The sequence below is a fragment of the Cobetia sp. L2A1 genome, assembly GCF_009796845.1.
In the GTDB taxonomy this organism is placed as follows: Bacteria; Pseudomonadota; Gammaproteobacteria; order Pseudomonadales; family Halomonadaceae; genus Cobetia.
In genome coordinates, this window is record NZ_CP047025.1 from 287,092 (window position 1) to 517,777 (window position 230,686).

Sequence of the window (230,686 nt, forward strand, 5' to 3'; positions counted from 1 at the left end):
CGTGCAGAGCACCCAGGGCAGTGCGGTCAGTGCAATGCTGAGCGAACCGAGATACACATCGCTGAACCAATGCGCCCCTACCATGATGCGTGGTGCGCTCAATATCACCACGAATATCAGGCTCCACAGTGCGATGTGACGTGGCGCGAAGGCGAGCATGTAACCTGCAAACACCATCAGCATCAATCCGTGATCACCCGGGAAACTGTTGGATGCCGAGTCCTTGGTCTTGAACGAGACCAGTTCAGAGAGGTGCTGTGCATGGGCGAACATCCGTGTTGGGCTGGCATGTTCGTAACTGATGACGCGCAGGACGAACAGCGATATCAGACCCGCAGTCAGTAGCATGGTGATGCCAATACTCAGCCAGTGACGATAGCGGTGCGGACGCTCATCGGACAGCATTGCCCAGACGAAGAGTACGCCCATCATCAAAAAGGCAAAGGCATCAAAGGTGCGTGTGTTGAGCAGTCCCAGCAGCGTGTCCCAGTGCGGGTTGAGGGGAGAAATCAGCAGGTTGAAGCCCCAGAAGACATCACTGTCCAGTACAGCCCAGAAGTCCAGTGCCGGTATCCACCAGCAGGCCAGTAACACGAGGCCGATGGCATTCAAGACAAGCGGGCGTCGAAGGTGCATGTCATCATCTCCTTGAAAGTGAATGTGCGCGACAAGATGAGGGTGCGCAGGCGATAGCGCGAATGGCCCTCATGGATAGAGGGGAGTCTAATTTAAGACTCCCTTAAGAAACACTGTTTTACATCGCGTTGCGTGTGACAGGAAGTTGCATCTGGCGCGCCCGAAGCGACTTGCGGATGCATCACGTTACTTTCGGATACTGGCGGAAGCGGTCAGCAGGTGGAGTTCATTGCGATGCTTGCAGTGAGGGGGCGTACTGCGCATTATTATTGTCGTTGCGACGGCATCCTTACCTGTCTCATTACTTGCTTGTCGACTCCGGCACCTGCTCCAGTACCTGCTCCAGTACCTGCTCCAGTACCTGCTCCAGTACCTGCTCCAGTACCTGCTCCAGTACCTGCTTGCCAAGATCCACGAGGAATTTGTTCATGACTGTCCCGGCTCGTCATCTATTGCCCATGCCTCTAGTGATCAGCATGTCTCTGTTGCTTGGCACATTGTTGTTGGGAGGCTGCGCTGCCATGTCCACGGAAAGTGACAATCGTAGTGGGCTTACATCGTCTCAAGTCCCTGCTCTGGTGGGCACGCAGTGGACATTCTCTGCGACATCCTCAGACGAGGAAGCGCCGAACTTTCTGCTGCAAGCACCGAGTCAGGAGCAGGTGACCGAGGAAGAGGATGATCGTCTGCGATTGGTCGGCAGTAATGGCTGTAACCGCTTGCTGGGGCCGGTGACGTTGGATGAGTCACAGCAGACGCTGGATATCGGTCCGCTGGCCTCCACCATGAAGATGTGTCGCAATCCTGAACAATCCAATGCCTTCAATCGTATGCTGGAAGAGGCGGCCAGCTATCAAGTGACTGGCAGTGGTGATGGCGCTCGTTTGCAGGTCATGGACGCCGCTGGCCAGCGGCTGGCGTCTTTCATCCCGGTTGAAGCGGTAGTTGAGTAAGCGAATACGCCGAGTTTGCGCCTGTTGAAGTTCGCGCCAGACCAGAAAGCCCCCGCACCTTACGGTGCGGGGGCTTTCTGTTACTGCTGAGCGCTTTTAATCAACTGAGCACTCTTGGCAGAGCACTTTGGATCGAGTGCTCTTCAGCGCTAGCACCTGACGCTAAAGCACTTAGCCCTAGAGCGCTTCGATCTTGACGCACTGGCTTTCCAGCAGGGCCAGCTCAGCCTGTGCATCGGCCAGCTTGGCACGCTCTTTCTCGACCACATCGGCCGGTGCACGCCCGACGAATTTCTCGTTGCCGAGCTTGTTCTCCAGACCAGTGATGACCTTGAGCTGCTTCTCGTGCTCCTTGTCGAGACGCTTGAGCTCGGCATCCTTGTCGATCAAGCCGGCCATCGGTACCAGTACTTCCAGCTCACCGACGCGCTGGATGGCAGACATTGGCGCTTCATCGCCAGCAGCGAGGAAGGTAATGCTTTCCAGACGGGCCAGCTTGGAGAGGAATCGACGATTGGCTTCCAGTCGCTGATCGTCGCCAGTAGCACCATGCTGCAGGAAGACATCCAGCGGCTTGCCCGGCGACAGATTCAGTTCGCTGCGAATGTTGCGTACCGCAATGATGATGCCCTTGAGCCATTCGATATCGAGAATGGCCTGCTCATCAATACGGTCTGCTTCGGCCTGTGGCCACGGCTGACTCATGATGCTTTCGCCTTCGACCGGCTTGCCGGCGTAGGGCGCGATCCGCTGCCAGATCTCTTCGGAGATGAACGGCATCATCGGGTGAATCAAACGCAGGATGGTCTCCAGCGCGCGCACCAGCGTGCGGCGCGTACCGCGCTTGGCCTCGACACTGGCATTTTCGTCCCACAGCACCGGTTTGGACAGTTCCAGATACCAGTCGCAGTACTCGTTCCAGATGAACTCGTAAAGCGCCTGGGAGGCGTGGTCGAAGCGGAATTCTTCCAGTGCGCGCGTGACTTGCTGCTCGGTCTGCTGCAGGCGCGCGATGATCCAGCGATCGGCCAGTGACAGCTCGACGGCCTCACCGTTGATACCGCAATCCTGGTCTTCGGCATTCATCAGCACGTAGCGCGCGGCGTTCCACAACTTGTTACAGAAGTTGCGGTAGCCATCGAGGCGACCCATGTCGAACTTGACGTCGCGACCGGTTGACGCCAGTGATAGCAGGGTATAACGCAGTGCATCGGTGCCGTGCGGCTCGATACCTTCCGGGAACTCGTTGCGCGTCGCCTTGGTGATGGCCTTGGCCAGCTTGGGCTGCATCATGTTGCCCGCGCGCTTCTCGACCAGCGCATCAAGATCGATACCGTCGATCAGATCGATGGGGTCGAGTACATTGCCCTTGGACTTGGACATCTTCTGGCCTTGGCTATCGCGCACCAGTCCATGCACATAGACCTTGCGGAATGGCACTTCACCCGTGAATTTGAGGGTGAACATGATCATCCGCGCGACCCAGAAGAAGATGATATCGAAGCCGGTGACCAGCACGTCGGTGGAGTGGAAGGTCTTGAGCTCTTCGGTATCTTCCGGCCAGCCAAGTGTGCCAAAGGTCCACAGTGCGGAGCTGAACCAGGTGTCGAGCACGTCCTCGTCCTGACGCAGCGCGATCTCGGCACCCAGGCCGTTCTCTGCGCGCACTTCTTCTTCGTTGCGGCCGACGTAGACGTTGCCGTCGTTGTCGTACCACGCTGGAATACGGTGGCCCCACCACAGTTGACGCGAGATACACCAATCCTGGAGGTCACGCATCCAGGCGAAGTACATGTTCTCGTAGTTCTTCGGTACGAACTCGATGTCGCCATTCTCGACGGCTTCAATGGCCGGACGCGCCAGCTCCTCGACGGCCACGAACCACTGGTCAGTCAGCAGCGGTTCGATGATGTCGCCGGAGCGATCGCCGTGAGGCAGAGTGTTGTTGACGGCCTCGACCTGCACCAGCAGGCCCAGCGCGTCCATGTCGGCGACCAGCTTCTCGCGAGCGACGAAACGATCCATTCCAGCATAGGCTGCCGGTAAGGTGGCATCTTCGTCCGGCTGCGGGCGACCCTGCAGATCGAAGATCTCGGCGCGCTCGAGGATGGTGGCATCCTGGCTCATCACGTTGATCAGCAGATGGCCCTGACGCTTGCCGACTTCATAGTCATTGAAGTCGTGCGCCGGCGTGATCTTGACGCAACCGGAGCCCTTTTCGATGTCGGCGTGTTCATCGGCAACGATGGGGATACGACGACCGACCAGTGGCAGATCGATGAACTTGCCGACCAGACTCGCGTAGCGCTCGTCCTTCGGGTTGACGGCGACACCGGTATCACCCAGCAGGGTTTCCGGACGCGTGGTGGCGACGACCACATAGTCCTTGCCATCGTCAGTCTTGACGCCATCGGCCAGCGGATAACGGAAGTGCCAGAAGCTGCCTTGCTGATCGCGGTTCTCGACTTCGAGGTCGGAAATCGCGGTGTGCAAGGTCGGGTCCCAGTTGACCAGTCGCTTGCCACGATAGATCAGGTCTTCCTTGTGCAGGCGCACGAAGACTTCCTGAACGGCCTTGTAGAAGCCGTCATCCATCGTGAAGCGCTCGCGGGTCCAGTCGATGCTGGTGCCCATGCGACGCAGCTGGCGGGTGATATTGCCGCCGGATTCTTCCTTCCATTCCCAGATCTTGTCGGTGAAGGCTTCACGACCCAGGTCATGACGGGTCTTGCCTTCTTCGGCGGCGACCTTGCGCTCCACCAGCATCTGGGTCGCGATACCCGCGTGGTCGGTGCCTACCTGCCACAAGGTGTTGCGCCCCTGCATGCGACGCCAGCGTACCAGGGTGTCCATGATGGAATCCTGGAAGGCGTGGCCCATGTGAAGGGAGCCAGTGACATTGGGCGGCGGGATGACCAATGAGAAGCTCTCGCCCTGGCCTGACGGCGCAAAGCGATTCTCGGATTCCCAGCGCTCGTACCAGCGCGTCTCGATGGCGTTCGGTTGGTAGGTCTTGTCCATGGGTCTGCAAATGATCCGGTTGGGCGGGACGTCCCGCGCCGGCTCAATGAGCGGGGCAGCGCAGGCAGAAAATGGGCTCGATTATAGCGCTGCTGGTGTCGGGCGTCATTCGTGATGCGGGAAGCATCGTCATCTTGCTGCGCGTCTTGCATGGCTCGCCACAGATAAAGTAGACAATATCCACGCAGCGATGCCGTATCCTGTCGTTTTCCAGAGACCAATGCACCGGTGATGTGTTGCCATTTGTCAGTTTCGTTCGCTTTTGTCGTGGAGTTGCAATGTTCAAGCCATCTACATCGGATGCATCGCCTCGTCCGACCCGTCGCTGGGTGTGGAATGAACTGTTGCGTCACGCACTAGTACCACTGCTGGTGCTGGAAGTGGCGCTGCTGGGCTGCTATCTGGTGCTGCACTGGCTGGTATCCGGGCAGCAGGAGGCGACGCGTAGCGAGCTGGTCAATACTCAGATGGCGCAGTTGACTCACTATGAGGCAGAGCACGTCAGCCTGCTCGTCAACGATTGGCGTACGGAAGTACGTCAGTTGGCACGGGCGACCTTGCGGCACCTGGATGCCCCCGTTGATGGCACCCAGCGTGAGCGTGAATTGAATCGGCATCAACGGGACAAGAATGGCACTTTCTATGCCTTGAACAGCGATGGTGGTGCAGGCTCCTATTATTCATCGCTGGTCCCGGGCTATTTGCAGGACCTCGACAAGGTAGTGCGTCTAGCGACGATGGACTCCTTGATGAACGACATGCTCGCGTCGCGCTCCGATCTTCGCCAGATCTGGTTTTCCAGCTATGAAGGCTACTTTCGGGTAGAGCCGTGGAGCGATACCTACAAGAACTTCACGCCCGGGGTCGATCTCACCAGTTATGGCTTCTACTACCTCGCAGATGACCGCAACAATCCCACGCGTGACGCGGTGGTGACACCGGCCTATCAGGATCCCGTCGGCGGTGATTGGCTGGTGTCGACGCTGATGCCCGTGCATCGCGGCGATTTTCTGGAAGGCGTTGTCGGTATTGATGTCACGCTGGATGTGCTGGTAGAGCGCCTCGAGAGCGCTGCTCTCCCCTGGGGGGGCTATCTGGTGCTGGTGAGTGGCGATAGCGTGCTGGCCATGCCGCGGAGCGGAGCGCCGGATTTCGGGACTTATGCCGTGCCTCGAGTAGCGCCCATGCCGCTGCCACGTGATCGCTTTCTCGACACTGCGCACGATCAGGTCCGCTCTCCTCAGATGGCGCGTCTGTTGCGCAGTATCTCCGATCAGCCGCAGGGTGTGCGCCGCATGGCACTGCTGTCGGGCGAGCGTCTGGTGGGGTGGTGGTCGGTGGAAGGAACTGACTGGCGGCTACTGGCGGTGGTGGACCCACAGCAGGTCGACAGCGGCATCGAGATTTGGAACGTACGCTTCAATCAGTTGGGCTACGTGATGCTGGTGGGTTTGATCGTCTTCTTTTTCGCGTTACTCGTGATGATGCGTTGGCGAGCTGAGGCGATGGCCGCCACATTGTCAGAATCACTGGCACGGCTCAGTGATATGGCGATCAGGATTGGCCGAGGCCAGCCGGTGGTTCGCGAGCGTTTTCTGCTACAAGAGCTGGACCAGGCTGGCGAAGCATTGCGAGAAGCAGCGCTGCGGCGCGATCAGGTTGAACTAGAGCGTGCGGAGGGGGCGCGTCATGTCGAAATGGTCATGGCTGCGTCTGGTGATGCAACCTGGCGCTATGATTTCGAGCACGATGACCTCTATTTCCACGAGAACTTCTTTCTGATGCTGGGACTGCCGATGCGTACGAGGATGCATCTGGCCGATATGGACGCCATGATGCATCCGGAAGATCTGGTCGGCATGTTGGAAGCCCGCTGGCGAGTCATGCATGGCGAGAGTTGGGCTGAAGCACGAGATGTGCGTTTCCGACATGCGCAAGGCCATTGGGTATGGGTGCAGATACGCGGGCAGATAACGCGCCGTGATCGTGATGGACGCCCCTTGCGCGGCACCGGGCTGGCACTGGATATCCAGCGCCACAAGCAGTCGCTGCAATTATTGGAAGATGCCCGCGATAGTGCTACCGAGGCTAGCCAGTCCAAATCGCGCTTCTTCTCAAGCTTCAGTCATGAAATCCGCACACCCCTCAATGCCATCATGGGCTTTACTGAGCTGCTGTCTGAAGAGTCAGCGCTGACGCGTGAGCAGCGCCGCTATGTGGATGAGGCGAACCATGCCACGGGGCAGTTATCAGCATTGATCGAGGACGTGTTGCAGATGTCGAGTCTGGAGGCCGGTGAGCTACCTCTCGACTGTCAGCCGATGTCGGTAGGCCAGCATCTGCCTCGTATCGTCGGGCAATATCAGCCTCGTCTCATGCAGACAGGACTGACGCTGACGCTTGCACTGGAAGCCTCGACGACATGGTTGATTGCTGACAGGCGCAGGCTTGATCAAATCATGGGCAACCTGATGGAAAATGCCTTCAAGTACAACCGCGCAGGTGGCTGGATCCGTATTGCCATTGGCCAAGGCCTCAGTGAAGACGGACGCGAGATGGGGTGGGTCGAGGTGGCTGATGGGGGCTTCGGGTTTGATCCGACCCAGGCCGACCAGCTGTTTCTGCCATTCTCACGGCTCGGGCGGGAAGATTCAGGGATTGAAGGCACTGGGCTGGGGCTGGCTCTGTCACGTGAGCTGGCACGCCGTATGGACGGCGATATCACCGCAGATAGCGTCTTGGGTGAAGGTGCTCGCTTCCGAGTGTGGCTACCGCTGGCGGATGTCAGCGTGCATGAGCGCATCGTGCAAACAGCCTGGTCGGCTGATCGTGTGCTACCAGTACCGTGTCGCTGGCTAGTGATCAGTACCCGCGCGGAAGATAGGCTGCGTCTCGAAGTCATTGGCAGCCATATCGACAATCTGGAGATCATAGCGGCCGGTAGTGCTGCCAAGGCATTACGACTGGTGCGGGACGTCAGCCCATGCCTGGTACTATTTGGCCATGTCCCTGACATGAACGTGTCAGCGCTCTTTGCAGAAATTCAGCGCATGCCACGCGATCAGCCACTATGGGCGGTGCGTTTGGGGCCGCGTGACAGCGGAGAGGAGCAATCCGGATTGCCAGAAGCCTTCTTCGATACAGGAGAGAGTCCGCCGACCATTCCCGATATAGAGCGCTGGCTTGACTGGCTGATGAAGAATTTCCGGCCGCAGAGCTAAGGGGCTCAGCTGACGCCCTTGAGCTGATGCGAGCGCACTGCGTAACCGCGTGACTTGTAGGTACGCCAGCATTCACGCTTTGTCACCAGTACATCCTGATGCTGATTGATGATTTCAGCGACGCGCTCGAAGCGTGAGAACCATTCGGGAATCTCGGGATGCAGGTTGAGCAGTGCTTCGATGCCTGGTGCTGGCGCCTCCTGCCAGCCAATGGTGATGGGCGGACGTGGTACGTCATCAGCATGCTCAGCATCACGTGCAGCCGCTTCCAAATCAATCTCCAGCGCATGGGGCACGAAGCTTTCCGGACGAAATTGCCACAGGTGCTCATCGAACTGACGCGCCATGGCTTCGTCTTCGACATGCACGTGTAGGCGAAAGCCCTTGGCATGGATGGTCTCGGCCAGTCGGCAGGCGAATTCCAGCCGGGCTTCCAGCGTGGTGTCAGGCAGGATGTAGAAGTCGATCTGGGTCATGGGGCACCGTCGAGCAGAAAGGTCACGATCAGGCATGCAGGATACCGCACTCACGGCATGCCTTCGACGCTAAACATGTCGCGGGTCGCTTCAAAGGGATGCCATTCGCGGAGGCTGCCGCCGTTGTCTGAAACACGAAGGCCCGCCTCGAGAGAGGCGGGCCTTCGTGTTGATACGAGTACAAGACAGTACTGGATCTTGTCCGACAGGAGATGCGCTCAGACCATCACGCCAGTCGCGTCATCCAGCCGCGGGTGTCTTCAGCACGACCATATTGCAGATCGAGCAGCTGGCTGCGCAGACGCATGGCAACATCGCCTGCATTGGCAGTCAGATCGAGACGACCCTCTTCACTGGCCAATTCACCGACAGGCGTGATGACGGCTGCAGTGCCGCAGGCAAAGACTTCAGTGATCTCACCCGAAGCAATGCCCTCACGCCATTCGTCGATGCTGATCGGACGCTCTTCCGGCGTCAGACCAAGATCGGTCGCCATGGTCAGGATGGAGTCACGCGTGACGCCTTCCAGAATGGTGCCGGTCAGGCGCGGCGTGACCAATCGACCATCCTTGAAGACGAAGAACAGGTTCATGCCGCCTAGCTCTTCGACCCATTTGTTCTCTGCTGCATCGAGGAAGACGACCTGATCACAGCCATTGGCCGTGGCTTCGCTCTGTGCGGCCAAGGAGCCGGCGTAGTTGCCGCCGCACTTGGCAAATCCCGTACCGCCAGCAGCAGCGCGGTTGTAGTGCGAAGACAGCCAGATGGAGACTGGCTTGATGCCACCCTTGAAGTAGGCTGCGACCGGTGAGGCGATCACGTAGTAATCGACTTCACGCGATGGGCGCACGCCAAGGAAGGCTTCGCTGGCGATCATGAATGGACGCAGATAGAGGCTGCATTCATCGCTGGCGCTGGCCGGTGTCGGGACCCAGCTGCTGTCTTGTGCCAGCAAGGCCTTGAGCGAGCCGACGAAATCTTCGTCGCTTAGTTCCGGAAGTGCCAGACGGCGTGCGGAGTTGCGGAAGCGCGTAGCATTCTTCTCGGGGCGGAAGGTCCACACCGAGCCGTCTTCGTGGCGGTACGCCTTGATGCCTTCGAAGATTTCCTGAGCGTAGTGCAGCACAGAGGCAGCAGGGTCAAGCATCAGCGGACCGTAAGGGCGTACTTCATGGCCATGCCAGCCACCGTCGACGGTCCAGCGAACATGTACCATGTGATCACTGAAGTGACGGCCGAAGCCGGGGTTGGCAAGAATGGTGTCACGAACGGCAGCATCCGTCGGTTGTGTGGACGTGCGGACGTCGAAGCCTTTGGTCACGTGAGTGTCTCCGTAGCAGCGAGACCCCCGGCGCGAGACGCTGGGGGTCGATCATTTTTATAGGCTGTCCGGGCCAGCGGCGTCATACGATGCGCCGGCCCGAGTTCCTCAACGCTAGCACGCTATCGAGAGCATGCGAAGCCTCAGTCAGTCTCTTCCTGCGGGGTATTGAGTTCCGCCTCGCGATCCAGCAGATACTGGGTCAGCAGGCCAACTGGACGACCGCTGGCACCTTTCTGCTTGCCAGACATCCAGGCGGTACCGGCGATATCCAGGTGCGCCCATGGGAAGGTATCCGCGAAGCGGGACAGGAAGCAGCCCGCGGTGATCATGCCGGCCTCGCGCCCGCCAATGTTGGCGATATCCGCGAAGTTGGAATCCAGCTGGCTCTGATATTCATCCCACAGCGGCATGTGCCATGCGCGGTCCCAGGACTCTTCGCCAGCGTCGAGCAGATCAAGCGCCAGATCATCGTCGTTGGAAATCAAACCGGTGGCGTGGTTGCCCAGTGCAATGACACAGGCACCTGTCAGAGTGGCGATGTCGACGACACTGGCCGGCTCGAAGCGCTCGGCATAGGTCAGTGCATCACATAGCACCAGGCGGCCTTCGGCGTCGGTGTTGAGGACTTCGACGGTCAGACCCTTGAGCGTCTTGATGATGTCGCCAGGCTTGGTGGCGCGTCCGTCTGGCATGTTCTCGGCGCTGGCCACGATACCGATGACGTTGAGCTTGGGCTTGAGGGCCAGCACGGTACGCATGGTGCCAAACACGCTGGCGGCGCCGCCCATGTCGTACTTCATCTCGTCCATGCCAGCACCCGGCTTCAGGGAGATACCGCCGGTATCGAAGGTGATGCCCTTGCCGACCAGCACGTGTGGTGCTTCGTTTTCGTCTTCTGCGCCGCGATATTCCATCACGATCAGACGGCTCGGCTCTTCACTGCCACGGCCGACAGAGAGCAGCGACAACGCGCCCAATGCTTCCAGTTCTTCCTCGCCCAGCACGGTGACCTTGAGGGCACCCTCAGAAGCCGCGCCCAGCTGCTCGGCGCGTTCACCCAGGTAGGTCGGGGTGCAGATGTTGCCCGGCAGGTCACCTAGCGTACGTGCTTCATTGACGCCGTTGCCGATGGCGGCACCGATGCGCAAGCCCGCTTCCAGTTCAGCCTGCTTGCTCTTGTCGGCACTAACCACACTCATATGAGTCAGACTGACAGGCTTGCCCGGCTTGCTCTTCATTTCGGTGAAGCGATAGGCGTTGCGCAGGGTGCTTTCGGCAAGCATGCGTGCCTTCCAGTCAGCGTCGCGCAACTCGATGCTCAGCTCGTCGACACCGGCAAAGGCAGCGTCTTCAATCGGCAGCTTGAGCAGTGCAGTCACGGCGGCGTCCAGGCCGCGCTTGAAACGGCTCTCGTCGAGCTTTTCTTCGCTGCCAAAGCCAGCCAGCAGTAGGCGTTGAGCGCCGAGGCCCGGTGCGAAAGGTACCAGTAGGGTGTTACCCAGCTCCGGTTTGAAGTCGCCGCGCTCGATCAGCTGAGAGATCAGTTTCTCGCTGGCATCGTCAAGGCGTGCAGCGGCGCCGGTCAAGTCGCCGTCGAGAACAGGTACCACGACACAGGCAGTTTCAAGCTTGGCCGGATTGGCAATGATTACAGGAAATTCCATGACAACTCCACGCGCGCGAATTAGAGAGATACGAGAGTAAAAGACACCGTCAGGCTGATAAGGTCAAACTGGCTGCGGTATCCGAGGGTCAGTGTCTGGATGGGGGCGCAAATGCGCAATGACAAGCACTCGCGATAGTCGCCCCATTACGCTCAACAAGAAAGGCCATTGCAATGGAGGAGCCGCGACAAGCTCGCATGCTTTCTGGATAATGCGTTCACATGCATCACCTGACGCCTGATCCCATCCAGTGCCGTCATGCCAGTGTACGCAAAGGCTGCTTGCCATGCATGAGGGCGAGAATGCCTTTATGTGATTCGTTCCATTCATTCACCGGCTATCATCGTTCAGGTCAACACGCTCGGCTACGGGCGGGAAACAGGAGTTCCATTTGATCATCTTCCGCTACCTGACTCGCGAGATTCTCACCACCATGTCCGCCGTGGCCGGGGTGCTGATGCTTGTCATCATGGGCAGCCGATTCATCCGCTACTTCAGTGATGCGGCGGAGGGGGATTTCCCGGCGTCAATTCTCGGTAGTCTGATGCTCTATCACCTGCCTGGCTTCTTCGAACTATTGCTACCGCTGTCGTTCTTCCTCGCAGTACTGCTGGCCTTCGGGCAGCTGTACATGAACAGTGAAATCACCGTGCTGGTCGCCTGTGGCGTCGGGCCGGAACGCCTGTTGCGTGTCACGTTGCTGCCTGCCTTGCTGGTCACGGCACTGGTGGCGGCGTGTAGCCTCTATCTAACGCCGGCGGGTGCGCTGAAGAATGAGTTGATATTGGAGCTGCAGAAACAGAAGACCGATTTCTCGGTACTTGGATCAGGGCGCTTTCAGAATATCGGGAATCGTACGGTCTATGCCGAGAGCATGAGCGATGACAATAGTGAGTTGAACAATGTCTTCATCGCCGAACGTGGTGACAAGGGTGCCTCCAGCACCGCCGACGGCGAACCGAGCCAATCAGTGATTCGCGCCAAACGGGCCTTCCAGGAAGTCAGTCCGGAGACCGGGAGTCGCTATCTGGTACTTGGTGATGGCACGCGCTATGCGGTGGAGCCAGGCAAGGCTATCGCTCAGCGATTGGGCTTTGATCGTTATGGAGTACGAGTCACCGAAGGGCAGGACGCCGCGAGCCTGAAGGAGGATATCGAGCTTGCGACGACCGCCGAACTGATGGCCACGGACACGCCTGAAGCCAAGGCGCAGTTGCAGTGGCGCATCTCACTGCCACTGATGGTGCCTATCCTGATGCTGATCGGTCTGCCGCTCGCGCGCGTCAATCCTCGTCAGGGCCGCTTTGCGCGCTTGCTGCCCGCCATCTTCGTGCACATTACCTATTTGAGCTTGCTGATCGCGGCGCAGAACGCCGTGGGTTCCGGTAAGTATCCTGCTTCCATTGGCCTGTGGCCCATTCACGGCGTCTACTTGGCACTCGGCATCTGGCTGAGCTGGCGCGACAACCGCGGAGGTGGCCGCTGATGCTGCTTGATCGTCTCGACCGTTATATCGCGCGCAATGTGCTGGTAGCCATGCTGGTGGTGCAGGTACTGATTCTCGGGCTCGACCTGATGATCACCTACATCAATGATCTGGGAGATGTGGAGGGTGATTACGGTGCCCTGCAGGTGCTTATCTATCTGTTGATGCGCCTGCCGTCGCGCTTCTACGAATTCGTGCCTGTTGGCGTATTGCTGGGAGCGCTGATCGGGCTGGGCAGCATGGCGTCCAGCAATGAGCTGACCATCATGCGCGCAGCAGGCCGTTCACTGACACGTATTTTGCTGGGCGTGATGAAGCCGCTAGGACTAGTCATCGTGATCACCATGGCGATTGGCGAGTATGTTGCGCCGGTCACTGAGCTACATGCCGATGCCTGGCGTGCCGAGAAGCAGCAAGGTGCTGGTGCCGTGTATGCCGAGGGAGGGGGCTGGCAGCGTGAGGGCAACAACTATTATCGCTTTGGTTCGATCAGAAGTGACGATGTGGTGCTCAATGTTACCCGCTATCGCTTTGACGATGATCAGCACCTGAGTCAGGCGCTCTATGCCAAGCGCGGTGTATGGGAGGGTGACCAGTGGACGCTGGAAGGTGTGGAGACCACCACCTTCGAAAGCAAGGACGGCGAGCCGTCAGCCACCGTCACCGCGCAGGAGGATTCACGGCAATGGGACACGAGTCTCACGCCAGACTTGCTCAAGCTGGTGATCACCGAGCCCAAACAGCAGTCGATATCTGACCTGTGGCGTTACGCCAGTTACCTGAAGGAGCAGGGGCTTTCTACCAATCAGCCATTGCTCTACTTCTGGCAGAAGATTCTGCAGCCATTGACGCTGGCAGCACTGGTGTTGGTCGCTGCCTCCTTCGTGTTTGGCCCACTGCGCATGGTGGCGGCAGGTACGCGGGTGTTTTATGGCATTGTCGTGGGCTTGCTGTTCAAGTATTTGCAGGATCTGTTGGCGCCCGCTTCGGTAGTGTTTGGCTTTGCACCGATCTGGGCTGTACTGGCGCCGACATTGGCTTGTTATGTGATCGGCCTGCTATTGATACGCCGCAGTGGTTGATTCGGGCCGTGCAGGACGGCGATGCTTCGCGCAGGACGGCGTAGCGCCCGCAGGATTGGTGCGCCGGTTGGGAGGGCTGGTCTACGATACCTTCCTCATTCTGGCGCTACTGATCGTGCTTGGCTTCGTCGGCGTGGCTGTCAACGACGGTGAGGCCAATCAGTCACCGCTGTTCCGCTCGCTGTTGCTGGTCGCCATGTTCGCTTTCTTTGCCTACTGCTGGAGTCGTAGTGGCACGACATTGGGCATGCAGGCGTGGCGGCTCAGAATACAGACGCCAGAGGGTTGTGCCCCTACTCTGACGCAGTGCCTGATTCGCTTTCTGGTGGCGGGGCTTTCATTGGGGTGTTGCGGATTGGGCTACGCATGGCAGCTATTGGATCACGAGCAACGCAGCTGGCAGGACATTGCTTCCGAGACACGGATCGTGGTGGTGCCTGTGCGCGACAAGCGCACCTGAATCGTTCAGGCGTTGTCGCGTGACATTGAAGCGGTATTGAGCCAGAAACAAAAAGCCTCGCCAGTCGATGACTGGCGAGGCTTTTGCGTCTCGAGACGTTTGCTTGCTGATGCTGGCGGAGATTACCCCGCTGTCAGCGGAGCAGTTTAGACGCCCAGCAGGCCATCGAGACGGGTGATGATGCGCTCTACGCTCGCCCGTGACACTACCAGGCTGTCTTCTTGCGCTGCGGCTTCCGGCAGCTCACGAGGCAAGTCGATGACGGCAGTCCCCATGCCTTCGAAGCGGACACCTTCGCGGTACCGCACGAAGGACAGCTGTCCGATCGGGCGCTGGCCATCGTGATCAAGGCGTGCCAGGCGAGTGAAGGCACTGACGGTATCCAGCACGGGTGCGCTGGTCAGCGGCAGGTGGGTCAGACGCCATGACAGCCAGTCATCCACGACCACGGCTTCATCGCGCAGGGTTGCGAACCAGTGGCGCACTTGATCAAGGCGATAGCGTGCACGACCCTGCTTGTCTAACCACAGTACGTCGGCACTCGCTTGGCGCGGGCTTTCCAGTTCACCTGGCAGATATAACCAGGCTTCGGTCAGCCGTTGTAGAGCGCCCGGCAGTGGCTCATCCAAAGTACGGTCACTGAGCGCGTCAAGTGCACCGTTCAGGTCGCCCTGGTCGGCACTGGCGCCAGTGTTGGAGTAGCCGACGTTATAGCGCCACACACGGTCGGAGATTTCCTGGGTGACCACATGATCCTGCGGCAACGCGATATGGTTCATCAGTTCACGAGCATTGCAGCTTTCATCCACCAGCCCTTCGCGGCGCGCTTCACGATACAGGTTGCGCAGTAGCGGGTTGAGCGGCAGGCGGTGATGATCACCGAAGCAGATACCTGCATCCCGAACGGCATCCAGGTTCAATGGCAGATGAGAAGTGGCGTGATGATCGGCAGTAGCGAGTAATGAAGACATCAGGTTCAGGCTCCTTGCAGAGTGGCGATACCAGGATTGGCAGAAACGGAAACAGCAGATGGATTCAGGCCGGTCACGGCGTCAGCATCATTCCGCCCATCATCGGCATGCCGATGGTGAGGATGGCGGTGCTGGTGTGCATCGACGGAATCTCTTGTTGTGTCCTGTTCATATGCTTTTCCTGATTGCCTGGCTGGCCGTGGCAGTCATTTGCCTCAACGACATATGACGCATATACATGCGCTTGTCGGATGGCCAACCGGAATTGCCAGTGCATGGCAATTTATTATGTTTTATTGCCTTTTTTCTGCCCTGTTCATAATCGAGCGTTATACATATTAGCGATACTGCCCAAAATCGCAACCCTGATTCATGGATTTACACGGTATCCTGGCATATCACTGCGTACGTTTTGAGATGAGGGAATGGCTCATGGTCCGCGTGACTCAGTGCTTGGCGGCAGACTTGTTCATACGGCGCCCTCTTTCTGCTACGTAACGGATTTTTGACGTGTGCAACACCATTGTCGTGGATGGCGTGTGCCAGGGTGCCTTGTTGGACGTGTGGTCCTTCAAGGTGGATCAAGCGCCATGGAAGAGGAAAGGTAGAACTCAGGGAAAATACAGTGCGTGTAAGTGACTGACTTTGCATGGGAATGAGAATTTTTTGCAGTCAGGTGTTGCGCATCTTTCTGCGAATCATTTACATTTGTCTCACTAGGAGCGATGAGGTGAGCCATGTACGTCTGTCTGTGCAAGGGTGTGTCAGACCACAAGATCCGCGAAGTCGTGCAGCAGGGAGCGCGTAGCTTTCGCGAAGTCCGTGAGCAGACCGGATGTGCGACCCAGTGCGGGAAATGTGCCTGTATGGCCAAGACCATCACGCGTGAGGCCGTGACGCGTGAAATGATGCCGTCAGAAGATCTCGCTTACGCCGTCTGATTCATCGTTCTGCTTTTTATCGACGTCCTTATTGAAATGCCCACGGCCAGGTCAATTGACCTGGCCGTGGGCATTTTGGTTTGCGCGCACGTACTACGCTTTATTCTCACTTGACAACGCGGATACCAATCCTTCCCATTTGCGCCTAAAAGTTGTTAACTTGTTGCCATGTCTCGAAAAATTCATGTAATTGGGTCATACTTGCCTGACATGAAAGCAGGGTATTTTTGATAATACCCTGACGGCATCCTGACACTGGCCTCGTGCCGGTAAGCCAATACAGACTCGAGAGGAATGGCGATATGAAAGGTGATCCCAAGATCAATGAACATCTGAACACGATACTGGCCAATGAACTGGTCGCCATTAACCAGTACTTCCTACATGCGCGCATGTACAAGGACTGGGGTCTCAAGCGTCTGGCCAAGTGGGAATATGACGAGTCCATCGAAGAGATGCGTCACGCTGACACCCTGATCGAGCGCATCCTTTTCCTGGAAGGCCTGCCTAACCTGCAGGACCTCGGCAAGCTGCGTATTGGCGAGAACACCAAGGAAATGCTCGAGTGCGATCTGGCGCTGGAGCACCAGGCACATGGCGACCTCAAGGAAGCCATCGCTTATGCCGAGCAGGTACGCGACTACACCTCGCGTGATCTGTTCCGCAAGATTCTCGATGATGAAGAAGAGCATATCGATCATCTGGAAACTGAGCTGGGCCTGATCGAGAAGGTCGGTATCGAGCTCTATCTTCAGAAGCAGATTCACCACGAGATCGACTGATTCCGTGTCGGCGGCTTTTGAGCCGTGACAGGAACGAAAACGCCCCCGCTGCCATCGGCAGCGGGGGCGTTTTTTTGCAGTGTGGCTACACCTGCTTACTTGCCCAAATCATTGATCAGCAGTGCCTCGACGGCAGCGATGCGTGCCTTGAGGCTTTCCGCATCGGCTGCCAGCACTGTGACATGACCAATCTTGCGCCCCGCACGCGGCGCCTTGCCATAGTCATGCAAGCGAGTGCCGGGCACAGCCAGTACAGCATCACGTTCTGGCATGCGGCCGATGATATTGAGCATGGCACAGGGCGACAGCAGGCTTGTTTCTCCCAGCGGCATACCCGCGACGGCTCGCAGATGATTCTCGAACTGGCTGGTGACCGCACCCTCGATACTCCAATGCCCCGAGTTGTGCACACGGGGTGCAATCTCGTTGGCCAGTAGGCGGTGTTGCCCAGCGCCATCGGGAACCACGAAGAATTCAAAGGCCATCACGCCGACATAGTCGAGTTCGTGCATTACGTTGAAAGCAGCGGCTTCGGCCACATCCTGCAGCGGATGTTCTACCAGCGGTGTGGCGCAATGCAGGATGCCACTGCGGTGCTCGTTGCGAGACAGAGGCCATGCGCGGGTGTCACCGTCACGGCTACGCACGGCGATGACGGAGACCTCATGATCGAAATCGATGAAGCCTTCAAGAATCAACGGCACGTTGCCCAGTTCTTCGAAGGTGCCTGCGACATCAGCCATGTCGCGAAGGACTTTCTGGCCCTTGCCGTCATAGCCCAGCGTGCGTGTCTTGAGCACGGCAGGCAGCCCGATAGTCGCTACGCCAGCGTCAAGATCTGCCTGGCTGTCGACTAGCGCCAGTGGCGGTACCTCGATGCCCAGACGCATGAACAGCGACTTCTCGCTCCAGCGATCACGTGCCGTATCGAGTGCCTTGGCGGGCGGATAGGTCGGACGGCTGGTCGCGAGGGTGGTCACGGCATCGGACGGCACGTTCTCGAACTCGAATGTGATGGCATCGGAAGCCGCCACCAGTTGCGCCAGTGCTGCGCTATCTTGCCAGTCGGCCTTCAGGTGATGGCCATGCGCACGCCCGCAAGGGTCATCGGATGGATCAAGAAACGTGAAGCGAGCATTCAGGGCGGCGCCGGCCTGAGCCAGCATACGGCCCAGCTGGCCAGCACCTACGATACCGAAGCGGAACGGCTGGCTCATGGCTTATTCGCCTCCGAGGGACAGGCTAGGCGCATCGGGGCGCGGGTCCGGATTGTCGAGTACACGATCAGTCTGTTCGGCGCGGAAATTTATCAGCGCGGTTCGGATAGCCGGGTACTTGTTGGCTAGCTGGCTGGCGGCGAGCAGTGCAGCGTTGATCGCGCCTGCACGACCGATAGCCAGAGTGCCTGTCGGAATGCCTGCCGGCATCTGCACGATGGAGAGCAGCGAGTCGACACCGGAAAGCATGCTGGACTGTATCGGCACGCCGAGTACCGGCAGCCAGGTCTTGGCGGCACACATGCCCGGCAGGTGTGCCGCACCACCGGCACCGGCGATGATGACCTCAAGGCCACGCTCCGCTGCGGTATCGGCATAATCAAACAGCAGGTCGGGCGTACGATGGGCAGAGACAACCTTGACCTCGTGCTCGATGCCCAGGGCTTCCAGGGTTTCGACCGTATGGCACATGGTCGCCCAATCCGATTTCGATCCCATGATGACACCAACCAGTGCGCTCATGCTTCCTCCGCTCTTGACGTGGTATGAACCAGCTCACAGCGCCCGCTACATGAGATGAGCAGCGCGCTGTGTGGGCGTGGCCGAGGCGGCGGGGCAGGTCGTGCCCATCACCGACTCAATGCGTATGTCTGGAAAAACAAGCGGCGCAGTATAGCACTGCCCCTGAAAGCCGGCATGTACCTGTCCGGTCGGTCAGCTTGTGAGGTAAGTCATTGATGATAATACATTCGCCAAGTCTGATATTTGTCTGATGCTCATCAGGTTTGCCTCAGCAGGACTCAGGTGATATCAGCAGGACCACGGCGTGACCAGCGCGAAGCGTGGCACGGGTTCGCCCTGGATCTCGACGCTTTCCATGAACATGCTCAACGGGCGCACCCATAGGCCGCATTCGCCGTAGAGTGCACGATAAACGACGAGCAGCTCTTCGGTCTCACTGTGATGGCTGGTGCCAATCACCTCGTACTGCGCACCTTTGTAGTGGCGGTAGAGCCCAGGCACGGGACGGTTTTCTGGTAGTGGCGGCATTGGCGGCAGGTCAGACATGATGATCTCCTTGCGGTGGTGGGCTTGTGTCGGTTGTCGAAGGCTGGATCAGGCGTTGTCGTTGCCAGCAGGCGTTGCCTTGGCGCCGCGACGAGCGATACGCGCCAGAGCACGGGCACTGGCCGCAAATCCGAAGCTACCGGTCACGAAGGTCGCGGCACCAAAACCGCCAGCACAATCGAGGCGCGTCGCGCTATCGCCAGGCTTGCTGGCACAGACTTCACCATTGGCACCCGGGTAGGTCAGCTGCTCATCAGAGTAGACACACTCGACGTCGAAGCGACGCTTGAGGTTACGACTGAAATTATAGTCGCGGCGCAATAGAGCGCGAACGCGGGCCAGCAGCGGGTCCTGTTCGGTACGCGCAAGATCGGCGATCTGAATCCGTGTCGGATCGAGTTGACCACCGGCACCGCCAGTCACCGTCAGCCCCAGCTTGCGACGCTTGCACCAGGCGATCAGTGCCGTCTTGGCAGGCACGCTGTCGATGGCATCAATGACGTGATCCAGACCATCGTGAATCAGTGTCTCAAGGTTGTCGGCCGACACGAAAGCCGAGATGGCATGTACCTTGATCTGCGGCGCGATCAAGCGGCAGCGCTCGGCCAGTACCTCTACCTTGGGACGACCGATCTGGCCATCCAGCGCATGCAACTGACGATTGACGTTCGATACGCACACATCATCGAGGTCAATCAGCGTCAGCTCACCAATGCCCGAGCGCGCGAGTGCCTCGGCGCTCCAGCTGCCTACGCCACCCACGCCGACGACCGCGACGTGCGCATGACGAAAATGCGCGAAGGCGCTTGCGCCATAAAGGCGCCTGATGCCACCGAAGCGGAAGTCATAGTCATCCGCCGGCGAGGTATCGTCAGCGGCCGGAAAGAAGCCCGCCAGCATCTGTGCGCTGGCAGATGGCGTGCTGTCGTGTGAAGGGTCGTCAGATGATGTGGTCATGCGCGGACTCGTGACAATCAGTGGAACGGAAGAAATCAGTCGGACAGGCTATCTACATCTGACATGGCTGGACGCTCGGATAGCCGCTCGGCACGGCGCTCAGGCAGATGGCCCAGCCAGCCGAAGCGGTCCATCAGTGCCTCATAGGCTCCCGCTGGCGGACACGACAGTATCAGCCAGCCGCCATTGGGATGCGGAAACTCAAGGCCAACGGCAGCCAGCAACAGGCGCGGGCACTCCAGGGTGGTACCGAAGTAGCGGTTATAGATGCCTTTGCCATGCTTGGCGTCCCCGATGATGGGGTAGCCCCGCCGTGAAAGATGGCGACGAATCTGATGACGGCGGCCGGTCAGCGGGCGAGCTTCCACCAGCGAGAAGCGTGACTGGGGATAGCGGTCGATAGCGATGGGGAGCTCGACCTGCGCCAGGCGGCGGATATCGGTGACGGCGTCCTGCTCGGGCATCTGGGCTTTGGGGAGTCGGCCATCTTCCTTGCGAAGTCCATAATCGAGCCGTTCTGCTTCTGGCGCGACACCGCGTACTACTGCCATGTAGCGCTTGTGAACTTCCTGGCGCTCGAACGCGGCACTCAGCGAGCGCGCGGCGTCCGGCGATAGCCCGAAGACCATCAATCCCGAGGTTGGGCGGTCCAGCCGATGTACCGGAAATACGTGCTTGCCAATCTGATCACGCAGCCGTTGCAGGAGAAACTCTGTTTCATGACGATCAATCGGGCTGCGATGTACCAGCAGGCCGGACGGCTTGAGGACAACGACTAGCACATCATCCTGATAGAGAATATCCAGCGGCGGTGCAGCGTCGATTGCAGGGTCGTCGGCGTCAGACTCGTCAGTGACGAGGTCAGCGGATAGCACGTCAGTATTCGGAGCGTCTGGAGAACTGGGCATGGGCATCACGGCAGCAAGACGTCGGGGCGACAAGACATCAGGGTGGCAAGAAGGTAAAAACCGGCCACCGAGGGTGGCCGGTCGGTATTGTCCGGTTTTCGAGCATGACTGTCATGCATGGCGTCATGTGAGGCATGCCAGGGCATGGCTCAGTCGGCTTGCGCGGGGAACTCGGACGGCTGCACCAGTATGCCAGCGGGAAGCCACTGGATCAGCAAGTTGATGGCGGCGCCGGGAGCCTCTTCAGCTCCCACTTCTGGTGCCAGCAATTCGCCCAGTGCTGCAAAGCTCAACCCTTCATCGCCAGCGGCAAGAATGGCTTTGAGCACCAGTGATTCCAGCGTCTCGAGTGAACGGTAATGGACTTCCGGGGCGGCTTGCGTGAGCTGGCGCCAGACCAGCCATGGCGTGGTGGTGTCCGATATCACGGGGGGCCGAGGTGGTTCATCGTTGTCGATGGCTTTCCACACTGCCGGCGTATCGTAGTGACAGGTGAGCAGATTCAGCGAGGGATGCGCTGCCAGCATCAGCTCCGGCCATGACTCAGGAGGCAATTGCTGAAGTGTCTCAATACTGAGCGGTGTGATGTCCGGGGCGTCCAGTGCCAATCCCAGTGCCCACTCGAAGGCTGCCATTTCCGTGACAAGCGAGCGCTCGGGCTCGCGTGCTGCCACGAAGGCAGGAAAATACTGTCCCGCCCAACGAATCGAATAGTGGCTTGGAGGATGGGCGCGCAGGTATTCACGACACATAAGCCCGAAGGCATCGTCGCCGATCAACGTATGCACTGCCTCGAAATCTCCCCCGAAAACCTCAAAAAGGCGTAATCGATAGGCCGTCGCATAGATGCCCAGGCGTTCTTCTGCGCTGGCCAATGCATCACTGACGACAGCCTGAACTGCTGCGGCTTGAGTCTCGGGAGTCGGTGCTGCCAGATAGGCGCCGGTCACGTTCTGTAGATGAGCGAGAGCCTCACGATCAGCAGAGGGCGGAAGCGAAGTCTGCTTCATGCAGGTAAACCTCCGCTCATGAGATGAGAGGCAGTGCCAGGGGCAGAATCTTCGCTGAGTGGTCGGCCACTGCGACGACGTAGTTCGGCATATTCCGCCATCAACTCCGACCATGGCGGGAAATTATCATCGCGCTCGATCATGGTGGCGACGTCGCCAAATCGCTCGCGCGCGGCGTCATAGAGCGTCCATACCGCATCCGGTACCGGTTGGTCATGGGTGTCGATGCACAGCTCGCCACCAGAGACAGTCTGTTTGATATGGCCGGCAAGGTGATGCTGCCAGACACGATCGACAGGCATGGCGTCCAGATAGGCCAATGGATCAAAGCCGTGATTGCTGCTGGAGACGATGACGTTGTTCAGGTCCAGAAGGATCAGACAGTCAGCGCGGCGGCTGACTTCGGCGAGGAATTCCCATTCGGTCATTTCATCAGGCTGCCAGGTCAGGTAGCTGGAGACGTTTTCCAGCAGAAGCTGGCGTCCAAGCGTGTTCTGGACCTGGTCGATACGCTCGGCCAGATGTGTAATGGTCGCGTCGGTATAGGGGAGGGGTAGCAGGTCATGGAACTGATGGGCACCTGTGCGCGTCCAGCATAGGTGGTCTGAGACCCACATTGGTTCGATGCGTTCGCACAGTGCTCGCAGTTCACGCAGGTAGCGAGTATCCAGCGCGTTGCTGCCGCCGATGGACAACGATACGCCATGCAGGGCGATGGGATAGTGCTCTCTGATACGCTCGAGGAAATGCAGAGGCTTTCCCCCCGCACTGACACCTTCAGCCTCGATGCGGCCCGGGCCCATGTAGTTCTCGCTGATGGCCTCGAACCAGTCGATATCTGGAAGGGTCGTCAGAATCTCGTGGTAGTACTCGGGGCGAAGTCCCAAGCCTTGACCCGCGCCTGAAGTCGCTCGAGTGGCGAGATGGTGTGTATGTGTGACCGGCATGCGCGCTGCTCCTTTCAGATCTACAGCCCTTTCTACAAGAACGGGAGGACGGTATGCCGTCCTCCCGTTGAGCCTATAGGCTCTAGCTTGGCGCCATCATCGAAGCTGAGACGCCACCACCGTAGTGCTTAGCTCTTGCCGGAGATGACCTCGCCGCCGGCACCAACGCAGGATTCAGCACTGGCAGTATAGGACCAGCCCTGGCCTTTGCAGGCATTCTGGCCCTTGCAGGCGCTGCTGGCAGTCGCGCAGTCGGAGGTGCCCTTGCAAGAGTTGATACCAGAGCACTTGACGGCGTTGTCGGCGGCTTGAACAGACATGGACGTCAGCGCAGCGGTGGAGAAAAGTGCGGCAGCGGCGGCAGCGAAAGTGACAGCGGTTACGGTCTTCTTCATGGTCATGATGGTTTCCTTGCGGGCCAGGCCCGTCATTATTTAATTAGTTATTAAGGCTCATCGCGATCTACCGCGCCGGTCAGGCAATCTAGGCGGATCACTCAGTCTTACGCCAATGACTTTATATCGGATGCGTGTTGACTAAAAAAAAAGCACACGTACTTCGTTCAACGTTGGCGAAGGACCGTTAGACAGCGTGTGGCATACTGTGCAGATATCCTACCAAGGTCGTGCTCTACGCCCTTTGCTTCTGTTGACTGGAGTTTTTGTATGCTGAGTCTACTTCGACGCCTGTGGCATGTTTCGCGCTGGCGCTGGAGCGTTCTGCTGGTACTGCTGCTTGGTGGATGCAGTGTCGTTGCCCTGCAACAACTGGATGCACGTTTCGGCACCCCTTCTCCACACAATCGTGAAGTGTCACATGACAGCGTTGCTGGTCGTCAGTGGGAGAGTGAGGTCAAGCCAGTCATTGAGACGCGTTGCGTCGTTTGCCATGGCTGCTATGACGCGCCTTGTCAGCTCAAGATGTCATCGGCAGCGGGGATTGATCGCGGAATGAATCCTGCGCCGGTCTATGACGGCACGCGCCTGCTGGCGGCAAACCTGACGCGTATGTTTGAGGATGCCGATACCACCGAGCAATGGCGCAACATGAATTTTTCGCCGGTGCTCAATGAGCGTGTGGACTCGCCCGAGGCCAATCTGGAAGGTAGTACGCTGTTCCGCGCACTGAGCCAGAAACGCAAGGCACCACTGCCCGTGACGGATGAAGGCCTGCTGCCTGAAGATCGCTTCGATCTCTCGCTCAATCGCAGCCAGGTCTGTGCCCCCGTCGAGCGCTATGACGATTTCGCGGAAGACCATCCCGACTGGGGCATGCCTTATGCGCTGCCGCAGATCAGTGATGAAGAGCACCGCACACTGGTGAACTGGCTTGCGCAGGGTTCGCCGATGACGGGGCCTACGCCGTTGCCCGCGTCACTGGCGCCGCGCCTTGCAGAGGCCGAGGCTTTCCTCAACGGTGATAGCCTCAAGCAACGCCTGATGAACCGCTATATCTATGAACATCTCTTCCTGACGCACCTGTACTTTCCGGGTGTCGATGGTCCTGATGGTCGTCCGATCTTCTTCGAGCTGGTGCGCTCCAGTACGCCGCCCGGCGAACCGCTGCAGCGGATTTCCACCCGTCGTCCTTACGATGCGCCTTATACCGCCTATCCCGGCGATGCCCGTCTGACCATGCCGCATGATGACGCTGGCCGTCCGCGCGTCTATTACCGCCTGTGGCAAGAACGTAGTACGGTGCTGGCCAAGAATCATCTGCCTTATGCGATGACCAAGGCGCGCCTGGACCGCTGGCAGTCGTTGTTCCTCAGTCCGCAATACACCGTCGATGACCTTCCGGATTATGATCTCAAGACGGCTTCCAATCCCTTTCTGACCTTTGAGGCGATTCCCGCTGAATCACGTTATCGCTTCATGCTTGATGAAGCCCATAACACCATCATGGGCTTCATCAAGGGGCCAGTGTGTCGCGGACAGATTGCGGTAGATGTGATCAATGATCATTTCTGGGTCGGTTTCACGGATCCGACACTGTTCAGTCGGCCTGAAGTCGAACGCACGCTGGCGCGAGAAGGCAAGAACCTTAGCCTGCCCGCAGCGCAGAGCAGCAATGCACTACCCATCAGCTCCTGGATCAAGTTCGAGGGCAAGCAGAGCGCTTACCTCAAGGCCAAGCAGGCACTGATGACCAAGGCCTACGACGACGGCAATCTGCACCTGGATACGCAGATGATGTGGGATGGTAGCGGCTGGAAGGACGGGCCGGGCAAGGGGCACAATCCCAATGCGGCCTTGACGATTTACCGTCACTTCGACAATGCCGCAGTGATGAAAGGGTTAGTCGGTGGCACGCCGAAAACGGCGTGGATCATCGATTACCCGATGCTGGAGCGGATACATTATCTGCTGGTGGCAGGCTTTGATGTCTACGGCAACCTGGGCCATCAGTTGATCACGCGACTGTACATGGACTTTCTGCGCATGGAAGGCGAGAACAACTTTCTGGCGCTGCTGCCGGCCGGCGAGCGTCAGGCGGTGCACGATAGCTGGTATCGCGATGTGGGCTCCGGATTGGAGGGGTTGTTGTTCAAGAAGCCGCCACAGTTCGATGCCCCCAGTGGCATCGTCTGGACGCCAGAAGAGCTCTCGTCACCGGAGCAGGCTCGGTTGGGGCTGATGACGCGCATGCACCAGCGCTTGGCACCCGAACTTGAGGAAGGAAGAAACTTGAGCAACGTCAAGGACACGGCCGTGCGTCACGAGCTTGAAGCCCTGAGCTATGTGCGAGGCTTCGCGGCCAGCTTGATGCCAGAAGTCACGATCATCGCGCTTGATAGTGGTGATGGTGGTCGTCCGCAGCTCTTCAGTATCTTGCGCAATTCGGCACATGCCAATATCACCAGCTTGTTCGATGAGGCTGCCAATCGGCGTCCGAAGGAAGATAGTCTGGATGTGCTGCGCGGTGTGGCGGGAGATTATCCGAACGCCTTCTGGCATTTGACGCCCGATATGCTGGATGGCTTGGCTGAACGTGTCGCTGCACTCAGGGATGAAGATGATTATCGTGCGTTGATGGCAGATGTCGGTGTGCGGCGGACTGATCCGCGCTTCTGGGAGTTCTCGGATAGTGTGTTGCGAGCCAATTATGCGGATCGTCCAGTAGAAGCAGGATTGTTGGATTACAACCGATTGCAGAACCGCTAGTCAGTGATAACGCCACTCGCCTGCGGTGAGTGGCAAGCCTGCCAGACACGCCGAAGCCCGCCACGATATCGCGGCGGGCTTCGGCGTTTACAGCGACTCTCCATCCTGTCGCAAGACAAGGGGGTCGCAGTTCAGCGTCCACCCTGACACTCGCCTTCAGCTAGCTCGATCAAGCCATCCAGATGCAGTATGTGGACCTCGCGCGCCTGTATATCCACCAGCCCCTGAACCTGGAAGCGAGTCAGGATACGGCTGACCGTCTCCACTGCCAGGCCCAGATAGCTGCCAATGTCAGCACGTGCCATCGAGAGGCGAAAGCTATACGGCGAATAGCCACGGCGGCGGAAGCGCTGTGAGAGATTGACCAGAAAACTGGCCAGTCGCTCATCAGCTGTCTTGCGTGATAACAGCAGCATCATGCGGCGATCTTCGCGCAATTCCTTGCTCAGACTCTTGAATATCTGAGTGCGTAGCTCAGGGATCTGTTCGGAGAGCGCATTGAGACGATCAAAGGGGATCTCACACACAGTGGTGGTTTCCAGTGCTACGGCGGTCCCGGGGTAGTAGTTGCTATCGATGGCATCGAGACCTGCAAGCTCGCTAGGCAGATAGAAACCGGTGAGCTGCTCCGCACCGCTATTCTCAGTAGTGATTTGTTTCAAACTGCCCGAGCGCACCGTGAAAACGCAGTCGAAGGCTTCGCCCTGAGTAAATAGAGTTTCCCCCTTTCTGAGTGGCGCACGTCTGCGAATGATGGCATCAAACTGATCAATGGCTTCCATGTTCAATGCCAGTGGTAGGCACAGCGAACTGAGTGAGCAGGTCTGGCAGCGGGCTTCATGCGCGCGTAGCCGATGCGTTGCCATTGCGTTGGCCGTCATGGTGACTCTCCTGGGGCATATCGTCGAAACCCGTGGGGGCGAGCTTCTGGGGGGACGTTCGAGCACAGCACGTTGAGGCGGATTCCGTTCCCGTTCCTCTCTGAATTCGCGGTCCCCGAGCGGGATGGTCGCTAATTCGATGCGGTGAATTCTGCTATTATATTAGTTTTGTCTTATCTTGTCGTGCCGTAGGTGTTGGTCGATATTCACGATTCTAGGCGTATTGGCAGGACAATGAGCAAGCTGCGACGCCCTGTCTCAGATACCACCCTACGCTCATTAGCCCGTACTTATTAGCCTGTACCCAATAGCTTCGAGAGTGCGGTGAGTAGAGTGATCAGGAATAGCAGGCTCCAGAGGCGTGGAAGTGGCATGTCTGGCTGACGCACGTCATTGATATGATGTTCTTCTGGTGGTCCATCTCCCTCAGGGTCGCTGGCATTTCTCTGGCTCCACGCTTGGCAGCTGAATAGCAGCAAGGCACACAGCGTGAGGCTGCCAAAGCCAATTACGCACATCCAGAGATTCCAGAATAGGGGGAGGTCAGTGCCTCCGAGCAGGTTCATGGCATATCTCCTGTCTGTTGCGCGTTTTCGGCCTTTCCTGACGTTACCAACGCTGTCTGGGATGCCGCGGAGTTCAGAGAGGGATGGTTCAGGTAAGCGAGCAGAGCGGTGATTTCTGCCACACCGCGTACCTTGCTGGGCGCTGCGAGAATTTCGTCATCACGGTAGGGCACCCCCAGTGCCTGCAATGCACGCATGCGGGCTTCAGTGATCTGCCCCGTCAGTGCTCGTTCGAATAACCAGGGATAAGCGGGCATCGATGAGTCTGACACCTTGGCTCGAGGGGAATGCAGGTGAACTCGCTGCCATGCGTCGTCATGCTGTGTCGGCAGGCGGCTCAAGTCTGGTCCGCGCCTCACGCTACCCCACAACGAAGGGCGGTCGAACACGAGATTGCTGGATGTTTGAGTCACGCCATAGCGCGCATGATCACCGGGCAGGTCGCGCACCATTCGTGTGTGACAGTGCTGACAGCCCTCGCGACGGTAGATCTCGCGCCCTTCCAGTGCGAGTGCATCCAGTGGCTTCAGTCCCTCGGAGGGAGGAGCAAGTGCCGTCTGAAAGCCCAGTGGTAGTAGCTGAGCCAGTGCACCAAGACTCAGCGTTATCAGACACAGTGCCGTCATCAATCCGGCGTGACGTTCAAGCAGCACATGTCTCATGCGAGACGCCCTCCACGTGACAGCTCTCGATCCTCTGAAGCGCTAGCCAGTGCCTGCGTGACATTGGCGGCCATCAACAACATGCCGATCATCCAGCAGCTAAGGCCCGCCAAGGTGATCAGCATCGGAGTGCGCGCCGTCGCCAGTATCTCGCCAAGGGCATATTGCGGACTGCCATCCGCGGCCAGCGCATGCCACATCGCACCTTGCAACAACGTAGTCGCCCAGCTGGCGCTGACGCACAGCAAAGTACCCACGATGGCCAGGCTCGCATGCACAATGATCAGGCGAGCTGAGAGCATGGGGCGCGGCAGAGAATGGCGCAGAAGGAAGTAGAGCATTGCCACCGATGTCATCGCCACAACACCCAGGGTGCCGGCCGGTGAGAGGCTGCCAGCAGCACTGAAGGTCAAGGCATTGAGTGGCGCAATCGACAGCAGAACCTGCTCCAGCACCGCGAGTGCATAAAACACGAGCGCCGCAGCCATCAAGCACAATAATGGGTCACGTCGTAGTGACTGCCAGCCCCCTTTCAGCGTCAGTAGGCCATTGACGCTGAGAGCCAGCCCCGGGGCCAGCAGTACGATGCCCATTGCCATGCCTAGCGTTTGGCTCCATTGGGGTAGGGCGCTGGCGTAGAGCAACGGTGCACCCCCCCATGTGGTCAGCAGTATCAGGCTCCAGAAACCGATGATGGCTAGTCGGTGAGAATGTAGCGGCCGCTGCGCCTGTGACGGCAGGGCGTGATACAGCATGCCGATAAAGCCTAGGGCGAACATGCCGCCGGGCAATGCGCCGACCAGCCAGCGTTGCAACATGGCATCCAGGCTGCCGGCATATAGCGGCATCGCCAACATGAGACTGATGGGTTTGGCTAATGAGGAAAGGCTGTGCTGCAGTAACACCACCAGCAGGCAACCAATAAAGAACCAGCAAGCCACGGGAAGGCGACGGATGCTGCGCTGTTCCAGTGTGGTGAAAAATACCCAGGCCACTGCAACCCAGACGAGTGTCATCAGCACGTCAGCCGGCCATGGATATTCGGCCATGAGATGTCCTGAGGAGAAGCCGCCCATCAACGACAGGCTGCCCACCACGATGCCACTCTGCCAGCCTAGTAAAGTGAAGCGCACCAGTATGGGCGTGCAAAGTGCATGCTGAGCTGTTTGCTTGGCAATGTGATAAAGGCTGGCGATCAATGCCGATCCACCAAGGCCATAGAGCAACAGATGCGTCTGCAGCGGTGCGAGGCGGCCGTAGCTCAACCACGCCAGTTGAGGGCCGAGGGTTGGCCACAGCCAGACGGCACACAGCCAGACGGCAAGGCAGAGGCTGAGCAAGCCCCAGAGTATGGCCATGATCGCAAACTGTCGGATCACCTTGTGGTGGGAGAGCGAAGCATCAGGTGCTGTACTCATGTCAAAGCCTCATCAAGCGATGAACCAAGATACATCGCTGGCGGTGGCACATATCACGCGAGACGATAATGTCTGAATATAACGTCTCTCTTTTCTTGCCGCGTGCCCAGGGAAGTCTCGGTTGGCTGTCAGTCGGTTGTCACACGCCGCCCCGGATTTACAGGAGTACACCGCTTGCCCCCTGTCACTTCATCATCGGACGTAGATCGAGATGCGTCCAATACGACTGAGGTTCCGCTACCTTATGCACAGGAAGGTTTCTGCCCCGCGTTGCTCGAGGATGTCGCGAACGAGATGGCCGCTCGGCTTGCGTTGTCAGAGGCCGAACTGATTGAGCGTGGCCCGTGGCGAGGCTGGATAGCCCTGCTGGGGCCACTGGAAATTCATGGCAGCCCTCGACGAGCCATCTTGCTGCATGCTCACGGCGCCGGTGCCGGTCGCGAAACGAATTTTCATCAGCAGTTCGGTGCTGCCTGTGCCTGCGAGGGGATGGCGTGGCTAGCGTTCGATTTCGGTTACCTCGTGCAGATGCGTCGTGAAGGCAAGCGCCGCCCGCCACCGCGTATGCCGGGCCTGATTGATGAGATGGCACAGTGGTGTGAGGCGCTCGTGCCGTGTCTGGCAGTGTTGGAGCACGTGCCACTGCTGGTCGGCGGAAAATCGATGGGCAGTCGTGTGGCCTCGCATTTGATGCAGTCATTGGCAGGTTCAATGCCGGGGAGATGCCTTGTGCGCTCGCCGATTGGCTGGTATGCACTGGGGTATCCCTTCCATCCCATGGGCAAGCCTGAAAAGCTGCGTGTTGCGCACCTGCCGGAGCTCGAGGCGCCAGGACTTGTCTGTCAGGGCACGCGGGATCCCTTCGGGACGCAGGAAGAGGTGCGAGGTTATTCGTTGTCCGAGCGAATCACGCTGCATTGGTTGCCAGACGGTGAGCACGATTTCAAACCTCGGCGTACAAGTGGCGAGACGCAGGCGAGATTAATTGCCTCGGCAGCGAATGCACTCGCTCATCACCCAGCGCTGGGGTAAAACCTGTCAATAGCCGAGAGGTAGACTTATTCTCGATGACGACAGTGTAATGTCAGAAATATGACGTAACGCTGATGGCTACTGGCCTACAGAGCGTCAAGTCTGGAAATTCCAGTCTTATCAATACTCTGTCACAAGGTGTTCGTGGAAGTGCCCGCAAAAAAAGTATTGACTCATGGGGCGGTTTCCGTAGAATGCAGCGCCAACGAGACACGGGTGGTTAGCTCAGTTGGTAGAGCACCAGCCTTACAAGCTGGGGGTCACTGGTTCGAACCCAGTACCACCCACCATTTGAAAAAAGTTATTGCCTATCAAGGCGTTACTTGATTAAATGGCCTGGTTCGTTAGCAGAAGCAAGCGATTGTCGTGGACTGGTAGTTCAGTTGGTTAGAATGCCGGCCTGTCACGCCGGAGGTCGCGGGTTCGAGTCCCGTCCAGTCCGCCATTCTCGTTTTGTTATGCGTCCGATATTGAGTAGTTCTAAAGTGGACTGGTAGTTCAGTTGGTTAGAATGCCGGCCTGTCACGCCGGAGGTCGCGGGTTCGAGTCCCGTCCAGTCCGCCACTAGAATTGCAAGATATCACCGCTGCTTGCAGCAAGAATCGTTTGTGTTGGGTGATTAGCTCAGTTGGTTAGAGCACAAGCTTCACATGCTTGGGGTCACTGGTTCGAATCCAGTATTACCCACCAATGTGGACTGGTAGTTCAGTTGGTTAGAATGCCGGCCTGTCACGCCGGAGGTCGCGGGTTCGAGTCCCGTCCAGTCCGCCACTCGATTCCAAGAATTCGTAAAACCCGAGCCTTCGTGCTCGGGTTTTTGCGTTTCTGGTCTGCATGTCTTGTTCAACATGCTCCTGATCGCTATGCGACTGCCGCCCTCAATATCTGTGATTCGCGCTATCTGTTGCTCCTCTCTCCCTCATGCCTTGCGCTCACGTATTGATCTGGTGCTGGCCCCGCCATGCGCCCGGTGGCTGTGCATGCCAACGCCGAAAGGCGTGCTGAAAGCTCTCAGGACCTGCGAACCCCAGTATCCAGCTGATTTCCTTGAGGCTCATTCCAGTGTCGCGCAAATAACGCTCGGCCAACCCTCGGCGTGTGTCATCCAATAAACCCTCATAGTGCCAGCCCTCAGCCGCCAGTCGTCGTGCCAGCGTGCGCGGATGAAGATTTAGTGCGACAGCGACTTCGTCGCGACCCGGGGTGCGTCCAGATAGGCGCATGGCAATGGCGCGACGTGTACGTGACACGCTATCGAGATGGCTCTGGCGGGCCTCCAGCAGCTGCAGTATCTGTTGGCGCAGCTGGGCAAAGGCTACGGGCGCTGTTTGCCGGGTAGGAGAGTCCAGCGCTCTGGCGGGTAGCCACAGTCGGTTGCAGCTACCGGCAAAGCGTACATGCGTCGGCGGCAACCCCAGGCGCTGTGCATAGTGTTCGCTCCAGATGTTCTCATGGTTGCTGGGCTTTACATCGCTCTCGTCAGTGGGGATCTGGTAGTCGATCTCGAGTTGAGCATCCTGAAGCTCATCACCGCTTAGCTGGCGAGCCAGATGCCACCAACTTCCCAGAACGCTGTCGACCACAAAGCGGTTGAAGGCGTTATAGGGTGCCAGCGAGTAAAACGTCAACCAGCCGCCCTCACTGTGGCGCTCGAAGCGTGCGTGGCCACGACTATTGTCGCTGTAGAGCGCTTCAGCTTCACACAGCAGATGTAGCCCCTCTCCCAGCGTAGGCGCGCAGGCACAGGCCAGCCCTGGCAGTAGAAAGTCGCCGGGATGAATCAGGCGCGCCATCTCAAGTCCCAGCCACTCATCGCCACTGGCGAGAATCGCTGCATGGCCGAGTCGCATGTAACGCGCAATACCAATACGTGCCTCACCATCCGCGGGCAGTGGCCAGTCGGTATAGGGGCGCATGACGGGGTCGGGGTCTATCTTCTGCTGGCTCAGGCTGCGCGAAACGAGGTGCGCCAGACTGATCGAGACTTCTCCCAGCTGCATGTCGAGTCTCCATCGCTGCACGGGCGGGATAGGGGTGACCTTGCGGTAGGGTCTGTTGGATCATGCCATGTCTTTCTGAATCATCAATATGTCCTTTTGGAACATTGAGCGAAGTCATGCATGGACTACACTGGTCACATTCGTTTCATACGCCTGTTTATGGATGTCAGCCCTGACGCTGCGCCAGATGTGATCGACAGCACACCACAATAATGCTTGCCTGATAGCGCTGATATGCTTCTTCGTGACGGAGCACATCGGCTTCAAGGAGAGACCGCCATGTCCGCCTATCCAATGCTGTTTCGCCCACTGACGCTGGGCCATGTGACGCTGAAGAACCGTGTGTTGATGGGCTCGATGCACACGGGGCTTGAAGAGGCACCTAACGGTTTCGCACGACTGGCAGCTTTCTACCGTGAGCGCGCCCGCCATGGGGTGGCACTGATAGTGACGGGCGGTATTGCACCGAACCAGGAAGGGGCGGTGATGAAAGGGGCTGCCAAGCTCACTACTGATGAAGAAGCTGCCCAGCATCGCGAAGTGACCGATGCTGTGCATGGTGAAGATGGGCGTATTTGCCTGCAGATTCTGCATGCCGGGCGCTATGCCTACTCGCCGGATCAGGTCGCTCCCTCCGCCATTCAGGCACCAATCAATCCCTTCACACCGCGCGCACTGAGCACGGAGGAAGTGAAAGGGCAGATCGCCGATTACTTGCGCTGCGCCAGTCTCGCGCGCGATGCAGGCTACGACGGTGTAGAGGTGATGGGCTCTGAGGGTTACTTCATCAACCAGTTCATCTGCCGACGCACGAATCATCGCGATGATGAATATGGCGGCAGTTTCGAGAACCGGAGTCGGTTGGCAGTGGAGATCGTGTCAGGTGTCCGCCAGGCGCTGGGGGATGACTTCATCATCATCTATCGCCTGTCGATGTTGGATCTCGTCGATGAGGGCAGTACCTGGGAGGAGGTGGTTGCGCTAGGCAAGGCGATTGAGGCCGCAGGTGCCAGCATGATCAACACTGGTATCGGCTGGCACGAGGCGCGAGTGCCGACCATCGTCACTAGTGTGCCGCGTGCTGTATTCACCGAGCTGACACGGCGCATGAAGACCGAGCTATCTCTGCCGCTGATCACGACCAACCGCATCAACATGCCTGATGTCGCAGAGTCGGTGTTGGCTGAAGGGCATGCTGACATGGTCTCGATGGCACGTCCCTTCCTGGCGGATCCTGCATGGGTCAGCAAGGCGCATCGCGACGATGCAGCGATCATCAATACCTGTATCGCCTGTAATCAGGCATGTCTTGATCACACCTTCCAGATGAAGCTGACCTCATGTCTGGTCAATCCACGTGCCTGCCATGAGACCGAGATGGTGATAGAGCCAGCACGTACTGAGCGACGTGTTGCAGTAGTTGGTGCAGGCCCTGCAGGGCTATCAGCGGCAGTCACCGCCGCCGAGCGAGGGCATGAAGTCGTGCTGTTCGAGGCGCAATCAGAGGTGGGTGGGCAATTCAATTTTGCGCGCAGGATCCCAGGCAAGGAAGAGTTCGATGAGACGTTGCGCTACTTCAACGAGCAGTTGATACGTACGGGTGTTGAAGTACGTCTCAACACGCGTGCCACGGCTGAGATGCTGGCAGAGTTTGACGCGGTAATACTGGCATCTGGTGTGCAGGCACGCATGCCGCAGATCAAGGGGATTGAGGCGGGTATCGCGCGAGGGCAGGTGTTTAGCTATGCAGAAGCGATCATGGCACCAGAACGAATCGGGAAGCGGGTGGCATTGATCGGTGCTGGCGGTATTGGTTTTGATGTGGCGGAGTTGATGACGCACGTCGAGCCGTCACCGTCGCTGAATAGCGAGGTGTGGTGTGAAGAATGGGGGGTAGACCTCATGGTCAGAGAGCCGGGCGGCCTCAAGGCGGCAGCACCGGTACAAAGCCCGCGTGAGGTATGGCTGCTACAGCGCAAGACCTCAAAACCCGGCAAGGATCTCGGTAAAACGACGGGCTGGGTGCATCGCGCTACCCTCAAGCAGCGTGGTGTGAAGATGGTAGCGGGTTGTGACTATCAGGCCATTGATGCCGAGGGTATGCACGTATCGATCAATGGCGAGACTCAGCATCTCGCACTCGATAGTATCGTGCTGTGTGCTGGCCAGGATTCAGTGTTGGAGCTCAAGGCATCGCTTGAGGCATCAGGTGTCGAATTGCACATCATTGGGGGCGCTGACAAGGCGGCTGAGCTGGACGCCAAGCGCGCCATTGCGCAGGGCACCATGGCCGCCGCTGTGCTGTAGCACGCTTATATGATGCACGATAAGGATATTTAGCGTTGAGCTGAGCTGATGCACTGCCTAGACTGATGGAGGCCGCAGGCGATGTCATTTCCAACAGGAAATCGACATCGCCTGCGGCCTAGCGGTTTTTGCTGTACGCCATCTCGCCCTCTGCCACCACGGGACACGCTCATGTCACCGCACGCTGCCGCCTCTCGCCACACCTTGGACGAGACCCTGGCGCTGAATGCTGAAGTTTCCTCGTCGTCCCTCTCTTCTCATCCTGCCCCGCAAGCACCGCCTGCACTGGAAAACTTGTTGGACCTGTTTACTCCTCCTCCGGTTGAGCGCCTGGATTGGTCGCTGGCCCACGACGCTGGTGTAGTGGTTGAGTGCCTGAGGGCTGATACGCTCGATAGTGAGATATCGGGTAACAAGGCATGGAAGCTGAGATTGCCGTTGGCGCGAGCGCTGAGTGAAGGACGTGGCATCATCAGCTGTGGTGGCGGCTGGTCGAACCATCTGCATGCGCTAGCGGCTGCGGGGGCGCGACTTGGCATTGCCACCCACGGATTGATACGTGGGCACCCTGAGGCGCCGCTGACAGCGATGCTTGCCGATGCTCGTGCCAATGGCATGCAGCTGAGCTTTATTTCTCGTGCAGAGTACAAGTTGCGTGATCAAGAGGGCTTTTCGGCACGTCATGGCGATGGACTTTGGGTGCCAGAAGGCGGTGGTAGTGTTGACGGTGTGGCCGGGTTGGCGCCTTTGGCGGAGGCACTGGTCGCTCCATTGCCGGATGAGCCTGCACCGCAGCTTGTGCTATTGGCTTGTGGTAGCGGCACGACGCTTGCTGGTGTGCTGAGTACCTTGGGCGAGCGTGATGGTTTGCGCATCGTGGGAGTGCCGACCATGAATCATGGCGATCAGCTTTATCATCGTGTGCGGCGCTTGTTGGCGGAGAGCGGTGGTAGCGAGCAGCAAACGCCCGAGTGGGGGTTGTGGTTGGGTGCGCAGGCGGGAGGTTTTGCCAAGGCCCCCGTCTGGTTGATCGACTTCATTCGACGCTTTGAGACTGATACAGGGCTTGAGATTGAGCCTGTGTATACCGCCAAGCTATTTGCGGCGCTGGCACATCACCTCGCCAATGGGCTGATTGCTCCCGGTACACGCATCAGGGTGTTGCATAGCGGCGGACTGCAGGGCCGGCGGGGGTATCCGGCGCTTAACGCAGCATGATATTACCGCCGATATGCTTACGTTATGGACTAGATTGAAGGGCTGGCGGGAGGGGATGAAGTGATAGCGTTGAGTGATTGCACTAACACTACTGGCGGCACCGTATAGCGCTGTTATGATGAATCTTCTTCTGCGGCACCTGCCATCCGAGGTGCCGCGTCTGTTTCATCGGACAAGGTGATCCCTTGTCCTGCTCTGGATATCCCCATGAAGACTGACGCCATAGCCCCGACTCGATCTGCGACCACTGCTGCCGAGGACTCCTCTACCAAACGTTTTCTGGCCAGTGATAACACGTCCGGTATTTGTCCTGAGGCGATGGCGTACATGATGCAGGCCAATCTTGATGATGATCTGGCCTACGGTAATGATCGCTGGACCCATCAGGTGGCCGATAGTTTCCGTCAGCTGTTCGAGACAGACTGTGAAGTCTTTTTCGTCTTCAATGGTACTGCGGCCAACTCGCTGTCATTGGCACATCTCTGCCAGTCTTATCACAGCGTCATCTGTCATGAACTGGCACACATCGAGACTGATGAGTGCGGTGGTCCGGAGTTCTTCTCCAATGGTTCCAAGTTACTGAATGCACCGGGTCCGAACGGTAAGCTGACGCCGGAAGGCATCGAGCAGTTGATCACCAAGCGTACCGACATCCATTATCCACGGCCGCGCGTGATTTCCCTGACCCAGTGCACCGAGGTCGGCACCGTTTACACCATCGAAGAGCTGCAGGCGATTCGTGAAGTGGCGGATCGTCATGACCTACAGATCCACATGGATGGCGCTCGCTTCGCCAATGCCTGTGCTGCATTGGATGTCTCGCCGGCCGAACTGACGTGGAAGGCGGGAATCGATGTGCTGTGCTTCTCTGGTACGAAGAATGGCTTGTCGATGGGGGAAGCGGTCATCTTCTTTGATCACAAGCTGGCGCGCGATTTTGATTATCGCTGTAAACAGGCCGGTCAGCTTGCCTCGAAGATGCGTTTTATTGCTGCGCCGTGGATGGGTCTGCTCGAGAATGATGTCTGGTTGAAGAATGCTCGTCACGCCAATGGCATGGCACGGTATCTGGCTGAGCGTCTTGAGGCATTGGAGGGGATCGAATTGCTGTTCCCTAGTCAGGCCAATAGCGTGTTTGCCAATTTTCCCGAGCACGCACTGACAGCGCTGCATGCACGCGGCTGGACCTTCTATACCTTCATCGGTGCTGGTGGCGCTCGCTTCGTATGCTCCTGGAATACGACGACTGATTTGCTAGATGGTTTGTTGGCAGATATTCGCGAGGTACTTTAGGTATTCGGGTGTTTGAGCTTAGGACGCTTGAACCGCTGAGCGGTTCAAGCGTCGAGTTACAGTGCTCTGCTGGCTGCTGATGTTGCAAGGATGTCTGTTTGTGAGACTGAAAAAGCGCCCACCGTTCTCGGTGGGCGCTTTTTTGCGTGATTATTTTTCATGTTGTCGCGTTGCGTAGCCTGTATCCAGCAGAGTGCCTGATGTCAGTAACTGCTTCGTCTAGAGCATCCACTATTGCCTGAATCACGTAACCAATGAGGATAAGGAATAGATGACATGCATGCAGTAGCAGAGACTCATTAACGATGGGGTTGTACATGTCATGCGTGATGTTGGCACGTGATGCGCTGGCGCGAGTCGCCAGTCTGTTCCTATGCTGAAAAGGTGCTGCAGTGCGACATGACCATCGTGGTGTTGCCGGATTTGAGTGGCGCGAGGCGAGTGGCTTCAACGACGATTCTAGAGTGCTGGAACTCATGAAAGAGCGCTACAGCATGCGTCATGTCTGACCTGAACTGTGGTGCGGATGACGCGAGGTAGCAGGAGTGGCAGAAAGTTCGTTGAATGCGGCTATTGAGCGTATTGGGCACTCGTCACCTATATCGATCTATGCTGATAAACACGCCGAGGCAGTCGCTTGAAAGCCAGCAATGAGGTAATCAAGTGACAGGGTGAAGTAGTCGTACATGTGTTGGCCCGGCGATGGTTCCAGCGACCAGGAGTCGCGACAAGGAGGCTTCCATGAGCATCTTCGATCACGTGCAGAGCCGCTATGAGCGGATTCAGCAAGAAGAGATGAGTCTCCAGGAGTATCTGGAGTTATGTCGGCAGGATCGTTCTGCCTATGCCAGCGCCGCTGAGCGCATGCTGACGGCCATCGGCGAGCCGAAGGTCATCGATACTGCCAAGGACCCCTGCCTTTCACGTATTTTTTCCAACAAGCTGATTCACCGTTACCCCAGCTTTGCCGAGTTCTATGGCATGGAGGATGCCATCGAACAGATCGTGTCCTACTTCCGACATGCCGCGCAGGGGCTGGAAGAGCGCAAGCAGATCCTGTATCTGCTTGGGCCGGTCGGCGGTGGTAAGTCCTCGTTGGCCGAGCGCCTAAAGTTGCTGATGGAGCAGATTCCCTTCTATGCGGTGAAGGGCTCGCCGGTGTTCGAGTCCCCGCTGGGGTTGTTCTCGCCGGAGGAGGACGGTGAACTGCTCGAGAAGGAATACGGTATCCCGCAGCGCTGCATGAGAAGCGCCATGTCGCCGTGGGCGGCCAAGCGTCTCAAGGAGTATGGCGGCGATATCAGCAAGTTCCGCGTCGTCAAGCTGTTCCCGTCACGCCTCAATCAGATCGCTATTTCCAAGACTGAACCGGGCGACGATAACAACCAGGATATTTCAGCGCTGGTCGGTAAGGTCGATATTCGTCAGCTTGAGCTTTATGCACAGGATGATCCTGATGCTTACAGCTTCTCCGGTGGGCTGTGCAAGTCAAACCAGGGGTTGATGGAGTTTGTTGAGATGTTCAAGGCACCGATCAAGGTGCTACATCCATTGCTGACTGCAACGCAGGAGGGCAACTACAACCCGACAGAAGGCATGGGGGCGATTCCGTTTGACGGCGTGGTATTGGCGCACTCCAACGAAAGCGAGTGGCAGGCCTTCCGCAATAACCGTAATAACGAGGCCTTCCTGGACCGTGTCTATATCGTCAAGGTGCCTTACTGCCTGCGTGCTTCTGAAGAGGTGAAGATCTACGCCAAGCTGCTTGAGCATTCTTCGCTGAACCATGCCCCCTGCGCGCCAGATACTCTGCGCATGCTGTCTCAATTTATCGTGCTGTCACGTCTGCATGAGCCAGAGAACTCCAGCGTTTACTCCAAGATGCGTATCTATGACGGCGAGAACCTAAAGGACACTGATCCACGCGCCAAGTCGATACAGGAATATCGTGATAGTGCCGGGGTTGATGAGGGAATGAATGGGCTTTCCACCCGCTTTGCCTTCAAGATTCTCTCCAAGGTCTTCAACTTCGATGCCAGTGAAGTGGCAGCCAACCCGGTGCACCTTCTGTATGTGCTCGAGCAGCGCCTCGATCAGGAGCAGCTGCCGAAAGACACGCATGAGCGCTATCTGCGCTTCATCAAGGAGTATCTGGCGCCGCGCTATGTCGACTTCATCGGCAAGGAGATTCAGACCGCGTACCTCGAGTCCTATTCCGAGTACGGCCAGAACATTTTCGATCGCTACGTGACCTATGCCGACTTCTGGATTCAGGACCAGGAGTATCGCGACCCCGAAACCGGCGAGCTGCTCAATCGTCAGTCTCTCAACGAGGAGCTGGAGAAGATCGAGAAGCCTGCTGGCATCTCAAACCCCAAGGATTTCCGTCACGAGGTGGTCAACTTTGTATTGCGTGCCCGTGCGCAGAACAACGGCATGAATCCGAGCTGGCAGTCTTACGAGAAACTGCGTGCGGTGATCGAGAAGAAGATGTTTGCCAATACTGAGGAGTTGCTGCCGGTTATCTCTTTCAATGCGAAAGCCTCCACCTCGGATCAGGGTAAGCACGAAGATTTTGTGGCGCGCATGGTAGACCGCGGTTATACCGAGAAGCAGGTGCGCCTGCTGTCTGAATGGTATCTGCGTGTGCGCAAGTCGCAGTAAGCCCTGCCGACTGACGACAGGCCTGTCGGCGGGAGCAAACCCCGTCGACACTTGCCATCCGGTCATCCGCTGAAGGTGGGGCCGGCAAGGAGGGCGAATGAGTTATTTCATTGACCGACGCGGCAACGCGCGCAACAAGAGTGCAGTAAATCGGCAGCGCTTCATTCGGCGTTATCGTAGTCATATCAAGCGGGCGGTTGAAGATGCCGTCAATCGTCGTTCCATTACTGATATGGAACGGGGAGAGCAGGTATCCATTCCGACGCGGGATATTTCCGAGCCGGTCTTTCAGCATGGCCAGGGTGGCAAGCGTCGTGTGATCAATCCCGGCAACAAGGAATTTGTCGAGGGAGATCGCATGCGCCGGCCTAGTGGCGGCGGAAGTGGTGGGGGCAGCGGTGAGGGGCAGGCCTCCAATCAAGGTGAGGGTGAAGATGACTTTGCCTTCAGTCTCTCGCGTGAGGAGTTTCTGGAATTCGTGTTCGATGGGCTTGAGCTGCCACATCTGGAACGCAAGCAGGTCGCGGACATGGATGAGGTGAGGCCGGTACGTGCCGGCATTGCACGTGATGGTCCGCCGGCACGTATCAACATCGTGCGTTCGATGCGCTCGGCTCAGGCGCGTCGCATCGCGATGCGCTCACCTATCAAGCGGGCGCTGAGGGAGGCGACCGAGGCACTGGATGTTGAGGAGCGCAAAGACCCGGTACTGCGCAACAAGGTACGTATTGCTGAGCTAAAGGCCGAGATAGAGCGCCTTGAAGCGCGTCTCAAGGCCGTGCCTTTCCTGGATACCTACGATCTGCGTTACAACCATCTCATCAATCAGCCAATGCCTTCCAACAAGGCAGTGATGTTTTGCGTGATGGATGTCTCTGGTTCGATGACACAGGCCCATAAAGACATCGGCAAACGCTTCTTCTTGCTTCTGTATCTGTTTCTCGAGCGCAACTACGAGAAGGTCGAGTTGGTCTTTATCCGACACCATACCGCTGCCAAGGAAGTCGATGAGGAAGAGTTCTTCTACTCTCGCGAGACTGGTGGCACCATCGTTTCCAGTGCGCTGACGCTGCTTGATGAGGTGATTGAATCACGCTATCCCGCAGGTGAATGGAATCTTTATGTTGCTCAGGCATCGGATGGCGATAATTGGGACGATGATTCCACCAACTGCCGCGAATTGATGATCAAGAAGCTGATGCCGCGTCTGCAGTACTACGCTTATGTAGAGATCACGCCGCATGCGCATCAGGCGCTATGGGGGGAGTATGAGCGAGTTGAGGAGGAATTCCCTGATCGCTTTGCCATGCAGCAGATTGTCGAGGCAGGTGATATTTATCCGGTATTCCGAGAGCTGTTCAAGCGCCGCGTCAGCGCCTGACGGCATCATGTGACGCGCTTGGCAAATATGCCGAGCCGGGAGGCCCCATGAGCCAGAAACGTGAGAGTCGACTTGAGAATCATGCACCTGCCAGCGGCTCCGACTGGACCTTCGAGCTACTGGAGCATTTTGAACATGAGATTGCGCGCATAGCGGCACAGTATCGCCTTGATATCTATCCAAATCAGATTGAGGTCATTACGTCCGAGCAGATGATGGACGCTTACGCCAGCATCGGCATGCCGGTGGGTTATCACCACTGGTCCTTCGGCAAGCAGTTCCTCTCGGTAGAGCAGGCCTACCAGCGCGGTCAGATGGGGTTGGCTTATGAGTTGGTGATCAACTCCGATCCCTGCATTGCCTATCTGATGGAAGAAAACACTCTGATGATGCAGATTCTGGTCATGGCACATGCCTGCTATGGCCATAACAGCTTCTTCAAGGGTAATTATCTGTTTCGGGCCTGGACGGATGCCTCGGCCATCATCGACTACCTCGTCTTCGCACGGAAGTACGTTGCAGAATGCGAAGAGCGTCATGGTGTAGACGCCGTCGAGCAGCTGCTGGATGCCTGTCATGCCCTGCAGAACTATGGCGTGGATCGTTACAAGCGTCCCTCGCCCATCTCGCCGGAGGAAGAAATACAGCGTCAGCAGGAGCGTGAAGCCTATCTGCAGGCGCAGGTGAACGCACTATGGAGCACGATTCCACAGGCGGGGGAGGAGGCCGAGATGATTGATGAGGTTAATGATCCGCTCGGTTTGCACCGACGTGGTCGCTATCCCTCTGAGCCGCAGGAGAATTTACTCTATTTCATTGAGAAGAACGCACCTCTGCTGGAGCCCTGGCAGCGCGAGCTAGTGCGTATCGTGCGCAAGTTGGCGCAGTACTTCTATCCCCAGCGTCAGACTCAAGTGATGAATGAAGGCTGGGCGTGCTTCTGGCACTACACCATCATGAATCAGCTCTACGATGAGGAGTTGATTGGTGAAGGTGTGATACTGGAGTTCCTGCAATCGCATACCTCGGTAGTGCAACAACCGAGCTTCGATCATCCGCACTACAATGGCATCAATCCCTATGCATTGGGCTTCGCGATGTTTACTGATATCAAACGTATCTGTGAGCATCCGGATGAAGAGGACCGCGAGTGGTTCCCCGATATCGCGGGTAGCGATTGGCTCGAAACGGTGCATTTCGCGATGCATAACTTCAAGGATGAGTCCTTTATCCAGCAGTTTCTGTCGCCCAAGGTGATACGCGACCTCAAGCTGTTTTCGCTGATGGATGATGACCACGATGATCATCTAGTCATCGATGCTATCCATGACAGTCGTGGCTATAAACATATTCGTGAGGCGTTATCAGTCCAGTATGCGCTGAGCCATCGTGAACCAAACATTCAGATATGGGCGGCTAATATTCGAGGTGATCGTTCGCTGACACTACGTCATGTACAGGATGATCGACGGCCTTTGGCTCGCAGTGTCTATCCCGTCATGCGTCACTTGCATCAGCTATGGGGGTTCCCGGTGCACTTGGAGTCAATGGAGCAAGATGAGATCGCCAGACGATACCAGTGGCCATTGCCGGAAGAAGGCAGTACTGGCTAACGACTTATGGAGCAGTGTCTAAAAAACCGCTACAGGCAGTGCCTGTGGCGGTTTTTTTAGTCACGCGACACTCAAGATGCAGTGCATCACGCCGGACGCTTGGTCCAGGACTGGCACCATCCCTTGGGCGCTACGCTGTTACTGGGGAATAGCTGGCAGCCATGGTTGTCAGGTTTGTAGAACATGCAGTTGGTGCAATCTGAGCCAGCCTTGAAGGCCGAATGCTCCTTGGCCTCGCTAGCGTCTTCCACATAATGTAGTGCTTTAGCCTGTGGGTTGGAGGTGTCCAGCAGTGGCAGGTCAGCAGCAAAGGCGCGCGGAGATAGAATAGCGGCACCCAACGGCAGAGCGGCAAGACCCAGCAGGCTGTTACGCATGAAGTTACGGCGACTCTGATTAGCCATGGTCAAGCTCCTTATCATCAATGGCTCGCACCTCTTGGGGCGCGAGTGTAGTCACGAAACGCCTGTCAGGAGGCGTTGGCACACTACCACTGTGCGCATCGGCATCTCATGCACGCGATTTGTCAGGTGCTGCGATCGATGTCAGGTGCTCGATACAGACCAGCATGCATGATGCCGAGGAGTTATCCGCACACCGGTGGTGCAATGGCAGATGCTCTACGTATTATATTGTGGCCCGAGATGGCGCAGGCGTCAGCCTCGGAAGCCGAACTCTGGCATGATAGCGTTTATGTCAGACGATTTGATTCCAGATAATTTGCGATATAGGCAGGTTGGCGCAGATTGAAGTGGATGGCGGTACTCTCGACACGCACGATCGCCAGCACTACCGGACATCATTGCTCACCCCTAGGGAGTAGTCTCATGCACAGTGCCATCATTTTAATTCATGCCGAGCATGGTCGTATTCGCGATGTGGCCGAGCGCATTGCTGCGCTGGACGGTATCAGCGAGGTCTATTCCACTGGTGGTCGAGTCGACATGGTGGCGATTGCTCGTGTGCGTGATTTCGAGCAGCTCGCGGAGTTGGTCACGGGTCGCCTGTCGTGTATTGACGGAATTCGCGACACCGAAACGCTCAATGCATTACAGGTCCACTCACGTCACGATCTCGATACCATGTTTGATCTTGGTCTTTAACGGGCGCGAACGTTGAAAGAAAAAGTCACCATAACAAAAGGGAAGTGGCTGAATGCTGGGAGTGATGGACGAAATACGTTCGGCTGGGCGAAAGCTGTGGCGTGGGTTGGGCGTCAGCCTGGTGTTTGCGTTGGTGGGCAGCGGACTGTGGTGGTGGCAAGAGCGCGACTATCAGCAGTACTACACCTGGCAGGGCGTACCTGAGGCACGTCATCTGGATTGGAAAACCTTTGCGCGTGGTCTTCGCAGCGATGCCTACCTGGTGGGGTGGTCTGACCTGCGCGCCAACCCCTTATGGGTGACATGGCGGCTGGAGGAGGTCGAGGCCTCGCGGCAAGGCAAGCGACCAGATGGCTTTGAGCGCGACTGGCGATCGCTATGGCCGGTATCACCGGATAGTTATCGCGGCAGCGGCTACGACCGTGGTCAATTGGCGCCCAATTATGCGATTGGCAAGGTTTATGGCTTGAAAGCGCAGGAGCAGACCTTCCGCATGACCAATATATCCCCTCAGACTCCGGCGCTTAATCGCAAACTATGGCAGCGGCTTGAAGCAGCGATCATGGATAATATCCTGCCGCGAGAAGGCGCGCTGTGGATCACGGCAGGGCCGGTATTCACTGGCAGCATTGAGCGCCTATCCAGTCTTGTTGAAATCCCTGATGCGTTCTACAAGATCATCATTGCTCCGGGAGACTCACAGCGTCCGCCGCGTGCATTGGCATTCCTGTTTCCACAGCAGGTGCGTGGCGATGAGCCACTTGACCGCTTCCTTGTCAGTATCGATAGAATAGAGGCGCTGACGGGCCTCGATTTCTTCCATGACCTGCCGGACGATGTCGAGCAGCGACTGGAGGCGCAAGTCAGGCGTGATGGCTGGAAGGTCGAGAGCTTCAATCGCACACCGTCACGCTACTGAAGTTGCGAGTATCGATCATCGCGCAGTGGCGCCGAACCACAGAAGTACGTTGCGCTGAAAAGGAGGAATGTCAGGAAAGACAGAAACACGAAAGAACGACGCTAAGCATCGAAAGCTATTGCAGAGATAAAATGGAGGAATATCGCGGTGTCGGTAGCAGGCGCTACAGGAATGACATCGGATGACAACTTGATGGTGCCCAGAAGAGGACTTGAACCTCCACATCCTTACGGATACTAGCACCTGAAGCTAGCGCGTCTACCAATTCCGCCATCTGGGCATCAAGTTGTGTGCTGAAGACTCATGAAAAGAATCTCTCAGCTGAACGATCATGAAACCCTTGGTAGTGGGCCGCATGTTCCCTGTTCGAGTGCGCATCGTGGTGCCCAGAAGAGGACTTGAACCTCCACATCCTTACGGATACTAGCACCTGAAGCTAGCGCGTCTACCGATTCCGCCATCTGGGCGAAGCGCAAAACAGGGGTCGTTCGAGTGTGAGTCTGACGTCTGTGGTGCCCAGGAGAGGACTTGAACCTCCACATCCTTACGGATACTAGCACCTGAAGCTAGCGCGTCTACCGATTCCGCCACCTGGGCAGACTTCAGAACTCGTTCAGCCATACGGCTTGGATAAGTCATCAAGTTATTGAAACCTTGAGGCTTTACCCGCTTTCCGATTTTCATCTTAACGTCAGTGACGCCAACATGAAACCTGAAATTGGTGCCCGGAAGAGGACTTGAACCTCCACGTCCATACGGACACTAGCACCTGAAGCTAGCGCGTCTACCAATTCCGCCATCCGGGCAATTGGTGCCGAATAATACGGACACTTGGCTGAAATGCAAGTGATTTCTATGCCTTGTCCGTCATGTCCTTTCTTTCATCGCGATCAGAGACTTGCTCGTGTTAAATATCATGTACCGCGAACCGCTTGCCAACCTTACTGCTGCGCGCCTTTGAAGCGTGCCTGTACCACCACTTTGAGGTCTTCGCTCACGGCGATGCGCGGGGAATGGTTGGGTCGGCCCGAGGGTACGGGCTATAATGCGCGCATGAGAGACAAACTAACATTCCGTGCCGCGACCGCTGCCCGTCTCGAATTCATCGTCAAGGAATCCTGATTAATGACCCAATGGACGCTCAGCGACGACCCGCACGCGGAACGCGAAGCCCATAAGTACGACAAGCCCATCCCCAGTCGTGAGTATCTTCTCGACAGACTGGAAGAGTATGGCAAGCCCATTACCCACGAGAACATGAGCCGCATGCTCGGTTTCGAGGATGACGACCAGCAGGAAGCTGTGAGACGTCGCCTCAATGCCATGGAACGTGACGGCCAGGTGCTGCGCAATCGCCGTGGCGCCTATGCCCTGATTGACAAGCTGGACCTGATCCGTGGCCGCGTCGTCGGCCACCGTGACGGTTTCGGCTTCCTGGCGCGCGAAGATGGCATCAAGCCAGACCTCGCTGTGCCGCCACGCCAGATGCGTCGCGTTTTCCACGGTGATCAGGTACTGGCTCGCGTGAGTGGTCGTGATCGTCGCGGACGCGACGAGATCACCATTGTCGAGGTGCTGGCACGCAACACGCAGACGCTGGTCGGTATCTATCGTCAGTCTGAGCCCGATTTCGGTGTGCTGATTCCCGAGAACTCGCGCATCGCTCAGGAAGTCATCATTCCCAACCGTGCGGCCAATGGTGCCAAGGACGGTCTGGTGGTTTCCGTACGCATCACCCAGCAACCCGCGACCCGCATTCAGCCGGTCGGTGAGGTGGTTGAAGTGCTTGGCGAGCGGATGGACCCGGGTATGGAAATCGACATTGCGATTCGCTCGCATGACATTCCCAGTGTGTTCCCGCCGGAAGTCGAAGACCAGATCTCGACCATCTCCGCTGAAGTACTGGAAGAAGACAAGAAAGGTCGTATCGACCTGCGTGAAACGCCAATGGTTACCATCGATGGCGAAGACGCCAAGGATTTCGATGATGCTGTCTGCGCCTGGCAGAAAGATAACGGTGATTGGAAGCTGATGGTCGCCATCGCTGACGTATCTCACTACGTTCGTGGCGGCAGCCCGCTTGATCAGGAGGGTTATACGCGTGGCAACTCGGTGTATTTCCCGGGGCAGGTCGTGCCGATGCTGCCTGAGCTGCTATCCAATGGACTGTGCTCGCTCAACCCGAATGTCGATCGTCTGACACTGGTGTGCGAACTGACCATTTCTGGCACCAGTGGCGAGATGCTCGATTATCGCTTCTTTGAAGCCGTGATCCGTTCACATGCGCGTCTGACCTACGAAAAGGTCGCCACGATGCTGCAGGATTCGGACAGCGAAGAAGGCCAGTCGCTGTGCCAGCAATACAATGCGCTATTGCCGTCGCTGCACAACCTGCATGCGCTGTATGGCGTGCTGCGCAAGGCGCGCGACAAGCGTGGTGCGATCGATTTCGAAACGACCGAAACGCAGATCCTGTTCAACGATGAGCGCAAGATCGAGCAGATCGTGCCGCGTACTCGTAACGACGCGCACAAGCTGATCGAAGAATGCATGTTGGCCGCCAACGTGGCGACGGCACGCTTCCTGGATGAGCATGATCTGCCGGCACTCTATCGTGTCCACAAGCAACCGGCACCGGAGCGCCTGAACAACCTGCGCGCCTTCCTGGGTGAGCTGGGGCTGACGCTGGAAGGCGGCGATGAGCCAGCACCGAAGGATTTCCAGACCCTGCGTGCGTCCATCGCCGAGCGTCCGGATCTCGATATCATCCAGACCGTGATGCTGCGCAGCATGACGCAGGCAGTCTATTCGCCGCAGAACGAAGGTCACTTCGGGCTGGCGTATGAGGCTTACGCGCACTTCACCTCGCCGATCCGCCGTTATCCGGATCTGCTGGTTCACCGTGCGATTCGCTCTGTCATCCGCGGTCCGCGCAAGACTGATACTGTCTTGCGCGCCGAAGATGCCGTGACCGAGCGTCCGACCAAGTGGTGCCCGTACACCTTCGAGCAGATGCTCGAGCTGGGTGAGCATTGCTCGATGACGGAGCGTCGTGCTGATGAAGCAACACGTGACGTCAACGACTGGCTCAAGTGCGAGTTCATGAAGGACAAGGTCGGCGAGGTGCTGGAAGGTACCGTGGCGGCGGTCACCCAGTTCGGCCTGTTCGTGCGTCTGGATGCCTACTATGTCGAGGGGCTGCTGCATATCTCCTCGCTACCGTCAGACTACTACCACTACGAGGCCGAGAAGCATCGCCTCAAGGGTGAGCGTGCTGGTGTCAGCTATGGTCTGGGTGATGGCGTCACTGTGCAGGTTGCACGTGTCGACATGGATGAGCGCAAGATTGATTTCATGCTCAACGATCCGACGCCGCGTCCCAAGCGCAAGCCGCGCAAGGCACGCAGTGCTGATCGCAGCAGCGAAACTTCGCCGGCCAAGGATGCTTCCAAAGACGCTTCTGGCAAGGAGTCTGCTGCCAAGGGACGTCCCGGCAAGCGTGAGCGCGAGCGTCTCAAGTCCCTGACCGATGAAGTGGGCCAGGCAGATGGTAGTGAGGCTGCACCTCAGGAAGCCGTTGCCACCGAGCGTCCCGCACGCAAGCCGCGTGGCGAGCGCTCCGCTCGTGGTGATCGTAAGCCGGCTGCTGATAATGAGCGTCAGACAGCGTCGAGCGCTACGCCAGTCGATGCGCCGGCTACTGCGCGTCCGTCAGTCCCGAATGGTCCTGAATCTGCCGACAGTCCCTTTGCTGCTGTAGCGCCGATGGGCGTTGCTGGTAAAGATGATCCATCTCGTAAGCGCGGTTCGCGCTCTCGTGGGCAGCGTGGCAGCGGCCGTAGCTAATCGCTAGCAGGTGAGTTGTTGCATGCAGTCTCAGCCCCGGCCTTGGCCGGGGCTGATGCGTTAGGCGGTGGTATTGTTCGTCAGATATTTACGGCTACTGCCATGGCGGTAGTTCATGTTTCATGGGCCAGTGTCAGGGCCACAAGGCAGGAAAGCTCAAATGAGTCAGGACAAGGGGCGCAAGTCCGGTCGCAGCAAGCCTGTAGGCGAACAGCTTGGCAATGATCGCGGTGCTGATCGTGGCGGCGAGCGTGGTGCAGGCCGTAGAAGTGGCGGTCGTCATTCGTCAGGCAGCTCCCGCGCACCTCAGATTCCCGGTGGTCTGGAAGCCGTCTATGGCGTGCATGCCGTTGAGGCGCTATTGGCGCGTGGACGTGCGCCGAGCGAGCTCTGGGTTCAGGCAGGTGAAGCCGAGACGCGTCTTGCCGATATTATCGAGCAGGCGCGTGCTGCCGGTTCGCGTGTCACCCTGCGGGGTCGTGATGAGTTGGATGCTCTGGCGGCGGGTGGTGGTGCGCACCAGGGTCTTGTCGCCCTGTGTCCGCCGTTGGCAACCGAGAACGAGACGGGCCTCAAGCTACGTCTGGATGGTTGGTCGCATGCAGAGCCGCCGTTGTTTCTGGTGCTGGATTCCGTGACGGATCCGCACAACCTCGGCGCTTGCCTGCGTAGTGCCGATGCTGCGGGCGCACATGGTGTCATCGTGCCCAAGGACAAATCTGCCTCGCTGAATGCCACGGTCCGCAAGGTAGCCTGTGGCGCTGCCGAAGTCGTGCCGGTGTATCAGGTGACTAACCTGGTGCGCACATTGGATGCAATGAAAGAGGCTGGTGTCTGGGTGCTGGGGACGGCGGGTGAAGCTGAAGCGCTGGCTTTCGAGGCAGACTTCACGGTTCCCGTTGCCCTCGTGATGGGCGCGGAAGGCAAGGGCATGCGTCGCCTGACGCGTGAGCACTGCGACAGCCTGATCAAACTGCCGATGGCGGGAAGCGTCTCGAGCCTCAACGTTTCGGTTGCCGCCGGTATCTGTCTGTTCGAGGCAGTGCGTCAGCGTCGCGGTTGATGTTTGTCACGTTGGTGGGTGGAGGGTTGATCAGAGACGGTGCTGGCTCCACGGATGGCTTGCCAAGCCATTGACACCTCTCTACAATACTGCGGTTCTGTGAAGTGCAGTCTGCAGTGAATGTGCGGCAAGGGGGCAACTGTCCTCGTTCGCACGCGCGATTCATGATCTTCGGGTCTGATCGCACAACCGTAGTAATCACTCCACTCCTTGCTTCCCGGCCCGAGACGCGCCGTGGAGGCTGCCAAACCGAAAGGAGCCAAGCCATGCGTCACTACGAGATCGTGTTCATGGTCCACCCGGACCAGAGCGAACAGGTTCCGGCGATGATCGAGCGTTACACCTCTATCGTCACCGAAGCCGCGGGTACTGTGCATCGTCTTGAAGATTGGGGCCGTCGTCACCTGGCATATCCGATCAACAAGATCCACAAAGCCCACTATGTACTGATGAACATCGAAGCAACGGGTGAGGTAGTCGAAGAACTCGAAACTATCTTCCGTTTCAACGACGCTGTCATCCGTAACCTGGTTGTGCGTACAAAGGAAGCGGACCTCGAGCCGTCTCCGATGACTAAGCCGGCTGAAGAGAAGCGTCCGCGTCGCGAAGACAAGCGTGACGAATCCGAAGTCCAAGACGCTAACTGATACCGCACACCCAGGAGGTCATTGCAATGGCACGTTTTTTCCGTCGTCGCAAGTTCTGCCGCTTCACCGCTGAAGGCGTGAAGCAGATCGACTACAAGGACATCGAAGTCCTGAAGTCTTACATCACTGAAACCGGCAAGATCGTCCCTAGCCGTATCACTGGTACCAAGGCTCGTTATCAGCGTCAGCTGGCGACTGCCATCAAGCGTGCACGTTACCTGGCACTGCTGCCGTACAGCGACAGCCACCAGTAAGGCGACACCATGATGCTGGCATTGGCACGTTGGGCCATGCGCGGCCCGTTACAGAGCATAGTGATTGCACTGTTGGCGGGACTCGTACCCTGGCTCTTCTGGTTCAGTGCCGCCATCAGTGCGCTGGTCACGCTTCGGCGTGGCCTTGTACCAGCCGCACCCGTGTTCATCGCCGCCGCCTTGCCGGCGGGCTGGTGGTGGACCCAGGGTGACCCGGTGCCTTTGGCAACCGTGTTGCTGGTCACGTTGATGGCTACCTTGCTGCGCGCTCGCGTGCGCTGGGGAGAGGCGCTGATTGGCGCTAGCCTGACGTCGGCACTGATGGTGCAGTTAGGGATATTCCTGCCACCAGGCGGGGCTGGCCCATTGCTCGAGAGTATTCGTCAGAATGCTCCTGAGCTAGATGCACGCTTGAACGACATTGCCGCTCAAGGCGTGTCGACTGAACAGCTCGCAGGGCTGGTCATCGGCGGCATCACCGGGCTGGTCGTCATGCTGGCTGCCACGGCCTGTCTGGCCCTGGCACGTAGCTGGCAATCCGGGCTCTACAATCCGGGCGGGTTTCGTGCTGAGTTTCATGCCTTTCGGCTGAGTTCACGCGAAACTCTAGTATTGGCAGCCTGCGGGGTTCTTGGCGTGCTGCTGAATGTTCCCGCGGTGCTCCTGCTGATCTGGATACCGCTACTGGTGGCTGGCATCGCTCTGGTGCATGGCTATATCGGGTTAAAGGGGATGAGCGGGTTATGGCTTATCGGCATCTACTTTTTGCTGCTGACCGCCTGGCCCACGATTCTGATTTTGCTGCTGCTGGCTCTTATTGACGTCTTTGCGGATTTTCGCGCACGTCTCGCTGGCAGTCATCGATAAGAGGTTTACGAGATGCAAGTCATTCTGCTCGACAAGATGGGCAAGCTGGGTAACCTGGGCGACCAGGTTTCCGTCAAGGCTGGCTTCGGTCGCAACTACCTGCTGCCGTACGGCCTGGCAGTTCCGGCTACCGCTGAAAACCAGGCGGCTTTCGAAGCTCAGCGCGCTGAGCTGGAAGCACAGGTTGCAGAGCGCAAGACTGAAGCTGAAGCGCGTGCCGCTCAGCTGAATGAAATCGAACTGTCCCTCGTCGCCAAAGCTGGCGAAGAAGGCAAGCTGTTCGGTTCCATCGGTCCGCGTGATCTGGCCGAAGCTATTGCCCAATCTGGTATCGAAATCGCCAAGAGCGAAGTTCGTATGCCGGAAGGCCCGCTGCGCAACACTGGCGAATACGACATCGTGCTGCAGCTGCACGCTGACGTAACCGCTACTGTTCGTGTGGTTGTGGTCGGCGAGTAATCGCTGATCCGTAGCGGCTACCCAGTGTAGCGGCTGCATGCGGTACTCAAACCGCCTTCGCATCCATGATGCGGGGGCGGTTTTTTAATGTCTCGCGTTCAGTGGCAAAGGGAGTTGTGGCGTTGGATGGTACGGGGCTCGGGCATCTTTCCTGATCGAGTTAGTGGTGCTTGACGGTCATGCAGGCAGGGCAAGGCGGAGAAAAATCCGATAGAATGCCTGCCCCCATGACGTGTGTTGTATTCACGGTATTGCTGTTGGCAGATGTGCAGCGATGCACGAGGATAAGCGTTGCACGAGGTTAGAAGCGTCCGTGGGCATGTCAGTCATCAGCAGGAGTCAGTCAGGCATGAGCGAGATGCAGGGTCAGGATCGCGAGACGGCGGCGCTCAAGGTGCCGCCCAATTCGTTGGAGGCTGAGCAATCGGTACTTGGCGGCTTGATGCTGGACAACAGTGCCTGGGATACCGTTTCCGAGCGACTGGTGGCCGACGATTTTTATCGTTACGAGCACCGTCTGGTCTTCAATGCCATGACGCAGCTGGTTGGCGGCAGTCGTCCACTGGATGTGGTGACGCTATCCGAACTGCTGGACAGCCGTGATCAGCTGGAGGCCGTCGGCGGGCTGGCAACGCTGGCCGAGTTGGCCCGTAACACGCCTTCGGCGAGCAACATCAAGGCCTACGCTGATATCGTTCGCGAGCGTGCCACGCTGCGCAAGTTGATTCAGGCGGCCAATCAGATTGCCGAGAGCTCATTCAGCCCACAGGGCCGTGATGCCGATGAGCTGGTCAATGAGGCGGAGCGCCTGGTCTTCCAGATCAGTGAATCACGCCCCAAGAGCGGCGGCCCCAAGGGCATGAGCCAGCTACTGACCGGTGCTGTTGATCGCATTGATGAAATGTTCAATCTCAAGGGCCAGATGACTGGCCTGTCGACAGGGTTCCGTGATTTCGATGAAATGACCTCGGGGTTGCAGCCCTCAGATCTCGTCATCATCGCCGGGCGCCCCTCGATGGGCAAGACCACCTTTGCCATGAACCTAGTAGAGCATGCCGTCGTTTCTGGCGATAAACCTGTTGCGGTATTTTCCATGGAGATGCCTGCCGAATCGCTGATGTTACGCATGATTTCCTCGCTGGGTCGTATCGACCAGACCAAGGTGCGTACTGGCCAGCTCGAGGATGAGGACTGGCCGCGACTGACGTCAGCGGTCAATCTGCTCAAGGACAAGCAGCTATTCGTGGATGACACTGCGGCACTATCCCCCAATGAAATGCGCTCACGCTGCCGGCGTATGGCGCGTGAGCATGGCAATCTTGGCCTGATCATGATCGATTACCTTCAGCTGATGCAGGTGCCGGGGCTTTCTGAAAACCGTACCGCGGAGATCTCCGAGATTTCGCGCTCACTCAAGGGTCTGGCCAAGGAATTTTCCTGTCCAGTAGTGGCACTGTCGCAGCTGAACCGCTCGCTGGAGCAGCGTCCCAACAAGCGCCCGGTGATGTCGGATCTACGTGAATCCGGCGCCATCGAGCAGGATGCCGACGTGATTGCCTTCGTCTATCGCGATGAGGTCTATAACAAGGACAATCCTGATAACAAGGGATTGGCCGAGCTCATCATTGGCAAGCAGCGTAATGGCCCTATCGGGTCGGTCCATATGGCCTTCATCGGCAAGTACACCCGCTTCGAGGACCTGGCACCAGACAGCTACGGCCAGGCTTTCGCTGAATAATGTGATGCGCTTGCGTATCAATCATGCACTCGGGTGGTGGCTGCGGCCGCTGCCTCGCAAGACCCGGAATGACGGGGAGGAGATATCATGGCAGGTGGATTTGGGCGCGGACGCGCACGTACGCCGAAGCTGCAAGGTCGCGGCCCGCTAGAGAGCCTTGAGCGCGAAGGTCCGTTCAAGGAATGGTTGGGTATGCCGGACCTCTATCGCTTCACGCTGGTCGTAGAAGGCGAGACTTACAGCTACCAGACAGAAGACAGTGAAGTGCCGGTAGTTGCTGGAGATATCGTGGTTTTCCGTTACAAGGAAACCAAGGCAGGCAAGTGGATCGATCGTAACTCGCTTGGCAAGACCATCGACCCCAACTCGCTGTAAGCGAGAGGGCGAGTTGCGCGGGCTCTCCTCCGTTCATCATGGATGAGGGCCTGTCAGAGGTGCGCCGTGCGCATCGGCTATTTAGCATGTTCTAACTCATGAATGTGCTGATTCAGGTATGCTCCTTCCTGCCCCTGTCTTTCCTACCCTGCTTACTGATGATATTGCGATACCTCTCCTCGCCGACTGGCGGGCGAGTCGTGCGCACGACCCTTGTGGTCAGCCTTTCTTGCCGGTCTTGCGACACCCTATTTCGCAACTCACTCATGCCTGGCTTCACGCAACGCGAGTCATCGGATCGTCATCTATCTGCCTCGGATCTGTCACCCCTGATCTTCAGTCTGGCGTGACGTTTTTCTGTCCGTGGCGTTTTTCTATCCATGGCAATCAGGACTGCTCTGCACAGGCTTGGCAGTTCCCGGTTATCCCCAGGTCCTTTTCGAGGCGGGCATAGCCAGAATTGGTATTTCCAGCACATATATCCTCAAATATCGCGTCTTTACTGGCGCAGGAGCTTCAACCATGTCCAGAACCGCCGCCGCTTTCAAACCTGCCAGTCTGTTTGCCAGCAACCTCAAGCCCCTGGTGGCTGAGTATCCTGAGCTCGAAGCGCGCATCATCAGCCATGCCGGCAGCCGTTTCTATCTGGTCGAGCTGGTGCTTGAAGCCGCTGATGACAGCCGTGAAGAACGTACTGAAATATTGTCTCGTCGTGGCAAGCCGATGCTGTTCCGCGCATTGGAAGATGTGTACAGCGAATTGCGCCGGGCTGACTTGAACCGTGCCTGGCTAGTATCACAGGTCGCCAATGACGAGATGATCGGTCGTCCGCCCCAGTATCATCAGCCGTTGACCTCGCGCATGCCGCTCAGTTTCTGACATCGCTTTTGACGCTTGCCTCTCCGGAGGCTTTGAAAGATCGGCAGCAAAGCCATTCTCACCCTCCGCGATAGCTCAGAGCGTATCGCTGGAATCAGGCCTGGGGGCGGGCAACCAGCGGCCGATACGCTCGCGGTGACGCGCAAAGAAGCGATAGCTCATATCCATGCCCGGGCGCAGTCCCGGCAGCAGCGATATTCTCACCAGACGTCGATAGCCGAGAACCGCATAGAGCGCTCGGCTGGCATCCATCCCCACGTACCATTCGCCACGGGCATCCTGTACATGCAGGCGCCCCATCATGGTCTTGAATGTCAGTCCCAGTGCTTCGGGCGAGAATTTTTCGTCACGAATGTCGACACTATTGACTCGCTCACGTCTGGGATGACGCGATAGCCAGGCAACCTCGCGCTGACAAAGTGGGCATTTTCCATCGTGATAGAGCGTGACGGGAGCGCTGGCCTGCCAGATACGGCTCATGATGATTCCTTGTCAGTGATTGTTCGGGAAGGCTGATTGCGTAAGCCAAGCCAGCAGTGGCTGGACGAATTCATCGACTGAGCGAGCGCGCTATTCATGATCGGCGGCATAGCCTTCGCGATGCGTGCCTCTCCCATAGCCCGGTGCGCTGTCCAGTTGGGCCAGAAAGGCATCGGCCTGTTGCAGCAGTGCCTCCCGCTTTTCGGCCTTCATGCGTCGCCAGCTACCATAGACCAGTGACATGCGGGGATTGCCTGCCAACTGCTCCCGGTGCCGCTCAATGAAGTGCCAATAAAGACTGTTGAACGGGCAGGCGTGAGTCCCCGTCACCTGTTTGGGTGAGTAGCGACACTTGTCACAGTGATTGGACATGCGATCGATGTACTTTCCAGAGGCACAATAGGGCTTGGAGCCCATCAGGCCGCCATCGGCATGCAGTACCATGCCCAACGTGTTGGGCAGCTCCACCCACTCGCAGGCATCGATATAGACTGCCAGATACCAGTCGCACAGTGCTTCTGGCTTTACGCCGCACAACAGTGCGAAGTTGCCGGTGACCATCAGTCGCCGAATATGATGCGAATAGGCATGATCACGCGTACTGGCCACAGCCTGGTCGATACACCGCATGCCACTGTTGCCACGCCAGAATACCTCCGGTAGATCGCGTGTCCCTCCCAGCTGATTTTCTTGCTTGTAGGCCGGCATCCGCGTCCAGTAGATACCGCGAACGTATTCACGCCAGCCCAGTATCTGTCGAATGAAGCCCTCGGCGGAGTTGACGGGTACCTCACCGCGCCGCCAGGCACTGTCCACGGCCTCGCAGACCTCCTGTGGGCTGAGCAGGCCGATATTGAGTGCAGCGGAAAGCCGGGAGTGGAACAGGAAGGGGTCGCTGTCTTCAATGGCGTCCTGATAGCGTCCGAAGTCTGCCAGGCAGTGGTTGAGGAAGTGTGTGAGATCGCACTTGGCCTGCTGACGGGTCACGGCCCAGTTGAAATGCTCCAGCGTGCCGAAATGGCGCTGATCCTCGGGTGCTTCCTTGCCAAAGCGTGCCTCGACCATCGCCAGCACCTCGGATGTCATCTCATCCTCGTGGTGGGCATGTGTCGGTGGCGCAGGGGCAGTGAAGTGTTCTGGAATCGGCTCTCGATTGTCGTGATCGTGATTGAACTTGCCGCCCGCCGGCTCACTGCCTTCCATCAATAGATCGCTGGCACGTCGCTGTTCACGATAGAAGTACTCCATGCGGAGCTGCTTGCGGCCATCGGCCCAGCGTTCAAAGTCGGCCGGTGTGGTGAAGAAGCGCGTATCTTCCAGAATTTCCCAGCGAGGTTGCGCGACACGCTGACGCCTCTTGAAGGCTTCGAGCAAACGCCATTCGCCTGGCCGCGTGACCAGGATACCATCGCAGTTGTACAGCGTTGCCAGACGTTCGGCTTCCTCCGTCAGGCTATGCAGATTGCCGGGATCATCCAGACGACTCTCATGTACCTGCCAGCCACAGTCCCGTAGTTCACGTGCATGATGACGCATCGCCGCCAGCATCATGACTATCTTGTGAGGATGATGTGGCACGTAGCGGCCTTCTTCCTCGACTTCGCAGAACGCGATGACACTCTCGGCGGGAGCCAGAGTGATGCTGGGTAGCGAATGGCTGAGCTGGTCACCCAGTATCAGCACCAAGGGGCGCGTGAAGTCATGCTGCGTGGCGAGCGTCAGGCGGTGCGGCGTGGATTCGGTCACGTTGACTCCGGCAGTGAGACGAGTGGCGAAGGTAAGCAGATGGTTTGTCGGGCGAGACACACTTTCTAGCAAGAGCAGGGCAAGTTGTGACAATACCTGTATAAAACTTATACGAATCGTGATGATAGTATAACTTTATCTCCGTCGAACAGTGCGAACTGTTAAGATGATGTCGTTGCCGGCGGAACCTTTGCGTTCGTGTACAGCGTATTTTCGCCGTTATTCTTGCCTCACTGTCAGGAGTCCGTCATCCATGAGTTCGTCGCCCGTGAGCCCGCCACCCGTGAGTTCGTCATCCACGAGCTCTTCGCGCTTTGGCGTCATGTTGGTCAACCTCGGCACTCCGGATGCCCCGACGCCCAAGGCGGTACGGCGCTATCTGGGTGAGTTTCTAGGCGATGTGCGCGTGATTGATTTGCCGCGCCTGCTTTGGTTGCCGATTCTGCACGGTATCGTGCTGACTACGCGTCCCAAGAAGGTCGCCGAGGCCTATGCGTCGGTCTGGACCGAAGATGGCTCGCCGCTGATGGCGATCGGCAAGCGTCAGCGCGCAGCGCTCGAAGCGCGCCTTGCCGAGACGCTGGGTGAGAATATTCCGGTGGAACTAGCGATGACTTACGGTAATCCGAGAATGGAAGAGGTGGGCCGTAAGCTGGCCAAGCGAGGTGCTGATCGTATTCTGGTGCTGCCGCTTTACCCGCAATTCTCACGCACGACAACGGCCGCCGTCTTTGATCGGCTGGCGCGTGCGCTCAAGCCGTGCCCACATTTGCCTGAGCTGCGCTTCGTGCGTGACTATCATGATCACCCCGACTACATCGCCGCACTAGCCGCCAGCGTGCGTCAGCACTGGGACAAAGAAGGCAAGCGCGGCAAGCGTTTGCTGATGAGCTATCACGGCATTCCCAAGCGCTACGCGACGGCCGGTGACCCATACCCGCGTCAGTGTGAGCGTACCAGTCAATTGCTGGCTGAGGCCCTGGAGCTCGGTGATGATGAGTGGGCGATGACGTATCAGTCGCGCTTTGGCAAGGCAGAGTGGCTACAGCCCTATACCGACGTCACCCTCAAGGCCTGGGGGGCAGAAGGGCTTGAGAGCGTCGATGTCATCTCGCCGGCCTTCGCGGCGGACTGTCTCGAGACGTTGGAGGAGCTGGAGGAAGAGAATCGCGGCTACTTCACTGAATCCGGAGGCGGCGACTTCCGCTATATTCCCGCTCTCAATGATCGTCCGGAGCACATTGATCTGCTGGAAGCCTTGTGCCGTCAGCACTCTCAAGGCTGGTAAGCAAACCTGCGCGCGTTCATGAGTTGAGTCGTGGACGTGCCAATGAAAAACGCCCCGCCATGGTATCCATGGCGGGGCGTTTTTCATTCATCAGTAACATTCATCAGTAACATTCATCAGTAACATTCATCAATGACGTCCATCTGTCAGGGCATCACGGCAGGCGAGATTCGCTCTGTTGAACCGTGGCCTCGTCGGGCTCGCGTGCGGTTTCCAGCTGATCAGGCACGTTGCGGGTACGGATGTCCGCGACCAGTTTCTGGTGCAGAGCTGCCTTGGAGAGCAGGTGTGCCGTCGCCGGTGCCGTGATGAACAGGAAGATGGTGATCAGCATCTCCTGAAAACTGAAGTGGCCCGTGGTGGCACGAAAATAGATCATCGACGCCATCAGCACGCAGCCGACTCCCAGGGTGGTGGTCTTGCTGGGGCCGTGCAGCCGCATGTAGAAGTCCTTGAGGTGTGTCAGCCCCAGTGACCCGATGAAGGCGAACAGACCGCCGGCCACCAGGAAGAAGGCAATGACACCTTCGAGGACGGGATAGAACCAGGTAGGCATGGTAGCTCTCCGCTCAGTTTATTCGATGATGTCGCCGCGCAGCAGGTACTTGCAGACCGCTACGGTGCTGACGAAGCCGAGCATGGCGATCAGCAGTGCCGCCTCGAAGTAAGCCTTGCTGTTGAGCTGGATGCCGAACAGCACGATCAGCGCGATGGAATTCACGTACATGGTGTCCACTGCCAGAATGCGGTCTGGCAGATCCGGTCCGATGGCGAGGCGGAACACGTTGAGCATCAGTGAGGCCGCAAATAGCGCGATGCTGATCCACAGGGCGATATCTAGCATTCGAAGATCTCCTTGAGCGGGCGCTCGTAGCGCTGGTGGATCTCGTCGATCAGTGCCTGTTCATCGCCTACATCCAGCGCATGGATCAGCAGGTGGCGGCCATCCAGTGTTAGATAGGCTGATACGGTGCCGGGTGTCAGCGTGATGGTGCTCGACAGCAGGGTGATCGGAAACTTCTCTTCCAGCTCGAGCGGGTAGCGGATAAACGCCGGGCGAAATTTCGCTCGTGGGTTCAGGATCAGTCGCGACACCTGAAGATTGGCCACGATGATGTCAATCATGACGCGCAGGAAGTAGCTGATCAGTCTCCACGGTTTCTGAAGGTCTGGCTGTGGCTCCCAGAACCGATAGGTGAGCATCGGAATCGCGATGGCCAGCACTGCGCCTAACAGAAGCTGACCCGGCGCGACGCTATTCTGTAGCATCAGCCATACGATCAGCAGCAGCGCTGACAGCATGGGCGTCGGAAGCAGGCGGGGACGTTTCTTGATCATTATTCCTCTCCCTTCATCGGCAGAGCGGTTTCCGGTGCAGCGTCCTTGCCGAGTAGCGCTTCGAGATACGGCGCCGGATCAGAGAGCTGCTGTGCGGTCGCTTTCGTCCAATTCGAAAGCGGGCCTGCGAAGATGACCAGTAGCAGCGCTGCTGACAGCAAGCCACCTGTGGCGATACCGCGTGCCACCCCGATACGATCGCCGCTGGGTTCTGACTTGCCGGTACGCCAGAACACGCTGGAGCCAGCGCGTGAGCAGGCAATCATCGAGCACAGCCCTGCCAGCAGCAGTAACGGCCACAACCATATCTGTTGTTCTGGGGAGGCTGCGGTCAGAATCAGCACCTTGCCAATCGCGCCCGAAAAGGGCGGTAACCCGACGGCGGCGGCAGTGCCTATCAGGAATAGCCCACCCAGTAGACCTGCCTGCAGCAACGGACGAGCGCGTACGATACGCGCACCTGCCTTGCCGCGCTGACCCGCGATGACATCGACCAGCAGGAACAGCCCGCCCGTAATCAGGGTCGAGTGGATCAGATAGAACAGCAGTGCGCTATCTGCCTCGACGCTGTTCATGCCCAGTGCCGTCAGCAGCGTGCCTACCGATACCATCACCAGATAGGCCACCAGGGTGCGCAGATCACGTGCCGAGAGCACGCCCAGAATCGACACCACCAGGGTGGCCAGCCCCGCCCACCACAGCCAATCCCGCCCGAGATCAGCCAGCGTGCCGGCGTTGTCGGTGAAGATCAGTGAGTAGACGCGCAGGATGGAATAGATGCCCACCTTGGTCATGATGGCGAACAGCGCTGCCACAGGAGCAGAGGCGGCGGCGTAGGCTCGTGGCAGCCAGAAGTACAGTGGCACCATCGCGGACTTGAGTCCGAATACCACCAGCAGCAGCAGGCCACCTGCTTCCATCAGGCCTGCACGGCCCGGGTCCAGCGTGGTGACGATGACCGCCATGTCCGCCATGTTCAGCGTGCCGGTCACGCCATAGAGAATGCCGAGTGCAATCAGGAAGAACGCTGATCCCATTAGATTGAGCACGACGTAATGTAACGCCGACAGTGTGCGCGCCTTGCTGCCCCCGTGCAGCAGCAGGGCATAGGAGGCGATCAGCAACACTTCAAAGAACACGAACAGATTGAACAGGTCGCCGGTCAGGAAGGCACCATTGATGCCCATCAGCTGCAGCAGGAACAGGCCATGAAAGTTGGAGCCGGTGTCATCGATACCTGCGATGGAATACAGGCAGGCAAAGAATGCCAATACCGAACTGAGCAGTACCATGCTGGCCGAAAGGCGATCCACCACCAGTACGATGCCGAAGGGCGGCTGCCAGTCACCCAGCGCGTAGTAACGGATGGTGCCATCGCCAGCCTGCGCGACCAGTGCAATGCCGATCACGACCATCACGGCCTGCGTGATGAGACTGACGGTGCGCCGCAATTTCGGCGATGAGGCCCGGCTCAGCAGCAGACAGGCACCCACCAGCAGTGGCAGTACGATAGGGAGGACGATCAGGTGTTGCAGCATCACTTGCCATCCTCTCGTGAATCGTCGAGGCGATTGCCGTTGACGTGGTCACTGCCCAGGTCACCACGGGCGCGCATCGCCAGGATGACCACGAAGGCCGTCATGGCGAAGCCGATCACGATGGCGGTCAGTACCAGTGCCTGCGGCAGTGGGTCAGCGGCCGGTGTGCCGGCGCCGACAACGGCCGGGTTGCCATGCATCGCAAGGCCCCCCATCGAGAACAGGAACAGGTTGACCGAGTAGGACAGCAGGGTGAGGCCGACCACAACAGGGAAGGTGCGCCCGCGCAGGGTGAGGTAGACACCGCAGGCGGCCAGCAGGCCGGTGGTAGTGGCGTAGAGGGCTTCCATCAGCTCTTCTCCTTGGTCGGACGGTGCGGTGTCGTCAGCTTGCCGAGGTTGGCGAGAATCATCAGCGTCGCGCCGACTACGGTGAGATAGACGCCGAGGTCAAACAGCAGCGCGGTAGCCAGCTCGATCTCGCCGATGACGGGAATCGTGAAGTGGCCAAAGGATGACGTCAGGAACGGATAGCCGAATACCCAGCTGCCCGCACCCGTCAGACCGGCGATCAATACCCCGGCCGCGGCGACGGGCTGATAGGGGAAGCGCAGCCAGCGCTGGGTCCAGTCAACACCGCGCGCGATGTAGAGCAGGATGATGGCCACGGCAGTGACCAAACCGGCAATGAAGCCGCCACCCGGCTCGTTGTGTCCGCGCAGGAAGATATAGACCGAGACCAGCAGTGCCAGTGGCAACAGGGTCTGGGACACGGTGGCCAGAATCATCGGATGACGATCCGGTGACCAGTTGCGTCCATCCAGATCCGTGGAGGGCATGAACAGACGTAGACGGTTGAGCAGCTTGAAGATTGCCAGCCCTGCAATACCCAGCACGGTGATTTCACCGAGCGTATCGAAGCCACGGAAGTCGACCAGAATGACGTTGACCACGTTATGGCCGCCGCCGCCGGAGACGGCATTGGCCATGAAGAAGTCAGAAATCGACTCCACCGGACGCGTCAGGATGGCGAAGTTGAGGCTCGCGACCACGACACCGAAGGCGCTGGCCAGTAGCACGTCCCGCATGATGCGGCGGGCACTGGATTCCTTGGGGGTCCGCTGGGGTAGGAAGAACAGCGCCAGCATCAGCAGAATCATGGTCACGACCTCGACTGCCAGCTGGGTCAGTGCCAGGTCTGGCGCTGCGAAGCGAGCGAAGGCGAGTGATGTCATCAGTCCCACGACCGATAGCATCAGCAGAGAAATGATGCGCTTGCGATGCGTGATGGCAGTCCCGAGACCCGCCAGGCCGGTGATCACGGCGCCTGTCAGCAGCATGGCATCAAAGGGTTGCTGTTCCACATCGCCACTGAGCTGCGGCACTGCCAGCAGCCCGATGCCGACGAAGAGCAGTGCTGTCAGCAGCAGCCACAGCATGTAACGCTGCAGAGAGCCGTTCTCGAAGCTATCCATGCTGCGTTCGGCCAGCTTCATCAGCCGCTGTATGTTGGCCTCGAAGACCAGCAGCGCGTTGCGGGCACGGAACTGACGCTGGAAGGAATAGAGGTGGTGGCGCAGTGCGTAGACGCCTACCCCGCCGATCAGCGCGATGGCGCTCATCATCAGCGGCACATTGAAACCGTGCCAGATGGCGAGGCTGAACTCGGGCACCGGGCCCGCCAGTACGCTGGCGGAGGCACTGACCAGCAGGTCCTTGATCACCAGCGACGGCATGATGCCGACCAGCAGACAGATCAGCACCAGCACCTCAATCGGCAGCTTCATGTAGCGCGGTGGCTCATGCGGGGTCTTCGGCAGGTCTTTCGGCTCGCCATTGAAGAACACGTCGTGAATGAAGCGCAGTGAATAGGCCACCGACAGAATGCCGCCTAGCGTTGCCAGTGCTGGAATCAGCCATGACAGACCCCCCAGTAGCTGTGCATCCAGACTCTCGGCGAAGAACATCTCCTTGGACAGGAAGCCGTTCAGCAGAGGGACCCCAGCCATTGAGGCCGAGGCGACCATCGCCAATATCGTGGTGTGCGGCATGTAGCGATACAGGCCGTTGAGCTTTCGGATGTCGCGGGTGCCGCACTCGTGATCAACGATACCAGCGGCCATGAACAGCGAGGCCTTGAAGGTGGCGTGGTTGATGATGTGCAGCAGACCCGCCACGGCGGCCATCTGGCTATTGAAGCCAAACAACAGTGTGATCAGGCCGAGATGGCTGATGGTCGAGAAGGCCAGCACGCCTTTCAGATCCTGCTTCATCAGGGCAAACCAGGCGCCATAGAGCAGGGTGGCAAGCCCGGTCAGGCTGACAATGTAGAACCACAGGTCAGTGCCCGACAGAATCGGGTGCATGCGTGCGAGCAGGAAGACGCCTGCCTTGACCATGGTCGCGGAGTGCAGGAAGGCCGAGACAGGTGTCGGGGCGGCCATCGCGTGGGGCAGCCAGAACTGGAACGGGAACTGGGCTGACTTGGTGAAAGCGCCCAGCAGTACCAATACGAGTGCGACAGGATAGAGCTCACTGGAACGAATCTGGTCAGCCGCGGCCAAAACCTCATCGAACTGATAACTGCCGACGATGTGCCCGATGACCAGAATGCCCGCCAAGAGTGCCAAGCCTCCCGCACCGGTCACGGTCAGCGCCATGCGGGCGCCCTTGCGTGCTTCGCTGAGTTGATACCAGTAGCCGATCAGCAGGAACGAGGTCAGGCTGGTCAACTCCCAGAACACCCACATCAGCAGCAGGTTGTCTGCCATCACGATACCGAGCATCGCGGTCATGAACAGCATCAGGAAGCTGTAGAGGCGCGCCAGCGAGTCTTCGCCGGAAAGGTAATAGCGGGCATAAAGAATGATCAACAGACCAATGCCCAGAATCAGCAGCACGAACAGCGCCGAAAGGCCGTCAAAGCGGAAAGCCAGATCCAACCCCAGCTCCGTGATCCACGGCAGGTGGAATTGAGGCGTCTGACCGGCAAAGACATCTCCCAGGTGGGAGACAGCAATGCCGAGCGCGATAGCCGGCGCCACCGCCGTCAGCCAGGCAAGACGGCCGCGGGGTAGATGTCTGGCCAATAGAGGGACCAGGGCACCGAGTAACGGCAATAGCACGATCAACAGCAGGGTCATGGAAGACTCGCTCCAGTCGTTGTAGGGCGTTGTCCGTTATTCGCCACCGGGGTAGACACAGGCATGGGCCAGGCCGCCAGCTTCGAGGTCAGGACGCGAGTTTCGGCCACTGGGTGCCGATAGGATAGGCGAACGCACTGTGGACTGCCGTGATGATGACGCCGTAATGCTCGTCATCATCGCCTATGAGGGCTCCGTGTCAGGGGAGGTGCTCTCTCATAAGGGCGTGCTAGCCACCGATCAGGGGCGGGCAAGGGTCTACAGTGGTCGCCTCGGGCTACTTGAGGGTCATGCGCACGTGATGCGCGCACTACCTTCTGGGCGAGACGGCGCCGCCGCGAAGGGCGGGTCAGTCAGGAAGGGAAGACGCACGGCACGGGGTGCCAGCATCCAGGATGGGATGAGGTCCGCAGCGCGTCCCCGGCTACCCGCGACGGGCAGACGGCGAAAATGCCGGGTTATTGCGGTCATGTCATGTCTTGCGAGCATGGCCGTATGCCTCCTGAAGCCCCTGGATGACAAGTGTGTGTAAGTGGAGACACTTGCGCGATCTTGTTGAAAACATTGGTGTAACGTGACCTAACCTCTTGAATGTACCACGCACTTGCACCCCTCGCCAGCGCATGCCGGACCGGTGTTATTGAGACTTGTGTCGCACTTCATGTTGTACAGGTCGCTTTTTTCTTGTACAAATATTAGACATAACTCGATGGCCGGAGCCACCATGCATGACGCTACCAGCATGAATTCGGGCAGCCCGCCGGAGACGTCTCTCGTATGGCTACGTCACGATCTTCGGTTGGAAGATAACCCGCTATTCTTTCCTCCTCATGAACGACGGTCGCATCAACTGCTGGTGATGTATGTACTTGACCAGCGCTGGCTGACACCTGTCGATGGATTGCGACGGCTGGGCGCGGCGCGCCTGCGTCTACTATGGCAAAGCCTGATGAACCTGCGTGGCATGTTGCTGCGTCGGGGTAGTGATCTGCTCGTGCGTATCGGGGACCCAGTCGAGGAAGTGCTGGCGCTAGTGCATCAGCACGACGTGGAATGCCTTGAAGTCAGTCATGCTCCCGGTCACGAAGACCGTCAGGCGCTGAGCCATATAGCGCAGCGGTTACCCGTCACTACGACGCTGTATTGCCACGCTCAGGATCAGATTGCACTTGGTTCCGCTGAGAATGATTCAGGCGTATCTGTACCCGACACGCGGATCTTAGAGGATACGTGTGCAGCACATCAGTGGGAGGTCGTGTCTGGCGCGGGCCGTTATGCATCGTATCGTGCGAGAACGCCGCTGGAAGGGCTGCCCTACTCACTGCCGCCGTGGCCAGATTCGGCCGCACGAGGCTTTCCGCCGCTCGCTTCCATATGCACGGCTGCCAACCGTTGGCAGCCGGAAATCCCCGCGCTTGCTGCTCTGCAGGGTGGGGAAGAACCCGCGCGTGCACAGTTGGAGGCGTTGATCTGGCATGCTGGGCTTGCGTCTCATGAGCAGGACTCGTGTCTGCCCTGCACGCCTGGTCAGCCAACCTGGTTACTATCGCCCTGGTTGACGTTGGGCTGTATTTCGGCGCGTCGTATTCTGCAGGTGCTGAATGAGCGCCGCCGAGAAATCGGTGACGATGAGGCCTGTCAGCGCCTGGTTGCTGGCTTGGTTCAGCGCGAGCGTTGGCAGCAGAGATTGCGGGAGAAGGAAGGCTCGGAGTCAGGCGTCGGAGCTGAAAAGTGGTGTGGTGACGAGCTGCACGAGCAGGAGACCAACAGTGAGGCATTTGTTCGTTGGCGCGAAGGCAGGAGTGGCGATGCCCGTGCTGATCGAGCGATGCAGGTCTTGGCGCATGAAGGCTGGTTGCCGTGTCCTGAGCGTCGATATCTGGCCCATATCTGGCTAGAAGGCGGAGGGGACTGGCGATTGGGAGCACGCTGGTTCGAGCGCTGTCTGCTCGATTATGACGTCGCCGTCACCTGGGGTGAATGGCGACGCCTGGCAGGCTTGCCCGTGTGACATGAGGCTCTGGACGTCTGTCACACGGGCATCATTTGAGTACTAGCTCAATCGTGCCAATAGCGCCGTGACAGCCGTCTCCACGCGCAGGATGCGCTCACCGAGATGGACACCCTGGAAGCCAGTGCTCATGAATTGCTCCACCTCATAGTCCACGAACCCTCCCTCTGGGCCGATCGCCAGCATGATCGGCTCGCTGACCGCCCGTGGACAGGCATCGGCCATGCCCGGATGTGCAATGATGCCGCGGGGCTTGGGGGCATTCAGTGGTGCCATCAACGCTGGCAGACGATCTTCCACGAACGGCTTGAAGAGCTTTTCCTGCGTGACGATCGGCATTGTCGTGTCGCGTGCCTGCTCAAGCCCGAGTATCAGGTGCTGGCGAATCTTCTCTGCGCTTAATTCCGGTGACTGCCAGTAGCTCTTCTCGACTCGCCGCGTGTGCAGCAAAGTAATGTGCTTGACGCCTAGCGCGGTGACGTGTTCCAGCGAGCGGGCCAGCATGCGCGGCCGTGGCAATGCCAGTAATAGATGTACGTTCGAGGGCGGCGGCGGCTCACGTTCCAGGCGTAGGCTGAACTCCGCAGATTCCGTATCGATACTTTCCAGCCGGCCACGACCGATCAGACCACCCTCGATGCCCAGCGTCATCTCGTCGCCCACGGCGGCGCGATGCACCTCGTGCAGGTGGCGCAGACGGCGTGGGTCGGTGACACGGGCGCGGTCGGGCGCGATGAGATCATCAGCGCCGAGCAGAATCAGGTTCATGGTAATACCGGAGACAGTGAAGAGAGGAAATGACGAGGCGGAACCACGCGTGGGGCATGGGTCCAGTGCGTACCGGTGCCGCCAGATAGCGTTTCGCGACGGGCGTCATTCTAGCATGGCCCTCTGCATGATCGGGCCGGTTCGCCAGGGACATGGCTCAGAATGCAGGCGCAGGAATAAGGCTTTTCTTGCAGTGCCCCCCCTTGAGTGCACAATGTAGAAAAATCGATAGGAGCCTGACCTGTGCGAGTCATCCGAAAATATGCCAATCGGCGCCTCTACGATACCGAACAGAGCCGTTATGTGACCCTTGAAGACCTGCGCAGCCTTGTGCTGGCGGAAGAGGTCTTCAAGGTGGAAGACGCCAAGAGTGGTGAGGATCTAACCCGCACTATTCTGCTGACGATCATCATCGAGCAGGAACAAGGCGATGGCGACGCTGAAATTTTCTCCAATGAGCTGCTGGAGCAGTTTATCCGTATCTACGCGATGGCCAAGCCGCTGCCGCTAGCCGGGTATCTGGAGCAGGGCACGCGCCTGATGATGGAGCAGCAACATCGTATGCAGGAGCAGTGGTCGCAAGCGATACGCCACTCGCCAATGGAGATGATGCGCGAGGTGGCTGAGGAAAACCTGCGCTTCTGGCAGCAGGCGATGGGTACGGGCATGGCGGGGTCAAAGGGGCCAGCACATCCAGAGGCTGCTGCGCCGAGTGATGACGACGAGACACCGAATGAAGATGACCGCCCTTAGCGGTGAGAGATTTGCTCGGGCGGCGTGGCTGTCATTGAAAGCGTAGCTGTCACAGAAAATCGCCACGATGTGAAAAGGGGCGTCCCGAGTGGGGCGCCTTTCTGCCATAATGCGCACCCTGATTACTCACTGGTGGCTCGCGTCGCGCGGGTAGCCTTGATCCTCACTAGCTCATGAAGGTTGAAAAGATGAAGGTCCTGATCATCGGCGGCGGTGGCCGCGAACATGCGCTGGCCTGGAAGGCCGCCCAGTCATCTCGTGTCGAGGAGGTCTTCGTGGCCCCCGGCAATGCGGGCACGGCGCGCGAGTCCAAGCTGACCAATCTGGCCATTGCAGCGGATGATATCGACGGGCTATTGAGCTTTGCACGTGACCACGGCATTGAGCTGACCATTGTCGGCCCCGAGGCACCGCTGGTGATCGGTGTGGTTGACCGTTTCCGCGAGGCAGGCCTGAAGTGCTTTGGCCCGACCGCCGGCGCTGCACAGCTTGAGGGTTCAAAGGCCTTTACCAAGGACTTTCTCGCCCGCCACGCCATTCCGACCGGCGACTATGCGACCTTCTCAGATATCGAGGGGGCGCTAGCTTATCTCGCCACTCATCCTGCCCCGATCGTCATCAAGGCTGATGGGCTGGCGGCGGGCAAGGGTGTGGTGGTGGCGATGAGTGATGTCGAGGCGCAGGCCGCCGTGCGTGACATGCTCGAAGACAACGCCTTTGGCGATGCTGGTGCACGCGTCGTGATTGAAGAATTCCTCGATGGCGAAGAAGCCAGCTTCATCGTGATGGTCGATGGCGAGAATGTGCTGCCAATGGCGACCAGTCAGGATCATAAGCGGGTCGGTGAAGGTGATACCGGCCCGAATACCGGCGGCATGGGAGCGTATTCTCCAGCGGCGGTCGTCACTGCTGACGTACACCAGCGCGTGATGGATGAGATCATTCTGCCTACCGTGCGTGGCATGGCAGCGGAAGGTCATCCGTATACGGGCTTCCTGTACGCGGGCCTGATGATTGACGCTGAAGGAACGCCGAAAATCATCGAGTACAACTGTCGCTTCGGTGATCCGGAAACCCAGCCGATCATGGTGCGCCTGAAGTCTGATCTGGTGGCACTATGTCTGGCCGCTGAAGAAGGGCGCCTCGCATCTCAGACCTGTGAGTGGGATTCCCGCGCTGCCGTGGGTGTCGTTCTGGCGGCTGGCGGCTATCCGGCCAGCTACCGCAAGGGTGATGTCATCAGTGGCTTTGACGCTGCCGAAGCGACGGGCTGCAAGGTCTTCCATGCGGGGACTGCCGAGCAGGATGGGCACGTTGTCACTAGCGGTGGCCGCGTATTGTGCGTGACTGCATTGGGTGACAGCGTAGCCGCTGCGACTGAGCGCGCCTATGAAGGCGTGGATGCCATCAGCTGGCAGGACATGCTGGTACGCCGTGATATCGCCTGGCGTGCCATCGCCCGTGAACGTGGCGATGCCTGAGGCATTGCAGTCCTGATTGACTGCTGATTTTTTTCACGACATGACCCGGCCTATGGCCGGGTCATGTCGTTGGAATATCCATAAAAGCACAATGTGGTTCTACGACCATCGTGTCGAGAGTCTGGTCATACCGGCACTACCCGTGCGATAACTTCCTATCAAATACAATTCAGAATTGATGGACATGTCATCGGTTTACCACGAGTAAAAGAGAAGGGCGCGCCATGCCGGGACGTATCGGGGCATGGTTTTCCGGTTGGTGATTTATGCGATCAACCGCTTGCCCATTCACTTTACCTGCGCCGACTTGCACATACCGTCTTACACACGCCGCCTTACACAGGTGCAGTCACAAGGAGTCACTATGGATCGTATCCGGCTCGAATTCCCGGAACCACGCCTTGTGCATCGTCATGCCATGACGATTCGGGTCAGCGACATCAATTATGGTCAGCACCTTGGACATGACAGTGTGATCAGTCTTGCTCACGAAGCGCGTGGTCAGGCGTGGCAGGCGATGGGCTTCCCCGAGTGGGACGTGGATGGCCTGATGAGTATCGTGTCTGATCTTGCCGTGCAGTATCAGGGCGAAGGCAAGCTAAGCGATGCCATCATGGTCGAGACTGCGATGGAGCCAGTGTCCGGCAAGGCGCTTGGGGTCTATCACCGTCTTGTGCGTCAATGTGATGACAAGATACTCGCGACATTGGCTGTTGGTCTGGTCTTCGCAGATACGCAGGGCTTGGCAGTACCGAGTGAGCGCGTCAGTGATGCCATTGAACGGGCTGTCTCCGACATGACGCCTCGGGTATCGAACTGATGTCGCGGGAATATCCAGTGATTGCCGTCACCGGCTCCTCCGGTGCGGGGACCACCACGGTCATGCGTACCTTTGAGCGTATGTTCTCGCGCGAGGCAATTCATGCTGCCTATGTGGACGGTGATGCTTTCCATCGCTACACGCGTGCCGAGCTGGTACGCATGTTCAAGGAAGCGCCAGAGCGTAAGCGTGAGCTATCGCACTTTGCGGTCGAGGCCAATCAGCTCGATCGTCTGGAAGCGCTATTTCTCGAATATGGTGAGCAAGGCTCCGGTACGCATCGGCATTATATTCACGCTGAAGACAAGCGGATGATCGAGGCGGGCTACAAGGTGGGTACCTTCACCGAGTGGCAATCACTGCCGGATTGCACAGACCTGTTGTTCTATGAGGGGCTACATGGCGGGCTGGTGACGCCGGAGCATGATATTGCACGTCATGTGGACCTGCTGATTGGCGTGGCACCGACCATGAATCTGGAGTGGATCCAGAAGATTGATCGCGATACCAAGCTGCGAGGCCACTCCCAAGAGGCGGTAGTCGATACCATCCTGAGTCGCATGGATGACTACGTGCGCTATATCCAGCCGCAGTTCTCGCGCACGCACATCAACTTCCAGCGCGTGCCGACGGTAGATACCTCCAACCCGTTCGAGCGACAGGACATTCCGACTGACGCTGAATCGATGGTCGTCGTCCATTTTCGTGATCCGGGCAGTGTCGACTTTCCCTTTCTCTTGGCAATGATCCAAGGCTCGTTCATGTCGCGCCCGCATACGCTGGTGGTGCCTGGTGCATTGATGTCATTGGCCATCGAGCTGATCATCACACCTCTGGTCAAGGGCTTGCTGGCGCAACGACGCTTCCGTTGAGTACGGCTGCGCCTGATATTCACTCCGGATGAAAAAATGACGAGGCATCATTGGATGCGTCGTTCATCAAAGGAAGCATTCAATGTCTTCAATGAAAGTGCTATGTCTTGCTGGTTTCTTGCTATTGGCCGGTAATGCATTGGCCGATAATTCAGCCAATGCTTCAGGTGCGGATGCGGGAAATGAAAGCAACGATACCTCGTCTCTTTCGTACGATGCGCTGTTGAGCGAATATCCATACGATTTCAACGTCGATTACTTCTCGTTTGACTCACAACGTCAACCCTTGAAGATGGCCTATATCTATCTCAAGCCAGCTGCTGGCATGCCGGTCGTGACGCTCATGCATGGCAAGAACTTCAATGCCGATTACTGGACGTCGACCGCTCAGTACTTGCAGTCACTGGGATATGGCGTCTTGATTCCAGATCAGATCGGGTTTGGAAAATCGTCCAAGTCGGTAGATTATCAGTATTCATTTGCCGCCCTGGCGCAGCAAACACATGCTTTGATGGATTCACTTGATATCAAGGAATCGATAGTGCTGGGGCACTCGATGGGGGGCATGCTGGCGAGTCGCTTTGCATTGATGTACCCGGAGACGACTGAAGAATTGATATTGTTGAACCCGATTGGTCTCGAGAACTATCTTCAATACGTTGACTACAAAGATACTAATTTCTTTTATAAGAACGAACTGGCCAAGACGCCTGAAAGTGTCAAGCATTACCAGCAAAAGAATTATTATGCGGGCGAGTGGAACGCCACCTATTCATCTCTCACCGATTTCATTACAGGGCAAATACAAGGCCCGGATAAGGAAACGATGGCGTGGGTCAATGCCAAGACCTATGACATGATCTTCACTCAGCCAGTGATCACCGAATTTGGCGACTTTTCCGTCCCGGTGAAGTTGATCATAGGCACGCGTGACAGAACCGCGCCTGGGCGCAACTGGAAGAAGGAAGGGGTGGAGCGTGAGCTGGGACGCTACGACAAGCTCGGCAAGCACGCGGCAGGCTTGATCCCGAATTCCGAGCTGTTCGAGTTGGATGGCTTGGGCCACCTGCCCCAGGTGGAAGATTTCGAGCGCTTCAAGGTGGCATTGAAAAAAGCGCTCGTGACAACGCCCTAGATGCAGAGGAATCGAAGACAACATCAGGGAGAGACAATCGGCTAGACGCCTGTGCAGGTTGTCTCTTCCTCAGTGTTTAAGGCTACCTGCCCTTGAGGCGCGGCAGAATCTGCTTCTTCCACAGGCGCAGGGCGCTATTCAGGCGTCCGCCCCGCATGACCAGACTTGCTTCACGAGTGCTGAGAGGCAGCCCTAGCGTACGCTGCTTGAGCTTGAGGGAATGGCGCAGATCAAAGCGTCGCATCGTGCGCGCCAGAATGGCAGTGCCCGGCCAACGTGGCAGTCGTACTGCAGACGTGAAATCGATCAAAACCGGTATGCCATCACGTAGCACCACGTTTGAGCCGCGAATATCGTTATGCGCCATTTGCTGATGATGAAGTTGCTGCACGATGCGTATCAGCTGCTGGCACAGCGTGATATCAGACGTCGGTGCAGCATCGCTGAGCAGTGGGCCGGGAATATATTCCATCGCCAGTGCCAGCGGTGACAGGCGTGCAATCGCTTTGGGAGCATGAATCCACCCGCCGAGTTGCTCCAGCATCTTCAGCTCGTGGCGCACCAGCCAACGCGCCACCAGTGCTGCTGGTGTGCCGGCATAGCGACGATAGTCCTTGCAGACCACCGACTGGCCGTTAAATTGCGTCAGATAGACCTCAGCCTTGAGAAAGCCCTTGGCGCGTTGCAGGAAGTGAGTGGATATCTGGTCTGAGGGGCCGTAGCCCAAAAAGGGACTGATATCGGAGATATCTGCTGCTGTGTTGGTGTGTTCATCAGGCTCGGAAAGCGCTACCGCAGAGGAGTGAGCGGCAGAGCCGGCCTCCTGATTGTGGCTAGCCTTATGCAGGGAGGAATCAGGGCGAATAAGTAGTCGCATGGCAGGACGCTTCTTGTTAGCTGGATAACAATGATTATCCTATCGTTTTTCCATCTCGCCCAGCGGTATGCCCGCATCTTTCTGTTGCTCGTCTGGCACCTAAGCGCTTGAGCTAGCATCTTTCTCTGTCCACTCTTGGCTCGATCGTCCTTGGGCGCTACGCTTGAAAACCGCGCTGCCGCAGGCAGCACCATTGTCGAGGGAGAATGTGCATGGACTGTCTGTTCTGCAAGATCATCAATCGCGAGATTCCTGCCGATATCGTCTATGAAGATGATGAGGTACTGGCATTCAATGACATCAGTCCTCAGGCGCCGACGCATGTGCTGATCATTCCCAAGCAGCACATCGCCACGCTGAACGACATTGAGGAATCCCAGTTGGCGACCATAGGCCGATTGCAATTTGTCGCTGCCAAACTGGCGCGTGAGCGTGGTTTTGCCGAGGATGGCTATCGTGTGGTGATGAACTGCAATGAAGATGGCGGCCAGACGGTCTATCATATTCATATGCACCTGATGGGTGGTCGCCGCTTCACATGGCCGGCTGGCTGAGCTGGCAAAGAGCAGGCGCCTGTACCGGTAGTTGACGGGCAGGTAGCGGCTAGCGATTAAAGCGTGCGGCACACAGGCGCATACCGGCGATGACACCTTGGTGTTATCGCCGGTTCTTTAATTATCGTGAGAAAAGATGTCTCTCACCCTTCCGGCGACATCCTGCCTCTTACCGTCAGTCGATGGCTTGCGTAAGATGAGGGCATTGCTTATATAGCGCAGGAGCTTCATATGCCGCACCCCGATGCTATTCAGACGCAGCGCCGTCACAGTCGCGCTGATCAGTTGATCCAGCAGTTTGATACCGTGCTGCGAACTCTCGTGCCTCACGCTGCCCAACCGTCCAGGCCATCACCCGCTGGTGATATCCGCGATGACGAGATCAGTGATGAAGAGCGTCAGCATGCTGCTGGCTTGATGCGGATCAATCACACGGGCGAGGTCTGTGCGCAGGCGCTGTATCAAGGGCAGGGCTTTACCGCTCGTCTGCCGGAGATCCGCAGTCAGATGGAGCTGGCAGCCCAAGAAGAGATTGATCATCTGGCATGGTGCGATGCACGCCTGGTCGAACTGGATGCCAACATTAGTCTGCTCAATCCGCTGTTCTACATGACGAGCTTTGCACTTGGTGCAGCAGCAGGCGCCATCAATGACAAGGTCAGCCTTGGCTTTGTCGCAGCGACCGAAGAGTTGGTAGGCGAGCACCTCTCGGCGCACCAGCAGACGCTGCCACAGGGCGATCAGCGCTCGCGTGCGGTACTGCGTCAGATGGAAATCGACGAAGCGCATCATGAGCAGTGGGCGCTGGAGGCCGGTGGTCATCGTTTCCCCGGCCCGCTCAAGAGTGCCATGCGGCTCATGTCAAAGGTGATGACAGCCAGTGTCTATCGGCTGTAGGCCATGCGGATGACATCGGTAAATCGCTGACATGAAGAAAGCCGCCCATGGGCGGCCTTCTTGCATCCGTGCGGTACCGCACTCGGGATAAAGTCAGGGGTAGAGGTTAATTCTTGACCTGATACTCGCCATCCAGGGTGGTAGCGTCGGTGCCATCTTCGCGGGTTTCGTTGCGTGAGTAGTTCTGTCGGCCATTGGCCTTGTCCTGGGCTTCCTGCATGCGCTGCTGCATTTCACTCATGCGCTTCTTCATGCGGCGACGAATGAAGGGCAGCATGATGATGCCGAGCACCATCATGACTAGCGCGGCAAACAGGCTGAAGACCATGAGGATGCTGCCGATGACCCAAGCTGCGACTAGCTTGAGCCCGGATAGGCCTTTGGAAGGGCGCTGATTGCCCGCATTGGCCTGCCACTGACGCGCATGGTTCCATAATGTGTTGTGTTGTTGACCTTGCATAGTGATTCTCCGCTATAGATGCCGGGCCGCTAGGCTGGGCAAGGATGATCCGATAGGTAAACGTGGATGGTCGGGGGTATCGGACCGGAATGGGGGACTGTTCAGACTCATGCATGTCTTGGCCATGCTGTCTGCTGTCTTATACTACCAGCATCGAAGCTAGTACCGTTGTCGTCAAGGCTGTTCGGCGTTGGTATGTTGGTTTGCCGCAGCGTCTGTCGTGGAACTTGCCGCGTTACCTGACACGTTCTCTACCCTGTCAGCCTTGATCATGATCTGTTTTTCGACTGCACTTGCCATTCATCTACCGGTAACCGGGATTGAGAGACAGCGTACTTGCCAGGCTGGTAGTACCACCCGGCAGTGGCATGTTCAGTGACATCTGCTGGGGCTGGCCCTGATGGTCCAAGCCTTTTATCAAGATACCATCAGCGTCGACTTCCACCGTCTGTATGCTTTTAATGCCGTCGCTTGCGGCAAAGTTCAAGGTCTCGCGCATATTGTCGCGATCAAGTGCGTTGTCATCTGTTGTGGGAGATGCCTTGCGAAGCGCCTCGCTGATGAGTTCTCCATCAGCAAGATTGATGGATAGCTCCATCTCCCAGCCACTTCTGCCCCATCCGGTGAATTGCACGTGATCATTGCCGATGTCCATGGCACTGAATTGCAGCATGCCCTGACGGCTGGCGTGCATCATCATCTGTGTCAGTAGCTCCGGCGCGAGCCCGGAAGACACGGTTGCAGTGCTGGCATTGCTTGAGGAGTCGTCGGAGAGCCATGTGGCATCATCGTAGGCACCATTTTTCTTGGCACCATGTTCCTTGACACTATTGCTGTCAGCGGTATCTGTCTGCGTCGTGTTGCCAGCGCCTGCCATGAGTCCCGATGCGTTCAATTGATGGCGGATCGGGAGGTCTTCGATGCCATTGGCATAGGCGGGAGTTGAGCCCAGCATCAGACCTAGTGCGCCAACGCCAAGCCCATGACGCAAGCCCTGTGAGGAACGCCCACCCAACCAGAAACTGGCGGCTCGCGATCGTGGGGCTGCCGGTTGTGCGGCTTTTGACCGAGCGGCATGTGATGCAGACAATGTGGACATGGACTCCTCCTCATGGATGGGTGAGCATGTCAGGCAGCATGGCAGAGGTGACCTTGCGCAAGACTGAGAGCTGAATTCATCTGAGGTTCATTGCGCCCTGTCAGTCTTTGCGTCATACGGGCGTGTTGTCATTGGCTATCCCTTCATCAGCCTTCCTGTCTCTCCGCTCGGTATCTCTTTTTCCGGCGCGCAGCATGCATAGCCGCATTCCTATAGGTCCTTCTCCATGCAGACTTTTCGCAAGGCACCTGATACCCGCAAGGTAGCGCGTTTGGGCCGGTTCTGGCAGCGGCGTAGCTGGTTGTGCGTCGGGCTGGGGGGCTTGCTGGTCGGTTCGCTGGCACTTCCGCAGATTGCGATGTGTGACAGTGAGCGCTGGCGAAGTCTGCATGATGAAGTGGCAGCCGGGCGCGTGATCTCGTTGTCTCAGCTACTCGACGGCCTTGAGCGTGACTGGCTGGGGCAAGTGGTCGAAGTGGAGCTGGACGAGAGTCATGGCGAGCTGATCTATGAGGTCGAGATGCTTGGTCCAGAGGGGCAGATGGCCAAGTTCACCGTGCGCGCTACCGATGGCAGTCTGCGCGAAGTCCGTGGTATCAACCTGGATGCCATGCGTCGTCATGCTCACGGTACGTTGTCCAATGACGATGATAGCCTTGGAAACGAGAGTGCCGGGTCACCCTGATGAGCGTTATGCTTAGTGATATTTCCTACGTTGAGCGTAGCAATGCTGCGTTGGCGTCAGGGCGCCGATTGTGTCAGGAGCTCGAAAGCTGATGAAAATATTGTTGGTTGAAGATGATATGCCGCTGGCAGAAGCGCTGATGGCGCGTCTGAGTGAAGCGGATGTGCTGGTCGAGCACGCTACCACCGGTGGTGATGCAGACTTTCTGGTACAGACCGAACGTTACGATGCGGTGGTACTGGATTTAGGCCTGCCGGACGGTGATGGCACCCGTTGGTTGGCGCAGTGGCGTGAGGCCGGCGTCGAAGTGCCGGTACTGGTGCTGACAGCGCGTGAGCGCTGGTCTGACAAGGCGGCGGGCTTCTCGGCCGGTGCTGATGACTATGTCACCAAGCCCTTCGAGACGGCTGAGGTGATTTTCCGCCTGCGTGCGCTAGTACGTCGCTCTCGCGGCCATGCGCATCCGGTACTCAAGCTGGGGGATCTGGCCTGTGATACCCATGGTGGTACCGTCAGCTTGGCCGGGCGCCCGGTCTCGCTAACGGCACAAGAAACTCGCCTGTTGATGCACCTGATGCATGCCGTACCTAGTGTGGTCAGCCGCTCTGAGTTGGTCGAGCACGTTTACGACCGAGACCACGAACCTGATTCCAATGTCATCGATGTACAGATCAGTCGCTTGCGTCGCAAGCTGGGTGCCGAGCGCATCGAAACCCTGCGTGGGCGTGGCTATCGCCTGCGCGATCCGGACGCTGAGTCGGAAGTGAAGGCATCACATGACAATGGCGATGACGCATGAAGCCATTATCAGTCGGCCGCCGATTACTCGGTGGCTCGCTGGTCATTGCATTGATTGTCATGCCACTGACCGGTCTTGGGCTGGCGTGGAGCTTCCGTGATGCCGTGACCACTGCCTTCGATCAGCGACTGTTATCGTTGTCGAAGGTGCTGATTGCAGCGATTCAGTTTGACCGTGAAAAAGGTCGTCCCGGGCTGACTCGCTCGCTGGGTGATCCGCGCTTTGATCAAGCCTATTCCGGTTGGTACTGGCAGATATCCGATCGCAACGGCAATGTGCTGACATCGCGCTCGCTGTGGGACCAGCGTCTTCCAGCGCTGGAAGACATGAGCAATGGTGTCGTGCAGAGTCGTGACCTCGAAGGGCCTCGTCATCAGGTGTTGCGCGTGATTGAGCGTGACATTCGCCTGCCTGGGCGTAATCAGCCACTGCACGTGATGGTCGCTGCCAGCCGTAGTGAGGTCGATGCTGAGGTCGCGCGCTTCGAGTGGTTGCTCGCGGGGGCACTGGTGGCGCTGGCGTCACTGCTGGCCTGTGGCTCTGCGGCGCAGATCAGCTGGGGTCTGGCGCCGCTCAGACGTTTGCGCTCACGCCTCAAGCGGGTGGCTGACGGCGAGGCGGAGCGTCTCGAGGAGACACGCCTGCCACCAGAGCTTGCCGAGTTGACGCGTGCCATCAATGCCGTGTTGGAGCGTGACCAGCGCCTCATCGAGCGTGGGCGTGCCGCCGCGGGAAATCTGGCACATGCCCTGAAGACGCCAGTCAGCGTACTCAAGGCGCAGTCCGAGCGCTTTGATGGAGATGACCGCGCACGTATCGATGCTGAGCTACGCCGAATTGATGAAGCGGTACGTCACCACCTGGCCCGCGCGAGTGCGGCTGGTGGCGCGCATCTGAGTGGGCGTATCAGCTTGCGTGACGCAGCAGGGCCGGTATTTGATGGCTTGGGTCGCCTCGCTGGCCGTCGCGGCATCACGCTTAGTCTGGCGCTTGAGGATGATGCCAGTGTGCGTGTTGATCCGCAGGACCTGCAGGAGATGGTCGGCAATCTGCTTGAGAACGCACTGCAGTGGGCACAGAAAGAAGTCCGAGTGAGCAGTGAGACTCGCGATGGCGGCGTGTTGTTGATCATCGAGGATGATGGCCCGGGCATGACGGATGAAGAGGGCTCAGAGGCTCTCGGCCGCGGGGCGCGCCTTGATGAAGGGCGTTCCGGCTCAGGGCTGGGTCTAGCGATCGTTGATGACCTGATGGCGCTATATGGCGGTGAGCTGTGCCTGATGCGCTCATCGCTGGGTGGCCTGGCGGCGAGGGTCTGGCTGCCCACGTCACCGCTAGTGGGAGCGCAGCCGACGACATGATGCATCATGGCTTTTCGCTATTGTTACCATTCCGATAGATAATTGGTGGCTATGTCAGTGGCGGCGTACTCTGAGATGGTCCGGCTGGCAGCCGGGCGGGCTTCGTTTCAAAGTCTTGTCGGCCGTGTCTTGCGGTGATGACAAACAGGCGCTCCTTCGGGAGCGCCTTTTTTTATACCTGCAGATCGTTACCGTAGAAGATCTTCCTTCTGCGAATGCTAACGATCACGCTCAGGATCGAATAGTCTGTCAGACAGGTGTCATGTGACACGTCGGGCGTCAGGAGGTGGTGATGAAGGACATGACTATGTGTGCTCAGCACGGCGATCTAGTGGGGCTGGCTGAGGCATTGGCTGAACCGCAAGCGCGGGAGCGCATCAATGACATCGACTATCGTGGCCGTTCACCACTGATGGTGGCAGTACAGGCCAATCAACCCGAAGCTGTTGCGGCGCTGCTGGCGGCGGGTGCTGACTGCGAGCAGGCAGATGCGCTGCATGACACACCGCTGTTGACGGCAGCAGCCTTGGGCCATCAGGGCTGTCTTGAGCGCCTATTGGCGCATGGTGCCCGGGCCACTGTGCTCAATCGTTTTTCCTCCACTGCACTGATGTCAGCGAGCGAGCGCGGTCATGGCGCAATTTGTGAGCTGCTGCTGGAGCAGACTTCCATTGATATTGATCACCAGAACAAGCTCGGCTGGACTGCACTGACCGAGGCGGTTTTGCTGGGCGATGGTGACATTGCCTATCAGCAGGTCGTGCAGCATCTGCTGGCTCATGGTGCTGACGTCAATCTGGCGGATGGTGAAGGGGTGACACCACTCGCGCATGCACGTTGGCGAAAGTTCGAGGTGGTGAGTGAAATGCTGGAAGCGGCCGGTGGGCAGGAGCGGGGTATTGCGCATGAGGTTCAGCCGCCGACGCCTCATCAAACGTGACGGTTGGTGGCCATGAGGAGCGTCGCATGATCGTGCCATGGGGACTGCTGATGATCGGTGTTGCCTTGCTGCTGCTGGGGGGGTATCGCTGGCAATATGCTCAGTCACTCGCCCGCGAAGGCGTGCAGGTGACGGGAGAGGTGATCAATCACGACCGCGCATTGAGCGTGGAGGGACGCGGGCGAATTCATCTACCCAAGGGTGGTGAACTCAGCGAGGATGAAGCGCTGGCGATGGCTGGCTTGCCACCGGGCGGGCGCTTCAATATCGAGGCCATTCAGTACGCTCCCGTGGTGCGCTACCAGGATGAGCGCGGCGGCTGGCATGAATACATCTCTCCTCTGGCGGTACCGTCACCGACCCCCGCTGTGGGGGAGAGTGTCGTGCTTACCTATCGGCGTAGCGCTCCGCATGAGGCGAGCCTCCCCAGTGCGCGTGGCTGGCTGATCGGTGTGCCGTTCGCACTGGGCGTGGCGCTGTGTCTGGTAGCGATTCGACTGTTGCTACGTAGCGATGGCGGATGAGCCGCTCTGACAATGACGGAGCGACTCGGCGTTACGGTGTCGGCATGCTGGTGCTGTGTTGGGGGCTGATTCTGGCCATGTTGGTGTGGTGGTTTCAGGGACAGCTTGAGGAGCGCAAGCACCCCAATGCCGCACTGGCAGGCCAGTCGCTTTCCGCGCAACAGCCCCTGACATTGACGCGAAATCGCGCTGGCCACTTCGTGGCACCTGGTGAGATCAATGGTGAGGCCGTGACCTTCCTGCTCGATACCGGCGCGACCTATGTGTCCGTCTCCGATGCGTTGGCCAAGCGTTTACACCTGACCAGAGGGCGAGAGGCCCGTTTCACGACCGCCAATGGTGTCAGTCATGGCGCCTTGACCATGCTGGAGGAGGTGAGTCTGTCGGGATTGACGAAGCGAGAGGTGCGAGGCGCCATCGTGCCAGGTATGCATGATGAGGTAGTGCTGCTGGGGATGAGCTTTCTGAGGTGCTTCGACATCACCATGCGTGGCCAGCAGATGCAGCTGACCCTGCCCTTACGCTAGCATCGCTGCTTGGTAGGGGCCTTAAATGAAAACGCCCCGCTCATGACATCATGTGCGGGGCGTTCTGCGTCATGCCAAGGAAATCTCAGTTGGCAGGATCAGTCCTTCTTCGGCGGCTCGACATGACCACCAAAGCCAAAGCGCATCGCGGACAATAGGCGATTGGCGTAGGTGTTTTCCTTGCGCGAGCTGAAGCGCGAGAACAAGGCGTTGGCCAGTACTGGCACGGCAACGCCTTGTTCGACGGCGGCATCGATGGTCCAGCGGCCTTCACCGCTGTCAGACACGGCGCCGCTGTAATGATCCAGACGCTCATCACCGGCCAGTGCCTGTGCGGTCAAGTCGAGCAACCAGGAAGACACGACGCTGCCGCGGCGCCAGACTTCGGCGATATCGGCCAGGTTGAGATCAAAACGCTGGTCTTCCGGCAGGTCGGCGGAGCCCTTGCTCTGCATCAGCTCGAAGCCTTCTGCATACGCCTGCATCAGACCGTACTCGATACCGTTGTGCACCATCTTGACGTAGTGACCGGCACCGACCGGGCCTGCGTGAATGTAGCCACGCTCAGCACGCTCGTCCGGCGCATTGCGGCCTTTGGTACGGTCCAGGTTGCCGTAACCCGGCGCCAAGGAGTCGAACAGCGGCTCGAGGTGGTCAAAAACGGCCTTCTCAGCACCGATCATCATGCAGTAGCCACGCTCCAGGCCCCACACACCGCCGGACGTGCCCACATCGACATAGTGCAGGCCCTTTTCTTTCAGGGTCGCGGCGCGGCGGAGGTCGTCCTTGTAGAAGGTGTTACCACCATCAATGATGGTGTCGCCCGCTTCCATGATGTCAGCCAATGCGGCGATGGTCTGCTCGGTGATCTCGCCAGAGGGCAGCATGACCCACACCGCGCGCGGTGCGTCGAGTTGCTCGACCAGCTGGGCGAGGCTTTCGACGTGAGTCGCGCCATCAGCCACAAGCGATTGAGCGATGGTAACGTCACGGTCGTGTGCGACGACGTCGTGGCCATTACGCATCAAGCGACGAGCGATGTTGCCGCCCATGCGGCCGAGTCCGATGATACCGAGTTGCATGTTCGTTCCTTTCACGAGAAGCCGGGGAGAGGCGGGACGGCGCGAAGCCTACCCTGTGCAGGCGCTGGACGCAAAAACGGGCCATATCAATGACATGGCCCGTTGAGGCGCTCAGTCGGTGCGCGCATTCACTTAATGCGCGAGCCGGTGAGTGGGGCGATCAGCGATCAATCCCAGCTCAGGGCGCCGCCAACCTGATATTCAGTGACGCGCGTTTCGAAGAAGTTCTTCTCCTTGCGCAGGTCGATGATCTCGGACATCCACGGGAACGGATTCTTGGCGCCCGGGAACTGCTCCTTGAGGCCCAGCTGTGCGAGGCGACGGTTGCAGATGAAGTGGAGATATTCTTCCATGATGGCGGCGTTCATGCCCAGTACGCCGCGCGGCATGGTGTCGCGTGCGTATTCGATCTCGAGCTGGGTGCCTTCGAGGATCATCTGGGTGACCTCGTCCTGGAACTCGGCAGTCCACAGCAGCGGATTCTCGACCTTGATCTGGTTGATCACGTCGATACCGAAGTTCAGGTGCATGGACTCGTCACGCAGGATGTACTGGAACTGCTCGGCGACGCCGGTCATCTTGTTGCGGCGACCCATGGACAGGATCTGGGAGAAGCCACAGTAGAAGAAGATGCCTTCGGTGACGGCGTAGAAGCCGATCAGGTTACGCAGGAATTCCTGATCCGTTTCGGTGGTGCCGGTCTGGAAGTCAGCGCGTCCGAGGGCCTGGGTGTGCTTGAGGCTCCAGGCGGACTTGCGTGCGACGGAATCCACTTCGCGATACATGTTGAAGACTTCGCCTTCGTCCATGCCCAGTGACTCGATGCAGTACTGGTAGGCGTGAGTGTGGATCGCTTCTTCGAAGGCCTGACGCAGCAGATACTGGCGGCATTCCGGATTGGTGATGTTCTTGTAGACGGCCAGTACCAAGTTGTTGGCGACCAGCGAGTCAGCGGTGGAGAAGTAACCCAGCGAGCGCATCACGATCAGACGCTCGTCGTCGGTCAGGCCGTCTTGGCTCTTCCACAACGCGATGTCCGCGTTCATGTTCACTTCCTGCGGCATCCAGTGATTCGCGGAGCCGTCGAGGTACTTCTGCCATGCCCAGTCGTACTTGAAAGGCACCAGTTGGTTGACGTCAGCACGCGCGTTGATCATGCGCTTCTCGTCAACATGAATGCGCTGGGCACCCATTTCCAGTTCTTCCAGCCCCTTGGCGATATCCAGCTCGTCCAGTGCCTTCTGGGCACGCGCGATACGGTCAGCGTCGCTGACCGCGTAGCCTTCGCTGTTCTCGACCGCGATCGGCGCTTCGGTCGGTGCCGGAGCAGCCGGTTTGGCGGCGGCAGGCTTTTCAGCGGTCGGGGTTTCGTCTTCGTGGAATTCGTCCCAGTTCAACATGTTGCGTTCCTCGTGTTCGTTGGTGGCCACGCGGGTGAACAGCGTGGCGCAAAAGCGTGAGCGGTGCGTTCTGCGACGCAGGCGCCATCGGGTCGCGTGTCTCCGTGTGATGCAAGGGAGGCAGGCCGAGAGGTGTCAGGAGGCGATGATAGTTAGTGACGGCACAGGACCGAGCAGGGCTCGGCCCTGGTAGGTAGCCGCAGACTGTCTCCGACACAGGGTCGTATCGGAGACAGCAAGTCATTCGCTTACTGGCAAGACTCGCAACCGAGTTCGTCGATGGTGCTGGCGGAGGGCGCACGCTGCCCGCTCTTGCCTTTCAGAAAATCTTCGATGCCACGCGGTTCTTGCGCCGCTGGTGCCGGTGCTGCCGGAGCAGGGACGGCCGGTGCTGTTGCCGTGTCGTTGCCAACAGCGTTGTGCTTGCTGCGGTCGACAGTGGATTTTTCCACGGAGGTCGCACCAAGAGCACGGAGGTAATAGGTGGTCTTGAGGCCACGGAACCATGCCATGCGGTAGGTCACGTCCAGCTTCTTGCCTGAGACGCCCTGGATGTACAGGTTCAGGGACTGCGCCTGATCGATCCACTTCTGACGACGTGAAGCCGCTTCGACGATCCACTTCGGTTCGACTTCAAAGGCGTTGGCATACAGCGTCTTGAGGTCTTGTGGGACACGTTCGATCGGCTGCACGCTGCCGTCGTAGTACTTGAGGTCATTGATCATGACTTCGTCCCACAGGCCGCGTGCCTTGAGGTCGTTGACCATGTAGGCATTGACCACCGTGAACTCGCCAGACAGGTTCGATTTGACGAACAGGTTCTGATACGTCGGCTCGATGGACTGTGAGACACCACAGATGTTGGAGATCGTCGCGGTCGGCGCGATCGCCATCACGTTGGAGTTACGCATGCCCTGGCTGCGAACCTTCTCACGGATGTAGTTCCAGTCCTGCGTCTGGCTCTCGTCCATCTCGATGTAGGCTTCGCCACGCTCCTGCTTGAGCTTCTCGATGGAATCGATCGGCAGAATGCCCTGGCTCCACAGTGAACCCTCGAAGCTCTCGTAACGACCACGTTCCGCTGCCAGATCACTGGAAGCTTCGATGGCGTGATAGCTGACCAGTTCCATCGATTCATCAGCGAAGGTCACGGCCGCTTCAGAGGCATAGGCGATCGACTGTGCGTAGAGCGCATCCTGGAAGCCCATGATGCCCAGGCCCACCGGGCGGTGACGCATGTTGGAACGACGCGCCTGCGGCACGGCGTAGTAGTTGATGTCGATGACGTTATCGAGCATGCGCACTGCCGTTCGAATCGACTTCTTCAGCTTGTCGCCGTCCAGCTTGCCGTCAATGACGTGCTGGGCCAGGTTGATTGAACCCAGGTTGCAGACCGCGATCTCTTCCTCAGACGTGTTGAGGGTGATCTCGGTGCACAGGTTGGACGAGTGAACGACACCGGCGTGCTGTTGCGGGCTACGGATGTTGCACGGATCCTTGAATGTGATCCACGGATGGCCGGTCTCGAACAGCATGGAGAGCATCTTGCGCCACAGATCACGTGCCTTGACGCGCTTGAACAGCTTCATCTGACCGACGCGGGTCATCTCCTCGTACTGCTCATAGCGGGTCTGGAAGGCCGCGCCGTAGAGGTCGTGGAGGTCTGGGCAGTCGGAGGGAGAGAACAGCGTCCAGTCGGTGTCATCGAAGACACGCTTCATGAACAGATCCGGCACCCAGTTGGCCGTGTTCATGTCATGGGTACGACGGCGGTCATCGCCGGTGTTCTTGCGCAGGTCGAGGAATTCCTCGACGTCCATGTGCCAGGTTTCCAGATAGGCACAGACGGCGCCCTTGCGCTTGCCACCCTGATTGACGGCCACGGCAGTGTCGTTGACCACTTTCAGGAAGGGAACGACGCCCTGAGACTTGCCGTTGGTGCCCTTGATGTAAGAGCCCAGCGCACGCACCGGTGTCCAGTCATTGCCGAGGCCGCCGGCCCATTTGGAGAGCATGGCGTTGTCGCGGATGGCGCCGTAGATGCCATCGAGAGCATCCGGCACGGTGGTCAGGTAGCAGCTGGACAGCTGGCTACGACGCGTCCCGGCGTTGAACAGTGTCGGGGTAGAAGCCATGTAGTCGAAGCTGGAGAGCAGCTCGTAGAACTCGATGGCACGGCCTTCGCGGTCTTCCTCGTTCAGGGACAGGCCCATCGCGACACGCATGAACATGACCTGCGGCAGTTCATAGCGCACGTCGTTCTGGTGCAGGAAGTAACGGTCATACAGGGTCTGCAGGCCGAGATAGGTGAACTGATTGTCACGCGAATGATCAATGGCCGCGCCGAGGCGCTCCAGATCATAGTCGGCCAGACGCACGTCCAGCTGATCGAAGGCGATGCCGCTCTCGATGTAGGCCTTGAAGGCGACCGGGTAGTGCTCTTTCATCTCACCGAAGGTTGCCTCGTCAGCCACCTTGAGGAAGCTAAGTGCTTCACGGCGCAGGTTGTCCTGCAGCAGGCGGGCGGTGACGTAGGTGTAGTTCGGATCCTTCTCGACCAGCGTACGCGCGGTCATCATCAGCGCAGTGGACACACCATCAATCGGCACGCCGTCGTACAGATTCTTCAGAGAGTCATCAACGATCTTCTGGGCATCGACGTTGGACAGCTCAGCACAGGCATCAAAGACCAGCGTCTCGATACGGCCGAGGTCCAACGGACGCACGGTGCCGTCGAGATGGGTGACATTGATGGTCGGATGCGGCTTGGCGATGCCGTCGTTCTGCGCGCTGCGGGCCCGAGCGTGCTCATCGCGATACAGGACGTAGGCACGGGCTGCCTTGTGCTCGCCAGAACGCATCAATGCCAGCTCAACCTGGTCTTGAATGTCTTCGATGTGCAGTGTGCCACCATCAGGCATGCGGCGCTGGAAGGCGTCAGTGATCTGGCTGGTCAGCTGCTGGATCATGTCGCGAATGCGCGAGCTGGACTCGACTTGATCGCCTTCCACGGCGATGAATGCCTTGGAGAGCGCGACGGAGATCTTGCTGGCGTCAAAGGCCGCAACATCGCCGGTGCGCTTGATGACGCGCAGGCGCTGGGGTGCAGTTAGATCGACTGCTGCCTGATCGGTGCTGGTAGTGGTGTCCATGACGCCTTCCTGTCGTATTAGGCTTTGCGAGGCGAAAATATCATCGTGCCTCGCAAACGGCCAAGTAGTGTGTTGTCTCTGCCCTGAATCGACCGCTTGGGCCTGGGACTTACCGCTGATAGTGGACCCGGAGGCACATTGCTCGGCGATATTTCATGCGCTGTTTAGTGCTTTCGGGTCTTGACAATTGTCGGCGTAGCCTGTGGGCGCTGACGTCGCCAAAACCCTACATATGGGGTGTTATCTGAATTTGGACACAAGATAGTGTTGTTTGTGGGGACGTGCAAGTGGATAACTTGTGGGTAACATGTGGTTGAAAATCCGGTCCCGTGGACAGGCGATGTCAAGACATTGAGTGTTAAATTTTATGCGCTTCATCAATCCACCTAGCGTCTGCTCCGCTGGCGCGTAAACGCGCAAATTGGCGTATCATTCGTGACAAATCACCCTGAAAAGGTTACGACGTGGCACAGGACAGTAACTGCTTGTGAGTTCCTGCCACGCGACCCAACGATGCGGATGGAATGCCCTTGGATACCAATGCGCAAGAACACGTACTGATTGTCGAAGATGACGAGCGTCTAGCAACACTGACGCGTGAGTATCTCGAAGCGAATAATTTTCGTGTCAGTGTTGAACATGACGGCGGACGGGCAGTCGACCTGATCATCAGTCTGCGCCCTGACCTCGTGATTCTCGACCTGATGCTGCCGGGCGAGGATGGGCTCTCCATCTGTCGCCGTGTTCGTCCGCAGTTCTCGGGTCCGATCCTGATGCTGACCGCGCGTACTGATGATATGGATCAGGTACTGGGGCTTGAGATGGGTGCTGATGATTATGTGCCCAAGCCCGTTCAGCCTCGTGTGCTGCTGGCGCGCATGCGCGCACTGCTGCGTCGTGCCGATGGTCCGGAAGCATCAGCAGGCGAGACCCGTCTGGTGTTCAATGATCTGGAAATCGACAACGCGACGCGTGAGGCGTGGCTGTCACGTGAGCGTATCGAGCTGACCAGCGCCGAATTCGATCTGCTGTGGCTGCTGTCATCCAATGCGGGTCGTGTACTGACGCGAGAAGAAATCTTCTCAGCGCTACGCGGCATCAAGTATGACGGCCAGGATCGCTCCATCGACGTGCGAGTCTCGCGTATTCGGCCGAAGATTGGCGATGACCCCAATCATCCTGTGCGGATCAAGACGGTGCGTAGCAAGGGATACCTGTTCGTCAAGGATCTCTGAGTTATGCGGCGTGCCCTGTCCGACAGCATTTTCCTGCGCGTCTACATGGCGTTGCTCCTGGCGCTGGTATTGACGTTAGGGGTTGCACTGGGTGGCTTCCAGCTGACCAACATGGTTCGGCTAGAGGCCTACCAGACTCATCTGGGTGCAGCACCGATGACGCTGCTGACTCAGCAGGTATCTACTACGCCTGAGGCGGAGCGGGGTGAGTTTCTCGCTCGTCTCTCCGGCGTGTTGGACGCGCGTCTTTTACTGGCACCTGCCGAGGTCTTTGATCTTGGCTGGTGGGAGCAACGACGCCTTGACGCTGGGCGGCCACTGGTCAGAGCGCATGCTGATACGGGCTGGCAGTTGTTGATGCAGGTGCCGGGCGAGCATCAAGTGCTGGAGCTTCGGCTGCTACATCTGGCCGAGCGTCAGTTGCGCGGCCTGATGGACTTGCTCCGCGATGCGTTACTCCCGCTAGCGCCTGAGCAACGTGCCGATATGCTGGCGGAGTTGCAGCAGGTCTCTGGCCTATCGTTTGCGCAGCTTCCGGATGTGCCAGACACCCTTGATGCCCAGCAGACCAGTCGTATCAATGCTGGTCGGGTAGTGCTCAATGTCGCCAACCATGGCCGGGCGATGGCACTTTATGCACGGCTGGGGAGCCAGACGCTGATTAAGGTCGGGCCGCTGCGTGGTTTCGAGACCACGCCTCCCGCGCTGATCGCGGCGATGGTGCTGGCCGTCATTACCTTGTTGGGGGGCGTCATCTATCTCGTCGTGAGATCGCTTGAAGCGCGTCTGACACGTTTGGAGAAGGCAGCGACACGCATCGCCGGGGGGTATCTCGATACGCGGGTACGTATTGAGTCCAATGACTTCCTGGGCCGACTTGGCATGGCCTTCAATGGCATGGCAGAGCGTGTGCAGGGGCTGTTGGGGGCTCAGCAAGACATGATTCGCGCTGTCTCTCATGAGTTGCGTACGCCGGTGGCGCGCATCCGCTTTGCGCTGCAGATGATCGAAGACATGGTCGACGACGACTTCGTGCTTCGACAGATAAAGGGTGCCGACGGTGACATCGAGGAGCTCGACAAGCTGATCGACGAGATTCTGACCTATGCGCGTCTCAACAATGCGGCAGGCATTCAGCTCAACATGACCCTGGTGGATTGCCGTGAGGTGGCAGAGCAGGTATGCGAGACACTGGCTCCACTGCATCCAGAGCTCTTGTTGAGTATTGAAGGTGAGTCATTCGAGGTAGAGGCGGAGGCACGCTATTTACAGCGAGCATTACAGAACCTTGTCTCCAATGCCTGCCGCCATGCTGATTCTCGTGTATTGGTGCGCATCACGAGTGACCCGCAAGTGATACGTCTCGATGTTGAAGATGACGGACCAGGTGTGGCCGAAGATGATCGCAAGAAGGTCTTCAAGCCCTTTGCGCGTTTGGATGATTCACGTACACGTGCCTCGGGTGGCTACGGCCTTGGGCTATCCATCGTTCAGAAAATCATGCACTCACACGGCGGCAGTGTCGTGGTAGATCACGGCAAGACGCTCAAGGGCGCGTGCTTCAGCCTGTTGTTGCCGCGCAAGTCGGGTAAGTTGGGGCGCGAGATGCCAGTAGTGCTCCCGCCGGTTCTACCCACCTTGGCTGATATAAAGGAGGACGCATGATGGACGCCTCAGTCCCGACGGCACGTTTGCATCCCGAGTTGATCGGTTCATGGCAGCTGCAACGTTTCTGGTATGCCTGGCCGGATGGCAAGGAACTTGAGCCCCTCGGCGCCTGCAAGGGGCAGCTGCATTACCTTGCCAATGGTTACATGAGCGTGCAGTTGGTGTCCTGTGAACGTCAGTCACTGGGTACCGCGCCGTCCGATGATCAGTTGGTAACAGCGTTCCGCAAGGGGTTTGCCTACTGCGGCCGTTGGCACTGGGATGCCGAAAGGGAAGAGGTTTGCCATCAGTTGTCGCTGGCGACTATCGCGGATTGGGATGATGTGACGCTCAATCGACGTGTCAGCTTCAAGGACGGCAGCCTGTTCCTGGGTACCGATGCCCCGAACCTTCAGCTGCCTGAAGGCGGCTTCCTGACCCGGTTGCAGTGGCAGCGATTACCGGGTCATTGAATTCATTCACAAGAAGGCTTGACGTCAGGGTAGGTTGAGGTGCATAGTAGCGTCTGTTGGATAGCAAGACGCACCACTCAGTCGCCTGCGCAGTTCGGTTTCACGCCTTGAGCGCGCCGAAATGCCTCGCTGATTTGATGCATGGTTTTGCTTTGCCCACGCTCTTCGGGTAACGCCCGTTTAAATTAAACATGCTCATCAGAGAGGATATTTCTCATGGCTACCGGTACAGTTAAGTGGTTCAACGACGCTAAAGGTTTTGGTTTCATCGCTCCGGCTGACGGCGGTGACGACCTGTTCGTTCACTTCTCCGAAGTTCAAGCAGATGGCTTCAAGACTTTGCAGGACGGCCAACAGGTCTCCTTCGACGTCACCCAAGGCCAGAAAGGCCTGCAGGCAGCCAACGTCAAGGCTGTCGACTGATTATCACTCAATGCGGAGTTCTCTCCGTGTGAGATGATAGATGTCAAAACCGCCCCAGCTTATGCTGGGGCGGTTTTTTTGTGTCTATTGAAAAAGACTCCTGGTAAATGGGTTGGAGTAGCATCATGCCGTCTAGCGGACATCAAAAAGCCCGCCATGCCACGTAGTCATTACGGGCATGGCGGGCTTTTTCAGAACGGTTGATTTTGATCTCGACCTGCAAGGTATCAGGCAGGCTTCACGCCGTTAAGCACCTCGAAGGAGGTCTCGCGGGCAGTACGCAGAAAGTCATCCATCCACGGGGTACCTAGTAGATCTTCTCTGACAGCGGCATAGAGCGTTGCCCAGATACCATCACCCAGCGATAGCCCTCGTACGTAGTCACGCGACAGATATTCGGTCAGTGCCCAGTTGGGCAGCGCCGTGACACCACGACCGCTGGCGACGAGTTGCATCATCATTACGGTCATCTCGGCGGTGCGTATCTCGCGCGGAGAAACGTTGGCGGGTTCCAGGAACTGGGTGAAGACGTCGAGTCGGTCGTGCTCGACCGGGTAGATGATCAACACTTCATCGCGCAGGTCTTCAGGTGCAACATGCCCCTTGACCGCCAACGCATGCTGTCGGGCGACGGCCAGCATGACCTCGTAGCGGAATAGCGGGATGTAGCGAATGCCGGTCATTTCCACTGGGTCTGCAGTGATGACCAGGTCCAGCTGTTCGCGGCCCAGCGCATTCAGTGGTGCAAAGCTGTGGCCCGAAGGAATGTCGACTTCAATTTCTGGCCAATGGTCTCGAAAGCGATCCACAGTCGGCATCAGCCACTGGAAGCAGCTATGACATTCGATGGCCATATGCAGGCGGCCTTGCTCACTGCCGACCATGCGTGCGATATCACGCTCCGCCATGCGAAATTGCGGCAGAACTTGCTCTGCCAGTGATAGCAGTCGTTGACCTGCACGAGTGAATTCTACCGGCCGCGTCTTGCGTACGAACAGTAGTGTGCCGAGCCGTTCCTCAAGATCTTTCAGCTGATGCGAGAGAGCAGACTGGGTGAGGTGGATGCGCTCGGCAGCCTCGACCAGCGAGCCGGCGTCGCGTAAAGCCAGCAGAGTACGGAGATGGCGCAATTCAAGCATGATGAGTGCAGCTCATGTTTATGATTGGATTAGTTAGTTTTATTCAATTTTTGGCGGAAGCGCGACTGAGGTCAATCGCTTAAGTGCATTAGTGCTGAAAAGGCGGACAAGGAAGCCATTCTGGACATGGATGATGCCGCCCAAGGCCGCTGCTGCTGGAGCACACCCATGACACTGTCTCACACTCTTGGCTATCCGCGTATCGGTGCTGACCCTGAGCTCAAGAAAGCCGTCGAAGCTTATTGGAGAGGTGGTGCTGATCGCGACTTCGTTACCGTCGGCGACTTTGCTTGCTACGAACAGGTAGTGAATGTCACTACGCCAGGTCTGCTTCACGCTGTTGGAGCTTCTTGCTACGCGGGATGTCGAGTGGATATAGCTGGTTGAACCAGCTCTGGCGCAGGGCTTGCCAACCGAATGGCAGCAAGCCTATGAGCCTGCATGTCACCGGCTGCAATCTACCAGGGTGAAGCTGATGAGGGTGATGTAGGGAAGGTCTCTACAACGATATCGTGCACGACTAACGTGGTCCCGTGAGTGCCCTGTCTGCCTCTCTTGTAAGGCTAACTCGCAATTGTCTGATTCGGCAGGCCCACAAGGCGTGCGGGTCTTGGTAGACTTTCTACAAGACGCGCCAGGACGGTGTCGTCATCTCCGCCTTCGAGTCCAGGCGTGGCGTACTCCGTTTCAAGGAGTCATGCGCTTCATTCTGCACTCAGGTACGCCCAGGGAGGGCTCATGTCCCGTCAGCGCTATCATTTTTTTGTTGCTGCACCTGTTTCCCGTAGCGTTGCTGCGCATGCTCGCTCTCAGCTGAGTGCGACAGCACCTTTTGCGCTAGCGGGTATTGCCTTGATACTGACGGGCTGTACCTCGTTACCTTGGAGTCACGATACTGCAAATATCTCAGGTGACAGCACGATGCCACTTGAGGTGCCAGCACCGACGAAAGAGCCACAGCCGGTCGTCCGCAAGTCAGCTGGATCATCTGTGCCGCCGGCCCCCAGTGCCGAAGATCTCGGGCGAGCACCTGCAGTTACGTTGCCCTCAACCTTTCTGCCACCCGTAAACGCACAGGAATATCAGGTCTGGCGCTGCACTCCCGCGCAGGATCTGCTGATGGCGTTCAGTCAAGAGAAGGCTGCGCAGGAGGGGGCCAAAGTGTCCCATGACTGGTTGCGTCTGTGGTCTCGGCAGCATGCCTACACGCTGGGGCGGGTCGTCAGTGCCTCGGGTGCGCGCTATCAAGCCGGTGCTGTGGCAGGAAGCGTGGCGAAAGACAGCACTGCCAGCGTAAGTGCTGCCGCAGAGAATGCCGGGAAAGTACCAGCGGCAGCAGCAGAGCATGTAGTGGAGAGCGACGCAGGGAAGGGCGGAGAAGAGGGGCTTGAAGTCTGGTTCAAGGGTATGCAAGCCACGCTGCTTAATGCTCGCGGTAGGCTGGAGTGCATACGGGATGATCGTCGTGTGATCAGTCCGATGGCCAGTGAACCGTTGTTGGTGACGCAGGGCAATGAGCCCGGTTGGCAGGTCAGTCTGGATGACGCGCACAATCTACTGACGTTGACGGCTTCTGCTGGTCTACTGACATTGTCAGATGATGGCAGCTCAGTGGCTCCATCCGCAGATACCTCAGGGAAGGTTTCCGTCGTACATTCCAATGCGCTTGTGGATGACTCAGTCGCGGATGCAATCCCTGATGTCATCGCTCCGGCGGCGACAGTGGTGACGTTACCTTATCGTGTAGAAAAAGATGGCAATGGTGGGCGAGTGTTCAAGGCCGTATTGCCAAAGTCAGCAGGTAATGTGAAGCGCCTGCAGCTTTCGGTTGCACCGGGTGCTTGCTTTGATTCCATGCAGGGCGCGCCTTACCCTCTCACGGCAAGTCTGGCGCTGGATGGCCGTACACTGGATGGATGTGGCGAGGCGTTTCGTTATTGAGTTAGTGGCCGGTTCATTCGTTTTTATCATGTTATGTACGCAATAATTTTCGCTTTTCGTACGAATTAATTCTTTTATGATGATCGCATCATTCGTGCGAGTGTTAGAAGACTCTGGTCGCTCGCATTCACTGGCGCATCATGATTTGATCGCGTGCTACGTGCAGGCGAGACCTTTAGCTACATGCCGCAAGGGCCGGTTGGTCTGCTTCGTGGATACGCTGTAAATACTGTAATTACTCCTGAGCCACATCTGCTACACACAACAACGCCGCCCTCTGGGGCGGCGTTGTTGTGTGTAGCAGCGATGTATATGGCAGGCAGGCATCGGTGTGATGGCAGGTAGGTGTTCACGTCGTCTCGTCGATGACCTCCAGCGCCCCCTTGAGGCGAGCACGCAATTCCTCCAGCGGTGGCGGAGTATCACTGGTAGGCCAGCCCGCCGTCAGTATCACGCCATCGGCAACATAATCACTGCCTTCCACCGGTACCTCGTAACCAGTCAGCCAGTGACGTACGTCGGCCTCAAGAGCAAAGCCGATCTTGAGGCGGCGTGGGGTGCGTGGTGTAAAGGTAGCGGTTGGCAGTTGCTCAAGTCCCTCGAGTACCGCGCGGCTATAGGCGCGTGCCAAGCCGCCGGTGCCGAGCTTGATGCCGCCAAAGTAGCGAATTACCACACACGCCACCTGCCCAACCCCACTGCCTTCAAGCACCTGATACATCGGTCGGCCTGCCGTACCGCCAGGCTCACCATCATCGGAAAAGCCGATCGCATTCTGTTCATTCGGTGCACCGGCAATGAAGGCAGTACAGTGATGGCGCGCATTGGGATGTACGAGACGCGCCTGTGCCAACAATCGGGCCATGCCGTCAGGAGTGGGGGCAAGCGCGAGCCAGGCGATGAAGCGGCTCTTCTCGATTTCGATGCTATGTTCGTGATGCGCCTCGGGCGCCAATGCAGGTATCAGATAGCTCATCGCGCCATCTTACCTCAGCCAGCCGTGGGCTGGGCGGCGTTCGCTGTCCGAGCGGCACTTGTGGCTGCGCTCTTGATGCATGACATCAATGGGTGACGGCAGCATTGCCGCGCACGACGCCCATCACCATGCCGAGCACTTCAATATCCGCATTCTTGAGATAGATGGGGGCCATGCTGTCGTTGGCCGGTTGCAGGCGGACACCGGTTTTCTCGATATACAGCTTTTTCAGCGTAACTTCCTGCTGGTTGATCATGACCACGGCCGTTTCGCCATTCTCGGCACTTTCACTGCGCTCGATGATGATGATGTCGCCATCATGGATGTTGCAATTGATCATCGAATGACCACGCACGCGCAGGGCGTAGGTGTTACGGCGCACCATGCGTGATGGTACGGAAACAGTGCCACAATCGGCGATAGCTTCAATGGGTACACCGGCAGTGATGTTGCCCAGTAGCGGAATCTCCATCAGCTGGCAGGCGTCGATTTCTTCCCAGGCTGCATCATTGAGCGGCAGATTATGAAGACGCTGAAGGTAGTGCGGAGCATGAAGTGGTGACATGAGCTATCCCCTGGTGCCATGCGGTCGGTGCGGTATGCGCGTCGACCTGAGGTGCAGCGTGGAGGGTCGTCAGGCTAAGTTCATCTGTGGCCTGCTAGGCTCTGCGAGCATGATGACAGCGCGATGGAGCCGACCCGATCAGTCTGCTGCCTGCGACCTGGCAGGCATGCGATGCAAACACTGTATGGATACTGTTTTTGTATACAGTGATTGCATCATAGCAAGCTCTCGCGGTGAGGCAATAGGGAAGAATGTCGGGGGTGATATTTAGCCAAGGGTGTGTCGTGTGAACTTTCATCAGTTTTAACTAATGTTTTAGGCAGATCATTGACGCCATCCTGAGCGAGCACTGCTGTCAACTCTTGCGGTACGTGGTGAGAAAAAGTGTAGTGTGCTCATGCTGAAGAAGCACATCGGTGGTCAGCACTGATCTCAGCTCGTAGAATGGCGGCCGGTGATCGACATGCGTTCATCACCTTCGCTGTACTCCGTCACTGTCGTCGTGCTCCGCGACTGGCCAGCATCGGGATTCCGAGATGTCCGTTCAGCCTGCTACTGATGCAATGCCTGTTACGCCGCCCCTGTTGGCGGTGGAGGCGTTGAGCTGTGAGCGTGATGAGCGCTGGTTGTTTCGGGAACTTGATTTCATGCTGGCCAGCGGGGATATCCTGCAGATCGAGGGGCCTAACGGCAGTGGCAAGACCACGTTGCTCAAGATTCTGTCGGGTCAGTTCAGCGACCATGAGGGCGAGGTGTACTGGCGAGGGCAGCGTCTGTCTCGCGTACGTAGCGATTTTTTGGGTTCACTGCTTTATCTGGGCCATCAGCCCGGCATCAAAGGGGCGCTGACGGCACTTGAGAACCTGGCCTGGTATCAGGCGTTAGGGGGAGTCGTCAGCGGTGACCCGCAGGAGGATTCGTGGTCAGCACTGGCGGCAGTCGGTCTTGAAGGCTTTGAGGATGTACCGGCCCAGCAGCTTTCCGCTGGTCAGCAGCGGCGCATCGCGCTCGCGCGCTTACACCTCACGCCACGGCGCTTGTGGGTGCTCGATGAACCCTTTACGGCGATAGATACGCAAGGCGTCGAAGCATTGGAGCAGTTACTGCTGGCGCATGCTGAACGTGGCGGCAGCGTGGTGATGACTACCCACCACCGCTTCTCGGATCCGTCGCGATTGCGGCGGGTACAGCTCGGTACCCAAGGCGATGGCAACGGGCAAGCGCTTGATGAGGGGGCTGCATGAAGCGCGAGCTACTGACACCGCTGACGGACAGTGCGCCTGTCTCAGCCTCATTGGGTGCGGCATTGGCGGCGACGCTCAAGCGCGACCTCCGCCAGGCATTACGCCGGCGCAGTGAACTGATCAACCCGCTGGCTTTCTTTGCGTTGGTCATCACGCTGTTTCCGCTGGGTATTTCGCCGGACAAGGCATTGCTGGCGACGTTGGCGCCGGGATTGGTATGGGTGGCGGCGTTGTTGGCCACCTTGCTGTCTCTCGACGGGATGTTCCGGCAGGACCTCGATGACGGCAGTCTTGAGCAGTTATTGTTGACGCCACAGCCGCTGGCGCTGCTGGTGCTGGCCAAGGTGGCTGGACACTGGTTGCTGACCGGGCTGCCGTTGGCCCTGATGGCGCCGTTGCTAGGTGTGATGCTGGGGCTGCCGAGTGCCGCTTTCGGCGTGCTGATGGCGTCACTGGCGCTGGGGAGCCTGAGCCTGTCGTTGATCGGTGCGATCGGTGCAGCGTTGACGGTGGGATTGCGTCGCGGAGGTGTGTTGCTGTCACTAATCATCCTGCCGCTGTATATCCCGGTACTGATCTTTGGTGCGGGGGCGGTACAAAGCGCCGCCGCAGGTATGCCCAGTCTTCCACATCTGGCCATTCTGGGCGCCATGTTGGCATTAGCTCTAACACTTGCGCCGCTGGCGATTGCTGCTGGTCTGCGCTTGAGCATCAATGGGTGAACTGATGCGATCACTCGATTTCAATGCGACACGTGACCTTGCGTCACGTATCGGCAAGAACCCTGACATGAGGTCCGCGTGAACGTCGAATCCGACTCTCATCAATCCCCGCGCGCTGCGCCTTCGCGCCCAGTGCGCCCCCGCAAGGGCGGCTTGTGGCCGTGGCTGCACCGCATGAGCACGCCCGCGATCTTCTACACGATGAGTGCACGGTGGTTGCCGTGGCTGTGGGCGCTGGCGATCATCCTGCTGTTCATCGGCAGTGTCTGGGGGCTGGCCTTCGCTCCCGCGGACTACCAGCAGGGCAACAGCTTCCGCATCATCTATGTGCATGTGCCGGCGGCCATTCTCGCCCAGTCGTGCTTCATGTTGCTGGCGGCCTGCGCGGTGATCTTTCTGGTCTGGAAGATCAAGCTGGCGGATATGGTCGCCACTGCCGCCGCGCCTATCGGTGCGTTGATGACCGCGTTGGCGTTGTTCTCCGGCTCAGTGTGGGGGATTCCTACCTGGGGTACCTGGTGGATCTGGGATGCCCGTCTGACCTCGATGCTGATCCAGCTCTTTCTCTATCTGGGCGTGATCGTATTGCGCGGTGCCTTCGCCAGTCGTGACAGCGGCTCACGCGCCGCTTCGATTCTGGCGCTGGTGGGCATGGTCAATATTCCCATCATCAAGTATTCGGTGGACTGGTGGAGCACACTGCATCAGCCTGCCACCTTCTCGTTGAGCGAAGCGCCGCCGATGCCAGCCAGCATGTGGATCCCCTTGTTGATGATGGTCATCGGCTTCTATGTCTGCTTTACGGCACTGGTAGTGATGCGCGCGCGGGTCGAGATCCTGAGGCGTGAAAACGGCAAGCAATGGGTGCGTACACTGTTGGGTGTCGTGACGACACCAGCCAATGACGGGAGACGTTGAACGATGGCCTTTGCGAGTGTTGCCGATTTCTTCGCCATGGGTGGTCATGCGGTGTATGTGTGGTCGGCCTGGGGGATGACTGCCGCAGGTCTGATCGGTCTGGTGATCTCCACACGACTGTCCCGTCGTGGTGTAGAAGCTGATATTCGTCGTCGCATGCGTCGTGAGACTGCCCACCGCTGATGCCTTTTCGCCCTCCCGCTGACGGTCAGTTGGCGGGAGGTGTCTACCTCCTGTTTTCCTTGCCTGTCCCTTGCCCTGATTGAGCCCTGACCCATGAATCCCAAACGCAAGCAGCGCCTGTATATCGTGACTGCCGTCGTGCTGCTAGCCGCTCTCGCGGTGGGCCTGACGCTTTATGCCCTGCGCGCCAATATCAATGCGTTCTACACGCCAACCCAGATTGCGAGTGGCGAAGCGCCCGAGGGGCGCCAGATTCGTGCCGGCGGTATGGTGCGCGAAGGTAGCGTGAGCCGCGACAACGAGACGCTGGATGTCATCTTTACCGTCACCGATTTCCATCGTGATGTGACGGTGCACTATCAAGGCATTCTGCCGGACCTGTTCCGTGAAGGGCAGGGCGTGGTGGTGATGGGCACCTTCGATGGTGAGCATCTCGAGGCCAGCGAAGTGTTGGCCAAGCATGATGAGAAGTACATGCCCCCCGAGGTCTCGGATGCCCTCAAGGCCTCTGGGCGTAACATGCTTGGCGAGAAGGCCGAGGAAAAGACACTGCAGGAGACGCCGTGATGCTGACGAAGCTATTGCCGGAAATCGGGCACTTCGCGCTGATTCTGGCGGCCTGCCTGTCCTGTGTGCAGGCGGTAGTACCACTGGCCGGCGCTGCCACACGACGCCCGCTATGGATGAGCTACGCCCAGCCGATGGCGTGGGGGCAGTTCCTGTTCGTGATGATTGCGTACGCCTGCCTGACCGCGGGGTTCATGCTCGATGATTTCAGCGTCGCCTACATTGCCAATAACTCGAACAGTCAGCTGCCGTGGTACTTCAAGTTCAGTGCGGTGTGGGGCAGTCATGAGGGGTCGGTGCTGCTATGGAGCCTGATTCTGGCTGGCTGGGGCTTCGCCGTCTCATTGGGGGCGCGCCACCTACCGCGTGACATGCTGGCCCGCGTGCTGGGCATCATGGGGCTGATCTCGACAGGTTTCCTGGCGTTCATTCTGCTGACCTCCAATCCTTTTGCGCGCCTGCTGCCGGACATGCCCACCGATGGCGCGGATTTGAATCCGCTGTTGCAGGACATCGGACTGATCATCCATCCGCCGATGCTCTACATGGGTTATGTCGGTTTCTCTGTCGCATTCTCCTTCGCGATGGCGGCCTTGCTGGGTGGGCGCCTTGATGCCGCCTGGGCGCGCTGGGCGCGGCCCTGGACCAACATCGCCTGGGCGTTCCTGACAGTCGGGATCGCACTGGGTAGCTGGTGGGCCTATTACGAGCTTGGCTGGGGCGGTTGGTGGTTCTGGGACCCGGTCGAGAATGCCTCCTTGATGCCGTGGTTGGCCGGTACTGCACTGATTCACTCGTTGGCGGTCACCGAGAAGCGTGGCGCGTTCAAGAGCTGGACGGTGCTGCTGTCGATCTTCGCTTTCTCACTGTCACTGCTGGGCACCTTCCTGGTGCGTTCCGGCGTGTTGACCTCGGTGCATGCCTTTGCCAGTGATCCGGATCGCGGGCTGTTCATCCTCGTGCTGCTTGGCATCACCGTCGGTGGTTCGTTGCTGCTGTTTGCGCTACGTGCGCCACGCGTGCGCTCGACGCTAGGGTTCCATTGGCTGTCGCGGGATGCCTTCTTGCTGGTCAACAACCTGATCCTGTTGGTGATGATGGTGACCGTACTGCTCGGCACTCTCTATCCGCTGGTATTGGACTCGATGAATCTGGGCAAGATCTCGGTGGGCCCGCCGTACTTCAATGCGCTGTTCGTCCCGCTGACCACGCTATTGTGTGCCTTCATGGGCCTTGGACCTTCTTCGCGCTGGAAGCAGATGCAGGGCCGCGAGATCTTCCGTCGCCTGGCACTGTCAGGGGTTGCCGCGCTGTTGATTGGCGGTTTGCTGCCGCTCACGCTGGATATCGCATGGAGTGCCTCGGTCGCGCTGGGCCTGGTGATCGCGCTGTGGGTCGTGCTGCCACTGCTGCGTGATCTGTGGGACAAGAGTGACTCGAAGGCCGGTCGTCTGGCAGGCCTCAAACGGCTCACACCCAGCTATTGGGGGATGCAGCTGGCGCACCTGGGGATAGCGGTGACTATCGTCGGCGTGACGCTGGTCTCCAATACCGAGGTCGCTGAAAACGTTCGCATGACGCAGGGCAAGGTGGTCACGGTGGGCGGCTATGAGTTCAACATGACGGCGCTGGGGGAATATCGTGGCCCCAATTACCTGGCCAATCGTGCCACGGTAGAGGTAAGTCGTGAGGGCGAACTTGTCACTGTGTTGCACCCCGAGAAGCGTCTGTTTCTGGCGAGTGGCATGCCGATGACCGAAACCGCGTTGGATGCCGGCTTCACGCGTGACCTTTACGTCGCCATGGGCGAGAAGCTTGACGATGGCAGTTGGGCGGTGCGGATTCAGGTCAAGCCTTTCGTGCGCTGGCTGTGGCTGGGGGCGTTGCTGATGGGCGCGGGTGGTGTGATTGCGGTGCTGGATCGCCGCTACCGCCGTCGAGTTGATCCGCGGCCGACATCGCTCACGATCGATCGGGAGGTGTCCGCATGAGCGTGCGTCGTCTAGTGCTCTTCGTGCCGCTACTGATTGTGGTGGGATTGGGTGCCTTTCTTTATCAGCGCCTCGATGATGACCCCTATGCGCGTGATTCCGCCTTGTTGTCGCGTGACTTCCCAGCCTTCACGCTGAGTACGTTGAGTGATCCCGAGGCGCGTGTCAGCGAGTCATTGCTCAAGGGGCAGGTCAGTCTCATCAACGTGTGGGGCGAGTGGTGCCCAACCTGCAAGCATGAGATGCCGCAGCTGCTGGATCTGGCGGATCGCGGCGTGCGCATGATCGGCGTGGACTACAAGGACACGCGCGACAAGGGCCATGCCTTCCTTGAGGAATTCGGCAATCCCTTCGAGGTCAACGTATTCGACCCCGATGGCACGCTGGGCTTTGATCTGGGTGTTTACGGCGCCCCCGAAACCTTTCTTGTCGATGCAGAGGGCGTGATTCGCTATCACCACACCGGCTATATCCGTCCAGAAGATGTGCGCGATGTCATTATGCCGACGCTGGCGCGAATCGGGACACCGCAGGCAGCCGGTGACAGCTCTGGCAAGGGAGAGGGGGAATGAATCCCATGAGACGCATGTGCGCGACCTTCGGTATACCGTTTGTTCAGACGCTGATTGTACTGCTGTTTCTATCATGGCTGGCGGCCGGGAAGGCACAGGCCGCCATCGAGATGCATCAGTTCAACAATCCGGTGCTGCAGAAGCGCTACGACAGTCTGACGGCGGCACTGCGCTGCCCCAAATGTCAGAACCAGGCAATCGGCGACTCAGATTCGCCCATCGCTGGCGACATGCGTCAGAACGTGGCGGACTTGCTCAATGATGGGCGCAGCGACAGTGAGATCCAGAATTTCATGGTCGATCGCTTCGGCGAGTACGTGCTGTATAACCCGCGCCTCGATGGCCGAACCTGGCTGTTGTGGGGCGGGCCGGCCGTATTGATCCTGCTCGGGCTTGGCTGCGTGGCACTGATCGTACGTGCCAGGCGCCGTGCAAGTGTGCGTGCGCTTGACCCTGACGAACAGGCCAGAATCTCTGCACTGCTGAAGGCCCATGGTCGCCCTCGAAACGGTAAGGAATCTTCATGACGCTGCTATGGCTGGCGATTGGCCTTTTATTGATCCCTGCCGCCTGGTTACTGCTGTTACCACTACGGCGCGCGCGCAGTACCTACGAGGCTCAGCAGGCGTTTGAGAGCAACGACGGCCTCGAAGCCGAAAACGTACGCGTCTATCAGAGCCGCGTCGCGTCGTTGGAGCGGGGTCACGCACGCGGTGATCTGGATGATGTCGCGTTAGCTGATGGACGTGTCGAGCTGGAGCGCAGCCTGCTGGAAGATGCCGCCGCCGCTCGACGTTCACCGCTAAGGAGCTCGGCAAGTGGTCGCGTGTTGGTGCCGCTGATGCTGGTAGTGATGGTGATTGGCTCGCTGCTCTGGTATCAGCGAGAGGGCGCCAGTGGTGATCTGGCGCTGACGGCCGCCATTGAAGCGACACCGATTCACAATGCTGCCAGCTTCAAGGCACGCATCAGCCGTCTGCATGCTGAAGCCGCGGCACAGCCAGACAACGCCAAGGTCTGGATGGCGCTATTTCCGCTCTACCGTGATGCCGGTCAGCTTGACGAGGCCATGCAGGCGCTTGATGAGCTGATTCGCCTTGAGGGGCGTGCACCGGCGCTTTTGGCGCAGATGGCACAGCTCAAGTTCTTTGCCGCTCAGCGTACGCTGACGGACGAGGTACAGGCGCTGGTGGATGAGGTGTTGGCCACTGACTCGCGTCAGCCGACAGTGTTGGGGTTGCTCGGTATCGATGCATTCGATCATTCCCGCTATGAGCAGGCCATCGATTACTGGCGCAAGGCGATCGCAGGCATGGAGAATCCAGGGGCTGCCAAGGCGCTTCGTGAGGGGATCAGTGCGGCACGCGCCCGCATGGCGAAGGCTGGCGAGGTGGATGCCTCGGTCGCCTTGAGTGAGTCGGTATCAGGCGAGGCGAGTGCCAACGACAGCACCAATGACAGTGCCAAGACCGTTGATGCCGCGCAGCTGACACTGACCGTTACCCTGGCACCTGCACTCAAGGCATCATTGGCAGGAAATCTCGGGGCGACGCTGTTCATCGTCGCGCGGGACAGTGCCGGCAAGTTGCCGCCACTGGCGGTCGTGCGTACCACGGCGGATCAGTTGCCACTCACCGTCACGCTGTCAGATGATAATGCCATGGCGCCGATGGCACGTCTGTCGATGGCTGACGAGGTGAATCTCGTCGCCCGTATCTCTGCCTCTGGCGCACCAGCCGCTCAGGCGGGTGACCTCGAGGGTCGGCTGTCCGATGTGACGGTCACGCGTGGCGATGCGGCTGCCGAAACGCCATTGGCTCTGCATATCGATCATGTGGTGGGTGCCTCGGCTGCCACTCCGTAGGTGATAGGCTGGGCGGCGCGCAGTGTATTGTCTTGCTGCAGCTTATTGTTCGCGTCTTGAATCACGCCTCGGCCCGCCGTGTGGATGACACGCTGCGGGCCGTCGTGGTTGGGGCCACCGCCGCTTTTGGGTAGACTGCGCGCTGGTTTTTCAAAATTACCTTCGTCAGACCCTTTTTTCATGCTTTAGACCTCAAGGACGCGCCAGGCGCAATGCGGCTCAAATCGATCAAGCTGGTCGGCTTCAAATCTTTTGTCGATCCAGTCACCGTGCCCTTCGACAGCAACATGACGGCGATACTCGGCCCCAACGGCTGCGGTAAATCGAACGTCATCGATGCCGTGCGCTGGGTCATGGGTGAGTCCAGTGCCAAGAACCTGCGCGGTGAGTCGATGACGGATGTCATCTTCAATGGCTCTACCGGTCGCAAACCGGTCGGTCAGGCCTCCGTCGAGCTGACCTTCGACAACGCTGACGGTAGTCTCGGTGGCGCCTGGTCCGAGTACGCCGAGATATCCGTCAAGCGTCTGGTGACGCGTGACTCTCAATCCGGCTACTTCCTCAATGGCCAGAAGTGCCGTCGCCGTGATATCGCCGATGTTTTCCTCGGTACCGGACTTGGCCCGCGTTCCTACTCCATTATAGGGCAGGGCATGATCTCGCAGCTGATCGAGGCCCGCCCCGATGACTTGCGCGGTACCCTTGAGGAAGCGGCCGGCATCTCCAAGTACAAGGAGCGCCGCCGCGAGACCGAAAGTCGCATGAAGCGCACCCAGGAAAACATGGAGCGCCTCGATGACCTGCGTGAGGAACTCGACAAGCAGCTCGAACGTCTCAAGCGTCAGGCGGAAGCGGCGCGGCGCTATCAGACCCTCAAGCAGGACGAATACCGTCTCAAGGGCGAACTGGCCGTGCTGCGTCGCCGTGGGTTGCGGGCACAGCAGCGCGATCAGCAATCTCGCGTTACCGAGCTTGAAACCGGCGTCGAGCGCGAGATTCTCGGTCAGCGCCAGAGCGAGAGCCAGCTGGAAGAGCAACGCTACCAGCACGATGAGCTGGCCGGTGAGTTGGAAACGCATCAGACCGCCTTCTACGAGACGGGCGCCAAGATCGCGCGTCTTGAGCAAAGCCTGGAACACGCCCGCACGCGTGAGCAGCAATTGGCGGCTGATCTTGAGGTGGCGCGTCGCGAGCTCAGCGATGTGCAACGTATCGAGGGTGAGGACGGTGAGCGTCTGGAGATGATCGACGCACGCCTCGAAGACATTGCGCCCGAGCTTGAGATGGCGCGTGAGACGCTTGAAGGGCTCGAACTGTCACTGGAAGAGGCCGAAGAGCGGCGTCAGGACAGCCAGAGCGAGTGGGAGCGTTTCAGTCAGGTTGATAATGAAGCCCAACGTGGTGCCGAGCGTGCGCAGAGTGAGATCCAGCAACTCGAGAGCGCTATTGCCGAGGCTGAACGTCAACGCGAACGTCGTCGTCAGCAACTTGGCGAGCTGCCTGACGTGGCTGAATTACGTGAGACGCGCGAAGAATTGCGCGAGCAGCTCGACGAATTGATGCTCATGGGTGAGTCGCTTGAGTCCCGCCGTGAACAGGCCAGCGACACGCGTGAGCAGGCACAGGCCAATCGCCTCGCGCTAGATGCCGAGCGCGACCAGCTACGTCAGCGCCGTAACGTACTGCAGGGTGAGAAGGCATCGCTTGAAGCGCTGATAGAGGCCGCGCTACGTGATGATGATGATTCGCTGGCCACGCACCTGCACACACATGGCCTGTCTCAGGCGCCAGCGCTGGCCGAAGGGCTGGAGGTCGATGCTGGCTGGGAGTCTGCCAGTGCCTGGGTATTGGGGCCCTTCCTGCGTGCCCGTATGGCTGATGCTGATCGGCCGCTGATGGCAGAGCTGTTGTCAGGGTTACCTGGCGGCGAGCTGTTGATGATCGACACGTCCAGCAGCGACACTGCCCCCGCGGGCACACTCGCCGCACGTATCAAGGGCGCTGATGCGCTGAATGGCTGGCTCGCTAGCATCCAGTGTGTCGAGACGCAGGCGGCTGCCTGGCAGTGTCGTGACGCGCTGGCCGTGCATGAAAGTGTACTGACACCGGATGGCCTGTGGTTGGGCCGTGGTTGGAGTCGTCGTCAGGTAGCTGGTGAACGTGCCGATAGCGTGATTGCCCAGCGTGCGCGTCTTGAGCAGGTCACGCTTGAGCTGGAATCGCTGGATGCTCGTCTTGATGATATCGACGTGCGGCTGGCAACTGCTGCCGAGCAGATCGGGGCCGCCGAAGGTGCGCTCGAAAATCTGCGCGTCGAGGAGCGTGAGCTGAGTGAACGTCAGCGTGAATTGAGCCTCAAGGAAGCAGGGCTCGCCAGCCGTCTCGAACATGTCGATGGTCGTGCGCGTGAGCTCGATGAAGAGCTCGCACAACTGGCTGAAACACGCGAAAACCACGCACTGACGCTGGAAGAAGCCCGTGAACGCTGGCAGCAAGCGCTGGAGTCGGTCGAGAGCAACGCGCAATCGCGTGAGACGCTGGAGCAGTCGCGGCGTGATCATCAGGGCGCACTGGCGGGGCTCCGTGCACAGCAGGCGCCGGCGCGAGAGCAGGTCAGCCGTCTCGACATGGAACGCCAGCGTCTGGTGACTGAGCGTGACGGTATGCAAGGTCAGCGAGCGCGAGCGAGTGAGCAGCGCGAAAAGCTGGCAGAACGCATCGAATTGCTTGAAGCCAGTCGTGAAGAAACGGCATTGCCGCAGGAAGAAGAGCGTGAACAGCTGGAAATGTTGCTCGAAACGCGGCTTTATCAAGAAACCAAGCTAAACGCCTGTCGTGATAAGACTCATGAATTAGTCGAACAGATGCGGCAGGCTGAGCAAGCCCGCCAGAACCACGAACGTAATCTGGAAGGCATTCGTCAACGGCTTGAAGAAGGGCGCATGCAGGTGCAGGCGCTCACACTCAAGGCCGATGCACAGGACGAGCAGTTGGTAGAGCTGGGCTACGACGAGGCCGCAACAGGGCTTCTCGAAGAAGGGTTGGACTCCAATGCTACCGAGTCTGCCTGGACTCACAATCTTGAGCAGATTGGTGAGCGCATCAAGCGTCTCGGCGCTATCAACCTGGCGGCCATTGAGGAGTATGACCAGCAGGCTGAGCGCCGTAACTACCTTGAGGCTCAGCATGCTGAGCTTACCGAGGCGCTGGAAACGCTCGCACGTGCCATTCGCAAGATTGATCAGGAAACACGGGTGCGATTCAAGGATACCTTCGACAAGGTCAATGCGGGAATCCAGCTTCTTTTCCCGAAGATCTTCGGTGGTGGAGCGGCGTGGTTGACGCTGACAGGTGATGATTTGCTTGAGACAGGCGTGGCGATCATGGCGCGTCCTCCCGGCAAGAAAAACTCTACCATTCATCTGTTGTCAGGGGGCGAGAAAGCACTGACAGCACTTGCGTTGGTATTCGCTATCTTCCAGCTCAATCCGGCGCCATTCTGTATGCTTGATGAAGTGGATGCACCGCTGGATGATGCGAACGTCGGTCGTTATGCCAGACTGGTGAAAGAGATGTCAGAAAGCGTACAGTTCATCTATATCACGCATAACAAGATAGCGATGGAAGCGGCTGATCGCCTTATGGGGGTTACCATGCAGGAACCTGGTGTCTCGCGGCTGGTCTCTGTAGGGATAGAAGAAGCTGCGATACTCGCCGAAGCTTGAGATAAAAGCTGCGCAAGAGGGCAAGGTCATCCTCTTGCGCAGTAGCCGGTGGCCGGACTTGCGGCCTAGTTGGCAAAATCTTGTTGCACGGAGTGATCGAAAGCACTACGACTTTGCGTCATAGTGTCAGTCAGGGATAATTGAAGGGCGATTGCGTAGGTCACCACCACAGGATTGACATTCGAAAAAATGTCCCCTTTTTCTGCAATCGCGCTATGCTGTTCACGTGCATGGTGCCCAAGCAAACAGGCTAATGACCCATGGAATTGAGAGAGTGGCTCATCTTGTTGGGGTTGGTGCTCGTCGCAATCATCGTCGTTGATGGTGTGCGCCGGCTTCAGCGTCAACGTCGAGTACCCCGTCTAGATAGAGTGGGTACAACGGAGTCTACCGATGCTGCCAATGCGGCAGCGGCAGAAGAGGTAGATGACGAGATAGTAGAAAAGCGCGACAACTGGGAGCTGCCAAACGGCGGTTACCGAGTGATTGGTGATGCTGAGCAGCATGACGAGGCAGAGGATGACGACTCTGTACTCGACAATGCGCATGGTATCAAGGCATCGCGGGTGACTCAGCCGAGTCGTCCCGCGGAGCGCATGGAGAGACGCGAAGCACCGGAGCGCAAGGGCCTTGGCCAACGTGCTGCGGCGTTTGGCGCACGTGCGAGCCAGTCGATGCGCGACGTTACGGCCAGTCTGGGTTCACGCCGTGAAGACGAGGATGCCGGCGATAACGTTCATCGTGAGCCAGCACTGCATGATGAGAAAAGCAAAGCTGCCGATCATGATGCTGTCTCTCATGACCATGAAGACGGTCCGAGCATCTCTGCTTCACGTGCTGATAATCTCGAACCGATGGCAGAGACGCCGGCGACAGAAGCTTCTACAGCATCGTCGTCTGATACATCTGGTGTCAGAGCGACCTCTGCCCGTAAAGAGCCGGTGCTTGAAGGGCAGTCTGCCTCTAGCGCTGCAGCAACAGCAGACGTTGAATCAGAGGCGGTTGATGAGCGTCACCCGCTGGTGATTCGTGCCGAGCGCAACAAGGTCGATGATGCGCTAGCCCGCGATATGCTGGCGGATGCCAGTGAGGTGATCATCATATCCGTGATGGCACGTGGCGATTCAGGGTTTAGCGGTGAAGACGTACTGGGCGTATCATTGGCCTGTGGTCTGCGTCACTCCAACATGGGGCTGTTCATGCGCCATGAAGAAGATGATGACGGTAGCCCGCTGCAATTTGCGATGGCCAATGTGGTCAAGCCGGGTATCTTTGATCCGGCGGAGATGGTCGATAGTCAGCTGGATGGTGTGACCTTCCTGATGCCGCTGCCGGGCGCAGACGATACTTCAGCCGCGTTCGAGACCATGGTCGAGATCGCCATGCTGCTGGTCCGTCGTCTGGGCGGTGAACTGAAAGACGAGAACCACAGCGTGATGACTGCACAGACGATCGAATTCAAACGCCAGCAGGTGCACGAGTTCGAGCGTCGTAACCGTCTGCATCGTTATCAAGCCAATTGAGACAGGCCAATTGAGTGTCTGAGTCAGCAAGTCTGTCATGATGCCAACGGCGACCTTCGGGTCGCCGTTGGCGTTTCTGGCATCTCAAAAGGTGCTCCATGGCGCTTGAGTATTCGGTCTGCCAGTCGCATTGAGTACAATGGCAACATCATGGCGACTGGTTGGCATTTAGCTGTCACGTCGTCACCCGCTTTCAGGTTCTGTCAGTGCCCGGATATGTAGGGCGTTGTCGGTACCGCCGTTTCGAGTGAGTGTCATGTCAGCTCAGGATGATCTGTTTTCCACCTCCATCGTCGATGAATCCGCTGCCATGCAGAGTATGCCCGCGGAGCTTCGTACTGAAGTCGAGCGTCTGCATGTCGAGCTGATCGAGGCTAGCCATCGCTATTACGTGCTGGATGACGCGACGCTGACTGACGCCGATTACGACACCCGTTTGCGCCGCCTCGAAGAGATTGAGGCCGAGTATCCGCAGCTGGTGACGTCTGAGTCACCGACTCAGCGGGTGGGTGCTGCACCGGCTATCGGTTTCGATGAAGTCAAGCATGCTGTGCCGATGCTATCGCTCAACAATGCTTTTGATGGCGATGAGCTACGCGCCTTCGTACAGCGGGCGGCCAAGACGCTGGAGCTGCGTGACGGCAGCCAGCTAAGCTTTTGTTGCGAACCCAAGCTTGATGGTCTTGCGGTATCGCTGATCTACGAAGAAGGCGTGTTTGTCCAGGGTGTGACGCGTGGCGATGGCCGCACAGGTGAGGGCATTACCACCAATCTGCGCACGATTCGCTCTATCCCGCTCAAGCTGCGCGGCGAGAACCTGCCTGCACTGCTGGAAGTGCGCGGTGAGGTCTACATGAGTCATGCCGGCTTTGAGGCACTCAATGCGCGCGGTCGTGACGAGGAAGGCAAGGTATTCGCCAATCCGCGTAACGCAGCTGCTGGTAGTTTGCGTCAGTTGGACTCCACTATCGCGGCATCTCGTCCATTGGAATTCTGTGCCTATCAGGTCGCGCGCCTCGACGAGTCACTGCTGGCCAGTGATGCTGGCAGTCGCCACTCTGGTTTGATGGCACTGCTCAATGATTATGGCTTCCGCACCAGTCCGCAGCTTGAGGTGGTCAGCGGGGCCGAGGGCATCATCAACTATACGCAGCGCCTCGGTGAACGGCGTGATGGGCTTGATCACGATATCGATGGTGCGGTCATCAAGATTGATGAGCTGCGTTTGCAGCGCGAGTTGGGCTTCGTGGCACGCGCCCCGCGCTGGGCCATCGCTTACAAGTACCCGGCGCAGGAGCAGGAAACCACACTGGAAGGCGTCGACTTCCAAGTGGGACGTACCGGCGCGTTGACCCCCGTCGCGCGGCTGGCGCCGGTGCAGGTGGCAGGTGTGGTGGTCTCCAATGCCACCCTGCACAACATGGATGAAGTCGAGCGACTGGGCGTGCACATCGGTGATCGAGTCATCATTCGTCGTGCAGGCGACGTCATTCCGCAGGTTGTACGCGTTGCGCAAGAAGGTGAGAGTCGTGAGGCTATCGTGCTGCCGGACGGCTGCCCGGTGTGTGGCTCCGAGATCGAACGACTTGAAGGTGAAGTCGTGGCGCGCTGCGCCGGTGGCTTGATCTGTGCGGCCCAGCGCAAGGAAGCGCTCAAGCACTTCTCCAGCCGCAAGGCACTGGATGTCGATGGACTTGGCGAAAAGCTGATCGAGCAACTGATCGAGCGTGAGCTGGTCAAGACACCTGCTGATCTATTCGCACTGGATGCCGCGACGCTGGCCGAACTGCCGCGCATGGGCGAGAAGTCAGCCACCAATCTGGTCGCATCGCTCGACAAGAGCCGTCATACCACGCTGGCACGCTTTGTCTATGCACTGGGTATCCGTGAAGTGGGTGAGGCTACGGCCGCAAGCCTCGCTGCGCATTTCGGTACGCTTGAAGCGTTACGTGCCGCGGATCAGGTAGCACTGGAAACAGTGGATGATGTGGGGCCCATCGTGGCGGCGCATATCCATACCTTCTTCGCACAGCCGCATAACAATGAGACTCTTGAGGCATTGTTGGCCTGTGGACTGAAGTGGGAAGAAGTCGAGATCGGGGAGCGGCCACAGCCGCTGGCCGGGCAGACCTGGGTGCTGACAGGCAGTCTGGAGAGCATGACGCGTGACGAGGGCAAGGCCCGCCTGCAGGCGTTGGGTGCCAAGGTCGCGGGCAGTGTCTCGAAGAAGACCGCTGGCGTGGTCGCCGGTGCTGCTGCCGGTAGCAAGCTTGAAAAGGCCATGCAGCTGGGCCTTGCCGTACTGGATGAAGACACCTTCGTCGCGCGGCTTGCTGAATGGGAGTCGGGTGACACGAATGCTGCAGAAGGAGTGGATGCATGAGTACGGATACGCTGAACGAAACATCGCAAGGTTTGCCTGCCTCCTCACATAGCGCTTCAGATGACCAGAAGGTGCCCATGAGTCAGATGCCACTTGACCAGATGGACCCGCGTGACCGTTTCATCGAGGTGCCGTCGAGCATGTTGCTTGCCGAGACACGTCGTGCCTTGCTGGAAACCTTCGTTACTCGTCAGGGCTATGACACCACGGATGTGGGGGAAGGCATGGCCGGTTGGGTTGCGGAGCTTGAAGGCCAACTATCGCGTGGAAAACTGATGATCGTCCACGACATCGGTACTGAATCCACCGAAGTGATGACGCTGGAGCAATGGCAGTCTTTCGGTCGCCAGTTGGCAGATGATGAGGAAGAAGGTGACTGAGCCTGAGCTTGAGTTTGAGCTTGAGTCTGTGGTGATCGGAGCAGATGTTGCCTGAACAGGGTGTATCAATCTGTATAAAAAAAGATGCCCTTGGCTTGCGCCAGGGGCATCTTTTTTCAGTCTCACGTGACGTCAGGTCGTTTCATGTCAGCGGCGCTGAATGATGTCGCGAATCAGGCGGCGGCCGGGGTGCAGGTGGTCGGCTAGCTCACGCTCCAGTGGTAATGGCTCACCACACATCTGAGCGGCGATCAGCTCAGCGCACAGTGGCGCCGTCGTGAACCCACGTGAGCCGTGAGCGGTAGAGAGCCACAATCCCGGTAGATGAGCGCCGCTGAGCTGGGGGACGCGTCTCTTGGCATCAAAGGCCAGCGCTGCGTAGTCAGTACGCCATGCGTCAGCATCGGGGGCCGGGCCGGCAAGCGGGCTCTTGTCGGGGCTGGCGGCGCGCCAGGCGACGCGTCCTTGCCACTCGTCCGCTTCCAGCGATGTTCCCCGTGCATGCTCCCAGTCACTGACGAAGGCGGGCAGGGCGCTTCTCAATTCCGCGACGTTCGCGTCATGATCGCTCTGGCGCACGGCATCATCCGTATCCTTGGGTGCAAATGTCGCGCCGAAGCTAAGCGTCAGGCTGCCATCAGCATGCTGCCGGCAAGGCGAGATGTAGCCACCAGCACACACCACGCTATTGAGCGCGGGGAGCTGACTGACTTGCTCGGCAGGGACCATAATCTCGCTGACCTGACCACGAATGGGTTGAAGTGGTAAATGTGCCAATGGTGCCAGCAGCGAAGTCTGTTCGCCTAGCGCGACGATCAGTTGGTCAACGTGTAGCTGATGCCCTTCGCTGTCTTCCAGTTCCCACACCGTACCTTGCGTATCACTTCGTTGGCGGAGGGTGTGAATGCGCGCCTGATGGAAGTGGATACCACTGACGGCGGCGAGATGCTGGCACAGGGCAGCAGGACGTACCCAGCCCGCGACCGGATAGAAGAGGCCAGCATGGGCGATATCACTGCCGGCCAGCTGGCTGGCTTCTGAGGCGCTCACACCCTTCACCAGTGCATCGGGCAGCGAGTGCTGTTCCAGAAAGCGCTGTTGACGCTTTAGCTCGCGTGGACTGGTGGCAAGCTGCAGCACACCACTGGCTGACCACAGGGCCTGCTCGGGGTCGAGCTGTTCCAGCCAACGACGGCTGTATTGCAGCGCAGCCAGCTGGAAACGGCTGGCGTGGTTGGTCTCCGCGGCCAGTTTGACGTAGAGCGCACCCTGAGAATTACCGGACGCGCGAGCGCCCGGCGCCTCTGCATCAATCAACGTGACCGTGAAGCCGCGACGCGCGAGTGCTTCAGCGCAGCTGGTGCCTGCAATGCCAGCGCCAAGCACCGCAATGCGTGTATTGGCATCAATTGGCGCAGGCTGTGGAGGTTGGGTCCACGGCTGTTCGGTCCGCAGCGGATGCAGAGCGCCGCGAATGGCGCATGCGTTATTCGGGACTTCATCCTGCACATCATCCGATTGCAGCCCCATCAGTTCGGCGCGTGCCGTGGCGGTTACCTCGTCCAGTTCTCCGCAGATCATCTCGCGCTTCATGCCGTGGCCGGCCACCTTGCGCCAGACGAAGCCAGCGGCACGCAGGCCACGACGTACGAAGCCTGCTGCAGTGAAGGTGGCGAAGGTGGCGCTGGGACGTGAGACGCCTGCCATCGCTGCAAATAGCTCGGGCGACCACATCTCGGGATTCTTCGATGGTGAAAATCCATCAAGGAACCAGGCATCGACGCCTCCCTCCAGCCGCGAGAGCCGCTCGACCGCATCACCGAAATGCAGATCCAGCGTGATGCGCGCATCCAGCTGCAGGCGATGCACGCCCACTATTGAGGCTGGCCATTGCGCTGTCAGTGTTTCAGCCAATGACGCGAGGTCGGGCCATGCTGACAGCGCGCGGCGCAGATCATCGGCACGCATTGGATGCTTTTCCACCGAGACGACATGCAGACGTGCCTCAGACGGTGCCGTTGCCAGGAAGCGCTGTGCAGCACATAGGATATTGAGGCCGGTGCCGAATCCCGTTTCACCAATCACGAACGGGCGGGATTCCTGCCAGCTGGCAAAGCGCTCGCTGAGGTGATTGCTGTCGAGAAAGACATGCACTGTCTCGGCGCGACCATCGTGGATCGAGAAGTAGACATCGCCGTACTCCGTTGCCTGTGGTGAAGTTTCATCCCATTCAAGTTTGGCCTCTTCCAGTGCTGCCAGCGGTGCCAGTACTGTTTTCGGCACGACGCCGGGTGCCGTCACTGAAGGAATGGCATCGGGAGCCTTGAGAGCAGGTGCAGGCGAGGGAGTAGGACGATCGTTCACGGGCGTTCCTGACTAAGGGAAAGGCGGGGGAGAGGCTGCATGACGGGCAGTGCTGGCGGTTCGCTGTCATCAGCTACATGTCATGGGCTACAACGCAGACGACGGACAGCAAGGCCGTCCGTCGTCTATGAGATCAGTTGCCACAAGATCTCGGGTTTGGCACACAAAGGCTAGGGTAGCGTTTGCTTGAAAGGCTTCACTTCGGCGCTGGCGTAAACACCGGCGATGACGAAGGGGTCGGCATCGGCCCATTTCTGTGCATCTTCCAGCGAATCGAATTCAGCAATGATGACGCTACCACTGAAGCCGGCTTCACCCGGTGCTTCGCTGTCGATGGCCGGATTGGGGCCCGCGATAACCAGGCGACCGGCATCCAGCAGTGCTTCCAGACGTGCCAGATGCGGCGGGCGAGATGCCATGCGCGCTTCCAGGCTACCTTCAACGTCCTGACAAACAATGGAATACAGCATCACGAATCATCCTTTTGGCGGGGAGAATTAGAGTTTGAAGCATCGTCCTGTGGCGCTTGTACCATGTGGCGAGACAGATAGACGCCCTGAATGAGTACAAATAGCAGGGTCAGACCGAGCATGCCAAACAGCTTGAAATCGACCCAGACGTCTTCGGAGTAGTGGCTGAAGACGTAGATATTCAGTCCGCCCATGGCTAGGAAGAAGACCACCCATGCCAGATTGAGCCGGTGCCAGATGGCACGCGGCAGCTGGATGGCCTTCTCCATCATGCGCTCCACCAGCGGCTTGCCACCGAAGAGCGGCGAGAGCAGGAAAGCGACCGCAAACAGCCAGTTCACTACGGTTGGCTTCCACTGAATGAAGGAGCTGTTACCGAACAGCACGGTAGCACCGCCCAGCACTACGACCAGAGCGAGCGTCACCAGCTGCATTTTCTCAACCCGTTTGTGACGCCAGTAGATATAGAGCACCTGGGCGAGCGTCGCGGGTATCAGTACTGCGGTTGCCATGATCATGTCGCCGGTCATCTTGTAGACGACGAAGAAGATCACGATCGGCAGAAAGTCGAGCAACATCTTCATGGGGGTCACACACTCCTGAACACAACGGCACAGCCGTCGGGAAGGCAAGGGCTTGCGCGAGTGGTATCCTGTGGGTACCGGTGGCGAGCTCTTGCCTGCATGTGCTCATTCTGCCGCCATTGCTGCCTGCTGACAAAGCCCGTGTGGCCAAGAAAGGTCATGCGGCAGTCAACACTGCCCCTGACGCCTGCCTTGGATGCCTGTTTCTGAAGCATGAGCCCCAAGGCGAAATGCGTTTATTTCGAGAGGTTCCCCGTGTCCGACGACGTGTCTGCTGTTTCACCGACGTCCCCGTCATCCGATACCCGTGATATCGATGTCGCAGCTGTGCAGCCGCCCGAGCTGTCACAAGCTCCCGCGCAAGAACTGTCATCAACATCGGCACAGGAGATACCCAAGGTACAGCCGCGGCCTCTGCCGAAGCGCTTCGAGTCCGATATCGAAGTTCCGGATATCGATTTGCACATGCACTCGACAGCTTCTGATGGTGGCATGGCGCCTGCGGATCTGGTCGCGCTGGTCGCACGTCGTGGCCTGTCGCGCATGTCGTTGACCGATCACGACAGCATGGAAGGCATCTTCGAAGCACAGCAAGCTGCTGCCGAGTGGGGTATTTCCTTGTTGCCGGGTTGTGAGCTGTCGGTACGTTGGCGCAATCAGACCATTCATATCGTGGCGCTGATGCCGGACGGTGCAGGTGATGCCCTGAGCGCTGGCCTTGTGCAGCAGCATGAGGCGCGTGAGCGGCGCAGTCATGAGATCGCGACGCGCATGGAGAAGATTGGCCTCGACAATGCCATGGAGCGTGCCCGTGAGCAGGCCACATTGAATGGCTCTGGTGATCGCCCGTTATCGCGTCCTGACTTTGCGCGCGCGCTGGTGGAAGCGGGTATCGCGCGTAACCTGCAGGACGCTTTCAAGCGCCACCTTGGCTCCGGCCAGAAGGGAGACGTCAAGGCGCATTGGCCCGAGATGGAGGAAGCGGTGGGCTGGGTGCGGGCTGATGGCGGTGTTGCAGTAATGGCGCACCCGATGCGCTACAAGCTGACCCGTACCAAGCGGGGTGAGCTGTTGCGAGACTTCATTGCTGCCGGTGGCGAAGCTGCGGAGCTGGTCAGTGGCTTCCAGAACATTGATCGCGCACGTGATCTGGCGCGTCAGCTTGATGAGCTGGGCATGTATGCCTCTGTCGGCAGCGATTTTCACTTCCCAGGTGGACCACTGGCACCAGGTAGCATGAGCCCGCCGCCGCGTACCAAGGTACCGCCAGTATGGTGTCATCCACGGCTGGCGCCCTTTTTTGATGCTCCCATCGCCACCATATGATATCGAGAACCTTCTGAGACCTGCATGTTACCGTCAGACATGCAGTCCTGACGCAAGGAGCGCCATATGAGCCAATTTTTCCAGATTCATCCTGACAATCCGCAGAAGCGCTTGATCGATCAAGCCGTTGCCATCATCCAGCAAGGCGGTGTCATCGCCTATCCGACCGATTCCGGCTACGCGCTGGGCTGTCACCTGGGTGAGAAAAAGGCCATCGAGCGTATCAAGCGTCTGCGTCAGCTCGACGATAAGCACAACTTCACGCTGATGTGCTCTGATCTTTCCGAAATCGGCACCTACGCCAAGGTTGATAATGCAGTCTTCCGGCTGCTCAAGAGTCACACGCCGGGTGCCTATACCTTCATCCTGCAGGCCACGACTGAAGTGCCGCGTCTGCTGCTTCACCCCAAGCGTCGCTCCATTGGGGTACGCGTGCCGGACCATGCCATCACGCATTCACTACTGGAAACGCATGGTTCAGCGCTGATGAGTGTGACGCTGATCCCACCGGGTGAAGCCTTGCCGATGACCGACCCGGAAGTGATTCGGGAGCGTTTCGGTCACGCACTGGACCTGATCATCGATGGTGGTGCCTGTCGTCTGGAAGCCACCAGCGTGATTGATCTGCGCGAGCTTCCGCCAGTCATCGTGCGCGAAGGGCGAGGTGATATCTCGAATTTCGTCGAGTGATACTTCATGCGTCAGCAGCATGAGGAGTTGCGAGGCATGCTAGAAGGGCAAGTCGGTGCGCGCATGGCGCAGGACGAGCGCAGATGGCCGGATATCGCACGTGGCGAGAGAGGCATGAAGATTAATGATAGCATTCGCATGTTTTCATAATTTTATGGAATGAAGCTTGCGCCGCGGAGGGCTATCCATGTTGAACACTGTCTCACGTCAATTGAGTGTCTTGTTTGTTGCTGGAATGGGCGTTGCGGGGCTGAGTCTATCGGCTGCTAGCCAAGCGGATACGACGATGGATGCCACGGCTGAACACTGCGCCCCGGCAGCTTATGCCATGGCGCTGCGTTATCAGCAGCAATCTGCTGAGGTGGCTGCTCTGCAGCGTCAGAGCTATGCCCTGGCGACGCGTCAGTTGGAGCAGCTACTGGCCGCGCGTGATAGCAGCAAGCCTGCCGCGATCATGACGGATCTTGACGAGACGGTGATCGATAATTCGGCGCTGCTGGTGCGTGACCTCAAGGCCTGCCATGACTTTACTGGCTGGGATACCTGGAAAGCGTGGGAGCGTGAGGGCACGCCGAGCCTGATTCCCGGCGCCAAGGATTTCCTTGAATATGCTGCCTCAAAGGATGTGGCGATCTATTACGTGTCTGATCGCTATGAGGAGAACAAGGACGCTACGCTGGCCACTTTGAGTGCGTTGGACCTGCCTGAAGTCGATGATGAGCATGTTCGCCTGCTGGGTCCGAGCAAATCGGTACGCCGTCAGAGCATCGCAGAAGACCACGATATCGTGATGCAGTTGGGCGACAGCCTGCACGATTTCTCTGATGCATTCTCTTCCAAAGAACAGGATCAGCAAAAATCACTGGTAGAAGAACAGGCAGCGCATTTCGGCAAGGATTGGATCATGTTGCCGAATGCTTCCTACGGTAGCTGGAGCAAGGCCTCGTTGACGTCTTGGGACAAGCCATTTACCCAGTAAGCCGTCTCTCAGCAGAAGCCTTTCGGTATCTGCTTTGCTGTCACTGTCTTTCAGTACCAGCTTGTGACGTAAAACGCCCCGCGACCTTTCGGTCGCGGGGCGTTTTCATATCTGGCGGACCATCTGGCCTGCTCAGCTGCGGTCCAGATTGGGCGGTTCTGCTGCAGGTGGCTCGGTTTCATCGGTTGATTGAAGCTCGGGCCCGGGCTCCGGTTCTGGCTCACGTGGGTCACGCGTATCTTCATCCAGCCAGGTACCGCAGTGCTTGCAGTACTTGGCATTGCGATCATGGCCTTCACGGCCACAGCCCGGGCAGGCTTCATCGCTGGTCTGCTGCATGCGCAGGCCATTGATGACCTCTGCCGAGAAGACGCCAGTGGGTACAGCCAGAATCGAGTAACCGAGGATCATCATCATCGCCGAGATGAACTGTCCCAGCGGTGTGATCGGCGCAATATCGCCGTAGCCGACGGTCGTCAGTGTCACCACTGCCCAGTAAAGCGCCTTGGGGATGGAGGTGAAGCCGGCTTCCGGTGGCTCGATCAGATAGATGAGCGCACCAAACACCGTGATGATGCTGAGCACGGTGATGAAGAACAGCAGGATCTTGCGGCGGCTGCGCGCCAGTGCCTCGACCAGCATGCGTCCCTCGCCGACAAAGGCCATCAGGCGTAATACGCGGAACAATCGCAGTACCCGCAACACGCGTACGACCAGCAGCGCCTGCGCACCGGGAATCAACAGCGATAGCCATGTCGGCGCGATGGAGAGCAGGTCGAGCACACCGTAGAAGCCTTTCGCCCAGGTACCGGGATGCTTGAGGCAGTAAAGGCGAACGGCGTACTCCAGCGTGAAGATGATCGTGAAGGACCATTCCAGAATACTGAACAATTCGCCGTACTGCGCGTTGAGCGACGGCACGCTGTCGAGCATGACCACCGCGACGCTGGCGAAGATCATCACGATCAGGCCAATATCAAATGCCTTGGCCGCCGGTGTGTCAGATTCAAAGATCCAGTGGAATAGTCGGGCGCGAAAGCGGCCAGTGGCAGGCTCGAAACCGCTGGCGCGTGTCGGTGACGACTCGACATGCGAGGTGCCGCCATACTGGTTGGCCGGACCTTGACGCTCTGGCATGGGCAAAATCCTTCAGTCACCGCCGTGCTGTCTGCACGGCGGAAGAATAAGAGAGGCGTACCTCCCCGAGTGAGTGGAAAGGAGCGCGAGAGGCTGGCTCAGCGAGATCAGTCGCGCAAGGCGGCGAGCAGCGACAGGCTGTGCTGACCGAAAGCCAAGGTGGCCCAGGCGGTCTCTGTGCCGAGGCTTTGCTCTAGCGCTTCGACGAGTGCTACAGCATGAATGTGTCCACGGTGCTGGCTGGCGGCCAATCGTGACGCCAGTGCCGAGACGGCCGCTAGCGCATGGGTCAGCCAGCGCTCGCCATCCTGAGATTGGCGATCGGCATGCGCATCGAGAGCATCTATGGCGACGGCAAGCAGGGCGCGTGGATCTGTCGTGTCCAGAGTACGTTCATGCCAGTCGTTGTCCCGCAATGCAGCGCCGCGTCGAGCCTTGCTGGCGTCTGCCGGACGCAGTGCCAGTCGACTGGCCAGTGCGTCAGCCAGTGTCCACAGCACTGCCTCACGCGTCTCGGCGGACAACGGCTTGTCGGGAGAGAGAGAGTCGCCACCGGTCAGCTCCAACTCGAGCTCCTGAATCGAGACCGCGCGTCCTTCAACCTTGACGGTGCCAAGGTCGAGCGCCAACTCGACCCCGACACATCCCCCCGCGACGTCGATCTCGATCTGCCATGCATGGCGTTCGAAATCAGTGCTGAAGGTCGGTGAGAGTGCGGTGAGCAGCTGTTCGCGCGAGGCCTCATTCAGCGCTTGCAGCGGCGGTAGTGCGCGTAGGCCATCGAGATCAAGCGTGGTATTGCCTTCAGGTAGCGTCCATTCCCACTCACCACGTGAATGCAGTCCGCCGTGGCTTTCGCCGCTGGTCTTCAGGGTTTGTCGTAGCAGCGTAGGGCTATCGGCATCCTTGCCACTGCGCCGCAACCGCAGCGCCATGCGCGCACGCTCCATGGCATGTTCGGGCGTATCGAAGTAGGTATTGGCCAGCCAGTGACGCTTGGGCGTGATGCCAGTGAGTTCGGGAATACTGGATAAGGTCTCCAGCAGAGACTGGCGATCGACAACCGGCTGCGATAGCGCAAGCTTGAGTTCAATTTCCTGGGCCATGATGGAACTCCGCGAACAGACAATAAAAAGAAGACAGGGGAGGCTGACGTGGTCTCGGCTCGAGAAGCCGCGCGCGATGACTGCGCTGGTGTAAATGCCGAGATAGCGTCAGGAGGTGCCCATGGCGCTCATGCTCGCGCCTGACCGATGGCAAGGCAAGCACGGCGACCGTTCTCTACCAAGGTGGCTGTGCAAGGAAGCGTCATAAACCATGATTTGATGACAATATGATGACAGGTAAATGACATGGACTGCCTGTGAACAAGGCCTTGGCCATACTGGATAAAGATGCGATATGCGAGTGATTGAGGGTCCCGCCGATGTACGACAATTTTTTCTCAGAGTCATCCTTACGCCTCTCTGACTGCTGCTGATGTTGCGGAAATCACAACAGCAAGACGGTGTTGTGACGCCATGATGAAAGTGATGTGATCACTTCACAGCCTTTGCTACACTCCGCGCGTCAATCCTTAACGCCGACGGCCACTATGGTAACGACCAACCCTTTTTCTTCGATGTTCGGGCGCTCGCCTTTCAAGGCGCTGCACACCCACATCATCAAGACCGATGACTGCGCCAAGCACTTGCTGACATTCTTTGACGCCTGTGAAAAGGGCGACTGGGATCAGGCGGCTAGCATTCGTCAGACCATCAGCAAGCTTGAGCGTGAAGCCGATGAGCTGAAAACACAGCTACGTCTCAATCTGCCCAACTCGCTGTTTCTTCCGGTGTCGCGTTCCGACCTTCTCGAGCTGATCCATGTCCAGGATTCCATCGCGAATGTCACCAAGGACATCGCCGGTATCATGCTGGGCCGCCGCATGCAGATTCCTGAAACGCTGGTGCCCGCCATGCGTATCTATCTGCGGACTGCGGTTGAGTCGGTTTGCCAGGCGCGACGTGCGCTGGGTGAGCTTGAAGATCTGGTTGAGTCTGGTTTCGGACGCAACATGAGCGTGCTGGTCGAAAAGCTGATCAACGAGCTGCATGAGCTCGAGAAGCAGTCTGACGAACAGCAGATAGAGATTCGACAGACGTTGTTTTCTCTGGAAGCCAACCTCCCTCCGGTCGACGTGATCTTCCTCTACAAGATTATCGACTGGGTTGGTGATGTCTCCGACCAGGCTGAAAAAGTCGGTACCCGACTGCAGATCCTGATGGCGCGCTAAGCGCTTTTGGGACGTCCTGCCATCTGCTCAAGAGTTCCCTATGTCCATCATTGCTCAATACGGCGATGTCCTCGTCATCCTTGCCTGTGTGTTTGGTTTCTTCATGGCATGGGGTGTCGGTGCGAATGATGTTGCCAATGCCATGGGTACATCGGTCGGTTCCAAGGCCATTACCATCAAGCAGGCGATTCTTATCGCCGTCGTGTTCGAATTTCTAGGCGCCTGGCTGGCCGGTGGCGAAGTCACCGAAACCATCCGCAAGGGCATCATTGATCCCTCTCTGTTGGTCGAAAACCCGCAATACTTGGTCTATGGCATGTTGGCCTCGTTGCTGTCGGCGGGTATCTGGCTGATGATCGCTTCCATGAAAGGTTGGCCGGTCTCCACCACCCATTCCATCGTCGGCGCCATCGTGGGTTTTGCCGCGGCAGGTTTGGGTGTGGATGCAGTGCAGTGGGACAAGGTTGGGCAGATTGCCGCTTCCTGGCTGGTATCACCACTGCTGGCAGGTTCCATTGCCTTCGTGCTGTTCAAGTCCGTGCAGACGCTGATCTTCGATAACGAAGATCCGTTTGCGGCTGCCAAGCGCTATGTGCCGATGTACATGTTCCTGGTCGGCTTCATCATTGCGATGGTGACGCTGGTCAAGGGCCTCAAGCACGTTGGGCTGAACCTGAACTTCGAGTCCAGTCTGCTGCTCTCCATCATGATCGGTGCCATCGTCATGGGTATCGGTGTGTTGATGGAACGCAAGGTCGCGCGTTCACGCCTCAAGGAGAAGAACCGCGCCACGGGTGACGACTTCGACTTCAGCGGCGTAGAGAAGATCTTCGGGCTGTTGATGATGTTCACGGCCTGTGCGATGGCCTTCGCACATGGTTCCAACGATGTGGCCAATGCGGTTGGTCCGTTGGCAGCCATCATCAGCGTGGTGGACTCCGCCGGTCAGATTGACGCCAAGGCCAGCATGCCGTGGTGGGTACTGGTGCTGGGCGGCGGCGGTATCGTCTTCGGTCTGGTTACCTATGGTCGTCGTGTCATCGCTACCGTCGGTTCTGGTATCACTGAGTTGACACCATCCCGTGGTTTTGCCGCCACACTGGCCGCCGCCTCGACCGTGGTACTGGCATCGGGCACCGGGCTGCCTATCTCTACCACTCACACCCTCGTCGGTGCAGTGCTGGGTGTAGGCCTGGCACGTGGCATGGCAGCCCTCAACCTGCGCGTGATCGGCACCATCGTCATGTCGTGGCTGATCACCCTGCCGGCAGGCGCGATTCTGTCGATTCTGTTCTTCTTCATGTTCAAGGGCATGTTCGGCTGAGCCGACGTCCGCGAGTGAAGTCAGACAGCACGCAGTGAGCAAGACAAGAAAGGCGACCCAAAGGTCGCCTTTCTTGTCTCTGGCTCTCGCTGCTCGCCGTGCGGCCCGCGGCGCTGATATGATGCGATGAGGTCGATGGCCATGATGGATGCTTCATCGGCATGTTCTTTTTCATTCTCCCTCCTGCCCGGAGCTGGCTCTTGAACACGCGTTTCCCCTTCGCGGACTGGTTTCGCAATTCCTCGCCCTATATCAACGCTCATCGTGGGCGCACCTTCGTCATTTTGATCGAGGGTGACGCCCTGTCTTCCTCACGACGAGCACAGCTGATTCAGGATCTGGCGCTACTACACACGCTTGGCGTTCGCCTGGTGGTGGTATTCGGCGTTCGGCCACAGGTGAAGGATGCACTGGATGCCGCAGGGATTGAGGCTGAGCGTCACAAGGGTCGCTGGGTCGTCACACGGGAAATTCTGGGGCACCTGGAGCAGCAGGTGGCTACGTTGCGCCTGCGCCTGGAGGCCAGTCTATCGCTGGGTCTGCCTAATACACCGCTGCATGGCGTCGAGCTCACTGCTATCTCGGGCAACCTGGTGATGGCCAAGCCGCTGGGTGTACGTGATGGTATCGACTTCCTGCACGGGGGTGAGGTGCGACGTGTGCGCAGTGAAGCCATTCAAGGGTTGCTCTCTCAGCAGGCGATCGTCGTGCTGCCCCCATTGGGGTTCTCCAGTACGGGTGAGGTGTTTGATCTGGATGCCGCCGAGGTTGCGGAGCATGCGGCTATCGCGCTGGCGGCAGACAAGCTCATCCTGTTGGGTGAAGGCGAGGGGCTATTGGGTGACGATGGTGAACTGTTGCGTCAGCTCAATCCTGATGAAGCTGCTGCGCTGGCACCGCCGCGTGAGGATGATAGCGAGCTATCACGCCACTTGGCAGCCGCCTGTGGCGCCGCACGGCATGGTGTTGGGCGCACTCACTTGCTGAGTTGGCGTGATCGAGATGCCCTGTTGGGTGAGCTATTCACCCGCGATGGTATTGGCACGATGATCACGCGTCAGGGCTATGAGCAGCTGCGCAAGGCGCGTCTCGAGGATGTGGGTGGTTTGCTTGCGCTGCTCGGGCCGCTGGAACAGCGTGGCATCCTGGTTGCCCGTTCTCGCGAACGTCTTGAACATGAAATTGACGATTACGTAGTGCTGGCGCGCGATGGCATGATCATCGGCTGTGCCGCACTGCATGTCAGTCGTGATGCCCAGATGGGTGAGCTTGCGTGTGTGGCCGTGCACGATGATTATCGACGCGGTCAGCGCGGCGAGCAATTGCTGACGGATATCGAGCTACGTGCGCGCCGTGCGGGGCTGACTCGGCTATACGCACTGACGACGCATACTGTTCACTGGTTCATTGAGCATGGTTTCGCGTCTGCTGCGCTTGAGGATCTACCGCCCATGCGACGTGAAGCCTATAACTCGGCGCGTCAGTCCAAGGTGTTGCTCAAGACACTTTAACGAATCGCGTATTTCCGGCACCCGATGTGTGTTTGTCCTTCTGTCTTCTGGAGGGTGAGCCGGCATCGGGTGTTTTGCATAGTAACGTTGCACTTTCACTACAGCGCTTCATTTTATGTCTTGCAAGAGAGACGTTATAAGGTGTTGATATATATCTATAAAATGGGATGCTACGGATTCGTGTTGTCAATTTGCGACAAATGAGAGGCAAAAACAGACCAATATCTCGGCTAGAGGCCACTTTACCAGTTTCGCAATCATTGTATTTTTTTAAGTTATTGATTTTTAAAGCATTTTGTAATTTATGGCACGTTGCTAGCTATGTATATCGTGAGCCAGAGTTAGCGGCCGTATGACTCGCCCTATCTCTGGCCTGACAGCGATGACGGTACTCACTACCCTGTGCGCCCCGTGATCGCTGTCAGGCCAAGCGTCTGCTCCACGCGTTGTGTGACTTCAGGTTGCGATGAGACAGGTACGGCCCTTCGTGGGCAAGGAAAGTATCTTGAGGGCAAGGATGCCCGGGCATGGATGCCCGATACCGGATGCGGTGGTTGTCTGATTGTGCCGCCGTCATCTCAAGATTGACTGTTGATGCTTTCTGTTTGGTTCAAGCGTGAGTCATGAAAGCGCTTTGCTAAACAAAGGTTTCAACGTGTGGCATTGCGATGTGTTGCCCCCTGCTTCACATCCGATAGGGAGCGCGGACCTCGTCCGTAGTGAATGTCGGCTAACCTGGAACGACCACCAGGTGATGTTCTTTTCTCCCGGACCTGACAGGCAGACCACCTGACAGGCCCACCAATCACAATGTGTCTCCAGGTATTAGAGGCATGTTGTGATGACTGACCCTTCAGTTCCCTGCGTACTTGGGCCGGCTCTGCCGGCCCTCTTTTTTTGTGCATCACACTGTACGTCTAACGATGATGGGTCATCGACTTCATCATAAATACCGGCCAAGAGGCTGTCTGTCTCGTGGCGGGGTAATGGTTTAAATAAGAATCATCTTTATTAACGAACTGGCAACCGCGATGGACGCTGGCGAACTCTGGTATTCTTGGAAGACGTGATTCGATGATGACCACCCCTTTCCTGCATAGAGTTTTCTCAATGGCCTCCACGGTGTCACGACGCTGGCGTCCCCGCTCCCTGCCTCAGTTAGTGCTGATGGCCTTCTTTGTGGTGATGCTGCCGATCGCAGTGCTCATGTTCCAGGCGGGACAGGCGTTGTCAGAATTGTCGGAACTTGCCGACGTCAGCGCCCGTCAGGCAGTTGATCAGACCCGACGTGCCCGCACGCTGACCAATCTCGCTGTCGAGATGGAGCGTAGCGCTCGTCAGTACGCGGTACTGGAAAACCCCGATCTGATGAAGATCTATGCCGACAAGGCCAGCGCTTTTCGAGAGCTGCTGGATGCACAGGCGCGCCTGCTCGGTGAAGGAGACCCGCGTGTCAGAGAGCTGAAAAGCACGCTGTCAGAGCTGGAGCGCATGCCCGAAATGAGTGTGGCGCAGGTCAGCAGCCATCTAGAGAACTTCGGCCCCTTCTCGATACAAGCCAGCGGTTTGCTCAACTCTACCCGTGAACTCGTCGATGCCCGTATCGAGGGTATCCGTGCGCGTGCGACTCAGGTGAAGAATCAGTTGTGGTGGCAGACGGCAGCACTGGTCTCTATCAGTCTGCTGCTGATGCTGTTCTTTACCTGGCTGATCATTCGCCCCATTCGTCAGCTGGAACGTCGTATCAATGGCCTTGGCAGTGGTGATGACAGCGCGCGGCCAATCGTGATCAAGGGGCCGGCCGAATTGGTGCAGCTGGGTGAGCGTCTCAACTGGCTGTCGATGCGTCTTGATGAGCTGGAAGAGCAGAAGCAGCAGTTCCTGCGCCACATGTCCCATGAACTCAAGACCCCGTTATCCAGCATCCGCGAGGGTACCGGGCTTTTGATTGACGAAGTGGCAGGGCCGCTGAGCCCTCATCAGGCCGAAATTCTTGGCTTGCTGGACGATTCCAGCAAGGAATTGCAGAAGCTTATCGAGCAGCTCCTCGACTACAATCTGTTGCAGCATAATCAAGGGCTTGAGAGAAGCCGCTTTGATGTCCATGAAGTCTTCAAGGAAGTACTGGCCAAGCACCGGCTAGCACTGGAAAAGAAAGGCATGAAAGTGCATCTTCCGCCTGCCAGTCTGAACTGGGAGGCCGACCGGCCGCGAACAGGGCGCATTCTCGATAATCTGATTTCCAATGCCATTGCTTATGGCGAAGATGGCGGAGATCTATGGCTGAGGGCGCGCAAGGAGCGCCGTCAGCTGGTCATCGAGGTCGCTAACAGCGGCGAGCCAATTGCCGCTCAAGATCGCGATCACCTGTTCAAACCCTTCTATCAGGGTGCGGTGAAACGCAAGGGGCCACTCAAGGGCTCTGGTATTGGCCTCTCAGTGGCGGCTGACAGCGCCCGCGCCCAATTTGGTCAATTGGTGCTGGTGGACGATGCCAGGGCGGATGTCTGTTTCCGACTGACATTGCCCACAATGACTCGTGCGCTGTCGCTGTCGCCAGGGGAAGGCAGCGAGTCTGATCTGCAGGCAGGGAATGCATACTGACAGCGCGGATCATCAGCCTTTACTGCCAGTACATACCACATAAAATGGCACCAATGAGTGCCATCAAACACGCAAGGAACTGAAGTGATGAAGGGTCAACGACTACTGCTGAGCCTTACTGCCTGCGTGCTGCTCAGTACCCTCAGTGCCTGTGGGGTCCTGTCAAGCATGACCTTGCCGGGCACTGAATCTGCAGCCATGAGTCCTGGTGTCGAAACCAGCTGTCTTGGGGCCGGTGATCTACCGGACTTCGCGGGGGAAGATTGCCTGCTGGATGAATGGGTCGCCTTCGCCCTGCAAGCGCAACGCGGTAATGGTGACTGGCGCAGAAGTACGCTGGTACAGCTGGAAGGGACCCGTCATGATCGTCGCCTCGCCCGCGCTATATTGTTGAGCTGGGGTGATGAGTCAGACTGGGAGCACGCTTCCGATTTGTTCAAGGCCGATCTGCCGACGGCGCCGAGTCGCCTGCAGCCGTTGCTACGTCAGTGGCTCAATGGGCTCGAGGAACGCCGCGATCTGATTGATGAGCGTGACAAGAGCGAGAGTGCTCGTCGCAAGCTGAGTGCCGATAATGCTCAGCTCAGCAAGAAGCTCGAAGCATTGACTGCCATCGAGGAATCCATCAATTCTCGCCGCCAGAGCACGCCCTGAAGTCTCGGCGACTGCCTCTGGCCACGATCTGTCACCGGCCCATCTGGCTAGGTGACGCAAGACTGTGCGGGCCTGGCGGCCGGTTGTCCCCACGCCGCCGAGTGACGCAAGGAGAGTTAGTGTGAAATACGCTCAAGCGCATATTCTGCTCGTTGATGATGATGCGAGCCTGCTCAAGCTGCTCGGCATGCGTCTCGAAAGTCGTGGCTTCAAGGTCACGACTGCTGGGAGTGGCCGTGAGGCGCTTAACCGTCTCGAAACTGCACGTCCTGATCTGGTCTTGTCAGACCTGCGCATGGACGAAATGGATGGCATGGCACTGTTTGGTGAGCTACAAAAGCGCCAGCCAGGCATGCCGGTCATCCTGTTGACGGCGCATGGCTCGATTCCGGATGCCGTCAGCGCCACGCGTCAGGGGGTGTTCAGCTTCCTGACCAAGCCGGTCGACAAGGATGAGCTGTTCGCGGCCATCGATGAAGCGCTGGCACAGGCGCCGCCGGTAAAGGAAGGCGATGATGCCTGGCGGGCGGGTATCATCACGCGCTCTCCGCAGATGGAGCAGATTCTCGAACAGGCTCGCATGGTAGCAGCCTCGGATGTCAGCGTGCTGGTCACTGGCCCGTCCGGTTCCGGCAAGGAGCTGATGGCCAAGGCGATCCACAATGCCAGCCCGCGTGCTTCCAAGCCCTTTGTCGCCATCAACTGTGGCGCGCTACCGGAGCAGCTGCTGGAAAGTGAGCTGTTCGGCCACGCCAAGGGCTCCTTCACTGGTGCGATCAGTGCGCATCAGGGCCTGTTCCAGGCCGCGGATGGCGGCACACTGTTCCTGGATGAAATCGGCGACATGCCGTTGGCATTGCAGGTCAAGTTGCTGCGTGCGCTGCAAGAGCGTCAGATTCGTCCACTGGGATCGACCACCTCGATCGCCATCGACGTGCGCATCATCTCTGCCACGCACCGTAATCTCGACAAGGCGATGCATGACGGCGACTTCCGTGAAGATCTCTACTACCGCCTCAATGTGGTCAATCTCAAGCTGCCGGCCCTGCGTGAGCGGGCCGAGGATGTGCCGCTGCTGGCCAAGTATCTGATCAGTCAGGCTGCTGCGCGCCACAAGCCTTTCGTGAAGGGCTTCTCACCGGAAGCGCTGAATCTGCTGGCCTCCAGTGCCTGGCCGGGCAACGTGCGTCAGCTGGTCAACGTGGTCGAGCAGTGTGTCGCACTGACCAGCTCCTCGATGATTCCTGAAGCCTTGGTCTCTCAGGCACTGGCCGCAGAAGAGAACGCACTGCCGTCCTTCTCCGAGGCGCGTGCCGGCTTTGAGCGCAGCTATCTGATCAAGGTGCTGAAGATAACCGAAGGCAACGTGACGCAGGCCGCCCGAATCGCGGGGCGTAACCGTACCGACTTCTACAAGCTGTTGGGGCGTCATGATCTTGAACCGGGCGTCTTCAAGCCGGGTGCCGAGCAAGGGCCGCCTGATTTCTAGATTCAGCGCGTCCGATGCCACGCGAAGGGCGTTCAGGTTCAGCGCGTCCGATGCCACGCGTAGGGCGTTCAGGTTCAGCGCGTCCGATGCCACGCGAAGGGCGTAAGGCCAAAACCCGAGCTGCTGTTCGCGAGAGCATTCTTTATCGTGTGTGAAGCGCCATGAAAAAGCCCCGCTACCTTCATCAGGTAGCGGGGCTTTTTTCGCTCTCGTTTCGCCAGGCTCGTTACAGTACCGGGAGCTGAGATTCTGCTGAATAAAGAGAGTGATTCAGGGCCTGGGTTTGTAGCGGCGCTTGACCTCGACGGCCAGGCGACCTTCGCCGAGACGGATCGACAGCATCTCGCCGGGCTGGGTCTGATGCGCGGCGCGAATGACCTGTGGCGAGCCTGACGATCCGCTGCGCTCGACAATCGCATAGCCGCGATTGATCACGTTGAGCGGGCTGACCGCATTCAGCGCCCGCATCGCACCCTCAAGACGCTCTCGGTCAGAGGCCAGACGACGCGGCAATGCCGCCATCAAGCGTGGTGTCAGCATGCTGATTTGCTGGCGATGGCGTGCGATATCGCGTGCTGGGCTGGCCTGCTTCAAGCGCCGCTCCAGCTGGGCGGCGTTCTCCTGTTCACTCTGCAAGCGCTGGCGCAGCGCGGTGTGCAGTCGGCGCTCCAGCTCATTGGCGCGCTCGCGTTGTAGTCCCAGGTCACGTGCCGGATGGCGCAGGCGTGATCGAGCATGGTCAAGGCGCTGCGCGGCCTGATCGAGCACGGCGCGCTGGGTGCGCCATAGCCGTCGGGAGAGGGCGTCCAGCTGATGCGCCAGCGCGCGCTGATCGGGGAATAGCGCCTCCGCGGCGGCAGAGGGCGTCGGCGCACGCAGGTCTGCTGCCAACTCAGCCAACGTGGTGTCGGTCTCGTGGCCGATGGCCGCGACCACCGGCAGGCGCGAATGGTAGATGGCGCGTGCCAGGTGCTGGTCATTGAAGGCCCACAAGTCCTCGAGGCTACCGCCGCCGCGCGTGATCAGCAGCGCATCGCAGTCACTGTCACGGTTGGCCATCGCCACGGCTCGAATGAGTTGGGGTACGGCCTGTGGCCCCTGTACTGCAACGGATAGAACGCTCAAGCGAGCCTGCGGCCAGCGCTTGCGCGTGACGGCAATGACATCTTGCAGCGCCGCACCGGTCGCCGAGGTGATCACACCCAGATGCTGCGGCGGATGCGGTAGCGCCCGCTGATTGGCAAACACCCCTTCTGCGGCCAGCTGCTCCCTGAGGCGTGCCAGCCGCGCCAGCCATTCTCCCAGTCCCGCCTGCTGCAGCGCCTCGACGATCAGCTGATAGTCGCCACGTGCCTCGAACAACGACACCTTGGCCCGCACTCGAACACGGTCGCCATCCTTGGGTTTTTCGCGCAGAAACTGGGCGCGACTCTTGAACAGCGCACAGCGCACCTGGGCACTGTCATCTTTCAGCGTGAAGTAGCAGTGGCCGGAGCGCGGCTGCGAGAAGCCCGAGATCTCCCCCTCGATCCATAGCTCGCCCAGTCCGCGCTCCAGCAGACGTTTTGCCTCGCGGTTGAGCTGAGTCACGCTGATGGCGTCGGCGGCAGAGGTAGACGGTTCGAACACGCGCGAATCCTTGAGTGTGGAGGACTGGACGGAAGGTGAGCTGATGCGAGAGCGAATCATGATGCCACAGCCGCGTGTTTTTCGCCGAGCGTTGCCATGACACGCCGCGCATCAATGAAAACACCCCCACTCTCCGATAGGACAGAGAGTGGGGGCGTTGGCGTCATGGTGAGAATGCTGGTGTTCGGACCGCCTGGGCAGCTTACGCGGCTTTGGCGCTGCGCTTTGACAAGAATGTCAGCAGCATCGGCACGAGCATCAACAGCAACGAGGCGGCCCATAGTCCTTGCGAGATACCGGATTGCCACAGGATGTTGGTATCACCGCCACTGATGGCCAGGGCGCGACGCAGGTTCTCTTCCATCAGCCCGCCGAGCACGAAGCCCAGCACGATGGTGGCCAGCGAGAAGTTGAGCTTGCGCAGCAGGTAGCCAAGGATGCCGATGCCCAGCATCAGGTAGATGGCACCCATGTCCGAGTGCAGCTGATACACGCCGACGAAGGACAGGATGACGATGCCGGGCACCAGTGCCCAACGCGGGATAGTCAGTACGCGCGCGAAGAAACCCGCCAGCGGCAGATTGAGCAGCAGCAGCACGATGTTGCCGATATAGAGTGATGCGATAAGGCCACCGGCCACTTTCGGATGTTCGCTGAACATCATCGGGCCTGGCGTGATGTTGTAGAGCATCAGTGCGCCCAGCAGCACGGCAGTGGTGCCAGAACCGGGAATGCCGAGTGTCAGCATCGGCACGAAGGAACCTGCTGCCGAAGCATTGTTGGCCGCCTCCGGGGCGGAAAGTCCGCGCATGTCACCGGTGCCGAAGGTGTTGTCCTTGTCACTGATGCGTTTTTCGGTGGTATAGGCCACGGCTCCTGCGACCGAAGCGCCGGTGCCCGGCAACACGCCGATCAGAAAACCGATCAGGCTGGAGCGCAGCATGGCGCCCTTGCAGTAGAGAATTTCCTTCATGGTCACGAATACGCGGCCTATGACGGGCAGCTCGCCTGTCTTGCCGTGTTGCAGTCGGCTTTCCAGCATCAGCAGAATCTCGCTGATCGCGAACATGCCGATGATCAATACCACGAAGTCGATGCCATCGTAGAGGTCCGGAATGTCAAAGGTGAAGCGCTGGATACCGGTACCTGAGTCGACGCCGATCGTCCCGATCAGCACACCCAGAATGGCGCCCAGGGCGGTCTTGACCGGATCATTGCCCATCATCACGGACATGGAGGCAAACGCGAACACCATCATGGTGAACAGCTCTGCCGGGCCGAACAGGACCGCGACCTTGGCCAGCAGCGGCGCGAACAGCGTCAAGCCGAGAATCGCGATGCTAGCGCCCACGAAAGAGCTGATCGCCGAGATGCCCAGCGCAGGCCCCGCCAGGCCCTTCTTGGCCAGCGGGTAGCCATCCAGGGTGGTCATGACGGCGCCGGCGTCCCCCGGCACATTGAGCAGAATGCTGGACATCCGACCGCCGTATTCCGCGCCGGTATAGATACCTGCCAGCAGGATCAGCGCAGATTCGGCAGGCAGGCCGAGGGTATAGGCAAGCGGCATCAGAATGGCGATGCCGTTGATGGGCCCGATGCCCGGAAGGGCACCGAACAGTGTGCCGAGCAGGGCGCCGGTAAAGGCCAGGCCAAGATTGAGGGGCGTCAACGCCACTCCGAAGCCCTGAATGATGAAATCAAACATGCAACACCTCTCTCGGTATCAGGAAAACCACAGGCCTGTGGGCAGGGATATTTCCAATACCGCGGTAAACAGCAGATAACTCAGGCCGGCCATCAGTACACCGGTCAAGCAGGCCGCACGCCAGTTAGCGCCGAATAGCCGTGCAATCGCGGTAATCGCGGCCACCGCGGTGAGGGGATAGCCAAGACGCACGAAGAAGAAGGCGAAAACGATGAGGACCAGCAGCACCAGTCCCAGCTGCACGAAAATCGCGGCAGAGGGCCAGTTTCCTTCGGGGCCAGGACGTACGATCAGCACCAGAGAGAAGGCGGCCATCATGATGGAAAGCCCGATGGGGAAGGCCTTGGGTCCTACCGGGTCGTAGGCGAAGGGCACATGGATACTGAGGGCCTGGGCGACGATGAACGCCGCCAGCCCCATCAGGGCAATGCCCAGGATGCGGTCGGCGGCGATTTTCATTGGGTCAGACCTACTTCTTGGGCGAGGGTCTTGAAGTCGGTGATCTGCGCTTTCACGTACTGATCGAAGTCAGGGCCGAATTTCTGGATCGGGAACAGACCGCGAGCTTCACGAATCTTGGCGAATTCAGGCTTCTCGCTCAGCAGCTTGAGGCGCTCGACCCAGGCGTTGTAATCAGCATCGCTGACATCCTTGCCCATGTAGTACCCGCGCCAGATTGGCCAGGTCACGTCGTAGCCCTGTTCAGTGGCGGTGGGAATATCAGCGAAGGCCCCTGGCACGCGTTCTTCCGACAGCGCAGCCAGCACCCGAATCTTGCCGCTGGACAGCTGTGACTGAAGCTCGGAAAGGTCGCCGGTATACACCTTGATGTGATTGCCCAGCAGGGCTGCCAGCGCTTCACCGCCACCCTCGAAGGACACATAGCGCAGCTTGCGCGGCGAGACATCGATCGACTTGGCGATCAGTGCCGCCTTCATCCAGTCCTGGCTACCGATGGTACCGCCGGCGCCGAAGGGGATTTCGCTCGGATGTTTCTTGAGGTCGTCCATCAGCTCATCCAGTGTCTGCCACGGAGAGTCGGCATTCACGACCACGGCGCCATAGTCGACGCCCAGCGCACCGACCCAACGCACGTCATCGGCGGTGAACTTGCCGAATTTACCCAGCGCCAGATTGACGGCGGCGCCAGTGCTGGCGGCCACGATCAGGTTTGGATCGTCGCTGCGTACTCCGATGACATGGTTGTAGGCAACAGCGCCGATACCGCCCGGCATGTAGGTCACCATCATCGGGGAATCGATGACGCCGGTTTCCAGCAGGCCATTGGCGGCCAGGCGGCAGGTCAGATCATAACCACCCCCCGGTTTGGCGGGGGCGATGCACTCGCTTCTGTCAGCGGCCATGACTGGCAATGACAACAGGCTGACGGTGGCGATGGCCAGCGGTGCGACGAGGGCGGCGGCGAGACGTTTTGTGGATGGCATGGTGTGCTCCTGATGCGTCTTGTTGTTGTCCAGATTGTTTTTGTCCACAGAGCGCCTTTTGCTTTATGTTCAAGGCGAAGGCTGGCGCTCTTGTGGTGATGCATCGCGAATGCTGAGGCGATGAAGGCATGGTAGGAGCGCGACCTTTCATCAACCTGTCAGATTTCCCTAACCCTCATGAGACATTCGACGCATGCGCCTGCTAGTGATTGAGGACGATCCCCTCATTTCCAGCGCCCTGGAGCGCAGTCTTTCTGCGTCGGGATTCGCGGTGGACACCTTCTCAAGCCTGGCCTCTGCCCGCGATGCTGCGCGTCAGGGTGGCTTCGATCTCGTGCTGCTCGATCTGGGCTTGCCGGACGGGCAGGGCATGGAATTGCTGGCGGAGCTACGCCAACGCGGTGATCTCACGCCGGTGCTGATCATCACTGCCCGCGATGGAGTGGATGACCGCGTGCGCGGGCTGGATCTCGGCGCTGATGATTATCTGGCCAAGCCGTTCTCGCTGGTGGAGATGGAAGCGCGCGTGCGTGCCCTGCTGCGGCGCAGTCAGGGGCGTAGCGACAACAGCATCCGCTTCGGGTCACTGACGATGTCCTCTGCCGGTAGTGGCACCTTGACCCTGCAGGACGCGGTGCTGGACCTGCCCCCGCGTGAGCGCCGCCTGCTGGAAAGCCTGATGCTGCATGCCGGCAAGGTGGTGTCGCGAGAAGTCATCGAGGGCAAGGTGTTCGGCTATGGGGAGGTCGGCTCCAATGCGCTGGAGGTGTATATCAGCCGCCTGCGCAAGCGGTTGGCAGGCAGCGATGTCCAGATTCGCACCCTGCGCGGGCTGGGCTATCGCCTCGAGATGACAGGCGCCGGATGATCATCCAGGGCAAGCTGCGCAATCGTCTGCTGGGCTGGCTGATGAGCATGATGCTCATCGTCGGCGGCCTGCTGTTGATCGACGCCTGGGTGACCAGCCAGCGCTCGGCGCAGCGCGCCTTTGACAGCCAACTGGAAGATGCCCTGCTGGCGATGTCAGAGGCCATCCAGTGGCAGGACGACATGCCGCGCATCATGATGCCGCCCGCCGCGCTCAGCATTCTGTCGACCCGCCATCAGGAGCGCGTCTTCTATCGCTTGATTGATGACCAGGGGCGGGTGCTGGCCAACAATCTCGACATTCCCCTGCCGGGCAAGCTCAAGCGCGAAGCCAGAGAGGGGGATGTCTGGCTGGATACCGACTACCAGGGCGTGAAGTGGCGACTGCATGCGCGCAGCGTGCGCTCTGCCGGTTGGGAGCGTCAGTTTCGCGTGCAGATCTGGGTCGGCCACACCACGGAGGGGCGCGAGATGCTGGCGCGCGATCTCTTGGTCCGTGCGGTAGGGCGAATACTGGTGATGGGGCTGTTGGCGGTCGTGATGATCTTCATCACGCTGCGACTGGCGCTCACGCCACTCAAGCGGCTGCGGGATCAGCTGCGTCGCCGACAGTCGCAGGATGCCAGTCCGCTCTCCGGTAGCATGCCTGAGGAGATGCGCGAACTCGTCGATACGCTTGAGCAACTCTTCCATCGTCAGGGGGCGTCGCGTGATGCCTTGCTGCGCTTCACGGCGGATGCCAGCCATCAGTTGCGCACGCCCTTGGCGGGGGTGCAGAACGTGGCGGAATTTGCCCTGCAGAGCCGCTCTCCCGATGAGTGGCATCAAGCCTTGAGTGACATCCATGCCAGTGCCGCGCGTACCAGTCGTCTGGCGGGCCAGCTCTTGAATCTCACCCGTCTTCGCCATCTGGCATTGCCCGCCGAACACGAGGTGGTGGAGCTGAGCGCGCTGCTGCGAGACGTCGTGCTGGAGTGGGCAGAACGCGACATGGCGCTTCAGCATGACCTGGGGCTGGCGTCGCTCCCCGATAGCCCGATCAGCGTGCTGGGCGAGGAGTGGGCGCTGCGGGAATTGATCGGCAACCTGATCGAGAACGCGCTGCGCTATACGCCCGCCGGCAGTGAAATCACGCTGGGACTGACGCTGACGGCTGACAAGGTCGTGCTGTATAGCGAAGACAATGGACCGGGTGTTGCCCCCGAAATGCTGGAACGGCTGTGTCAGCCCTTCGAGCGCGGCGGGCGTCAGGACACCGAAGGCTCAGGGCTTGGGCTTGCCATCGTCGAGACCATCGCTCAGCGTCATCAAGGCACGCTACAGGTGAGCAATCGTCTTGAGGGCGGCTTGCACATCAGCCTGACGCTACGGCAATTGCCGACAGGAGAGGCAGATGCATAAGCGCAAGCCGGGACAGCGACTGACCGTTCAGCTGGTGCTGAATCTGTTGCCGAGGTTATTGATGAGTCTGTTGATAAGCCTGCTGGTGGGGGGCATGGGGATATCGACAGCCTCGGCAGCCTCGCGACTGGTGATTGAAGCAGCACTCGATCAACAGGTCGCGACGCCGCTGCTGACGGCCTTCTCGCAGCAACATCCCGAGTTAGAGATCGACTATCGTGACCGCACCTCGATGGGCGTCCATGCCCTTGCCGAGCAGACTGCCCCCGGTGCCGACATCATCATCAGCTCCGCCATGCCGTGGCAGGTGGCGCTGGTGAATCAAGGGCTGGCGCAGCGACTCGACAGCGACGTCGCTCGGCGATGGCCGGCATGGGCCAAGTGGCGCGATGAAGTCTTCGCCTTCACTTTTGAGCCCATCGTGATGGCCTATCGGCTGGATCTGGCGGGCAAGATGCTGCCGCCGTCTTCGCATGCCGATGTGCTGCGGTTGTTGACCGAACACGCAGACACCCTGTCAGGACGCGTTGCCGCCTATTCGCCCTCCCGGAGTGCGCTGGGCTATGTGCTCTATCTGCAGGACTCGCGCTACTCCGGCCGCTTCTGGTCGCTGGTCGAGGCACTGGGGCGCGTCAATGCCACGCTTGAGACCAGTACGCAGCGCATCCTGGAAGGGCTCTCCGAGGGGCGTTATTGGCTGGGCTATAACCTGCTGGGGTCGTATGCGTTGCAATGGGCGCAGTCACATCCTGAAGTCATCGTGCAGATGCCCTCTGACTACGCGCTGATTTCGATGCGTACCGCGTTCATTCATCGCGATGCACCGCATCCGCAAGCGGCACGTACCTTTCTGAATTTCCTGCTCAGCCGCGCAGGCCAGCATGTGCTGGCGGGCGAAACACCGCTTTTCAGCATTCGCAGCGATGTTCTAGGCCCCTTCACCGCGCAATCACTGCGCGATCAGGTCGGTCAGCGCCTCTATCCGCAGCCGTTGGATGCCTCCTCGCTGAGCATGCTGGATGGCTCGCGCCGGGCGGACTTTCTTGCCCGCTGGTTCAATGCCTACTCGGGAGGCGCACCAACCCCTTGACGCATGAAGGAGGCGAGCTTGAGCCTGAATCTTTGCCTTTGAACCTGACTCTTGAGGCCAAGTCCCTGGCGGCGCTGATGGTGACGCTCGCAAGCTGTCGTGCCATTGCACCAGGCATGAATCGAGAGCGTATTGAGGGAGTATTGTGACCCCCGATGGCGCCGCCACACTTGACCAATCGGTTAGTGTCGCGGCGTTCGGGATTTTCATTTCCATAGCGTGCGACGTTTGTCTGCAGGGATTCATATGAGCTATAATGGGTCATTACCTTTCGCAGCAACGCAATATCCGTAGTCATGGCGCCTGTCACTCAGGCCCTGCACTGCGGCTTTCGCGCATCCCTCACAAACTGCTACTGGGCGTTCGACATGCTACGTATAGCGCAAGAAGCTCTGACGTTTGATGACGTTCTTCTCGTCCCCGGCTACTCCGAGGTCCTCCCCAAGGACGTCAGCCTGAGATCCCGTCTCACTCGTGACATCAGCGTCAATATCCCGCTTATCTCTTCCGCGATGGATACTGTCACCGAAGCTCGCCTGGCCATTGCGATGGCTCAGGAAGGCGGTGTCGGCATCATCCACAAGAGCATGAGCATCGTCCAGCAGGCGGCGGAAGTCCGCAAGGTCAAGAAGCACGAGAGCGTCATCGTGCGTGACCCGGTCACCGTCAGCCCGAAAGCCAAGATCCAGGACCTGCTGTCAATGTCCGCGGAGCATGGTTACTCCGGCTTCCCGGTCGTCGAAGGTGAATACCTCGTCGGTATCGTGACCGGCCGTGACATGCGTTTCCAGCCGGATCACAGCGATACCGTCGCCGGTATCATGACGGGTCGCGACAAGCTGGTGACCGTGCTTGAAGGCACCTCACTGGACGAGATCAAGGCCAAGCTGCAGGAAAGCCGCATCGAGAAGATGCCGGTGGTGGATGAAGAATTCCGCCTGCGTGGCCTGGTCACCGTGCGCGACATCGAGAAGGTCAAGGCCTACCCGAACGCAGCAAAAGACAGCAACGGCAGCCTGCTGGTCGGCGCTGCGGTTGGTACGGGTCCGGAAACGCCGGATCGCGTCGCGGCACTCGCCGAAGCCGGCGTTGACGTCATTGTCGTCGATACCGCACACGGCCATTCCAAGGGCGTGATCGAGCGCGTCGCTTGGGTGAAGCAGAACCATCCGAAGATTCAGGTCATCGGTGGCAACATCGCCACGGCAGAAGCCGCCATCGCCCTGGCAGAAGCCGGCGCAGACGGCGTCAAGGTCGGCATCGGCCCGGGTTCCATCTGCACCACGCGTATCGTCGCCGGTGTCGGTGTGCCGCAGATGAGCGCTGTCGCCAACGTCGCGGCCGCCATGGCCAAGTACGACGTGCCGGTCATCGCTGATGGCGGTATCCGCTTCTCCGGCGACATCGCCAAGGCCATCGCCGCAGGCGCCAGCATCGTCATGATCGGCGGCCTGCTCGCCGGTACTGAAGAAGCGCCGGGTGAAGTCGAGCTGTTCCAGGGGCGTACCTACAAGGCCTACCGTGGCATGGGTTCCATGGGCGCCATGTCCCAGACCCAGGGCTCCAGTGATCGTTACTTCCAGGACAAGAATGCCGGCGTCGAGAAGCTGGTCCCGGAAGGCATCGAAGGCCGCGTGCCCTACAAGGGCATGATGAGCGCCATCGTGCACCAGCTGATGGGTGGCCTGCGTGCCTCCATGGGCTACACCGGTAGCCAGACCATCGAAGAGATGCGCACCAAGCCTGAATTCGTGCAGATCACCGGTGCCGGCTTCGCCGAATCCCACGTCCATGACGTGCAGATCACCAAAGAAGCGCCCAACTACCGGCGCGACTGAAGCACAGCGAAGCGCGACGTGAAGCGGGAGCCCTAGACGGGTTCCCGCTTTGCTTAGGGTTCCGGAAGTCTCGGCCCCTCTCGTGCTCCCTCGCAGCTCCGAAGCGGGTCTCACGACTCCCCAATGAGAGACTGAAGATGCAAGACATCCATTCCCACAAGATCCTGATCCTCGATTTCGGTTCTCAGTACACTCAGCTGATCGCACGTCGCGTGCGTGAGCTGGGCGTGTTCTCCGAAGTGCGTGCCTTCGACATCACTGAAGAAGAGATTCGCGAGTACAACCCCAACGGCATCATCCTTGCCGGTGGTCCGGAATCCGTGACCGAACTGGACTCGCCGCGTGCACCGCAGTGCGTGTTCGAGATGGGTCTGCCGGTATTCGGTATCTGCTACGGCATGCAGACCATGGCCGAGCAGCTGGGCGGCAAGGTCGAAGGCTCCAACGTGCGTGAATTCGGCTATGCCCAGATTCGTGTCGATGGTGAGTCCGCGCTGTTCAAGGACATCAAGGACCACCTGGATGACGAAGGCCGTCCGCTGCTTGACGTCTGGATGAGCCACGGCGACAAGGTCGCCCAGGTGCCGGAGACCTTCACGGTCACCGCTTCCACCCCGAGCTGCCCGATTGCCGCCATGGCGTGGGAAGAGAAGCAGTTCTACGGCGTGCAGTTCCACCCGGAAGTCACTCACACCCTGCAGGGCCAGCGCATTCTCGAACACTTCGTGATCGAGATCTGCCAGGCAGAGCGTCTGTGGACACCGGCCAAGATCATCGAAGACCTCACCGATCGCGTTCGCGCGCAGGTGGGTGATCGCAAGGTACTGCTTGGCCTGTCCGGCGGCGTCGATTCCTCCGTGGTCGCGGCGCTGCTGCACAAGGCCATCGGTGATCAGCTGACCTGCGTCTTCGTCGACAACGGCCTGCTGCGCAAGAAGGAAGGCGATCAAGTCATGGAAACCTTCGCACGCCACATGGGCGTCAAGGTCATCCGTGTCGATGCTGAAGACCTCTTCCTCGGCAAGCTCAAGGGTGTCAGTGACCCGGAAGCCAAGCGCAAGGCCATCGGCAACACCTTCATCGAAGTGTTCGATGCCGAAGCCACCAAGCTCAAGGATGTCGACTTCCTCGCCCAGGGCACCATCTACCCTGACGTGATCGAGTCCGCGGCCAGCAAGACCGGCAAGTCCCACGTCATCAAGTCCCACCACAATGTCGGCGGCCTGCCGGACGACATGAAGATGGAACTGGTCGAGCCGCTGCGTGAGCTGTTCAAGGACGAAGTGCGCAAGATTGGCCTGGAACTCGGCCTGCCGTACGACATGGTCTACCGTCACCCCTTCCCGGGGCCGGGTCTGGGCGTGCGTATCCTCGGTGAAGTGAAGAAGGAATACGCAGACATCCTGCGTGAAGCCGACGCCATCTTCATCGAAGAACTGCACAACTTCGACTGGTACCACAAGACCAGCCAGGCGTTTGCCGTCTTCCTGCCGGTCAAGTCCGTCGGCGTCGTCGGCGATGGCCGTCGTTACGAGTGGGTCATCGCCATTCGTGCCGTCGAGACTGTCGACTTCATGACCGCCCGCTGGGCGCACCTGCCGTATGAGCTGCTGGAGAAGGTCTCCAACCGCATCATCAACGAGCTGGAGCACGTCTCGCGCGTCACCTATGACGTCAGCAGCAAGCCGCCGGCCACCATTGAGTGGGAATGATCGTCTGACGATCACCCCTCGCTGAGCTGACGCAGCGTTCTGTCTAGACGGTCTCTTGAACTGATCGAGACGAGAACGTAGCAATAAAAAAGCCCTTCTGGCCATTGGCCGGAAGGGCTTTTTTTGTGGACGTGATTCAGGAAACGCTAGCCGCTTGCTCACTCCTGTTCGACTGGTTCCTGCCTGGCCTTGCGCAGGTCGGGCCGTACGCCGTGGGCGGAGTGGAAGAAGCCAAACTCGGCCATCCTCCACGCTTCACACCCCATTGAGTGACGGTCTGAACGTTGTCATCGAGTTGTGTCGAAGCATGGGATTGCGATGCACTTCGGAGCGCATCAACATCCTTGCCTCACAGCCGGACAGTCGTCTTTTAGCGAAAGATTGTGGAGCTTTCGTCAGTATAAGGAGAGTCGTGGCAGAGTCGGGGAGGAGGGTGCATCGCGGTGATACCATCTTGCGTGGTGCCGAATCTGGTGTCGTGACCAGTGACGGAGTCCCCCGAATCTGAAGGAAAGATGATGACGACTGAACAACCACGGCTGGGCCGACGCGGGATGCTGTTATTGCTGATCGTCCTTGGGGCCTTCCCTCCACTGACGATGGATATTTATCTGCCAGCGCTGCCGCAGATAGCAGAGACCTTCGGTGTCCCGCGTGACGCCGTGAATCTGACGCTGGGTGGCTACATGGTCGCCTATGCCTGCGGTATGCTGTTCTGGGGGCCGTTGAGCGAGAAGTTCGGGCGCAAGCCGATCCTGATGATCGGGCTCGTGCTCTACGTTCTGGCCAGTCTGGGCTGCGTGTTCACCCACAGCATCGAGCCGTTGATCCTGTTCCGGATTCTGCAGGGCTTCGGCGGTGGCGCCATCACGGTGGTGGAAACCTCCATTGTGAAGGACCTCTACAAGGGGCGTGAGCGCGAGCGAATTCTGGCCACCGTCATGTCGCTGGTGGTGATCGCGCCGCTGGTCGCCCCCGTGCTGGGGGCAGCGCTGCTGAAGATAGCCTCCTGGCACGCGATCTTCGTGACACTTGCCGTGTTTGGCGCCCTCGCGTTTGCCCTCGTGCTGCTGTTCCGGGAATCGCTCCAGCATCGCTATGAAGGGCCGGTGCTCAAATCCTGGAGCCGACTCGGCACGGTGCTGCGCAATCCGCACTTCGCCTATCTGGTGCTGCTGTTCGGCATGGCGCCGATGTGCCTGATGGCGTTCATCGGCAGTGCCGCGTACATCTATATCGATGGGTTCGGCATGTCGGAGCAGGCCTTCAGTCTGATTTTCGCCATGAATGCCCTGTGCGCACTCTTCGGCCCGATGCTGTATCTGCGCCTGTCGCGGGTGATGTCCGTCCAGACCATCATCCGGGTGGGCTTCGCGGTACTGGTCGTGAGTGGCGTGATACTGGTGCTGTTCGGTGATCGCTCCCCGTGGCTGTTCGCCGCCTGTGCTGCTTGCGCGACGCTCGCCGTGGTTGGCCTGCGCGTGCCCGGCACCAACCTCATTCTGGAGCAGCAGCAGCGCGACACCGGCTCCGCGGTGGCCCTCATCCACTTCCTCACCAGCATGCTAGGTGCCATCGCCGTGCAATTGGTCGCCGCACACTCCGGTGATCTGACCCCCACCCTGGGAGGTCTCTTCATCGTGGTCGGCGTGCTGTGTGGTCTCATGTGGTTGGCGGTACAAGGCCGCTCCTTCGTGACCGACAACCTGTCGAAACGCGATGATCCAGAAGCCGTGGCGTCCTGAGACGTGCATCTTGCTTGAGGATGTCAGGTGAGAGAGCGGTGTAAAAAAGCCCTTCCGGCCATTGGCCGGAAGGGCTTTTTGTTTTCATGCCAGACGGTCTATATCATTGTCACTGACAACTAATCATTCAGGATCGCCGCACTCATGGACTCCAGCTCGCAGCAGGCCGAAGCGCTGTACGAAGCCGTCAATCAGCTCATCCGTGTTCATCAGTTTCGTGATCGCGAGAGCATCTGCCACCACAACGTCTCGGTGGCGCAGTGCTACGCACTGGAAACCCTCGTCAAGCATGGGCCGCTGAGATTGCAGGCGTTGGCGGATGAGATGTATCTCGACAAGAGCACCACCAGCCGTATGGTCGACTCTCTGCTGCGCAAGCAGTATGTACTCAAGGTGCTGGACCCGAACGACAAGCGGGCGGTGCAGCTGTCACTGACACCCGAAGGCGAGGCGTTGTACGCGACGATTAGGGGTGAACTCGTCGCAGAAGAAGCCTCGCTGATAGAAGGGTTGCCCCCCGAAGTGGTGGAGGGGGCGCTGACGCTGCTGAACAAGCTGACCATTGCGGCGCGAGAGCGGCTGGGTAACTAGCATCGCCGCTAGCCAGGGCTGTTCGAACGATGCCAGCTCGCTGAGGCTGTCCCAGTCAGACCAGCCCAGTGGCGCTAGTCTAGTGACAGATTTCCGTCGTATTCAAAGCGTCTCGGCGCCTGCGTTACCGGGTCAATGAACTCGAGTCCCTTGGAGAGCAGCTGCAACGGGCTAGCATAATCATCCGGCGAGAGCGGCTGCAGCACGGGGTAATAGCGATCATTCAGGATCGGCCAGCCGAGGGTCTGCATGTGTACGCGCAGCTGGTGGGTTCTGCCGGTGACGGGGTGCAACTCGAACAACGCCTGGCTGTCAGTCTGCTGCACGCAGCAAATCACCGAGTGACTGTTGGCGGCGCCTGCGGTGACGTGAATGCGAAAGCGCTGCTCGCTCTGCTCGAGGCGATTCTTCACCTCCCACTGCTGGCCGACAATGGACTCATCAGTGTGGGTCTCGGCGATGGCCTGATAGGTCTTGTGGATATTCCGCGATTTGAACAGCTCATGGTAGAGGTGGCGTGTGTCGGGATTGATGGAGCACATCACCAGCCCTGCGGTGACTCTATCCAGGCGATGCACGGCCTGTAACGCCTCTATCCCGGTGCGCTTGCGCAGGCGTTGCTGCAGGCACTCGTTCACGTACAGGCCACCGGGCGTGACGGGCAGAAAGTGCGGCTTGTAGGCCACCAGAATGTGCTCATCCTGATAGAGGATTCGTTCCGCGAAGGGGATGCTCGGCTCGCTTGCCACCTCGCGGTAATAGAAGACCCGCAGCTGCGGCTTGAAAGGGCACTCCGACGTGATCAGCGAGCCATCATCGCGATGCACCTTGCCCTCGGCCATGCGCGCTCGCCATGCCGCTTCATCAATCGCCGGAAACTTGAGCAGCAGATACTCCAGCACCGTGGTCACACCGGGATTGGTCTGAGGCAGGCTCAGCTTGGAAGGGCGCGCGGAAATTGCCATGGAGAGATCCAGAGGTAGGTAGAGAGGCATGAGCGGCGAATGTCGACTGGCCGCTAGTGTAACCGAGTGAGAAATGCTGCGGAGGGGTGCGCTCTGATGGCTTATCAGGAAAGTAACATGGACAATTCGCTGAGAGAGTCTTACGCTAATTGTTGTCAGTAACAACCTTTATGCAGGTGGAGGACTCTATGCAACATGCGACGCACCATGCTTCAAAAGATGGTATCACCCAGCTACCGGTCGCCATCATCGGCGCAGGGCCGATAGGGCTGAGCGCAGCAGTGCATCTGCTGGCAGCGGGCATTGAGCCCATCATCTTCGAGTCCGGTGAGCAGGCGGGAGCCCACCTGGCGAGCTGGGGACATGTGCGCATGTTCTCGCCCTGGTCCTACAACATCGATCCCGCCGCTGCAGCCATGCTCAAGCAGACGGACTGGGAGGCGCCGGAGCCGACGGCGTTTCCCACCGGCGCGGAGCTGCTGTCGCAGTATCTGCAGCCGCTGGCAGCACTCCCGGCGATTGCCTCGCGCTTGCAGACTGACTCACGCGTCACGCATGTCAGCCGTCAGCAGCATGATGTGCTGCGCTCCACGGGGCGTGACGAGGCGCCTTTCGTGCTGCGCGTGAGTGATGCGAGCGGCAACCCGACGGGCGAGCGCGATGTGCTTGCCCGCGCCGTGATCGATGCCTCCGGCACCTATCAGTCTCCCAACGGCATTGGCGCGCACGGCATTCCCGCGCTGGGCGAAATCGCGGCGGCCGACAGCATCGCCTATGGCGTACCGGATATCACCGGCAAGGCGCGCGCGCAGTATGCGGGCAAGACCGTCCTCGTCGTCGGTGGCGGGCATTCTGCCTTCAATGCGTTGCAGGACTTGATCGCTCTGGCGGATGAGCACCCTGATACGCGCATTCTGTGGGGCGTGCGCGGCGCGAGCATGGATAACGTCATCCGCTCGCCCGAGGACGATGAGTTGCAGGAGCGCAGGGCACTCGAGGTACGTATCCAGCAATGGCTGGACGCCGGCAGGTTTGAAGTAGTGACGACGCTTGCCATCGAGGCGATCCATCAGGAGGGCGGGCAACTCGTGGTGCACAGTGGTGCACAACGCCTACCAGCGGTGGATCGCATCATTGCCGCCACCGGTTTTCGGCCGGAGCTCGGCCTGCTGTCGGAGCTGCGCGTCTCGCTGGACCCCGCCACGCAAAGCCCTGTGCGGCTTGCACCGCTGATCGACCCCAATCAGCACAGTTGCGGCTCCGTGCCGCCGCATGGTGCCGCAGAGCTGGCCCACGAAGAAAGCGGCCTGTATATCGTCGGTATCAAGAGTTATGGGCGCGCGCCGACCTTCTTGATACGCACCGGTTATCAGCAGGTGACATCCGTCGTCGCTGCCCTGGTGGACCCCGCATCAGTGACGCCTGCGCCGGTGTGCGGGGCAGCCAGCAAGGCCGCCGCGAAAGACACCACCACATGTGAGCCGTCCTGCGGGTAACGTCTCACTCACGTAAAAGCGCCGTGATTCTAGCGTCACGGCGCTTTTCTTGCGCCAGAGCGCTAATCGGGTCAGGTTGCCAAACGCGCTTTCAAGCCGACAGCAGGAGGAGAGACAGGATGAGCGATCTGACAGGGCGATGTGCCTGTGGGGCAGTCCAGTACCGCGCAGCGCCGGAGATTCTGTGGGCCGGTTTCTGTCATTGTGAAGACTGCCGACGCGCTGCCTCGACAGATTACGCAAGCTGGCTCGGAGTCAAGCGAGCCACGGTCGAATGGACAGGCCCACGCAAGGTCTACCGCTCCTCTTCACAGGTGGAACGCAGCCACTGTGGTGAATGTGGCTCGCCCCTGTCATTCGAGACGCAAGCGTTCGCCGACGAAACGCATCTGTATGCAACGACCCTGGATACGCCAAGCCTCTATCAACCCACTGCGCATATCTACTGGTCAGAACGCCTTCCCTGGATAGACTCGTTCGGCAGCCTGCCGACCTACGAAAAAGGCATTGATGCCAGTACCGTCGCGAATCGTCAGTAACGACGAACGCTGTGAAATGGCCTTGAGGCTCACGCGATACCTGAACGACAAAAGCCCTTCTCGCCATGGTGGCGGGAAGGGCTTTTTCGTGCGTCTTGCTGATCGCTTTCTTCCGCGAGTAGATCTGCCATTTTCTACTGAGATCTACAGCGGGTGCTGCTCTTCTGCGTAAAGCTCTGCCTTGGCGTAACGTAGCACGTCTTCACATGCGCCGTGGTTGGCCAGTTGCATCATCAAATTCTGGCTAAGGGCGAAGCCCTTGCCCAGGCAGGTGTCTATCTCATCACTACTGAGTGCAGGGGTAACGTTACAGTCAATCTTCATTGTACGACTGCCGCCATCAACGCGGTCTGCCAGAGCACGTAGCTTCCAGGCAAACTTCGTCAACCAGCGGTCGGTAGAGTCGGGGCCTTCGGTCACGTCGAGCGTGCACTGCCATTCAGGTTTGTAGACCTTCATGTAAACCTCCTCGGCTGGTCGTTTTCAATGATCGATCGTGATGTCTGCTCCGCGTGCTGTACTGGTGTCATGCGATAACTGATGCATTTCGTGCTTTCTGACGCGCCTGACAGGATGACTCGCACCCTATGGCGTCACTTCAGAATACGAGTTTTGCGGCTGAGATACACCCACCGGCCAGTAAACGTCTGATCAGCGCAGCGAATATCGATCATTTTGAGGCGATGGTGAGGCATCCCGACGCGTCGCCTTGCGTCATTCATCAGCATTTAATGGCGAAAACAGCGTGGTTTTCGGATTTTTATAGCGATTTTTGTGCCGTAGGCGGCGATAGATGGTGACGGATGAACGATGGGATATTTCAGAAGGTTGAGCAATATGCCGCGTTATCCACAGCCGGTTGATGGCATTTCTGGTGCCGCGCCAGGCTGTGATGCCTTGGATACGCTGATAAAAAGTCGTGTTCCATCATGCTGACCCCCCACATGTTGCTCAGTCGGCTGCTGTGCCATTCACCAGATATTCCAGCGCAATGTGTAGCCAATCGAACGTATCAGGGCAATGCGACGAGGGCATGCCGTCAGGGAGTGGCAGGGCATGTAGTTGCTTGCCGAGCACCTCCTCAACACTGTTCAGCGTGATGCCATGACGCAACGCGAAGGCTTCCAGTTCACCACTGGCCAGCCAGATTTCCTGTGTCACCGTCGGCACTGCACTCATGGCGCAGGCATACGCGACGATATCGCCATTGTCTCGCTCCGCGATGATGCGTGTGGCGTGCGCCAGCAATTGCTCGCTCAGTGGTGAATGACGTGGATCGATGGCGTCATCGGTGATGTTGGCGCGCGCATCAGACGCTGGTGTGTGCCCGGGGCGATAGCGTATCAGCGCCTTTGGCGGTGTATTTCCAGGCATGAGATGTCTCCAGAGATGATGGCCGTGGAAGATGTCCGTGGAAGATGGAACATCGCTGATACCGCCTGATATTGAGATGACTGCGGCAGCCGCTAGCGCAGACACTGCAATGGCAACGCAGCAGGCGGTGAAGAGACGTGCTTTTCACTAGCCACTTGCGCCAACCTCTCAGGATGCGCAAGGGCTCTCTAAAATCGTTATTTTGACAAGAAATCTGCACGACAGTGAAACCAAGGTTGCGCGCTCTGCGTAGGTAAAAGGAAGTGCTATACCGGATGACTCTCTGTTGTCTGAAACACACCATTTTTCTACTGGAGATAAACCTCATGAATCAGTACGCCACAAAAATTCGACTATCCCTGTTGCTGCTGCGTCTGGGCGTGTTCCTGGTCATCATGATGTGGACGTTGGACAAGTTCGTCGATCCCGGCCATGCCGTCGGCATCTTTGAAAAGTTCTATTCCGTGCCTGGCGTGGGCCATGGTCTCGTCTATGCGCTTGCCATCATCGAGATGGTGCTGCTGGTGCTGTTCGTCGCAGGCGTGAAGAAAACCATCACCTATGGTCTGGTGCTGTTGATTCATGCCGGTTCCACGTTCTCCGCCTTCAGCCTGTACTTTTCTCCCTGGGACCACCTGCTGTTCTTCGCTGCCTGGCCGATGCTGGCCGCCTGTGTTGCGCTCTTCCTGCTGCGCGACATTGATACCTGCTACACGGTGGGTGGCAAGCAGGCCCGTCTGGCAGAGAATAACGCCTGAATCGTTGCTGTTTGGGTGTCATGAGTCAAATTCGACCATGATTAGCTGAAAGCATCACGATTCTTGAAAAGAAAAACGCCACCTGTCATGGATATCATGTCAGGTGGCGTTTTTTTGGTTCAGTAAAAAGATGAGCTAGCGATGTTATTCTATTATCGTTTAGCTTTTAGCTAAAAAATTAGTATTGATGAAGGCACAATTCGGTGTGTTTTTCAGGCACATGTCGCGTAGACGTAAAATCCTGACAGGCATTACGTAACATGCCTTTGTGTGCGTCACACCGTCATTACATCGCCAAGCCAGGTTCGCGTAGGGTGTCGCCCAATGCAGTGAGGGTCGCGGTGATGCTGTTGCCATCGGCCACGTCCTTGCTCGCGGTACCTTCCTGCCGTTGTGTCTGCGCGGTGTAGCGTTTCTCTGGCTCTGCGATGCGCTCCATGATGGTACTCAGTGCATGCAGGCTGGCGTGGTGATGGAACTGCCAGACGCCGTAGATGCGACCATCGAAAGCCGTTTCGCTACCCAGGGTCGGGTTTACTGCCAGCCCAGCGCCCAGCCCGAACAGATAGAGGCCTTTAAGGCGTTCACCCTCAAGCGTCCGCGGGTTGCCGTTGGCATTGGAATCCAGCCCACCTTTGACTTCACTCAGCGCCATCGGGCGACGCTCGGCGTCCATCATGCGTGGCAAGATAGGCTGATAGCCGTTGCACTGAATCACGATGGGTGAATCGGCGAGCACCTCACTGGCTTCCAGCAGCCGCTGTGCCGGGCCGGGGCCTGTCTGAATCAGACGAATATCCATGGCGCAGTCTTGCAGGCGTCCGGTGGCGAGAATTTCCTGTCCAATCGCCAATGCGCGATAGCGCAGGCCGCCGGAGCGATTGATACGGCCGCTGATCGGGCACACGTCACGTTCAGGGTCATAGGTGTAGCCTGCGGCGAGTGCTTCATCCGCGTTCTCGAAGAACAGGCGGATCGGCGAGCGATGCAGCAGGGTGATTTCGTTGACACGGGTATTGCTCAGCGCCGTCGACAATACATCCAGCATCGAAAAGGCGCTGTGTGAACCGCCGATCACTGTAATGCGGCCCCCACGACGCAAGCGGGGAAGCAACTGGCTACGCAGCAGCCCCTCCGGCATGCGCAACAGCTCGTCTCCGCTGTAGATGCGCGCGCGTGAGGAGGGGGCCAGCCCCTGTCGGCTCAGGTTTTCCACAAGATAGTCCGGTGACTGATAGCCGCCCAGGTTGAGTACCAGATTACGGGTGCGCAACCGCAGGGGGCGAGTGGCGTATTCCGGCACATGAGACAGCGTGATGATATTGCTGTCATTCACGCGTTGTAGCGCATCCAGACTGGTGCCATACCATAGCTCGGCCCCCGGTAAGGTGGCGATGTAGTCCAGCACTAGCGCAGAGGCGGCTTCCAGCAGCGCACCGACCTTCTCGAGTGAAGGGGCGCTGAACGCTTTTTCACGAATGGCCTCAAGTCGTGAGTCACCTTCAAGTGGTGCGAAGAACTCTGCCAATACCGGATCTCTCAGGCAGTCGAGAAAGACGTCACCGACCGAGTTGGCGGTGATGCGATACTCTCCCAGTCGGCCGGCCCCTGGCCGGCCACCGGCAGGCGTGCCACCGGCATCGAGAATCAACAGGCCACTGCGTGCCATCTCAGGCAGTTGACCGTTTTTGAGTGCATTGAACAAAAACCCCATGCCAGCAGGCCCTACACCGGCAACAATGCAGCCGTATGTCGTTATATTAGAAAAATCCTGCATATCATCTAGCTCCCTGATTCAAATATCGCATCATTGTTGCGGGGTGATGAAGAGGGAGAGTCGCTCTTCTTCGCCCCACTGGCGGTTATTGAAATACTCCGCTCTATGAGGTGTTGCGTATTGGTAATAGCGCCTACGGGCAATACCAGTCCTGCATCTACAGGGCTGGCATGCCGATGACGTCTTTATCGAATCAATGCTTTCTCGCAACCTCTATTTGCATGAAACGCACTGCACTAGAGGCTCACTTCACGGTGACCGTTATCCGCGAAGTGAAGGGCCTGGCATAGGTAATAAAATATCATTATTTTCAGTAATTACATGTTTTGCATAGATAAAGTGCAAAGTTTGGTTATTGTTCCACTGATGCACTCGCATTTCATGACATCATCAATAAAGGAATGATCGACAAAATAATGAACCCCATCATGAGGATGTCGTACTTTTACCATACGTCTAACGGTTGATATGGTGAGGGAGAATGTCTGAGTCTGCGACATTACAGTTATGATATTCGAGAATATCTCATTTTATTTTGATCAATTGTCAGGAATTAATAAATGACTTGGGTCATAAACTAAAACCAGTTTGGTCAAAATCATTATTTGATATGAAGGGCTTCCTGTTTATCTCATGCGAGTGGCTGATGACCAAAAGGCAGTCGTCGGAGATTCCTCTGCCATCAATATGCCTGTGTTCCCTCGTCTTGCCCGGCCATCCTCCCCATGCTGGCTTCCTGTGCGTCAAGGTGGTTACGCAACAGGCGTAATTGGGCTGGCTCTGCTATGCTCTGCGCCCGCGCGCACCTGCCTGTTCGGCTCGTGATCGTTCATTGATCTGAAGGAATGTCCCCGTGACTGATGCCACCGCCACCTCTGCCTTTGCCACTCTGGCGCTGGCACCCGAACTGCTCGGTAATCTCGAAACACTGGGTTATCACGAAATGACGCCTATCCAGGCGCAAAGTCTGCCGCTGATGCTGGAAGGTCGCGATCTGATCGCACAGGGTCAGACGGGCTCCGGCAAGACGGCTGCGTTTGGTCTTGGGCTGCTGTCGCGTCTCAAGGTGTCACGCTTCCGCGTTCAGTCGCTGGTGCTATGCCCGACGCGCGAGCTGGCCGATCAGGTCGCTGGAGAGATCCGTCGCCTGGCGCGCGGCATGCACAACGTCAAGGTACTGGCATTGTGTGGCGGTGCGCCGTTTGGTCCGCAGCTGGGCTCGCTGGAACACGGTGCTCACATCATCGTCGGTACGCCGGGGCGTGTGGATGAGCATCTGCGCAAAGGCAGCCTGAGTCTCGCCGAGTTGAATACGCTGGTACTGGATGAGGCCGACCGCATGCTGGACATGGGGTTTGCCGAAGTACTGGACGCCATCGTTGCCGAAGCGCCGCAAGAGCGTCAGACCCTGCTGTTCAGCGCGACCTTCGCGGACAGCGTGCGCCCGATTGCCGAGCGCATGTTGCGTGATCCCGTGAGTATCGAAGCGGCCTCTACCCACGATGAGAGCAGCATTCATCAGCTGTTTCACCGCGTGGCAGACGATGAGGCACGCTTTGAGGCGCTGCGCATTCTGCTGCTCAAGTATCGTCCGGAATCCAGCGTGGTGTTCTGCAATACCAAGCGCGAGGCGCAAGAGGTCAACGATGCCCTCAAGCAGCACGGTTTCAGCGCGATGGCACTGCACGGTGACCTGGAGCAGAGCGAGCGCGATCAGACACTGGTGATGTTCGCCAACAAGAGTGCGTCCATTCTGGTTGCTACCGATGTGGCCGCACGTGGTCTTGATATCGAAGCGCTGGATGCGGTGTTCAACTATGAAATCGCGCGTGATCTCGATGCACACGTCCATCGCGTGGGCCGTACGGGCCGTGCAGGCAGCTCCGGCATCGCCTGCACGCTGTATACCGAGAAGGAAGATTACCGCCTGACCAAGCTCGGTGAGTTCCTTGAGCAGACACTGACGCCGGAACCGCTGCCGTCCAAAAGCATGCTGACGCGCGAGCCTTTCTATGCCCGTATGGCCACGTTGCAGATTGACGGTGGCAAGAAGGACAAGCTGCGTCCCGGTGATATTCTGGGCGCGCTGACCGGTGATGGCGGCATGTCTGGCAGCCAGATCGGCAAGATCAAGGTGCTGGCGCGTACCACCTATCTGGCGGTAGAGCGCGATGTCGCCAAGGCTGCGCTGGCGCAGTTGATGAATGGCAAGCTCAAGGGTCGCTCCTTCCGCGCCCGTCGCCTCAAGAGCTAACCCGCAGAGGTCGAAAGACCTGTCGGGTACTGTTCAGGGATCTAATGTGTCTTTCGACCTTGAGATCACGCTTATCGATGCCCGCCTTCTTGGCGGGCATCGTGCTTTTTGAGCAGTAGATTGCACCTCGCTGAAGATGCATCCGCTGGCTAATCTAAAGGGGAGCCGCCTTGATTGGCAGGGCGCTGACAGGGAGCCCACAGATGACTGGCAGTACGGCCGATAATCTCCGCATTCGCGAAGAGCGCGCTTTTGATCATGAGCGGGTATATCGCATTCATGAATCTGTCTTTGCCGGCCACCGCGAGGCATTGCTGGGAGAGCGACTGCGTCATGATGAGCAGTCGCAGATCTCGCTAGTCGCCGAGCGTGTCACCGACCCTGAAACCGGCCGCCACCTCAGTGAGGGTGAGGGTGGCTTGCTAGGCCATGTGATGGCCTCACGTGTTGATCTCGTCGGTTATCCCGATCGCGTGCTGATGGCATTGGCGCCGTTGGCCGTCTTGCCGCAGCATCAGCGCCACGGTATCGGTAAGCGATTGGTGGTCTCGGCGGTCAAGCGTTGTCGCCTGCTGGGTGTTGGTGCGGTGGTCGCGGCGGGACACGTCGATTTCTACTCTCATCTCGGCTTCCATCCAGCTCGCCACTACGGCCTGTACTGCAATCGTAATGATGTGCCCGGCGCCTTTGTCGCATTTGAACTGGTGGCAGGCTACCTGGATGGGCTAGGGGGCGAAGTGCTGTTCCACCACAGCTTCTATCGCGATATCTGAGGGCTTGAGGCACTGGCCCTTGTTGCGCTATTCCTTTAGCAGAGGATAGTGGCATAACATGGTATCAGCCCTTGAATCTTCAGGGTCTGTGCTCCATATCCTCGGGTAGCACGGCAGTTTGCAGGTCCGGGAGGTCACGTGCCTGGCGCTTTATCTCCCGGCACCTCGACACGCCGTGCCCACATTCGATCACCGTGGCATGAGCGCACACCTGCGCGATGCACGGTCAATAGCGGCTTTGACCGCAACCAATGATTCAAGGGAGAAGATCATGAAGATCAAGACACTGGGTAGCGCACTGATGATTGCCATGCTGGGCTTCGCAGGCCTGTCCCTCGCTGGTTGCGATGACAAGGGCCCGATGGAGAAAGCTGGCGAGAAGATGGATAACTCCGTCGAAAATGCCGGCGACAGTATCGAGAGTGCGGGCGATGACGTCCAGGACGCTGCCGACAGCTAAGTGCTGTCTTCGGTGAGCCTCCAGTACGGCCACCGATACGCATGCAGACACAAGAAGGCCCCACCTCCCATGAGGTGGGGCCTTCTTGTGTCTGGGGCCGTCAGTCATCTATCGACCGGGTGGTATTGTCGGTGTCATGCAGAAGCCGGTTGTTGCGTGCTGTCCTGCTTGCGGTCTTCGACTGCCGCCTGATAGGCGCGACCTTCCTCGGCCTCGGTGGCAGCGCTGAAGCGTACCAGCAGCGCGAACAGCGAGATCACGATCACGCCCATGCCCAGATACATCAGGCCTTCTTGATAGGACAGCTCCTCGCTGCGAAACAGGAAGCCTGCCGCTACCGCACCGGCATTGCCGCCGGCGCCAACGATGCCGGCCACTGCGCCCAGCGCCTTGCGGTTGATGAACGGTACGATACCGAAGGTGGCGCCTTCTGCCATCTGTACGAACAGGCTGAACACCAGCATGATGCCGATGGCCACGGCGAGGGTTTCCATCTGCGCGAAACCAACCAGCGCTACGCCTTCACACAGCAGGGCGATGAACAGCCAGCGTACGCGGCCTTTCAGCCCTGACTGGCGTGCAAACAGGTCAGAGAATACGCCGCCCAGGGTGCGGGCAAACAGGTTCATCAGGCCGAACAGGCCGGCGATGAGGCCAGCGGTGGCGAGATCCAGCTCGAAGTGATCGAAGAAGTAGATGGCGGCGACGTTGTTGATGGTCAGCTCGACACCGAAACAGGCGCCATAAACGAGGAACAGTGCCCAGACACGAATATCGCGTGCTGCCGCGCCGAAGGTGGCGCGCATGCTGTATTCCTTCTCGGCCTTGGGCAGTTCACCGCGTTCACGCAGCTCACTGAAGTTGCCGTCCGGGGCATCCTGAGTGAAGAAGTAGTACGCGATACCGGTCAGGAACAGCACGATGCCCGGTACGACCATCGCCAGGCGCCAACCCAGTGTCTGCTCGACGCCCAGCATCAGCAGGCCAGCCATCACCAGCGGCATCAGAATCTGCGTGGTACCGCCGCCAAGGTTGCCCCAACCCGCGGTAGTGGCATTCGCGGTGCCGACGACATTCGGACCGAACATCACTGAGGTGTGGTACTGGGTAATCACAAAGGAGGCGCCGATGGCACCGATCGCCAGGCGGGCAAGGAAGAAGGATTCGAAGCTGTCGGCAAAACCGATGCACATCACCGGCAGAGAGCCAAGACACAGAAGCCAGGTGTAGGCCTTGCGTGGCCCGATGCGATCGCAGAGTACGCCAATCGCAAGCCGTACAATGACGGTGATCGCGACCGAGGCGATGATGGTGTTGCCGATCTGGGTCTTGGTCAGGCCGAGGTCGTCACGCACCACCGCCATCAGCGGCGCGATACCGAACCAGCCAAAGAAGCAGACGTGAAAGGCGAACCATGACATGTGGAAGGCGCGCATCTGCGGCGTTTTCAGGCTGAACAGCCGGATGCGGTTGGCCTTGTTGCGAATATCCATGAGTGCGGGCTCCTGATGCAGCGTCGAGACCGAGCACACGGTGAGTGCGCTCAGAGAGTGGTCGAACGGCTGTTGAGAACAGCAGGGCTGCCTCGTCGTTGAGGTGCCGGGTTCGACGCACTCGTACTCATGGGAGCCTGGTCTACGTCATGGGCATCACGGTGAGAGCGGGGGATAACAGCTCTCGCGGGACGCTGGGTAGGACAAAGCAAGGACCGCGCCACTTGTGCCGGTAATGAGGGGGTAAGGCAAGCAATATCAATGAGTTGGTGATATATCATCGCGGCGACCATTGACGGTGCTAGCGCGATGAGCTCTGCGTCGTGCCCGTCTGCGGTGCGTGACGATGCTGTGGCGTACCAGTCTGGCGCACGGGGTGATGATTGCATCTGCTTGCGTCATTGCTGTGCAGGCCAAGGGCTGCGCAAAGCGCGCAACCGCAAGGTTGCACCAGCATGCGGCATGATTCCTGCAGTGTCAGGCCATGTGGAAAAGTTGCCTGACACGTTTTGCCGAGGAAACCCTGACATGCCCGTGACTGTGCTGATCGTCGATGTTCGCAGCGAGCGTTCCGCCGCATTGGAGCAGGCGTTGTTGAGCGCTGGCTTTGAGGTGGCGCTGCGCGTTGATGAGCACGAAGATCTGCATGCGCTGGTCGAGCAGCATCAGCCGGATGCGGTGATCATCGACGCTGACCTGCCGAGCCGCGATACGCTGGAGCACCTCGGTCAGCTGGGGCGTCGTTATCCCAAGCCGATGATCATGCTGGCCAGCGAGGATGCGCCGGACCTGGTGCGACAGGCAGCAGGCGCCGGGGTGTCGGCCTATGTCGTCGACCATGTGATGCCGGCGATGGTGCGCACGATGGTGGAGGTCGCCATCACCAGTTTCGAGGCACACCGCGCCTTGAAGGGGGAGCTCCATCGCACCCAGACCACGCTGATTCAGCGGCGTAGCGTTGATCGTGCCAAGGCATTGGTCATGGAGGCGCGCGGACTGGGTGAGGATGCGGCCTATCAGTACCTGCGCAAGACCGCGATGAATCGCCGCCTGGCACTGCACGAACTGGCCGATGAGCTGCTGAAAGCCACCCGTCGTGCTGACAGTGGCCGCTCTGGTGGTGGTCGCCCGTGAGCATGCTGTTCTGTTCGATCGTTTCTGGTTCTGTCGTTTCTGGTTCTGTCGTTTCTGGTTCTGCTATTTTCTGCTCTGTTGTTTCTTGCTACGTCTGCCCATGAGGTGTCTGTGATGCTCAGTGATGCACCCTTGAATGATCACCAGCTGACGCTGGGACTGATGCCGCTCAATGATGCTGCGCCCTTCGTGGTGGCCGAGCAGCTGGGATTTTTCCGGGATGAAGGGCTCGCGGTCACGCTCAAGTGGCAGCCGTCCTGGGCTGCACTGCGTGATGACCTGCAGACAGGTGTCTTGCAGGGGGCGCAGATGCTGGCCTTGATGCCATTGACCTCAACGTTGGGGCTGGACGGTCGCGCGACACCGATCATCAGCGCAATGACGCTGAATCTGGGCGGCAATGCCATCACCTTGTCACGCTCGCTGATGGCGACGTTGGCGGAAGAAGAGCATGTGCTTGATAGCCCTCTGGCGATTGCCTGTGCGCTGGGCGAGCACGTCAGACGGCGTCGTCAGCGCGGTGAAGCACCGCTGAGACTCGCGAGCGTGCATCCGTTCTCCTCGCATCGCTATCTGCTGCGGTATTGGCTGGCGGCGGGCGGGATTGACCCTGATTCACAGATTGATATGCGCGCGGTGGCCCCGCCACTGATGGCAGCGCAACTCGCTTCGGGCATCCTGGATGGTTTCTGTGTCGGTGAGCCGTGGAACAGTCTGGCCAGTGTGCAGGGCATGGGGCAGGTGGTCGCTGGTAGTCATGATATCTGGCGCTTCGGGCAGGAAAAGGTGCTGGGCGTGCGGGAAGACTGGGCGGAGCAGCATCCGGTGGCGCATCAGGCGCTGATACGCTCGCTACTCAAGGCCTGTGCGTGGCTGGACCGCCCTGATAATCGTCAGCAGGCCGCTGCCTGGCTGCATGATGAAGGCTTGCCCGAAGTGCCGATGTCAGTGATCGCGCGCGGGCTTGCGGATGTCGATGTCGAGCAGTCGGTGGAGAATTTTCAGCAATCCAATGCCGGGTGGACGATCTTCCATCGTTACGCCGCCAATTTCCCGTGGCGCTCGCACACTCGCTGGTACGTTTCCCAGATGCAGCGTTGGGGACATTTGCATGGCATCAGCGAGCATGATCTCGCGGAGACACTGACACGCTGTGTGCGGCCGGATCTCTATCGCATCGCCGCACGTGGGCTGGGCATGGTCGTGCCGGCAAGCGATGAACGCAGCGAAGGCAATCATCCCGCGCCCTGGTGGCTGAGCGGTGAGGCGGGGCAGATACCGATGCCGGAAGATGGCTTCATCGACGGTGCCGTCTTTGAGTAGCAGAGCCGTCTTTGAGCAGCCGAGTCGGGTATTGAGCAGCAGGGTGGCAGTCGTTGACGAGAAATGAGCATATGAAACCTGACTGCTCAGACATGCTGACACGAGTGTGTGATATTCTGAAACCACTGCCAGCACCGTGTCAGGGGATCGCATGACCACTCGCAAGTCTCAGATTCGCAAGGATAATGTCGGGCGTATTTTGCTCGCTGCCGAGAAGGTATTCGCGCTCAAGGGCTATGTCGGCGCCAGCATGGTCGATATTGCCGCTGAAGTAGAGCTGCCCAAGTCAAATCTGCATTACTACTTCAGTACCAAGGAGGCCCTCTATCGCGCTGTGCTCGATGGCCTGTTGGCGTTGTGGAAGGAAGATGCGCTGTGCTTTGAGGCCTACGACGACCCTCAGCTGGTGCTCTCCACCTATATTCGCGCCAAGATGATGCACTCGCGTCAGCGCCCGTATGGCTCCAAGGTGTGGGCCAGCGAAATCATGCAGGGTGCGCCAGTGCTGGGCGAGGAGCTGACGGTCTGGCTTGATGAGTGGGCCGAGATGAAGAAGTCGCGCCTGCGTAGCTGGATTGCCGACGCGCGTATCGACAATGTCGATGCCTCCGCTTATCTCTACATGATCTGGGCCAGCACCCAGCACTACGCCGACTTCGATCACCAGATCGCTGTCCTCAATCATGGCCATGCACTGAGTGACCGTGAGTTCGAGCAAGCGGTACAGAATGTCACGCGCGTATTGTTGAAGGGCGTGGGGCTTTCCGCATGAGGAAAGCATCGATAATGATTAGTTGTTAGCTTTTTGATAACAATTCACGCTTTCTGTTGGTTGGTGAGTGGGTGCAAGAAAGGGCTGCCATTGCTGGCAGCCCTTTTTGGTTTGCGCTCTTCACGTGCTTTGTCTGACGGTCAGGTGGCCTGCGCTTTCGTACAGGATCAGGCGGCGCGGTGCGGGTTGCGCGGGTCTTCCATCCAGTTCATGTACGGCTTGCCGGTGTCCTGCACTTCCATGGTGATGCAGTCATCGACCGGGCAGGTAATCTCGCACAGATTGCAGCCCACACAGTCAGCATCCTTCACCTCATATTTGGCGGTGCCGTTGTCCTTGGCCAGATGCATGATGGCTTGATGCGAGGTGTCTTCGCAGGCGATATAGCAGCGCCCACAGCCGATGCACTTGTCCTGATCGATACGCGCGATCACCTGATAGTTCATGTCCAACTGTTTCCAGTCGGTGGTATTGGGCACCGCGGCGCGCGTGAAATCATCGATCTTCTGATACCCCTGCTTGTCCATCCAGCGGCCCAGGCCATCCTTCATCTCCTCGACGATACGGAAGCCATGCAGCATCGCTGCCGTACATACCTGCACGCTACCCGCGCCGAGCGCGATGAATTCCGCGGCGTCTTCCCAGGTGGAGATACCCCCGATGCCCGATATCGGCAGGGTAGCGGTTTCTGGCGTGCGCGCGATTTCCGCCACCATGTTCAGTGCGATGGGCTTCACGGCACTGCCGCAATAGCCACCGTGGGTGCTGCGATCGCCGACGATGGGGTGGGCGATCATGCGATCAAGGTCAAGATGGGTGATGGAGTTGATGGTGTTGATCAGCGAGACGGCATCCGCACCGCCACGCCAGGCGGCCTTGGCAGGTTCGCGCACGTCGGTGATGTTGGGGGTCAGTTTGACGATGACCGGCAGTGAGCTGTAGGTCTTGCACCAGCGCGTGACCTTCTCGACATATTCCGGCACCTGACCGACGGCCGCACCCATGCCGCGTTCCGGCATACCATGCGGGCAACCGAAGTTGAGCTCGATACCATCACAGCCAGTGGCCTCGACCTGCGGCAGGATGGTCTTCCAGGCCTCTTCTTCGCACGGCACCATCAGTGAGACGATCAACGCGTGGTCTGGCCAGTCCTTCTTGACCTGGGTGATCTCACGCAGGTTGATCTCCAGTGAACGGTCGGTGATCAGCTCGATGTTGTTGAAGCCGCTGACTTCACCATTCGGGCCGTAGTGTGCCGAGTAGCGCGAAGAGACGTTCACCGCGGCCGGGTCTTCGCCCAGTGTCTTCCACACCACGCCACCCCAACCCGCTTCAAAGGCACGTACCACGTTATAGGCCTTGTCGGTCGGCGGCGCACTGGCGAGCCAGAAGGGATTCGGCGAGCGAATACCGGCGAAATTGATCGACAGATCTGCCTTGTAGCTGACGACATGATCATCGCTAGCGCCTGCGGGGCGGGCGTTATCTTCATTGAGCGGGGTATGAATGGTCATCAGGCGGCCTCCACCTTGAGCATCAGATCGTGATGGATGGCCTCGGCGGCCAGCTTGCCGTGAGCAACGGCTTGAACGGTGAGGTCTTGCCCGCGCGCGATGCAGTCACCTCCGGCGTAAACGCCCGGCAGGCTGGTACGCAGCATGGTATCAACTTCAATCTTTGCCCCACTGCGGGCAAGCCCCGCAGCATGCGCGTCGCTCAGGCTCGCATCATCAAAGCCTTGGCCGATCGCGGTAAACACGCCGTCACAGGCAAGTGAGAAGGTCTCGCCGCTGTCGTTCAGGCGGCCATCTTCTACACGGGTGCGCGCGAACTGCATGGCGCTGAGTTGACCGTCGGTATTGCTGTCGATGGCCAGCGGGCGCGCCCAGGTATGAATCATCACGCCATTGGCACGGGCGATGTCCTGCTCGTGCGGGGTGGCGGACATCTGTGCTTCACCGCGTCGATAGACGAGGTCGACGCTGTCGGCGCCCAGTCGTTTGACCTGTACCGCGATGTCGATGGCGGTATTGCCTGCACCGATCACCACTGCGTGTTTCGGCACCGCCAGCGCATTCAGCTCACTGCTCTGACGCAGCACCTTGATGTAGTCGGTGGCCGCCATCAGGCCGGGGGCATCCTCACCGGTCAGACCCAGTGCGTGGCTGGTACCGAGGCCAAGGCCGAGGAAGACGCTGTCGAATTCACGAGTCAGCTCGGCAATGGCGAGGTTGTCGCCCAGTCGCTTGCCGTGACGAATCTCGATGCCGCCGATCTCAAGCAGGAATTCCACTTCACGTGCGGCGAAGTCGTCGGTCAGCTTGTAGCGAGCGATGCCGTATTCGTTCAGGCCGCCGGCCTTCTCTTCCGCTTCGAAGATCACCACCTCATGGCCGAAGCGCGCCAGGCGATGGGCGCAGGAAAGCCCTGCAGGCCCGGCGCCGACCACGGCCACGCGGCGCCCGGAACTGGCGGCACGTGTGAACGGATGGGACTCGAACTTGGCGTTATCCAGTGCATGGCGCTGCAGCAGGCCGATCAATACTGGCTGGCACTCATCACCCTGATTGCGCACGCAGGACTGCTCGCAGAGGATCTCGGTGGGGCAGACACGGGCGCAGCTTCCGCCGAGGATATTGGCGTCGAGAATTTCGCTAGCGGCACCTTCGAGGTTGTCGTCGTGAATCCGGCGAATGAAGGTCGGGATGTCGATGCTGGTCGGGCAGGCCTTGATGCAGGGTGCGTCATAGCAGTAAAGACAGCGCGAGCTTTCGATGATGGCCTGGCGCTTGCCGAGTGCTGGGTGAAGATCGCTGAAACGCGCATTCAGCGCATCTTCCTCGAACCCTGCAGGGGTCCAATGGGAAGGAGAGGTGGTGTTCACGGTGTGGCTCCTGCCCGCGCTTGGATGCGCGGAATGATTGTTGTTAATTGTTATCAGGCGATACGGCATTGAGCGTGTTGAAGGATGTTGATTCGGCTTTCGTTTTTGAACAGGGCGTATGACCGGGCTTTTGACTGAGCTTACAAACAGAGCAGCGCGTCAGGGGCGCTGCCCGTCAAGAAGAGTCAGCTGCGATCTACGGCAGTGACGACGTTCTGTTCAGCACGCGCCTTGAGCTGATCGAACACGCTGGGGTAGGCCGGGCGCTCGACATATTGGCCATGACCGCGTTTGGCATGTAGCTCGCCATCGCGCCATGCCCAGTCGCCGCGGCTCACGGTGTGACGCGGAATGCCTTTGACGGTGCGGCCTTCGAAGATATTGAAGTCGATGTTCTGGTGATGTGTCTTGGCGGAGATGGTGCGCTCGCCGTTCGGGTCCCACACCACGAGGTCTGCGTCGCTGCCGACGCGTATTGCGCCCTTGCGCGGGAAGATGTTGAAGATCTTGGCAGCGTTGGTGGAGGTCAGTGCGACGAAGTTCTCGGCAGTGAATCGCCCGGTGTTGACGCCTTCATGCCATAGCATCGCCATGCGGTCTTCGACCCCGGCGGTGCCATTGGGAATCTTCGTGAAGTCGTCCTTGCCCATCTCCTTCTGCTCGGCGCAGAAGCAGCAGTGATCTGTTGCAGTCGTCTGCAGATCACCTGACTGGATGCCGCCCCAGAGCGCCTGACGGTGCTCGAGCGAGCGGAACGGCGGGCTCATCACGTGGCCGGCGGCGAATTCCCAGCTCTTGTTCTGATAGACCTCTTCATCGATCAACAGATGGCCTGCCAGTACCTCGCCGTAGACCGGCTGGCCGTGCTCACGCGCATAGCGAATCTCTTCGAGCGCATCGGCGGTGGAGACGTGCACCAGATACACCGGTGTGCCGAGTGTGCCGGCAATGCGGATCGCGCGGCTGGCGGCTTCACCCTCGACCTGCGGCGGGCGCGACAGCGGATGCGCTTCCGGCCCGGTGATGCCATCGGCCATCAGCTTCTGCTGCAGGTGATAGACCAGTTCGCCGTTCTCGGCATGTACGGTGGGAATCGCGCCTAGCTCCAGGCAGCGCGCGAAGCTTGAGACCAAGGTGTCATCCGGCGCCATGATGGCGTTCTTGTAGGCCATGAAGTGCTTGAAGCTGTTGACCCCGTAGTCGGAGACCAGCGTCGCCATGTCCTGGCTGACGCTCTCGTCCCACCAGGTGACGGCGACGTGGAAGCTGTAGTCGCAGCATGACTTCTCGGCCCATTCGCGCCAGGTGTGATACGCCTCCATCAGCGGTTGCTGCGGCGAGGGGATCACGAAATCGATGATCATGGTGGTGCCACCGGCCAGAGCGGCAGCGGTTCCCGTCTGGAAGTCTTCGCTGGCGACGGTGCCCATGAACGGCAGCTGCATGTGGGTGTGCGGATCGATGCCGCCCGGCATCACCAGACAGCCGCTGGCGTCGATCACTTCGCAGTCAGCGGGCGCGTTCAGGTTGGTGCCGATGGCAGTGATGGTCTCGCCTTCACACAGGATGTCGGCGACATAGCGCTCTTCGTGGGTCTGGATGCTGCCGCCCTTGATCAGGATTGCCATGGGTCTCTCCCGGCCGCATTGGGCGGCCTTCAAAGCGTTGGGTGTCAGGTCGATTGTTGTTCTGGTCTTTCCAGTTCCGATCCAGTTCTGATCTTTCCAGCTCAGCTCATCACTCGCCATCGGTGAGGCGGACATAGGCCTCCGGGCGACGATCACGGAAGAACTGCCAGTTGTTGCGCACTTCGCGCACCATCGACATGTCGAGATCGTGGATCAATAGTTCGTCTTCGGTGGCGCTGGCCTGGGCTTCGATCTGGCCGCGCGGATTGACGAAGTAGGAGGAGCCGTAGAATTCACCGATGTCCCACGGTTGCTCGCGGCCGACGCGGTTGATGGCGGCGATGTAGCAGCCATTGGCGGCGGCGGAGGCGGGCTGCTCCAGCTCCCACAGATATTGGGAGAGACCCGCCACGGTGGCAGAGGGATTGAAGATTATTTCGGCGCCATTGAGCGCCAGTGCGCGCCAGCCTTCCGGGAAGTGGCGGTCGTAGCAGATGTAGACGCCGATGCGCCCGTAGGCGGTATCGAAGACCGGCCAGTCAGACTTGCCAGGCTTGAAGAAGAACTTCTCCCAGAAGCCTGCCACCTGAGGAATATGTGTCTTGTGGTACTTGCCCAGATAGCTGCCATCGGCGTCGATCACGGCGGCGGTGTTGTAGTACACGCCGGTCTGCACTTCTTCGTAGATGGGGACGATGATCACCATCTGATGCTTCTTCGCGTACTGCTGCATCAGGGTGACGGTCGGGCCATCGGGTACGCGTTCTGCGGCGGCGTACCACTTGGCATCCTGACTCGGGCAGAAATAGGGCTGATTGAAGACTTCCTGGAAGCATAGGATCTTGACGCCCGCCTCACCGGCCTGATCGATCAGCGGCAGGTGCGCCTCATTCATGGCGTCGCGAATCTGGCCCGGTTCGAGGTCGGTGGAAACATTGAGTCCCATCTGAATGATGGCACAGCGTAGCTTGCCAGCATCTTCGGTATAGGTGATGCGGGAGTCGTTTGACATGTCTTCCTCATCGGGCGCTAAAGCACCAGGTTGTTGTTGTATTTGCTTCGCTATCGACTGCTGTATTGACGGTACGTTCTGTAGGGCGAACATCAGGATGAGCCATGCATATACGGCTGCCACGCTGCACCTTGATGAATCCAGCCCCTTGGTGATCGCTGATATATTCATCAATCAATCTGGCGCAGTGAGCAGGAACTACCAAAACACTGATCAAGAATTATTCCTGATCAAAGATCCTGTCTTCTCAGTCAGCTTACTGAACATTAGTCAGTGTTCAGGTGAACAGCAAGGCGCGAGGAGAATTAAATTTAATAATAGATAACTGTCTGAATGTAATGGAATTTTGTTTTTATTTTCCTTGATTGTCACCATCATGGTGCTCTTCTTAAAAGCATGCACCTTATGTGATACCAATAAAAATCATCCTATTTTCAATAGGTTGAGTTGAGTTTTTCGAGTGTTTGGATAACGCGCCTTGCACCGCAATAGAACCTGACCATACTGACGAGTGTTGTCTAACTAACGTCATGTGATATGCCTCCTATCCAATGGTCGTAGCTTTTGATAAATCTCACAAACTGTCTGATTAGACAGGATTGATTTATGGGCATTAATCAAGGGTTAGGCATGACATTTGCCTGACTAACGTGATGAATATCGCAAGAAGAGCAGACGGGAGGCGCGCAGGGTAATTACGAGGCACCATCAGGCGGTACCAACAATAACAACAGCTGAGACAGGTGAGGAATCATGGCCCCGACACAGACGCGCTCGCACATGGTGCGCAGCAACGAGGAGATGATCGAGCTGGTAGTGGCAGAGGATGTTGCCGCCAGCCCGCGCTATAACGAAGATATTGCACCGACGAAAAGCGCTGAACGCACCTGGTCGCGCTGGAACATCGCGGCCTTGTGGGTTGGCATGTCGATTTGTGTGCCCACCTATACCTTGGGCGGTGTGTTGACTGCTTACTTCGGGCTGAGTGTCAGCGAGGCACTGGTGACGATTCTGGTCGCCAATATCGTGGTGCTGATTCCGCTGACCCTCAACGCCTTTCCCGGCACGCGTTTCGGGATCCCCTTCCCTGTCGTACTGCGCTCATCGTTCGGCATCATCGGCTCCAATGTGCCGTGCATGATTCGTGCAGTGGTGGCGTGTGGCTGGTTTGGCATCCAGACGATGTTCGGTGGCCTGGCGATCCATCTATTGCTGTCGAGCATGTCGGCAGACTGGAAGGCGCTCGGGGGTGTTGGTGAAGTCATTGGCTTCTTCTTGTTCTGGGCGCTCAACCTGTTCGTGGTGATCCGTGGCGCTGAATCCATCAAGTGGCTGGAAACGCTCTCCGCGCCGCTATTGCTGGCGGTAGGGGTCGGGTTGATGGTGTGGGCGTTGCCGCATACGTCGATCAGTGAGCTGCTGGCTCAGCCGCCCAATCGCCCTGAAGGCGATGGTGTGGCGAGCTACTTCATGGCGGGTCTGACGGCAATGGTCGGTTTCTGGGCGACACTGTCACTCAACATTCCCGATTTCAGTCGTTACGCCAAGAGTCAGAAAGACCAGATTGTCGGTCAGATCATCGGCCTGCCTCTGACGATGTTCTTCTTCGCCGCACTGGGTGTGGTGCTGACGGCCGCTTCCAGCTCGCTGGTGGGAGAAACCATCTCCGATCCGGTCAATCTGATCGGGCGTATCGATAGCCCGGGCTGGGTCGCCATCGCCATGGTACTGATCATCATCGCGACGTTGTCGACCAACACCGCAGCCAATATCGTCTCGCCGACCAATGACTTTCAGAACATCGCGCCCAAGTTGATCAATCAGACACGCGGTGTGCTGCTCACCGGACTGGTTGGCGTACTGCTGATGGGCTTCGAGCTGATCAAGAAGTTGGGCTGGATCGAGTCGGACGTGAGTCTCGAGAGTCTCTATTCCAACTGGCTGCTGGGCTATTCGAGTCTGCTGGGGCCGATTGCCGGCATCATGATCGTCGACTACTTCGTGATTCGGCGCCAATCCTTCGATCTACCATCACTTTATCTGGATGGCGGTGCCTATCCTGCCTTCAATCCAGCGGGCTTTATCGCCTTCTTCGTACCAGTGGGCCTGACGGTGATCAGTTTCTCCCAGCCGGCCTTCTCCTGGTTCTACGACTATGGCTGGTTCACCGGCTCGTTACTGGGGGCGCTGATGTACTTTGTCTCCAGCAAGCTGTTGGACAAGGCGCCGTCGGTGGTATTGCCGGCAGCCGGTAGCCCGAGGGCGTACTGAAGCGAAGTCCTGATCAACAAATCGTGGTAACAGAACAAGCGGGGCTGCCAAGTTGGCAGCCCCGCTTCATTGGTGGCAGGTCAGGCTGAGTGAGCCCAGCCCAGCCCAGCCCAGCCCAGCCCAGCCCAGCCCAGCTCAGCTCGGCAGCGCGGATGTCCGGCCTTCAAAGCGTTCGACCATGAAGTCGACGAACTGACGCACCTTGGGTGACAGATGACGATGGCGGGGATAGACGATCCACACCCCGGTATCGCGCACGCGATAGTCGTTGAGAACCGCAATCAGCTCGCCGCTTTGCAGGTACGGTGTCACATAGTAGTCAGGTAGCTGGGCTATCCCGAGACCCTTGAGTGCGGCGTCGAGCAGCGCTGGGCCTGAATTGGCCTGCCAGCTTCCCGTGATGCGCACTTCACGGCGCTGGCCCTCTACCTCGAACAACCATTCACGCTTGGAACCTGCCAGGCAGCGATGGCTGGAGAGTTCTGACAGCGTATGTGGGCGTGGTTCGCGTTGAAAATAGTCATGCGAGGCGACGACATATTCGCGTCGATCGACCAGGCGGCGCGCGATCAGCGAGGAGTCCTTGAGCACCCCCATGCGGATGGCGACGTCGTAGCCTTCGTCAATCAGCTCCACCGGACGATTGGTGAAGTGCATCTGCACTTCGAGCTGGGGATGCTTGAGCTGAAAGTCATTGACCAGCGGTGCCACGTAGCGCTCACCGAAGGTGGTGGCACTGGTCAGTTTGAGGACACCGCTGGGGCGGGCATGAAAATCACCGATGGCCTGTTCGGCGGCGCGAAAGCCATCAAACAGATGATGACAGTGCTCGTAATACACCTGCCCAGCATCGGTCAGACGGGTCTGGCGCGTCGTCCGGTAGAGCAGCTGGGTGTCGAGCTGGGCTTCCAATTGACTGATCAGGCGACTGACATGGGAGCTGGAAACCGCGAGATGACGGGCTGCACCGGAAAAAGAGCCGATTCTGACGACTTCCACAAATGCTTCGATGCGGTCCCAGCGCTGCATACCAACCCCTTGGTCATTGTTGTTGTATGGCAATAATCATCTGAGTACAGGCACCTTAATACACCTGTGGCGACTGCGTAGACTGTGACCGATACCGAATTCGTCGCGGGCAATGACTGCGGCAAGATCGCGATGGCCCAGTTTAGCGTCATTGTTGCTCTCAAGGAGATAGTAATGAAATCACGTGCTGCGATTGCATTGGAAGCTGGCAAGCCGCTTGAGCTGGTCGAGATTGATGTCGAAGGCCCGAAGGCGGGCGAGGTGCTGGTGCGCATCGTCAACACTGCCGTCTGCCACACCGACGCCTATACCCTGTCAGGTGCTGACCCTGAAGGACTGTTCCCGTCGGTGCTGGGCCATGAAGGCGCCGGTATCGTCGAGGAAGTGGGAGAGGGCGTGACCGGGCTGGTGCCGGGTGACCACGTCATCCCGCTGTATACCGCCGAGTGTGGCAAGTGCAAGTTCTGCCTTTCCGGCAAGACCAACCTGTGCAGCGCGGTGCGTGCCACCCAGGGCCGTGGCCTGATGCCGGACGGCACCTCGCGCTTCTCGCTGGACGGCAAGATGCTGCACCACTACATGGGGACGTCCACGTTCTCCGAGTACACCGTGGTGCCGGAAGTCTCGCTGGCCAAGGTCTCCAAGGAAGCGCCGCTGGACAAGATCTGTCTGCTGGGTTGTGGCGTCACCACCGGGATCGGTGCGGTGCTCAACACTGCCAAGGTCGAGCCGGGCGCGACCGTCGCCATCTTCGGCCTCGGCGCAATTGGTCTGGCGGCCATCCAGGGCGCCGTGATGGCCAAGGCGTCACGCATCATTGCCATCGACATCAATGAAGACAAGTTCGATCTGGCCCGCAAGTTCGGCGCCACCGATTTCGTCAACCCGAGCAAGCTTTCCGTGCCGGTGCAGGAAGCCATCGTCGACATGACGGACGGCGGCGTCGACTACTCCTTCGAGTGCATCGGCAACGTCAAGGTCATGCGTGCGGCGCTTGAGTGCGCGCACAAGGGCTGGGGCGAATCCATCATCATCGGTGTCGCCGGTGCCGGCGAAGAGATCTCCACCCGTCCGTTCCAGCTGGTGACCGGGCGCGTCTGGAAAGGCTCCGCCTTCGGCGGCGTCAAGGGCCGTACCGAGCTTCCGGGGTATGTCGATCGTTACATGAGCGGCGCCATCAATCTGGACGATTTCATCACCCATCAGATGCCGTTCGAGAAGATCAACGAATCCTTCGATCTTCTGCATGAAGGCAAGTCGATCCGCACCGTTCTCAGCTTCTGAGCCATTCTTGAGCCGCGCCTGAAAGGGCCTGTACTCGACGAGGACGTGATCCTTGCAGACGGCGTCGGCCAGCTGATGCCGTCTGCATGGGGCGATATCTGACAGGAGAGTCATACGATGACCGCGACTGAACAACTCGAGCTGGTCAGCGCCAACAAGGTACATGGCGGCTGGCTCAAGCGTTACCGTCACCGCAGTGGCAGCCTGGATTGCGACATGGTGTTTGCCATCTACCTGCCACCCCAGGCCGAAAATGGCCCCGTGCCAATGCTGTGGTGGCTGTCGGGGCTGACCTGCACCGACGAGAACTTCATGCAGAAGGCAGGTGCTCAGCGCCTGGCGGCAGAGTTGGGCATTGCACTGATCTGCCCGGACACCAGCCCGCGCGGTGTGGATCTGCCGGGTGAAGACGACAGCTACGATTTTGGCAGTGGTGCTGGCTTCTACCTCAACGCCACGCGTGAGCCGTGGGCGCGCCACTACCGCATGTATGACTACGTCACCGAGGAGCTGCCCGCGTTGGTCAAGCAGCATTTCCCGGTAGATGCTGAGCGTGAATCGATCTCTGGCCACTCGATGGGCGGACACGGTGCGCTGATCTGTGCACTGAAGAATCCGGGCCGCTACCGCTCGGTGTCGGCCTTCTCACCCATCGTCAATCCGGCGGGCTGTCCGTGGGGCGAGAAAGCCTTCACGGGCTATCTGGGGGATGATCGCGCCCAGTGGACGCAGTGGGATAGCTGTGAACTCGTGAAGCAGGGCGCTTCACGTCAGGAGCTTTTCATTGATCAGGGCGAGAATGACCAGTTCCTTGATAGCGAGCTGATGCCTGAGCGCCTTGAAGCCGTCTGTGCCGGGAAGGATCATCCGCTGATCTTGCGTCGCCACCTTGGCTACGACCACAGCTACTTCTTCATCACCAGCTTCATCGAGGAGCATCTGGCCTATCACGCCAAGCATCTCTTGTGAGAGATCAGGCGTGATAGTGGAAGCAGATAAAGAACCATGCCAAGCATCTCTTGTGAGAGATCAGGGGTGATGGTGGAAGCAGATAAAGAACCACGCCAAGCATCTCTTGTGAGAGATCAGGGGTGCCAGGCAGATAAAGTGCGTGAAAGATGAAAACGACAGGCCTTGCCTCGGCACCACCGGAGCGGGGCCTGTCGTTTTCGTGAGATGGCGATGCGATATCGGCTAATTGTGAGCAAAAATTATGCTGTGCGATCAGTAGCCAATCACCCCGTTATTCTGTGCCGTACAGCACAGATGATTTGTTGCACAGCGGCGATTAAAAGACTGCGCGACAGCTAGCCGATGGTTTACTGTCGAGAGGTGGACAACGCACGACGTCCAAGCAGTGAATTACGACATACCTGACGTTATCGAATCGCTTGAGGTCGTATCCCGCCCCCTGCAACATGCTCTGATAATGATCGTCGCTGCTGGAACTGCCTTGTCATTTTGTCAGTTCCCTGCTGAGTGCCAATAACGACAATATCGCGGACCCCCAAAAGCGGCATGTTTGGGTGAGGGCACTTGAGGCTCCGGTCTGCAACTCAGGCAGATATAGAAGAAGGAGTTCCTCCATGGCACTGACCAGTGGCCGCTTCGCCGATTCCCATGGCCGTACCTACGGCACCTCCGGTATGACATCGGATACCCGCCAGCCGCAGACCATCGGCTTTCTACTGCTCGATAGCTTCACGCTCATCTCGCTGGCCTCAGCGGTTGAGCCACTGCGCATGGCCAATCAACTGGCGGGGCGTGAGCTGTATCGCTGGTACACCCTGACACTAGAAGGTGCTCCCGTACGTGCCAGCGATGGTCTGCAGGTAACGCCAGATGCCTCGACTGATACCTGTCCGCCACTGGACATGGCCATCGTCTGTGGGGGGGTCGGTATCCAGCGCACCGTGCAGCGCGCACACGTGAGCTGGTTGCAGGCACAGGCCCGCAGCGGTCGTCGTCTCGGGGCGGTGTGTACCGGTAGCTGGGCGCTGGCACAGGCTGGCGTTCTCGAGGGCCACGAGACCAGCATTCATTGGGAGTGTCTGGCCGCCATGCAGGAAGCCTTCCCGCGCGTGCCGTTGACCACACGGCTGTTCTCCATCGATCAGGACCGCGCCACGGCCTCCGGCGGTACTGCGCCGATGGATATGATGTTGACCATGATCGGACGTGAGCATGGCCGTGAACTGGCGGCGGGCATCTCCGAGATGTTCATCTGTGATCGCGTGCGTGGCGAACAGGACCAGCAGCGCGTGCCGCTCAAGCATGTACTGGGCACCACTCAGCCCAAGTTGCTGGAAATCGTCGCGCTGATGGAAGCCAATCTGGAAGAGCCTATCGGCCTTGATGAGCTGGCCCATTACGTGGATGTCTCGCGCCGTCAGTTGGAGCGTCTGTTCCAGCGCTACCTGCACTGCTCACCGTCACGCTACTACCTCAAGCTGCGCCTGACGCGTGCTCGCCAGCTGCTCAAGCAGACAGCACTGTCGATCATCGAAGTGGCCTCGGCGTGTGGTTTCGTCTCCACGCCGCACTTCTCCAAGTGCTACCGCGAGTATTTCGGCATGCCGCCGCGTGATGAGCGACTGGGTAGCGAACGTGGCGCTGGCGTCATGGGTGTGCCGTGTCGTGCCGATGGCGATCATCGCCTGTCTGGTGTGGCCAGCCTTGAGGGTTTGCTGCACTCCGCGATTGGCAAGTCCGTGTTGCAGATGCCCAACGAGGCGCCGGTCTCTTCGGCGATCCTGGCGTTGGCCAATGCCCGTGGTGAACCGACCTACGCCAGCGTACGCCTCTGATACGGTTTGCTGCCAAGGCCGTCTGTTCTTGGCAGCCTGTTATCGACAGGGCGCTGAAACGCCTCGACCCTCTGTGGTCGAGGCGTTGTCGTTTCCAGCCACTGAGTCGGCCTCTGGTACACTGCACTACGCGTCGTACATCATATTGAAGGCTGGTAATGACAAGTGCTGATGCAGACGTGCGCTGATCTTGGCTCATCAGATGCTAATGACAAGGATGCGTGACGACACGCGCGACAGGGGATGGCGAGGGATGGCACGAGGACAGACAAACAACAGTGATCGCTCGACAGGTGCACGCCGTGGTGCAACGCGCCGAGCATCTGCGGCGACATCGATGCGACCACTGGAGCGAATGCGCTGGTTGTTACTGTGGGCACTCAAGATCACGGGTTGCTGGATGGCAGCCTGTATCGGCATCGTCGTGCTGCTGCGTTTCATGCCGCTGCCATTGTCGATGGTGATGGTCGAGAAGTGGAGTTTTGCCATGGCATCGGGCGAACCCATGACACTTCAGCACGATTGGGTATCTGCCAGTCATATCTCCGACAACGCACGGCTGGCGGTGATTGCCTCGGAAGACCAGAAATTCCCCGATCACTATGGCTTCGACGTCGACCAGATCGTCAAGGCCATCGATGCCCGGATGGCCGGTGAGCGTCTGCGCGGCGCCAGCACCATCAGTCAGCAAACCGCCAAGAATGTCTTCCTCTGGAATGGGCGCAGCTGGGTGCGCAAGGGATTGGAAGTCTGGTTCACCATCCTGATCGAGGTGATCTGGCCCAAGGAGCGCATTCTGGAGGTCTATCTGAATGTTGCGGAGTGGGGGCCGGGTGTCTTCGGCGTCGAGGCGGCCGCTCAACATCACTTCAATACCACGGCGGAAAACCTGACTGCCTATCAGGCCAGTCTGCTGGCGGCGGTGTTACCGAATCCGATTCGCTTCAATGCCGGTAAGCCATCCGCCTATATCCAGCGTCGTGCCAGCTGGACCCGCCGTCAGATGAACAATCTTGGCATGGGCTATCTGAAACGCCTGGACCAGTCGCGCGGCTGGTTGAGTTGGGAGTTGCTGCCGTCTCTCAAGGAGCTATCGCCCGCGCGCTGAGGGAAAATACCTCGCTTCGAGTGGATGTCATGACGCCCCGTCTTCGTTCTCGCCTTGCCGCGAGTGATCGAGGCGGGGCGTTGTCGTTTGGTCACGCGCTTTTGGGCAGTGCCTCAAGTGGCGGGAATCGTGGTGGAAATTGTGGCAGAAGCTGTGGAGGGAGCTGTGGCGAAAATTCGGGCGAATGAGACAAGAACGACAGCCGTGACGTGATCCGATAGCCACGCGTCGCATCTGGCGTCAGAGGGCGAAGAGGGCAGGACTATGCTGGCGGAGTCTTCCGGTCATCGTGTGATTCCGAAGACCCTGTCCGCCGGGTACGGACAGTGACCTGACTTTCTGATCCGCTCGCCCAGCGCCGGAGTACCACGATGTCTGACTTAACCACCTCCCCCTTCGGCGGGTCCGATGCGGCCCGTGCACTTCACGACGACAGCATCGTCATCGATGGTCTGGTGATTGCCAAGTGGCAGCGCGAACTGTTCGAGGACATGCGCAAGGGCGGTCTGACGGCAGCCAACTGCACCGTCTCGGTGTGGGAAGGCTTCCAGGCGACCGTCAACAACATCGTCAAGAGCAACCAGCTGATCGCCGAAAGCAGTGATCTGGTGATTCCGGTGCGCACGGCGGCGGACATTCGCACCGCCAAGGCGGAAGGCAAGACCGGCATTATCTACGGCTTCCAGAATGCCAATGCCTATGAAGACCAGATCGGCTATGTCGATGTCTTCAAGCAGCTCGGCGTGGGCATCGTGCAGATGTGCTACAACACCCAGAATCTGGTCGGCACCGGCTGTTACGAACGCGATGGCGGCCTGTCCGGCTTCGGGCGTGAGATGGTCGCCGAGATGAATCGCGTCGGCGTGATGTGTGACCTTTCCCACGTTGGCTCCAAGACCTCCGAGGAAGTCATCCTCGAATCGAAGGTCCCTGTCTGCTATTCCCATTGCGCCCCGTCCGGTCTCAAGGATCACCCGCGCAACAAGTCCGATGCCGAGCTGCGCTTCATCGCCGAACACGGCGGTTTCGTCGGCGTCACCATGTTCACTCCCTTCCTCAAGGCCGGCGTCAACGCCACGGTCGACGACTACGTCGAGGCCATCGAATACGTGATGAATCTGGTCGGCGAAGATGCCATCGGTATCGGCACTGATTTCACCCAGGGTCATGGTCAGGACTTCTTCGAGTGGCTGACCCACGACAAGGGCTACGCCCGTCGTCTCACCAGTTTCGGCAAGATCGTCAATCCGGAAGGTATCCGCACCATCGGCGAGTTCCCCAACCTGACCGACGCGCTGTTGCGTCGTGGCATGAGTGAGCAGCAGGTGCGCAAGATCATGGGTGAGAACTGGCTTCGTACGCTGGAAAACGTCTGGGGCGGCTGAGCCTTACTCCCGTTATCTGTCTTTCATCTCTCCCTGTTACACCCCCCTTTTTATAAGCCCTTTGAGGATAGCGACATGAGCAAGATGGCCCCTGAACTGCCGATCGAAGTGGATAGCGAGACTGGCGTATGGACGTCTGATGCGCTGCCGATGCTATATGTGCCGCGTCATTTCTTCATCAACAACCATGTCGCGGTGGAAGAGGCGCTGGGGGCAGAGAAGTATGCCGAGATTCTCTATCACGCCGGCTACAAGAGCGCCTGGCACTGGTGCGAGAAAGAGGCCGAGATGCATGGCCTGGTGGGCGTGGAGGTGTTTGAGCATTACATGAAGCGCCTGTCACAGCGCGGCTGGGGGCTTTTCATCACTGAAGAGATCGATCTGGAAGCGGGTACCTGCAAGGTACGTCTCGAGCATTCCTGCTTCGTCTATCAGCAGGGCAAGACCGGTACCAGACTTGAGTACATGTTCACCGGCTGGTTTGCCGGCGCGATGGACCAGATTCTGGCCGCGCGCGGCAGTGAGCTGCGTACCGTTGCCGTGCAGACCCAGAGCGGTGGTGAGGAAGGATGTGACGTGGGGTATTTCGAGGTCGCTCCCGGAACAGTGTGACGTTTTCGGATCAGCCACTCTTGCCTCAGACGTACCACCGGTTCTGCAGCCGTATTTCCAGAACATATTCACCACTCAACAATGACAATGTAACGCCTGAGTGCTGCCTTCGCTGACACGCATGACGCCTGACTCGTCCTCCACTGGTGGAGGGTCGGGCGTCTGTGCAGAAGGTGGCCTGCTCGCCGGCGAGGAGCTCTCCCCATGGCATTCGACGCACTCTTCCAGCCGATCGAGATCGGCAAGCTGACCATCCGCAACCGCGTCGTCAGTACTGCCCATGCCGAGGTATATGCCACCGATGGCGGCATGACCACCGAGCGCTACGTGCGCTACTACGAAGAGAAGGCCAAGGGCGGTTGTGGCCTGTGCATCTGTGGTGGCTCCTCGGTGGTGTCCATCGATAGCCCTCAGGGCTGGTGGAGCTCCGTCAATCTCGCGACTGACCGCATCATTCCGCATTTCCAGAATCTGGCCGATGCCGTGCACAAGCATGGCGGCAAGATCATGATTCAGATCACCCACATGGGACGTCGTTCTCGCTGGGATGGCTTCGATTGGACCTCGTTGATGTCACCGTCCGGCATCCGTGAGCCGGTCCATCGCTCGACCTGCAAGACCATCGAAGTCGAGGAAATTCATCGCATCATCGCCGATTTCGCCCAGGCGGCTCGTCGTGCCAAGGAAGGTGGCCTGGATGGCGTCGAGCTGTCCGCCGTGCACCAGCACTTGATCGACCAGTTCTGGAGCCCACGCGTCAACAAGCGCACCGATGAGTGGGGCGGTACGTTTGAGGGGCGCATGAAGTTCGGTATCGAAGTGCTCAAGGCGGTGCGCGCTGAGGTCGGTGACGACTTCGTGGTCGGCATGCGTATCTGCGGTGACGAGTTCCATCCCGATGGTCTGTCCCACGATGACATGAAGCAGATCGCGGCCTATTACGACGCCACGGGTCTGCTCGATTTCTTCGGCGTGATCGGCTCGGGCTGTGATACCCACAACACCCTCGCCAATGTCATCCCCAACATGTCCTACCCGCCGGAACCCTTCCTGCATCTGGCCTCCGGTATCAAGGAAGTCGTGTCGATTCCGGTGATCCACGCCCAGAACATCAAGGACCCCAATCAGGCCGAGCGTATCCTGGAAGGCGGCTATGTCGACATGGTCGGCATGACCCGTGCGCATATCGCGGATCCGCATATCATCGCCAAGATCAAGATGGGTCAGCTCGACCAGATCAAGCAGTGTGTCGGTGCCAACTACTGCATCGATCGTCAGTACCAGGGCCTCGACGTGCTGTGCATCCAGAATGCCGCCACCTCGCGCGAATACATGGGGCTGCCGCATGAAATCGAGAAGACCAGCGGTCCCGTCCGCAAGGTCGTGATCGTCGGTGGCGGCCCGGCAGGAATGGAGGCGGCCCGCGTCTGTGCCGAACGTGGCCATGACGTGACGCTTTTCGAGGCCAAGGAGGAACTGGGTGGCCAGATCACCACGGCATCCAAGGCACCGCAGCGTGATCAGATCGCCGGTATCACGCGCTGGTTCCAGCTGGAACTGGCACGCCTCAAGGTCGATCTGCGTCTCGGCACGCGTGCCGATGAAGCGACCATTCGCGATCTGCGCGCTGACGTGGTGATTCTCTGTGTCGGTGGTCGTCCGTTCATGGAGCAGTACGAATCCTGGGGCTACGACCCTGATCCGGCCAAGAGCCTGATCGTCTCCTCATGGGACGTGCTCGATGGCAATGTCGCGCCGGGTAACAACGTGCTGATCTACGACAGCATCTGCGAGTTCTCTGGCGTCTCGGTGGCTGACTACCTGTCTGACAAGGGCGCCAAGGTTGAAATCGTGACTGACGACATCAAGCCTGGCGCAGCCGTTGGCGGCACCACCTTCCCGACCTATTACCGCAGCCTGTACGCCAAGGAAGTCGTCATGACGTCCGACATGCTGCTGCATGAGGTCTATCGCGAAGGCGAGGGGCTGGTGGCGGTACTCGAGAATGAATACACCGGCACGCTGGAAGAACGTGTTGTCGATCAGATCGTGGTCGAGAACGGTGTGCGTCCGGATGAAGCACTGTATTACGCCTTCAAGGAAGACTCGCTCAACAAGGGCCAGATTGATGTGGAATCGCTCTATGCCATCACGCCGCAGCCGTGCCTGAGCCAGGCTACCGCAGGTGATGATTACCTGCTGTTCCGTCTCGGCGACTGCAACGCGCCGCGCAACACCCACGCTGCCATCTACGACGCTTTGCGCCTGTGCAAGGATTTCTGATCGCGTCTGACACATAGGTGGGAGGTTTGGCTATGAACGAAACAGTGTTGTCGGTGTTGATCTTTGCCGCCTTGGCGCTGGCCGCCATTGGCGCGGTCAAGCGTATCGGCATGTGGCGGCAGGGGCGGGCAGATGCCGCGCCGATGAGCGTGGGCGAGCTGATCGCGAGTCTTGCGAAGATACCGCGCCGGTATGGGGTGGATCTGCACCACGTGGTCGCGCGGGATCGCTATATGGCCAATACCCACGTCGCCACCGGCGGTGGCTTCGTGGCAGCGGCGCTGCTGATGGTGGTGATCTACGGCTTCGGTATCGACTCCGCGTGGCTTGGCGGCCTGTTGCTGCTGGCCAGTGGCGTGATGTTCGGTGGCGCGATGTTCGTGCGTCGTCGTCGTCTTGATCCGCCGGCGCGTCTGTCGCGCGGCCCGTGGATGCGTCTGCCCAAAAGTCTGCTGGTGTTCTCCGCCAGTCTGTTCGTGATGAGTCTGTCGCTGGTGCTGTCGGAAGGCGTCGGCCGCATGATCTCCGGCGGTATCGTCGGTCTGGTATTGATCGCGGGCATCGCCTGGGGACTGCTGGAGATGGTCGTCGGCATGACGGGCGGCGGCTCGCGCATCACTGGGCCGATGAAGCACGCCTTCGCTGGTTCACTGCATCTGGCCTTCCATCGTCGTCCGCAACGTTTCAGTACTCGCGAGGGCGCGGGGATTCGTGACACTGCACTGCTGCCGCTGGATCTCACCAACCCCAAGGCGCCGCTGGGCGTCGGCAAGCCTGCCGATTTCAACTGGCGTCAGCTGCTGGGCTTTGATGCCTGCGTGCAGTGTGGACGCTGTGAAGCCGTGTGTCCGGCCTTCGCGGCCGGTCAGCCGCTCAATCCCAAGAAGCTGATTCAGGACATGGTGGTTGGCATGGCCGGTGGCAGTGACGCCGGCTATGCAGGTTCGCTGTATCCGGGTGACGAGCCGATACGTGCCACGGGTCAGCATGGCGGTGGCCCGCAACAAGACATTGTCGGTGCATCGCCGTACGCACGTCCTGTTGAGCAGACTCGCTCCACTGGTCAGGCTGCGGCCACTGGCCCGATTCAGGTCCAGGCGGACAGGCTCAATCATGAATTCAAGGTATTGGTCGAGCCGGAAACCCTGTGGGCCTGCACCACCTGTCGTGCCTGTGTCGAAGAGTGTCCGATGATGATCGAGCACGTCGATGCCATCGTCGACATGCGTCGCCATATGACGCTGGAGCAGGGTGCGACGCCGGGCAAGGGGGTTGAGGTGCTGTCCAATCTGATCGCCACCGACAACCCTGGCGGTTTCGCGCTTGAAGCGCGCCTGCACTGGGCGGCGGATCTCGACCTGCCGCGTGTCGGTGCGGTGCAGGCAGCACGTGAAGCTACGCGTGATCCGCGTCCGGTAGAAGCCTTGTTGTGGCTGGGCGATGGCGCCTTCGACATGCGCAACCAGCGCACACTGCGCGCCTTCGTGCAGGTGCTGCGCGCGGCCGGTGTCGACTTCGCCATCCTCGGTGCCGAAGAGCGTGACAGTGGTGACGTGGCACGCCGCCTGGGCGACGAAGCCACTTTCCAGTCGCTGGCCAAACGCAACATCGAGACCCTGTCGCGCTATCGCTTCGCGCGCATCATTACCTGTGATCCGCACAGCTTCCATGTGCTGGGTCGCGAATACTCTGCCTTCGGCGGCGACTATCTGGTCAGCCACCACACCAGCTACATGAATGAGTTGCTGGCGGCAGGTCGCCTGAGTCTGGATGGCGACAAGCTGGCCAACCTCGGTGCTGTCACCTGGCATGACCCCTGCTATCTGGGTCGCTACAACGGTGAATTCGAGGCACCGCGTACCTTGTTGGCAGCATTGGGACTGGAGGTGCGTGAGATGGAACGCTCCGGCTCCCGTTCACGCTGCTGTGGCGGTGGTGGCGGGGCGCCGGTGACGGATATCCCAGGCAAGCAGCGGATCCCGGACATGCGCATGGGCGATGTCCGCGAGACGGGCGCTGAGGTGGTGGCCGTCGGTTGTCCGCAGTGCACCGCGATGCTGGAAGGTGTGGTGGCACCGAGTGGTGAAGCTGAACCGCTGGTGCTGGATCTGGCCGAGCTGATGGCGCGTGCACTGGTAGTGGCAGACAACAAGGCATCGATCAAGGCCCAGCCTGATGTGGAGGTGGTGGCATGACACACGCAGAGACAGTATCTGTGACAAGGCCGCTATTGGTCAGGCGCAATCCGCATCTGGAGCACCAGGCCCGTAACCGTCTGCACCCTGAGCACTTCGCTGCCCTGATGGCGCTGGGCCAAGGGGACGCCGGCCCGCAAGAGCGTTGGATGGGGCCAAAAGGTGTGATGCGGCGCAACCCGCATGTCGGGCACTTCATCGCGACCAATGGCCGCAAGCGTTTTGATCGCAGCGGGCGCAGTGGTGGTGCCCCGGGTACCACTCGCGGCGTGGGTAGTGGTGCCGCGATTGAGAAAGTCTTGCCACTGATCGAGATCGAGACCCCTGCTTTCCTGATCGCGGTAGTGCCAGACATGACCGGTGGACGGTTGTCGAGCCATGACCGGGATGTGATCGGCCTGGCGCGACAGCTGGCGGATGCAGACCCAGCCCACCAAGGCGCAGTGCTGGCTGTCACTTTTGGCACGCTGCGTGATGATAGCGCAGTGCTGGGGGCGGCTGGAATTGATCGCTGGGTCAGTCTGACGGATGCATTACATGACGGCTATGCACCGCTCACGCAGCTCTCGGTCCTCGAAACACTCGATGCCAGTCTGTCACCGCGACTGTGGCTGCTGCCGGAATCGCGCACGGGCGGCGGCGAGCGGGGACGTCGTCTCGGCGCACGCCTGCTGTGCAAGGGTGATGCATCCGCGCGGCCTAGCGGCTATGCCTATCAGCTCGATGGTGATCTGGCAGCGGTGGGACGTGGTGAGTGTGAACAGCTCTCCGTCACTGGCCGTAGCGGCAATGGACAACAGGATCTGACGCGCCCGCTGACGCGTATTCTGCTCTGTGAGGCTGAATGCGCCGAACCGGTCGAGGATGTGCGTCATGCGGCCATGCCTCTGGCGCTGGAACATGAGACTGACGTGACCGATGACGCTTCATTGATCGAGAGCCTTTCCTTGATCGAAGACCTCGGCCCGGTCGCGGTGGACCCCTCTGCCATCGCACTGGGCGAGGCTGAATTCATTCTCTCGGCAGGCAACGGTATCCGTGATTGGGCCGGCTTCCATCATGCGTCTCAGGTGCTCGGTGCGACCGAAGGTGCCTCGCGGGTGGCGGTGGATGATGGCTTCATGCCGCGCATGCGTCAGGTCGGGGCGTCCGGTACCTGGGTGACGGCACGCGTCTATGTGGCGGTGGGTATCTCGGGGGCTATTCAGCACCTGCAGGGTATCCAACGTTGCGACAAGGTGATCGCCATTAATACCGATGGCGGCTGTGACATGGTCAAGCGCGCGGATCTCTCGGTCATCGGGGATGCCGGTGCGATTCTCGCCAGTCTGTGCCAGCAGCTCGAGGCGGCCCGCGGGATACCGTCGGAGACGGCGTCAGCGGCGGACCCTGTCATTTCGCCATCGCTTGTGGCCAACGCGGCCTGAGATTGTCTCCTGAGGCAGTCAGTAGGATAAGGAGAGACACATGAATAGCGTCAAACAGTCCATAGTGCCCGCTCAAGCCACAGTGCCCACTCAAGCCACAGTGCCCGCTCAAGCCACAGTGCCCGCTCGCGCTGTCGCGTCCTCCCTCAGGGTCGTCAGTCTGGTGTCGTTGGGGCAGCATCCGGTCTCTGGGCGTCTACGGCGTGCCGAGCAGGATGCACGCGCATTGGAGCTATGTCTGACACTTTCTCGCCAGCAGCCCGAGGGGCAGGTAAGTGTCAGTGCCTGGCACGCCAGCGGCAGCGAGATCACCTCGGGCAGCGAGCAAGACCTGGCGCTGCGCGGTTATCTAGGCATGGGGCTGGAGGCGCTGACACTGGTGACACCTGACACCTTGCAGGTTGCTGCCTCTGAACGAGTCGTGGATGTGTGGCCACTATTGGCTGCACGATTACGTGAGGATGCCCCGCACCTGGTGGTGTGTGGAGGACAGAGTGAGACCGGTGAGGGCAGTGGTTTACTCCCGCATCTGCTGGCGGAAAGCCTCGGCTGGCCGTTGGTCGAAGGGCTGGTGGAGATCGAGAGCTGTGACGATGGGCATCTGACGGCGCTTCAAGCCTTGCCACGAGGCCAGCGTCGTCGCTTGCGGGTGAAGCTACCCGCGTTGATCAGTGTCGATTCCGCTGCTCCGGCGGCGCGTCAGTCGTCCTTCGGCCAGGCACGTCGCGGGTCATTGATGGCGGTGGCAAGTGGTGCCGTGGCACACGATGAGGTGACTGAGGCCTTCGCCATTACGCCAGCCCGCAAGCGGCCCAAGCGCCTCAAGCGTATCAAGGCGACCAGTGCTCGCGACCGCTTCAAGGCCGCGGCAGCAAAAGCCGAGGGCGGTGCTGGCAAGCGTCTCGAAGGTGTCAGTGCCGAAGAGGGCGCGACAGAGATTCTGAAGTTGCTCCGCGAAGAAGGTGTCGTGCGTTAAGCCGCCCGGCGCGTCGCGTCTCTTTTTGAATGCGGGCCACAACGAAATACAAGAAAGCCCCTGCCAGCAACGCTGGCAGGGGCTTTCTGTTGCGATACACCGCTCATTCATTGCGCATTGTCTTTCCATTGCCAATCTTCATCTGTCACTGGTGTCGGCGGGGCATATTCTTCCGTGCCTTGTGTGGGGGATGATGCGCGAGATGTCTGGCTTTCCTCCCGCTGGCGCATCGGCATGTTATCGATCACCTGATAGATCTGGTCCGGCGAGACGAATCCTTCCTGCTGCATCTTCTTGCCGCCGTCCTTGCCCATCAGGATGACGGTAAAGGGCGCGCCTTCGCGTAGCTGCATCGCATCGCGCAGAGCGCGCACTTCCTCGAAGCTCATCGGTACCCCGTCGTGCATGCCCTGTGTGCCCATCAGGGTGTAGGTCGTCATGTCGCGCTGCTGCATATCGCCACGGGTGGTGTCGAGGGCATCGCGTTGCTGTTGCAGGTCTCGGTCATGCTCGTCCGGAGCGACCAGTATCAGTGAACGGCGATTCCAGGTTTCACCGAGCAAGGGATTGGCGGCTGGATCGACGTTGGATGCTGTCATGGTCGTCTCGACGGTTGCGGGCGGAGCGGGAGTGGACGGGGCGCCAGCGGATGTCTCGGCAGGCGCCTTCAGGTCAGCATCTGAATCCAACAGACTGATCGCATGTGTCTGCGGGCTGGCGACTAGCAGCATGCCCAGCAGGCTTGAGAAGAAGAGTGTCCTTGCAGGTCGCGCCGCTGGTGAGAATGGCAGCAAAGATGAGACACGAAATACAGAGGGTGGTGAGGAAAGCGTGTGTGCGGACATGTCAGTCCTCCGGCGGCGCTATTGTCAGTTGGATGCCTTCAGATGCAACGAGCCATGAAACGTGGCGTAGCATGAGCTTATCGTAAGCCTATGCCAGTCTGCGCGAGTTTGCCGCCCATCAGTGCGCGGTTTGTGTGGTACTTCATAGGGCCATATATCATGTGAAAGTGCAGGCATGGAGGGATATACGAGGTACTTCACAGCGGTATCAGGGAAATATTCAGGAAAGTTTCGAAAGAATTTCGACAGATGAAAGAGTGGCATTGTATGGGTATCCAGCTTTTGAAACCCTTGTCATGAGCGGGCTTGCGTCTTTTGCGTTGCTTTAATGCGACGAATGTATCGCGAAGTATTCAATGCGTTTTCAAAGCTTTACATGAAAAATTGAACATCCAGCCAAGGCTCCCGTCTGAGTTAGGGTAATCACTTATTGACGATCAATGACTGGAGGCTGCAATGAAACGGATGACTGCATACATGACGGCTGCCCTGATTTCTGCGGGCATGATGTCGGCACCGGCGTTCGCTGCTGACGCACCGGCTCAGGGTCAGGCACCTGCACAGGCAACACAGGCTCAGGCCAGTGACTTCTCTGATGCGCAGCTGGAACAGTTCGCTGCTGCCTCTCAGGAAATCGCTCGCATCTCTCAAGACTTCGCCGGCAAGCTTCAGAAGGCCGACGACGAAACTGCCAAGCAGAGCGTTCGTCAGGAAGCCAATGACGAGATGGTCAGTGCGGTAGAAGACTCAGGTCTGGAAGTCGCTACCTTCAACTCCATCGGCCAAGCGGTTCAGAAAGATCCGACGCTGATGAAGAAGGTGCAAAAGCTGGCTCAGGAAAACTCTTGATCCAGTACAGGTGATGTTCGGCTCACCTACTGAAAACGCCGCCCCCGGTGACCGGGGGCGGCGTTTTTTTGTGTCTGTGATTTGTTGCGTGTCAGTTGCCGTGCCGTATCAGACGCCGGTGGAGGTCTGGGTGAGCATGTCCAGCGCCTTCTTTTCCTGCATCAAACCGCGGAACAGCGAATAGCACATCACCAGTAGTACCAGTGTGAAGGGTAATCCGGTGGCAATCGCCCCTGCCTGTAGTGATCCAAGAGCGGCACTGCCGCCGCCATAAAGCAGTGCACCGGCAATCAGGCCTTCCATCGCCGCCCAGAACACGCGCTGGCTGATTGGTGCATCCACCTTGCCACCGGCGGTGATGGAGTCGATGACCAATGAACCGGAGTCGGAAGAGGTGACGAAGAACACCAGCACCAGGATGATGGCGATGAAGGAGGTCACGTTGGACAGCGGCAAGTTGTCGAGCATCTGGAACATCGCAAGCGACACGGAGTCGATGCCGCCCGCCAGAGAACCGACGCCATTGACCGCCTGCTCAAGTGCAGTACCCCCGAACACTGACATCCACACTATCGTGACGAGAGTCGGTACCAACAACACGGCAATCACGAATTCACGTACGGTGCGGCCGCGGGAGACGCGTGCGATGAACATGCCGACAAACGGGGACCAGGAAATCCACCACGCCCAGTAGAAGACGGTCCAGCCATGGAACCAGCTTTCGTCAGGACGATCGATCCAGTTGGAGAGTGGCAGGATGTACTCGACATAGCTGAGTGCCGTGGTGCCGATGCCCTTGAAGATGGCGAGTGTCGGGCCTACCGCGATGACAAAGGCGATCAACACGGCAGCAATGATCATGTTGATGTTGGAAAGTAACTTCACGCCGCCGTCCAGTCCGCGACTCACCGAGTAGATCGCGATCAATGTGACCAGAATGATGATCGCGATCTGGGTCGGCAGGCCGTCGCCGATGCCGAATAGATAATCCAGTCCAGAAGCCGCCTGCGCCGACCCTAGCCCCAGCGAGGTCGCCAGGCCGAAGATGGTCGCCAGCACGGCCAGGATATCGATGATATGCCCCATCCATCCCCAGGTGCGCTCACCCAGAATCGGATAGAACGCCGAGCGGATGGTCAGCGGCAGGCCCTTGTTGTAGGTGAAGAACGCCAGCGATAGTCCGACCACGGCATAGATTGCCCACGGATGCAGGCCCCAGTGATACATGGTGGCGCCAAGGGCAGCGCGTGCCCCTTCTGGGGTACGGGGCGCGACGTTTAGTGGTGTGCCGTACCAATCGGTGTAATAGGCCACCGGTTCGGCGACGCTCCAGAACATCAGCCCGATCCCCATGCCCGCGGCGAACAGCATCGCGAACCATGAGTGAGTGGAGAACTCCGGTTTGGCTTTCTGACCCCCGAGGCGCAGCTTGCCGACCGGATGGATGACCAGCAGCAGGCAGAACAGCACGAAGAGGTTGCCTGCGATCATGAACAGCCAATCACCGTAGTTGATCGACCATGCCTTGGCGCCGCCAAGCGCCGTTTCTGCCTGTCCCGGAAAGAGAATGGCAAACAGGATGAAGCCGACGATCAGCACGGCACTGATCGCGAAGACAGGGTTGTGAACATCAAGACCCATGACCTGGACATTGTCCTGGCCGATCTCGTAGTCCGTGTCATACGGATTCGATGACATGTGGATACCTCATGTTGTTATTGGTTGCGCGGTCATGCGGATGGGCTCATGCAGGGGTGCCTATCGTCTGGCGGAGAGACTGGCTTCGTGATTGTGGGAGTCATCTCGTGGTGCAAGTTAGCTGGGTACGACGCCGGCATAGCCGTGACTGACATAAAAACGCTTTAGGTCTCCCGTGCAGTTGCTGCATGGGTAGGCGCTTTGTAGATTGCGATCTACAGTGAGGAATAGTGGCGTTGATGTACCCCGAGAGTGCTACCTGACAGAGGGTCATGGCTTGACGAAAGGTCGATGCTTGAGCGGCCCTCTTGCAGTCCCGGACATTCGGTACACACGCCACCCAGGCAGTCGCCACTTCTGCCACCTCATTGCACGCCACGCGCAAGACATTGATGACAATAACGATTAAAACAACGATGCGGTGCCGCCATGACGTCAGTGATCACTCCCCCGCCGGCAGTAGCCGGTCGTCGCCGTTCGCGCAGTCAGCTGCGTGGTCGGCCCGTTGAAGCCGAGGCGCTGGACGAGGTACGGCAGCTACTGGCCGAAAGCCCCCCACAGCGCGACCTGCTGCTCGAATATCTGCATGCCCTCAATGACCATGTGGGATATCTGACGCTGCGCCATCTGCGGGCGCTGGCCGAGTGGATGCGTCTGCCGATGGCGGAGGTCTACGAGACGGCCACCTTCTATGCCCACTTCACCGTGGTGCGTGAGGGTGACGCGATACCTGCCGCGCTGACGGTGCGCGTCTGCGATTCGCTCTCCTGTCAGCTGGCGGGTGCCGAGACATTGCGCGCGGGATTGGCCGAGGGATTGGACCCCGCCGAGGTGCGCGTGTTGCGAGCACCCTGCATGGGACGTTGCGACAGTGCGCCGGTGGTGGAAGTCGGGCATTACCATCTTGGCCAGGCCAGCGTGGCGGGTGTCACGGCAGCGATCGCTGAGGGGCACGTGCATGCTGCCCCGGCGGACAGCCTCGACTATCCACGTCTAAAGGCCTACCGCGCTATCGGTGGCTACGGACTGCTCACTGCACTGGATGCCGGTGACATCACGATTGATGGCTTGGCAAGGATGATCGAAGAGGCCGGGCTGAGAGGGCTTGGTGGGGCGGGCTTTCCGACGTTTCGCAAGTGGGGCTTCGTACGTGCCGAGGCCGGACCACGCTACTGTGTCATCAATGCGGATGAGGGTGAGCCAGGCACCTTCAAGGATCGCCATCACCTGGAGCGTGAGCCGCATACCTTCCTTGAGGGAGCGCTTGCCAGTGCGCATGCCATCGAGGCAGAGGCGCTTTACCTTTATCTACGAGATGAATATCCGACCCTGAATCACGTGCTGCGTGAATGCATCACGGAGCTGGAAGCGGCCGGTATCGTCGCGCCTGGCTATATCCATCTACGGCGTGGCGCCGGGGCCTATATCTGTGGCGAGGAGTCCGCGCTGATCGAGTCATTGGAGGGCAAGCCCGGCAAGCCACGTCAGCGCCCACCCTTCGTGGCACAGTGCGGCCTGTTCGGTCGGCCGACGCTGGTCAACAACGTCGAGACGGTCTACTGGATTGCGCGACTGTATCGTGAGGGCATCGATCACTACGTCACGGCGGGACGGCATGGCCGACGTGGCTTGAGAAGTTTCTCGTTGTCGGGACGCGTCAAACGGCCTGGCATGTATCTGGCCCCCGCGGGGATCACTCTCAATGAGCTGGTCGAGGAGTATGGCGGCGGCATGGCTGAGGGCCATCGGCTGCTGGCCTATCTGCCCGGCGGTGCCTCGGGGGGCATCCTGCCGGACAGCAAGGCGGATATTCCTCTGGATTTCGATACCTTGCAGGCGCATGGCTGCTTCATCGGCTCGGCGGCGGTGATGGTGTTGTCGGATCAGGATGATCTGGTCGCGGCGGGGCGCAATCTGATGAGCTTCTTCATGGATGAGTCCTGTGGCCAGTGCACACCGTGTCGTGTCGGCACCCAGCAGATGCTGGCAGCGCTCAGCGGTAATCAGTGGGACGAAACGCTCTTGCAACGCCTCTCGCAGGTGATGGTGGATGCCTCCATCTGCGGATTGGGGCAGGCGGCACCTAACCCGGTACTCGGCTTGCTCAAGGATTTTCGGGGAGAGCTGGCGGCGCGTGGTGTACAGCTGATCGCTTCAAGCGCCTCGTCTACTTCGCCTGCGGCGATGGGAGGTGATGCATGAACATGCCAGTGAGTGGTCGCGCTGAGCAGGTGCGTGATGATGGCTTCCAGATCACCCTGGATGGCGTGGATATCACCGTCTGGCCGGGTGAAACGCTATGGAAGATCGCGCAGCGTAGCGGCGAGTCCATTCCGCACCTGTGTTTCAGCGACGCACAGGACTATCGCGCTGACGGCAACTGTCGCGCCTGCATGGTGGAAATAGAAGGCGAGCGAACGCTGGCGGCCAGCTGCATTCGTGAAGCACGACCGGGCATGGTGGTGCGCAGTGCCAGCTCTGAGCGGGCGCGCACGGCGCGCACGATGGTGGTCGAGATGCTGGCGGCTGACATGCCGCCCGCACAGGCGAATCCTGATGTCAGCAGTCACTTCATGGCGACGGCCGCTCAGCTGGGCGTGGATGTCGGGCGTGCCCGCGACACCCTGGGCGGTGCGCGCGAGAAGGTCAGCCAGTGGCTGGGAGCAACGGCAGAGGAATGGTTGCCGTCGACCGTCAATGCTCACGATCATTCGCATACCGCGATGGCAGTCAATCATGATGCCTGCATCAGTTGTGGCCTGTGCGTGCGGGCCTGTCGCGAGGTGCAGGTCAATGATGTGATTGGCCTGGCGGGACGTGGCAGCAACACCCGTATCGTGTTCGACCTCGAAGATCCGATGGGCGACAGCACCTGCGTGGCCTGCGGCGAGTGCGTTCAGGCATGTCCGACGGGGGCATTGATGCCAGCGGTGCAGGTCGATGCGCAGGGGCATGGCGATAGCGCCGCCGTGGATGACAAGATCGCCTCGGTCTGTCCCTATTGCGGTGTGGGCTGCCAGCTGGAATACCAGGTCAGTCGTGGTACTGGCGAGGTGCTGTTCGAAGAAGGGCAGCCGGGTGCGACGTTGGCGGATGCGCAGTCTCAATCGCTAGCCTCGGGGCAAGTCAAGCAACATCTTGGCGCTGCGTCGCAAGACCCGCGATTGGACAACATCATCGCCGTCAGTGGTCGCGATGGGCCGTCTAACCGCGGGCGGCTATGCGTCAAGGGTCGTTTCGGCTTCGATTATCCGCGCCATCCGGAGCGTCTGATCCGGCCGCTGATTCGACGCGCTGGCGTGCCCAAGGGACTGGACCCGACTTTTGATCCCGCGCATCCGCTGAGCCACTTCCGTGAGGCCAGCTGGGATGAGGCCCTCGAAGTCGCGGCCCAGGGACTCATGAGCCTCAAGCGAGCGCATGGCCCCGATAGCCTGGCGGGCTTCGGCAGCGCCAAGTGCACCAATGAAGAGGCGTGGCTGTTCCAGAAGCTGGTGCGTACCGGGTTCGGATCCAACCATGTCGATCATTGCACGCGACTGTGCCATGCAAGCTCGGTGGCGGCGTTGATGGAAGGCGTGGGCTCTGGTGGTGTCAGCGCGTCCTTCATGCAGGCTGAGCAGTCTGATCTCATCGTGCTGACCGGCTGCAACCCCGGCGTCAATCATCCAGTGGCCGCGACCTTCTTCAAGCGCGCCGCCAAGCGCGGTACCCGTATCGTAGTGATCGATCCGCGTGCGCTGGCGCTGCGCCATCATGCGCATCGCTCGGTGCAGTTCACACCCGGCGCTGACGTGGCGCTGTTCAATGCCATGCTCAATGTTATCGTCAGCGAAGGGCTGGCGGATCAGGACTATATCGCGGCGCATACCGAAGATTTTGCGGCGCTGGCTGAGCATGTTGACGCACTGACACCCGAGGCGATGTCGCCGCTGTGTGGCGTGGCACCCGAGGAAATTCGCGCCGTGGCCCGCGAGTATGCAACGGCCAAGCGCGCGATGATCTTCTGGGGCATGGGTATCTCGCAGCACACGCATGGCACCGACAATGCGCGTTGTCTGATCGCGCTGGCGCTGGCCTGTGGTCACGTGGGGCGTGAAGGGACGGGCCTGCACCCGCTACGCGGCCAGAACAACGTTCAGGGCGCCTCGGATGCCGGCATGATTCCGATGGTCTTCCCTGATTATCAGCCGGTGGGCAATGTGGCAGCGCGTGAGCGTCTCGAGACCCTGTGGGACACACCGCTCTCGGCCACGCCAGGCCTGACAGTGGTGGAAATCATGCACGCCATCCATGCCGGTCAGATTCGCGGCATGTACATTCTTGGCGAGAATCCGGCAATGTCAGATCCAGATCTCGATCATGCGCGCAGTGCGCTGGCGCAGCTTGAGCATCTCGTGGTGCAGGACATCTTCGTCACCGAGACGGCCCAATTTGCCGATGTCATCCTGCCGTCGTATGCCTGGCCGGAGAAGGATGGCAGCGTCACCAATACCAATCGCCAGGTACAGCGCGGACGTGCGGCGTTGCGGGCACCGGGCGAAGCGAAGCCGGACTGGTGGATCACGCAGCAGATTGCGCGTCACATGGGCCTTGCATGGGATTATGCCGAGCCCGAAGACATCTATGCCGAGATGCAGCAGGGCATGGATTCACTGGATAACATCGAGTGGGAACGTATCTCACGCGAAGGCTCGGTGACCTATCCCTGCCTGACGCCGAATGCGGATGGTGAGGATGTTGTCTTCCGCGATGATTTCCCCCGTGAGAGCGGTCGCGCACGCTTCGTGCCGACCTGGCCGACACCGCCGGATGAAGCATTGGATGCCGACTATCCGACGGTATTGACCACCGGGCGTCAGTTGGAACATTGGCATACCGGCTCGATGACGCGCCGCGCGCGCGTATTGGACAATCTCGAACCGGCTGCCGTCGCGACGCTCAATCCAGTGGAGCTCGAGCGTCTGGGCATCATGGCGGGCGAGCCATTGAGCATCACGACACGCCGCGGCCAGATCACCCTGGCGACGCGGGCTGATCCGCTGACACCCGCCGGCATGGTCTTCGTGCCGTTCTGCTACGCTGAGGCGGCTGCCAATCTATTGACCAACCCGGCGCTTGATCCAGTGGGCAAGATTCCCGAGTTCAAGTATGCCGCCTGTGTTCTGGCAAAGCCGAAGGCTTCTGAAGAGGGGGTGTCGACGGTAGTCGCTCAGGCGTGAATGCACATGTCTTTGACGCAGTGAGGTACGCAGAGGGTTCATGAGTCTGCCCACAATGAGGCCATCGATATCGGCTATTCTCAGAGGGTAGTGCTCGGATAGCAGGGTAGTACTTGGATAGCAGGGCAGAGCTGGAATGGCAGAGCTCAGAGAACAGTGCGCAAACAACGGTACGCAAACAGGGTATGCAAATAATAAAGCGCATACCGCTCAGACTGCCGGGCTTCATGGACAAGCGTCGGCGGTCTCCCGGGGGAGGAAAGACGATGATGATAGTGGACTTGATCGATCAGGAAGACTTCCGTGAGCGACTGACGAGACTGGGCGTTCGCGTGCCAGACAATGCTTGTCCTGATACCTGTGCACGTATGGCGTTGACCAAGCATGCCGATGCGGGTGTGCCGGGGTTGCAGGAGCTGGTACGCGAGCTGGTATTGCAGTCGGATGTGCTGCTGCCGTCAGTCCGTCTGGCGCTGGAGAAGTACCTGTTGCCAGGACTGCGCTGAGCTGTTTTCAGCGCCTGTCGGCTTTTGGCGCCTTTCGGGAAACCATCAATAAAAAAGCGGGCCTGTCATCAGACAGGTCCGCTTTTTTGCTAGTGGCGACAACGCATCTGATCGATGTCGCGATGCTGGGTATCTGCGCACCTGGTTGTTCAAGGCACCTGGTTATGCAAGGCGCTCGGTTTTCAGGCCAATCGACTATTCAGGACGCTCGAGGCTGAACAGGCTATCGGTGCGCGCATAGTCACTGCCGGCCATGCGTCCCACTGCCTTCAATACGTCATTGTCGACATGACGTCCGTCCCAGACACCAGGATCGGCATGTATGACAACGACCTCTGCCAGTACCAGCCCTCCTGCCAGCGGTTGGTCTCCGAACGTGATGATGTCGCGGAGACGGCAGCCGAAGGCAATCGGTGCTTCTGCGACTCGCGGTACCTTCAGTGGTGGCATGGCAGCTTTGCTCAGCCCCGCGTGACTGAATTCGTCGTCTCCAGGCGCCAGACTGGCGCTGGTGATGTTGAGTGCTTCGCTCAACGTCTCGCCACCGATGTGCACGATGCACTCACCTACCTCGCTGAGATTGTTCAGCGTGTCTTTCGTCTGGCCATCACCATTGCGCAGCGGACTGAACGCCAGTACTGGCGGGTTGACGCTGGCGATGGTGAAAAATGAGAAGGGTGCGAGGTTGGCGTTGCCAGCAGCGTCTATCGTCGAGACCCATGCGATGGGGCGAGGCGCGATGCTACCGGAGAACAGACGATAGAGCGTGCCGGCGGGCAGCTGGGTGGCATCGAGCAGTGTCTCAGCGGCGGGGAGTGAGTGATCAGTCATCGGTAGCGTCTCTTGGTGGGCGGGAGGGGGCTTGAGCCTTTAACAGCGCACGCATCTATTGGTTGTACGGTGATAGTCAGACCATCCAGGACAGTCGGGTGACAACTACCGCACATTGCGGGAATTTCTCTTGCGATCAATGCCAGAAGTTCATGTTGGCGCGTGACTGCTGCATGATCAAATAGGGGTGTTGTACTGAAAAGTCATGCCGTGCAGGAGGATCATGTTGATCACGTTCATCAATGGCCTGAGCCTCATGGCATACAAAAGAGATGTAGAAAATCGTGAAGATCATTGGCAAGATTCTTGGTGTGGTCAATTGTCGCAGGTGTTGACCTTTTTTCAATATGTTGTTTTTGGTGCTTCTACCAAGCGTGCGCAATGCAGCCATAAAGTGGCTCGGGAACGGCATTGAATCGGATTTTTGTTTCCGTATCGTTATTTTTTGGTGACCAAAAGGTTTTTATTTGTATATTTTTTATACTTTGTCTTTGCGAGTCATCTGGTAGAAAGGTGGTAAAGATCCATAAAAGAAGAATATAAAATGACAGAATATCGTGAAGTCTCTCCAGTATGGTGCATGAAATACAAACGGTAGAGTTGCGTAATTGTGCATCATTAAAGATGTTTTACCCGTGTTGCCATCTCATGTTGATAGAGGTGTATGTGAAGTATTTTCTTGAATGATGATGAAAGTTTTCAACACAATGAATGGTACATTCATTGTGTTATCACGCGCTTGGAAGTGTGGCATAACGGGTTGATTGCCACGTGATGGAGATGTTGATGAAAACATGGGGTTGTTATTTTTCGGCATGAAGTTTTATTTTCCATGCAGTATGTAGAATAAAATGCTTTTATTTTGGTTTGTTTGGCAATATTCAGTAGTGGATTGGCATTCGCACTGAAGGGGATGCGGAATGACGTTGTCTTGAATTGTGGGTCGGCAATAGGCTGATTCTTCTGGTCATCAAGCAGGCGAGTTGGGTGATCGGTAGATGAGATAAAGAGAAGGATTGGCACGCTGCCTGACAGGTGAGAAAGGGGTGCTAGCTAACATCATCCACGCCACCGACGGGAACAGCGGGTAATCTGCTGACATTAACCTTCCGTGAGAGAGATGGCTGTCATGTTTGGCCGCTCGCGATTGACCCGTGCGGCAGGGAGTTATTCATTCGCTGCTGTATCTGACTGCGTCATCCTGCCCCGTAGTCATACCCCCTGCTTTTTCACTATCCTGTGCCCCGCCTGCGGGAAATCTTCTGATTTCGTTCGAACGATCGACGAACTCCTGTTGGTCATTTCTTCGAACGCTGTGTTCCACATGTGGGCTCGTCATGACGTCATGGCGTGTTCCAACGAGGTCGTGAGATGAGAAAAAGCCTAATGCGGGGGGCTCTGCGGGGACTCCCTATCCTCGCGGGATTATTGATGTTGTCCGGCTGTGATGCCGTGATCTTCGATCCCAAGGGGCCTATCGGTGAAGACGAGAAATCGCTGATTCTGACAGCTACCTACCTGATGCTCGTGGTCGTGGTTCCTGTTATCGCAATGACGCTGTGGTTCGCCTGGCGCTATCGCGATACCAAGCAAAGCAAAGCGACCTATACGCCTAACTGGGCGCATTCCACCAAGATCGAGATCGTGGTCTGGGGCATTCCGTGCCTGATCATCCTCGCGCTGGGCATCCTGACCTGGAAAAGCACGCATGAGCTTGATCCGCGTGCTGAAATCGTCGGTGGTGGCCAGCCGATCGAGGTTCAGGTCGTGGCGATGGACTGGAAATGGTTGTTCATCTACCCGGAGCAGGGGATCGCGACGGTCAATGAACTGGCCATGCCGGTCGACCGTCAGGTGCGCTTCCACATCACCTCCGAGACAGTGATGAATTCCTTCTTCATCCCGCAGCTCGGTAGCCAGATCTATGCGATGGCGGGGATGGAAAATCGTCTGCATCTGATCGGCAATGAAGTGGGTACCTATGACGGTATCTCCGCCAACTACAGCGGTGCCGGCTTCGCGGACATGCACTTCAAGGCGCATGTCATGAGTGACGGCGATTTCGATGCATGGGTCGAGAAGGCACGTGGCAGCAGCAAGGTTCTGGATGATGCTGGCTATACCGCACTTATCGAGCCGAGCGAAGGTGATGCCCCGTCCTTCTATGGTCAGGTCAAGCCGCACCTCTATGAACAGATCATGGCGCCTTACATGTCCGGCATGGAACTGGGGTTAAGCGATAAGCAGATGGACGACATGATGAGTGGCATGAAGATGGATCACTCAACCCACAAGATGTCTGGTGATGAGATGTCTGGTGACGACATGTCCGGCCACGCCGAACCTGCGATGGCAACCGAGGAATAAGCAATGCTTGGAAAACTGACATTAGAGGCGATTCCGTATCACGAGCCGATCATCGTGATCGTGCTCGCGGCGGTAATCCTCGGTGGTGCAGCCCTTGCCGGCCTCATCACCTATATGCGCAAGTGGACTTACCTGTGGACCGAGTGGCTGACGTCTGTCGACCACAAGAAGATTGGCATGATGTACATCATCGTGGCACTGGTGATGCTGATACGTGGTTTCTCCGATGCCATCATGATGCGTTCTCAGCAGATGCTGGCGTCCACGGGTGGTGAAGGTTATCTACCGCCAGAGCACTACGACCAGATCTTCACGGCTCACGGCGTGATCATGATCTTCTTCGTGGCGATGCCGTTCGTCATTGGTCTGATCAACGTTGTCGTGCCGCTGCAGATTGGCGCACGTGATGTGGCGTTCCCGTTCCTGAACTCGCTGAGCTTCTGGCTGTTCGTGGTCGGCGTCATCCTGGTCAACATCTCACTGGGTCTGGGCGAATTCGCCAAGACCGGTTGGTTGGCCTATCCGCCGTTGTCGGGGGCTAACTACAGTCCTGGGGTCGGGGTGGATTACTGGATATGGTCGTTGCAGATATCGGGTGTCGGTACCCTGCTGACAGGTGTCAACTTCGTCGCTACCATCCTCAAGATGCGTGCGCCGGGCATGAGCCTGATGAAGATGCCGGTCTTTACCTGGACCGCACTGTGCGCCAACGTCCTGATCATCGCTGCGTTCCCGATTCTGACCGCTACCATCGCGATGCTGACGCTTGATCGTTATCTTGATTTCCACTTCTTCACCAATGATCTTGGTGGAAACATGATGATGTACGTCAACCTCATCTGGGCCTGGGGCCATCCTGAGGTGTACATCCTGGTGCTGCCGGTCTTCGGGGTGTTCTCTGAAGTCATCGCCACCTTCTCCAAGAAGAAGCTGTTCGGTTATACCTCACTGGTATGGGCGACCATCGTCATCACGGTGCTGTCGTTCGTCGTCTGGTTGCACCACTTCTTCACCATGGGCGCTGGCGCAGATGTGAACGCCTTCTTCGGTATCGCGACGATGATCATCTCGATTCCGACAGGCGTGAAGATCTTCAACTGGCTGTTCACCATGTACCGCGGTCGTATCGAAATGACCACTCCGGTGCTGTGGACCCTCGGCTTCATGGTCACCTTCACCATCGGTGGCATGACCGGCGTTCTGTTGGCGGTACCGGGCGCGAACTATGTTCTGCATAACTCGCTGTTCCTGATCGCTCACTTCCATAACGTCATCATCGGCGGCGTGGTCTTCGGTGCGATGGCCGGTATCACTTACTGGTTCCCGAAAGCGACCGGCTTCATGCTGTGCGAGAAGTGGGGCAAGCGCTCCTTCTGGTTCTGGATCGTCGGCTTCTACTTCGCCTTCATGCCGTTGTACATCCTTGGCTTCATGGGCATGACCCGTCGTCTGCAGCACGTCGACAACCCGCTGTGGGTGCCGTACCTGTACGTCGCCTTCTTCGGTGCGGTTCTCATCATGATCGGTATTGCCTGCACCGTGATCCAGATCGTGGTCAGTATCAAGAACCGTAAGCAGCTGCAGGACACCACGGGCGATCTGTGGGGCGCGCGTACTCTGGAGTGGAGCACCACTTCTCCGGCGCCGTTCTACAACTTTGCTCATGAGCCGAAGATCAGTGCTCTCGATGAGTTCTGGGAAATGAAGGAACGTGGTATCGAGCAGGGCGACAAGAAGTCTTATGCGCCGATCCACATGCCGCGTAACGCTGCCGCTGGTGTCATCATTTCTGGCTTCAGCCTGGTCTTCGGCTTCGCGCTGATCTGGCACATCTGGTGGCTGGCCATTGTTGGTCTGGTGGGCATGATCGCTAGCTTCATCGTGCGTACCTTCAACTACGACACCGACTACTACGTGTCTGTCGAGGAAATCGAGCGTGTCGAGCGCGAAGGTCGCGAACGCCGCAGCCTGCCCGGCGCCCGTACACCAATTGACGTAGTGGTTGAGGGGTAATCATGGCGAATAATGCAATGACATCTCATGATGAGGCGCATGGCGCCCATGATGATCACGAGCATCACGATGCCAACGGCCTCAAGGTCTTCGGTTTCTGGCTCTATCTGCTGAGCGATTGCATCCTGTTCTCGATGCTATTCGCGGCTTATGTAGTCCTGAGTCAGGCCTATGCTGGCGGCCCGACAGGTGCTGACATCTTCGAGCTTGATTTCGTGTTGGTCGAAACGGCACTGCTGCTGGCATCGAGCTTCACCTATGGCCTGGCAATGCTGGGCATGAACCGCGGAGACAGCTCCGCGGTAATCAAGTGGCTGATGGTCACCTTTGTCTGTGGTGCGGGCTTCATCGGGATGGAAATCTATGAATTCCATCACCTGATCGTGCATGACATGGGACCGGACAAGTCCGCGTTCCTGTCGGCCTTCTTCGCGTTGGTCGGGACTCACGGCCTGCACGTGACCGTCGGTCTGATCTGGATGGCGCTGCTGATCATCCAGGTCAAGCAGAAAGGCCTGACTGAAGCGCACCGCGGTCGCCTGATGATGCTGAGCCTGTTCTGGCACTTCCTGGACGTTATCTGGATCTGTGTCTTTACCGTCGTCTACCTCACAGGAGTGATGCTATGAGCCATTCCAACAACGATCACAATGACAGCCACGGCAGCGTCAAGCAGTATGTGACCGGTCTGATCCTGTCCATCATCCTCACCATCATCCCGTTCGGGATGGTGATGTTGATGGATGATCCGGGTGTTGGCGTGATCTGGGCCATCTTCGGTTTCGCCATTGCTCAGGTGTTCGTGCAGCTGTACTTCTTCCTGCACCTGGACGGCTCCAAGGAACAGAGCTGGAACGTGCAGGCGCTACTGTTCACTCTGGTGGTCGTAGCTATCGTCGTTGGTGGTTCCATGTGGATCATGATCGAGTTGAATCAGAACATGATGCCCATCTGATAGCGTGAGCCTGATGATCAAGGACTACCTGCGTACCACCAAGCCGGGCATCATCTTCGGCAACCTCATCACCGTCAGTGGCGGGTTTTTCCTCGCCTCTGGTGGCGAGGTGGACTGGGCGCTGTTCATTGCCACCCTGGTTGGGGTGGCGATGATCGTGGCCTCGGGCTGTGTGTTCAACAACTGCATCGACCGCGACATTGACCGTCACATGGCACGTACCCAGGGCCGCGCCCTGGTACTGGGCACTGTCTCGTTCAAGGGGGCACTTACCTTCGGGTGCGTGCTCGGGTTGATTGGCTTCTGGCTGCTGGCCGCGATGACCAATCTCATGGCGTTGATTGCCGTGGGGTTGGGCTTCGTGATCTATGTCGGCGCCTACAGCATGTGGCTGAAGCGCGGGTCTGTGTACGGCACGCTCATTGGCTCACTGTCCGGTGCTGCACCGCCAGTGGTCGGCTATCTCGCGGTGACCGGAGAGGTAGACATGGGTGCGCTGCTGCTGCTGATCATCTTCAGCATGTGGCAGATGCCGCATTCCTATGCGATTGCCATGTTTCGTGTCGAGGACTATCGGGCTGCCAATATTCCGGTCCTGCCGGTCGCGCGCGGCATGGATTATGCCAAGCGTGTGGTGATAGGCTACATCGCCGGTTTTCTTCCTGTGTCGCTGTTGCTGACACTGTGGGGCTATACCGGCATGTGGTACCTGGTGGTCGTGACCATCGTATGCGGTTGGTGGTTGTATCTGGCAGTGTGGCGACTCAAGGGGCAGCCTGATGCTTCCTGGGCCCGCAAGTTGTTCGGATTTTCCATCATCGTCGTGATGGCACTCAGTCTGATGATGAGCCTGGATACCCAGTTATAATCCAGCGATAGAAGTACGAAAAATCCCGCCACCGGTTATCCGGTGGCGGGATTTTTTATGTCGCTATTTTTGTGTCCAAGTCAGGCCAGCCGTCACGCCAGTTGCAGGTGTTGCGGCTGTGCATCGCTCAGAGCCGCTTCTATCTGCTCGGAGTACCAATCCACGAAGTCGACGACACCGAACTCGTAGGTCGAGGAGTAGGGGCCGGGCTGATAGGCCTGAGAGTTGATGCCACGCTGGTTCTCTTCGGCGAGACGACGATCCTGATCGTTGGTCGCGTCCCACACCTTGCGCAGGGTATCCAGATCGTAATCCACGCCTTCGACGGCATCGCGATGCACCAACCACTTGGTGGTGACGCGTGTCTTCTGTGCGCTGATGGGGTCGACGCGGAAGACCACCGCATGATCACCCATGAAGTGATTCCAGGAGTTGGGCAGGTTGAGAATGCGCAACGAGCCCATGTCAGCACTTTTCAAGCGCCCCATCAGTTTCTGGCTGGCGACTCGTCCGTCTTGAGTCATCGAGAACGTACCTTCCAGCAATGGCGTACGTGTCATGCGATTGCGACGACCGAAGCGCACCAATTGGTACGGCACCTTTTCGGCGTCCCAGTCGGCTTGCTTGCGTGCGACCAATTCCTTGTAGGCCAGAGTGGCACGCGGGTCATCGGTATCATCGAATTCCTGTAGCGAGTTCAGCAGCTCCGGGTGCGCACCATTGCAGTGGTAGCACTCACGATTGTTCTCGACCACCAGCTTCCAGTTGGCATCCTCGACGATGGAGGAGGTGCACGCCACCTTGGTGTTCTCCATGTCATAAGGCTTCAAATAGAATTCGAGTGTCTTGAAGAACGGCTCGGCATTGGCAGGTTGCTGCGAAAGATTGATGAACAGCATGCCACCTGCACAGCGCACATGGACCGGATGCAGACCGAACTCCTTGGTGTCGAAGTCCGTTCCCATATCGGAGCCGGCAAACAGCAGGCGACCGTCCAGCTCATAGGTCCACTGATGGTAGCCGCAGACCAGCTTGGCTACCTTGCCGCGCTCGCTGGTACACAGGCGTGAACCACGATGACGGCAGACGTTGTGGAAGGCATGAATACTGTCGCCATCACCGCGCACGATGATGATCGGATTGGCAGCCACGTCCAGCGTCATGAAACTGCCCTTGGCGGGTATTTCACTACTGACCCCGACAAACAGCCATTCCTTGGCGAAGATCTCTTTCATGTCGAGTGCGAATAGCCGTTCGTCGTTATAGAAAGGCTGCGGCAGGCTGAAGCCGGCTCGCCGTTCACTCAGCAACCGCGCGGCGGCCTCACGTACTGCCTGCTGTTGCTGGTCCTGAGCGTGTTCCAATAGATCGCTCATCGCGTTGTCCTCGCACGGTCGATAGGCAGCGATATATCGCTGCCATCAAGAAGTCAGGAAAGAGTCTGGAGCAGACTGGTTGTTTTGGGGCAATGGCGGACATGTCGCAGGGCATCTAGGACGATTCGCCGCACATTTGAGGAGTGTGGCTGAGGTCGGCATTCGACCAATACCTGCCGACGACAATCAGTGACGTATTTCCGACGCATTGATGCGGTATTCAAGGGAGATGCGTTTTTTTGTCGCTGGCGGAGACCACAGGCATGTTTCTGTCGTGGAGGGATAAACGCTCTGGCGGGCGTGATTCGACAATCTGCTGCATGTCCCGCCGTTGGCCGCGCGTACGGCGCACTACTCCAAGAATCGATAAGCCCAAGAATCGACAAGTCCAAGAACAAGCGAGGCCTTCATGAGCGTGATCCCCAGCAATTTCAATCCGGTAACGACCCAGACCTGGAGCAATGGCCGTCACCGCGTGCGCTGCGTGAAGGTCATTCAGGAGACCTGGGACGTCCGTACCTTCTGCTTCATGGCTGAACAGCCGGTGATGTTCTTCTTCAAGCCGGGGCAGTTCGTTACCCTGGAGCTGGAGATAGATGCGCAGCAGATCATGCGTTCCTACACCATCTCAAGCTCGCCGTCGGTACCCTACAGCTTCTCGATCACGATCAAGCGCGTGCCGGGGGGGCTGGTATCCAACTGGCTGCACGACAATCTCAATGAGGGTGACGAGCTGGCAGTGCATGGCCCGGTCGGCAACTTCAACTGCATCGACTTCCCGGCAGAGCGCTTCCTGATGCTGTCCGGCGGCGTGGGTATCACACCGCTGATGTCGATGGCGCGCTGGTACTTCGATACCAATGCCAATGTGGACATCTCCTTTGTGCACAGTGCGCGCAGCCCGCGCGACATCATCTTCTGGCGCCAGCTCGAGTTCATGGATTCCCGGGTGCCGGAATTCAACATGCACATCATCTGCGAGCGCTTCGAGACCGGCCAGACCTGGTCTGGCTATCGCGGCTATTTGACCGAACCGATGCTGGAGATGATCACGCCAGACTTCATGGAGCGTGAAATCTTCTGTTGTGGCCCGACGCCCTACATGAACGCGATCAAGAATCTGCTGCGCCAGCGCGGCTTCGACATGAGCCGTTATCACGAGGAATCCTTCGGTGCGACACCGGTCGAGGTAGAAGAAGATGCCATCGAGCAGGCTGAGCAAGCAGAGGTACAGGCTGAGGAGCTGGACCGCTCCGACCTGACGCGTGTCGAGTTTTCCGCCACCGGCAAGTCGGTGCAGATCGCGCCGGGTGAGACCGTCCACGCAGCGGCGGCCAAGCTTGGTTTGCACATACCCAAGGCCTGCGGCATGGGCATCTGCGGTACCTGTCGCGTACAGAAAGTCTCCGGTGAGGTCGCGATGGAACACAACGGCGGTATCACGGATGAAGATGTCGCCGATGGCTTCATCCTGTCCTGTTGCAGCGTTCCCCAGGGGGACGTGGTGATCGATTACTGAGTTTCATCTCGACTCGCTCAGCCTGACTCAGCTCCTCACAGTTTTCGGTATCGAGTCTCAAGAGGCAGAAGTGGGGCCGAGAGGCAGCAAGATGAAGCGGGGTCCCGAGGACAATCATTGCCAATGAATACCGTGCAAGTGCTTGGCATAAAGTCGTAGAAGATGTCGCATTCAGAGAAGTGAATGCCGCTGCCAGTCATCTGTAAAGGCCCGAGTCAGTTAGCGTGGGGGTACAACAAGTACAACTACAACTGGCTAATGGAGCAAAATCTCATGACTCGGGATGTCGACGCACCGCAACGCCCCTCCCTGGCCATGGCCAGCTTGCCAATTGTGGCAACGCTGGCCGTACTGGCTCTGCAGCTCTTTGTATTTGGTGAATTCACGCCGCATGTGCCGCTGATCTGCGGCGTGGCGATGACCGCACTGGTCGGTTGGAAACTCGGCTACGGCTGGTCGGCCATGGAGGAGGGCATGATGCGCATCGTGCGTGTCGGACTGCCCTCCATTGCCATTCTCATCCTTGTCGGCATGACGGTCGGCGTGTGGATCGCCTCCGGCAGCGTGCCGATGATCATCTACTATGGCCTCAAGCTGATCTCGCCGGAGTACTTCCTGGCGGCGGCGATGCTGCTCTGTTCCGTGGTCTCGGTCACGCTCGGCACCAGCTGGGGCACCGTGGGTACCGTGGGTCTTGCGCTGATGGGCATCGGTGCCGGCTTTGGCATTCCGCCGTGGTGGACCGCAGGGGCAGTGGTCTCCGGCGCCTTCTTCGGTGACAAGGTCTCCCCGCTTTCTGACACCACCAATCTGGCACCCGCCGTGGCCGGTGTGAATCTGTTCGCGCACATTCGCAACATGATGCCCACCACCATCCCCTCGATGCTGATCGCTCTGGTCATCTACCTGGTCGCTGGCAACCTGCTGGCCGCCGGCAAGACACTGGATCTTGATCACATCAACGCGATTACCGAAGGGCTCTCCGGCGCCTTTGAATTCAATGCCTGGGTATTGACGCCGCCGCTGCTGGTGATGGGGCTGGCGATTGCGCGCATGCCGGCCTTGCCTGCGCTGTTCGTTGGGGTGGCTGCCGGAGCCGTTGTCGCCTTCGGGGTGCAGGGTGAGGCCATCAAGGCGTTGTTCGGTTACATGCAGAGTGGCTATACCTTGAATACTGGTGTCAGCGAGATCGACAGCCTGCTCAATCGCGGTGGATTGATGTCGATGGCCTGGGTCATCCTGTTGGTGATGATCGCGCTGGCCTTCGGGGGACTGCTGGAAGTGATCGGCTGTCTTGAGTCGCTGTGCGCGGCGGTGCTCGTCAAGGTGCGCGGTATCTTCGGTCTGCAGGTGGCGGCCAGTTCCACCGCGGCATTGACCAATGTCATCGCGGGTGACCCCTACCTCTCCATCGCGCTACCGGGGCGCATGTATGCGCCGGTCTTCCGTGGTGAAGGTTACTCGACGCTCAATCTGTCACGCTCGCTGGAAGAAGGGGGCACCCTTGTCTCGCCGCTCGTACCCTGGAACGCCAGTGGTGCCGTGGTCATCAGCTCGCTCGGATTGGTCGCCAGCGGTGGCAGTTTCGAAGGGCTGCTCTACATCCCGCTGGCTTTCGCTTGCTGGTTGTCACCGTTGCTGGGGCTGCTGTACACCTTGTTTGGACGCTTCATCGTGCGAGCTGATGACGCCGAACGCGCCGAGTGGGCTGCCAAGGGCTACGCCGTCGTCTCACTGCAACAACTGAGAGATCAGGCCGCGGAAGACGCCATCAAGCCAGTGCCAGTGCGTGCTTGAAGATGGCGAGTGAGTATCTTTGATAGCCTGTCTGCCATCCGTTTCTGTCGAGCCAGAGGTGTGAAAGGATGATGCAGCTAGTCATTTATCGTCAGATCATGGATGGCAGTGTTCACCTCAGAGGACGGCGCAAACCATGTGGAGCGATGGTGCATCTCGTGACTACGCTTCATGTGTTGCCACAGGGAAGATGACGTGCAGGGAAGGAGGCCGCCTCGGGAAATCCCGAATAGCGGCACGGGTACCAAGTATCCGGTGCCATGGCTGATAGTCTTCTGCTTGCATACCCCTCAGCTGCATCTTGAGAGCGAGGGTCTTCCTGGGCCGGTTCGGGTCTGCCACTACAGACCCGAACTCGTCAGAAATGGGTGATATCAAGACAAGGGAACGGTGCGTTATCTCCAGGCCGGGGGATCACGCCAGACAATAACAAGGCTATCTGCAACATCAGGAGGTACCGTGCTGTTCAAGCGTGACGACGGCATCAATACGTCACCCTTGCAGCACCGTAGTTTCTGGCAGGAAAAGTCCGACGACCACGCAAGCTTCACGCTTGCGTGGTTTTTTTATGTGCGCGCTTAAGGCGGAAGGTGGGTCAGGGCGATGAAAAAACGCTCAGTCGGCCATCGCGCCAAGTGTCGCGAGCAGTACCGGTAGATAGATGAACGCCGCAAGCGTCGAGCAGAATACCAGTGTGGCAACGTATTCCGGTTCACGACCTGCCTTCTGGGCAAACATGTAGTTGTAGACCGCCACCGGCATGGCCATCTGCATGATCAGCACATTCAGAGCCAGTGGCGGCAGGCCCAGCAGGCTACCGATACCCCAGGCACAGGCGGCGGCAAAGGGGATGCGCAGCACACTGAAACCGACACCGGCGGCCAGATTCTTGACGCGAATGCTGGCAAGCGAAACGCCCAGCGTGATCAGCATCATCGGCACGGTGAAGCCCGAGATCAGCTCAAGACTGTTGGCGACGAAGCGCGGCATGTGCACATCGCACAGCAGCATGGCGGTGGCGAGCATGCTGGCCCAGATGGTCGGTGAGCGTGAGATGCTGCGCAGCGGGTTACCGCTGGTACTGGCAAGCCAGGCGCCGAGCGTGAACTGCAAAAGCGACATGGTGACCATGATGGTAATGGCATAGGCAAAACCGCCCTGCCCGAAGGCATACAGCGAAACGGGCAGCCCCATGTTGCCGACGTTGGAGAACAGCAGCGGGGCGACGGCGACCTTCCAGGGTTTTCCGATCAGGCGCGCAAAGGGCCAACTCAGGGCCAGCAGTACACCCATCACGAGCAGTGTTGCCAGTCCGGTGCGCAGGAAGCTCGAATTGTCGATCTCCGCGCTGCCCAGTGCATTCAGGATCAGCGCGGGGGTGCCGATATACAGCACTAGCTTGGTGACGAAGGCCATCGGGTATTCATGGCCCATTCTCACCCAGAAGAAACCGATGGCTGCACCACACAGCACCGGTGCCATCACCGCTAGCAGTTCCATCAGCATCAACTCATCCCCCGTCCATTTTGGTATCTGGCCTGCCTCTGCCAGGTGTCACGCGCGTCTGCGTATTTTCGCATATGCCGTCCTAGCATACCTGCGTGCATGGCTCGGGGTGTAGCGCTCTCCGGCTCGCATGACTGCCAGAGGACACGCTTCAGCGCGAGCCAATGTCGCATCTGCGTACGTATGTCGCATTCGCACTGCGTCGTGACGCTGACAAGCAGTTAGTGGCACGTGGGCAGGGCTAGTATCGGGGCAAGCTCATGATCCAGTAGAACGCGATCAACAGCATGGATTCCAAACAACAACGACCGATTACTGGAGGCGCGCAATGTCTCAGCAACATGGCTATAACCGTGATGACCAACTGGCCAGACTCGACCCCGCACTGGCCGAGGCCATTCTTGAAGAGACCGCGCGTCAGGAAGCGCATATCGAGCTCATCGCCTCCGAGAACTATGCCAGTCCGCTAGTGATGGAAGCCCAGGGCAGCCAGTTGACCAACAAGTACGCCGAAGGCTATCCGGGCAAGCGCTACTACGGTGGTTGCGAGTTCGTCGACAAGGTCGAGACGCTCGCCATCGATCGCGCCTGTGCCTTGTTCGGGTGTGATTACGCCAACGTGCAGCCCCACTCCGGCGCCCAGGCCAACGCCGCTGTCTTCATGGCGCTGGTGTCGCCGGGCGACACCATTCTCGGCATGAGTCTCGCCCACGGCGGCCACCTGACTCATGGCGCGGCGCCCAACTTCTCCGGCAAGCATTACAACGCCATCCAGTATGGCCTCACCGAGAGCGGTGAGCTGGATTATGAAGAGATGGAACGTCTGGCACGCGAGCACAAGCCGAAGATGATCATCGCGGGCTTCTCGGCCTATTCCCGCGTCGTCAACTGGCGTCGTTTCCGCGACATGGCGGATGAGATCGGTGCCTGGCTGATGGTCGACATGGCGCACGTGGCCGGCCTGGTCGCAGCGGGCCACTACCCGAGCCCGATCCCGCATGCCCACGTCGTCACCACGACGACTCACAAGACGCTGCGCGGACCACGTGGCGGCTTGATTCTCTCCGCCAACGGCGACGAGACGCTGTACAAGAAGCTCAATGGCGCCGTTTTCCCGGGCCAACAGGGTGGTCCGTTGATGCATGTCATCGCCGCCAAGGCCGCGGCCTTCAAGGAGGCGATGAGCCAGGACTTCGTCAGCTATCAGGCCCGCGTGATCGACAATGCTCGCGTGATGGCCGGCGTGTTCATGGACCGCGGCTATGACGTCGTCTCCGGTGGCACCGATGACCACCTGTTCCTCGTCTCGCTGATCCGTCAGGGTCTGACCGGCAAGGATGCGGATGCCTCACTGGGCCGTGCTCACATCACCGTCAACAAGAATAGCGTGCCGAATGATCCGCAGAGCCCGTTCGTGACTTCTGGCCTGCGCATCGGCACCCCCGCTGCGACGACTCGTGGTTTCGGCGAGTCCGAATGCGACGCACTGGCTGGCTGGATCTGTGATCTGCTGGATGCCCTGTCAACCGGCGAGAGCGAGCGCGTGGAAGCCGAAGTGCGCGCCAAGGTCGAGGAGGTGTGTGCCCGTCTTCCGGTCTATCGCGAGGCGACCGTGACACCCACTGCCGCCCTTGCCTGACCGCAATACCGCGTCATTGAACAACACAATAAGCGGCGCCCGTGACGCAGAGTCATCGCGGGCGCCGATATAAGGTTTCAGGAGGGTGGCAAATGCAGCGTTACTCGGGATTCGGGCTGGTCAAGCATGCGCTCAGCCACCATGAGAATTGGCAGAAGATCTGGCGCAGCCCAGAGCCCAAGAAAGAATACGATGTCATCATCGTCGGCGGCGGTGGCCATGGTCTGGCGACGGCCTATTACCTGGCCAAGGAACATGGCATCACCAATGTCGCGGTGATCGAGAAGGGATGGCTGGGCGGCGGTAACACCGCGCGTAATACCACCATCGTGCGTTCCAACTATCTGTGGGACGAGTCTGCAGCGCTCTACGAACACTCCATGAAGTTGTGGGAAGGCCTGTCACAGGACCTGAACTACAACGTCATGTTCTCTCAGCGTGGCGTGCTAAACCTGGGCCACACCCTGCAGGACATGCGTGATATCCAGCGTCGTGTGAATGCCAACCGCCTTCAGGGCATCGATGGCGAAGTGCTGGATACCCAGCAGGTGCAGGATCTGGTGCCGGCGATGGATTGTTCCGCTAGCACGCGCTATCCAGTCCTGGGTGCCTCATGGCAGCCGCGCGGCGGTGTCGCGCGTCATGACGCGGTGGCCTGGGGCTTCGCACGTGGTGCCGATAGCCTCGGTGTTGATTTGATCCAGCAGACAGAAGTCACCGGCTTTCGCAAGCAGGATGGCGCCATCGTTGGCGTGGAAACCTCGCGCGGTTTCATTGGTGCCAAGCGTGTCGGCGTCGTCACGGCCGGTAACTCTGGCGTGATGGCAGAGAAGGCTGGCTTCCGCCTGCCGCTGGAATCACACCCGCTACAGGCGCTGGTCTCCGAGCCGCTCAAGCCGATTCTCGATACCGTGGTGATGTCCAACCACGTGCACGGTTACGTCAGCCAGTCTGATAAAGGCGATCTCGTGATTGGTGCCGGTATCGATGGCTACGTGGGCTACGGTCAACGCGGTAGCTACCCGACAATCGAGCATACCGTGCAGGCGATCATCGAGTTGTTCCCGATCTTCTCGCGCGTGCGCATGAATCGTCAGTGGGGCGGCATCGTCGATACCTGCCCGGATGCTTGCCCGATCATCTCCAAGACACCGGTCAAGGGGCTTTACTTCAACTGCGGCTGGGGGACGGGTGGTTTCAAGGCCACGCCTGGTTCCGGCAACATCTTTGCCTGGACGCTGGCCAAGGGCCGCGCTCACCCGCTGGCTGAGCCGTTTGCCTACGACCGCTTCAATAGCGGCAAGTTGATCGATGAACATGGCGCCGCTGGCGTCGCGCACTGAACCTGCCGTCAGGAGACGACCGACCATGATGCATATCTTCTGTCCCTACTGCGGCGAGCTGCGCGAGGAAGAGGAATTCCACGCCAAGGGCCAGGCGCATATCGAGCGCCCGCAAGAGCCGGAAGCCTGCTCCGATACCGAGTGGGGCGATTACCTGTTCTTCCGCAACAACCCACGCGGTATCCACCATGAGCTGTGGATTCACGCTGTTGGCTGTCGCAAGTATTTCAACATCACCCGTCACACCGTGACCTACGAGATTCTCGAGACGTATCGCATGGGTGAACTGCCTGGCATTACGGCCGAGACACTCGCCGCTGAGCAGCTAGCACAGTCAGCAGCATCCGCTGCCAGCTCGACGACTCAACAGACAGGAGACGCGCGGCCATGACCGAAACACGTACACCCTCACGCCGCACCTCCTCCGGTGGTCGCATCAATCGTGAAACACCGCTGAACTTCACCTTCAATGGCAAGCGTTATCAGGGCCTGGCAGGCGATACCCTCGCCTCGGCCTTGATGGCTAATGGTGTTGATGTGCTCAATGCCAGCTTCAAGTACGCCCGCCCGCGTGGTCTGGTCGCGGCCGGTGCTGAAGAGCCCAATGCCATCCTGCAGCTGGGTAGCACCGAGTCAGGCCAGGTGCCTAACGTGCGAGCCACTCAGCAGGCGCTGTATGACGGGCTTGAAGCTCATGCCGTCAGTGGCTGGGTCAAGTCTCAGAAAGATCTGATGAGCCGCTTCCTGCCGCAGGTCGGCAAGTTGGGTGGCAAGTTCATGCCGCCGGGCTTCTATTACAAGACCTTCATGGCACCGGCATCACTGTGGATGACCTACGAGAAGTATATCCGCAAGGCCGCGGGGCTTGGGCGTTCACCGCTGGAGAATGATCCTGACATCTATGATCACCTGCACCAGCACACTGATGTGCTGGTGATTGGCTCCGGCCCTGCTGGCTTGATGGCGGCGCTGGTCGCGGCGCGTAGCGGTGCACGCGTCATTCTGTGTGATGAGCAGGAAGAATTCGGTGGCTCGCTGCTATCGATGAGTCGCGATTGCGTTGATCAGACACTCGACGGCCAGCCGGCCAGCGAATGGCGTGACGCCGTGCTGGCGGAACTTGAAGCCTGTGAGGATGTGATGCTGCTGCCGCGCACCACAGCCAACGGCTATCACGATCACAACTTCGTGACCCTGCACGAGCGCCGCACCGAGCATCAAGCGGATCTCGCACCGGCCAATGCACGTGGTGCACGCCAGGCACGTTCACGCCTGCATCGTGTGCGTGCACATCGCGTCATCATGGCGACCGGCGCGCATGAGCGGCCGTTGGTCTATTCCCACAACGATGTGCCGGGCAACATGATTGCCGGCGCTGTCACCACCTACCTCACTCGTTTCGGTGTAGCGGCGGGCGACAAGCTGGTGCTGTCGGTCAACAACGATTACGCCTATCGCGCTGCACTGGCATGGAAGGCGGCTGGTCGTGACGTGGTCGCCATCGCTGATGCACGTTCTGCCCCGAGCGGTGCTCTGGTCGAGGCGGCACGCGCGGCGGGCATTCGCATCATCACAGGTGCTGCAGTGATTGAGGCCCAGGGGGATCGTCGCGTCACTGGCGCCCGTGTGGCTGCCATCGATATCGATGGTTTCAAGGTCACTGGTGAAGTGGAAGAGTTGGTCTGTGACACCATTGCCAGTTCCGGTGGTTACAGCCCTGTTGTCCACCTGGCAGCGCATACCGGCGCGCGTCCGGTATGGAGCGACGAAGTGCATGGCTTCCTGCCAGCGCTCGGCGCGCCGATGCTCAAGGGCTTTGATGCCTGCGGCGCCGCCAATGGCAGCTTCTCGCTTGAAGATGTGTTGGTCGCGGCGTATGCCAGCGGCGTCACTGCTGTTGAAGCCTGTGAGTACGCCGTCGCAGAAGCGTTAGTGCCGGTGGTATCAGCGCTGAATGAGTCACCAATATTGCCGTTCTATCAGGTGCCGCACGACAAGCCGACCGCGCGTGCCCCCAAGCAGTTCGTTGATCTGCAAAACGATGTCACGGCGGCCGGTATCGAGCTTGCGACCCGAGAAGGTTTCGAGTCCATCGAGCACGTCAAGCGCTATACCGCGATGGGATTCGGCACCGATCAAGGCAAGCTGGGTAACGTCAATGGCATGGCCATCGCCGCCCGCTGCTTGGGCCAGACCATTGCTGATACCGGTACTACCGTGTTCCGCCCCAACTACACACCGGTGACCTTTGGCGCCATCGTCGGCCGTCACTGTGGTGCACTGTTTGATCCGATGCGCTACACCGCCATGCACGAATGGCATGTGGCACAAGGCGCGAAGTTCGAGGATGTCGGCCAGTGGAAGCGTCCGTGGTACTACCCGCAGGGCAGTGAAGACATGCACGCTGCGGTTGAGCGTGAATGCCTGGCCGTGCGCGAGAAAGTCGGTGTGCTGGATGCCTCGACCCTGGGCAAGATCGACATTACCGGTCGCGATGCACGTGAGTTCCTCAATCGTATCTACACCAACGCCTGGGCCAAGCTTGCAGTGGGCAAGGCGCGCTATGGCCTGATGTGCCGCGATGACGGCATGGTGATGGATGATGGTGTCACCACCTGTCTGGCGGAAGACCACTTCCTGATGACCACCACTACCGGTGGCGCCGCGGCGATTCTCGAGTGGATGGAATTGTGGCACCAGACCGAGTGGCCGGAGCTGGATGTGCAGATGACCAGCGTGACCGATCACTGGGCAACCCTGACCGTGACGGGGCCTGAAGCACGAGCACTCGTGGCTGAGCTGACCGATATCGATCTTGATCGTGATGGTTTCAAATTCATGGAGGTGCGTGAAGGACTGATTGCCAACATTCCGGGCCGTATCTTCCGCATCTCCTTTACCGGCGAGCTGTCCTACGAGCTCAACGTGCCGGCCAACTATGGCCAGTACGTGTGGGAGACACTGTTCGCCAAGGGCGAGAAGTACGGTTTGACGCCTTACGGCACCGAGACCATGCACGTGCTGCGTGCCGAGAAGGGCTTCATCATCGTCGGGCAGGACACCGATGGCTCGATGACGCCGGAAGATCTGGGCATGCAGTGGTGTGTCGGCTACAACAAGCCGTACTCGTGGATCGGCAAGCGCGCACTGACACGCCCCGATACTCGTCGCGATGACCGCAAGCAGATGGTCGGCCTCATCCCACGCTGCAAGAAGGCGGGTGACGAGCGTATCGTGCTGCAGGAAGGCGCCCAGATCGTGTTTGATCCGGAGCATGCCATCCCGATGCCAATGGTCGGCCACGTGACCTCAAGCTACTACAGCCCGACGCTGGGACACGGTTTTGCGCTGGCGGTCGTGAAGGGGGGCTCTGCCCGCATCGGCGAGACGGTCTTCCTCCCTCAGCTGGATGGCAGCACCCTGGAAGCCGAAATCACGGCACCTGTGTTCTACGACAAGAAAGGGGAGCGCCAGCATGTCTGATGCCATCACACTCGATCCGCAAGCCAGTGCTGCACAGCATGGCGCCGCACAGGACGTCAGCAGCTCACAGACATCAGTGATCGACCAGCGCCCGACATTGGATGTTCATGCGAAGACGGCCCGTTCACCGCTAGCCCATCTGTTCACCGCTCGCGCGGATTCAGAGGCCGGTGTCGTGTTGGAAGAGAAGGCCTTCCTCGGCCATCTGACCCTGCGTGGTGATCCCGCGCAGGCAGGCTTCGCCGAGGCGGTCGAGACGGCATTGGGAGTGGCGCTGCCGCTCTCGCCGTCCACGCTCAACCTCAATGATGCTGGCGTCTCGGTCCAGTGGTTGGCACCGGATGAATGGTTGATCATCGTGCCCGGTGACGAGGCGTTTGCCTTCGAGAAGGCGCTGCATGAGCAGCTGTGCGGTCGCTATCAGGTCGTCAATGTCAGCGGTGGCCAGACGGTTGTCTCGCTGAGCGGTGCCGAGGCCCGCCAGGTGTTGATGAAGTCTACGCCGACGGATGTGCATCCACGGGCCTTCCCGGTAGGGCGTGGTGTGCCGGCCGTGTTTGCCAAGGCAACCCTGATTCTGAGACGGACCAGTGAAGACGAGTTCGAGCTGGTGATTCGCAGAAGCTTTGCCGATTACCTCGGTCGCTGGCTGCTGGATGCCAGCGAGGAATTCGGGGTCTGCATCAAGGCCTGAGGCAGAGCCGAAATATCAACGCATCAAGGCAAGTGACAGTCATGAGGCGGGCTTCAGAAATACTGAAGCCCGCCTCAATATTATTGGGTTGTCGCGCTAGGCCCCGGATGCAACGCTGATATCGCTGCTTGAAACAATAGATACCTCTTACACGACAGGCACCTGCACATGCGTGATACCTGGATTCTGACCGCCCAATGCCCGAGCCGCATCGGTACCGTCGATGTGGTGACGCGCTACCTGCGTGAGCAGGGCTGCTATATCACCGAGCTCAGCTCCTTTGATGATCGCCTTTCCGGCCGATTCTTCATTCGTGCCGAGTTTCGCCCTCAGACCGAGCAGGGCGAACTGCGGGAAGACTTTGAGGCCAGCGACTTTGAGCAGAATCTGAGCACGCGCGCCGCTGATTTCGACATGGCGGTCAACTTGAGTGCGCCGGATGAGCGCATGAAGGTCGTCATCATGGTGTCGCGTTCCGATCATTGTTTGAATGATCTTCTGTACCGCCATCGTATCGGTCAGTTGCCGATGGACATCACCGCGGTGGTTTCCAACCATCCGGACATGGCACCGCTTGCCGAATGGCATGGTCTACCGTATCACCACTTCCCGATCACGCCGGATACCAAGGCCGAGCAGGAAGCGCAGATATGGCAGGTGGTGCAGGAGACGGGGGCAGAGCTGGTGATTCTGGCGCGCTATATGCAGGTGCTGTCGAGCGACATGTGCGAGAAGCTCTCGGGTCGTGCGATCAATATCCATCACTCGCTATTGCCGGGCTTCAAGGGCGCGCGTCCTTACCATCAAGCCTACGACAAGGGCGTCAAGCTGGTAGGAGCTACTGCCCACTACATCAATGATGATCTCGATGAAGGGCCGATCATCACCCAGGGTGTCGAGACAGTGGACCATGCCCATTATCCGGAAGATCTGGTCGCCAAGGGCCGTGACATCGAGTGTCTGACGTTGTCGCGTGGGGTGCGCTATCACCTCGAACGTCGCGTCTTTCTGCATGATAAGCGCACGGTAGTCTTTGGCAATTGAGAGCAGGAACCTGATCCGCGTGCCGTTTTTCGCTTGATCAAACACAAGCCGCCCGCGATCCGATGATCGCGGGCGGCTTGTGTTTCAGCGTTTCTCTGAGGCACGTCACGTCAGCTTGGCTTGCGCAAGCTCCACAGGAAATAGCTACCGCCGATCAACGAGGCCATCAGGCCTGCTGGAATCTCATACGGGAAGAGCAGCTGACGCCCCAGCCAATCGGCCAGCACCATCAATAGCGCGCCACAGAGTACTGCGCCCAGCATGTGATCACGCGCACGACTCAATCCCAGCAGTCGCGCCAGGTGTGGCGCTAACAGACCGACGAAAGACAGCGGGCCGACGATCAATGTCGCGAGTGCGGTCAGCAAGGCCACGATGCCTAGCAGACAGAGGCGCGCGCGCGAGACGCCGATGCCCAGCGCACTGGCACTTGCCGTCCCCAGCGGAAGAATATCGAGCCAGCGTGCCAACGGCCGGAGCATCAGCACACTGATGACGGCCAGTGCCAGTACCACAACTGCCGAGGTTAGCTCCACGTAGTAGGTGGAGCCCGACAACCAGGCGAGAATCTGCTGCCCTCGCGGGTCACCGTCAGCGAGGATGATGCCGCGCACGGCATCGTAGAGGGCAGTAATCGCCACGCCACACAGCAATACGCGCTCCGGAATGAAACCACTCCTGTGATTGAGCAGCACCAACAGCGCCAAGCACAGCAGAGCACCACATACCCCGGCCGCCAGTAGGGTCAGTTGGCTGGCGCCAGGTACCAGTAGCAGCGTCAGCATCAGCGCAATGGCAGTACCACCACTGATACCGAGAATCTCGGGACTCGCCATCGGGTTGTTGGTCAGGCGCTGGAGTAACGTGCCAGACAGCGCCAATAACACACCTGCCCCCGCAGCGGCCAATACCCGCGGTAGCCGCCATTCCAGTACCGATAGCTGGCCGTGGAGCCACTCGCTGTCGAGGGTCCAGCCACTCGCCGTGTTGCCGCTGATCAGTGCTGACAGCACTGCCAGCAGCACTCCGATAGCCAGCAATATATGTAGCTTCTCCGGATGCGGATGGCGGCGGACCAGCGATAGGCCTGCGCTGATCGGTCCCGTGCCCTGCGCCATCTTCAGGCGCGGAATCAGCCACAGCAGCAGCGGTGCACCGAGAGCGGCTGTCATCGCACCCGTCGGGATCAGTTTCGGCAGCAGGCCGTCGAGATTGGCGACGACGAGGTCCGTCACTGCCAGCAGCAGTGCGCCGAACAAGGGCGCCCACAGCAGGCGCTGGCCGAGACGCCGTGCCCCCATCAGGCGCACGCAGGCCGGTGCCGCCAGGCCGATGAAGCCGATGATGCCTAGCACGCTGACCACGCAAGCGCTGAGAAAGACGGCAAGCCCAAGGCTCATCAGGCGCAACTTGCGCAGCGAGACACCGAGGCTTCTGGCGTTGGCCTCGTCGAGGTCCAGCACCGCCAGCGGACGCATCAACACAAGCGCCAGCAACATGCCGGGAATCAGGCGCGTGACCAGCGTGATCACGCCATCCCAACTGTTCTGAGCCAGTGAGCCCGCGCCCCAGACCAGCGTGCCGTGCAGCGCTTCCTGATTGAACAGCAACAGCACCATGCCCAGCGCACCGATATAAAGATTGACCACCAGTCCCGCCAGCACCACCACGGTAGGCGACATCCCGCGAGCCCACGCTAGCGCGAACACCAGCCCCATCGCGACCATTCCGCCAATCAGCGCGACCCATTCACGCCCAAGCTGCAAGCCACCCTCTGCCATGCCAGTACCGGCCATCAGCGCGGGAGCAAACAGCGTCGCCAGCATCATCGCCAGACTCGCACCACTGGCCACGCCCAGCGTGGTGGGGGCGGCCAGCGGATTGCGCAATACCTGCTGCATCAGCACGCCGGCCATGCCAAGCGCACCACCGGCCAGCAGCGCGCAGACCAGTCGCGGCCACCAGCTGACGTGCGCCACCAGTTGCGCAGAGAGCAGCGCACTGTCTGCCTGACCCAGATTGGCTGCATCCGTGAAATCGGGGGGCGTCCACAGTGCTATCAGGCCCTGCATCAGGCTCAGGCCATCGCGTGTCAGTGCCAGGCTGCCCAGAATCACCAGTGCCAATCCCAGCAGGCTGCAGGCTCTGCCGGGTGTCAGATGCAGAAGGCGATGATCTCTGGACGCCCGGCCTGTTGCGGCCTGTTCAGTGATCGCCATCGTGCGTCTCTCCGTGAAGGTCGGTGTCAGTGCGAGCGGTCGCGTGTTCGCCGGATGTCAGCAGTCGAGTGGCGAGCATGGTCGCGAAGCGATTGGCTGAGGGCAGGGCACCGAAGCTCCAGACTGGCGGCAGGAACAGCGGCGCGGAGGCATCGCTGTTCTCGCGAACGCCGGGCAAGGCTTGCCAGAGACCATTGCGCGCCAGTGCTTCATATCCGCCGGAGGGAAGGGGTTCTACCACCACCATCCGCCCCTTGAGCGTGACCAGCTTCTCGAGACTGACGGTGGCAAAGCCCCAGGCGTTGGTATCGCCCTGCCAGGCATTGGTGATCCCCATGCGGTCGATCACGGCCTGAAACAGGCTGTTGTCACCGAAGATGCGCACGTGGCGATCATCCATGAACTGCACCATCAGCAGTGGCAACGGCACCTGGCCCTCGCGGGCGCTCTGGTGGCGCAGCGCGGCATTGTAGCCGGCCATGGTGGTGACACTGGTGCGGACCAGCTGTTCGGCCTGCGTCTCGCGCCGTGTCATCTTGCCCAGCTGGCGGGTCGCCTCGATCAGCGTCTGCCAGGTGTCCGCCTCTGGCGTGTAGAGGACGATGCTGGTGACAGGCGCGATGGAAGACAGCCGCGGCGTCAGGCTGGCTAGCATCGGGCTGATCAGGATGTTGTCAGGGGCGAGACGCGCCAACTGTTCAAGATTGGGCTGGGTGCGCAGGCCGAGATCGCGCGTGCCCGCAGGTAGCTCAGGTTGACCGACCCAGCTGCGATAGGTCTCTACCTGTCCGACACCGATGGCGCGCACGCCAAGGCCGGTGAGCGTTTCGGCCAGTGTCCAGTCCAACGCCACGATAGGACGGTCCACAAAGCCTGCCGACACTGGTGTCAGTGGTGTTGCGCTGGCGTGAGCGCCGGTACCTGTCAGCAGCAGAAATACCATCATGAAGTGAGCGACAAGCGCGCCAGCGCCTCTGCAAGTCACCGTCATACCGGCACCGCAATCTGATGCGCACTCTGCGGGGGGGCGATGATCTGCATCTCGACGCCATAGATATTCTGCAGTGTGGTAGCAGTCATTATCTCACTGGGCGGACCTTCTGCCAGCACTCGCCCGCTGTGTAGCGCCACCAGGCGGTCGCAGTAGCGGGCGGCCAGATTGATGTCGTGCAGCACGATGATGATACCCAGGCCGAGCGTATGGCTCAGGTGCGAGACCAGCTCCATTACCTCGATCTGGTGCGCGATATCCAGCGCGGCCAGTGGCTCATCCAGCAGCAGATAGCGGCTACCCTGTGCCAGCAGCATCGCAAGCCAGACGCGTTGACGCTCACCGCCGGAGAGGGTGTCGACCTGCTGATGGGCAAAGGCTTCGGTATGCGTCAGGGCGATGGCGCGCTCGATGGCGTCGTCATCCTCTGCTCCTGGTCGTCCCAGCAGGCCATGCCACGGGTAGCGACCGAAGGCGACCAGCTCGCGGCCGGTGAGTGACTCAGCGGCAGGAAGTTGCTGTGGCAGATAGGCCACGGTACGGGCAAATTCACGATTGCCAAAGTCCGCTAGCGGGCGATCATCCAGCAACAGGCTACCGGAGGTCGGTGTCATCTGACGTGCCAGCAGCTTGAGTAACGTCGACTTCCCGGAGCCATTGTGGCCGATTAGCCCGTGGACTTTCCCTGGGGGGAAATTGAGGGCTTGAGTCTCCAGCAGACAGCGCTGGCCGAGTGCGAAGCGAAGGTGATCGAGAATGAACATGGAAGCTTCCGTCAGCCGCCTGCGAGGCGGTGCTTGAAGGTGAAAGTTCTCAACGTGAAAGATCAGGTACCTGAAATGTCTGCACGGCCGGCGCGTCGAGCCTCACAGGATGAGTTGGTGTCGGACTCGAGGCACTGCCCCTTCTCATTGCGATAGCATCCGGCGGCCGTCAACCGCCCAGCGCAGTGCTGTTGCGCCTGCTGAACGTAGCGTCCCGCCATGCGCTCCGAGACCGAGAGTCGCTCGCCGATCTCGCGCTTGGTCAGACCTTCCAGACGATGCCAGGTCAATGCTTGGCGAACATGGCTCGGCAATTCGGCCAGCGCGTCGTTGATGACTTGCAGTTTCTGGCGACGGGCGAGGCAGCGTTCAGGGTCAAGATGAGACGCGGCGACACGTTCATCATCGTCTTCCATCTCCTCGAAGACCGGAGCCCGCGACTGGTGGCGGTGATGATCAATGATCAGATTTCGCGCAATTCGGTATAGCCAGGCGCGCGGATTCTGTGGCCAATCCCCTGTCATTCTGAGGCGCAGATACACTTCATGGCACATGTCTTCCGCCAGCTCATGAGAGGCCAGCTGGCGAGTCAGGAATCCGGTCAGCTCCTGGCGATGCTCGGCAAACAGCTGGTCCAGCGAGGCCAGGCAAAAGAGGCTTGTCGACCCTGATACCACCGAGTGTTGCGATACCTGCGGCGCATGAGACTGCCGTTGAGTCGGCGTTGCCGCGCACTCAGGAGGCCGAGTTGGTGGTGATTGGAGTGCGCAGGGAGAGGACATTCACGGCTCGCAATGAGAGATTGTCGTGATGGGGGCACAATAGTATTGATGTTGCGAATCATTATCAATGCATGAATGTCAGACACGCCCATGACCGCCTGCGGAGATACCGGAGGCGGTCATGGGTGTAGTGCTTGTCTTGCGCTCCAATCGTGACCTACCCAGGCAACATCATGCCTCGGGCGTCATCAAGACCAGAGTGAAACCTGTCACCGATTAGCGGCGCGCGAAGGCCGCAATGGGGTTGTCCAGTTCTCCCTTGAGCTGCAGTGCGCCGGACGGATCGGTGAGATCGACCATCTGCTGGTTGTTGCGCAGCTGCAGGCGGTTGAGGCATGACAGCGTGAAGCGCGGCGCGAACATGTCGTGACGCGCGAACTTCTCGGCCATCTCTGGATGGGCATCCTGGTAGTCGTGGATGCAGACGGCGACGCGTGACCAGAAGGCCTCTTCCGTCATCACCTGTTCACGCACCAGCAGCGGGACCGCGAAGCGGAAGATGCAGTCGAAGACATCGGTGAGCAGCGACAGGATGCGAATCGGTTCCGGTACTTCCATCACCAGGCGCTCGACCCCTTCGGGAAGCTCAAGACTGCGGGTGTAATCGGTGGCGAACAGACAGGCTTCTTCGGCGATATCCTTCATCAATGTGCCGCAGGGCACGCCATCACGCAGACGCAGGATCAGATTCTCGCCGTGTGGCATGAATACCAGGTCGTGGGTGAAGTAGCAGTGCAGCAACGGCGTCATGTAGGCGGTCAGCCACTTGTCGATCCACGCTTCGGCACCGATGCCGGAACGCTCGATCAGCGCGGGCAGCAGCGCCTTCTCATCGTTGTCGACGTGCAGCAGCGAAGCCATGGTCATCAGGCGCTCGCCTTCTTCCTTGACGTCGTCCGGGCTCTCGCGCCACAGGCTGGCCAGCATCTTGCGATAGCCGACGGCCGCCGGGTCCGCGTCTTCCAGCACATCGTCGCGATAGCCGACAGCGGCGACTTCGCGCAGCAGGCGGAAGCCCCATGTCTCGAAGGAAGGGTCAGACTCCACCAGTGATTGCAGCCACTGATTGATGACCGGCGTGGCGCGCATGTAATACGGCGACAGGCCGCGCATGAAGCCCATGTTGAGGATCGACAGCGCGACCTTCACATAGCGGCGCTTGGGCTGATTGCGGTTGTAGAGCGTGCGAATAGACTGTTGAGCCTGATAGCGATCTTCGCCGAGCCCCAGGCAGACGATGCGTTGGCTTGAGATCTCGCCGGCGAAGGTGATCGCCAGCTTGTGGCTCCACTGCCACGGGTGCACCGGCATCATCAGGTAGTCACTGGCCACCAGACCCTTGTCGGTCAGCTGACGTTCCAGACGAATCAGTTCTGCCGCTCCCAGCTCTTCTTCCAGCAGGCGACGCGGATCGAGATCGTCAATGGCGGAGTAGTGAGCGTTGTCGCGATGCACGGCGATCCATACCAGCGACAGCGGTTGGGCGGCTTCCGGCGCGTAGGCGCGATAGTCCAGCGCATCAAAGCCCATGCGACCATTGTTGGCGACGAAGCAGGGATGGCCTTCGCTCATCGCGGATTCCAGCGTCTGGAAGGAGGCGCCGGCCAACACGCGCGAGGATTGATTCTCACGCACGGCGCGCTGCAGCTTCCAGGCGCTGGAGGCGAGAGTTGCACTGACTTCCTCGAGATAGACCGGCAGCAGGCGCGGCGGAATCTCCAGCACATCGTTGAGCTCCAGAATCAGCTCACGGGCATCCAGCGGCAGCGAGTCGCCATTGGCGTTCAGGCGCAGGATAGAGGCAGCGTCGATCAGCCAGTGATCGAGCTGGAAGCGCCGCGCGACGAAGCGATACTCCACCGCGCGTCGGCTGACGGGAGCCTTGTCACTCTCCGGGTGGGGCAGCGACAAGCGGAAATGATGCCAGCCATCTGAGATACGTGATGTGTTGCGAGCACTCTCGTCATCGGCGCACTGCGGATGAATCAGGCGTTCATGGCTGAATTCCGACAGCGCCTTGCGCACCAGCAAGCGGTTGGCATGCTGCCAGTCGGCGGCGATGAGGTGCTGACTGGCCGCGGCAGGATTTGCGCTGACGGTTGTATCCAGACGCGGGCTGCGCGAGGCCAACGCCGTGCGGAAATCCTGTGGCGTGCAGAAGCACAGGCGTGCCGGCTTGCCGTCGAGATCCAGCGGGCCGTGATCCACAAAGCCGACAGCAGCATTCAGCGGATGGATGGCGGCATTGCGGCTGTCCGGCTCCACGACCACGCGGGTCACGGGGCGTAGAGCCTCTTTCCCGCCATCTTTACCTGAAATGGCATGCTCATCGCACAACTGACCCGCGAAGATCATCGCCATGATCGACTCGATCACTGCACGTGAGAAACCGCTGATGGCTGGCTGATTATCGTTGCGCGGGGCGACGAGGAAATGCATGCCGAAGTCACCGGGCTGGACGGCATAATGCGTGCCCAGCGGATCATGTGCCGGGTCATACAGCTCGACCAGAAAGGCCGGTTGGTCGTTGTAATAGCCCATCCACCCCTGGGCATGGGCACTGTTCTCGAGGTCCTGGTAGAAGTCGTGCTTGGTGGTCAGAAGATCATCGCTCATGCCCCAGAAGCTGGCCCGTGCACCGCTGGTCCACTCATCCACCAGCGGCATGTCTTCGGCGAGATTCAGCGGACGCAGGCTGAACTCGGCGCGCTCCGGCGTGCTGGCATCCTGGGGTTTGCGCAGGCGTGCCTGGGCCTTTTCCAGCTCCACGGCACGACGCGAGAAGCAGGCTGTCGGCGCTGGCGAGAGCAGATTGACCACTGCGGGCGCGTGATGGGTCGTGGCGCCAAACAGATGCTGTGACGGTGTAGCAGCGCTGTGAGAACGGTTGCTGGTGATGTCGACTGGCATGTTCATGCAGTGGTCTCCCGGTGTTGCGGTGCGGCGGTGTGCTCGGTGATGTCAGCGGCGGAACTGAGGGCGGCGTTAGCGGTGGCGCTGGCGTGCGGGCTGCTCTCGCCATAGGGAAGATGAGCAGCAGGCAGCGGCGTGAAACCATTGCCGCTTCGCTTGCCGCCTTCCTTGTCACTGCTCGGCGCACCGAAACTCTGGAAGGCAATGCGGCGTTCGATCGGATAGGCCTCACGGCCGGTGATGGCGCGCAGGATGCAGCTGTTGCGATAGCAGGCCATGCCCAGATCCGGTGCGGCCAGCGAGTGGGTGTGCAGCTCGGCGTTCTGGACGAAGATCTTGCCCCCTGTCGGGGATTGATCACCGACATTGCCGTCGGCTCCGGCAGTGCCCTCAAGATCGATCGCATAGAAGCGACCGACGGCGTAGCGACCTTCCTCGTCACGACGAATGCGTGATTCGATGCTGTGCAGGAAGGATGGCGCGACATAGTGATAGCCGGTGGCCAGCACCACGGCGCTGGTGTCATGACGCCAGGCCTGCTGCTGCTCACGCTGATAGAGACCGAGGGTGAAATCGCCACTCGCGGTGTCGCGATTCAGGGAGGTCAGTTCGGTGTTGGTCATCAGGGTAGTGGGGACCACGCCCTGCAGCTGCTTGGCGTAAAGGGTGTTATAGATCTCGTCGATCAGCTCGAGATTGATGCCCTTGTAGAGTCCCTTCTGCGTGGCGAGCAGCGTATTGCGCTGTTCACGCGGCAAGGCGTGGAAGTAGTCGATGTAGTCCGGCGAGGTCATTTCCAGCGTCAGCTTGCCGTATTCCAGTGGGAAGAAGCGCGGTGAGCGCGTGATCCAGTTGAGTTGGTAGTCGTGCTGGTCGATCTCGCGCAGCAGGTCGAGATAGATCTCGGCGGCGCTCTGACCGGACCCGATGATGGTGATGGCCGGTTGGGACGTCAGCTCGTCCTTGCGCGCCAGATACTGGGCGTTGTGGCACACACGGCTGCCGGCTATCGGCACATCGCTGCGCACTGCATCGGCCGCGCTGGGCAGATACGGCTGGGTGCCAGTGCCCAGCACCAGCTTGCGGCCGCGATGCACGAAGGCGACACCCGTGGAAGGGCGTGTGCCACGCACGACGTAGATGTCACCGACCTGCTGGATATCCTCGACCTCATGATCAAAGCGCAGGCTGGAAAGCTCACGTGCTGCCCACTGGCAGTACTGATTGTATTCACGGCGCAGCAGGAAGAAGTCTTCGCGAATGTAGAAGTTGTAGAGCTTGTCGTGCAGCTTCAGATAGTTGAGGAAGCTGAAGTGGCTGGTCGGGTCGGCCAGCGAGACCATGTCGGCCATGAAGGGCGTCTGCATGCTGGCATCTTCCAGCAGCATGCCCGGGTGCCAGTCGAATTCAGCCTTGCGCTCTAGGAAGACGCCGTTGGCATCGTCCAGCGGTTCGCTCAGACAGGCCAGACTCAGGTTGAAGGGGCCGATGCCGATGGCGATGAAGTCCAGCACCTCATCCTGAGGAGTAGAGAGATCAGCATTGGCTGAGAGAGTGGAATCAGCTGAGGGCGTGTCAGACATGATGAGCTTCCTTGCGGGCTTGGGAGTCGCGAGTGGCGCCGTCAATGGTGGAGGCATCATTGGCAATGCGGGTGGTACGGGTGGCCATCGGAATATCGGCCAACTGGGCGGCGAGCTGTACGTTGAGCAGCGCCTGGCCGTGCTGGCGGATCAACGCGACGACGGCGGCGAGGTCTTCATGCGTCGTTTCCGGGTTGAGCAGAGTGAACTTCAGGTACTGATGACCTGACACCTTGGTGGCGGCGACGATGGCTTCACCACTGGCGGAGAGACGCTTGCGGATGGCGCGATTCAGCGCATCCCACTGCGCATCGGTCACGCTGGCTTCCGAGGGGGTGTGGAAACGGAACACGAGCGTGCTCAGCTCCGGTGCCTGCGCTACCTCGATATCCGGCGCTGCTTCGAGCAGGGTGTAGCCTTCTCGGGTCAGGTCGATCACGCAGTCGAGCATGTCACCCAGTGCGTCGGCACCCATCAGACGCAGCGTCATCCAAAGCTTGAGAGCGTCAAAGCGGCGCGTGGTCTGCAGGCTCTTGTTGACCTGGTCCGGCGTGCCTTCGCGTGCCTGCAGTTCCGGATTGAGATAGTCGGCGTGATAGGTGACGTGGCGCAGCTGGGTACGATCACGCACCACACAGGCACTGCAGCTGACGGGCTGAAAGAAGGTCTTGTGGTAATCGATGGTGACGGAGTCCGCCATCTCGACGCCCTTGAGCCAGTGACCATGGCGTCGTGAGGTGATCAGGCCACCACCGTAGGCGCCATCGACATGGAACCAGATGCCACGGGCGTGACACTCGCGACCGATGGCCTCGAGGGGATCGATGCTGCCGAAGTCCGTGGTGCCGGCAGTGCCGACCACGGCCATCGGGATCAGGCCCTCAACCCGGGCTGTATCCAGCGCCTCGCGCAGGGCAACCGGGTCCATGCGACGACGTTCATCCACCGCGACAGGAATGACGGCGTTATGGCCAAGCCCCAGCAGCGCGCAGGCTTTCTGCAGGCTGAAGTGACTGATGCCGGAGGCGAAGATGCGCAGGCGGCCCGCTTCTGGCGGCAGGCCATGCGTCTGATTGCCAGGATGATTCGGCAGCTTTTCGCAGACGGCGTCGCGCGCCAACAGCAGGGCCATCAGGTTGGATTGGGTACCGCCACTGGTGAAGATGCCATCAGCGGTCGCGCCCAGTCCGAGTCGTTCTGTCGTCCAGTCGATCAGACGCTGCTCGATCAGGGTGCCACCGGCGCTCTGGTCCCAGGTGTCCAGGGATGAATTGATGGCACCAAGCAGGCTTTCTGCCCACACCCCTGGCAGCACGACTGGGCAGTTGAGGTGGGCGATGTAACGCGGGTGGTGGAAGTAGACCGCATCCTTGAGATACAGCGCCTTGAGTTCTTCAAGCCCGGCTTCCAGATTCTCGAGGGGCGTCTCGAGATCCAGATCCGCGAAGGCAGGTCGCAGAGCATCTGGTGTGATACCACTGAACGGTTGTTTGACGCTGTCGAGCTGCTCACTCACCAGCGCACTGATCTTTTGCATGCCCACTTGCCATTCCTGCAGGTTGGCAGGCGAGAAGAGGGCTGCCCGGGGAGAGGCAGTCAGTGCTGAAACCGGAGATTTTGACGTCGGAGTACCGGCTGCAGCACCATAGGTGGCGGCAGAATCATGAAGGCTGTGCATTGCATCACCTTATGCGAATGTTCGCAGATAAAAACTTGGAAAAGGCTCGTGACTCGACCTGGACAGGAGGTGAGAGGACGAGAACCAATCAGGTCATTCATCAAGTGCCGCGCGGTGCGGTCGTTTCTTGTAGGTCGTGCTTACAGGTCTAGCTCAATTCAATGGATCGATCGTTACGTGACCGATCGTCTAGCGGGCAGTGATTCAGCAGGCGATGGGCGGACAGCAGGTCTGGCAGGCGATGGTGCCGGCGACATCCTTGCCGCCGGCGGATACTGCAAAACGATCAGAAACCCTTGGGACATCGATCAGAACTGTCTGGATCTTCGATCAAAAATCATAGGTCAGTGTGGCTGTCACGCTGCGTTCCGCTCCGTAATAGCAGAAGCTGGTGTTGTAGCAGGACGCGATATATTCCTTGTCCAGCAAGTTGCTGACGTTGAGCTGGACGCTGGTGCCGCTCCAACCGACCTGGCTCAGGTCATAGCCGACGAGGGCATCGACCAGGGCATAGTCCGGGACCTTTTCGGTATTCTCGGAATCGGCCCACATGTCGGCGTAGTAACGCACGCCAAGCCCGGCGTTCAGGCCAGTCAGCGTCCCTTCTTTGAAGGCGTAGTCACCCCACACGCTGACCTGATGCGCGGGCACCTGGTTGGCCGTGTTGTCTTCGGTACCATCTTCGGCCTTGGCGTAGGTCACGTCGGTGTAGCTGTAGTCAGCCTGCAAGGCGAAGTTGCGAGTCAGCTGGCTGCGCGCTTCCAGTTCGACACCCTGGGACTCGATCTCACCGTAAGCGGTGTAGTAGCTGTCTTCCGGGTCCTTGGAGGCGACGTTCTCCTGATTGATGCGGAACAGCGAGATGCTGTACTGATCACGAGTGCCGTTGGGCTGATATTTCATGCCGACTTCGATCTGCTTGCCGGTGGTCGGGTCGATCAGATCACCGTCTTCGTCGGTGTAGGAGTTGGGCGAGAAGGACGTGGAGTAGCTGATATAGGGCGAGATGCCGTTGTCGAAGCCATAGATCAGGCCGAGACGGCCCGTCATCTCGTTGTCACTCAGCTCACTGGTGGTGTTGTAGTCGCGATCGGTATTCTTGATGTTGACCCAATCCTGGCGCAGGCCGGCGGCCAGGTTCCAGCGACCCCAGCTGACCTGGTCCTGCAGATAGACCCCCGTCTGGTCCAGCTCACGCTTCTGATTTTCGGTGGCGTAGATGGAGACGTCGGCATCGCTGCTACTGGTGACGTCCAGCGAGCTGGCGGTGCCGTATTCCCAGTCAACGTCATTGGTGCGGGTCTGATAATCGACGCCGGCCAATAAGGTGTGATCGAAGGCACCGGTGGAGAAGCGGCTTTCGAGCTGGTTGTCGACGGTCCAGGCGCGCAGGCTCTCTTCGCCGCCGGAGTAGTAACGCGTCAGCTCGGTGTCCGAGGCCCAGCCATAGGCGTAGACCTGCTCCAGCGAGACATCGGAGCTCAGATAGCGAAATTTCTGACGCGCGGTGACGTCGTCATTGAAGCGGTGTTCGAAGTCATAACCGACCATGCGTTCGGTACGGCTGAATTCTTCGTAGTCTTCGTCACCCTCGTAGAAATCACTACCGAGCTTGATGCCGTTATGGCTGGTCACGGTGCCTTCGTAGGGCAGACCGGAGTGATAACCGCCTTCCGGATCTTTCTGGAAGTAACCCATCAGGGTCACGGTGGTGTCGTCGGTGACATCCATGGTGACCTGTGGCGAGAAGGCGTAACGCTCTTCGCTGACGGAGTCGACCTGGGTATCTTCGGCGCTGGCAAGGCCCGTCACGCGGTAGGCGATGCGCATCTCGTCATCCAGCGGGCCGGTGAGGTCGAAGGCGGCGCTGCGCTCGTTGTCAGTTCCGACGGTGAAACGTACCTGACCGGAGTCCTCGAACTCAGGACGCTTGGACTCCATGGCGACCAGGCCACCAGGAGAGGAGCGACCATAGAGGACAGACGACGGCCCCTTGACGACCTCGATGCTGTCGAGGAAGTAGGGATCGATGGTCATCGAGCTGTAGGAGCCCGAATCACCCATCAGCTTCAGGCCATCGAGAAAGGTATTGCTGACACTGCCATCGGAGAAGCCGCGCAACACGATGTAGTCGTAGCGATTGGAGGCGCCAATCTGATTGGTGAACACGCCGGGTGTGTAGTCGGCAGCACGCTGTACCGATTCGGCGGCGCGCTTGTCCATGTCCTCACGGGTGATGGTGGACACCGCCTGCGGCGTCTCGAGATAGCTGGTATTGGTCTTGGTGGCAGCGGTGGTGGTCACCGTCATGGTATCCAACTGCTCGTCCTGAGCCTCCCGGTGATCGGCTGCCACGGCTTGTCCTGCCATGGGAATGCTCAGGGCGATCGCGAGTGCCAGCGGGTGCCGAGGCAGGGAGAGCAGTGGAGACCGATGTGGGTATCGCGCAGCGGAGTCTGTCATGGGGTGTCGTGTTCCATCGTGAATGACGTTTATGCGAATGCTTCTTGTTTGATATCGCTCCTGTGGGTAGACGACGCGTCAGGCACTTTCTGAACCATGAATGAGAATTATTTTTGTCTTGACGCAAAAAAGCCGCCCAGTGGGCGGCTTTTCCATGTGTGATGAATGTGCGCATCCATCACGGGTAGTTAGTTACGAGCAGTTCGTTACGAGCAGTTCATTACGGGTAGTTCAACAGCAAGGCTTACTGATCGATCATTTCACCCTGCAGGGTGACGGGGATGTCACCGACTAGAGTGCCGTAGCCCAGCAGACCCAACAGAGTGCTGCCTACCTGATTCTTGGCGACTGCTGCACTGTCCAGTGCCAGCGGTTCGGCATTGCCAAAGCTCAGATGGGTCGCATCCAGGCGCGTCACATCTAGTGGCAAGGTATCGTGATGGGTGCGATTGCCATCCGTCGCTGTGAAGGGCACCTGCATGCGGGTTGAGTCACCTGTCTCAAGCGCTGCCAGCGCGACAGGGTCGAGATTCAGCGTCAGCGTGGCCAGGCGCATCTGACTGACACCTGATAACCACGGCGGTAGCTCTCCCACCTTGTCGAGCAGATCGGTCTGGCTGACGCTCAACGGAATGGTCATCTTGCCGTCATCGCCCACGGTACCACTGAGGCCACGCAGGTGATGAACGTGCTCGATATTTCCCTGCGCGCCTTTCTCGGTCAGCGTAGCGGTGGCACCACTGGAAGCAGGCACCAGCTGCCAGGCTGCCTGACTTGGCAGGCTGACGCCGATGCTACTCATGGCAAAAACCAGTGCGGCTGCCTTGAACGGAGCACCAAGTTTGCGGTGTCCATTGCCACATACATTGAAGAAGCCAGTCGTGTGGCGGGCAAGGCGTTTGGTGAGGTATGACGTCCAGCGGGAAAAGGGCAGTGACATGAATGACTCCTGATGGCCAGGCGCTGATGAGGGCAGAGCCCATTGGTGCGCATTGGGACATTGGACACGCAGGAAGGACAAGGGTTCGCGCGTCAAATGGATTGGTACAAGCGTGGTGTGATGGTCTGGATAGGGAAGGTGTATAACGATCAGTCAGGTAGGTAGCAAGGAGTGGAATGAGGGCCGCACGACGGTCAATAGAGTAGCTGAGCCAAGATGTTTCATGAAATGCAGACATGAATCGAGATAAGGTGAAATAGGGGGTAATGAAGTTATTGGCTATGTTGTTGAGTTTTCGGGCTTTCCTGAGGCTTTCGCTTTCGCTATCATATGCGCGCTGCACGGGCCCATAGCTCAGTTGGTTAGAGCACTCGACTCATAATCGATTGGTCGCAGGTTCAAGTCCTGCTGGGCCCACCATGCGTTCCGGTTTATGTCGGTACGCGAGACAAGTCGCTCAAGGCGGCTTTTTTTGCATCTGAAGGTTAGCCATCCTCGTTTACGTCATGCCTGCAGCCCTTCCTCAAGTACTCCTGTTTTCCCCTCATTATCTGATTTTCGGCTCTTCCGGCTAGCGTGGCGCGTACCTCCTTCTTACCGCGGCGAATGCGCCACTTGCACGAGTAGAAATAGCGAACGCCCCGTGCCAATGAGGCAGCGGGGCGTTAGATGGTCACGACGCTCAAGTGAAGCGCCGAGCATTCACCTCATGCGTGAAGCCGGTTACTGGGGGTCGTCACTCATCTTGGCTTCAGTGTCGTTGGCTGTGCCACTGATGGCGTTACCTGCAGTGGTCAAGGCGTTGGCTGTTGCCTTGCGAGTATCCTGCCAAGCGCTTGATGCCGTGTTCTTGGTTTCGTCCCAGGCCGCGGCTGCGCTCTTGCGAGTGTCTTGCCACCAGTCAGTCGTGTACTGCGGCTGCTCTTTGAACTGTGACTCATCCATGCTGACGTGGATGCGGTACTCAAGAGTTTCCGGGTTATCACCTTGTTCTGTCTGCAAGGTGAATTTACCTGCCTGCACCACATATTGCTGTTCATTCAGGCCCAGGGCTTCGTCACTTTCGACGACCAGCGCTGCCACTTGCATGTTGTCATCCAGCAGGATGTCTTCGACTTCTCCGATGACCTTGCTGTCATCATTCTGCAGATAGACCTCGGCATCCATCAGCTCATCTGCGGAGTAGAGTCCCTGCGGGCTAGCCATGGCCAAGCCGGTAGTAGACAGCAGCGTGGTCGCGGTGATCGCACCCAGAATCTGTTTGCGGTTCATCTTGCTCATGCCGTACTCCTTGCGAACTTGTTAATCGTTATTCCCTGCCGGACGCTTTTATCTGTCTGGCGTGGGTGGGTCGCCATGTGTCACGACCATGCAGACTAAGATCCCGTCGCAACCGACAAGTTTCAAGGGGGAGAGCGAAAAAGTTATACGCCAGTGTTGTTGAAGGAGAGGGGAGCTGCTCGATTACGCTATGTTCTACAAGACTTTTCGCCCGGATACCTCCAGTGTTATCAACAACGACGCTAACGATGATCCTTGATGATGGTGCGGGTCGTGCGTGACCAATCGTCATGTTGAGACTTGCTGAAAATAGTCGTGATAAAGGCGAATACTGCTGTTGTATAGCGTCATTTTGGTGGGTTTTTCGATTTTTTTGTAGCGAACTGTTACCGCGAATGACGTGAGTCATTGGCATGTCGGCAAGCATTCCAAGGCAGATTTACGATATTTAAACGACATGGTTGGATGAGTCATTGGCCATTTCATGGCGATCTGGATACGTTTTGAAACATGCATAAACTTGTACAAGATAAAGAGATTGTCTAACTTTGCCAGTGTCAGAATGGTATCTGCCTTCAACAAGCGCATTCTCGTCATCATGTTATCCAGTGAGGATGCTGGCAGGGACACACGCTTGCAGTGGCAATAGTGGTGATAAAAAGTCTCATCCAGTTTCCAACTGAGGGCATCGAGATGAATTCAGTACGTAAGGTTCCCATGGAGTGTTCACGTTGTGGCAGTCACCAGATTCATCTGGAAGATGTTCCCGCGGATGACGACATCGTAAGCTGCGCGGAATGTGATGAATTCCTTGGTGTGTGGTTCATGCTACGTGATCGTCTCGAGGTCAATGCCCGCAAGCACGCCATGGTTGATCCTGCACTGATCTCACATAAAGCCGTGCAGCAGTTGGAAGCCAAGTAGGTGGCAGAAAGAACATGATGCTCGGTGCTTACGCTAGCGCCGATGATGAAAGACACCATGGCCTCAGGGCCAGATAGACTTCGTGATATCGCTGACGACTGTTCAGCGTCCTGGTTGACCCGCGGTGAGCGCTGTCTCCCGCTAGTGGTCCTGCTCTGCCTGAGAGTGTTTTCCCGGCCCCCGTGGTCGGGATTTTTTTGGCTTGTCGCATGGTGAGTGACCAGGTAGCAGAGAATCCTGACTGGGTATCTGGCCACCATTTGATCCGTGTCATCAGGCTGACTGTTATCTAATTGTAAGATTGCGCTGTCAAAATCGTGCTCGTCTTGAACCTCGATAATTAGGCACTCACATGACGGTTTATCAATTACCTGCAATATCTAACATAAAGTGCAATGGAGTCTGCGGCCTCGTGTCTCCATCATGCGCACGCAACTTGAACCATGCCTTCATGTTTTCTGCGTCGAGAATCTGGTCATGACATCGTTATATCTTGCGCTGAAAAGGAGTTCGCGCATGTTTTCCCCTTCTGTTCCAAGCCGTAGTGGACCCCAGTGCCCGGTATGCAATGAAGCACTGGATTGGCCGGCTCGTGATCTTCCCGAGGAGCATGTCCTGAAGTGCCCGAATGGACACGCACTATGCTCGATGGGAGATTTTCGCCTGGCTGCACGTGAGATGGCACTTCAGGAAGAGTTTCGCCTCACGCGTGATGGTGCAAGGTCTCACGCACAGCATCTAACGCCGGGTCGCTCGGCCACATGCACGCACAGCCTGAATACGTCAGGCATGAGTCCGAAGGGCAGCTCATCTGCTGAAAGCATCAGTGTTGCCTGATGAGGCATCACTACTAGAATGATGGATCATTCTGAAAAGGCCCTGGCATACGTGTCGAGGCCTTTGCATCCTGTATTGATGAAGGCCTCGAGAGACAGTGAGAGGGGTTGCAAGCCAATGAGCCGCCCCCATGTCTTGCGCATAGGCTGTGAATCAAGCGCAGCTCAACCGGACATCGAACAGGAGAGCGCTTCATGCCAGATCTTTCAGAGGAACTTCGCATCCCCAAGGCTTGCTCCGATTGTGGCAGCCACCTTGTCAGGGTCTCCCAGGTTCACAATCCAGATGACAAGGTTTTCTGTGCTTCCTGTGGCGCATACATCTGCCTCTATGCTGATGTCAGCAAGATGCGTGAAGAGGGAGCAGACAGCGAAGCCGAGGAGTTGCTGGAGCAGGTCGCCAATCGGGGTATGAAGAAGTGATCTTCCCTACAGGCATGGTTGCCTGATGCCTCAGGCTCCCAAGGCGTAGCAATCGGAGTTCTGTCTTCGGCACGCAGCGCTCAGTCACAAAAAAGCCTCCCGTATGGGAGGCTTTTTTGTGACTCGAGTTTGCAGATTCAGCTCTCGTCGCCGCGTGTCGGAGCGCTCGTCTTGGCAATGGCACCAGTATTATCGGCGGCTTCAAGCTTGGCCAGCATGTTTTGGGATTCACGCTTGAAGGAGGCCAGTGCCTTGCCAGACAGTGACTTGCTGTTCGGCAGCTGTACTCGCATGGCATCGACCTGACGGTTGTTGACCATCACCTCATAGTGCAGGTGAGGACCGGTAGAGCGACCAGTGTTGCCAGACAGTGCAATCTTCTCGCCCATCGACACACGCTCACCTTTCTTGACGAGCGGCTGGGAGAGATGCAGATAGCGCGTCTTGTAGCCGTTATCCATGCGCAGCACCAGATAACGACCGGCCAGCGGATGGTTACCTACCAGTTCGACCACGCCATCAGCGGTAGAGAGAACCGGTGTGCCGACACGAACGGCAAAGTCCGTCCCTTTATGCGGACTGATACGGCCCGTGATCGGATGACGACGATTCAGGTTGAACGGTGAGCTGATGCGCGCCTTGCTGGCCAACGGGAAGCGGTTGAACGCTGGGTCCAGACCCTTTCCATCCGGTGTGTAGTAGCGGCCATCCTTGGTGTTGCGTACCACGGTGACTGATTTACGGGCACCTTCATAGCGAGCCGCCAGAATGCGGGAATCAGTGCTGGTGCCTTCAATCATGTCTGACTCGACCAGTACCTGGAACTTGTCGCCCTTGCGAGTATCGCGACGGAAATCGATCTTCTTGCCCAGCACCTGCGTCAGTTGTGAGACATCAGCGACACCAAGTCCAGTGGACTCGGCAGACAGCGAGAAGCTGCCGCTCACCGTACCGGCGAACATGCGCTGGGTGGCCTGAGTGGCCTTCTCGATATTGGCGACATTGAAGGTGTCGTTACTTTCATCGTGCTTGATCATGAAGCCACGACGAGCGTCCTTCATGATGCGCAGCGCTAGAAGGTCGCCGGATTCATCCAGTTTGTAGTCGAAGCTATCGCCCACGCGCCAATGCGTCAGGACGCGTTTGTTCGGTAGCGACTTGATGATGCGTGTCGTTTCGCTGTACCCCAGGCCCAGGGAGCGTTCGGCCATC

192 protein-coding genes, 10 tRNA genes and 1 pseudogene (2 of these 203 running past the window's edge) are annotated in these 230,686 nt (G+C 58.9%); 125 read left to right on the forward strand and 78 right to left on the reverse strand.

The annotated features are described in order from the left end of the window. Nucleotides 1-636 carry the 5' portion of a phosphatase PAP2 family protein gene (locus tag GQR90_RS01330; RefSeq protein ID WP_158772568.1) on the reverse strand. It extends 75 nt beyond the left edge of the window, so the window shows 636 of its 711 coding nt (coding positions 1-636); the start codon lies at nucleotides 634-636; the stop codon falls past the left edge of the window. A 301-nt stretch (nucleotides 637-937) separates the two neighbouring features. After that, entirely contained in the window at nucleotides 938-1,066 is a 129-nt protein-coding gene (locus tag GQR90_RS17725) for a hypothetical protein (protein WP_267902039.1), read from the reverse strand. Here GQR90_RS17725 and GQR90_RS01335 point away from each other — a divergent pair. Beyond that, nucleotides 1,065-1,589 carry an META domain-containing protein gene (locus GQR90_RS01335; protein WP_158772569.1) on the forward strand — a complete coding sequence of 175 codons (525 nt, stop codon included), beginning with the start codon at nucleotides 1,065-1,067 and terminating at the stop codon, nucleotides 1,587-1,589. The genes GQR90_RS17725 and GQR90_RS01335 overlap by 2 nt on opposite strands. Nucleotides 1,590-1,766: 177 nt before the next feature. On the opposite strand, the gene GQR90_RS01340 is transcribed toward GQR90_RS01335, so the two are convergent. Further along, a complete protein-coding gene (locus tag GQR90_RS01340) occupies nucleotides 1,767-4,610 on the reverse strand; it encodes a valine--tRNA ligase (RefSeq protein ID WP_158772570.1) in 2,844 nt (947 codons plus the stop codon). 278 nt (nucleotides 4,611-4,888) lie between these two features. On the opposite strand from GQR90_RS01340, the gene GQR90_RS01345 reads away from it, so the two are divergent. Further along, nucleotides 4,889-7,831, forward strand: a complete 2,943-nt coding sequence (locus GQR90_RS01345) for a cache domain-containing sensor histidine kinase (RefSeq protein WP_158772571.1) — start codon at nucleotides 4,889-4,891, stop codon at nucleotides 7,829-7,831. A 5-nt stretch (nucleotides 7,832-7,836) separates the two neighbouring features. Here the strand turns inward: GQR90_RS01345 and GQR90_RS01350 are convergent, their stop codons facing one another. The 3 genes from GQR90_RS01350 to GQR90_RS01360 all read right to left on the reverse strand — a co-directional run bounded on the left by GQR90_RS01350 (nucleotide 7,837) and on the right by GQR90_RS01360 (nucleotide 11,295). Continuing rightward, the gene (locus GQR90_RS01350; RefSeq protein ID WP_158772572.1) at nucleotides 7,837-8,307 is read right to left on the reverse strand and encodes a DNA polymerase III subunit chi; all 471 of its coding nucleotides are present in this window, start codon (nucleotides 8,305-8,307) and stop codon (nucleotides 7,837-7,839) included. Between the two features lie 226 nt (nucleotides 8,308-8,533). After that, on the reverse strand, nucleotides 8,534-9,628 hold the full coding sequence (locus tag GQR90_RS01355; RefSeq protein WP_158772573.1) for a branched-chain amino acid aminotransferase: 1,095 nt from the start codon (nucleotides 9,626-9,628) through the stop codon (nucleotides 8,534-8,536). Nucleotides 9,629-9,771: 143 nt separating this feature from the next. Beyond that, nucleotides 9,772-11,295, reverse strand: a complete 1,524-nt coding sequence (locus GQR90_RS01360) for a leucyl aminopeptidase (RefSeq protein ID WP_158772574.1) — start codon at nucleotides 11,293-11,295, stop codon at nucleotides 9,772-9,774. A gap of 391 nt (nucleotides 11,296-11,686) precedes the next feature. On the opposite strand from GQR90_RS01360, the gene lptF reads away from it, so the two are divergent. The 3 genes from lptF to GQR90_RS01375 are packed head-to-tail and all read left to right on the forward strand — an operon-like array spanning nucleotide 11,687 to nucleotide 14,323. Continuing rightward, entirely contained in the window at nucleotides 11,687-12,781 is a 1,095-nt protein-coding gene (gene lptF, locus GQR90_RS01365; protein WP_158772575.1) for an LPS export ABC transporter permease LptF, read from the forward strand. Next, complete coding sequence (gene lptG / locus GQR90_RS01370) at nucleotides 12,781-13,863, forward strand: LPS export ABC transporter permease LptG (protein ID WP_158772576.1); 1,083 nt, start codon at nucleotides 12,781-12,783, stop codon at nucleotides 13,861-13,863. Before lptF ends, lptG begins: the two co-directional genes overlap by 1 nt. Continuing rightward, the gene (locus GQR90_RS01375) at nucleotides 13,856-14,323 is read left to right on the forward strand and encodes an RDD family protein (protein ID WP_158772577.1); all 468 of its coding nucleotides are present in this window, start codon (nucleotides 13,856-13,858) and stop codon (nucleotides 14,321-14,323) included. Before lptG ends, GQR90_RS01375 begins: the two co-directional genes overlap by 8 nt. Nucleotides 14,324-14,469: 146 nt before the next feature. Here the strand turns inward: GQR90_RS01375 and GQR90_RS01380 are convergent, their stop codons facing one another. Next, a complete protein-coding gene (locus GQR90_RS01380) occupies nucleotides 14,470-15,294 on the reverse strand; it encodes a hypothetical protein (RefSeq protein WP_158772578.1) in 825 nt (274 codons plus the stop codon). A gap of 737 nt (nucleotides 15,295-16,031) precedes the next feature. Between GQR90_RS01380 and GQR90_RS01385 the strand changes: the two genes are divergently transcribed. Together GQR90_RS01385 and bfr are read left to right on the forward strand one after the other, a co-directional pair. Continuing rightward, complete coding sequence (locus tag GQR90_RS01385) at nucleotides 16,032-16,235, forward strand: bacterioferritin-associated ferredoxin (RefSeq protein WP_158772579.1); 204 nt, start codon at nucleotides 16,032-16,034, stop codon at nucleotides 16,233-16,235. 302 nt (nucleotides 16,236-16,537) lie between these two features. Next, nucleotides 16,538-17,017 (forward strand): bacterioferritin, encoded by a 480-nt coding sequence (bfr, locus tag GQR90_RS01390; RefSeq protein ID WP_024952879.1) that lies wholly within the window; start codon nucleotides 16,538-16,540, stop codon nucleotides 17,015-17,017. A 95-nt stretch (nucleotides 17,018-17,112) separates the two neighbouring features. Here bfr and GQR90_RS01395 read toward each other — a convergent pair whose 3' ends face one another. The 8 genes from GQR90_RS01395 to bufA2 all read right to left on the reverse strand — a co-directional run bounded on the left by GQR90_RS01395 (nucleotide 17,113) and on the right by bufA2 (nucleotide 23,525). After that, nucleotides 17,113-18,234, reverse strand: a complete 1,122-nt coding sequence (locus GQR90_RS01395; RefSeq protein WP_158772580.1) for a 5-(carboxyamino)imidazole ribonucleotide synthase — start codon at nucleotides 18,232-18,234, stop codon at nucleotides 17,113-17,115. Between the two features lie 3 nt (nucleotides 18,235-18,237). Then, complete coding sequence (purE, locus tag GQR90_RS01400) at nucleotides 18,238-18,756, reverse strand: 5-(carboxyamino)imidazole ribonucleotide mutase (RefSeq protein WP_158772581.1); 519 nt, start codon at nucleotides 18,754-18,756, stop codon at nucleotides 18,238-18,240. A gap of 288 nt (nucleotides 18,757-19,044) precedes the next feature. Then, a complete protein-coding gene (locus tag GQR90_RS01405; protein ID WP_233266381.1) occupies nucleotides 19,045-19,302 on the reverse strand; it encodes a DUF1653 domain-containing protein in 258 nt (85 codons plus the stop codon). 48 nt (nucleotides 19,303-19,350) lie between these two features. Beyond that, complete coding sequence (gene tcdA / locus GQR90_RS01410; RefSeq protein WP_158775223.1) at nucleotides 19,351-20,202, reverse strand: tRNA cyclic N6-threonylcarbamoyladenosine(37) synthase TcdA; 852 nt, start codon at nucleotides 20,200-20,202, stop codon at nucleotides 19,351-19,353. 92 nt (nucleotides 20,203-20,294) lie between these two features. After that, nucleotides 20,295-21,167 carry a pseudouridine synthase gene (locus GQR90_RS01415; RefSeq protein ID WP_158772582.1) on the reverse strand — a complete coding sequence of 291 codons (873 nt, stop codon included), beginning with the start codon at nucleotides 21,165-21,167 and terminating at the stop codon, nucleotides 20,295-20,297. Nucleotides 21,168-21,316: 149 nt separating this feature from the next. Beyond that, nucleotides 21,317-22,177, reverse strand: a complete 861-nt coding sequence (locus tag GQR90_RS01420) for an HvfC/BufC N-terminal domain-containing protein (RefSeq protein ID WP_158772583.1) — start codon at nucleotides 22,175-22,177, stop codon at nucleotides 21,317-21,319. After that, nucleotides 22,174-23,124, reverse strand: a complete 951-nt coding sequence (gene bufB, locus GQR90_RS01425; RefSeq protein WP_158772584.1) for an MNIO family bufferin maturase — start codon at nucleotides 23,122-23,124, stop codon at nucleotides 22,174-22,176. Before bufB ends, GQR90_RS01420 begins: the two co-directional genes overlap by 4 nt. A gap of 128 nt (nucleotides 23,125-23,252) precedes the next feature. Then, nucleotides 23,253-23,525 carry a BufA2 family periplasmic bufferin-type metallophore gene (gene bufA2 / locus GQR90_RS01430; RefSeq protein ID WP_199269455.1) on the reverse strand — a complete coding sequence of 91 codons (273 nt, stop codon included), beginning with the start codon at nucleotides 23,523-23,525 and terminating at the stop codon, nucleotides 23,253-23,255. Nucleotides 23,526-23,789: 264 nt separating this feature from the next. Here bufA2 and GQR90_RS01435 point away from each other — a divergent pair, with 264 nt between their 5' ends. Next, entirely contained in the window at nucleotides 23,790-26,288 is a 2,499-nt protein-coding gene (locus GQR90_RS01435) for a fatty acid cis/trans isomerase (RefSeq protein WP_158772585.1), read from the forward strand. 131 nt (nucleotides 26,289-26,419) lie between these two features. On the opposite strand, the gene fnr is transcribed toward GQR90_RS01435, so the two are convergent. The 4 genes from fnr to GQR90_RS01455 all read right to left on the reverse strand — a co-directional run bounded on the left by fnr (nucleotide 26,420) and on the right by GQR90_RS01455 (nucleotide 29,815). After that, complete coding sequence (fnr, locus tag GQR90_RS01440) at nucleotides 26,420-27,169, reverse strand: fumarate/nitrate reduction transcriptional regulator Fnr (protein WP_325064280.1); 750 nt, start codon at nucleotides 27,167-27,169, stop codon at nucleotides 26,420-26,422. 293 nt (nucleotides 27,170-27,462) lie between these two features. Continuing rightward, nucleotides 27,463-27,735, reverse strand: a complete 273-nt coding sequence (locus GQR90_RS01445) for a hypothetical protein (RefSeq protein ID WP_158772586.1) — start codon at nucleotides 27,733-27,735, stop codon at nucleotides 27,463-27,465. Then, nucleotides 27,732-28,397: a cbb3-type cytochrome c oxidase subunit II gene (locus GQR90_RS01450; protein WP_158772587.1), complete on the reverse strand. Its 666-nt coding sequence runs from the start codon at nucleotides 28,395-28,397 to the stop codon at nucleotides 27,732-27,734. The genes GQR90_RS01445 and GQR90_RS01450 overlap by 4 nt, the downstream gene beginning before the upstream one ends. After that, nucleotides 28,394-29,815 (reverse strand): cbb3-type cytochrome c oxidase subunit I, encoded by a 1,422-nt coding sequence (locus GQR90_RS01455; RefSeq protein WP_158772588.1) that lies wholly within the window; start codon nucleotides 29,813-29,815, stop codon nucleotides 28,394-28,396. Before GQR90_RS01455 ends, GQR90_RS01450 begins: the two co-directional genes overlap by 4 nt. Before the next feature lie 174 nt (nucleotides 29,816-29,989). On the opposite strand from GQR90_RS01455, the gene GQR90_RS01460 reads away from it, so the two are divergent. The 6 genes from GQR90_RS01460 (at nucleotide 29,990) to GQR90_RS01485 (ending at nucleotide 31,618) form a co-directional block, all read left to right on the forward strand. Then, on the forward strand, nucleotides 29,990-30,847 hold the full coding sequence (locus GQR90_RS01460; protein WP_233266382.1) for an alpha/beta family hydrolase: 858 nt from the start codon (nucleotides 29,990-29,992) through the stop codon (nucleotides 30,845-30,847). 214 nt (nucleotides 30,848-31,061) lie between these two features. Next, nucleotides 31,062-31,137: transfer RNA gene (locus tag GQR90_RS01465), tRNA-Val, on the forward strand. 78 nt (nucleotides 31,138-31,215) lie between these two features. Then, nucleotides 31,216-31,292, forward strand: a tRNA-Asp gene (locus tag GQR90_RS01470). Between the two features lie 42 nt (nucleotides 31,293-31,334). After that, nucleotides 31,335-31,411 (forward strand) — tRNA-Asp (locus GQR90_RS01475). A 49-nt stretch (nucleotides 31,412-31,460) separates the two neighbouring features. Next, nucleotides 31,461-31,537: transfer RNA gene (locus tag GQR90_RS01480), tRNA-Val, on the forward strand. Between the two features lie 4 nt (nucleotides 31,538-31,541). After that, nucleotides 31,542-31,618, forward strand: a tRNA-Asp gene (locus GQR90_RS01485). A gap of 161 nt (nucleotides 31,619-31,779) precedes the next feature. Here GQR90_RS01485 and GQR90_RS01490 read toward each other — a convergent pair. Next, nucleotides 31,780-32,847 carry an AraC family transcriptional regulator gene (locus tag GQR90_RS01490; protein WP_158772589.1) on the reverse strand — a complete coding sequence of 356 codons (1,068 nt, stop codon included), beginning with the start codon at nucleotides 32,845-32,847 and terminating at the stop codon, nucleotides 31,780-31,782. Between the two features lie 279 nt (nucleotides 32,848-33,126). Between GQR90_RS01490 and GQR90_RS01495 the strand changes: the two genes are divergently transcribed. The 6 genes from GQR90_RS01495 to GQR90_RS01520 all read left to right on the forward strand — a co-directional run bounded on the left by GQR90_RS01495 (nucleotide 33,127) and on the right by GQR90_RS01520 (nucleotide 43,323). Continuing rightward, nucleotides 33,127-35,154, forward strand: a complete 2,028-nt coding sequence (locus GQR90_RS01495) for an NADPH-dependent 2,4-dienoyl-CoA reductase (protein ID WP_158772590.1) — start codon at nucleotides 33,127-33,129, stop codon at nucleotides 35,152-35,154. A gap of 171 nt (nucleotides 35,155-35,325) precedes the next feature. Then, complete coding sequence (locus GQR90_RS01500) at nucleotides 35,326-36,372, forward strand: 1-aminocyclopropane-1-carboxylate deaminase/D-cysteine desulfhydrase (protein ID WP_158772591.1); 1,047 nt, start codon at nucleotides 35,326-35,328, stop codon at nucleotides 36,370-36,372. Nucleotides 36,373-36,579: 207 nt separating this feature from the next. Then, nucleotides 36,580-37,665, forward strand: a complete 1,086-nt coding sequence (locus GQR90_RS01505) for a threonine aldolase family protein (protein WP_158772592.1) — start codon at nucleotides 36,580-36,582, stop codon at nucleotides 37,663-37,665. 741 nt (nucleotides 37,666-38,406) lie between these two features. Next, nucleotides 38,407-40,329, forward strand: a complete 1,923-nt coding sequence (locus tag GQR90_RS01510) for a PrkA family serine protein kinase (protein ID WP_158772593.1) — start codon at nucleotides 38,407-38,409, stop codon at nucleotides 40,327-40,329. 97 nt (nucleotides 40,330-40,426) lie between these two features. Beyond that, nucleotides 40,427-41,710: a YeaH/YhbH family protein gene (locus GQR90_RS01515; protein ID WP_158772594.1), complete on the forward strand. Its 1,284-nt coding sequence runs from the start codon at nucleotides 40,427-40,429 to the stop codon at nucleotides 41,708-41,710. Between the two features lie 47 nt (nucleotides 41,711-41,757). Further along, nucleotides 41,758-43,323 carry a SpoVR family protein gene (locus GQR90_RS01520; protein ID WP_158772595.1) on the forward strand — a complete coding sequence of 522 codons (1,566 nt, stop codon included), beginning with the start codon at nucleotides 41,758-41,760 and terminating at the stop codon, nucleotides 43,321-43,323. Nucleotides 43,324-43,409: 86 nt separating this feature from the next. On the opposite strand, the gene GQR90_RS01525 is transcribed toward GQR90_RS01520, so the two are convergent. Continuing rightward, a complete protein-coding gene (locus tag GQR90_RS01525) occupies nucleotides 43,410-43,727 on the reverse strand; it encodes a high-potential iron-sulfur protein (protein WP_158772596.1) in 318 nt (105 codons plus the stop codon). A 423-nt stretch (nucleotides 43,728-44,150) separates the two neighbouring features. On the opposite strand from GQR90_RS01525, the gene GQR90_RS01530 reads away from it, so the two are divergent. Next, on the forward strand, nucleotides 44,151-44,426 hold the full coding sequence (locus GQR90_RS01530) for an Lrp/AsnC family transcriptional regulator (RefSeq protein ID WP_158772597.1): 276 nt from the start codon (nucleotides 44,151-44,153) through the stop codon (nucleotides 44,424-44,426). A 52-nt stretch (nucleotides 44,427-44,478) separates the two neighbouring features. After that, the gene (locus GQR90_RS01535) at nucleotides 44,479-45,345 is read left to right on the forward strand and encodes a DNA/RNA non-specific endonuclease (protein ID WP_233266383.1); all 867 of its coding nucleotides are present in this window, start codon (nucleotides 44,479-44,481) and stop codon (nucleotides 45,343-45,345) included. A gap of 193 nt (nucleotides 45,346-45,538) precedes the next feature. On the opposite strand, the gene GQR90_RS01540 is transcribed toward GQR90_RS01535, so the two are convergent. From GQR90_RS01540 to GQR90_RS01555, 4 genes are all read right to left on the reverse strand, one after another. Continuing rightward, nucleotides 45,539-45,625, reverse strand: a tRNA-Leu gene (locus tag GQR90_RS01540). Nucleotides 45,626-45,725: 100 nt separating this feature from the next. Continuing rightward, a tRNA-Leu gene (locus tag GQR90_RS01545) sits at nucleotides 45,726-45,812 on the reverse strand. 43 nt (nucleotides 45,813-45,855) lie between these two features. Beyond that, nucleotides 45,856-45,942: transfer RNA gene (locus tag GQR90_RS01550), tRNA-Leu, on the reverse strand. A 122-nt stretch (nucleotides 45,943-46,064) separates the two neighbouring features. Beyond that, a tRNA-Leu gene (locus GQR90_RS01555) sits at nucleotides 46,065-46,151 on the reverse strand. Nucleotides 46,152-46,470: 319 nt separating this feature from the next. Between GQR90_RS01555 and rnr the strand changes: the two genes are divergently transcribed. The 9 genes from rnr to GQR90_RS01600 all read left to right on the forward strand — a co-directional run bounded on the left by rnr (nucleotide 46,471) and on the right by GQR90_RS01600 (nucleotide 55,473). Then, a complete protein-coding gene (gene rnr / locus GQR90_RS01560; RefSeq protein ID WP_233266384.1) occupies nucleotides 46,471-49,191 on the forward strand; it encodes a ribonuclease R in 2,721 nt (906 codons plus the stop codon). A gap of 160 nt (nucleotides 49,192-49,351) precedes the next feature. Beyond that, nucleotides 49,352-50,254, forward strand: coding sequence for a 23S rRNA (guanosine(2251)-2'-O)-methyltransferase RlmB (gene rlmB, locus GQR90_RS01565; RefSeq protein WP_158772598.1), 903 nt, complete (start codon nucleotides 49,352-49,354; stop codon nucleotides 50,252-50,254). Between the two features lie 266 nt (nucleotides 50,255-50,520). Then, nucleotides 50,521-50,901 carry a 30S ribosomal protein S6 gene (gene rpsF, locus GQR90_RS01570; protein WP_158772599.1) on the forward strand — a complete coding sequence of 127 codons (381 nt, stop codon included), beginning with the start codon at nucleotides 50,521-50,523 and terminating at the stop codon, nucleotides 50,899-50,901. A gap of 26 nt (nucleotides 50,902-50,927) precedes the next feature. Next, nucleotides 50,928-51,155, forward strand: coding sequence for a 30S ribosomal protein S18 (rpsR, locus tag GQR90_RS01575; RefSeq protein ID WP_024952281.1), 228 nt, complete (start codon nucleotides 50,928-50,930; stop codon nucleotides 51,153-51,155). Between the two features lie 12 nt (nucleotides 51,156-51,167). Beyond that, complete coding sequence (locus GQR90_RS01580; RefSeq protein WP_158775228.1) at nucleotides 51,168-52,022, forward strand: hypothetical protein; 855 nt, start codon at nucleotides 51,168-51,170, stop codon at nucleotides 52,020-52,022. Nucleotides 52,023-52,034: 12 nt separating this feature from the next. After that, a complete protein-coding gene (gene rplI / locus GQR90_RS01585) occupies nucleotides 52,035-52,481 on the forward strand; it encodes a 50S ribosomal protein L9 (protein WP_158772600.1) in 447 nt (148 codons plus the stop codon). A gap of 349 nt (nucleotides 52,482-52,830) precedes the next feature. Beyond that, nucleotides 52,831-54,219 (forward strand): replicative DNA helicase, encoded by a 1,389-nt coding sequence (gene dnaB, locus GQR90_RS01590; protein ID WP_158772601.1) that lies wholly within the window; start codon nucleotides 52,831-52,833, stop codon nucleotides 54,217-54,219. A gap of 87 nt (nucleotides 54,220-54,306) precedes the next feature. After that, nucleotides 54,307-54,594 carry a hypothetical protein gene (locus GQR90_RS01595; protein ID WP_158772602.1) on the forward strand — a complete coding sequence of 96 codons (288 nt, stop codon included), beginning with the start codon at nucleotides 54,307-54,309 and terminating at the stop codon, nucleotides 54,592-54,594. Between the two features lie 522 nt (nucleotides 54,595-55,116). After that, a complete protein-coding gene (locus GQR90_RS01600; protein ID WP_233266385.1) occupies nucleotides 55,117-55,473 on the forward strand; it encodes a DUF6482 family protein in 357 nt (118 codons plus the stop codon). Nucleotides 55,474-55,548: 75 nt separating this feature from the next. Here GQR90_RS01600 and GQR90_RS01605 read toward each other — a convergent pair whose 3' ends face one another. Continuing rightward, a complete protein-coding gene (locus GQR90_RS01605) occupies nucleotides 55,549-55,953 on the reverse strand; it encodes a thiol-disulfide oxidoreductase DCC family protein (protein ID WP_158772603.1) in 405 nt (134 codons plus the stop codon). Nucleotides 55,954-56,043: 90 nt separating this feature from the next. Continuing rightward, a complete protein-coding gene (locus tag GQR90_RS01610; protein WP_233266386.1) occupies nucleotides 56,044-57,699 on the reverse strand; it encodes a cryptochrome/photolyase family protein in 1,656 nt (551 codons plus the stop codon). A 253-nt stretch (nucleotides 57,700-57,952) separates the two neighbouring features. Between GQR90_RS01610 and hemH the strand changes: the two genes are divergently transcribed. Further along, nucleotides 57,953-58,987, forward strand: a complete 1,035-nt coding sequence (gene hemH / locus GQR90_RS01615) for a ferrochelatase (RefSeq protein WP_158772604.1) — start codon at nucleotides 57,953-57,955, stop codon at nucleotides 58,985-58,987. A 154-nt stretch (nucleotides 58,988-59,141) separates the two neighbouring features. Here the strand turns inward: hemH and GQR90_RS01620 are convergent, their stop codons facing one another. The 6 genes from GQR90_RS01620 to GQR90_RS01645 are packed head-to-tail and all read right to left on the reverse strand — an operon-like array spanning nucleotide 59,142 to nucleotide 65,005. Then, complete coding sequence (locus tag GQR90_RS01620; protein WP_158772605.1) at nucleotides 59,142-59,543, reverse strand: Na+/H+ antiporter subunit G; 402 nt, start codon at nucleotides 59,541-59,543, stop codon at nucleotides 59,142-59,144. Nucleotides 59,544-59,561: 18 nt separating this feature from the next. Continuing rightward, nucleotides 59,562-59,831, reverse strand: coding sequence for a K+/H+ antiporter subunit F (locus GQR90_RS01625; protein ID WP_024952274.1), 270 nt, complete (start codon nucleotides 59,829-59,831; stop codon nucleotides 59,562-59,564). Beyond that, entirely contained in the window at nucleotides 59,825-60,325 is a 501-nt protein-coding gene (locus GQR90_RS01630) for a Na+/H+ antiporter subunit E (RefSeq protein WP_158772606.1), read from the reverse strand. The genes GQR90_RS01625 and GQR90_RS01630 overlap by 7 nt, the downstream gene beginning before the upstream one ends. Continuing rightward, the gene (locus tag GQR90_RS01635) at nucleotides 60,325-61,863 is read right to left on the reverse strand and encodes a monovalent cation/H+ antiporter subunit D (protein ID WP_158772607.1); all 1,539 of its coding nucleotides are present in this window, start codon (nucleotides 61,861-61,863) and stop codon (nucleotides 60,325-60,327) included. Before GQR90_RS01635 ends, GQR90_RS01630 begins: the two co-directional genes overlap by 1 nt. Further along, nucleotides 61,863-62,213: a Na+/H+ antiporter subunit C gene (locus GQR90_RS01640; RefSeq protein WP_158772608.1), complete on the reverse strand. Its 351-nt coding sequence runs from the start codon at nucleotides 62,211-62,213 to the stop codon at nucleotides 61,863-61,865. The genes GQR90_RS01635 and GQR90_RS01640 overlap by 1 nt, the downstream gene beginning before the upstream one ends. Further along, complete coding sequence (locus GQR90_RS01645) at nucleotides 62,213-65,005, reverse strand: monovalent cation/H+ antiporter subunit A (protein ID WP_158772609.1); 2,793 nt, start codon at nucleotides 65,003-65,005, stop codon at nucleotides 62,213-62,215. The genes GQR90_RS01640 and GQR90_RS01645 overlap by 1 nt, the downstream gene beginning before the upstream one ends. Nucleotides 65,006-65,729: 724 nt before the next feature. Here GQR90_RS01645 and GQR90_RS01650 point away from each other — a divergent pair. Beyond that, on the forward strand, nucleotides 65,730-67,016 hold the full coding sequence (locus GQR90_RS01650; protein WP_158772610.1) for a deoxyribodipyrimidine photo-lyase: 1,287 nt from the start codon (nucleotides 65,730-65,732) through the stop codon (nucleotides 67,014-67,016). Nucleotides 67,017-67,058: 42 nt separating this feature from the next. Here GQR90_RS01650 and GQR90_RS01655 read toward each other — a convergent pair whose 3' ends face one another. Continuing rightward, nucleotides 67,059-67,784, reverse strand: a complete 726-nt coding sequence (locus GQR90_RS01655) for a 16S rRNA (uracil(1498)-N(3))-methyltransferase (protein WP_158772611.1) — start codon at nucleotides 67,782-67,784, stop codon at nucleotides 67,059-67,061. 243 nt (nucleotides 67,785-68,027) lie between these two features. On the opposite strand from GQR90_RS01655, the gene phaR reads away from it, so the two are divergent. From phaR to GQR90_RS01680, 5 genes are all read left to right on the forward strand, one after another. After that, nucleotides 68,028-68,537, forward strand: coding sequence for a polyhydroxyalkanoate synthesis repressor PhaR (gene phaR / locus GQR90_RS01660; protein WP_158772612.1), 510 nt, complete (start codon nucleotides 68,028-68,030; stop codon nucleotides 68,535-68,537). A gap of 188 nt (nucleotides 68,538-68,725) precedes the next feature. Further along, on the forward strand, nucleotides 68,726-70,018 hold the full coding sequence (purD, locus tag GQR90_RS01665) for a phosphoribosylamine--glycine ligase (protein ID WP_158772613.1): 1,293 nt from the start codon (nucleotides 68,726-68,728) through the stop codon (nucleotides 70,016-70,018). A 364-nt stretch (nucleotides 70,019-70,382) separates the two neighbouring features. Beyond that, nucleotides 70,383-70,838 (forward strand): acyl-CoA thioesterase, encoded by a 456-nt coding sequence (locus GQR90_RS01670; RefSeq protein ID WP_158772614.1) that lies wholly within the window; start codon nucleotides 70,383-70,385, stop codon nucleotides 70,836-70,838. Continuing rightward, nucleotides 70,838-71,710 (forward strand): phosphoribulokinase, encoded by an 873-nt coding sequence (locus GQR90_RS01675; RefSeq protein WP_158772615.1) that lies wholly within the window; start codon nucleotides 70,838-70,840, stop codon nucleotides 71,708-71,710. The genes GQR90_RS01670 and GQR90_RS01675 overlap by 1 nt, the downstream gene beginning before the upstream one ends. Before the next feature lie 82 nt (nucleotides 71,711-71,792). Then, on the forward strand, nucleotides 71,793-72,845 hold the full coding sequence (locus GQR90_RS01680; RefSeq protein WP_199269456.1) for an alpha/beta fold hydrolase: 1,053 nt from the start codon (nucleotides 71,793-71,795) through the stop codon (nucleotides 72,843-72,845). Nucleotides 72,846-72,927: 82 nt separating this feature from the next. Here GQR90_RS01680 and GQR90_RS01685 read toward each other — a convergent pair whose 3' ends face one another. Further along, a complete protein-coding gene (locus tag GQR90_RS01685; RefSeq protein WP_158772616.1) occupies nucleotides 72,928-73,722 on the reverse strand; it encodes an RIO1 family regulatory kinase/ATPase domain-containing protein in 795 nt (264 codons plus the stop codon). A 212-nt stretch (nucleotides 73,723-73,934) separates the two neighbouring features. Between GQR90_RS01685 and GQR90_RS01690 the strand changes: the two genes are divergently transcribed. Next, complete coding sequence (locus tag GQR90_RS01690) at nucleotides 73,935-74,276, forward strand: histidine triad nucleotide-binding protein (RefSeq protein ID WP_158772617.1); 342 nt, start codon at nucleotides 73,935-73,937, stop codon at nucleotides 74,274-74,276. Nucleotides 74,277-74,507: 231 nt separating this feature from the next. Next, the gene (gene coq7 / locus GQR90_RS01695; protein WP_233266387.1) at nucleotides 74,508-75,173 is read left to right on the forward strand and encodes a 2-polyprenyl-3-methyl-6-methoxy-1,4-benzoquinone monooxygenase; all 666 of its coding nucleotides are present in this window, start codon (nucleotides 74,508-74,510) and stop codon (nucleotides 75,171-75,173) included. A gap of 106 nt (nucleotides 75,174-75,279) precedes the next feature. Here coq7 and GQR90_RS01700 read toward each other — a convergent pair whose 3' ends face one another. Both GQR90_RS01700 and GQR90_RS01705 read right to left on the reverse strand, forming a co-directional pair. After that, nucleotides 75,280-75,633: a hypothetical protein gene (locus GQR90_RS01700; RefSeq protein WP_158772618.1), complete on the reverse strand. Its 354-nt coding sequence runs from the start codon at nucleotides 75,631-75,633 to the stop codon at nucleotides 75,280-75,282. Nucleotides 75,634-75,937: 304 nt separating this feature from the next. Further along, entirely contained in the window at nucleotides 75,938-76,732 is a 795-nt protein-coding gene (locus tag GQR90_RS01705) for a hypothetical protein (RefSeq protein WP_158772619.1), read from the reverse strand. A gap of 226 nt (nucleotides 76,733-76,958) precedes the next feature. On the opposite strand from GQR90_RS01705, the gene GQR90_RS01710 reads away from it, so the two are divergent. The 6 genes from GQR90_RS01710 (at nucleotide 76,959) to GQR90_RS01735 (ending at nucleotide 81,568) form a co-directional block, all read left to right on the forward strand. Next, entirely contained in the window at nucleotides 76,959-77,417 is a 459-nt protein-coding gene (locus tag GQR90_RS01710; RefSeq protein WP_158772620.1) for a PepSY domain-containing protein, read from the forward strand. A gap of 91 nt (nucleotides 77,418-77,508) precedes the next feature. Then, complete coding sequence (locus tag GQR90_RS01715; protein WP_158772621.1) at nucleotides 77,509-78,216, forward strand: winged helix-turn-helix domain-containing protein; 708 nt, start codon at nucleotides 77,509-77,511, stop codon at nucleotides 78,214-78,216. Continuing rightward, a complete protein-coding gene (locus GQR90_RS01720; protein WP_158772622.1) occupies nucleotides 78,213-79,577 on the forward strand; it encodes a sensor histidine kinase in 1,365 nt (454 codons plus the stop codon). The genes GQR90_RS01715 and GQR90_RS01720 overlap by 4 nt, the downstream gene beginning before the upstream one ends. Before the next feature lie 292 nt (nucleotides 79,578-79,869). Further along, the gene (locus GQR90_RS01725) at nucleotides 79,870-80,517 is read left to right on the forward strand and encodes an ankyrin repeat domain-containing protein (protein ID WP_158772623.1); all 648 of its coding nucleotides are present in this window, start codon (nucleotides 79,870-79,872) and stop codon (nucleotides 80,515-80,517) included. 26 nt (nucleotides 80,518-80,543) lie between these two features. Next, a complete protein-coding gene (locus GQR90_RS01730) occupies nucleotides 80,544-81,041 on the forward strand; it encodes a hypothetical protein (RefSeq protein WP_158772624.1) in 498 nt (165 codons plus the stop codon). After that, the gene (locus GQR90_RS01735) at nucleotides 81,038-81,568 is read left to right on the forward strand and encodes a retropepsin-like aspartic protease family protein (RefSeq protein WP_158772625.1); all 531 of its coding nucleotides are present in this window, start codon (nucleotides 81,038-81,040) and stop codon (nucleotides 81,566-81,568) included. The genes GQR90_RS01730 and GQR90_RS01735 overlap by 4 nt, the downstream gene beginning before the upstream one ends. A 98-nt stretch (nucleotides 81,569-81,666) precedes the next feature. Here the strand turns inward: GQR90_RS01735 and gnd are convergent, their stop codons facing one another. From gnd to GQR90_RS01750, 3 genes are all read right to left on the reverse strand, one after another. Next, nucleotides 81,667-82,650 (reverse strand): phosphogluconate dehydrogenase (NAD(+)-dependent, decarboxylating), encoded by a 984-nt coding sequence (gnd, locus tag GQR90_RS01740; RefSeq protein WP_158772626.1) that lies wholly within the window; start codon nucleotides 82,648-82,650, stop codon nucleotides 81,667-81,669. A 167-nt stretch (nucleotides 82,651-82,817) separates the two neighbouring features. Next, nucleotides 82,818-84,050, reverse strand: a complete 1,233-nt coding sequence (locus GQR90_RS01745; RefSeq protein WP_158772627.1) for a ribonucleotide-diphosphate reductase subunit beta — start codon at nucleotides 84,048-84,050, stop codon at nucleotides 82,818-82,820. Between the two features lie 248 nt (nucleotides 84,051-84,298). Beyond that, a complete protein-coding gene (locus tag GQR90_RS01750; protein ID WP_158772628.1) occupies nucleotides 84,299-87,202 on the reverse strand; it encodes a ribonucleoside-diphosphate reductase subunit alpha in 2,904 nt (967 codons plus the stop codon). Nucleotides 87,203-87,726: 524 nt separating this feature from the next. On the opposite strand from GQR90_RS01750, the gene GQR90_RS01755 reads away from it, so the two are divergent. The 4 genes from GQR90_RS01755 to GQR90_RS01770 all read left to right on the forward strand — a co-directional run bounded on the left by GQR90_RS01755 (nucleotide 87,727) and on the right by GQR90_RS01770 (nucleotide 90,980). Next, the gene (locus tag GQR90_RS01755; protein ID WP_158772629.1) at nucleotides 87,727-88,437 is read left to right on the forward strand and encodes a response regulator; all 711 of its coding nucleotides are present in this window, start codon (nucleotides 87,727-87,729) and stop codon (nucleotides 88,435-88,437) included. A 3-nt stretch (nucleotides 88,438-88,440) separates the two neighbouring features. Next, a complete protein-coding gene (locus GQR90_RS01760) occupies nucleotides 88,441-90,102 on the forward strand; it encodes an ATP-binding protein (protein WP_158772630.1) in 1,662 nt (553 codons plus the stop codon). Continuing rightward, a complete protein-coding gene (locus GQR90_RS01765) occupies nucleotides 90,099-90,557 on the forward strand; it encodes a lipocalin-like domain-containing protein (RefSeq protein ID WP_158772631.1) in 459 nt (152 codons plus the stop codon). The genes GQR90_RS01760 and GQR90_RS01765 overlap by 4 nt, the downstream gene beginning before the upstream one ends. A gap of 216 nt (nucleotides 90,558-90,773) precedes the next feature. Further along, nucleotides 90,774-90,980: a cold-shock protein gene (locus tag GQR90_RS01770; RefSeq protein ID WP_024952115.1), complete on the forward strand. Its 207-nt coding sequence runs from the start codon at nucleotides 90,774-90,776 to the stop codon at nucleotides 90,978-90,980. A 227-nt stretch (nucleotides 90,981-91,207) separates the two neighbouring features. On the opposite strand, the gene GQR90_RS01775 is transcribed toward GQR90_RS01770, so the two are convergent. Further along, a complete protein-coding gene (locus GQR90_RS01775) occupies nucleotides 91,208-92,119 on the reverse strand; it encodes a LysR family transcriptional regulator (protein WP_158772632.1) in 912 nt (303 codons plus the stop codon). 168 nt (nucleotides 92,120-92,287) lie between these two features. On the opposite strand from GQR90_RS01775, the pseudogene GQR90_RS01780 reads away from it, so the two are divergent. Together GQR90_RS01780 and GQR90_RS01785 are read left to right on the forward strand one after the other, a co-directional pair. Next, nucleotides 92,288-92,461: pseudogene (locus GQR90_RS01780) on the forward strand (hypothetical protein); the annotation flags it as partial. 777 nt (nucleotides 92,462-93,238) lie between these two features. After that, nucleotides 93,239-94,060 (forward strand): hypothetical protein, encoded by an 822-nt coding sequence (locus GQR90_RS01785; RefSeq protein ID WP_158772633.1) that lies wholly within the window; start codon nucleotides 93,239-93,241, stop codon nucleotides 94,058-94,060. A 349-nt stretch (nucleotides 94,061-94,409) separates the two neighbouring features. Here GQR90_RS01785 and GQR90_RS01790 read toward each other — a convergent pair whose 3' ends face one another. After that, nucleotides 94,410-95,036 (reverse strand): IMPACT family protein, encoded by a 627-nt coding sequence (locus GQR90_RS01790; RefSeq protein ID WP_158772634.1) that lies wholly within the window; start codon nucleotides 95,034-95,036, stop codon nucleotides 94,410-94,412. A gap of 85 nt (nucleotides 95,037-95,121) precedes the next feature. Further along, the gene (locus GQR90_RS01795; RefSeq protein ID WP_158772635.1) at nucleotides 95,122-95,601 is read right to left on the reverse strand and encodes a LexA family protein; all 480 of its coding nucleotides are present in this window, start codon (nucleotides 95,599-95,601) and stop codon (nucleotides 95,122-95,124) included. A 536-nt stretch (nucleotides 95,602-96,137) separates the two neighbouring features. On the opposite strand from GQR90_RS01795, the gene ccmA reads away from it, so the two are divergent. The 13 genes from ccmA to GQR90_RS01860 all read left to right on the forward strand — a co-directional run bounded on the left by ccmA (nucleotide 96,138) and on the right by GQR90_RS01860 (nucleotide 111,673). Further along, complete coding sequence (ccmA, locus tag GQR90_RS01800) at nucleotides 96,138-96,845, forward strand: cytochrome c biogenesis heme-transporting ATPase CcmA (protein WP_442778533.1); 708 nt, start codon at nucleotides 96,138-96,140, stop codon at nucleotides 96,843-96,845. Next, a complete protein-coding gene (ccmB, locus tag GQR90_RS01805) occupies nucleotides 96,842-97,567 on the forward strand; it encodes a heme exporter protein CcmB (protein ID WP_158772636.1) in 726 nt (241 codons plus the stop codon). Before ccmA ends, ccmB begins: the two co-directional genes overlap by 4 nt. A gap of 153 nt (nucleotides 97,568-97,720) precedes the next feature. Next, nucleotides 97,721-98,485 carry a heme ABC transporter permease gene (locus GQR90_RS01810; protein ID WP_158775234.1) on the forward strand — a complete coding sequence of 255 codons (765 nt, stop codon included), beginning with the start codon at nucleotides 97,721-97,723 and terminating at the stop codon, nucleotides 98,483-98,485. 3 nt (nucleotides 98,486-98,488) lie between these two features. Further along, nucleotides 98,489-98,668 carry a heme exporter protein CcmD gene (gene ccmD, locus GQR90_RS01815; RefSeq protein WP_158772637.1) on the forward strand — a complete coding sequence of 60 codons (180 nt, stop codon included), beginning with the start codon at nucleotides 98,489-98,491 and terminating at the stop codon, nucleotides 98,666-98,668. 93 nt (nucleotides 98,669-98,761) lie between these two features. Beyond that, entirely contained in the window at nucleotides 98,762-99,235 is a 474-nt protein-coding gene (gene ccmE / locus GQR90_RS01820) for a cytochrome c maturation protein CcmE (RefSeq protein WP_158772638.1), read from the forward strand. Continuing rightward, nucleotides 99,235-101,226, forward strand: coding sequence for a heme lyase CcmF/NrfE family subunit (locus GQR90_RS01825; RefSeq protein ID WP_158772639.1), 1,992 nt, complete (start codon nucleotides 99,235-99,237; stop codon nucleotides 101,224-101,226). The genes ccmE and GQR90_RS01825 overlap by 1 nt, the downstream gene beginning before the upstream one ends. Continuing rightward, nucleotides 101,223-101,798: a DsbE family thiol:disulfide interchange protein gene (locus tag GQR90_RS01830; RefSeq protein ID WP_158772640.1), complete on the forward strand. Its 576-nt coding sequence runs from the start codon at nucleotides 101,223-101,225 to the stop codon at nucleotides 101,796-101,798. Before GQR90_RS01825 ends, GQR90_RS01830 begins: the two co-directional genes overlap by 4 nt. Further along, the gene (locus GQR90_RS01835; protein WP_325064282.1) at nucleotides 101,795-102,325 is read left to right on the forward strand and encodes a cytochrome c-type biogenesis protein; all 531 of its coding nucleotides are present in this window, start codon (nucleotides 101,795-101,797) and stop codon (nucleotides 102,323-102,325) included. Before GQR90_RS01830 ends, GQR90_RS01835 begins: the two co-directional genes overlap by 4 nt. After that, nucleotides 102,322-103,662: a c-type cytochrome biogenesis protein CcmI gene (gene ccmI, locus GQR90_RS01840; protein ID WP_158772641.1), complete on the forward strand. Its 1,341-nt coding sequence runs from the start codon at nucleotides 102,322-102,324 to the stop codon at nucleotides 103,660-103,662. Before GQR90_RS01835 ends, ccmI begins: the two co-directional genes overlap by 4 nt. 212 nt (nucleotides 103,663-103,874) lie before the next feature. Continuing rightward, nucleotides 103,875-107,387, forward strand: coding sequence for a chromosome segregation protein SMC (gene smc / locus GQR90_RS01845; protein ID WP_158772642.1), 3,513 nt, complete (start codon nucleotides 103,875-103,877; stop codon nucleotides 107,385-107,387). A 260-nt stretch (nucleotides 107,388-107,647) separates the two neighbouring features. Beyond that, a complete protein-coding gene (locus GQR90_RS01850; RefSeq protein ID WP_158772643.1) occupies nucleotides 107,648-108,910 on the forward strand; it encodes a cell division protein ZipA C-terminal FtsZ-binding domain-containing protein in 1,263 nt (420 codons plus the stop codon). Nucleotides 108,911-109,220: 310 nt separating this feature from the next. Further along, complete coding sequence (gene ligA, locus GQR90_RS01855; protein WP_158775236.1) at nucleotides 109,221-111,293, forward strand: NAD-dependent DNA ligase LigA; 2,073 nt, start codon at nucleotides 109,221-109,223, stop codon at nucleotides 111,291-111,293. 101 nt (nucleotides 111,294-111,394) lie between these two features. Next, on the forward strand, nucleotides 111,395-111,673 hold the full coding sequence (locus tag GQR90_RS01860) for a YheU family protein (RefSeq protein WP_158775237.1): 279 nt from the start codon (nucleotides 111,395-111,397) through the stop codon (nucleotides 111,671-111,673). A gap of 147 nt (nucleotides 111,674-111,820) precedes the next feature. Here GQR90_RS01860 and mnmC read toward each other — a convergent pair whose 3' ends face one another. The 3 genes from mnmC to GQR90_RS01875 form a co-directional block, all read right to left on the reverse strand. Then, the gene (gene mnmC / locus GQR90_RS01865) at nucleotides 111,821-114,037 is read right to left on the reverse strand and encodes an FAD-dependent 5-carboxymethylaminomethyl-2-thiouridine(34) oxidoreductase MnmC (RefSeq protein ID WP_442778534.1); all 2,217 of its coding nucleotides are present in this window, start codon (nucleotides 114,035-114,037) and stop codon (nucleotides 111,821-111,823) included. 170 nt (nucleotides 114,038-114,207) lie between these two features. Continuing rightward, nucleotides 114,208-114,507, reverse strand: coding sequence for a YciI family protein (locus GQR90_RS01870; RefSeq protein ID WP_158772644.1), 300 nt, complete (start codon nucleotides 114,505-114,507; stop codon nucleotides 114,208-114,210). Further along, nucleotides 114,507-115,091, reverse strand: a complete 585-nt coding sequence (locus GQR90_RS01875; protein WP_158772645.1) for a septation protein A — start codon at nucleotides 115,089-115,091, stop codon at nucleotides 114,507-114,509. Before GQR90_RS01875 ends, GQR90_RS01870 begins: the two co-directional genes overlap by 1 nt. Before the next feature lie 255 nt (nucleotides 115,092-115,346). On the opposite strand from GQR90_RS01875, the gene GQR90_RS01880 reads away from it, so the two are divergent. From GQR90_RS01880 to GQR90_RS01890, 3 genes are all read left to right on the forward strand, one after another. Further along, complete coding sequence (locus GQR90_RS01880; protein ID WP_233266388.1) at nucleotides 115,347-116,417, forward strand: PHP domain-containing protein; 1,071 nt, start codon at nucleotides 115,347-115,349, stop codon at nucleotides 116,415-116,417. Nucleotides 116,418-116,483: 66 nt separating this feature from the next. Beyond that, a complete protein-coding gene (locus GQR90_RS01885) occupies nucleotides 116,484-117,107 on the forward strand; it encodes an L-threonylcarbamoyladenylate synthase (protein ID WP_158772646.1) in 624 nt (207 codons plus the stop codon). Between the two features lie 187 nt (nucleotides 117,108-117,294). Then, complete coding sequence (locus GQR90_RS01890) at nucleotides 117,295-118,086, forward strand: 5'-nucleotidase, lipoprotein e(P4) family (protein WP_158772647.1); 792 nt, start codon at nucleotides 117,295-117,297, stop codon at nucleotides 118,084-118,086. A gap of 132 nt (nucleotides 118,087-118,218) precedes the next feature. Here the strand turns inward: GQR90_RS01890 and GQR90_RS01895 are convergent, their stop codons facing one another. Then, nucleotides 118,219-119,223 (reverse strand): ion transporter, encoded by a 1,005-nt coding sequence (locus GQR90_RS01895; RefSeq protein WP_158772648.1) that lies wholly within the window; start codon nucleotides 119,221-119,223, stop codon nucleotides 118,219-118,221. 107 nt (nucleotides 119,224-119,330) lie between these two features. Further along, nucleotides 119,331-120,329: a CYTH domain-containing protein gene (locus tag GQR90_RS01900; RefSeq protein WP_158772649.1), complete on the reverse strand. Its 999-nt coding sequence runs from the start codon at nucleotides 120,327-120,329 to the stop codon at nucleotides 119,331-119,333. 488 nt (nucleotides 120,330-120,817) lie between these two features. On the opposite strand from GQR90_RS01900, the gene GQR90_RS01905 reads away from it, so the two are divergent. From GQR90_RS01905 to glrR, 6 genes are all read left to right on the forward strand, one after another. After that, nucleotides 120,818-121,498: a TIGR00153 family protein gene (locus GQR90_RS01905; protein WP_158772650.1), complete on the forward strand. Its 681-nt coding sequence runs from the start codon at nucleotides 120,818-120,820 to the stop codon at nucleotides 121,496-121,498. Nucleotides 121,499-121,538: 40 nt separating this feature from the next. Further along, nucleotides 121,539-122,822, forward strand: coding sequence for an inorganic phosphate transporter (locus GQR90_RS01910; protein WP_158772651.1), 1,284 nt, complete (start codon nucleotides 121,539-121,541; stop codon nucleotides 122,820-122,822). A 200-nt stretch (nucleotides 122,823-123,022) separates the two neighbouring features. Then, the gene (gene argA, locus GQR90_RS01915) at nucleotides 123,023-124,333 is read left to right on the forward strand and encodes an amino-acid N-acetyltransferase (protein WP_158772652.1); all 1,311 of its coding nucleotides are present in this window, start codon (nucleotides 123,023-123,025) and stop codon (nucleotides 124,331-124,333) included. 1,074 nt (nucleotides 124,334-125,407) lie between these two features. Continuing rightward, nucleotides 125,408-126,937 (forward strand): sensor histidine kinase, encoded by a 1,530-nt coding sequence (locus GQR90_RS01920; protein WP_233266389.1) that lies wholly within the window; start codon nucleotides 125,408-125,410, stop codon nucleotides 126,935-126,937. 87 nt (nucleotides 126,938-127,024) lie between these two features. Then, complete coding sequence (locus GQR90_RS01925) at nucleotides 127,025-127,591, forward strand: hypothetical protein (RefSeq protein WP_158772653.1); 567 nt, start codon at nucleotides 127,025-127,027, stop codon at nucleotides 127,589-127,591. A 121-nt stretch (nucleotides 127,592-127,712) separates the two neighbouring features. Beyond that, nucleotides 127,713-129,080, forward strand: a complete 1,368-nt coding sequence (glrR, locus tag GQR90_RS01930) for a two-component system response regulator GlrR (RefSeq protein ID WP_158772654.1) — start codon at nucleotides 127,713-127,715, stop codon at nucleotides 129,078-129,080. Nucleotides 129,081-129,350: 270 nt separating this feature from the next. Here the strand turns inward: glrR and xseA are convergent, their stop codons facing one another. The 4 genes from xseA to GQR90_RS01950 form a co-directional block, all read right to left on the reverse strand. Next, nucleotides 129,351-130,709, reverse strand: coding sequence for an exodeoxyribonuclease VII large subunit (gene xseA, locus GQR90_RS01935; protein WP_233266390.1), 1,359 nt, complete (start codon nucleotides 130,707-130,709; stop codon nucleotides 129,351-129,353). Nucleotides 130,710-130,911: 202 nt separating this feature from the next. Further along, nucleotides 130,912-132,414: a tripartite tricarboxylate transporter permease gene (locus tag GQR90_RS01940; protein WP_158772656.1), complete on the reverse strand. Its 1,503-nt coding sequence runs from the start codon at nucleotides 132,412-132,414 to the stop codon at nucleotides 130,912-130,914. A gap of 18 nt (nucleotides 132,415-132,432) precedes the next feature. Next, nucleotides 132,433-132,873, reverse strand: a complete 441-nt coding sequence (locus tag GQR90_RS01945; protein WP_088743151.1) for a tripartite tricarboxylate transporter TctB family protein — start codon at nucleotides 132,871-132,873, stop codon at nucleotides 132,433-132,435. Then, nucleotides 132,870-133,859 carry a Bug family tripartite tricarboxylate transporter substrate binding protein gene (locus GQR90_RS01950; protein WP_144726658.1) on the reverse strand — a complete coding sequence of 330 codons (990 nt, stop codon included), beginning with the start codon at nucleotides 133,857-133,859 and terminating at the stop codon, nucleotides 132,870-132,872. The genes GQR90_RS01945 and GQR90_RS01950 overlap by 4 nt, the downstream gene beginning before the upstream one ends. A gap of 193 nt (nucleotides 133,860-134,052) precedes the next feature. On the opposite strand from GQR90_RS01950, the gene GQR90_RS01955 reads away from it, so the two are divergent. The 8 genes from GQR90_RS01955 (at nucleotide 134,053) to GQR90_RS01990 (ending at nucleotide 143,103) form a co-directional block, all read left to right on the forward strand. Continuing rightward, a complete protein-coding gene (locus GQR90_RS01955; protein WP_158772657.1) occupies nucleotides 134,053-134,727 on the forward strand; it encodes a response regulator in 675 nt (224 codons plus the stop codon). Beyond that, nucleotides 134,724-136,127, forward strand: coding sequence for a sensor histidine kinase (locus GQR90_RS01960; protein ID WP_158772658.1), 1,404 nt, complete (start codon nucleotides 134,724-134,726; stop codon nucleotides 136,125-136,127). Before GQR90_RS01955 ends, GQR90_RS01960 begins: the two co-directional genes overlap by 4 nt. Further along, the gene (locus GQR90_RS01965; RefSeq protein WP_233266391.1) at nucleotides 136,120-137,217 is read left to right on the forward strand and encodes an ABC transporter substrate-binding protein; all 1,098 of its coding nucleotides are present in this window, start codon (nucleotides 136,120-136,122) and stop codon (nucleotides 137,215-137,217) included. The genes GQR90_RS01960 and GQR90_RS01965 overlap by 8 nt, the downstream gene beginning before the upstream one ends. Continuing rightward, nucleotides 137,214-137,366 carry a hypothetical protein gene (locus GQR90_RS01970; RefSeq protein ID WP_158772659.1) on the forward strand — a complete coding sequence of 51 codons (153 nt, stop codon included), beginning with the start codon at nucleotides 137,214-137,216 and terminating at the stop codon, nucleotides 137,364-137,366. The genes GQR90_RS01965 and GQR90_RS01970 overlap by 4 nt, the downstream gene beginning before the upstream one ends. A gap of 219 nt (nucleotides 137,367-137,585) precedes the next feature. Further along, complete coding sequence (gene guaB / locus GQR90_RS01975; RefSeq protein WP_158772660.1) at nucleotides 137,586-139,055, forward strand: IMP dehydrogenase; 1,470 nt, start codon at nucleotides 137,586-137,588, stop codon at nucleotides 139,053-139,055. 137 nt (nucleotides 139,056-139,192) lie between these two features. Then, the gene (guaA, locus tag GQR90_RS01980) at nucleotides 139,193-140,767 is read left to right on the forward strand and encodes a glutamine-hydrolyzing GMP synthase (RefSeq protein WP_158772661.1); all 1,575 of its coding nucleotides are present in this window, start codon (nucleotides 139,193-139,195) and stop codon (nucleotides 140,765-140,767) included. A gap of 518 nt (nucleotides 140,768-141,285) precedes the next feature. After that, on the forward strand, nucleotides 141,286-142,512 hold the full coding sequence (locus GQR90_RS01985) for a multidrug effflux MFS transporter (RefSeq protein WP_199269457.1): 1,227 nt from the start codon (nucleotides 141,286-141,288) through the stop codon (nucleotides 142,510-142,512). A 144-nt stretch (nucleotides 142,513-142,656) separates the two neighbouring features. Further along, nucleotides 142,657-143,103 (forward strand): MarR family winged helix-turn-helix transcriptional regulator, encoded by a 447-nt coding sequence (locus GQR90_RS01990; RefSeq protein ID WP_158772662.1) that lies wholly within the window; start codon nucleotides 142,657-142,659, stop codon nucleotides 143,101-143,103. 74 nt (nucleotides 143,104-143,177) lie between these two features. On the opposite strand, the gene GQR90_RS01995 is transcribed toward GQR90_RS01990, so the two are convergent. Further along, on the reverse strand, nucleotides 143,178-144,068 hold the full coding sequence (locus GQR90_RS01995) for a pseudouridine synthase (protein WP_158772663.1): 891 nt from the start codon (nucleotides 144,066-144,068) through the stop codon (nucleotides 143,178-143,180). A gap of 188 nt (nucleotides 144,069-144,256) precedes the next feature. Between GQR90_RS01995 and GQR90_RS02000 the strand changes: the two genes are divergently transcribed. Both GQR90_RS02000 and GQR90_RS02005 read left to right on the forward strand, forming a co-directional pair. Next, complete coding sequence (locus GQR90_RS02000) at nucleotides 144,257-145,564, forward strand: FAD-dependent oxidoreductase (protein WP_158772664.1); 1,308 nt, start codon at nucleotides 144,257-144,259, stop codon at nucleotides 145,562-145,564. A gap of 119 nt (nucleotides 145,565-145,683) precedes the next feature. Further along, complete coding sequence (locus GQR90_RS02005; RefSeq protein ID WP_158772665.1) at nucleotides 145,684-146,103, forward strand: GFA family protein; 420 nt, start codon at nucleotides 145,684-145,686, stop codon at nucleotides 146,101-146,103. A 144-nt stretch (nucleotides 146,104-146,247) separates the two neighbouring features. Here the strand turns inward: GQR90_RS02005 and GQR90_RS02010 are convergent, their stop codons facing one another. Further along, nucleotides 146,248-146,562, reverse strand: coding sequence for a hypothetical protein (locus GQR90_RS02010; RefSeq protein ID WP_158772666.1), 315 nt, complete (start codon nucleotides 146,560-146,562; stop codon nucleotides 146,248-146,250). 492 nt (nucleotides 146,563-147,054) lie between these two features. Beyond that, nucleotides 147,055-147,477: a hypothetical protein gene (locus GQR90_RS02015; protein ID WP_158772667.1), complete on the reverse strand. Its 423-nt coding sequence runs from the start codon at nucleotides 147,475-147,477 to the stop codon at nucleotides 147,055-147,057. Nucleotides 147,478-147,803: 326 nt separating this feature from the next. Here GQR90_RS02015 and GQR90_RS02020 point away from each other — a divergent pair, with 326 nt between their 5' ends. Further along, nucleotides 147,804-148,235 (forward strand): hypothetical protein, encoded by a 432-nt coding sequence (locus GQR90_RS02020; RefSeq protein WP_158772668.1) that lies wholly within the window; start codon nucleotides 147,804-147,806, stop codon nucleotides 148,233-148,235. A 286-nt stretch (nucleotides 148,236-148,521) separates the two neighbouring features. Here the strand turns inward: GQR90_RS02020 and GQR90_RS02025 are convergent, their stop codons facing one another. Then, entirely contained in the window at nucleotides 148,522-150,012 is a 1,491-nt protein-coding gene (locus GQR90_RS02025) for a pyridine nucleotide-disulfide oxidoreductase (RefSeq protein ID WP_158772669.1), read from the reverse strand. An 853-nt stretch (nucleotides 150,013-150,865) separates the two neighbouring features. On the opposite strand from GQR90_RS02025, the gene dbpA reads away from it, so the two are divergent. From dbpA to GQR90_RS02040, 3 genes are all read left to right on the forward strand, one after another. Beyond that, nucleotides 150,866-152,266 carry an ATP-dependent RNA helicase DbpA gene (gene dbpA, locus GQR90_RS02030; protein WP_158772670.1) on the forward strand — a complete coding sequence of 467 codons (1,401 nt, stop codon included), beginning with the start codon at nucleotides 150,866-150,868 and terminating at the stop codon, nucleotides 152,264-152,266. Between the two features lie 203 nt (nucleotides 152,267-152,469). Beyond that, on the forward strand, nucleotides 152,470-153,039 hold the full coding sequence (locus GQR90_RS02035; RefSeq protein WP_158772671.1) for a GNAT family N-acetyltransferase: 570 nt from the start codon (nucleotides 152,470-152,472) through the stop codon (nucleotides 153,037-153,039). 271 nt (nucleotides 153,040-153,310) lie between these two features. Next, nucleotides 153,311-153,499, forward strand: coding sequence for a hypothetical protein (locus tag GQR90_RS02040; protein WP_158772672.1), 189 nt, complete (start codon nucleotides 153,311-153,313; stop codon nucleotides 153,497-153,499). Nucleotides 153,500-153,633: 134 nt separating this feature from the next. Here the strand turns inward: GQR90_RS02040 and GQR90_RS02045 are convergent, their stop codons facing one another. Next, nucleotides 153,634-154,992, reverse strand: coding sequence for a NarK family nitrate/nitrite MFS transporter (locus GQR90_RS02045; RefSeq protein ID WP_158772673.1), 1,359 nt, complete (start codon nucleotides 154,990-154,992; stop codon nucleotides 153,634-153,636). A gap of 528 nt (nucleotides 154,993-155,520) precedes the next feature. Between GQR90_RS02045 and GQR90_RS02050 the strand changes: the two genes are divergently transcribed. From GQR90_RS02050 to GQR90_RS02060, 3 genes are all read left to right on the forward strand, one after another. Then, nucleotides 155,521-156,126 (forward strand): ANTAR domain-containing response regulator, encoded by a 606-nt coding sequence (locus GQR90_RS02050; protein WP_158772674.1) that lies wholly within the window; start codon nucleotides 155,521-155,523, stop codon nucleotides 156,124-156,126. 114 nt (nucleotides 156,127-156,240) lie between these two features. Then, nucleotides 156,241-157,449 (forward strand): CmpA/NrtA family ABC transporter substrate-binding protein, encoded by a 1,209-nt coding sequence (locus tag GQR90_RS02055; RefSeq protein ID WP_158772675.1) that lies wholly within the window; start codon nucleotides 156,241-156,243, stop codon nucleotides 157,447-157,449. Nucleotides 157,450-157,600: 151 nt separating this feature from the next. Further along, entirely contained in the window at nucleotides 157,601-158,221 is a 621-nt protein-coding gene (locus GQR90_RS02060; RefSeq protein ID WP_158772676.1) for a TetR/AcrR family transcriptional regulator, read from the forward strand. A 167-nt stretch (nucleotides 158,222-158,388) separates the two neighbouring features. On the opposite strand, the gene preA is transcribed toward GQR90_RS02060, so the two are convergent. The 4 genes from preA to GQR90_RS02080 form a co-directional block, all read right to left on the reverse strand. Further along, nucleotides 158,389-159,735: an NAD-dependent dihydropyrimidine dehydrogenase subunit PreA gene (gene preA, locus GQR90_RS02065; protein WP_158772677.1), complete on the reverse strand. Its 1,347-nt coding sequence runs from the start codon at nucleotides 159,733-159,735 to the stop codon at nucleotides 158,389-158,391. Continuing rightward, nucleotides 159,735-161,105: an NAD(P)-dependent oxidoreductase gene (locus GQR90_RS02070; RefSeq protein ID WP_233266392.1), complete on the reverse strand. Its 1,371-nt coding sequence runs from the start codon at nucleotides 161,103-161,105 to the stop codon at nucleotides 159,735-159,737. Before GQR90_RS02070 ends, preA begins: the two co-directional genes overlap by 1 nt. 185 nt (nucleotides 161,106-161,290) lie before the next feature. Then, nucleotides 161,291-162,733, reverse strand: a complete 1,443-nt coding sequence (hydA, locus tag GQR90_RS02075; protein ID WP_158772679.1) for a dihydropyrimidinase — start codon at nucleotides 162,731-162,733, stop codon at nucleotides 161,291-161,293. Nucleotides 162,734-162,842: 109 nt separating this feature from the next. Beyond that, nucleotides 162,843-163,745 (reverse strand): nitrilase-related carbon-nitrogen hydrolase, encoded by a 903-nt coding sequence (locus GQR90_RS02080; protein WP_158772680.1) that lies wholly within the window; start codon nucleotides 163,743-163,745, stop codon nucleotides 162,843-162,845. Between the two features lie 753 nt (nucleotides 163,746-164,498). Here GQR90_RS02080 and GQR90_RS02085 point away from each other — a divergent pair. Beyond that, on the forward strand, nucleotides 164,499-166,016 hold the full coding sequence (locus GQR90_RS02085) for an NCS1 family nucleobase:cation symporter-1 (RefSeq protein ID WP_158772681.1): 1,518 nt from the start codon (nucleotides 164,499-164,501) through the stop codon (nucleotides 166,014-166,016). Between the two features lie 135 nt (nucleotides 166,017-166,151). Here the strand turns inward: GQR90_RS02085 and GQR90_RS02090 are convergent, their stop codons facing one another. Beyond that, nucleotides 166,152-167,045 carry a LysR family transcriptional regulator gene (locus tag GQR90_RS02090; protein ID WP_158772682.1) on the reverse strand — a complete coding sequence of 298 codons (894 nt, stop codon included), beginning with the start codon at nucleotides 167,043-167,045 and terminating at the stop codon, nucleotides 166,152-166,154. A 174-nt stretch (nucleotides 167,046-167,219) separates the two neighbouring features. Here GQR90_RS02090 and GQR90_RS02095 point away from each other — a divergent pair, with 174 nt between their 5' ends. The 10 genes from GQR90_RS02095 to GQR90_RS02140 all read left to right on the forward strand — a co-directional run bounded on the left by GQR90_RS02095 (nucleotide 167,220) and on the right by GQR90_RS02140 (nucleotide 181,122). Beyond that, on the forward strand, nucleotides 167,220-168,329 hold the full coding sequence (locus GQR90_RS02095; protein WP_158772683.1) for an S-(hydroxymethyl)glutathione dehydrogenase/class III alcohol dehydrogenase: 1,110 nt from the start codon (nucleotides 167,220-167,222) through the stop codon (nucleotides 168,327-168,329). Between the two features lie 117 nt (nucleotides 168,330-168,446). Beyond that, complete coding sequence (gene fghA, locus GQR90_RS02100; RefSeq protein WP_158772684.1) at nucleotides 168,447-169,298, forward strand: S-formylglutathione hydrolase; 852 nt, start codon at nucleotides 168,447-168,449, stop codon at nucleotides 169,296-169,298. Nucleotides 169,299-169,975: 677 nt separating this feature from the next. Beyond that, nucleotides 169,976-171,136, forward strand: a complete 1,161-nt coding sequence (locus tag GQR90_RS02105) for a GlxA family transcriptional regulator (protein ID WP_158775243.1) — start codon at nucleotides 169,976-169,978, stop codon at nucleotides 171,134-171,136. Nucleotides 171,137-171,491: 355 nt separating this feature from the next. Further along, nucleotides 171,492-172,244 carry a monofunctional biosynthetic peptidoglycan transglycosylase gene (gene mtgA, locus GQR90_RS02110; protein ID WP_442778544.1) on the forward strand — a complete coding sequence of 251 codons (753 nt, stop codon included), beginning with the start codon at nucleotides 171,492-171,494 and terminating at the stop codon, nucleotides 172,242-172,244. A gap of 371 nt (nucleotides 172,245-172,615) precedes the next feature. Beyond that, the gene (locus GQR90_RS02115) at nucleotides 172,616-173,629 is read left to right on the forward strand and encodes a dipeptidase (protein WP_158772685.1); all 1,014 of its coding nucleotides are present in this window, start codon (nucleotides 172,616-172,618) and stop codon (nucleotides 173,627-173,629) included. 75 nt (nucleotides 173,630-173,704) lie between these two features. Beyond that, entirely contained in the window at nucleotides 173,705-174,241 is a 537-nt protein-coding gene (locus GQR90_RS02120; RefSeq protein WP_158772686.1) for a DUF5943 domain-containing protein, read from the forward strand. A gap of 204 nt (nucleotides 174,242-174,445) precedes the next feature. Continuing rightward, on the forward strand, nucleotides 174,446-176,524 hold the full coding sequence (gene dgcA, locus GQR90_RS02125; protein WP_158772687.1) for a dimethylglycine demethylation protein DgcA: 2,079 nt from the start codon (nucleotides 174,446-174,448) through the stop codon (nucleotides 176,522-176,524). 32 nt (nucleotides 176,525-176,556) lie between these two features. Beyond that, nucleotides 176,557-178,719, forward strand: coding sequence for a (Fe-S)-binding protein (locus GQR90_RS02130; RefSeq protein ID WP_158772688.1), 2,163 nt, complete (start codon nucleotides 176,557-176,559; stop codon nucleotides 178,717-178,719). Further along, nucleotides 178,716-180,146, forward strand: coding sequence for an electron transfer flavoprotein subunit alpha/FixB family protein (locus tag GQR90_RS02135; protein ID WP_158772689.1), 1,431 nt, complete (start codon nucleotides 178,716-178,718; stop codon nucleotides 180,144-180,146). Before GQR90_RS02130 ends, GQR90_RS02135 begins: the two co-directional genes overlap by 4 nt. A 40-nt stretch (nucleotides 180,147-180,186) precedes the next feature. Then, complete coding sequence (locus tag GQR90_RS02140) at nucleotides 180,187-181,122, forward strand: electron transfer flavoprotein subunit beta (RefSeq protein ID WP_158772690.1); 936 nt, start codon at nucleotides 180,187-180,189, stop codon at nucleotides 181,120-181,122. Between the two features lie 107 nt (nucleotides 181,123-181,229). On the opposite strand, the gene GQR90_RS02145 is transcribed toward GQR90_RS02140, so the two are convergent. Continuing rightward, entirely contained in the window at nucleotides 181,230-181,967 is a 738-nt protein-coding gene (locus GQR90_RS02145; RefSeq protein WP_158772691.1) for a DUF4174 domain-containing protein, read from the reverse strand. A gap of 456 nt (nucleotides 181,968-182,423) precedes the next feature. Here GQR90_RS02145 and GQR90_RS02150 point away from each other — a divergent pair, with 456 nt between their 5' ends. Next, on the forward strand, nucleotides 182,424-182,816 hold the full coding sequence (locus tag GQR90_RS02150; RefSeq protein ID WP_158772692.1) for a DUF4168 domain-containing protein: 393 nt from the start codon (nucleotides 182,424-182,426) through the stop codon (nucleotides 182,814-182,816). Nucleotides 182,817-182,924: 108 nt separating this feature from the next. Here GQR90_RS02150 and GQR90_RS02155 read toward each other — a convergent pair whose 3' ends face one another. Then, a complete protein-coding gene (locus tag GQR90_RS02155; protein WP_158772693.1) occupies nucleotides 182,925-184,514 on the reverse strand; it encodes a BCCT family transporter in 1,590 nt (529 codons plus the stop codon). A 429-nt stretch (nucleotides 184,515-184,943) separates the two neighbouring features. On the opposite strand from GQR90_RS02155, the gene GQR90_RS02160 reads away from it, so the two are divergent. From GQR90_RS02160 to GQR90_RS02170, 3 genes are all read left to right on the forward strand, one after another. Continuing rightward, nucleotides 184,944-186,716: an NADH-ubiquinone oxidoreductase-F iron-sulfur binding region domain-containing protein gene (locus GQR90_RS02160; RefSeq protein WP_158772694.1), complete on the forward strand. Its 1,773-nt coding sequence runs from the start codon at nucleotides 184,944-184,946 to the stop codon at nucleotides 186,714-186,716. Next, nucleotides 186,713-189,736: a molybdopterin-dependent oxidoreductase gene (locus GQR90_RS02165; protein WP_233266394.1), complete on the forward strand. Its 3,024-nt coding sequence runs from the start codon at nucleotides 186,713-186,715 to the stop codon at nucleotides 189,734-189,736. Before GQR90_RS02160 ends, GQR90_RS02165 begins: the two co-directional genes overlap by 4 nt. 266 nt (nucleotides 189,737-190,002) lie before the next feature. Continuing rightward, nucleotides 190,003-190,242 carry a hypothetical protein gene (locus tag GQR90_RS02170; RefSeq protein ID WP_158772695.1) on the forward strand — a complete coding sequence of 80 codons (240 nt, stop codon included), beginning with the start codon at nucleotides 190,003-190,005 and terminating at the stop codon, nucleotides 190,240-190,242. A gap of 195 nt (nucleotides 190,243-190,437) precedes the next feature. Here the strand turns inward: GQR90_RS02170 and GQR90_RS02175 are convergent, their stop codons facing one another. Beyond that, nucleotides 190,438-191,073, reverse strand: coding sequence for a flavin reductase family protein (locus tag GQR90_RS02175; RefSeq protein WP_158772696.1), 636 nt, complete (start codon nucleotides 191,071-191,073; stop codon nucleotides 190,438-190,440). A 223-nt stretch (nucleotides 191,074-191,296) separates the two neighbouring features. On the opposite strand from GQR90_RS02175, the gene GQR90_RS02180 reads away from it, so the two are divergent. The 6 genes from GQR90_RS02180 (at nucleotide 191,297) to cyoE (ending at nucleotide 197,276) form a co-directional block, all read left to right on the forward strand. Continuing rightward, a complete protein-coding gene (locus GQR90_RS02180; protein ID WP_158772697.1) occupies nucleotides 191,297-191,488 on the forward strand; it encodes a hypothetical protein in 192 nt (63 codons plus the stop codon). A 956-nt stretch (nucleotides 191,489-192,444) separates the two neighbouring features. Further along, complete coding sequence (gene cyoA / locus GQR90_RS02185; RefSeq protein ID WP_199269458.1) at nucleotides 192,445-193,440, forward strand: ubiquinol oxidase subunit II; 996 nt, start codon at nucleotides 192,445-192,447, stop codon at nucleotides 193,438-193,440. Nucleotides 193,441-193,443: 3 nt separating this feature from the next. After that, entirely contained in the window at nucleotides 193,444-195,453 is a 2,010-nt protein-coding gene (gene cyoB / locus GQR90_RS02190) for a cytochrome o ubiquinol oxidase subunit I (protein WP_158772698.1), read from the forward strand. 2 nt (nucleotides 195,454-195,455) lie between these two features. Then, on the forward strand, nucleotides 195,456-196,082 hold the full coding sequence (gene cyoC, locus GQR90_RS02195; RefSeq protein ID WP_158772699.1) for a cytochrome o ubiquinol oxidase subunit III: 627 nt from the start codon (nucleotides 195,456-195,458) through the stop codon (nucleotides 196,080-196,082). Next, on the forward strand, nucleotides 196,079-196,408 hold the full coding sequence (gene cyoD, locus GQR90_RS02200; protein ID WP_158772700.1) for a cytochrome o ubiquinol oxidase subunit IV: 330 nt from the start codon (nucleotides 196,079-196,081) through the stop codon (nucleotides 196,406-196,408). Before cyoC ends, cyoD begins: the two co-directional genes overlap by 4 nt. Nucleotides 196,409-196,421: 13 nt before the next feature. Next, the gene (cyoE, locus tag GQR90_RS02205; RefSeq protein WP_158772701.1) at nucleotides 196,422-197,276 is read left to right on the forward strand and encodes a heme o synthase; all 855 of its coding nucleotides are present in this window, start codon (nucleotides 196,422-196,424) and stop codon (nucleotides 197,274-197,276) included. Between the two features lie 92 nt (nucleotides 197,277-197,368). Here cyoE and GQR90_RS02210 read toward each other — a convergent pair whose 3' ends face one another. Beyond that, nucleotides 197,369-198,652: an aromatic ring-hydroxylating oxygenase subunit alpha gene (locus GQR90_RS02210; protein ID WP_158772702.1), complete on the reverse strand. Its 1,284-nt coding sequence runs from the start codon at nucleotides 198,650-198,652 to the stop codon at nucleotides 197,369-197,371. A gap of 418 nt (nucleotides 198,653-199,070) precedes the next feature. Here GQR90_RS02210 and GQR90_RS02215 point away from each other — a divergent pair, with 418 nt between their 5' ends. The 3 genes from GQR90_RS02215 to GQR90_RS17730 all read left to right on the forward strand — a co-directional run bounded on the left by GQR90_RS02215 (nucleotide 199,071) and on the right by GQR90_RS17730 (nucleotide 202,550). Continuing rightward, nucleotides 199,071-200,171: a hybrid-cluster NAD(P)-dependent oxidoreductase gene (locus GQR90_RS02215; RefSeq protein WP_158775247.1), complete on the forward strand. Its 1,101-nt coding sequence runs from the start codon at nucleotides 199,071-199,073 to the stop codon at nucleotides 200,169-200,171. A 273-nt stretch (nucleotides 200,172-200,444) separates the two neighbouring features. Next, nucleotides 200,445-201,968, forward strand: a complete 1,524-nt coding sequence (gene nhaC, locus GQR90_RS02220; RefSeq protein WP_233266395.1) for a Na+/H+ antiporter NhaC — start codon at nucleotides 200,445-200,447, stop codon at nucleotides 201,966-201,968. A 459-nt stretch (nucleotides 201,969-202,427) separates the two neighbouring features. After that, nucleotides 202,428-202,550 carry a hypothetical protein gene (locus tag GQR90_RS17730; RefSeq protein ID WP_267902040.1) on the forward strand — a complete coding sequence of 41 codons (123 nt, stop codon included), beginning with the start codon at nucleotides 202,428-202,430 and terminating at the stop codon, nucleotides 202,548-202,550. Nucleotides 202,551-202,583: 33 nt separating this feature from the next. On the opposite strand, the gene GQR90_RS02225 is transcribed toward GQR90_RS17730, so the two are convergent. Continuing rightward, a complete protein-coding gene (locus GQR90_RS02225) occupies nucleotides 202,584-203,474 on the reverse strand; it encodes an AEC family transporter (RefSeq protein ID WP_158772703.1) in 891 nt (296 codons plus the stop codon). A 328-nt stretch (nucleotides 203,475-203,802) separates the two neighbouring features. On the opposite strand from GQR90_RS02225, the gene glyA reads away from it, so the two are divergent. The 6 genes from glyA (at nucleotide 203,803) to purU (ending at nucleotide 211,677) form a co-directional block, all read left to right on the forward strand. Then, a complete protein-coding gene (gene glyA / locus GQR90_RS02230; protein WP_158772704.1) occupies nucleotides 203,803-205,113 on the forward strand; it encodes a serine hydroxymethyltransferase in 1,311 nt (436 codons plus the stop codon). 92 nt (nucleotides 205,114-205,205) lie between these two features. Beyond that, nucleotides 205,206-206,456 carry a sarcosine oxidase subunit beta family protein gene (locus tag GQR90_RS02235; protein WP_158772705.1) on the forward strand — a complete coding sequence of 417 codons (1,251 nt, stop codon included), beginning with the start codon at nucleotides 205,206-205,208 and terminating at the stop codon, nucleotides 206,454-206,456. A gap of 25 nt (nucleotides 206,457-206,481) precedes the next feature. Next, nucleotides 206,482-206,847: a sarcosine oxidase subunit delta gene (locus tag GQR90_RS02240; RefSeq protein ID WP_158772706.1), complete on the forward strand. Its 366-nt coding sequence runs from the start codon at nucleotides 206,482-206,484 to the stop codon at nucleotides 206,845-206,847. Further along, entirely contained in the window at nucleotides 206,844-209,939 is a 3,096-nt protein-coding gene (locus GQR90_RS02245) for a sarcosine oxidase subunit alpha family protein (protein ID WP_158772707.1), read from the forward strand. The genes GQR90_RS02240 and GQR90_RS02245 overlap by 4 nt, the downstream gene beginning before the upstream one ends. Further along, nucleotides 209,932-210,633: a sarcosine oxidase subunit gamma gene (locus tag GQR90_RS02250; RefSeq protein ID WP_158772708.1), complete on the forward strand. Its 702-nt coding sequence runs from the start codon at nucleotides 209,932-209,934 to the stop codon at nucleotides 210,631-210,633. Before GQR90_RS02245 ends, GQR90_RS02250 begins: the two co-directional genes overlap by 8 nt. Nucleotides 210,634-210,801: 168 nt before the next feature. Next, nucleotides 210,802-211,677 (forward strand): formyltetrahydrofolate deformylase, encoded by an 876-nt coding sequence (purU, locus tag GQR90_RS02255; RefSeq protein ID WP_158772709.1) that lies wholly within the window; start codon nucleotides 210,802-210,804, stop codon nucleotides 211,675-211,677. A 110-nt stretch (nucleotides 211,678-211,787) separates the two neighbouring features. Here the strand turns inward: purU and fhuB are convergent, their stop codons facing one another. The 9 genes from fhuB to GQR90_RS02300 form a co-directional block, all read right to left on the reverse strand. Continuing rightward, the gene (fhuB, locus tag GQR90_RS02260; protein WP_158772710.1) at nucleotides 211,788-213,896 is read right to left on the reverse strand and encodes a Fe(3+)-hydroxamate ABC transporter permease FhuB; all 2,109 of its coding nucleotides are present in this window, start codon (nucleotides 213,894-213,896) and stop codon (nucleotides 211,788-211,790) included. Further along, the gene (locus tag GQR90_RS02265) at nucleotides 213,883-214,887 is read right to left on the reverse strand and encodes an ABC transporter substrate-binding protein (RefSeq protein ID WP_233266396.1); all 1,005 of its coding nucleotides are present in this window, start codon (nucleotides 214,885-214,887) and stop codon (nucleotides 213,883-213,885) included. Before GQR90_RS02265 ends, fhuB begins: the two co-directional genes overlap by 14 nt. Then, a complete protein-coding gene (locus tag GQR90_RS02270; protein WP_158772711.1) occupies nucleotides 214,884-215,651 on the reverse strand; it encodes an ABC transporter ATP-binding protein in 768 nt (255 codons plus the stop codon). Before GQR90_RS02270 ends, GQR90_RS02265 begins: the two co-directional genes overlap by 4 nt. A 62-nt stretch (nucleotides 215,652-215,713) precedes the next feature. Then, nucleotides 215,714-216,328, reverse strand: a complete 615-nt coding sequence (locus tag GQR90_RS02275) for an RNA polymerase sigma factor (RefSeq protein ID WP_233266397.1) — start codon at nucleotides 216,326-216,328, stop codon at nucleotides 215,714-215,716. 321 nt (nucleotides 216,329-216,649) lie between these two features. Beyond that, the gene (locus GQR90_RS02280; protein WP_199269459.1) at nucleotides 216,650-219,349 is read right to left on the reverse strand and encodes a GNAT family N-acetyltransferase; all 2,700 of its coding nucleotides are present in this window, start codon (nucleotides 219,347-219,349) and stop codon (nucleotides 216,650-216,652) included. Next, complete coding sequence (locus tag GQR90_RS02285; RefSeq protein WP_158772713.1) at nucleotides 219,346-220,929, reverse strand: lysine N(6)-hydroxylase/L-ornithine N(5)-oxygenase family protein; 1,584 nt, start codon at nucleotides 220,927-220,929, stop codon at nucleotides 219,346-219,348. Before GQR90_RS02285 ends, GQR90_RS02280 begins: the two co-directional genes overlap by 4 nt. Beyond that, complete coding sequence (locus GQR90_RS02290) at nucleotides 220,922-222,607, reverse strand: pyridoxal phosphate-dependent decarboxylase family protein (RefSeq protein ID WP_158772714.1); 1,686 nt, start codon at nucleotides 222,605-222,607, stop codon at nucleotides 220,922-220,924. The genes GQR90_RS02285 and GQR90_RS02290 overlap by 8 nt, the downstream gene beginning before the upstream one ends. 330 nt (nucleotides 222,608-222,937) lie before the next feature. After that, nucleotides 222,938-225,070, reverse strand: coding sequence for a TonB-dependent siderophore receptor (locus GQR90_RS02295; RefSeq protein ID WP_199269460.1), 2,133 nt, complete (start codon nucleotides 225,068-225,070; stop codon nucleotides 222,938-222,940). A gap of 244 nt (nucleotides 225,071-225,314) precedes the next feature. Next, entirely contained in the window at nucleotides 225,315-226,010 is a 696-nt protein-coding gene (locus GQR90_RS02300; protein WP_158772715.1) for a hypothetical protein, read from the reverse strand. 343 nt (nucleotides 226,011-226,353) lie between these two features. On the opposite strand from GQR90_RS02300, the gene GQR90_RS02305 reads away from it, so the two are divergent. Then, a tRNA-Ile gene (locus GQR90_RS02305) sits at nucleotides 226,354-226,430 on the forward strand. 303 nt (nucleotides 226,431-226,733) lie between these two features. On the opposite strand, the gene GQR90_RS02310 is transcribed toward GQR90_RS02305, so the two are convergent. Then, complete coding sequence (locus tag GQR90_RS02310; RefSeq protein WP_158772716.1) at nucleotides 226,734-227,291, reverse strand: PRC-barrel domain-containing protein; 558 nt, start codon at nucleotides 227,289-227,291, stop codon at nucleotides 226,734-226,736. A 693-nt stretch (nucleotides 227,292-227,984) separates the two neighbouring features. Between GQR90_RS02310 and GQR90_RS02315 the strand changes: the two genes are divergently transcribed. From GQR90_RS02315 to GQR90_RS02325, 3 genes are all read left to right on the forward strand, one after another. Next, a complete protein-coding gene (locus tag GQR90_RS02315; protein WP_158772717.1) occupies nucleotides 227,985-228,215 on the forward strand; it encodes a hypothetical protein in 231 nt (76 codons plus the stop codon). 516 nt (nucleotides 228,216-228,731) lie between these two features. Beyond that, nucleotides 228,732-229,052, forward strand: coding sequence for a hypothetical protein (locus GQR90_RS02320; protein ID WP_158772718.1), 321 nt, complete (start codon nucleotides 228,732-228,734; stop codon nucleotides 229,050-229,052). Nucleotides 229,053-229,246: 194 nt separating this feature from the next. Further along, nucleotides 229,247-229,474 carry a hypothetical protein gene (locus GQR90_RS02325; protein ID WP_158772719.1) on the forward strand — a complete coding sequence of 76 codons (228 nt, stop codon included), beginning with the start codon at nucleotides 229,247-229,249 and terminating at the stop codon, nucleotides 229,472-229,474. Nucleotides 229,475-229,611: 137 nt separating this feature from the next. Here GQR90_RS02325 and GQR90_RS02330 read toward each other — a convergent pair whose 3' ends face one another. Further along, nucleotides 229,612-230,686, reverse strand: the 3' portion of a protein-coding gene (locus GQR90_RS02330) for a peptidoglycan DD-metalloendopeptidase family protein (protein WP_233266398.1). It continues 536 nt past the right edge of the window; only the last 1,075 of its 1,611 coding nucleotides appear in the window; its start codon lies off the right edge, out of view — the gene reads right to left on this strand; it ends in the stop codon at nucleotides 229,612-229,614.

What these genes read in the sequence shown, in the direction of transcription:
- GQR90_RS01335 (WP_158772569.1), top strand. Translation starts at nt 1,065, where the DNA reads ATGACTGTCCCGGCTCGTCATCTATTGCCCATGCCTCTAGTGATCAGC.
- GQR90_RS17725 (WP_267902039.1), bottom strand. Translation starts at nt 1,066, where the DNA reads ATGAACAAATTCCTCGTGGATCTTGGCAAGCAGGTACTGGAGCAGGTA.
- GQR90_RS01340 (WP_158772570.1), bottom strand. Translation starts at nt 4,610, where the DNA reads ATGGACAAGACCTACCAACCGAACGCCATCGAGACGCGCTGGTACGAG.
- GQR90_RS01345 (WP_158772571.1), top strand. Translation starts at nt 4,889, where the DNA reads ATGTTCAAGCCATCTACATCGGATGCATCGCCTCGTCCGACCCGTCGC.
- GQR90_RS01350 (WP_158772572.1), bottom strand. Translation starts at nt 8,307, where the DNA reads ATGACCCAGATCGACTTCTACATCCTGCCTGACACCACGCTGGAAGCC.
- GQR90_RS01360 (WP_158772574.1), bottom strand. Translation starts at nt 11,295, where the DNA reads ATGGAATTTCCTGTAATCATTGCCAATCCGGCCAAGCTTGAAACTGCC.
- lptG (WP_158772576.1), top strand. Translation starts at nt 12,781, where the DNA reads ATGCTGCTTGATCGTCTCGACCGTTATATCGCGCGCAATGTGCTGGTA.
- GQR90_RS01380 (WP_158772578.1), bottom strand. Translation starts at nt 15,294, where the DNA reads ATGTCTTCATTACTCGCTACTGCCGATCATCACGCCACTTCTCATCTG.
- GQR90_RS01385 (WP_158772579.1), top strand. Translation starts at nt 16,032, where the DNA reads ATGTACGTCTGTCTGTGCAAGGGTGTGTCAGACCACAAGATCCGCGAA.
- bfr (WP_024952879.1), top strand. Translation starts at nt 16,538, where the DNA reads ATGAAAGGTGATCCCAAGATCAATGAACATCTGAACACGATACTGGCC.
- GQR90_RS01395 (WP_158772580.1), bottom strand. Translation starts at nt 18,234, where the DNA reads ATGAGCCAGCCGTTCCGCTTCGGTATCGTAGGTGCTGGCCAGCTGGGC.
- purE (WP_158772581.1), bottom strand. Translation starts at nt 18,756, where the DNA reads ATGAGCGCACTGGTTGGTGTCATCATGGGATCGAAATCGGATTGGGCG.
- GQR90_RS01405 (WP_233266381.1), bottom strand. Translation starts at nt 19,302, where the DNA reads ATGTCTGACCTGCCGCCAATGCCGCCACTACCAGAAAACCGTCCCGTG.
- tcdA (WP_158775223.1), bottom strand. Translation starts at nt 20,202, where the DNA reads ATGCTGGCGGGCTTCTTTCCGGCCGCTGACGATACCTCGCCGGCGGAT.
- GQR90_RS01415 (WP_158772582.1), bottom strand. Translation starts at nt 21,167, where the DNA reads ATGCCCAGTTCTCCAGACGCTCCGAATACTGACGTGCTATCCGCTGAC.
- GQR90_RS01420 (WP_158772583.1), bottom strand. Translation starts at nt 22,177, where the DNA reads ATGAAGCAGACTTCGCTTCCGCCCTCTGCTGATCGTGAGGCTCTCGCT.
- bufB (WP_158772584.1), bottom strand. Translation starts at nt 23,124, where the DNA reads ATGCCGGTCACACATACACACCATCTCGCCACTCGAGCGACTTCAGGC.
- bufA2 (WP_199269455.1), bottom strand. Translation starts at nt 23,525, where the DNA reads ATGACCATGAAGAAGACCGTAACCGCTGTCACTTTCGCTGCCGCCGCT.
- GQR90_RS01435 (WP_158772585.1), top strand. Translation starts at nt 23,790, where the DNA reads ATGCTGAGTCTACTTCGACGCCTGTGGCATGTTTCGCGCTGGCGCTGG.
- fnr (WP_325064280.1), bottom strand. Translation starts at nt 27,169, where the DNA reads ATGACGGCCAACGCAATGGCAACGCATCGGCTACGCGCGCATGAAGCC.
- GQR90_RS01445 (WP_158772586.1), bottom strand. Translation starts at nt 27,735, where the DNA reads ATGAACCTGCTCGGAGGCACTGACCTCCCCCTATTCTGGAATCTCTGG.
- GQR90_RS01450 (WP_158772587.1), bottom strand. Translation starts at nt 28,397, where the DNA reads ATGAGACATGTGCTGCTTGAACGTCACGCCGGATTGATGACGGCACTG.
- GQR90_RS01455 (WP_158772588.1), bottom strand. Translation starts at nt 29,815, where the DNA reads ATGAGTACAGCACCTGATGCTTCGCTCTCCCACCACAAGGTGATCCGA.
- GQR90_RS01490 (WP_158772589.1), bottom strand. Translation starts at nt 32,847, where the DNA reads ATGCAGCTGGGAGAAGTCTCGATCAGTCTGGCGCACCTCGTTTCGCGC.
- GQR90_RS01495 (WP_158772590.1), top strand. Translation starts at nt 33,127, where the DNA reads ATGTCCGCCTATCCAATGCTGTTTCGCCCACTGACGCTGGGCCATGTG.
- GQR90_RS01500 (WP_158772591.1), top strand. Translation starts at nt 35,326, where the DNA reads ATGTCACCGCACGCTGCCGCCTCTCGCCACACCTTGGACGAGACCCTG.
- GQR90_RS01505 (WP_158772592.1), top strand. Translation starts at nt 36,580, where the DNA reads ATGAAGACTGACGCCATAGCCCCGACTCGATCTGCGACCACTGCTGCC.
- GQR90_RS01510 (WP_158772593.1), top strand. Translation starts at nt 38,407, where the DNA reads ATGAGCATCTTCGATCACGTGCAGAGCCGCTATGAGCGGATTCAGCAA.
- GQR90_RS01515 (WP_158772594.1), top strand. Translation starts at nt 40,427, where the DNA reads ATGAGTTATTTCATTGACCGACGCGGCAACGCGCGCAACAAGAGTGCA.
- GQR90_RS01520 (WP_158772595.1), top strand. Translation starts at nt 41,758, where the DNA reads ATGAGCCAGAAACGTGAGAGTCGACTTGAGAATCATGCACCTGCCAGC.
- GQR90_RS01525 (WP_158772596.1), bottom strand. Translation starts at nt 43,727, where the DNA reads ATGGCTAATCAGAGTCGCCGTAACTTCATGCGTAACAGCCTGCTGGGT.
- GQR90_RS01530 (WP_158772597.1), top strand. Translation starts at nt 44,151, where the DNA reads ATGCACAGTGCCATCATTTTAATTCATGCCGAGCATGGTCGTATTCGC.
- GQR90_RS01535 (WP_233266383.1), top strand. Translation starts at nt 44,479, where the DNA reads ATGCTGGGAGTGATGGACGAAATACGTTCGGCTGGGCGAAAGCTGTGG.
- rnr (WP_233266384.1), top strand. Translation starts at nt 46,471, where the DNA reads ATGACCCAATGGACGCTCAGCGACGACCCGCACGCGGAACGCGAAGCC.
- rlmB (WP_158772598.1), top strand. Translation starts at nt 49,352, where the DNA reads ATGAGTCAGGACAAGGGGCGCAAGTCCGGTCGCAGCAAGCCTGTAGGC.
- rpsF (WP_158772599.1), top strand. Translation starts at nt 50,521, where the DNA reads ATGCGTCACTACGAGATCGTGTTCATGGTCCACCCGGACCAGAGCGAA.
- rpsR (WP_024952281.1), top strand. Translation starts at nt 50,928, where the DNA reads ATGGCACGTTTTTTCCGTCGTCGCAAGTTCTGCCGCTTCACCGCTGAA.
- GQR90_RS01580 (WP_158775228.1), top strand. Translation starts at nt 51,168, where the DNA reads ATGCTGGCATTGGCACGTTGGGCCATGCGCGGCCCGTTACAGAGCATA.
- rplI (WP_158772600.1), top strand. Translation starts at nt 52,035, where the DNA reads ATGCAAGTCATTCTGCTCGACAAGATGGGCAAGCTGGGTAACCTGGGC.
- dnaB (WP_158772601.1), top strand. Translation starts at nt 52,831, where the DNA reads ATGAGCGAGATGCAGGGTCAGGATCGCGAGACGGCGGCGCTCAAGGTG.
- GQR90_RS01595 (WP_158772602.1), top strand. Translation starts at nt 54,307, where the DNA reads ATGGCAGGTGGATTTGGGCGCGGACGCGCACGTACGCCGAAGCTGCAA.
- GQR90_RS01600 (WP_233266385.1), top strand. Translation starts at nt 55,117, where the DNA reads ATGTCCAGAACCGCCGCCGCTTTCAAACCTGCCAGTCTGTTTGCCAGC.
- GQR90_RS01605 (WP_158772603.1), bottom strand. Translation starts at nt 55,953, where the DNA reads ATGAGCCGTATCTGGCAGGCCAGCGCTCCCGTCACGCTCTATCACGAT.
- hemH (WP_158772604.1), top strand. Translation starts at nt 57,953, where the DNA reads ATGAGTTCGTCGCCCGTGAGCCCGCCACCCGTGAGTTCGTCATCCACG.
- GQR90_RS01620 (WP_158772605.1), bottom strand. Translation starts at nt 59,543, where the DNA reads ATGCCTACCTGGTTCTATCCCGTCCTCGAAGGTGTCATTGCCTTCTTC.
- GQR90_RS01625 (WP_024952274.1), bottom strand. Translation starts at nt 59,831, where the DNA reads ATGCTAGATATCGCCCTGTGGATCAGCATCGCGCTATTTGCGGCCTCA.
- GQR90_RS01630 (WP_158772606.1), bottom strand. Translation starts at nt 60,325, where the DNA reads ATGATCAAGAAACGTCCCCGCCTGCTTCCGACGCCCATGCTGTCAGCG.
- GQR90_RS01635 (WP_158772607.1), bottom strand. Translation starts at nt 61,863, where the DNA reads ATGCTGCAACACCTGATCGTCCTCCCTATCGTACTGCCACTGCTGGTG.
- GQR90_RS01640 (WP_158772608.1), bottom strand. Translation starts at nt 62,213, where the DNA reads ATGGAAGCCCTCTACGCCACTACCACCGGCCTGCTGGCCGCCTGCGGT.
- GQR90_RS01645 (WP_158772609.1), bottom strand. Translation starts at nt 65,005, where the DNA reads ATGACCCTGCTGTTGATCGTGCTATTGCCGTTACTCGGTGCCCTGGTC.
- GQR90_RS01650 (WP_158772610.1), top strand. Translation starts at nt 65,730, where the DNA reads ATGCATGACGCTACCAGCATGAATTCGGGCAGCCCGCCGGAGACGTCT.
- GQR90_RS01655 (WP_158772611.1), bottom strand. Translation starts at nt 67,784, where the DNA reads ATGAACCTGATTCTGCTCGGCGCTGATGATCTCATCGCGCCCGACCGC.
- purD (WP_158772613.1), top strand. Translation starts at nt 68,726, where the DNA reads ATGAAGGTCCTGATCATCGGCGGCGGTGGCCGCGAACATGCGCTGGCC.
- GQR90_RS01670 (WP_158772614.1), top strand. Translation starts at nt 70,383, where the DNA reads ATGGATCGTATCCGGCTCGAATTCCCGGAACCACGCCTTGTGCATCGT.
- GQR90_RS01675 (WP_158772615.1), top strand. Translation starts at nt 70,838, where the DNA reads ATGTCGCGGGAATATCCAGTGATTGCCGTCACCGGCTCCTCCGGTGCG.
- GQR90_RS01680 (WP_199269456.1), top strand. Translation starts at nt 71,793, where the DNA reads ATGTCTTCAATGAAAGTGCTATGTCTTGCTGGTTTCTTGCTATTGGCC.
- GQR90_RS01685 (WP_158772616.1), bottom strand. Translation starts at nt 73,722, where the DNA reads ATGCGACTACTTATTCGCCCTGATTCCTCCCTGCATAAGGCTAGCCAC.
- GQR90_RS01690 (WP_158772617.1), top strand. Translation starts at nt 73,935, where the DNA reads ATGGACTGTCTGTTCTGCAAGATCATCAATCGCGAGATTCCTGCCGAT.
- coq7 (WP_233266387.1), top strand. Translation starts at nt 74,508, where the DNA reads ATGCCGCACCCCGATGCTATTCAGACGCAGCGCCGTCACAGTCGCGCT.
- GQR90_RS01700 (WP_158772618.1), bottom strand. Translation starts at nt 75,633, where the DNA reads ATGCAAGGTCAACAACACAACACATTATGGAACCATGCGCGTCAGTGG.
- GQR90_RS01705 (WP_158772619.1), bottom strand. Translation starts at nt 76,732, where the DNA reads ATGTCCACATTGTCTGCATCACATGCCGCTCGGTCAAAAGCCGCACAA.
- GQR90_RS01710 (WP_158772620.1), top strand. Translation starts at nt 76,959, where the DNA reads ATGCAGACTTTTCGCAAGGCACCTGATACCCGCAAGGTAGCGCGTTTG.
- GQR90_RS01715 (WP_158772621.1), top strand. Translation starts at nt 77,509, where the DNA reads ATGAAAATATTGTTGGTTGAAGATGATATGCCGCTGGCAGAAGCGCTG.
- GQR90_RS01720 (WP_158772622.1), top strand. Translation starts at nt 78,213, where the DNA reads ATGAAGCCATTATCAGTCGGCCGCCGATTACTCGGTGGCTCGCTGGTC.
- GQR90_RS01725 (WP_158772623.1), top strand. Translation starts at nt 79,870, where the DNA reads ATGAAGGACATGACTATGTGTGCTCAGCACGGCGATCTAGTGGGGCTG.
- GQR90_RS01730 (WP_158772624.1), top strand. Translation starts at nt 80,544, where the DNA reads ATGATCGTGCCATGGGGACTGCTGATGATCGGTGTTGCCTTGCTGCTG.
- GQR90_RS01735 (WP_158772625.1), top strand. Translation starts at nt 81,038, where the DNA reads ATGAGCCGCTCTGACAATGACGGAGCGACTCGGCGTTACGGTGTCGGC.
- gnd (WP_158772626.1), bottom strand. Translation starts at nt 82,650, where the DNA reads ATGCAACTCGGTATCATCGGACTCGGCCGCATGGGCGGCAACATCGCT.
- GQR90_RS01745 (WP_158772627.1), bottom strand. Translation starts at nt 84,050, where the DNA reads ATGTTGAACTGGGACGAATTCCACGAAGACGAAACCCCGACCGCTGAA.
- GQR90_RS01750 (WP_158772628.1), bottom strand. Translation starts at nt 87,202, where the DNA reads ATGGACACCACTACCAGCACCGATCAGGCAGCAGTCGATCTAACTGCA.
- GQR90_RS01755 (WP_158772629.1), top strand. Translation starts at nt 87,727, where the DNA reads ATGCCCTTGGATACCAATGCGCAAGAACACGTACTGATTGTCGAAGAT.
- GQR90_RS01760 (WP_158772630.1), top strand. Translation starts at nt 88,441, where the DNA reads ATGCGGCGTGCCCTGTCCGACAGCATTTTCCTGCGCGTCTACATGGCG.
- GQR90_RS01765 (WP_158772631.1), top strand. Translation starts at nt 90,099, where the DNA reads ATGATGGACGCCTCAGTCCCGACGGCACGTTTGCATCCCGAGTTGATC.
- GQR90_RS01770 (WP_024952115.1), top strand. Translation starts at nt 90,774, where the DNA reads ATGGCTACCGGTACAGTTAAGTGGTTCAACGACGCTAAAGGTTTTGGT.
- GQR90_RS01775 (WP_158772632.1), bottom strand. Translation starts at nt 92,119, where the DNA reads ATGCTTGAATTGCGCCATCTCCGTACTCTGCTGGCTTTACGCGACGCC.
- GQR90_RS01785 (WP_158772633.1), top strand. Translation starts at nt 93,239, where the DNA reads ATGGCGTTCAGTCAAGAGAAGGCTGCGCAGGAGGGGGCCAAAGTGTCC.
- GQR90_RS01790 (WP_158772634.1), bottom strand. Translation starts at nt 95,036, where the DNA reads ATGAGCTATCTGATACCTGCATTGGCGCCCGAGGCGCATCACGAACAT.
- GQR90_RS01795 (WP_158772635.1), bottom strand. Translation starts at nt 95,601, where the DNA reads ATGTCACCACTTCATGCTCCGCACTACCTTCAGCGTCTTCATAATCTG.
- ccmA (WP_442778533.1), top strand. Translation starts at nt 96,138, where the DNA reads ATGTCCGTTCAGCCTGCTACTGATGCAATGCCTGTTACGCCGCCCCTG.
- ccmB (WP_158772636.1), top strand. Translation starts at nt 96,842, where the DNA reads ATGAAGCGCGAGCTACTGACACCGCTGACGGACAGTGCGCCTGTCTCA.
- ccmD (WP_158772637.1), top strand. Translation starts at nt 98,489, where the DNA reads ATGGCCTTTGCGAGTGTTGCCGATTTCTTCGCCATGGGTGGTCATGCG.
- ccmE (WP_158772638.1), top strand. Translation starts at nt 98,762, where the DNA reads ATGAATCCCAAACGCAAGCAGCGCCTGTATATCGTGACTGCCGTCGTG.
- GQR90_RS01825 (WP_158772639.1), top strand. Translation starts at nt 99,235, where the DNA reads ATGCTGACGAAGCTATTGCCGGAAATCGGGCACTTCGCGCTGATTCTG.
- GQR90_RS01830 (WP_158772640.1), top strand. Translation starts at nt 101,223, where the DNA reads ATGAGCGTGCGTCGTCTAGTGCTCTTCGTGCCGCTACTGATTGTGGTG.
- GQR90_RS01835 (WP_325064282.1), top strand. Translation starts at nt 101,795, where the DNA reads ATGAATCCCATGAGACGCATGTGCGCGACCTTCGGTATACCGTTTGTT.
- ccmI (WP_158772641.1), top strand. Translation starts at nt 102,322, where the DNA reads ATGACGCTGCTATGGCTGGCGATTGGCCTTTTATTGATCCCTGCCGCC.
- smc (WP_158772642.1), top strand. Translation starts at nt 103,875, where the DNA reads ATGCGGCTCAAATCGATCAAGCTGGTCGGCTTCAAATCTTTTGTCGAT.
- GQR90_RS01850 (WP_158772643.1), top strand. Translation starts at nt 107,648, where the DNA reads ATGGAATTGAGAGAGTGGCTCATCTTGTTGGGGTTGGTGCTCGTCGCA.
- ligA (WP_158775236.1), top strand. Translation starts at nt 109,221, where the DNA reads ATGCAGAGTATGCCCGCGGAGCTTCGTACTGAAGTCGAGCGTCTGCAT.
- GQR90_RS01860 (WP_158775237.1), top strand. Translation starts at nt 111,395, where the DNA reads ATGGACCCGCGTGACCGTTTCATCGAGGTGCCGTCGAGCATGTTGCTT.
- GQR90_RS01870 (WP_158772644.1), bottom strand. Translation starts at nt 114,507, where the DNA reads ATGCTGTATTCCATTGTTTGTCAGGACGTTGAAGGTAGCCTGGAAGCG.
- GQR90_RS01875 (WP_158772645.1), bottom strand. Translation starts at nt 115,091, where the DNA reads ATGAAGATGTTGCTCGACTTTCTGCCGATCGTGATCTTCTTCGTCGTC.
- GQR90_RS01885 (WP_158772646.1), top strand. Translation starts at nt 116,484, where the DNA reads ATGAGCCAATTTTTCCAGATTCATCCTGACAATCCGCAGAAGCGCTTG.
- GQR90_RS01890 (WP_158772647.1), top strand. Translation starts at nt 117,295, where the DNA reads ATGTTGAACACTGTCTCACGTCAATTGAGTGTCTTGTTTGTTGCTGGA.
- GQR90_RS01895 (WP_158772648.1), bottom strand. Translation starts at nt 119,223, where the DNA reads ATGCCAGAGCGTCAAGGTCCGGCCAACCAGTATGGCGGCACCTCGCAT.
- GQR90_RS01900 (WP_158772649.1), bottom strand. Translation starts at nt 120,329, where the DNA reads ATGGCCCAGGAAATTGAACTCAAGCTTGCGCTATCGCAGCCGGTTGTC.
- GQR90_RS01905 (WP_158772650.1), top strand. Translation starts at nt 120,818, where the DNA reads ATGGTAACGACCAACCCTTTTTCTTCGATGTTCGGGCGCTCGCCTTTC.
- GQR90_RS01910 (WP_158772651.1), top strand. Translation starts at nt 121,539, where the DNA reads ATGTCCATCATTGCTCAATACGGCGATGTCCTCGTCATCCTTGCCTGT.
- GQR90_RS01920 (WP_233266389.1), top strand. Translation starts at nt 125,408, where the DNA reads ATGATGACCACCCCTTTCCTGCATAGAGTTTTCTCAATGGCCTCCACG.
- GQR90_RS01925 (WP_158772653.1), top strand. Translation starts at nt 127,025, where the DNA reads ATGAAGGGTCAACGACTACTGCTGAGCCTTACTGCCTGCGTGCTGCTC.
- GQR90_RS01940 (WP_158772656.1), bottom strand. Translation starts at nt 132,414, where the DNA reads ATGTTTGATTTCATCATTCAGGGCTTCGGAGTGGCGTTGACGCCCCTC.
- GQR90_RS01945 (WP_088743151.1), bottom strand. Translation starts at nt 132,873, where the DNA reads ATGAAAATCGCCGCCGACCGCATCCTGGGCATTGCCCTGATGGGGCTG.
- GQR90_RS01950 (WP_144726658.1), bottom strand. Translation starts at nt 133,859, where the DNA reads ATGCCATCCACAAAACGTCTCGCCGCCGCCCTCGTCGCACCGCTGGCC.
- GQR90_RS01955 (WP_158772657.1), top strand. Translation starts at nt 134,053, where the DNA reads ATGCGCCTGCTAGTGATTGAGGACGATCCCCTCATTTCCAGCGCCCTG.
- GQR90_RS01960 (WP_158772658.1), top strand. Translation starts at nt 134,724, where the DNA reads ATGATCATCCAGGGCAAGCTGCGCAATCGTCTGCTGGGCTGGCTGATG.
- GQR90_RS01965 (WP_233266391.1), top strand. Translation starts at nt 136,120, where the DNA reads ATGCATAAGCGCAAGCCGGGACAGCGACTGACCGTTCAGCTGGTGCTG.
- guaB (WP_158772660.1), top strand. Translation starts at nt 137,586, where the DNA reads ATGCTACGTATAGCGCAAGAAGCTCTGACGTTTGATGACGTTCTTCTC.
- guaA (WP_158772661.1), top strand. Translation starts at nt 139,193, where the DNA reads ATGCAAGACATCCATTCCCACAAGATCCTGATCCTCGATTTCGGTTCT.
- GQR90_RS01985 (WP_199269457.1), top strand. Translation starts at nt 141,286, where the DNA reads ATGACGACTGAACAACCACGGCTGGGCCGACGCGGGATGCTGTTATTG.
- GQR90_RS01990 (WP_158772662.1), top strand. Translation starts at nt 142,657, where the DNA reads ATGGACTCCAGCTCGCAGCAGGCCGAAGCGCTGTACGAAGCCGTCAAT.
- GQR90_RS01995 (WP_158772663.1), bottom strand. Translation starts at nt 144,068, where the DNA reads ATGGCAATTTCCGCGCGCCCTTCCAAGCTGAGCCTGCCTCAGACCAAT.
- GQR90_RS02000 (WP_158772664.1), top strand. Translation starts at nt 144,257, where the DNA reads ATGCAACATGCGACGCACCATGCTTCAAAAGATGGTATCACCCAGCTA.
- GQR90_RS02005 (WP_158772665.1), top strand. Translation starts at nt 145,684, where the DNA reads ATGAGCGATCTGACAGGGCGATGTGCCTGTGGGGCAGTCCAGTACCGC.
- GQR90_RS02010 (WP_158772666.1), bottom strand. Translation starts at nt 146,562, where the DNA reads ATGAAGGTCTACAAACCTGAATGGCAGTGCACGCTCGACGTGACCGAA.
- GQR90_RS02015 (WP_158772667.1), bottom strand. Translation starts at nt 147,477, where the DNA reads ATGCCTGGAAATACACCGCCAAAGGCGCTGATACGCTATCGCCCCGGG.
- GQR90_RS02020 (WP_158772668.1), top strand. Translation starts at nt 147,804, where the DNA reads ATGAATCAGTACGCCACAAAAATTCGACTATCCCTGTTGCTGCTGCGT.
- GQR90_RS02025 (WP_158772669.1), bottom strand. Translation starts at nt 150,012, where the DNA reads ATGCAGGATTTTTCTAATATAACGACATACGGCTGCATTGTTGCCGGT.
- GQR90_RS02035 (WP_158772671.1), top strand. Translation starts at nt 152,470, where the DNA reads ATGACTGGCAGTACGGCCGATAATCTCCGCATTCGCGAAGAGCGCGCT.
- GQR90_RS02040 (WP_158772672.1), top strand. Translation starts at nt 153,311, where the DNA reads ATGAAGATCAAGACACTGGGTAGCGCACTGATGATTGCCATGCTGGGC.
- GQR90_RS02045 (WP_158772673.1), bottom strand. Translation starts at nt 154,992, where the DNA reads ATGGATATTCGCAACAAGGCCAACCGCATCCGGCTGTTCAGCCTGAAA.
- GQR90_RS02050 (WP_158772674.1), top strand. Translation starts at nt 155,521, where the DNA reads ATGCCCGTGACTGTGCTGATCGTCGATGTTCGCAGCGAGCGTTCCGCC.
- GQR90_RS02055 (WP_158772675.1), top strand. Translation starts at nt 156,241, where the DNA reads ATGCTCAGTGATGCACCCTTGAATGATCACCAGCTGACGCTGGGACTG.
- GQR90_RS02060 (WP_158772676.1), top strand. Translation starts at nt 157,601, where the DNA reads ATGACCACTCGCAAGTCTCAGATTCGCAAGGATAATGTCGGGCGTATT.
- preA (WP_158772677.1), bottom strand. Translation starts at nt 159,735, where the DNA reads ATGACCATTCATACCCCGCTCAATGAAGATAACGCCCGCCCCGCAGGC.
- hydA (WP_158772679.1), bottom strand. Translation starts at nt 162,733, where the DNA reads ATGGCAATCCTGATCAAGGGCGGCAGCATCCAGACCCACGAAGAGCGC.
- GQR90_RS02080 (WP_158772680.1), bottom strand. Translation starts at nt 163,745, where the DNA reads ATGTCAAACGACTCCCGCATCACCTATACCGAAGATGCTGGCAAGCTA.
- GQR90_RS02085 (WP_158772681.1), top strand. Translation starts at nt 164,499, where the DNA reads ATGGCCCCGACACAGACGCGCTCGCACATGGTGCGCAGCAACGAGGAG.
- GQR90_RS02090 (WP_158772682.1), bottom strand. Translation starts at nt 167,045, where the DNA reads ATGCAGCGCTGGGACCGCATCGAAGCATTTGTGGAAGTCGTCAGAATC.
- GQR90_RS02095 (WP_158772683.1), top strand. Translation starts at nt 167,220, where the DNA reads ATGAAATCACGTGCTGCGATTGCATTGGAAGCTGGCAAGCCGCTTGAG.
- fghA (WP_158772684.1), top strand. Translation starts at nt 168,447, where the DNA reads ATGACCGCGACTGAACAACTCGAGCTGGTCAGCGCCAACAAGGTACAT.
- GQR90_RS02105 (WP_158775243.1), top strand. Translation starts at nt 169,976, where the DNA reads ATGACATCGGATACCCGCCAGCCGCAGACCATCGGCTTTCTACTGCTC.
- mtgA (WP_442778544.1), top strand. Translation starts at nt 171,492, where the DNA reads ATGCGCTGGTTGTTACTGTGGGCACTCAAGATCACGGGTTGCTGGATG.
- GQR90_RS02115 (WP_158772685.1), top strand. Translation starts at nt 172,616, where the DNA reads ATGTCTGACTTAACCACCTCCCCCTTCGGCGGGTCCGATGCGGCCCGT.
- GQR90_RS02120 (WP_158772686.1), top strand. Translation starts at nt 173,705, where the DNA reads ATGAGCAAGATGGCCCCTGAACTGCCGATCGAAGTGGATAGCGAGACT.
- dgcA (WP_158772687.1), top strand. Translation starts at nt 174,446, where the DNA reads ATGGCATTCGACGCACTCTTCCAGCCGATCGAGATCGGCAAGCTGACC.
- GQR90_RS02130 (WP_158772688.1), top strand. Translation starts at nt 176,557, where the DNA reads ATGAACGAAACAGTGTTGTCGGTGTTGATCTTTGCCGCCTTGGCGCTG.
- GQR90_RS02135 (WP_158772689.1), top strand. Translation starts at nt 178,716, where the DNA reads ATGACACACGCAGAGACAGTATCTGTGACAAGGCCGCTATTGGTCAGG.
- GQR90_RS02140 (WP_158772690.1), top strand. Translation starts at nt 180,187, where the DNA reads ATGAATAGCGTCAAACAGTCCATAGTGCCCGCTCAAGCCACAGTGCCC.
- GQR90_RS02145 (WP_158772691.1), bottom strand. Translation starts at nt 181,967, where the DNA reads ATGTCCGCACACACGCTTTCCTCACCACCCTCTGTATTTCGTGTCTCA.
- GQR90_RS02150 (WP_158772692.1), top strand. Translation starts at nt 182,424, where the DNA reads ATGAAACGGATGACTGCATACATGACGGCTGCCCTGATTTCTGCGGGC.
- GQR90_RS02155 (WP_158772693.1), bottom strand. Translation starts at nt 184,514, where the DNA reads ATGTCATCGAATCCGTATGACACGGACTACGAGATCGGCCAGGACAAT.
- GQR90_RS02160 (WP_158772694.1), top strand. Translation starts at nt 184,944, where the DNA reads ATGACGTCAGTGATCACTCCCCCGCCGGCAGTAGCCGGTCGTCGCCGT.
- GQR90_RS02165 (WP_233266394.1), top strand. Translation starts at nt 186,713, where the DNA reads ATGAACATGCCAGTGAGTGGTCGCGCTGAGCAGGTGCGTGATGATGGC.
- GQR90_RS02170 (WP_158772695.1), top strand. Translation starts at nt 190,003, where the DNA reads ATGATGATAGTGGACTTGATCGATCAGGAAGACTTCCGTGAGCGACTG.
- GQR90_RS02175 (WP_158772696.1), bottom strand. Translation starts at nt 191,073, where the DNA reads ATGACTGATCACTCACTCCCCGCCGCTGAGACACTGCTCGATGCCACC.
- GQR90_RS02180 (WP_158772697.1), top strand. Translation starts at nt 191,297, where the DNA reads ATGTTGATCACGTTCATCAATGGCCTGAGCCTCATGGCATACAAAAGA.
- cyoA (WP_199269458.1), top strand. Translation starts at nt 192,445, where the DNA reads ATGAGAAAAAGCCTAATGCGGGGGGCTCTGCGGGGACTCCCTATCCTC.
- cyoB (WP_158772698.1), top strand. Translation starts at nt 193,444, where the DNA reads ATGCTTGGAAAACTGACATTAGAGGCGATTCCGTATCACGAGCCGATC.
- cyoC (WP_158772699.1), top strand. Translation starts at nt 195,456, where the DNA reads ATGGCGAATAATGCAATGACATCTCATGATGAGGCGCATGGCGCCCAT.
- cyoD (WP_158772700.1), top strand. Translation starts at nt 196,079, where the DNA reads ATGAGCCATTCCAACAACGATCACAATGACAGCCACGGCAGCGTCAAG.
- cyoE (WP_158772701.1), top strand. Translation starts at nt 196,422, where the DNA reads ATGATCAAGGACTACCTGCGTACCACCAAGCCGGGCATCATCTTCGGC.
- GQR90_RS02210 (WP_158772702.1), bottom strand. Translation starts at nt 198,652, where the DNA reads ATGAGCGATCTATTGGAACACGCTCAGGACCAGCAACAGCAGGCAGTA.
- nhaC (WP_233266395.1), top strand. Translation starts at nt 200,445, where the DNA reads ATGACTCGGGATGTCGACGCACCGCAACGCCCCTCCCTGGCCATGGCC.
- GQR90_RS02225 (WP_158772703.1), bottom strand. Translation starts at nt 203,474, where the DNA reads ATGCTGATGGAACTGCTAGCGGTGATGGCACCGGTGCTGTGTGGTGCA.
- glyA (WP_158772704.1), top strand. Translation starts at nt 203,803, where the DNA reads ATGTCTCAGCAACATGGCTATAACCGTGATGACCAACTGGCCAGACTC.
- GQR90_RS02235 (WP_158772705.1), top strand. Translation starts at nt 205,206, where the DNA reads ATGCAGCGTTACTCGGGATTCGGGCTGGTCAAGCATGCGCTCAGCCAC.
- GQR90_RS02240 (WP_158772706.1), top strand. Translation starts at nt 206,482, where the DNA reads ATGATGCATATCTTCTGTCCCTACTGCGGCGAGCTGCGCGAGGAAGAG.
- GQR90_RS02245 (WP_158772707.1), top strand. Translation starts at nt 206,844, where the DNA reads ATGACCGAAACACGTACACCCTCACGCCGCACCTCCTCCGGTGGTCGC.
- GQR90_RS02250 (WP_158772708.1), top strand. Translation starts at nt 209,932, where the DNA reads ATGTCTGATGCCATCACACTCGATCCGCAAGCCAGTGCTGCACAGCAT.
- purU (WP_158772709.1), top strand. Translation starts at nt 210,802, where the DNA reads ATGCGTGATACCTGGATTCTGACCGCCCAATGCCCGAGCCGCATCGGT.
- fhuB (WP_158772710.1), bottom strand. Translation starts at nt 213,896, where the DNA reads ATGGCGATCACTGAACAGGCCGCAACAGGCCGGGCGTCCAGAGATCAT.
- GQR90_RS02265 (WP_233266396.1), bottom strand. Translation starts at nt 214,887, where the DNA reads ATGACGGTGACTTGCAGAGGCGCTGGCGCGCTTGTCGCTCACTTCATG.
- GQR90_RS02270 (WP_158772711.1), bottom strand. Translation starts at nt 215,651, where the DNA reads ATGTTCATTCTCGATCACCTTCGCTTCGCACTCGGCCAGCGCTGTCTG.
- GQR90_RS02280 (WP_199269459.1), bottom strand. Translation starts at nt 219,349, where the DNA reads ATGAACATGCCAGTCGACATCACCAGCAACCGTTCTCACAGCGCTGCT.
- GQR90_RS02285 (WP_158772713.1), bottom strand. Translation starts at nt 220,929, where the DNA reads ATGTCTGACACGCCCTCAGCTGATTCCACTCTCTCAGCCAATGCTGAT.
- GQR90_RS02290 (WP_158772714.1), bottom strand. Translation starts at nt 222,607, where the DNA reads ATGCACAGCCTTCATGATTCTGCCGCCACCTATGGTGCTGCAGCCGGT.
- GQR90_RS02295 (WP_199269460.1), bottom strand. Translation starts at nt 225,070, where the DNA reads ATGACAGACTCCGCTGCGCGATACCCACATCGGTCTCCACTGCTCTCC.
- GQR90_RS02300 (WP_158772715.1), bottom strand. Translation starts at nt 226,010, where the DNA reads ATGTCACTGCCCTTTTCCCGCTGGACGTCATACCTCACCAAACGCCTT.
- GQR90_RS02310 (WP_158772716.1), bottom strand. Translation starts at nt 227,291, where the DNA reads ATGAGCAAGATGAACCGCAAACAGATTCTGGGTGCGATCACCGCGACC.
- GQR90_RS02315 (WP_158772717.1), top strand. Translation starts at nt 227,985, where the DNA reads ATGAATTCAGTACGTAAGGTTCCCATGGAGTGTTCACGTTGTGGCAGT.
- GQR90_RS02320 (WP_158772718.1), top strand. Translation starts at nt 228,732, where the DNA reads ATGTTTTCCCCTTCTGTTCCAAGCCGTAGTGGACCCCAGTGCCCGGTA.
- GQR90_RS02325 (WP_158772719.1), top strand. Translation starts at nt 229,247, where the DNA reads ATGCCAGATCTTTCAGAGGAACTTCGCATCCCCAAGGCTTGCTCCGAT.